This window comes from Pseudomonas sp. P7548, assembly GCF_013386585.1.
Taxonomy (GTDB): domain Bacteria; phylum Pseudomonadota; class Gammaproteobacteria; order Pseudomonadales; family Pseudomonadaceae; genus Aquipseudomonas.
Map to the genome: position 1 here is coordinate 1 of NZ_JACARO010000047.1, position 226475 is coordinate 226475.

Genomic DNA, 226475 nt, shown 5'->3' on the forward strand with positions numbered 1-226475 from the left:
GGCAAACGCGATCTTGCTCAATTGCTGGTAGGTGGTTTCATGGGACCGCCAGAAACTGTCCAGATACTTTTTATACGGGGCGGCGAGTTCCGTATTCCAAACGGGATCACGGAACGCTTGGGGGGCAAACGGGAGTTTTGAGGATAGATCCGGTGAGGGTGTTTTTTGGTTCGAAATACTCCCCACGACGTATTCAAACATGTTGTCAGGATTGGGCAGGGTGGGGGGCGAGGGGGCTCTAAATAAATTAAGGAGGCCGCCAACGACCGAGAATTTGCCAATGATATCCAGCACTTTTTTGTTGGTTTTTTGGGCAGATGAGAGCGTGTTGTCGTCGGTGTTGAGGGTGCGCATGTTGGTAAGCGCTGCATCAGTAAGACTGATGCTGTTGAGCATCTTGCCGTCACGTGGTTTGCCTTTGGAAAGGTCGTAGTTAGTGGTGACGATATAGGTTGTGTCAGGGTTGATCGTCATGCCGAATTTTTTGTGCAGGGCACGTGCGATCAATTTTGAAACTTCCTGCGCAGGCGTCAACAGGCTGCTCACATTGTTCTTTATATAGCGCTGCACGTCCTCGCTGCTGTGCGGCAATTGCGTGTGATAAGCGTCAGTAGGGCGCCCTGGTGAACTTGGCTTTTTCTCCCGTACGTCGGTTATCGGCTGCGGCGTTCTCGTGGTTGCGTAGTGCGAGGGGGTTGGGAAAAAGGAAACGAAGGGGACGCTCTGGGATCTCGGCATGCTTTCATATTCTCTAAAGTGCCGTCCTGGCTAGGTGCATATTGAATGCTAAGCCGGTAAGTTGGTGAAATTGGCGCTTAAGTTCCTGGCCTTGTATGTGCAGTCTTTTTCTGCGCGGTCCGACCGAGTAGGGAGGGCAAACATTAAATAAAATTCATGAACTGAACGTTGACTGAACGATATGTTTCAGACCGCGTGGCCTATCGGGCTGATCCACTATGATCGAACCGGTGTCATTCATTTTTCTTCGACCGAGCCTGAACAATGAACCATAACGCTGAGTATTCCGCGGTCAACGACGCGGTGCGTGGGCAATTCTTCCGCCGAACCTGGGCGATGATCACACCGTATTGGCGCAGCGAAGAGAAGGGCAAGGCCTGGTTGTTGCTGGCGGCGGTGATTGGCCTGTCGCTGTTCAGCGTGGCGATCTCCGTGTGGATCAACCACTGGTACAAGGATTTCTACAACGCTCTGGAGAAAAAGGACACCGATGCCTTCTGGCAACTGATTGGCTATTTCGGCGGGATCGCCGCCGTGGCGATTCTGGGCGCGGTGTATCGCTTGTACCTGACCCAGATGCTGACCATCCGCTGGCGTGCCTGGCTCACCGAGAAACACTTCGCGCGGTGGCTCGCCGACAAGAACTACTACCAGCTGGAGCAGGGCGGCTACACCGATAACCCGGACCAGCGGATTTCCGAAGACCTCAATAACTTCACTTCCAGCACCTTGAGCCTGGGCCTCGGGTTGCTGCGTAACGTGGTCAGCCTGGTGTCGTTCTCCATCATCCTGTGGGGCGTGTCGGGCAGCATCGAAGTGTTTGGCATCACCATCCCCGGCTACATGTTCTGGTGCGCGCTGTTGTATGCCACCGTCGGCAGTTGGCTGACGCACTTGATCGGCCGTCGCTTGATCGGCTTGAGCAACCAACAACAACGTTTCGAAGCGGACCTGCGTTTCTCCATGGTGCGCGTGCGTGAGAACGCCGAAAGTATTGCGCTGTACAACGGCGAGCCGAATGAAAACCAGCGCCTGAGCGCCCGTTTCGGCAAGGTCTGGCACAACTTCTGGGACATCATGAAAGTGTCCAAGCGCCTGACGTTCTTCACCGCCGGCTACAGCCAGATCGCAATCATCTTCCCGTTCATCGTCGCCGCGCCGCGCTACTTCACCGGCAAGATCGAGCTGGGCGAGCTGATGCAAATCAACTCGGCCTTCGGCAATGTACAAGAGAACTTCAGTTGGTTTATCAGCGCGTATTCGGAGTTGGCGTCGTGGCGCGCCACCAGTGATCGTTTGCTGAGTTTCCATCAGGCCATGAGCGAGAACGAGCAGCGCGCGCCGGCCATCGACGTGCGCCCGGAAGGCGAGCGCCTGGTGGTGCAAGACCTGGGCATGGACCTGGCCGACGGCCGCCATTTGCTCACCCATGCCGATATGACGGTGGAGCCGGGCCAGCGCATGATGCTCAGTGGTCGTTCCGGCAGCGGCAAAAGTACGTTGCTGCGGGCGATGGGGCATTTATGGCCCGCAGGCCACGGCAGCATTCGCCTGCCGGCGGCGCGCTACCTGTTCCTGCCGCAAAAGCCCTACCTGCCGATTGGCACGCTGAAGGCGGTGTTGAGTTATCCACAGGAGGACAGCCTCTACCCGGCCGAACGTTATGCACAGGTGCTGGAGACCTGCCGCCTGCCGCATCTGGTGGCGCGCCTGGACGAAGCCAATCACTGGCAGCGCATGCTCTCGCCGGGTGAGCAGCAGCGCCTGGCGTTTGCCCGCGCGTTGTTGTTCGCACCGCAATGGCTGTACATGGACGAAGCCACCTCGGCCATGGATGAAGAGGACGAGGCGACGTTGTACCAGGCGTTGATCGATGAGTTGCCGGGGCTGAGCATCGTCAGCGTCGGCCATCGCAGCAGCCTAAAGCGCTTCCATGGGCGGCATGTGCGGATCGAGAGCGGGTTGTTGCGGGAGCAACCCGTGGCTTAAGGCCGCATGCGGTCAAAACTGTGGGAGCGGGCTTGCTCGCGAATGCGTTGTGTCAGTTGTAGTTGCTGTGACTGACACTCCGTGTTCGCGAGCAAGCCCGCTCCCACATTGGGTTTCCAGTGTTCTTGAGAATGAGCAGGTAACAAAAAGCCCGGCTGATCATCGATCAGCCGGGCTTTTTGTGCGTGAAGAGAAGTTACTTCTTCAAGCCGTAATGCTCATCCAGCATGCCTGGGGCGTTCGGCGTTTTTGGCGCGTAGTCCCGTGGCGGCTCCTGGTTTTCCCGGGGTGGGGTCAGGCGCTCCCGTGGGGTTTGCGGTGCATCGGAATGCAACGCGGCCAGCAGGCGCTGACGGGTGATGTCGTCGAGGGCCAGGCGGTTGGCACCATCGGCGAGGTGATCCTGTACTTCCTGGTAGCTCTGGGTGAGTTTCTTGACCAGGGTCGCGGTGCTGTTGAAGTGGGTAACAACCTCGTTCTGATAACTGTCAAAACGTTCCTGGATGTCATCCAGCTGACGCTGCGTGCGGTTAGGCGCGGCATTGGGCAGCAAGCGAGCAACCAGGAAACCAATGGCGACACCGGCAACCAGGGCAAGAGTCGGCAACAACCAAACTAAGAGCGAGTGTTCCACGAGTCCTTCCTCTATAAACGGCTTTGCTTTACGTTAACGGCTCGGACCTGCGCTGTATACCGCGATTAAGCTCGCAATGATGCCATGCACAGACTTTTAGCTAGACGAGTCGACCCTTTGAGAGGTCACGGAGTTCATTCCTTGCTCATGCGTGAAACCCCCGTTTTGATCGATGGCCCGGTGGGCCAATTGGAAGCCCTGTACCTGGATCACCCCGAGCCACGTGGCCTGGCGCTGATCTGCCACCCCAATCCGGTGCAGGGTGGGACCATGCTCAATAAAGTCGTTTCGACCCTGCAACGCACCGCCCGCGATGCCGGTTTGATTACATTGCGTTTCAATTACCGTGGCGTCGGCGCCAGTGCCGGCACTCACGACATGAGCACCGGTGAAGTGGATGACGCCGAAGCGGCCGCCACCTGGCTGCGGGAAAAACACCCGGATTTGCCGATCACCTTGCTCGGTTTCTCCTTCGGCGGCTATGTGGCGGCCAGCCTCGGCGGACGCCTGGAAGCCAAGGGCGAACAACTCGCGCACCTGTTCATGGTGGCCGCGGCGGTGATGCGCCTGCGTGATACCGACGTGCTGCCACAGGGCTGCCCGCTGACCCTGATCCAGCCGGAAACCGACGAAGTGGTCGACCCGCAGACCGTCTACGACTGGTCCGCCGCCCTGAAACGCCCCCATGAGCTGCTGAAAGTGGCAGAATGCGGGCACTTTTTTCACGGCAAGCTCACCGATCTGAAGGATCTGGTGCTGCCGCGCCTCTCGAATTGATAGCAGTCTGATAAGCGATTACCCATGACGACTCGTACCCGTATCCTCACCGGCATCACCACCACCGGCACGCCGCACCTGGGCAACTACGCTGGCGCGATCCGCCCGGCGATCCTTGCCAGCCAGGATGCCAATGCCGACTCCTTCTACTTCCTGGCCGACTACCACGCCCTGATCAAGTGCGATGACCCGCAGCGCATCCAGCGCTCGCGTATGGAAATCGCTGCGACCTGGTTGGCCGGTGGCCTGGATGTGAACCGGGTGACGTTCTATCGCCAGTCGGACATCCCGGAAATCCCCGAGCTGACCTGGCTGCTCACCTGCGTGGCCGCCAAGGGCCTGCTCAACCGCGCCCATGCGTACAAAGCCTCGGTGGACAAGAACGTGGAAGCCGGCGAAGACCCGGATGCGGGCATCAGCATGGGCCTTTACAGCTACCCTGTGTTGATGGCGGCGGACATCCTGATGTTCAACGCGCACAAGGTGCCGGTCGGTCGCGACCAGATCCAGCACGTGGAAATGGCCCGCGACATCGGCCAGCGCTTCAACCACCTGTTCGGCAACGGTAAAGAATTCTTCACCATGCCCGAGGCGCTGATCGAAGAAAGCGTCGCCACCTTGCCGGGCCTGGATGGCCGCAAGATGTCCAAGAGCTACGACAACACCATCCCGTTGTTCACCAGCGCCAAGGACATGAAAGACGCCATCTCGCGCATCGTCACCGACTCCCGCGCGCCGGGCGAAGCCAAAGACCCGGACAACTCGCACCTGTTCACCTTGTACCAGGCGTTTGCCAGCAAGGCTCAGGAAGAAGAGTTCCGCGCTGAATTGCTGCAAGGTCTGGGCTGGGGCGAGGCGAAGAACCGCCTGTTCCAACTGCTCGACGGCCAGCTGGGTGAAGCCCGCGAGCGTTACCATCAATTGATGTCGCGCCCGTCCGACATGGAAGACCTGCTGCTGATCGGTGCCAAGAAAGCCCGTGCCGTGGCGGCGCCGTTCCTGGCTGAGTTGCGTGAAGCGGTGGGCTTGCGCTCGTTCGTCAATCAAGCGGCAGCGCCGGTGGCGGCCAAGAAGAAAGCTGCGAAAGCCGCGCGCTTCGTGAGCTTTCGTGAAGATGACGGCAGCTTCCGCTTCCGTCTGCTGGCCGCCGATGGCGAACAACTGCTGCTGTCGCGCAACTTTGCCGACGGTAAAGCCGCTGGCGCGGTGACCAAGCAGCTGCAAAGTGGCGACGCCCTGGACGTACGCAACGAAGCCCAGGGCTTCAGCGTATGGCTGGACGGCGCTGCGGTGGCCGACAGCGCCGAGTTCGCCGACGAAGCGTCGCGCGATGCGGCCATCGAAGCCCTGCGCGTTGCGTTGACCCCTATCGAGGATTAACCCGACCAAGGGTTGATTGCCATTATCCAGGGCCGTCGTTACAGTGACGGCCCGTTTTTGTTGCCTTGCTAACGAAATTATGACGCCCCTAGAACGATATCAAGCTGATCTGAAACGCCCTGAATTCTTCCATGATGCGGCTCAGGAAAATGCGGTGCGCCATTTGCAGCGCCTGTACGACGACCTGATCGCCGCTTCGCAAAACAAGCCAGGGATGTTCAGCAAGCTGTTTGGCAAGAAAGACCACACGCCGGTCAAAGGCTTGTACTTCTGGGGCGGTGTCGGCCGGGGCAAGACTTACCTGGTAGACACCTTCTTCGAAGCGCTGCCGTTCAAGGAAAAGGTCCGGACGCACTTCCACCGCTTCATGAAGCGCGTGCACGAAGAAATGAAGACCCTGCCGGGTGAGAAGAACCCGCTGACGATCATCGCCAAGCGTTTCTCCGAAGAAGCACGGGTGATCTGCTTCGATGAATTCTTCGTCTCCGACATCACCGATGCCATGATCCTCGGCACCCTGATGGAAGAGCTGTTCAAGAACGGCGTGACCCTGGTTGCCACCTCGAACATCGTGCCCGACGGTTTGTACAAGGACGGCCTGCAACGTGCGCGCTTCCTGCCCGCCATTGCGCTGATCAAGCAGAACACCGAGATCGTCAACGTCGACAGTGGCGTCGACTACCGCCTGCGCCATCTGGAGCAAGCCGAGCTGTTCCACTTCCCGCTGAACGAAGCGGCCCACGAGAGCCTGAAAAAGAGCTTCCGTGCGCTGACACCGGAATGCACCCAGGCGGTGGAAAACGACAAGCTGATGATCGAGAACCGCGAAATCATCGCCTTGCGCACCTGTGATGACGTGGCCTGGTTCGACTTCCGCGCCCTCTGCGACGGCCCGCGCAGCCAGAACGACTACATCGAGCTGGGCAAGATCTTCCACGCGGTGATCCTGAGTGGCGTGGAGCAGATGAGCGTCACCACCGACGACATTGCACGCCGTTTCATCAACATGGTCGACGAGTTCTACGACCGCAACGTGAAGCTGATCATCTCGGCGGAAGTTGAGCTCAAGGACCTGTACACCGGTGGTCGCTTGAACTTCGAGTTCCAACGTACGCTGAGCCGCTTGCTGGAAATGCAGTCCCACGAGTTCCTGTCGCGCGGTCACAAGCCCTAAGAACGCTGTAGATCAAATGTGGGAGCGGGCTTGCTCGCGAATACGGAGTGTCAGGCACTGGAAATGGTGACTGATCCAACGCATTCGCGAGCAAGCCCGCTCCCACATTGTTTACTGCGTCAACCTTTCTTATGCGGCCTGCTGGAACTGCTGCCGATACTGGTTCGGTGACAGTTCCGTGTGCTGCCTGAACAACCGCGCAAAGAAACTCGCATCGTCGTAACCCACCTCATAACTGATGGTCTTGATGCTCTTGCGGCTGCCCGAGAGCAGGCCCTTGGCCGTCTCGATGCGCAGGCGTTGCAGGTAGTGCAACGGCTTGTCGCCGGTGGCGGTCTGGAAGCGGCGCATGAAGTTGCGGATGCTCATGCCGTGTTCCCGGGCCACGTCTTCGAAGCGGAACTTGTCGGCAAAGTGCTCTTCGAGCCAGTGCTGGATCTGCAGGATGATCACGTCCTGGTGCAGCTTCTGCCCGCCAAACCCGATGCGTCCTGGTGAGTAGCTGCGTTGCACTTCGTAAAGGATGTCGCGGGCCACGGCCTGGGCGATGTTGGCGCCGCAGAAGCGTTCGATCAGGTAGATATAAAGGTCGCACGCCGACGTGGTGCCGCCGGCGCAATACAGGTTGTCGGCGTCGGTGAGGTGCTTGTCCTGATTGAGCTGGACTCGGGGGAAACGCTCGCTGAAGGCGTTGAAGAAACGCCAGTAGGTGGTCGCTTCCTTTCCATCGAGCAGGCCGGCCTCAGCCAGCCAGAACACCCCGGTGGCTTCGCCGCAGAGTACGGCGCCACGGGCGTGTTGTTCACGCAGCCACGGCAGCACTTGAGGGTAGCGCACACACAGCGCGTCGAAATCATCCCAGAAGGCCGGCAATACGATGATGTCGGCGTTTTCCAGGCCGCCGTCCACCGGCATGATCACATTGCTGAAGCTGCGTACCGATTGCCCGTCGGGGCTGACCAGGCGTGTTTCGAATGCGGGGGTGAGGCCCAGGCCTTGTTGTTTGCCGTAACGCAGGCTGGCGAGGTGGAAGAAATCCTTGGCTTGCATGAGGGTGGAAGCGAATACCCGATCAATGGCCAAAATGCTGACGCGCCGCAGGGGCGTGGAGATTTGGTTAGACATAATTTCATTTATTCTTATAGGGGAAAGTGGTCACCAGACGGCTGGATCGTCTTATTTTTTGTCGCATGTGTCCAGTGTCCCGTGATGCTTTCGCGGCATAGTCTCTGTGGGCTCGTCCTTGTCCGACAATCCACGCAGGTGACCCATGATTCCCAGAACCTTGTACAGCCCGGAGCACGAACTCTTCCGCGACAGCGTGCGCACTTTCCTCGAAAAAGATGCCGCGCCGTTCCATGGGCAATGGGAAAAACAGGGCTATATCGACCGTGGCCTGTGGAGCAAGGCGGGGGAGGCGGGGATGTTGTGTTCCCATCTGCCGGAAGAATACGGCGGCTTGGGCGCGGACTTTTTGTACAGCGCCGTGGTGATCGAAGAGATCAGCCGACTGGGCCTGACCGGCATCGGTTTCTCCCTGCATTCGGACATCGTGGCACCGTACATCCTGCATTACGGCAGTGAGGCGCTGAAGCACAAATACCTGCCCAAGTTGATCTCCGGCGAGATGGTCACCGCGATTGCCATGACCGAGCCGGGCGCCGGGTCCGACCTGCAAGGGGTCAAGACCACCGCGGTGCTGGACGGTGATGAGTATGTGATCAACGGCTCCAAGACCTTCATCACCAATGGCTACCTGGCCGAATTGGTGATCGTGGTGGCCAAGACCGACCCCAAGGCCGGGGCCAAGGGCACCAGCCTGTTCCTGGTGGAGGCCGACACGCCAGGCTTCGACAAGGGCAAGCGCCTGGAAAAGGTGGGCATGAAAGCCCAGGACACCTCCGAGCTGTTCTTCCAGGACGTGCGAGTGCCCAAGGAAAACCTGCTGGGCCAGGCCGGCATGGGCTTCGCGTACTTGATGCAGGAGTTGCCCCAGGAACGGCTGACCGTGGCGATTGGCGCCGTGTCTTCAGCCGAGGCGGCCCTGGCGTGGACGCTGGAGTACACCCGCGAGCGCAAGGCGTTTGGCAAGGCGATTGCCGATTTTCAGAACACCCGGTTCAAGCTGGCGGAGATGGCCACCGAGATTCAGATCGGGCGTGTGTTTGTGGACAAGTGCATCGCGTTGCACCTGGAGGGCAAGCTGGATGTGCCCACGGCGGCGATGGCCAAATACTGGGCCACGGATTTGCAATGCAAGGTGCTCGATGAGTGCGTGCAGTTGCACGGTGGTTACGGCTTCATGTGGGAATACCCGATTGCGCGGGCGTGGGCGGATGCGCGGGTGCAGCGGATTTATGCGGGGACCAATGAGATCATGAAAGAGATTATTGCGCGGGCGCTTTGATTTTTTTGGTGTTGCTGAGGGCCTCATCGCAGGCAAGCCAGCTCCCACATTTTGAGCTGTGAATACATTCAAATGTGGGAGCTGGCTTGCCTGCGATGGCGGCCTAAAGATCAATCAAGGCGCAGGGTTCGGATGATCCTTCTGAATCGCCTCAATCCCCTCCAACACCTCTTTCGACAATTTCAGGTCGGCACTGGCAATGTTGCTGTCCAGTTGCTCAAGCGACGTGGCGCCAATGATGTTGCTGGTCACAAAAGGTTGCTGCGTCACAAACGCCAACGCCATCTGCGCCGGGTCCAGCCCATGTTCCCGCGCCAGTGCCACATAACGGCTGCAGGCCGCTTCCGACTGCGGGTTGAAGTAGCGGCTGAAGCGGCTGTATTCGGTCAGGCGTGCCTTGGCCGGGCGTGCGCCGTTCTCGTACTTGCCGCTGAGCATGCCGAACGCCAGGGGCGAGTAGGCCAGCAGGCCGCACTGTTCACGAATGGCGACTTCCGCCAGGCCCACTTCAAAGCTGCGGTTGAGCAGGTTGTAGGGGTTCTGGATCGACACGGCGCGGGTCCAGCCACGAGCTTCGGCCAGGGCCAGGAATTTCATGGTGCCCCACGGGGTTTCGTTGGACAGGCCGATGTGGCGTATCTTGCCGGCCTTGACCTGCTCGTCCAGCACCTCAAGGGTTTCTTCCAGTGGGGTGAGGTTGTCTTCGTCCTTGTGCTTGTAGCTCAGTTGGCCGAAGAAGTTGGTGCTGCGCTCCGGCCAGTGCAGCTGATAGAGGTCGATCCAGTCGGTCTGCAGGCGCTTGAGGCTGGCATCCAGGGCTTCGACGATGTGCTTGCGGTTATGGCGCAGGTGGCCGTCGCGGATGTAGTCGATGGTGTTGCCGGGGCCGGCAATCTTGCTGGCCAGGACCCAGTCGGCACGATCGCCGCGGCTTTTGAAGTAGTTACCGATGTAGCGTTCGGTGGTGGCATAGGTGTCGGCCTTGGGCGGCACCGGGTACATTTCGGCGGTGTCGAGGAAGTTGATCCCCGCGGCCTTGGCCCGCTCGATCTGTGCGAAGGCCTCTGCCTCGCTGTTCTGCTCGCCCCAGGTCATGGTGCCCAAGGCTATCGCGCTCACGTTCAGATCCGTACGGCCCAGCTGTCGATAATCCATCGGGTACTCCTTCGGGGAAAACAATCATAAAAGCAGGTTGAATTTTTTTTGGCAATCTGCATAATTGCCCACCTCTTTCTGCAGTGGAAGTGATGCGCCGCCTGCCGAAGAATCTTGCCGTTGAACGGACGCGCCGACCCGAGCCCCCGATAGCGTCTGTATCCGGCTGCCTTTGACCTTGTCAAAGTACGCACTATTCAGTAAGATCCGCCGTCTAAATTTACAGGCGGCCCCTGAGGCTATTAAAGAATGACAACTTTTACTGCAAAACCGGAAACAGTTCAGCGCGACTGGTTTGTCGTCGACGCCGCTGGTCAGACCCTGGGTCGTCTGGCCACTGAAGTCGCCAGCCGTCTGCGTGGCAAGCACAAGCCTGAGTACACCCCGCACGTTGATACCGGCGACTACATCGTCATCATCAACGCTGAGCAGGTTCGTGTAACCGGCAACAAAGCAAGCGACAAAATGTACTACCGTCACTCCGGTTTCCCAGGCGGTATCAAGTCTTCCAACTTCGAAGGCCTGATTGCCAAGAAGCCTGAAGCCCCGATCGAAATCGCGGTCAAAGGCATGCTGCCTAAGGGCCCACTGGGTCGCGATATGTTTCGCAAGCTGAAAGTCTATGCGGGCGCTGTACACCCTCATGCTGCTCAGCAGCCCCAAGAACTGAAGTTTTAACGGAATAGTTCATTATGTCGGCGACTCAAAATTACGGCACTGGCCGTCGCAAAACCGCAACCGCACGCGTTTTCCTGCGTCCGGGCACTGGTAACATCTCGATCAACAACCGCTCCCTGGACAACTTCTTCGGCCGCGAAACTGCCCGCATGGTAGTTCGTCAGCCGCTGGAATTGACCGAGACCGTTGAAAAGTTCGACATCTACGTCACCGTTATCGGTGGCGGTGTAAGTGGTCAAGCTGGCGCAATCCGCCACGGTATCACTCGCGCACTGATGAGCTACGACGAAACCCTGCGTAGCGCTCTGCGCAAAGCTGGCTTCGTGACTCGCGATGCCCGTGAAGTTGAACGTAAGAAAGTCGGTCTGCGTAAAGCGCGTAAGCGTCCGCAGTACTCGAAGCGTTAATTCGCTTTACGTTCCACAAAAACGCCCAGCCTCCTCACGGAGCTGGGCGTTTTTTATTGCCTGCGATTTATGCACAAATTTGCGCGTGACAACTTGCCACATCCGTAGACCCCCTATACTACAAGGCCTGAGGGCGGAGTCCCGGGCAATTCCCTTGTCATACGTGGGGCTTTTCATTACCATCCGACAAAATTTTTATAAGCAAAGATTCAATACTTAGTAGACGCCTGATTTAACAGGCCAAAAAGCTGATGGGAGAGGACTGAATGAGCAATGACGGCGTGAATGCAGGCCGGCGTCGCTTCTTGGTAGCAGCCACATCCGTGGTGGGTGCTGCAGGAGCGGTGGGGGCTGCGGTCCCGTTCGTGGGGTCATGGTTTCCCAGTGCCAAGGCGAAAGCCGCGGGTGCACCGGTGAAGGTGAATATCAGCAAAATCGAGCCAGGCCAGCAGATGATTGCTGAATGGCGCGGCCAGCCGGTCTTCATTGTTCGTCGTACCGAGGAAATCCTGGGAAATCTCAAGAAAATCGAGGGTCAGCTCTCTGATCCCGACTCGAAGAATTCCGACCAACCCGCCTACGTCGATAAGGAAATCCGTTCGATCAAGCCAGAGATCCTGCTGCTGATCGGTATCTGCACCCACTTGGGCTGCTCGCCTACCTTCCGCCCGGAAGTTGCTCCTGCCGACCTTGGCAAGGACTGGGTCGGTGGCTACTTCTGCCCCTGCCACGGTTCCCACTACGACCTGGCCGGTCGCGTCTACAAGTCACAACCCGCACCTTTGAACCTGCCCGTTCCGCCGCACCAATACGAGACGGACAGCATCGTTATCATTGGCGTCGACCAGGGGGAGAAGGCCTGATGAGCAAGTTCATGGATTGGGTGGATGCGCGCTTCCCTGCGACCAAAATGTGGGAAGACCATCTCAGCAAGTACTACGCGCCTAAAAACTTCAACTTCTTCTACTTCTTCGGCTCCCTGGCCCTGCTGGTGCTGGTCAACCAGATCGTCACCGGCGTCTGGCTGACCATGAGCTACACGCCATCGGCGGAAGAAGCGTTTGCGTCCGTCGAATACATCATGCGTGACGTCGAGTACGGCTCGATCCTGCGCCTGTTGCACTCCACCGGCGCCTCGGCGTTCTTCATCGTTGTCTACCTGCACATGTTCCGTGGCCTGCTCTACGGTTCGTACCAGAAGCCCCGCGAGCTGGTGTGGGTCTTCGGCATGCTGATCTACCTGGCGCTGATGGCCGAAGCCTTCATGGGTTACCTGCTGCCGTGGGGCCAGATGTCGTACTGGGGTGCCCAGGTGATCATCTCGCTGTTCGGTGCGATCCCCGTGATTGGCAACGACCTGACTCAGTGGATCCGCGGTGACTACCTGATCTCCGGCATTACCCTGAACCGCTTCTTCGCGTTGCACGTTGTGGCCCTGCCGATCGTGATCCTGGGCCTGGTGGTGCTGCACATCCTTGCGCTGCACGAAGTGGGCTCCAACAACCCCGATGGCGTGGACATCAAGAAGCACAAAGACGAAAACGGCGTACCGCTGGACGGCATTCCGTTCCACCCGTACTACACCGTGAAAGACATTGTCGGCGTGGTGGTGTTCCTGTTCATCTTCTGCTCGATCGTGTTCTTTTTCCCGGAGATGGGCGGTTATTTCCTGGAGAAACCTAACTTCGAACAGGCCAACGCCTTCAAGACACCTGAGCACATTGCTCCGGTCTGGTACTTCACGCCGTTCTACGCCATCTTGCGGGCGATCCCCGACAAGCTCATGGGCGTGATGGCGATGGGCGCCTCGATCGCGCTGCTGTTCGTGTTGCCATGGCTCGACCGCAGTCCGGTCAAATCCATGCGCTACAAAGGCTGGCTGAGCAAGATCTGGCTGTGGGTGTTCTGCATCGCGTTCGTGATCCTGGGTATCTTGGGCGTATTGGCGCCCACCCCTGAGCGTACGTTGCTGTCGCAGGTCTGCACCTTCCTGTACTTCGCCTACTTCATTCTGATGCCGTTCTACACCCGGCTAGAGAAGACCAAACCGGTTCCGGAAAGGGTGACTGGCTGATGAAAAAATTATTCGTTGCATTGATGCTTGCGGCGCTGCCGCTACTGTCCTTCGCTGCCGAGCACGGTGGCCCGGAGCTGGAAAAAGTCGACATCGACGTGTCTGACAAAGCGGCCATGCAAGACGGCGCACGGACGTTCGCCAACTATTGCATGGGCTGCCACAGCGCCAAGTTCCAGCGTTATGAGCGTGTGGCCGACGACCTGGGGATCCCCCACGACGTGATGCTGCAAAAACTGGTGTTCACCGGTGCCAAGATCGGCGACCACATGAGCATCGGCATGCAGCCGGCTGACGCCAAGGTCTGGTTCGGCGCTGCGCCGCCCGACCTGACCCTGGTCGCCCGTGTACGTGGCACCGACTGGCTCTACGGCTACCTGAAGTCCTTCTACGACGACCCGGCACGCCCGCTGGGTGCCAACAACCGCGTGTTCCCGAACGTCGGCATGCCGAACGTTCTGGTCGGCCTGCAAGGCAAGCAAGTGGTAGGATGCAAGCAGATCCAGGTCGTTGAAGACGGCAAGAAGCAATACGATCCACTGACCGGCACGCCGTTGACCCATGAAGCGTGCGATCAGCTGAAGATTGAGACCCCCGGTGCCCAGACCGAGGCGCAGTTCGACGAGACGGTCAAGAACCTCGTGACCTTCCTGGCGTACTCTGCCAACCCAGTCAAACTGCAGCATCAGCGCATCGGCACTTATGTGCTGCTGTACCTGGCCTTCTTCTTCGTATTCGCCTATCTGCTCAAACGCGAATACTGGAAGGATGTGCATTGATCCAACCGTAAGCAATTGCTGTTAATCTTGCGCGCCCAGCGGCATCTCTGAACACGTAGCGCTCTGGTTGTACCAGGCGATACAGAGATGCTCTCTGGGCGCGCTCGTTTTTGAGCTTTCGATAATTTCAACAAGCGAGGAGGACCGCCATGGGCGTGACCAATCGGTTGGCCTGTTACTCCGACCCCGCCGACCACTATTCCCACCGAGTGCGTATCGTGCTCGCGGAGAAGGGTGTCAGCGCCGAGATCATCAGTGTGGAGGCGGGCCGTCAGCCGCCAAAACTGATCGAAGTGAACCCTTACGGCAGCCTGCCCACCCTGGTCGATCGTGACCTGGCGTTGTGGGAGTCGACCGTGGTGATGGAATACCTGGATGAGCGTTACCCGCATCCGCCTTTGCTGCCGGTGTACCCGGTGGCGCGTGCCAACAGCCGCCTGCTGATCCATCGGATCCAGCGTGACTGGTGCGGGCTGGTGGATGTGATTCTGGATTCGCGTACAAAAGAAGCGGTCCGCGTGCAGGCGCGTAAGGAATTGCGCGAAAGTCTGACCGGCGTTTCGCCGTTGTTCGCCGATAAACCTTTTTTCCTCAGCGAGGAACAAAGTTTGGTGGATTGCTGCCTATTACCGATACTCTGGCGTTTGCCGATTCTCGGTATTGAACTGCCGCGGCCTGCCAAGCCGCTGCTTGATTACATGGAGCGCCAGTTTGCGCGTGAGGCTTTCCAGGCGAGTCTGTCTGGCGTCGAACGCGATATGCGCTAAGGCTTAAGGAGCCGCTGATGAACTCCAGTCGACCCTACTTGGTCCGCGCGCTCTATGAGTGGATTGTGGACAACGATTGCACCCCGCACATGCTGGTCAATTCCGAATTCCCTGCGGTTCAGGTACCGCAGGGGTTTGCCAGTGACGGACAGATCGTCCTGAACGTGTCACCCAGTGCTGTGCGACACCTGCACATGGACAACGAAGCCGTGAGCTTCGAAGGGCGTTTCGGCGGCGTGCCGCATACGCTGTTCGTGCCCATTGGTGCCATCCTCGGGATCTACGCCCGGGAAAATGGCCAGGGCATGGTGTTTGATCTGGAGTCGCCTTTCGAGGACGACGAATCGATCGAAAGCGAAGACGGTGATGACCTGCCGCCACCGGATGCCGAGCCACCGCGCCCAAGCGGCCGGCCGAGCCTGAAAGTGGTGAAGTAACGGGCTTTCCCTCGGGGGAGCGCTGAAAGAATGCCTCGACCTGTGTCGGGGCATTTTTTTGCGCGAAGGATATAGATGAAAGTCGCGCCCGGACGGTGATCGTACAACCACCATGGGCTATGATGCGTGCTCATGCTCACCGAGAAAGATGATTCATCATGGAAAACGCCAACACCGCCCCTCGTCTTCCCCGCAAGCGCCGTAGCCTTGCCCAGGAATTGGTCACGGTGTTGTCCGAGCAGATCCGCGACGGCCAGCTCAAGCGTGGCGATAAACTGCCCACCGAGTCGGCGATCATGGATGCCCATGGCGTCAGTCGTACGGTGGTGCGCGAAGCGATCTCGCGATTGCAGGCGGCGGGGCAGGTGGAAACCCGTCACGGTATCGGCACGTTTGTGTTGGATACGCCGAGCCCGAGCGGCTTTCGGATCGACCCGGCCACGGTGGTGACGCTGCGTGATGTGTTGGCGATCCTGGAACTGCGGATCAGCCTGGAAGTGGAGTCTGCAGGTCTGGCTGCGTTACGTCGCAGTGATGAGCAACTGGCGGCCATGCGTGCAGCGCTCGATGCGTTGAATGAAAGCGCGGCCCACGCCGGCGATGCGGTGGCCTCTGACTTTGCATTTCACCTGGAAATTGCCCTGTCCACGGGTAACCGTTACTTCACCGACATCATGACCCACCTGGGCACCAGCATTATTCCGCGCACGCGTTTGAACTCGGCACGCCTGGCCCATGATGACCAGCAGCACTACATGGGCCGCCTGAGCCGCGAGCACGAAGAGATCTACGAGGCGATTGCCCGCCAGGATTCGGACGCGGCACGAGCGGCCATGCGTTTGCATTTGACCAACAGCCGTGAGCGGCTGCGCCATGCCCATGAAGAGGCAGAAGCGCAACGCGGTTAAAAGAAGGCAACCGAGTTGTGCCGGGTGTAAATCGATCTAATTGTGGGAGCGGGCTTGCTCGCGAATGCGGTGTGTCAGTCTGCACATGCATCAACTGAAAGGCGCCTTCGCGAGCAAGCCCGCTCCCACATTTTGATCTCCAGTGTCTGGAATGACGTATTTATTTAGTTGGCAGGTTGGTTGGGCTTGTAGTCCTTGAGCAACAGGTAAGTGCTCCACCCCCACCAATCATTGGTCCAGTGCTTGTCGTTCAGGTCATTCACGTCCTTGCGGCGCAGCACCTTGTCACCCTCCATCTTGAACAGCGGCGAGAAGTTGTTCGCCGGGTTCTGCGCGGCATTCAAGTCCGGCACATACAGCGGCGCCTTGAAGTTGGCCGGGGAGGGCGCAACACCGCTGATGAACGTGTCGAAGATCTCATCGGCCGACGCCTGCACCGCACGTTTGACCTGCACGCGGTTGTCCGCATCAATCGCGTCGAAGTAGCGCTTGTCGCCGTAGGCACGCCACTGATCGCCCATGGCGTTACGCACTTTGAGCCCGAACTTGCTGTCTTCGTCGTGCATGAAGCGGCTGATCAGCGAACCCAGCTCACCCGGTGTCACCACCGCCGCCAGTTGTTTGCGCGGCACCCGCAGATGGCCGGCAGAAAACAGGTCGGTCAGGAAGTGATCCGCAAAACTGTTCATGGCATACGCCAGTTCCAGTGCCTGGTCGGTGCCGGTCTGATGGGCGACCACTGCCTGTTGCAATGCGGCGGTATGGCCGGCCAGGTACGCGGACAGCGCCCACTCACCAAAGTGGTCGGCGTTATCCGCCGCCAGCTTCAAGTAGCGCCCCAGCGGGATAAGCGCAGACACCGCGCTGCCACCTCCGGTGATGCGGTTCCATTCCTCAGACAACGTATCTCCCAGGGCGTCATAGGCTTCATGGGCCTGCTTGCCGTCCTTGATCGCCTGGTTGACCGCGTTGATCTCCTTTTGCATGACCGCGAGAATCTTGCGCGCTTCTTCTCGCGAAGCGGGAAGCACGGCCAACGTGTTGAACGCGGCGGTAAAGCGTTGCACGCGATCAGCCGGGGAGGCGCCGTCGCTGATGGGTTGGCCAGGAATGCCGTAGAAGTCACCACCCAGGGCAATCACTTGGCCGTAGGTGAGTGCCAGCCCGTTGGGCAGGTGCAATTCGACTTGGCGCGCCGGGATGGCCGGTGCGTCCTTGACGAAGCGCAGCAGCGTGTCGTCGCCGATGGCGGTGTGCTCGCCGCCTTCGAAGCGCAGGGTTGGCGGTTTTTTTTCGGGTGCTGCGAGTTCAAGATCTGACATGTTAGCTCCTTGCTATGTCGTAGGAATCTTCCGCAAAAACTGTATGTATATACAGTTAATTCGAGCATAGAGTAAAAAATTCCTACGTCAAGAAGCCCTGCCTCAACACCTCGAAGAATGAAGGTCGATGAATTGCAGTTGACGAATCTTTTTATAGTTGTACGATGACGTACGACATCAACAAACCAACAACAACCTTTCGACAGAAAGTCTTCGCCCAGGGTGTTCGAATAATGAATCCACAAGAACTGAAGTCCATCCTCTCCCACGGTCTGCTGTCTTTCCCGGTGACCGATTTCAACGCCCAGGGTGACTTCCACCAGGCGGGCTACATCAAGCGCCTGGAATGGCTGGCCCCTTACGGCGCCACCGCCTTGTTCGCGGCTGGTGGCACCGGTGAGTTTTTCTCCCTCGCCGCCAGCGAATATTCCCAAGTGGTGAAAACCGCGGTTGATACCTGTGCCACCAGCGTGCCGATCCTGGCCGGTGTCGGCGGTTCGACCCGCCAGGCCATTGAGTACGCTCAGGAAGCCGAGCGCCTGGGTGCCAAAGGCCTGTTGCTGCTGCCGCACTACCTCACCGAAGCCAGCCAGGACGGCGTTGCCGCCCACGTTGAAGCCGTGTGCAAGTCGGTAAAAATCGGCGTGGTGGTGTACAACCGCAACGTCTGCCGCCTGACCGCGCCGCTGCTGGAACGCCTGGCCGAGCGCTGCCCGAACCTGATCGGCTACAAGGATGGCCTGGGTGACATCGAGTTGATGGTGTCGATCCGCCGTCGTCTGGGCGATCGTTTCAGCTACCTCGGCGGCCTGCCGACTGCAGAGGTTTACGCCGCTGCCTACAAGGCCCTGGGCGTGCCGGTGTACTCCTCGGCGGTGTTCAACTTCATCCCGAAAACCGCGATGGACTTCTACCACGCGATCGCCCAGGACGATCACGCCACCGTTGCCAAGATCATCGACAACTTCTTCCTGCCTTACCTGGACATCCGTAACCGCAAGGCCGGCTACGCCGTGAGCATCGTCAAGGCTGGCGCGAAGATCGCCGGCTACGACGCAGGCCCGGTGCGCACTCCGCTGACCGACCTGTTGCCGGAAGAATACGAAGCCCTGGCCGCGCTGATCGACAAGCAAGGTCCGCAGTAACTCATCAACAAGGCCGCTGAGAGATCAGCGGCCTTTTGCGTCAGGAGAAGATTTGTGTCCCAAGCCAAACGTTTTGATAACTACATCAACGGCGAGTGGGTGGCCGGTGCCGACTACTGCGTCAACATCAACCCGTCGGAGCTTTCCGATGCGATTGGTGAATATGCCAAGGCGGATGTAGCCCAGGTTAATGCTGCCATTGATGCGGCACGCGCTGCCTTCCCAGCCTGGTCGACTTCCGGCATCCAGGCGCGCCATGACGCCCTGGACAAAGTCGGCAGCGAAATCCTTGCCCGCCGCGAAGAGCTTGGCACCTTGCTGGCCCGGGAAGAGGGCAAGACCCTGCCCGAAGCCATTGGTGAAGTGACCCGTGCTGGCAACATCTTCAAATTCTTCGCCGGTGAATGCCTGCGTTTGTCCGGCGATTACGTGCCGTCGGTGCGCCCGGGCGTCAATGTTGAAGTCACCCGCGAAGCCTTGGGCGTGGTCGGTCTGATCACCCCGTGGAACTTCCCGATCGCCATTCCCGCGTGGAAAATCGCCCCGGCCCTGGCCTACGGCAACTGCGTGGTGATCAAACCGGCCGAACTGGTGCCGGGTTGTGCCTGGGCCCTGGCGGAGATCATCTCCCGCGCCGGCTTCCCGGCCGGTGTGTTCAACCTGGTGATGGGCAGCGGCCGCGTGGTTGGCGATGTGCTGGTCAACAGCCCGAAAGTCGACGGCATCAGCTTTACCGGTTCCGTGGGTGTGGGCCGCCAGATCGCCGTCAGCTGCGTGTCGCGCCAGGCCAAAGTGCAGTTGGAAATGGGTGGCAAGAACCCGCAGATCATCCTCGACGACGCCGACCTCAAGCAGGCCGTCGAGTTGTCGGTACAGAGCGCGTTCTACTCCACCGGCCAGCGTTGCACCGCCTCCAGCCGCCTGATCGTGACGGCGGGCATCCATGACCAGTTCGTCGCGGCCATGGCCGAGCGCATGAAGTCGATCAAAGTCGGCCACGCGCTCAAAAGCGGCACCGACATCGGCCCGGTGGTCTCCCAGGCGCAGTTGGACCAGGACCTGAAGTACATCGACATCGGCCAAAGCGAAGGCGCGCGGCTGGTCAGCGGTGGTGGACTGGTGACCTGCGATACCGAAGGCTACTTCCTGGCGCCAACACTGTTTGCCGACAGCGAAGCGGCCATGCGCATCAGCCGTGAAGAGATCTTCGGCCCGGTGGCCAACGTGGTGCGCGTGGCGGACTACGAGGCGGCGCTGGCCATGGCCAATGACACCGAATTCGGTTTGTCGGCGGGCATCGCCACTACTTCGCTGAAGTACGCCAACCACTTCAAACACCACTCCCAGGCCGGGATGGTGATGGTCAACCTGCCGACCGCCGGCGTGGACTACCACGTTCCGTTCGGTGGCCGTAAGGGCTCATCCTATGGTTCGCGTGAGCAAGGTCGCTATGCGCAAGAGTTCTACACCGTGGTGAAGACCAGCTACATCGGTTCGTAATACGCAGTACCTGTCGGCACCGGTTCCTGTGGGAGCTGGTCTGTGTGGGAGCTGGCTTGCCTGCGATAGCATCACCGCGGTGTAACGGATGCACCGCGGTGCCTCCATCGCAGGCAAGCCAGCTCCCACATAAAGCAGTCTTCACCGGCAAAAAACACAACGATTACCCGCAAAAAAAATAATTAGTGGGAGTACTTCTTCATGCAAGCGACCAAGCCGACCCACGTCCGCTATTTGATCCTGCTCATGCTGTTCCTGGTGACCACGATCAACTACGCCGACCGGGCCACCATCGCCATCGCCGGCTCCAGCCTGCAAAAAGACCTCGGCATCGACGCGGTCACCCTCGGTTATATCTTCTCTGCATTCGGTTGGGCCTACGTGGCCGGGCAAATCCCCGGTGGCTGGCTGCTGGACCGTTTCGGCTCGAAAAAAATCTATGCCCTGAGCATCTTCACCTGGTCGCTGTTCACCGTGCTGCAAGGCTATGTGGGCGAGTTCGGGGTCTCCACTGCGATCGTCGCGCTGTTCATGCTGCGCTTTCTGGTGGGTCTGGCCGAGGCGCCTTCCTTCCCGGGAAATGCCCGTATCGTCGCGGCGTGGTTTCCCACGGCTGAGCGCGGCACCGCGTCGGCGATCTTCAACTCGGCGCAGTACTTCGCCACCGTGTTGTTCGCCCCGTTGATGGGCTGGATCGTCTACACCTTCGGCTGGCAGCACGTGTTTATCGTGATGGGCGGCATCGGCATCCTGTTCTCGCTGATCTGGCTGAAGCTGATCCACGGCCCGCGCCAGCACCCGATGATCAACGAAGCGGAGTTCAACCACATCGCCGCCAATGGCGCGATGGTTGATATGGACCAAGACAAGGGCAAGGGTAAGAAAACCGACGGCCCGAAGTGGGATTACATCCGCCAGTTGCTGACCAACCGCATGATGCTCGGTGTCTATTTGGGCCAGTACTGCATCAACGGCATCACCTATTTCTTCCTGACCTGGTTCCCGGTGTACCTGGTGCAAGAGCGCGGCATGACCATTCTCAAGGCCGGTTTCATTGCCTCGTTGCCGGCGATCTGCGGCTTTATCGGCGGCGTGCTCGGCGGGGTGATTTCCGACTACCTGCTGCGCAAGGGGCATTCCCTGACCTTCGCCCGCAAAGCGCCGATCATCGGTGGCCTGTTGATTTCCAGCAGCATCGTGGCGTGCAACTACGTGGATATCGAGTGGATGGTGGTGGGCTTCATGGCTCTGGCCTTCTTCGGCAAAGGCGTTGGCGCACTGGGTTGGGCGGTGGTGTCTGACACGTCGCCAAAACAAATCGCCGGGCTCAGTGGTGGCCTGTTCAACATGTTTGGCAACCTGGCGTCCATCAGTACACCTATCGTGATCGGCTACATCATCAGCACCACCGGCTCCTTCAAGTGGGCCTTGGTGTTTGTGGGCGCCAACGCGTTGTTGGCGGTGTTCAGCTACCTGGTGATTGTCGGCCCGATCAAGCGCGTGGTGCTCAAGGAGCCGCCAGCCAAGGGCCCTCAGTTGACTAACCTTACCGAAGCGCATTCCTGAGGGGCGATGTCATGCAGTTGATTGAACACGCCGATTCGCCGCGCTCGATTCGCTTACACCCGCGCGACAACGTGGTGATTGTGGTGAACGACCAGGGCGTACCGGCCGGCACCGAGTTCCCGGACGGTCTGGTCACCGTGGACTTCATCCCCCAGAGCCACAAGGTGACCCTGGAAGATATCCCCGAAGGCGGGCAGATCATTCGCTATGGCCAGACCATCGGCTACGCCCTGGCGCCGATCCCGCGTGGCAGTTGGGTGCAGGAAGACCAGTTGCGCATGCCCACCGCGCCACCGCTGGACAGCCTGCCGCTGTCCACCGAAGTGCCAGAAACCCAGGCGCCGCTGGAAGGGTTTACCTTCGAGGGTTACCGCAACGCCGACGGCACCGTGGGCACGCGCAACATCCTTGGCATTACCACCACGGTGCAGTGCGTCACGGGCGTGCTGGACCATGCGGTCAAGCGCATCAAGGACGAGTTGCTGCCCAAGTACCCGCATGTCGATGACGTGGTGGCGCTGACCCACAGCTACGGCTGCGGCGTGGCGATCACGGCGACGGACGCCTACATCCCGATTCGCACCGTGCGTAACCTGGCGCGCAACCCGAACCTGGGCGGCGAAGCGCTGGTGATCAGCCTGGGCTGCGAGAAGCTGCAGGCCGGGCAGGTGATGCACGACAACGACAGTTCGGTGGACCTGAGCGAGCCGTGGTTGTATCGGTTGCAGGATTCCAGCCACGGTTTTACCGAAATGATCGAGCAGATCATGGCGCTGGCCGAAACCCGCCTGAAAAAGCTCGACCAGCGCCGCCGTGAAACCGTGCCGGCGTCGGAACTGATCCTCGGCATGCAGTGCGGTGGCAGCGATGCATTTTCCGGCATCACCGCCAACCCGGCGTTGGGCTATGCCTCGGACTTGCTGTTGCGGGCCGGGGCGACGGTGATGTTTTCCGAAGTCACGGAAGTACGTGATGCCATCTACTTGCTGACTTCACGTGCCGAGACCCAAGCAATCGCCGAGGAACTGGTCCGGGAAATGGACTGGTACGACCGCTACCTGGCCAAGGGCGAGGCGGACCGCAGTGCCAACACCACGCCGGGCAACAAGAAGGGCGGGTTGTCGAACATTGTCGAGAAGTCCCTGGGCTCCATCGTCAAGTCCGGCAGCAGTGCGATCAACGGCGTGCTTGGCCCCGGCGAGCGCTTCAAGGGCAAGGGGCTGATCTTTTGCGCAACGCCGGCCAGCGACTTTGTGTGTGGCACCTTGCAACTGGCGGCCGGGATGAACCTGCACGTGTTCACCACCGGGCGCGGCACGCCTTATGGGCTGGCGATGGCGCCGGTGGTGAAGGTGTCGACACGCACGGAATTGGCGCAGCGCTGGCCGGACCTGATCGACATCGACGCGGGGCGAATCGCCACTGGACGGGCGAGCATTGAGGAGTTGGGCTGGGAGTTGTTCCACTTCTATTTGGATGTGGCCAGCGGCAAGAAGCAGACATGGGCGGAGCGCCACAAGCTGCACAACGACATCACCCTGTTCAATCCCGCCCCCATCACCTGACGGCTGGCACGGCCCCTGTGGGAGCTGGCTTGCCTGCGTTAGTGGAGTGTCAGTCACAGATCTATCGGCTGACACACCGCCATCGCAGGCAAGCCAGCTCCCACATTTAAAGGTATTCACACATCAATAATGTGGGAGCGGGCTTGCCCGCGAAGGCGTCTTACCAGGCGCTACAGGTCAGCATGGCTTATCATTAGCCACCTAACGACGCTCACCAAGGTTCTCCCCGGCATGCTGGCAATTTTCCTCACCACCCTGACCATCACCGCGCCGGTATTTGCCATGCTGTTCCTGGGCGTGCTCCTCAAGCGCGTCAACTGGATCAACGACAACTTCATCCACGTCGCGTCGTCCCTGGTGTTCAACGTCACCATGCCGGCGTTGCTGTTCCTGGGCATCCTGCATGCCGACCTGCACTCGGCGCTCAAGCCGGGCCTGCTGATCTATTTTGCCGTCGCCACGCTGTTGAGCTTTGCCTTGGCTTGGGGCTGGGCGATCTTTCGCTGCCCCCGTGAAGACCGCGGCATTTATGCCCAGGGCGCATTTCGTGGCAACAACGGGGTGATCGGCCTGGCACTGGCGGCCAGCATGTACGGCGACTACGGCATCTCCCTCGGCGCGATCCTCGCCGCGCTGGTGATTCTGTTCTACAACACCTTGTCGACCATCGTGCTGGCGGTGTACAGCCCGGTGATCAAGTCCGACCCGTGGAGCATCTGCAAAAGCGTGGTGGCCAACCCGTTGATCATCAGCGTGATTGCAGCCACGCCCTTTGCGGTGTTCCAGATCGGTTTGCCCGGTTGGCTGGAGTCGTCCGGTCAGTACCTGGCGGACATGACCTTGCCGCTGGCGCTGATCTGCATCGGTGGCACCTTGTCTCTGGCGGCGTTGCGCAAAAGCGGCAGCATGGCGCTGAGTGCCAGCCTGGTGAAGATGATCGGCTTGCCCGTGTTCGCAACGCTGGGCGCGTGGCTGTTGGGCTTTCGCGGGCCGGAGCTGGGGATTTTGTTCCTGTATTTCGGCGCACCCACTGCGGCGGCGAGTTTCGTGATGGCCCGGGCGGCGGAGGGCAATCATGAGCTGGCGGCGGCGATTATCGTGATCACCACCTTGATGGCAGCGGTGACCACCAATATCGGGATTTTTGTGTTGCAGGCGGGGGGGTGGATCTGAATTTTCTGCCGTCCGTGAGGGCCAATCGCCGGCAAGCCAGCTCCCACATTTTGATTTGTGAACACATTCAAAGGTGGGAGCCGGCTTGCCGGCGATAGCAATCCAACGGTTACTGCTTATCTGCCTGATACGCCTCGATCACTTCCTGCGCCGCCCGAAACGCATCAATCGCCGCCGGCACGCCGGCATACACCGCGCAATGCAGCAGCGCTTCACGAATCTCTTCTACGGTGCAGCCATTGTTCAGCGCCCCGCGCACATGGCCCTTGAGTTCCTGCGGACACTTGAGGGCGGTGAGGGCCGCCAGGGTGATCAGGCTGCGGGTCTTCAGCGGCAACCCTTCGCGGTTCCACACACTGCCCCAGGCATGTTCATTGACGAAGTCTTGCAGCGGCTGGGTGAATTCGGTGGCGTTGCCCAGGGCGCGGTCGACGAACACATCGCCCATGACCTGGCGACGCATCTCAACTCCGGGCTTTTTCTGATCGGTCATTGCGATTCCCTCTTGTGTTGGCGGCGCCAGGCTCGCAGCGTGCTGAACAACAGAAAAGCCACCAGCACTGGCAGGACGTAATACAGCATCAGGTGTTCAAGCTTGGTGGCCAGGGGCATGCCGGTGGTGAACGCCATCACGTGCAGCCCGTAAGCGAGGTACAGGCCCAGCAGTACCAGGCCTTCGGCGCGAGTCACGCGGTAACCGGTGTAGAACACCGGCAGGCACAGCACCACCACGCCGAGCATCACCGGCAAATCGAAATCCAGGGCATTGGGCGATACCGACAGCGGCGAGGGCGCAAGCAGGGCGGTCAGCCCCAATACGCCCAGCAAGTTGAACAGGTTGCTGCCGATCACGTTGCCCACGGCGATTTCGCGCTCACCACGCAGGGCGGCAATCAGTGACGTCGCCAGGCACGGCAGCGAGGTGCCGACGCCGATCAGGGTCAGGCCGATCACGCGCTCCGACAGGCCCAGGTCGCCGGCCACATCCACCGCTGCGCCGAGCAGCAGATGCCCGGCGAGCACCAGGATCAACAACCCGCCGAGCATCAGCAGCACGCTGCTGAACCAGGGGGCGCGGGCCACGGTGTCCAGTGTGCGCGGGCGGCGTGAATGGCGCGTCTGGTAATGCAGCACGCCGAGGTAGGCGACCAGTGCGACCAGCAGCACCAGGCCATCGACCGGCGTCAGTTCTTCATTGGCGGCGAGGGTGAACACCAGCAGGCCGGCGAAGATCATCACCGGGATGTCCAGGCGCACCAACTGGCGCGAGACCCGCAACGGAATAATCAGTGCCGACAGGCCCAGGGTCACCAGGATGTTGAAGATGCTGCTGCCGATCACGCTGCCCACCGCGATATCGGTGTTGCCAGCCAGGGTGGCTTGCAGGCTGACGGTCATCTGCGGCGCGCTGCTGCCGAAGGCGACGATGGTCAGGCCGATGATCAGCGGTCGCACCTTGAGGCTGCCGGCCAGGCGCACGGCGGCGCGCACCAGGATCTCGGCGCCGACGATCAGCAGCACCAGGCCGCTGACCAGTTCCAGCAGGCTCCAGGGCGAGAGGGCGGTTAATCCGAAAATGACCGGTCCTCCATCGTCAATTGCCCAGGGCTTGCACGCGCACGCGCGCGGTGCCGCTGCTGATCATGCCCAATTGCTCGGCCGCCTTGCGTGAAAGATCGATCAAGCGCCCACGGGTATGCGGGCCGCGATCGTTGATGCGGACAACCACGGATTTGTCATTGTCGAGATTCGTGACCTTGACCTGGGTGCCGAAGGGCAGTTGCCGATGGGCGGCGGTCAGGGCGTTCTGGTTGAAGGGTTCGCCACTGGCGGTCTTGTTGCCATGGTGCTTGGCACCGTAATAGGAGGCGGTGCCGGTTTCGTCGTAGCCGTTGGGGTTGATGACGCCGCTGGCGCAGCCGGCCAGCAGGGAGAACAGGGCCAGGAGGCCAAGTAGACGCTTCATTGCAAGATGCCCCCATGACAAATGTGGGAGCTGGCTTGCCTGCGATGCAGACGACTCGGTGTTTCAAACACACCGAGGTGATGCAATCGCAGGCAAGCCAGCTCCCACAGGGTATTCGGGCAGGGGGTAAATCCCGCCCGGACCATTTACCGCTGTCAGCCTTCGAGCTTGCTTTTGAGCAATTCGTTCACCTGTTGCGGGTTGGCCTTGCCCTTGGAGGCTTTCATTGCCTGGCCCACAAAGAAACCGAACATCTTGCCGCGCTTGGCTTCGTCTGCCGCACGGTATTGCTCGACCTGCTCGGCGTTGGCCGCGAGCATTTCATCCAGCACGGCCGAAATCGCACCGCTGTCGGTGACTTGCTTGAGGCCGCGCTTCTCGATGATTTCGTCGGCGCTGCCTTCGCCTGCAGCCATCGCTTCGAACACGGTCTTGGCGATCTTGCCGGAGATGGTGTTGTCCTTGATGCGCAGCAACATGCCACCCAATTGCTCGGCGGTGACCGGGGCTTCGTCGATTTCCAGGCCCTGTTTGTTCAACAGGCTGCCCAGTTCAACCATCACCCAGTTGGCCGCCAGCTTGGCGTCACCGGCAATGCTCACGACTTTTTCGAAGTAGTTGGCTTGTTCACGGCTGGAGGCCAAGACGCTGGCATCGTAGACCGACAAGCCGAACTGCTCCTGGAAGCGCTCGCGTTTCTGCTGCGGCAGTTCCGGCAGGGTGGCGCGGATGTCGTTGAGGTATGCGTCCTCAAGCACCACCGGCAACAGGTCCGGGTCGGGGAAGTAACGGTAGTCGTTGGCTTCCTCCTTGCTGCGCATGGCGCGGGTTTCGTCTTTGTTCGGGTCGTACAGGCGGGTCTGCTGGATGACCTTGCCGCCGTCTTCGATCAGCTCGATCTGGCGACGCACTTCGGTGTTGATCGCCTTCTCGATGAAGCGGAACGAGTTGACGTTCTTGATCTCGCAGCGGGTGCCGAACTCGACCTGGCCCTTTGGCCGTACCGACACGTTGCAGTCACAGCGCAGCGAGCCTTCGGCCATGTTGCCGTCGCAGATGCCCAGGTAGCGCACCAGCGCGTGGATGGTCTTGACGTAGGCCACGGCTTCCTTGGCGCTGCGCATGTCCGGCTCGGAAACGATCTCCAGCAGCGGCGTGCCCGCACGGTTCAGGTCGATACCGGTGGCGCCCGGGAATTCTTCGTGCAGGCTCTTGCCGGCATCTTCTTCCAGGTGGGCGCGGGTTACGCCGACGCGCTTGATGGTGCCGTCTTCCAGCGGGATATCCAGGTGGCCCTTGCCAACAATCGGCAGTTCCATCTGGCTGATCTGGTAGCCCTTGGGCAGGTCCGGGTAGAAGTAGTTCTTGCGTGCGAACACGTTGTGCTGGCCGATCTCGGCGTCAATCGCCAGGCCGAACATCACGGCCATGCGTACCGCTTCCTGGTTCAGCACCGGCAGAACGCCAGGCATGCCCAGATCTACCAGGCTGGCCTGGGTGTTCGGTTCGGAGCCGAACGTGGTGGCGCTACCGGAGAAAATCTTCGATTGGGTGGCGAGCTGGGTATGAATCTCCAGCCCGATCACAACTTCCCATTGCATAGTGTTCTCCTCAGAAGCCGGTAGGGGTGCGGGTGTGCCAGTCGGTGTGCAACTGGTACTGGTGCGCCACATTGAGCAGGCGGCCTTCCTGGAAATACGGGGCGAGCAATTGCACGCCGACCGGCAGGCCATCGACGAAACCGGCAGGCATGGACAAACCCGGCAGGCCCGCGAGGTTGGCGGTGATGGTGTAAAGGTCTTCGAGGTAGGCAGCGACCGGGTCGCCGTTCTTGGCGCCGAGCTTCCAGGCCGGGTTCGGCGTGGTTGGGCCGAGGATCACGTCGACTTCTTCGAAGGCGGCCATGAAGTCGTTCTTCACCAGGCGACGGATCTTTTGCGCCTTGAGGTAGTACGCGTCGTAGTAACCGGCCGACAGGGCGTAGGCCCCGACCATGATGCGGCGCTGTACTTCGGCACCGAAGCCTTCGCCACGGGAGCGCTTATAAAGGTCGGTGAGGTCTTTCGGATTTTCGCAGCGGTAGCCGAAACGCACGCCGTCGAAACGCGACAGGTTGGAGGACGCTTCAGCCGGGGCGATCACGTAGTACGCAGGAATCGCGTGCCCGTTGTTCGGCAGGCTGATTTCCTTGATCACGGCGCCGAGCTTTTCCAGCTCCTTGACGCTGTTGTGCACAAGCTCCGCGATGCGTGGGTCGAGACCAGCGCTGAAGTACTCCTTCGGCACGCCGATGCGCAGGCCCTTGATCGAGGTGTTCAGGCTGGCGCTGTAGTCCGGCACGGGCTCGTCGATGCTGGTGGAGTCCTGTTTATCGAAGCCGGCCATGCCTTGTAACAAAATTGCGCAGTCTTCGGCGGTACGTGCCAGGGGGCCGCCCTGATCCAGGCTGGACGCGTAGGCGATCATGCCCCAGCGGGACACGCGACCGTAGGTTGGCTTCAGACCGGTGAGGTTGGTGAAGGCGGCAGGTTGGCGGATCGAGCCGCCGGTGTCGGTGGCGGTAGCCGCCGGCAGGAAGCGCGCAGCCACGGCGGCAGCCGAACCACCCGACGAACCACCGGGCACGTGCTCCAGGTTCCACGGGTTCTTCACCGCGCCGTAGTAGCTCGACTCGTTGGCCGAACCCATGGCGAATTCGTCCATGTTGGTCTTGCCCAGGGTCACGGCCCCGGCGGCAGCCAGCTTGGACACCACGGTGGCGTCGTAGGGCGCCTTGAAGTTGTCGAGCATCTTCGAGCCGCAGCTGGTGCGAATGCCCTGGGTGCAGAACAGGTCCTTGTGGGCGATAGGCGCACCCAGCAGTGGGCTGTTTTCACCGTTGGCGCGACGTGCGTCGGCGGCCTTGGCCTGGCTCAAGGCCAGCTCTTCGGTGAGGCTGATGAAGCTGTTGACCTTCGGATCGTGCTCGGCGATGCGCGCCAGCAGGGTCTTGGTCAGCTCTTCGGAAGAAAACTTTTTGTCGGCGAGACCGCGGGCGATCTCGGCCAGAGTCATGTGATGCATGAAAGGCTCTTTCCCTTTAGTCGATGACTTTCGGAACCAGGTACAGGCCGTTTTCGACCGCTGGCGCGATGGACTGGTAGGCCTCGCGATTATTACTCTCGGTCACGACGTCTGCGCGCAGGCGCTGGCTGGCTTCCAGCGGGTGAGCCAAAGGCTCGATACCGTCGGTATTTACGGCCTGCATCAGGTCGACCAGCCCGAGAATGCTGTTCAGGGCTGCAGTGGTCTGTGGAAGATCGGCATCATTGAGGCCAAGCGAGGCCAGATGCGCGATTTTTTCCACGTCGGAGCGTTCAAGCGTCATGGGAATCTCCAGTGGAAAACAGAACGGAGGCTGTCCGTGTGTTAGATTGTCGGAACACTACCGCATTTCTACGGTCTTACGGCCGCGATTGTGGGGTTAGGTGCACAGAAAGTCGGCCAATTTAGCACATTGGCGCCTTGCCCAAAATCCCTGTCGTTGTTAGAGTTTGCCGCACTTTTTTACCCACGCGTTGCCTAGGGTCCCTTTCCCATGTTCAAGAAACTGCGTGGCATGTTTTCCAGCGATCTTTCCATTGACCTGGGCACTGCCAACACCCTTATTTACGTGCGCGAGCGCGGTATCGTCCTGAATGAGCCATCGGTTGTGGCTATTCGGACGCACGGTAACCAGAAAAGTGTCGTTGCCGTTGGCACCGAGGCCAAGCGCATGCTCGGCCGTACACCAGGCAATATTGCCGCCATTCGTCCGATGAAAGACGGCGTGATCGCCGACTTCAGCGTCTGCGAGAAGATGCTGCAGTACTTCATCAACAAGGTTCACGAAAACAGTTTCCTGCAGCCCAGCCCTCGTGTGCTGATCTGCGTTCCGTGCAAATCCACCCAGGTTGAGCGTCGTGCCATCCGTGAATCGGCCCTCGGTGCCGGTGCCCGTGAAGTGTTCCTGATCGAAGAGCCGATGGCGGCTGCGATCGGTGCCGGCCTGCCGGTTGAAGAAGCGCGTGGCTCGATGGTGGTGGATATCGGTGGTGGTACCACTGAAATCGCCCTGATCTCCCTCAACGGTGTGGTGTATGCCGAATCCGTACGTGTGGGCGGCGACCGTTTCGACGAAGCGATCATCACTTATGTGCGTCGTAACTACGGCAGCCTGATCGGCGAATCCACCGCCGAGCGCATCAAGCAGGAAATCGGCACCGCTTACCCGGGCGGCGAAGTGCGCGAAGTCGATGTTCGCGGTCGCAACCTGGCCGAAGGCGTTCCACGTGCTTTCACCCTGAACTCCAACGAAGTGCTGGAAGCTCTGCAAGAGTCCCTGGCCACTATTGTTCAGGCAGTGAAGAGCGCCCTGGAGCAATCGCCACCGGAGCTGGCTTCCGATATCGCCGAGCGTGGCCTGGTACTGACCGGCGGTGGCGCCTTGCTGCGTGACCTCGACAAGCTGCTGGCCCAGGAAACTGGCCTGCCGGTGATCGTCGCCGAAGACCCGCTGACCTGCGTTGCCCGTGGCGGTGGTCGTGCACTGGAAATGATGGATAAACACACCATGGACCTGCTTTCCAGCGAATAAGCATTTGCTGATTAGCCCATGTTTCGCCCGCAGGCAGCACTTTGCAGTGCTGCCTGTTGGCGTTTATCTTCTTCAATCTGCATCCAGGCCGGTTAGATGCCGTATGAATAAAGAGAACATTTGCCTGGGAGGAGCGGCTTATTAAACCGCTTTTCGCCAAAGGCCCCTCATTGGGCGTGCGCCTGTTGGTGCTGGTCGTGCTTTCGGTCGCGCTGATGGTGGTCGATGCCCGCTTTGCACTGCTCAAGCCCGTGCGCAGCCAGATGTCGCTGGTGTTGATGCAGACCTACTGGATCACCGACCTGCCGCAACGTCTCTACCAGGGCGTGGCCAGCCAATTCGGCAGCCGCACCGAGCTGGTTGCCGAGAACGAAAAACTCAAGACCGAAAACCTGCTGCTGCAGGGGCGCATGCAAAAGCTGGCGGCCCTCACCGAGCAGAACGTTCGGTTGCGCGAGTTGCTCAATTCTTCCGCGCTGGTCAACGAGAAGGTCGAAGTGGCCGAGTTGATCGGCATGGACCCCAACCCCTTTACCCATCGCATCATCATCAACAAGGGTGAACGTGACGGTGTGGTCCTCGGCCAGCCGGTGCTTGATGCCCGTGGCCTGATGGGCCAGGTGGTGGAGCTGATGCCTTATACCTCGCGGGTTCTGCTGCTGACGGACACCACCCACAGTATCCCGGTGCAGGTGAACCGCAACGGCTTGCGTGCGATTGCCAGCGGCACCGGCAACCCGGAACGCCTGGAATTGCGCCACGTCGCCGACACGGCGGATATCAAGGAAGGCGACCTGCTGGTCAGCTCCGGCCTTGGCCAACGTTTCCCGGCCGGTTACCCGGTGGCGACGGTCAAGGAAGTGATCCACGATTCCGGCCAGCCCTTCGCCATCGTGCGTGCCGTACCGACGGCGGCCTTGAACCGCAGCCGTTACCTGCTGCTGGTGTTCAGCGACAACCGCACTCCTGAAGAGCGCGCCAATGACGCCGCCCAGGCCCAGGAAGCGGAAGACAAGCAAAACGGTGTTGCGCCGATCGTGCCTGCAACTGTGCCAAAACCGGCATTCGTCGGGCCGCCTGCGCCTGCACCTGCTGCGGCGGCGCCCGTAGCCACTCCCGCCAAGCCTGTGGCGCACAATGCGCGTGCGGCTAAACCGGCAGCGACCAAGCCACCGGCCGCGACGCCTGCGGCCAGGCCTGCGGCGACCGCCCCGGCAACCACACGGCAGAGGGAGGAATAATGGCCGGTACTCATTCGCGCAACGGCTGGATCGTCTGGCTGACCTTTGCCATCGGCTTGCTGCTCAGCGTTTCGCCGTTGCCGCAATTCATGGAAATCCTGCGACCGCTCTGGCTGGCGCTGCTGCTGGCCTTCTGGTCGCTGAACCTGCCGCACAAGGTCGGCATGGTCACGGCGATGTTCCTGGGCTTGGCGGAAGATGTGCTCTATGGCACCTTGCTGGGGCAGAACGCGTTGATCCTTACCCTGATCACCTTCCTGGTGCTGTCGTTGCAGCAACGGCTGCGCATGTTTCCGATGTGGCAGCAGTGCCTGGTGATTCTGGTGATCTTCGGCCTGGCTCAACTGGTGCAGCTGTGGCTGAGCGCCTTGACCGGCAACCGCCAGCCCACCCTGGCGCTGGTATTGCCAGCGCTGGTCAGTGCGCTGCTGTGGCCTTGGATCAGTTTTGGCCTGCGTGGGTTACGTCGTCGCTATAAGATCAATTGAACGGATTGCGAGGCTCTGCCTGGTTATCGAACCCTACAGGGAGAGTCTGGAATGAATTCGCTTTACCTGGCCTCGGGCTCTCCGAGGCGGCGTGAACTGCTGACCCAGATCGGTGTGCCCTTCACCGTGGTCAGCGCCACTATTGATGAAACACCTCTTACCAATGAACCTGCCGTTGCCTACGTCGAGCGCCTTGCGCGCGGCAAGGCGGCGGCGGGTTTTGCTGCGCTCGAAAACACCCCGGGCGCCTGCGTGCTGGGCGCTGATACGGCTGTGATCGTCGATGGGAAGATCCTTGGCAAGCCCGTGGATCAAGCCGATGCCCTGGCCATGCTGATGGCGTTGGCGGGGCGTGAGCATGAAGTCCTCACCGCCATAGCCCTGACGGATGGCCGGCGTAGCGAAACTGTTTGTGTAAGCAGTCGTGTACGGTTTCGCGGTATTTCTGTCGAAGAGGCTACAACCTACTGGCACAGTGGCGAACCCCAGGACAAGGCGGGCGGCTATGCTATCCAGGGCCTGGGGTCGGTGTTCGTGGCCGGGCTCAACGGCAGTTATTCCGCCGTGGTCGGCCTGCCGGTGTGTGAAACCGCGCAACTGCTCGGCCAATTCGGCATACCCTGTTGGCAAAACCTTACCGTGCGTTGAACGCCGTATTCCAGCGCCAAGCCTTTAGCGATCGGTCACTATTGTGAAAACGCCTGAACGAGACCCAGCCATGAGTGAAGAGATTCTGATCAATATCACGCCGATGGAATCACGCGTGGCGGTGGTAGAAAACGGTGTTCTGCAAGAAGTGCACGTTGAGCGCACCCAGAAGCGCGGGATCGTTGGCAACATCTACAAAGGCAAGGTCGTGCGCGTATTGCCGGGCATGCAGGCGGCATTCGTCGACATCGGCCTGGACCGCGCCGCGTTTATCCATGCTTCGGAAATCTCCTTGCGCGAAGGCCCTGCGGTGGAAAGCATCAGCGCGCTGGTGCACGAAGGGCAGAGCCTGGTGGTGCAAGTCACTAAGGACCCCATTGGTTCCAAAGGTGCGCGGCTGACGACGCAGCTGTCGATTCCTTCGCGCTACCTGGTGTACATGCCGCGCACGGCCCACGTCGGTATTTCGCTGAAGATCGAAGACGAAGCTGAACGCGAACGCCTTAAAAAAGTGGTCAGCGACTGCGTGGCCGCCGAAGGCATCAAGGAAGCCGGTGGGTTTATCTTGCGCACCGCTGCCGAAGGCGCCGGCGCCGATGAAATCCTCATGGACATCCGCTACCTGCGGCGCTTGTGGGACCAGATTGGTGCGCAGATCAAGACCATCGGCGCGCCCAGCGTGATCTATGAAGACCTGGGCCTGGCCTTGCGCACCCTGCGTGATTTGGTCAGCCCGAAGATTGAGAAAATTCGCATCGACTCGCGGGAAACCTTCCAGCGCACCACGCAATTTGTAGCCGAGCTGATGCCGGAAATTGCCGACCGCCTGGAACATTACCCGGGCGAGCGGCCGATCTTCGACCTGTATGGTGTCGAAGACGAAATCCAGAAAGCCCTGGAGCGCAAGGTCCCACTCAAGTCCGGTGGCTACCTGGTAGTGGACCCGGCCGAGGCCATGACTACCATCGACGTCAACACGGGCGCTTTCGTGGGGCACCGCAACCTTGAAGAGACCATCTTCAAGACCAACCTCGAAGCGGCGACTGCGATTGCCCGCCAGCTGCGCCTGCGTAACCTGGGCGGCATCATCATCATCGACTTCATCGACATGGAAGATGAAGAGCACCAGCGCCAGGTGCTGCGTACGCTCGAGAAGCAACTGGAACGTGATCACGCCAAGACCAACATCATCGGTATCACCGAGCTGGGCCTGGTGCAGATGACCCGCAAGCGCACCCGCGAAAGCTTGGAGCAGGTCCTGTGCGAACCGTGCAGCAGCTGCCAGGGGCGCGGTAAATTGAAGACCCCGGAAACCGTTTGCTACGAGATTTTCCGGGAAATCCTGCGTGAGGCGCGAGCCTATCAGGCCGAAGGTTATCGGGTGCTCGCCAACCAGAAAGTGGTGGATCGGTTGCTGGACGAAGAGTCCGGTAACGTCGCCGAGCTGGAAGGGTTTATCGGGCGCACGATACGCTTCCAGGTCGAAACCATGTATTCCCAGGAACAATACGACGTGGTGCTGCTCTGATCCCCATTCGCTTACTTCCACGAGACCGGCAGACCTTGATCTGCCGTCCGACTATTTGCCTTGAGGGTCGCCTGACATGGAGCGTCTGATACGCTTTTTTGCCGCTTTGACCCGTTGGGGCCTGGGCCTCTGTGCGTTGCTGCTGGTGTTGGCGGCGGTGTACGTGAGCCTGGGTCGTGAGTTGACCCCGCTGGTGGCCGAATACCGCGCCGAAATCGAAGCCAAGGCCCAGGCCGCAGTGGATATGCCCCTGCACATCGGCAGCCTCGAAGGCCGCTGGAGCGGCTTCGCCCCAGTGTTGCTGGCCCACGACGTGATGCTGGGCGAGGGCAGCAGTGCCTTGCGCCTGGATCAGGTCGAAGTGGTGCCGGACATGTGGGCCAGCCTGATGGCGCGCGAAGTGCGTATCGCCCATCTGGAAGTCAGCGGCCTGCAATTGAGCGTGAAGGAAGACAAGGACGGCCACTGGGCGCTGCAAGGCTTGCCAGTGCAGGACGACCAGCCGCTGGACCCGCAGCAGTTGCTCACGCGCATGCAGATGGTCAAGCGCGTGTCATTGCTCGATAGCCAAGTGACATTGCAGCCGTTCGACCAGGCGCCCATGACCCTGACCTATGTGGGCATGAGCCTGCATACCGGCATGAGTCGGCAACGTCTCGATGCACGCCTGACCCTGCCGGACGGCCAGCCGCTGGCCGTGAGCTTGCGCACGCGCATACGCGCCAGCCAATGGAAAGATGCAGAGGTGCAGGCCTACCTGAGCCTGCCGCAGAGTGATTGGGCCAAGTGGATTCCAGCCAAGCTGACCCCGCAATGGAAACTCACCCAGTTCAAGGCGGGCGGCGAGTTTTGGCTGACCTGGGCCAAGGGCACCGTGCAAAGTGCCGTGGTACGCCTGAATTCACCTCAGGTGAAGGGCAGCTACGCCGACCGCAAGCCGGTCCATATAGAAAACCTGGCACTCACCGCCTACCTGCAACGCAGTGACACAGGCTTGAAAGTGCTGCTGGATTCGCTGGCGATGAACCTGGGAGACACCCGCTGGGAGTCGCGCGTACAACTGCAGCAGACCCTGGCTACCGACAAGGACTTGGAGGTCTGGAAGCTGCAGGCCGATCGCCTGGACCTGACCCCGATCACGCCACTGCTCAATGCCCTGGCGCCACTGCCAGAGGGCTTTGCCAAGACAATCGAACACCTCAAGGCCACCGGTTTGCTGCGTAACGTGCTGGTGGATTTCCGCCCGCAGGACAGCACCGACCAGAAGGTCAGCTTTGCCGCCAACCTTGAGCGGGTGGGTTTTGATGCCTACTTCGGCGCACCTGCGGCGCGTAACGTGTCCGGCAGTATCAGCGGTGACCTGGGCCATGGCGAGTTGCGCATGGACAGCAAGGACTTTTCCTTGCACCTGTTTCCGATTTTCGCCAAGCCTTGGCAGTACATCCAGGCCAATGCGCGCCTGACCTGGAAGCTGGACAAAGAAGGTTTCACCCTGATCGCGCCGTATATCAAGGTGCTGGGTGAAGAAGGCAAGGTGGCCGCCGACTTTCTGATCCGCCTGCATTTTGACCATGACCAGGAAGACTACATGGACCTGCGGGTCGGCATGGTCGATGGCGATGGCCGTTTCACGCCCAAGTACCTGCCTGCTGTCTTGAGCCCGTCGTTGGATGAATGGCTGCGTACGGCGATTCTCAAAGGCGCCGTGGACCAGGGGTTCTTCCAGTACCAGGGCTCGCTGAACCACGACGCGCTGCCGGCGGCACGCAATATCAGCCTGTTCTTCAAGGTGCATGACGCTGAACTGGCGTTCCAGCCGGGCTGGCCACACGTGAGCAAGGTCAACGGCGAAGTGTTTGTCGAGGAGAGCGGCGTGCGCATCCTGGCCAGCAAGGGCCAGTTGCTCGACACCAAGGTCAAGGATGTCTACGTCAATATTCCCCACGCGCCGGCCGGTAAAGACAGCCATTTGCTGCTGACGGGTGGGTTTTTCGGTGGCTTGGGCGATGGCTTGAAGATTCTTCAGGAAGCGCCGATCGGTACGGCGTCGACCTTTGCCGGCTGGAAGGGCGAGGGCGACCTGCAAGGCAAGCTGGACCTGGACGTACCCTTGGCCAAAGGCACCGAGCCGAAGATTGTGGTGGATTTCCAGACCGACAAGTCGCGCCTGCAACTGGCCGAGCCGACCCTGGACCTGACCCAGCTCAAGGGCGATTTCCGTTTCGACAGTGCCAAGGGCCTGAGTGGGCAGAACATCACGGCCCAGGCGTTCGACCGGCCGATTACCGCGCAGATCTTTGCCGATGGCAAACCGGGCAATCTCAGCACCCGCGTGACTGCCAAAGGCCAGGTCACGGTCAAGCGGCTCACCGACTGGCTGAAAATCAGCCAGCCGCTGCCGGTGTCCGGCGATATTCCCTACCAATTGCAGCTCACCCTGGACGGGGCCGACAGCCAGTTGATGGTCAGCTCCAACATGAAAGGCGTCGCTGTCGACCTGCCGGCGCCCTTTGGCATGCCTGCCAGCCAGGGCCGTGACAGCGTGTTCCGCATGACGTTGCAGGGCGCCGAGCGCCGCTACTGGTTCGATTACGGCGAGCTGGCGAACTTCACCTTTGCTTCGCCTCCGGACAAGTTCAATGACGGCCGCGGCGAGTTGTTCCTCGGCGATGGCGATGCAGTATTGCCGGCGGCCAAGGGCCTGCGTATTCGCGGCGTGTTGTCGGAGCTGGACATCGACCCGTGGAAAAAACTGATTGATCGCTATGCCGGCAATGACCCGGGCGGCAGCGCCAAGCAACTGCTCAGCGGTGCAGACTTCAAGGTGGGCAAGGTCACCGGCTTTGGCACCCAGTTTGATCAGGTCAACCTGCTGCTGGATCGCAAGCCGGCCGCGTGGGGCTTGCAGCTGGACAGCCAGCAGGCCAAGGGTACGGTGAACCTGCCGGATGCCAAAGGCGCGCCGATCGCTATCAACCTGCAGTACGTGAAGTTGCCAGCCGTGGACCCGACGGTGCAGGCTGACGAAAACGCGCCGGACCCCTTGGCCGACATCGATCCGAAGGATATTCCGGCGCTGGATATTGGCATCGACCAGCTGTTCCAGGGGCCGGATCTGGTAGGCGCCTGGTCGTTGAAGATCCGGCCAACCGCCAAGGGCCTGGCCTTCAATAACCTGGACCTGGGGCTCAAGGGCATGCAGCTCAAGGGCGCCGGTGGTTGGGAAGGTGCGCCAGGCAGCAGCGGCAGTTGGTACAAAGGCCGCCTGGATGGCAAGAACATCGCTGATGTGCTCAAGGGCTGGGGATTTGCCCCTACGGTGACCAGCGAAGACTTCCATCTGGACGTGGATGGCCGTTGGCCGGGTTCGCCGGCCTGGGTCGGGCCGAAACGCTTCTCCGGCAGCCTCGACGCCGCCTTCCGCAAGGGCCAGTTCGTTGAAGTGGAGGGCGGCGCCCAGGCCCTGCGGGTGTTTGGCCTGCTCAACTTCAATTCCATCGGTCGTCGCCTGCGCCTGGATTTCTCGGACCTTCTCGGCAAGGGCTTGAGCTATGACCGGGTCAAAGGGCTGCTGGCGGCCAGCAATGGCGTGTTCGTGACGCGCGAGCCCATCACCATGACGGGCCCGTCGACCAATCTTGAACTCAATGGCACCCTGGACCTGGTGGCTGACCGCGTCGACGCCAAGTTGCTGGTGACCTTGCCGGTCACCAACAACCTGCCGATTGCCGCGTTGATCGTCGGCGCGCCCGCCATCGGTGGCGCGTTGTTCCTGATCGACAAGTTGATCGGTGACCGTGTTTCGCGCTTCGCCAGCGTGCAGTACAAAGTGGAAGGTCCTTGGAAGGATCCAAAAATCACCTTCGACAAGCCATTTGAAAAGCCAAACTGAGAGCCTGTGGAGTAGCATGGCCCCATGCTTTTTACGGAGTGTCGGCCCATGTCCTTTGCGGTAATTCAAATGGTCAGCCAGAGTGATGTGCTGGCCAACCTGGCTCAGGCCCGGCGCTTGCTGGAGCAAGCGGCGGCCGGTGGGGCGAAGCTGGCAGTGCTGCCGGAGAACTTCGCCGCCATGGGCCGTCGTGACGTGGCCGATATCGGCCGCGCCGAAGCCCTGGGCGAAGGCCCGATCCTGCCCTGGTTGAAACAGACCGCCCGTGACCTCACCTTATGGATAGTGGCTGGCACGTTGCCGCTGCCGCCAAAGGACCAGCCGAACGCCAAGTCCAATGCCTGCTCGCTGCTGGTCGATGATCATGGCGAAATCGTCGCCCGCTACGACAAGCTGCACTTGTTTGATGTCGATGTCGCCGATGCGCGAGGTCGTTATCGGGAATCCGACGACTATGCTTTTGGTGGCAACGTTGTGGTAGCCGATACCCCGGTGGGGCGCCTGGGCCTGACGGTATGCTACGACTTGCGTTTCCCGGAGCTGTACAGCGAATTGCGTGCAGCCGGTGCTGAATTGATCACCGCGCCCTCGGCCTTTACCGCAGTGACGGGCGCTGCGCATTGGGATGTGCTGATCCGTGCGCGCGCCATCGAGACCCAGTGCTACCTGCTGGCGGCGGCGCAGGGCGGTGTGCACCCGGGGCCACGGGAAACCCATGGGCATGCGGCGATTGTCGACCCGTGGGGGCGTGTGCTGGCACAACAGGATAGAGGCGAAGCGGTGTTGTTGGCCGAACGCGATAGCAGTGAACAGGCGTCGATACGGGCGCGCATGCCGGTGGTCAACCATCGGCGCTTTTTCTCGCAGGGCGCACAGCGGCCTGCTTCAGAACGATGAATTTAAGGCCAAACCTATGAGCGAGTTGTTGTCCTCAGTCAGTGAACACCTCCTGGCACCCGGTGGCGTGACCATCGAAAGTTTGCAAACCGTGCTCGGCGATCTGGCCGGGCCGGGTATCGACGCGGCCGACCTGTATTTCCAGGGGCAGATCTCCGAGTCCTGGGCCCTGGAAGACGGCATCGTCAAGGAAGGCAGCTTCAACCTTGACCAGGGTGTGGGCGTGCGTGCGCAATCCGGTGAGAAAACCGGCTTTGCCTACAGCAATGCGATCACCCTGGAAGCCTTGGGCCTGGCGGCACGCGCTGCGCGGTCGATCTCCCGTGCTGGGCAAAATGGCACGGTGCAGGCGTTCAGCACCCAGGATGTGGCCCAGTTGTATGCGCCGGATAACCCCCTGGAAGTGATCAGTCGTGCCGAGAAGGTCGAGCTGCTCAAGCGTGTCGACGCCGCCACGCGTGCCCTCGACCCGCGTATCCAGCAGGTCACCGTGAGCATGGCCGGCGTGTGGGAGCGCATCCTGGTGGCGTCCACCGATGGTGGGCTGGCGGCCGATGTGCGGCCGCTGGTGCGCTTCAACGTCAGCGTAATCGTCGAGCAGAACGGTCGCCGCGAGCGCGGTGGTCATGGCGGTGGCGGGCGTACCGACTACCGTTATTTCCTCGCCGAGGACCGTGCCATGGGCTATGCCCGTGAGGCGCTGCGCCAGGCGCTGGTGAACCTGGAAGCCATCCCGGCGCCAGCGGGCACGTTGCCGGTGGTGTTGGGGTCGGGCTGGTCCGGTGTGCTGCTGCACGAGGCGGTGGGCCATGGCCTGGAAGGTGACTTCAACCGCAAGGGCAGTTCGGCTTATAGCGGGCGCATGGGTGAAAGGGTTGCGTCCAAGCTGTGCACCATTGTCGATGATGGCACCCTGGCCGGTCGCCGTGGCTCGCTGAGCGTCGACGACGAAGGCACACCCACCGAATGCACCACGCTGATCGAAAACGGCGTGCTCAAGGGCTACATGCAAGACAAGCTCAATGCCCGGCTGATGGGCGTGGCGCGTACCGGTAACGGTCGCCGCGAGTCTTACGCGCACCTGCCCATGCCACGCATGACCAACACTTACATGCTCGGTGGCGAAAGCGACCCGGCGGAAATCATTGCCTCGGTAAAGCGCGGTATCTACTGCGCCAACCTCGGCGGTGGCCAGGTGGATATCACCAGCGGCAAGTTCGTGTTCTCTACCAGCGAGGCGTACTTGATCGAAGACGGCAAGATTACCGCGCCGGTCAAAGGGGCGACGTTGATTGGCAACGGGCCGGAAGCCATGAGCAAGGTGTCGATGGTCGGTAACGACCTGTCGCTGGACAGTGGCGTGGGTACGTGCGGGAAGGATGGGCAGTCGGTGCCGGTGGGTGTCGGCCAGCCAACGCTGAAAATTGATGCGATCACCGTGGGTGGCACGGGTTCGTAAGAAAGGTGGAGCTTCGGGTGGCGAAGATCGCCACCCGGGGAAGAGGATCAACGCAGGCCGCGTTGGGTCTCGTCCAGCTCTCGGATGTACTTGAAGATTTTACGGCTGGTGGCCGGCGCCTTGTTATGCGCCAGTTCGTGTTGAGCCTGTCGGATCAGGGAGCGCAGTTGCTGGCGGTCCGCGTCCGGGTACTCGGCCACGAATTTCTCCAGCACGGCGTCATCGCCCGCGATCAGGCGGTCACGCCAGCGTTCCAGGTTGTGGAAGCGTTCGTTGTACTGGCGGGTGGAGGCATCGGTTTGATCGAGCAAGGCGAGAATGGCGTCAGTGTCCTGATCACGCATCAGCCGGCCGATAAACGCGATGTGACGTTTACGCGCGATATTCGCGGTGTGCTTGGGTGCATCGGCCAGGGCCCGGCGCATTTCGTCGGTCAGTGGCAGTTTTGCAATCAAATCCTTCTTGAGCGTTGTAAGGCGCTCGCCGAGGTCAACCAGAGCATGCAGCTCACGTTTGACCTGGGATTTGCTTTTCTCCCCATCGAGGGAGTCGTCGTAAGAATCAACCATGGTGGCAGTCCGCAAAGAAACGCCGCCATGATAACCAGTCGGGGGCCGCTTGTCCGGCCCGGTCGCTCGATGGCCTTAACCGAAAGCAGAATTTGAGTGGAGAAAACCATGAGTGCAGCCCAAAGCGTCGGTCCGCAAGCGTTACCGGCACTGCAGGAACAAGTCGAGCAGATCCTTGCCGAGGCCAAGCGCCAGGGGGCGAGTGCCTGTGAAGTGGCGGTGTCGCTGGAGCAGGGGCTGTCGACTTCAGTGCGTCAGCGGGAAGTAGAGACCGTCGAGTTCAACCGCGACCAGGGCTTTGGCATCACCTTGTATGTTGGGCAGCGCAAAGGCTCTGCCAGTACCTCGGCCAGCGGCCCGGAGGCGATCCGCGAGACTGTCGCTGCCGCATTGGCGATTGCCAAGCACACCTCCGAAGATGAAAGCTCGGGCCTGGCTGACAAAGCGTTGATGGCCAAGGACTTGAAGGATTTCGATCTGTTCCACGCGTGGGACATCACGCCGGAGCAGGCCATCGAACAGGCGCTGACCTGTGAAGCGGCAGCGTTCGACGCTGATACCCGCATCAAGAACGCCGATGGCACCACGTTGAGCACACACCAGGGTTGCCGTGTGTATGGTAATAGCCATGGGTTTATCGGTGGGTACGCGTCTACCCGTCACAGCTTGAGCTGCGTGATGATCGCCGAGGCCAATGGCCAGATGCAGCGCGATTACTGGTATGACGTGAACCGTCAAGGTGAGCTGCTGGCCGATCCGGTCAGCATCGGCCAGCGCGCTGCACAGCGTGCCGCGAGCCGCCTGGGTGCGCGCCCGGTGCCCACCTGCGAAGTGCCGGTGCTGTTTTCGGCGGAGCTGGCGGGTGGTTTGTTCGGGAGTTTCCTGGGGGCGATTTCCGGTGGGAACCTGTACCGCAAGTCTTCGTTCCTGGAAGGGGCCATCGGCCAGAAGTTGTTTCCGGAGTGGCTGACCATCGATGAGCGCCCGCATTTGATGCGTGCCATGGGCAGCTCGGCGTTTGACGGTGATGGTCTGGCGACCTATGCCAAGCCGTTCGTCGAGAAAGGTGAATTGGTGTCCTACGTACTGGGCACTTATGCAGGCCGCAAACTCGGCCTGCCAAGTACTGCCAACTCGGGGGGCGTGCACAACCTGTTCGTCACCCATGGCGATGAAGACCAGGCGGCGTTGCTCCGGAAGATGGGGCGAGGGCTGTTGGTGACTGAGCTGATGGGCCACGGCTTGAACATGGTCACCGGGGATTATTCCCGTGGTGCGGCGGGCTTCTGGGTAGAGAACGGTGAGATTCAGTTCGCGGTCCAGGAAGTGACCATCGCCGGCAACATGCGCGATATGTTCAAGCAGATCGTTGCCGTGGGTAATGACCTGGAACTGCGCAGCAACATTCGCACGGGTTCTGTGCTGATCGAGCGGATGACTGTCGCCGGCAGTTGATCCTCACACGCTAAACAAAAAGGCGCGCCATCTTGCAGAGGGCGCGCCTTTTTTCATGGCCGCGTTTCAGTCCGATTAAAGTGCCACTCTTGTTTTGATTCTCAATATCATTTAATAATAAATATCATTACCGAATGAGTGTGGATCATGAGTTCTGTCCTGCATGAGGATCCGTACCTGGAAAGCTGGCGCTGGATGAGTCGTCAGATTCGCTGCGGCCTCGACCCCAATGAACCTCGCCTGATCGAACATTACCTCAATGAGGGGCGATACCTGGCGTGCTGCACGGCGACCCATCCGTGGACGATTGCCGAAACCTCGTTCCGTCTCCTGATCGACACCGCCACCGATATCGCGCTGCCCTGGCACTGGCGATCCCTGTGTTTGGACCAGGCCTGGCGCCCACTGCGCGACCTGGAAAAACTCTCCCTCTGTGCCTGCCGCCTCAAGCGCTGGCAGACCTTTGCCTGGCAATTGGCAACCTGCGAATTGCTGCCGTCTATTTCTCACTCCGACCTGGTGCAAGGATCTAACGATGAGTAACACCCGTATCGAACGCGACAGCATGGGCGAACTGCAAGTGCCGGCCGAGGCCTTGTATGGCGCACAAACCCAGCGCGCGGTGAACAACTTCCCGATCAGTCATCAGCGCATGCCGGCGCAATTCATTCGCGCGCTCATCCTGGCCAAGGCAGCGGCCGCCAAGGTCAACGTCGACCTCAAGCAGATCAGCGAAGGGCAGGGTAAGGCCATCGTCGATGCTGCCCAGGGCCTGCTCGAAGGCGACTTCATGCCGCATTTCCCAGTAGATATCTTCCAGACCGGCTCCGGCACCAGCTCCAACATGAACGCTAACGAGGTGATTGCTACCCTCGCCAGCCGTTTGCTCGGTGAGGCGGTCAACCCCAATGACCACGTCAATTGTGGCCAGAGCAGCAACGACATCATCCCGACCACGATTCACGTCAGCGCCGCTTTGGTCTTGCACGAGCAAACCCTGCCGGCCCTGCTGCACCTGGTGCAGGTGATCGAGCAGAAGGCCGAAGAGGTTCATCCGTTCATCAAGACCGGCCGCACCCACCTGATGGATGCGATGCCGGTGCGCATGAGCCAGGTGCTCAACGGCTGGGCGCAGCAATTGAAGGCCAATATCGGCCATTTGCAGGATTTGCTGCCAAGCCTGCAGGCATTGGCTCAAGGTGGCACGGCAGTGGGCACCGGGATCAACGCGCACCCTGAGTTCGCCGTGCGCTTCAGTCAGCAACTGAGCCATCTCACCGGCGTGACATTCACCCCGGGCAAAAACCTGTTTGCACTGATTGGCTCCCAGGACACTGCCGTTGCCGTATCCGGTCAACTGAAAGCCACGGCAGTCTCGTTGATGAAAATCGCCAATGACCTGCGCTGGATGAACTCCGGTCCTCTGGCGGGCCTGGGCGAAATCGAGCTGGAGGGCCTGCAGCCTGGCTCTTCGATCATGCCCGGCAAGGTCAACCCGGTGATTCCGGAAGCGACCGCCATGGTGGCCGCGCAAGTCATCGGCAACGACACCGTGATTACCGTGGCCGGCCAGTCAGGCAACTTCGAGCTCAACGTGATGTTGCCGATCATCGCCCAAAACCTGCTCGGCAGCCTCGAGTTACTCGCCAATTCCAGCCGTTTGCTGGCAGACAAGGCCATTGCGAGCTTCAAGGTCAACGAAGGCAAGCTGAAAGAAGCCTTGTCGCGCAACCCGATCCTGGTCACTGCACTCAACCCGATCATCGGTTACCAAAAGGCTGCTGAAATCGCCAAGAAGGCCTATCAGCAAGGCCGCCCGGTGATTGATGTCGCCCTCGAGCACACCGACTTGCCCCGTAGCCAACTGGAGGTCCTGCTGGATCCGGAAAAGCTCACGGCTGGCGGCGTGTAACCACCGACCCTGCTTTGGAGGCTCACCATGGAGCACTGGAAACGCACGATCGAACGGGCCAATCGCTGCTTTATGGCGGGCGAGTTGGTCGACGCTCGGGAAGCTTATTTGCAAGCCTTGGCCCTGGCTCAAGTGTTATTCGAGCGCTGGGCGGATGCCGACGAAGCAGTGGCGGCTTGCGTCATTTCCCATCACAACCTGGCGGACCTGCATTTGCGCCTGAACCAGCCGGAGGAGAGCGCGGAATACCTGTGCGCTATTCACCAACGCCTGCTCCAGACCATGCAGGACCCACGGCTGAGCCCGCAACTGCGCGAAGCGGCCTTGCGCCAGAGCAGCAAGACCTATGTCGAGCTGTTGAATTTCATCAGCGATCACGGTGAGTACCCACGTACCCACCGCTTGCTGGGCGGCACTGCGGCGCAAACGGATGCGTCGACCCGCCACAGTCCTTATTACGGAGCCCATTGAGATGACTTACACGTTGCCAGCCTTGCCCTACGCCTATGACGCCCTTGAGCCGCATATCGATGCGCAAACCATGGAGATTCACTACACCAAGCATCACCAGACCTACATCAACAACCTCAACGCGGCGGTCGAGGGCACCGAGTTTGCGGGTTGGCCGGTAGAGAGGCTGGTGTCCAGCGTGCAGCAATTACCGGAAAAACTGCGGGCTGCGGTCATCAACCAAGGCGGTGGCCATGCCAATCATTCACTGTTTTGGGCCGTGATGTCGCCAAAAGGCGGCGGCAAGCCAGAGGGCGCGTTGGGCAAGGCCATCGATGAGCAATTGGGTGGTTTTGACAGCTTCAAAGAAGCATTCACCAAGGCTGCGCTGACTCGTTTCGGCAGCGGTTGGGCGTGGCTGAGCGTCACCCCGCAAAAGACATTGGTGGTGGAAAGCAGCGGCAACCAGGACAGCCCGTTGATGAGCGGCAACACGCCGATCTTGGGGTTGGATGTCTGGGAGCACGCCTATTACCTGCTCTACCAGAACCGCCGCCCCGAATACATCAACGCCTTCTACAGCGTCATCAACTGGCCGGAAGTCGCCGCACGCTACCAGGCCGCATTGGCCTGATATTCATCCAATAACAAGATCTAAGGCCGACTATGGGCACTGAAACACTGGCGATCAGCAGCGGGCGAATGTTTCGTTATGCGTTTGGCTCGCTGCTGCTGTTGGCAGGTACTGCATTGCTGGTGGCTCACGGGCTGGCCTGGCTGGACCTCGAACCGCGCATCCTGCGGGCGTTGCAGGGCGGGGCGATTTGCGCGCTCGGCACCGCATTGGGCGCGGTGCCGGTGTTGGTGATTCGCCGGATGCCCGTCGCACTCAGCGATACCTTATTGGGGTTTGGGGCGGGTGTGATGCTGGCTGCGACCGCGTTTTCGTTGATCGTGCCGGGCATTGCCGCCGCTGAAACCCTGGGGCTCTCGCCTTGGGGCGCCAGTGGGTTGATCAGCTTCGGCATCATGCTGGGCGCCTTCGGGCTGTACCTGGTCGACCGCAAGGTCTCCGGTGCGAGCCCGGAAATGTTGGTGGGCACACCGGATAAGCCTGTGATTCCTCCACGTATCTGGTTGTTCGTGTTTGCCATCATTGCCCACAATATTCCCGAAGGCATGGCCGTGGGCGTCTCCGCAGGCGGTGGCATGCCAGATGCCGACAGCCTGGCCATGGGCATCGCTTTGCAGGATGTACCCGAAGGCCTGGTGATTGCATTGGTATTGGCCGGCGCGGGGATGTCGCGGGTCAAGGCGTTCTTGATCGGCGCAGCGTCAGGCTTGGTGGAGCCGGTATTCGCAGTGCTTTGCGCCTGGCTGGTCAGCCTGGCCGAAGTGCTGTTGCCGCTTGGGTTGGCGTTGGCGGCGGGTGCGATGCTGTTGGTCGTGACCCACGAGGTCATCCCGGAGTCGCGGCGCAATGGTCACGAAAAGCTCGCCAGCCTGGGGCTGTGCATCGGCTTCTGCTTGATGATGGTGATGGACACGGCCTTGGGATAAATCGCTTCTGTAGGAACCCGGCTTGCCGGCGATGGCGTCCTCAGGTCCAACACCTGACTCAAAGGCCTCATCGCCGGCAAGCCGGGCTCCTACAAGGGATGGGGCTATTCGCCTTCGTCGAAGTAGTTGTTGATCAACGCCACCAGTGCAGCCATGGCTTCGTCTTCCTGTTCGCCTTCCGTCTTCAGGTGAATCTTGGTGCCCTTGCCGGCTGCCAGCATCATCATGGCCATGATGCTCTTGCCGTCGACCATCGATTCCGGTGTGCGACCGGCGCGGATCTGGCAAGGAAACTGCCCGGCCACGCCGACGAATTTGGCTGAGGCACGGGCGTGCAGGCCTAGCTTGTTGATGATTTCAATTTCCAGAGCGGGCATCGCGCAGGTGTTCCTTTCAGCTAAGGTCGCGGTGGCGGACCTGGACGTTCTTGAGGGTTTGTTGCAGCACCTGGCCCAGGCGTTCGGTCAGGTAGACGGAGCGGTGGTGACCACCGGTGCAGCCGATGGCAATGGTGACGTACGCGCGATTGCTCGCGGCAAAGCGGGGTAGCCATTTGAGCAGGTAGCTGGAGATATCCTGGAACATCTCTTCAACATCCGGCTGCGCGGCCAGGTATTCGGCTACAGGCAAGTCCAGCCCGGATTGTTCGCGCAGTTCCGGCTTCCAGTAAGGGTTGGGCAGGCAGCGCACATCGAACACCAGGTCGGCGTCCACCGGCATGCCGCGCTTGAAGCCGAACGACTCCACGAGAAACGCCGTGCCAGGTTCCGGTTGGTTGAGCAGGCGCAGCTTGATGGCATCGCGCAACTGATACAGATTGAGGCTGGTGGTGTTGATCTTGAGGTCGGCGAGGTCAATGATCGGGCCCAGCAACTTGGTTTCATCCTCGATGGCTTCTGCCAGGGAGCGATGGGGGCTGCTGAGGGGGTGACGTCGGCGGGTCTCGGAAAAGCGCTTGAGCAGGGTTTCTTCGTCGGCGTCCAGGTACAGCACATCACAATGAATATGCTTGGCCCTGACCTCCTCGAGCAGTTGCGGAAAACGCTCAAGGTGGCTGGGCAGGTTGCGGGCATCAATCGAAACGGCAACCAGGGGCTGGGCCAGCTCGGTGTGGATCAGTGCGCGTTCCGCCAGCTCCGGCAGCAGGCCGGCCGGCAGGTTGTCGATGCAATAAAAGCCGTTGTCCTCAAGGACATTGAGGGCGGTGCTTTTACCCGAGCCGGAGCGGCCGCTGACGATGATCAAACGCATGATTACTGCCCGTTCTGTTCATCCAGGACAACCTGATAAAGCGCCTCATTGCTGCTGGCGCCACGCAGTTTGTCGCGTACGTCCTTGCGGTCAAGCATGCTGGCGATCTGCCGAAGCAGTTCCAGGTGCACATCGGTGGCGGCTTGCGGGACCAGCAGGACAAACAGCAGGTCGACCGGGGCGCCGTCGATGGCGTCGAAATCGATGGGAGCTTCAAGGTGCAGCAGGGCACTGACAGGTGTTTCGCAACCCTTGAGACGGCAGTGGGGGATGGCGATGCCGTTGCCAAAACCGGTGGAGCCGAGTTTTTCACGGGCAATCAGCGCGTCGAAGACATCTTGCATCTCCAGATCCGGCACTTCGCGCGCGATCAGGTTGGCAATTTGTTCGAGGGCTTTTTTCTTGCTGCCGCCCGGCACGTTCACGAGGGAACGGCCGGGGGTCAGGATGGTTTCAAGTCGGATCATGGGGGGAGAGTTAACGACCTGTACCTTGCATCAGGTGCAGATTCTTTTCCTTATGCTTTATGAGTTGGCGGTCCAGCTTGTCGTAGAGCGAGTCGATCGCCGCGTACATGTCTTCATGCTCCGCATTGGCGACGAGCTTTGCATTCGGTACGTGCAGAGTGGCCTCGATTTTCTGCTTGAGCTTATCGACCTCCATGATGACCTGCACGTTGGTGATCTTGTCAAAATGCCCTGCCAGCTTGTTCAGCTTGCTTTCGGTGTATTCACGCAGGGGTTTGGTGACTTCCAGCTGGTGTCCACTGATGTTGACTTGCATACAGCTTCTCCTTCGTTGCCAGTGCATAAAGCGGCAGGCCGGGGTGCCTGCCACTGGAACGCTGTGGCCCGCCCGTCACATCAAACGCTTACGCTCGCTGGAAGGCGCGATCCCGAGGGACTCGCGGTACTTGGCGACGGTTCGACGGGCGACCTGAATGCCTTGTGCCTCCAGTAAACCAGCGATCTTACTGTCACTCAATGGCTTTTTCTGATTTTCAGCGGCAACCAGTTTTTTGATGATCGCGCGGATCGCCGTGGACGAGCATTCGCCGCCTTCGGAGGTGCTGACGTGGCTGGAGAAAAAGTATTTCAGTTCATAAATACCCCGTGGGGTATGCATGAATTTCTGCGTGGTCACCCGGGAGATCGTCGATTCATGCATGCCCACTGCTTCGGCGATGTCATGCAGCACCAGCGGCTTCATCGCCTCGTCGCCGTATTCCAGGAAGCCGCGCTGGTGCTCGACGATCTGGGTGGCGACTTTCATCAGGGTTTCGTTGCGGCTTTGCAGGCTCTTGATGAACCAGCGCGCTTCCTGCAACTGGTTGCGCATGAAGGTGTTGTCGGCGCTGGTGTCGGCACGACGTACAAAACCGGCGTACTGCGGGTTGACGCGCAAGCGTGGTACCGACTCCTGGTTAAGCTCCACCAGCCAGCGCTCGTTGTCCTTGCGTACGATCACGTCAGGGACGACGTATTCAGCTTCGCTGGACTCGATCTGCGAACCGGGGCGTGGGTTGAGGCTCTGGACCAGCTCGATGACCTGGCGCAGGTCGTCTTCCTTGAGCTTCATGCGGCGCATGAGCTGGCTGTAGTCGCGGCTGCCCAGCAGGTCGATGTAGTCATTGACCAGGCGCTGGGCCTCGGCAAGCCAAGGCGTCTTGGCCGGAAGTTGGCGCAATTGCAGCAGCAGGCACTCGCTGAGGGTCCGGGCGCCAATGCCGGCCGGTTCGAATTGCTGGATTCGGTGCAGGACGGCTTCGATCTCGTCCAGCTCAATGTCCAGTTCCGGGTCGAATGCCTCAAGGATTTCCTCAAGGGTTTCGTCCAGGTAGCCCTGGTTATTGATGCAGTCGATCAGGGTGACGGCGATCAGGCGATCGGTGTCGGACATCGGTGCCAGGTTCAGTTGCCACAGCAGATGGCTCTGCAGGCTCTCGCCGGCGGACGTGCGGGTGGTGAAGTCCCACTCGTCATCGTCATTGCTTGGCAGGCTGCTGGCACTGGTCTGGTAGACGTCTTCCCAGGCCGTGTCCACGGGAAGCTCGTTGGGAATGCGTTCGTTCCATTCGCCGTCCTCCAGGTTGTCCACCGTCGGGGCGGTTTCCTGATAGGAGGGTTCCTGCACGTCGGAATTGGGTTTTTGCTCGATGTTGTCAGCCAGCGGGTCTGCATTGTCGAAGTCGTCGCCTTCTTCCTGGCGTTCGAGCATCGGATTGGACTCCAGGGCCTCCTGGATTTCCTGTTGCAGGTCCAGGGTCGACAATTGGAGCAGGCGGATGGCCTGTTGCAGCTGCGGTGTCATCGTCAGCTGCTGGCCCATTCTCAGGACTAGCGATGGTTTCATGGCAGGGGCTTAACACCTTATTCGCCGGCGCAATGCGCCATCCACGACAGGGCGCGTGAGCGCCAAACATAAGCAAATTATATGCCTGATATCGGGGGCTTTGCCTAGAGCGCGGTAACAATAAAAAAACTGAGGTTTTTATTGACTCCCGCGCGCGCTGGCGTTCGGCCTGACACCGCGACGCTTACAGGCGGAACTCGTGGCCCAGGTACACTTCCTTGACCAGTTCGTTGGCCAGGATGGTGGCGGAGTCGCCTTCGGCGATCAATTGGCCATCGTTGACGATATAAGCGGTTTCACAGATATCGAGGGTCTCGCGAACGTTGTGGTCAGTGATCAGTACGCCGATCCCCTTGGCCTTGAGGTGGTGGATGATCTGTTTGATATCGCCCACCGAAATCGGGTCGACGCCGGCGAACGGTTCGTCCAGCAGGATGAACTTCGGCGCGGTGGCCAATGCGCGGGCGATTTCCACACGGCGACGCTCGCCACCGGACAGGCTCATGCCCAGGTTGTCGCGGATGTGGTTGATATGGAATTCCTGCAGCAGGCTTTCCAGCTCCTTGCGGCGGCCGTCACGGTCGAGTTCCTTGCGGGTCTCCAGGATCGCCATGATGTTGTCCGAAACCGACAGTTTGCGGAAGATCGACGCTTCCTGGGGAAGATAGCCGATACCGGCGCGAGCACGACCGTGCATCGGCTGGTGGCTGACATCCAGGTCGTCGATCAGTACGCGACCCTGATCTGCCTGGACCAGGCCGACGATCATGTAGAAACAGGTGGTCTTGCCGGCACCGTTGGGGCCGAGCAGGCCGACGATCTGGCCGCTGTCGATCGACAGGCTGACGTCGCGCACGACCTGACGGCTTTTGTAGGCCTTGGCCAGATGCTGGGCTTTCAGGGTTGCCATTACTCGGCCTTCTTCTTCGGCTGGATAACCATGTCGATACGCGGACGAGGTGCGGTGACCTTGTTGCCATTGGCGCGACCGGCGTTGGCGACCTGTTTCACGGTGTCATAGGTGATTTTTTCACCTTCCGTGGTGTTGCCGTCGGTGCTGACGACCTTGGCCTGGTCAATCAGGACAATGCGGTTCTGCTGGGCGTGATACTGAATGGTCTTGCCATAGCCCTTCATCGGGGCGGTGTCGGCAGGTGCCTGCTTCTGTTCGAAATAGGCCAGGTTGCCCACCGAGGTCACGACGTCGATGTCGCCGCTCTTGGTGCGGGTCAGTGTCACCGTGTTGCCAGTGATCTTCATCGAGCCCTGGGTAATGATCACGCCACCGGTGTAGGTCGCGACGCCTTGCTTGTCATCCAGCTGCGCATCGTCAGCCTGGATGTGGATCGGTTGCTGGCTATCGTTCGGCAGAGCCCAGGCGCTCACGCTTCCCAGTGCTGCGCCCAGACCGAGCAAAATAGGGAGAGTTTTAACGAGCCTCATACTGTCCTCTTACGTTCGATAGCAGGTGTATCCTGCTTTCTTTCAAATACGCTTTCATTCCCTTGCCAGTCGATACACCGCCAGCGCCGTCGATTCTAACGTCTTGCTCGGTCTGCGCATATTGCTTCTGCGGGAATACGGTCATGCGACTGGTGGTGATCACGGTGTCGCGGTTCTTGTCGTCAGTGCGCGCAACGCGTACCGAGTCGATCAGTTCTACTTGGGTGCCGTCCGGGTTGACCTCGCCACGCTTGCTGGTGACGTGCCACGGAAACTCGGTGCCGCGATAGATGTTCATGTCGGGATTGGTCAGCAAGGTCACTTCAGTAGCCTTCAAGTGCTCGACCTTGTCCGACGTCATTTCGTACTGCACCTTGCCGTCGGGCAGGAACTGCACGCTTTTGGCGTTGATGGCGTAATAGTCGATGGCCCCGTCGTCAACCTGCGCTACAGGCTTGTCGAGGAAGCGCTCCGGGCTGATATTCCAGTAGCCCACCGCGAGGAACAGCGCGGCGATGACCCCGAATAGCAGGAAGTTGCGAATCTTTTTGCTCAGCATAAAACGCTCTATAAGTAGGCGGCGTGGGCCGCTTCAAGGCTGCCCTGGGCGCGCAGGATCAATTCGCAGAACTCACGCGCGGCACCTTCACCGCCACGGGCCGTGGTGATGCCATGGGCGTGTTCACGAACAAATGCCGCCGCGTTGGCGACAGCCATGCCCAGGCCTACCCGGCGAATGACCGGCAGGTCGGGCAGGTCGTCACCGAGGTAGGCGACCTGCTCATAGCTTAGGTTGAGTTGGCCAAGAAGCTCGTCCAGAACCACCAGTTTATCCTCACGGCCCTGATACAGGTGAGGAATCCCCAGGTTTTGTGCACGACGTTCCACAACCGGGGTCTTGCGACCGCTGATAATGGCCGTTTGCACACCTGCCGCCATCAGCATCTTGATGCCCTGGCCGTCGAGGGTATTGAACGTCTTGAATTCGCTGCCGTCTTCGAGAAAGTACAGGCGGCCATCGGTCAGCACGCCGTCGACGTCGAAAATCGCCAGCTTGATGTTCTTGCCGCGTTGCAACAGGTCGCCTGTCATTACATTACTCCCGCACGCAGCAAGTCGTGCATGTTCAGGGCGCCGATAGGGCGGTCATCTTCATTGACCACCACCAGCGCGCCGATCTTGTGGTCTTCCATGATCTTCAGCGCTTCTGCAGCCAGCATTTCCGGGCGTGCGGTCTTGCCATGAGGGGTCATGACCGCATCGATGGTCGCGGTGTGGATGTCGATGGTGCGGTCCAGGGTGCGGCGCAAGTCGCCGTCTGTGAATACCCCGGCCAGGCGGCCATCGGCTTCCAGGATAACGGTCATGCCGAGGCCCTTGCGGGTCATTTCCATCAGCGCGTCCTTCAGTAGCGTGCCGCGCTGGACGTGAGGCAATTCATCGCCTGCATGCATGACGTTTTCCACTTTCAACAGCAGGCGGCGGCCCAGGGCGCCACCGGGATGGGAGAAAGCGAAGTCTTCTGCGGTAAAACCGCGGGCTTCCAGCAGGGCAACGGCCAGCGCATCACCCATGACCAGGGCGGCGGTGGTCGAGGACGTCGGCGCCAGGTTCAGCGGGCAGGCCTCGTGGGCCACGTGAACGTTGAGGTTCACTTCGGCGGCCTTGGCCAGCGTCGATTCCGGGTTGCCGGTGATGCTGATCATCTTGATGCCCAGGCGCTTGATCAGCGGCAACAGGGTGACGATTTCGTTGGTGGTGCCGGAGTTGGACAGCGCCAGGATGATGTCATCCTTGGTGATCATGCCCATGTCGCCGTGGCTGGCTTCTGCCGGATGCACGAAAAACGAGGTGGTCCCGGTGCTTGCCAGCGTGGCGGCGATCTTGTTGCCGATGTGCCCGGATTTACCCATGCCGACCACGACAACGCGGCCTTTGCTGGCCAGAATCATCTCGCAGGCGCGTACGAAATCCGCGTCGATATGGGCCAGCAAGCCCTCTACGGCTTCGAGCTCGAGGCGGATGGTGCGCTGTGCGGATTGAATAAGGTCGCTGGATTGGCTCATGTCTGAAATCGTATAGCCTGACGAAAAGTCGGCGATTATAGCGGTAATGATCAATTCCCTCACGCAAGTTCGTCAGGCTTTATTCACAAGGCGTCAGAGATTCCGCTCCCGCCCAACACAGTCGGCAATGTTTTTCCCTGTCGTCAATCTGAACAAGCGCAGTTCCGGCCTTGGGGGCGCCGCACCAGCAGTGATATAGTTCGCCGCCAGTTCGGTTCACCCAACCCATGTGGCTACCTGCTTGCACATCCGTTGCAAACGAATGTCGTACACATGGTGTCTGAGTGAGAGGCTGCATCCCAAGGAGTTTAGATGAGTGCCGATAACGCCTACGCGGTCGAGCTGAAGGGCCTTACCTTCAAGCGCGGGACGCGCAGCATCTTCAATAACGTCGATATTCGCATTCCCCGCGGCAAGGTCACGGGCATCATGGGCCCTTCAGGCTGTGGCAAGACCACCCTGTTGCGCCTGATGGGCATGCAATTGCGGCCCAGTGCCGGCGAAGTGTGGGTCAATGGACAGAACCTGCCGACGCTGTCGCGCAGCGACCTGTTCGATGCGCGCAAGCACATGGGTGTGCTGTTCCAGAGCGGTGCGTTGTTCACCGATCTCGATGTATTCGAAAACGTGGCGTTTCCGCTGCGGGTGCATACCCAGCTGTCCGATGAAATGATTCGTGACATTGTGTTGCTGAAACTGCAGGCCGTGGGCCTTCGCGGTGCCGTCGACCTGATGCCTGACGAACTGTCCGGTGGCATGAAGCGCCGTGTCGCACTGGCGCGGGCCATCGCCCTCGACCCGCAGATCCTCATGTACGACGAACCGTTCGTGGGCCAGGATCCGATCGCCATGGGCGTATTGGTACGCCTCATTAGACTGCTCAACGATGCGCTGGGTATCACCAGTATCGTGGTTTCCCATGACCTGGCCGAAACCGCGAGCATCGCCGACTACCTCTATGTCGTCGGTGATGGCCAGGTGTTGGGGCAGGGCACTCCAGAAGAGTTGATGAACGCCGATAACCCGCGCATTCGCCAATTCATGACCGGCGATCCTGATGGCCCGGTGCCTTTCCATTTTCCGGCAGCGGACTACCGCTCAGATCTTCTGGGGAAGCGCTGATGCGCAAGACATCTCTTATCGAAAAGGTTCGCCTTTTCGGCCGCTCGGGCATCGACATTGTCGAAGTGCTGGGCCGTTCCACCCTCTTCCTGTTTCATGCCTTGCTCGGTCGTGGCGGCATCGGCGGCGGTTTTGGCCTGCTGATCAAGCAGTTGCACTCGGTGGGCGTGATGTCCCTGGTGATCATCGTCGTTTCCGGCGTGTTCATTGGCATGGTGCTGGCGCTGCAGGGTTTCAACATTCTGTCCAGTTACGGTTCGGAGCAGGCGGTGGGGCAGATGGTCGCCCTGACGCTGTTGCGTGAACTGGGGCCGGTGGTCACCGCCTTACTGTTTGCCGGGCGCGCCGGTTCTGCCCTGACGGCAGAAATCGGCAACATGAAGTCCACCGAACAGCTGTCCAGCCTGGAAATGATCGGCGTGGACCCGCTCAAGTACATCGTCGCCCCGCGCCTGTGGGCCGGCTTCATTTCCCTGCCGCTGCTGGCAATGATCTTCAGCGTGGTCGGTATCTGGGGCGGTTCGTGGGTGGCGGTTGACTGGCTGGGCGTCTATGACGGCTCCTACTGGGCCAACATGCAGAACAGCGTGACCTTCAGTGGTGACGTGCTCAACGGCATCATCAAAAGCATCGTTTTCGCCTTTGTAGTGACCTGGATCGCCGTATTCCAAGGCTACGACTGTGAGCCCACCTCAGAAGGGATCAGTCGCGCCACCACCAAGACCGTTGTGTACGCCTCGCTGGCGGTACTGGGCCTTGACTTCATTTTGACCGCCTTGATGTTTGGAGATTTCTGATGCAAAACCGCACTGTGGAAATCGGTGTCGGCCTTTTCTTGCTGGCTGGCATCCTGGCTTTACTGTTGCTGGCCCTGCGGGTCAGTGGCCTGTCGGCCAGCCCCACCGCCGATACTTATAAACTTTATGCGTACTTCGACAATATCGCCGGTTTGACGGTCAGAGCTAAAGTGACCATGGCCGGCGTTACCATCGGCAAGGTCACGGCAATCGATCTGGATCGCGACAGCTTCACCGGCCGGGTGACCATGCAGGTGGACAAGAAGGTAGATAATCTGCCGACTGACTCCACTGCATCTATCCTCACAGCGGGTCTGCTGGGCGAGAAGTACATCGGTGTCAGCGTGGGCGGGGAAACAGCCCTGCTCAAGGATGGTTCGACCATCCACGACACGCAGTCGTCGCTGGTGCTTGAAGACCTGATCGGTAAATTCCTGCTCAATACGGTCAATAAAGACGCCAAATGAGGAATCTGTTCATGATCTCTACCTTGCGACGTGGCCTGCTGGTATTGCTTGCAGCGCTGCCGCTGCTGGCCAACGCGGCAGGTTCTGCGCACGATCTGGTGCAGGATACGACCAGCAAGATGCTGGCTGACCTGACTGCCAACAAAGAGCAGTACAAGCAGGACCCGAGTAAGTTCTACGACGCGCTGAACTCGATTGTGGGCCCGGTGGTGGATGCCGAAGGCATTTCCCGCAGCATCATGACCGTCAAGTATTCGCGCAAGGCGACCCCGGCGCAGATGCAGACCTTCCAGGAAAATTTCAAGAAGGGCCTGTTCCAGTTCTACGGCAACGCGCTGCTTGAGTACAACAACCAGGGCATCACCGTGGACCCTGCCAAGGACGAGTCGGGCGACCGTACCAGCGTCGGCATGACTGTCAAAGGCAACAACGGCGCGGTCTACCCTGTGCAGTACACGCTGGAGAAGGTCAACGGCGAGTGGAAACTGCGCAACGTGATCATCAACGGCATCAACATCGGCAAGCTGTTCCGTGATCAGTTCGCTGACGCCATGCAGCGCAACGGCAACGACCTGGACAAGACCATCAACGGTTGGGCCGGTGAAGTGGCCAAGGCCAAGGAAGAAACTGACAAGCAAGCTGCCGGGAAGTCCGCACAATGACCGAGTCGGCTGTTCGTCTCGGCGACGCCGGCGAGTTGTTCCTCAGCGGCGTGCTGGACTACCGCACCGGGCCTGACCTGCGCAAGCAGGGCCAGGCGCTGATCAAGACCAGCACCGCGCCTGCACTGGTGCTCGATTGCTCGGCGGTGACCAAGTCCAGCAGCGTTGGCTTGTCGTTATTGCTGTGCTTTATCCGTGATGCCGAGGCGATTAAAAAGCCGGTCAGCATCCGTGCAATGCCCGAGGACATGCGGGAAATTGCCGAGGTTTCCGGCCTGACCGAGCTGTTGGCGCATCCTTAATAGCCATTTTCAGGAAAGCCCCCCGTCAGAGTCCTGCTATGCGGGGTTCGCAGGCGCGGGGCTTTTTTGTATGATGTGCGACCCGTGCGCACTGGGCGCCGATAGAGGTTGAGCATGCAGGCCCTAGAAGTTAAGCGCTTCCTTGAAGGAAAGCTGCCGGATACGAACGTAGAAGTTGAAGGCGAAGGCTGCAACTTCCAGCTGAACGTGATTAGCGATGAACTGGCGGCATTGAGCCCGGTCAAGCGTCAGCAGCAGATCTATGCCCATTTGAACCCATGGATCACCGATGGCAGCATCCATGCGGTCACTATGAAATTTTTCAGCCGCGCGGCCTGGGCCGAGCGCACCTGAGCCCCCAAGGCGTCGAGATTCTTATGGATAAATTGATTATTACCGGCGGTGCCCGCCTTGATGGCGAGATTCGCATTTCCGGTGCGAAAAACTCCGCTCTGCCGATCCTGGCGGCGACCCTGCTGTGCGATGGCCCGGTTACCGTGGCCAACCTGCCGCACCTGCACGACATCACCACCATGATCGAGCTGTTCGGTCGCATGGGCATTGAGCCGGTGATCGACGAGAAGCTGGCCGTCGAAATCGACCCGCGCACCATCAAGACCCTGGTCGCTCCGTACGAGCTGGTGAAAACCATGCGTGCCTCGATCCTGGTACTGGGCCCGATGGTTGCCCGTTTCGGCGAAGCCGAAGTGGCACTGCCTGGCGGTTGCGCCATCGGTTCGCGTCCGGTTGACCTGCACATCCGTGGCCTCGAAGCCATGGGCGCGACCATTGACGTCGAAGGCGGCTACATCAAGGCCAAGGCGCCGGAAGGCGGCCTGCGTGGTGCCAACTTCTTCTTCGATACCGTCAGCGTGACCGGTACCGAGAACATCATGATGGCCGCTGCCCTGGCCAACGGCCGCAGCGTCCTGCAAAACGCCGCGCGCGAGCCGGAAGTGGTCGACCTGGCCAACTTCCTGATCGCCATGGGTGCCAATATCACCGGCGCTGGCACCGACACCATCACCATCGACGGTGTGAAACGCCTGCACTCGGCCACCTACAAAGTAATGCCGGACCGTATCGAGACCGGCACCTACCTGGTTGCCGCTGCCGTCACCGGTGGCCGCGTCAAGGTCAAGGACACCGATCCGACCATCCTGGAAGCGGTGCTTGAGAAGCTGCGCGAAGCCGGTGCCGAAATCACCACCGGCGAAGACTGGATCGAGCTGAACATGCACGGCAAGCGTCCCAAGGCCGTCAACGTGCGTACCGCTCCCTACCCGGCGTTCCCGACCGACATGCAGGCGCAGTTCATCTCCCTGAACGCCATTGCCGAAGGCACCGGTGCGGTCATCGAGACCATCTTCGAAAACCGCTTCATGCACGTGTACGAATTGCACCGCATGGGCGCCAAGATCCAGGTCGAAGGCAACACCGCCATCGTGACCGGCACCGAGAAGCTCAAGGGCGCGCCAGTGATGGCCACCGACCTGCGCGCCTCGGCCAGCCTGGTAATATCGGCGCTGATCGCCGAGGGCGACACCCTGATCGACCGCATCTACCACATCGACCGTGGTTACGAGTGCATCGAAGAGAAACTGCAGATGCTCGGCGCGAAAATCCGCCGCGTACCGGGCTAGTTGCTGTTTGTAGTGAGCGGGCTTGCCCCGCGCCGAGGTGTATCAGGTAGGGTTAAGGCGCCTGACACACCACGTCGCGGGGCAAGCCCGCTCACTACAAGTTGAAGAAGCAATATGCTGAATTTGTTTAAAATCGAGGCTGTAATGGCCTCGATCTGTGTCTGGCGCCGTTCGCGACCGGACAGCAATAGCCTGATGAAGGACTGACGTTTCCCATGTTGACCATCGCACTGTCCAAGGGCCGCATCCTTGACGACACTTTGCCGCTTCTGGCTGAAGCGGGCATCGTGCCGACCGAGAATCCGGACAAGAGCCGCAAGCTGATCATCCCCACGACCCAGGACGACGTTCGTCTGTTGATCGTGCGGGCTACCGACGTGCCGACCTACGTTGAGCATGGCGCGGCCGACCTGGGTGTCGCCGGCAAGGACGTGCTGATGGAATACGGCGGCCAGGGTTTGTACGAGCCGCTGGACCTGCGTATCGCGCTGTGCAAGCTGATGACTGCCGGCCGTGTCGGTGATGTCGAGCCAAAGGGACGCCTGCGCGTGGCCACCAAGTTCGTCAACGTTGCCAAGCGTTACTACGCCGAGCAAGGTCGCCAGGTCGACATCATCAAGCTCTACGGCTCGATGGAGCTGGCCCCGTTGATCGGCCTGGCCGACAAGATCATCGACGTGGTCGACACCGGCAACACCCTGCGTGCCAATGGCCTGGAGCCTCAGGATTTCATTGCTGACATCAGCTCCCGCCTGATCGTCAACAAAGCGTCGATGAAGATGCAGCACGCCCGTATCCAGGCGTTGATCGACACCCTGCGCAAGGCAGTGGAGTCGCGACACCGCGGTTGACTTACCCGCGTAGCTGAACAGCTGCGCCCGTCTATCCGCCTCATAGCCAGAATTCTCAGGTGCCCAAGCGGATCGACTGCTAACTTTCGGCGCCTGAGCATTTTTGCCAATCCTATGAGGCCCTCGCTATGACCACGTCCACTGCAATTGCCCGACTCAACGCTGCCGATCCGGATTTCGCCCATCATCTGGATCATCTGCTGAGCTGGGAAAGCGTGTCCGACGATTCGGTCAACGGGCGGGTGCTCGACATCATCAAGGCCGTGCGCGAGCGCGGTGATGCGGCGCTGGTGGACTTCACCCGCCAGTTCGATGGCCTGGACGTCAAGTCCATGGCCGACCTGATCCTGCCCCGCGAACGCCTGGAGCTGGCCCTGACGCGCATCACTGCGCCCCAGCGCGAAGCCCTGGAAGTGGCGGCGGCGCGGGTGCGCAGCTACCACGAGAAGCAAAAGCAGGACTCCTGGAGCTACACCGAGGCCGACGGCACCTTGCTGGGCCAGAAGGTCACGCCGTTGGACCGTGCCGGCCTGTATGTGCCAGGCGGTAAAGCGTCCTACCCATCGTCGGTGTTGATGAACGCCATTCCCGCCAAGGTGGCCGGCGTGACCGAAGTGGTCATGGTGGTGCCAACCCCGCGTGGTGAAATCAACGAACTGGTGCTGGCGGCAGCGTGCATCGCCGGTGTCGACCGTGTGTTCACCATCGGTGGCGCACAGGCCGTTGCGGCCCTGGCTTATGGCACCGAAAGCGTACCGAAGGTCGACAAGGTGGTCGGCCCTGGCAACATCTACGTTGCCACTGCCAAGCGCCACGTGTTCGGCCAGGTTGGTATCGACATGATCGCCGGCCCTTCGGAAATCCTCGTGGTATGCGATGGCCAGACCGATCCGGACTGGATTGCCATGGACCTGTTCTCCCAGGCCGAGCACGACGAAGACGCCCAGGCGATCCTGGTCAGCCCGGATGCCGAGTTCCTCGACAAGGTCGCCGCCAGCATCAATAAGCTGATGCCGACCATGGAGCGCGCCGAGATCATCGAGAAGTCGATCAATGGCCGCGGCGCGCTGATCCTGGTGCGTGACATGGAGCAGGCCATCGAAGTGGCCAACCGTATCGCGCCGGAGCACCTGGAACTGTCCGTGGCCGACCCTCAGGCCTGGCTGCCGTCGATTCGCCACGCCGGTGCGATCTTCATGGGCCGCCACACCAGCGAAGCCCTGGGTGACTACTGCGCGGGCCCGAACCACGTGCTGCCGACCTCCGGCACTGCACGCTTCTCGTCGCCGCTGGGGGTGTACGACTTCCAGAAGCGTTCGTCGATCATCTTCTGCTCGCCGCAGGGCGCTTCCGAGCTGGGCAAGACCGCTTCGGTACTGGCCCGTGGTGAGTCCCTGAGTGCCCACGCCCGCAGCGCCGAATACCGTATCCTTGAACAGAAGGGGAACTGAGACATGAGCAAATTCTGGAGCCCTTTCGTCAAGGACCTCGTGCCTTACGTACCCGGCGAGCAGCCGAAGTTGACCAAGCTGGTCAAGCTCAACACCAATGAAAACCCCTACGGCCCATCGCCCAAGGCGTTGGCCGCGATGCAGGCCGAGCTGAACGACAACCTGCGCCTGTACCCGGACCCCAACAGCGACCTGCTCAAGCAGGCCGTGGCCAAGTATTACGGCGTGGATGCCGGCAAGGTGTTCCTCGGCAACGGTTCCGACGAAGTCCTGGCGCACATCTTCCACGGTTTGTTCCAGCACGATCTGCCGCTGCTGTTCCCGGACATCAGCTACAGCTTCTATCCGGTCTACTGCGGCCTGTACGGCATCCAGTCGGCCCCTGTGCCCTTGGACGAGCAGTTCCAGATCCGGGTAGCGGATTACGCCAAGCCCAACGGCGGGATCATCTTCCCCAACCCGAACGCGCCGACGGGCTGCGTGCTGGCGCTGGATGCGGTGGAGCAGATCCTCAAGGCCAGTCCGGATTCGGTGGTGGTGGTCGATGAAGCCTATATCGACTTCGGCGGTGAGACCGCGATCAGCCTGGTGGACCGCTACCCGAACCTGCTGGTGACCCAGACCCTGTCCAAATCGCGCTCACTGGCCGGTTTACGCGTGGGCCTGGCCGTGGGCCACCCGGACCTGATCGAAGCGCTGGAGCGGGTCAAGAACAGCTTCAACTCCTACCCGCTGGATCGCCTGGCGATTGTCGGCGCGGCGGCAGCGTTTGAGGACCGTGAGTATTTCGAGAAGACATGCCAACTGGTGATCGACAGCCGCAATAAGGTGGTCGCTCAGTTGGAAGGCAAGGGGTTTGAGGTGTTGCCTTCGGCGGCCAACTTCATCTTTGCCCGTCATCCCAAGCACGACGCTGCCGGCCTGGCGGCCAAACTGCGTGAGCAGGGTGTGATCGTGCGGCACTTCAAGCAGGAGCGGATTGCCCAGTTCCTGCGGATCAGCATCGGTACGCCGGAGCAGAATCAGGCGCTGATCGACGGCCTGGGCGAGCTCTAAGCTCCCTGAAGATCAAAAAATGTGGGAGCGGGCTTGCTCGCGAATGCGGTGGTTCAGTCACTGATGTGCTGAATGACACACTGCATTCGCGAGCAAGCCCGCTCCCACATTTGGTTTTGCGTTGAGGCAGTTAGATCAACGGCTCATCCGACTTCTTGTTCTTCCAACCATCATTGCCCGGCAGCAGCAGGTTCAAACCAATCGCCACCACCGCACACAGGGCAATGCCCTTGAGGCCGAAATCATCCGGGCCGGTGCCGGTGCCAACCAGCACACCGCCAATCCCGAACACCAGCGTCACCGACACAATCACCAGGTTGCGCGCTTCGCCCAGGTCGATCTTGTGGCGGATCAGTGTGTTCATCCCCACCGCCGCAATCGAGCCGAACAGCAGGCACAGAATCCCGCCCATCACCGGCACCGGAATGCTCTGCAGCAACGCGCCGAACTTACCGATAAACGCCAGGCTGATGGCAAAGATGGCCGCCCAGGTCATGATCTTCGGGTTGTAGTTCTTGGTCAGCATCACCGCACCGGTCACTTCGGCGTAGGTGGTGTTCGGCGGGCCGCCAAACAAACCGGCTGCCGTCGTGGCGATGCCGTCACCCAGCAGGGTGCGATGCAGGCCGGGCTTCTTCAAGTAGTCGCGACCGGTCACGCTGCCCACCGCAATCACGCCGCCAATGTGTTCGATCGCCGGGGCCAGGGCCACTGGGACGATAAACAGGATGGCCTGCCAGTTGAACTCCGGCGCAGTGAAGTGGGGCAGGGCGAACCACGGTGCAGCGGCAATTTTTGCGGTGTCGACCACGCCAAAGTAGAACGACATGGCAAAACCGACCAGCACGCCGGAGATGATCGGCACCAGGCGGAAAATGCCTTTGCCGAACACCGCCACGATCAACGTGGTCAGCAGCGCCGGCATCGAGATCATCATTGCCGTCTGGTAATGGATCAGTTCGCTGCCATCACCGGCCTTGCCCATCGCCATATTGGCCGCAATCGGCGCCATCGCCAGGCCAATGGAGATAATCACCGGGCCGATGACCACAGGGGGCAGCAACCGGTCGATAAACCCGGTGCCCTTGATCTTCACCGCCAGGCCCAGGAAGGTATAAACGAAACCGGCCGCCATCACCCCGCCCATGGTCGCGGCGAGGCCGAACTGGCCCTTGGCGAGAATGATCGGCGTGATGAAGGCAAAGCTCGACGCCAGGAAAACCGGCACCTGCCGACCTGTCACCAGCTGGAACAACAACGTGCCCAGGCCGGCGGTGAACAGTGCAACGTTTGGATCAAGACCTGTGATCAGCGGCATCAACACCAGCGCGCCAAATGCCACGAAGAGCATTTGTGCGCCAGACAGGATCTGGCGCCAAAGCGGGTCGTTGAATTCATCCTGCATGCTCACGCGTCCTTCTGCTTGGTGCCGAAGATCTTGTCACCGGCATCGCCCAGGCCCGGGATGATGTAGCCGTGCTCGTTCAGGCGCTCATCAATGGACGCGGTGTAGATCTGCACGTCCGGGTGGGCTTTCTCGACAGCGGCGATACCTTCCGGCGCAGCCACCAGCACCATGGCGCGGATGTCCTTGCAGCCGGCTTTTTTCAGCAGGTCGATGGTGGCGACCATGGAACTGCCGGTGGCGAGCATCGGGTCGATGATCATGGCCAGGCGCTCGTCGATTTCCGGGACGAGTTTTTCCAGGTAGGTATGGGCTTCCAGCGTTTCTTCATTGCGGGCCACGCCTACGGCGCTGACCTTGGCGCCCGGAATCAGGCTGAGGACGCCTTCGAGCATGCCGATACCGGCGCGCAAAATAGGCACCACAGTGATTTTCTTACCAGCGATCTTCTCGACCTGGACGGGACCGGCCCAACCGGGGATCTCGTAGGTTTCCAGGGGCAGATCCTTGGTGGCTTCGTAAGTGAGCAACGCTCCGACTTCCTGAGCAAGCTCACGGAAATTCTTCGTGCTAATGTCGGCGCGGCGCATAAGGCCGAGTTTGTGTCGGATCAGCGGGTGGCGGATCTCGCGAGTGGGCATGGGAAAGGCTCCGGCGGCGGGCAAAAAAACCGGCCTAGATTAATCTATCCGAGGGTGTTGTCCTATAGACATCTAGTACGTTAGTCCATTAAGGCTTGCTCGGAGCGCACGAGAAGCGTACCTTCGCCCGCTTTTCTTGCCACAGCACCCCCTTGGAGAGCGCCATGTCCGCTGATCTTGAGCATATCCGTCAAATCATGCGTGAGGCTGACTGCCTGTACACCGAAGCGCAAGTCGAAGCAGCGATCGCCGAGGTCGGCGCACACATTACTCGCGAAATGGCCGACACCAACCCGGTGGTCTTCTGCGTGATGAACGGTGGCCTGATCTTCGCCGGCAAATTGCTGACCCACCTGCAATTCCCGCTGGAAGCGTCCTACCTGCACGCCACCCGTTATCGCAACGAGACCAGCGGCGGCGACCTGTTCTGGAAAGCCAAGCCAGAAGTCTCGTTCATCGACCGTGACGTGCTGATCATCGACGACATCCTCGACGAAGGTCACACCCTGGGCGCGATCATCGACTTCTGCAAACACGCCGGCGCGCGCAAAGTGCACACCGCCGTGCTGATCGACAAGGACCACGACCGCAAGGCTCGCCCAGACCTGAAAGCCGATTACGTGGGCCTGCCATGCATCGACCGTTACATCTTCGGTTACGGCATGGACTACAAAGGTTACTGGCGCAACGCCAACGGTATCTACGCCGTCAAAGGGATGTAAGCCATGACTCGCTTTCTTGATCAGACACTGTTTGCTGAATTGGCCGAGAAAGCGGGCGCCAGCCCCCGTGGCCGGACCCACCACAACTTCCACCAGATGGAAGAGCCGTGCCATCGCATGGCGGTGGGGCTGCAGCCCAGTACCTATATTCCGCCTCACCGTCACTTGGGGGCTGACAAGGCAGAAACCTTGCTGGTCCTTCAAGGGCGCCTGGGCCTGCTGGTGTTCAGCGAAGCCGGCGAAGTGATTGCCAAGCGCGTGATGCAGGCGGGCGGCGAGTGCTCCGGTGTCGATCTTGCGCCCGGCATATTCCACGGCCTGGTGGTGCTTGAGCCCGGCACGGTGATGTTCGAATGCAAGGCCGGCCCCTATCGGCCGGTGGGGGAGGGCGAGCAGCCTGAATGGGCGCCTCGCGAAGGCGATGCCGGCGTGGCCGAGTATCAACGCTGGATGCTTGCCCAGTTCGATTGAGCTACAGTGCTCGGCCACCTTTTCTGGAGCGGCCCATGAGCCTGTTGATACGCACCTGCGCTGCCCTGGCGCTGACCCTCAGCTTGCCACTGGCGGCTGCGCCTGCGGTGATGCACAGCCAGTTTTTGCCGCCCGACGACCTGACCCTGCGCGCAGAGGCTGCCGACCAGCAACAACTGTTGCAAGTCACGGAGTACGCGGTTGTCGTCGGCAACCAGCGTCAGTCCACCCAGCAGCCGATTCCGGTGACCTCGCCGCTGATGATCCGCCTCAAGGGCAAGTCCTTGAACAAGGGCGCTACCATCGCCCAGGTGGTGCTCAACTTCGATGCCGAAAGCAAAAGCCTGAAAAAGCCGGCCTACGACGACAAGAGCAAGACCCTGACCTTGTCCTACCCCGTGGCCCAGTACCGTGTGATCGTCGACTTGCTGCGCAATGAAACGGTGTATGTGCAATTCCTGAGCTACGCCAATGGGCATATCTGGGCGGATCTGCATACCGGCGCTGTGCGTACCCAATAGCCAGAACACAGTAGATCCAATTGTGGGAGCGGGCTTGCTCGCGAATGCGATAGGTCAGTCAACTTATCTTTAACTGACATTCCGCATTCGCGAGCAAGCCCGCTCCCACATTGGATCTTCATTGTTTCCGAAGCACGCGCGCCGCAGGTAAACTGCTTTTCCCGTGTAAATGTCTGCAGGCTGGAGTCGGTAATGCGTAAAGATAAGAAACAGGTGATTGGTGACGAGATCGGCGACGACCAGATCAAGTTGTTCCTGGACTTCGAACCGGTTGATGCGACGTCGCCGTCCCTGCACAAACTGATCAAGGCCTACCGTGGCCTGCGTATCGACGATTTCGAGCGATTCCTGGGCTTCTTCAAGGAGGCCGGCCTGGACCTCGACGGCAAGGACGAGCATGGCCAGACCTTCGTCGACCTGATCAAGGACCAGCGCAACGCGGACGAGTACATCGAATTGATCGAAAACGCTCGCGGCTGATTATCCGAGGCATAAAAAAACGCCCCGTTCTCATGCAGAGGACGGGGCGTTTTTTATGGCTTCAAGGCCTCAAGCGTAGCTCTCGGTCTCGGCGGCAGGCGCAACCAGCTCCAGACTGATGTTGTTCTGCGCGTTGATCTTGCGATACAGCTCGGCGTCCGTTTCCAGGACTTTTTCCCGCGCCGGGAAGATCTCGTGCAGTTTGGCAGCCCATTCGCCGGCGGCTTTCTGCGGGAAGCACTTCTCGATCAACTCCAGCATGATCGAAACCGTCACCGAAGCACCCGGAGAGGCGCCCAGCAGAGCGGCCAGCGAGCCGTCCTTGGCCGCGACCAGCTCGGTGCCGAATTGCAGCACGCCGCCTTTCTTCGGGTCTTTCTTGATGATCTGCACCCGTTGGCCGGCCACTTCCAGGCGCCAGTCTTCGGCTTTCGCTTCCGGGTAGAAACGACGCAGGGATTCCAGGCGCTGTTCCATGGACTGGCGCACTTCGCTGACCAGGTACTTGGTCAGGTCCATGTTGTCACGGGCTACCGCCAGCATCGGGCCGATGTTGCCGGCGCGAATCGACATGGGCAGGTCAAGGAACGAGCCGTGCTTGAGGAACTTGGTGGTGAAGCCAGCGTATGGCCCGAACAGCAGAGACTTCTTGCCATCGACCACGCGGGTGTCCAGGTGCGGCACGGACATCGGCGGCGAACCTACGGCAGCCTGGCTGTAGACCTTGGCCTGGTGGTGCTTGACCACGTCCGGGTTGTCGCAACGCAGCCACTGGCCACTGACCGGGAAGCCGCCAAAGCCTTTGCTTTCCTCGATGCCCGAGGCCTGCAGCAGCGGCAGGGCAGCGCCACCGGCGCCGAGGAACACGAATTTGGCATCCACTTCACGGCTGTTGCCGCTGTTCACGTCCTTGATGCTCACGGTCCAGCCGGCACCGTTGCGCTTCAAGCCAGTCACGCGCTTGCAGTACTTGACCTGCGCGTCGGGCGAACTGGTCAGGTGGCTCAGCAGTTGGTTGGTCAGCGCACCGAAATTGACGTCGGTGCCGTTCATGACACGGGTGGCCGCGATTTTTTCATCGAGCGGGCGGCCCGGCATCATCAGCGGCATCCACTCAGCCATCTCGCTGCGGTCTTCGGTGTAGTGCATGTCCGAAAACGCGTGGTGCTGGCTGAGGGATTCAAAACGCTTCTTGAGGAAGGACACGCCTTTTTCGCCCTGCACGAAGCTCAGGTGCGGTACCGGGCTGATAAAGGATTTGGACGAGCCAAAGGTGCCCTTTTTGGTCAGGTATGCCCAGAACTGCTTCGACACCTCGAACTGAGTGTTGATGTGCACGGCTTTCTTGATATCGATGGAGCCATCGGCGGCCTGCGGCGTGTAGTTCAGCTCACACAGCCCGGCGTGGCCGGTACCGGCGTTGTTCCACGGGTTGGAACTTTCCGCGGCACCCGAATCCATCAGCTCAACGACTTCCAGCTTGAGGCCGGGGTCGAGCTCTTTGAGCAGTACGGCCAGGGTGGCACTCATGATGCCGGCCCCTACCAGTACTACGTCGACTGCTTCGTTATGCGCCATTTAACGCGTCTCCAAAATCTGCAGCACCAAATTGACGGCATGGCTGCCAGGAGTGATGGGGCGGTTCACGTGTTGCCCCAGATTACCCATGGCCAGGATCGCCATGTCCGATTCGCAATTCCTTGCACCTTCAGCACACGCTTCCTGCCGGGCTAATCTGCCTATGAACGCATTCATGGGCGCCTGTGGCAATTCGACTTATGGTCAAAGCGTGTGATTCGTGCAACCAATCCGTAGCGGACAGGCTCAAGCTCCGGTTGTTGAGGCGTGCTCGGTCCTGTGTGGTTGGGCTGTTCCAGACGCTGATGGTGCTTGTACAAACGCCAAACTATTCATTTGCTCGCCACACTCTTGTGAAGTTGTGAAAACCCGTTTTTTCACGCTCTTTTGAAGACGTGAACCTCAAAAAAGGGCTGCCCCAGCCTGGCACCTGGCCCGGATACCTTGCCGACACGCGGCAAAAACGGGCAAACAACACAAGTGGCCGAGCGCAATGGCAGCTCTGGCAGATGCGATACAGAGGGGTGGTGTGCAACGACAGCAGCAAGCACGCCAGCTCTATTCGATCTGTGTGGGCGGCTCTCTGTGGGCGATTGGGGGTTAATGCCGAGGCATTAACGATGCTGCGAGGCCCGATCAGGAGACGTCCTTATAATCGGGGGGAGATTGTAGCGAAGAACGCCAAGGAAATGGGCGTGTTTTATGACTTTTATTAAGGCTTTGGTCAGGAAGCCAGCGCGTGACGTGGATGCTCGTGTGCCACCCTCGTGTTCACCCGGGCGCTGGCCGGCAGCGGACGGTGCATCCAGCCCAGATGGGTCTCGGCCACTTCCACCCAGCCTTCGCCGACCGGTGGCAAGCTGCATTGCTTGAACGCCAGGCAATGGCCGTGTGCGTCAAGCAGGGCATAGTGGCGATGACGGGCGTTTGGCATGAACAGCGATTTGAGAAGGCGCATGGCTTTGTACCTATTACGTTACATGCTCGAAGGTTGCCAGTGTGCCATGACATTGAAATGACGGATTTATGCGAAATTGTAATTTCAACCCGGCTTCAGCCGCCGTTCAGGATGGCTGGTGAGTGGCGGGCGTGCACCGTTATACTGCTGGCCTGTTTGCGCCTAGTCCTGGAGAAATGAGTATGTTGCAACGCCTGTTGTTCGGTTTGATCACTGTGACCAGTTTGACCCTGGTTGGCTGCGCCAACAGCCCGCAACAACTCAGCCCAGAGCCGAAAGTCACCTCGCAGCTGGCGCCGGTCGGGCATGGCCAGCCGGTGTCGGTGCGTGTGGTCGATGGCCGTCCGTCGCCTACCCTCGGTTCGCGCGGTGGCCTGTACCCTGAAACCGCTTTGGTTTCTGTGAATGCCCAGGACGTACTGCCCAAGCTGCAGGCCCAGGCGGAAGCCGCCGTGCGCCTGCTGGGCTTCACGCCAAGCCCCAATGCGCCGGGTGCGCCGCAGCTGACCATCACCCTGGCCGAGCTGAAGTACCAGTCGCCTAAAGAAGGCCTGTACGTGACCGAGGCGTCCATTGGCGCCACCTTCAAGTCCGACGTCTCCGCCGGCACCCGCCGCTACAGCGGCCGTTACGGTGCGTCCCTGAACCAGCGCTTCGGCATGGCGCCGAACCAGGAAACCAACACCAAGCTGGTCAGCGATGTGCTGAGCGATGCCTTGACCCGCCTGTTCAAGGACCCAAGCATCGGCCAACTGCTCAGCTCGCAGTAACCGCTTATAAAAAAACCGGGCTCAGTGATGAGCCCGGTTTTTTTGTGCCTGTAGCGTTCATGCAGCCGTTTCGACATAAAAGTCCAGCACACTCACGCCAGTGAGCAGGTCCTGCTCCGGCAGGTCGGCGTGCTGGTGTCCGCCGAGCGCGCAATACACCAGCCAATGACGGTCCTGAACGTTGAAGGCGAGGCCGCCGACGAGGGCCTCCTGCTCATCGCTTTGAGCAATCAGATACAGCCGATCCTGGTTTTGCGCATGCAGCATGACAAGCTCCCGAACGTTCGAAGGGCAACAGAGTGGCTTGTTAAGGTGACGTTCAGGTGACGATGTAAATTACTGGATACATTAGCCGTTAATGGGGGACGGAGTGGTTAGGCGCAGGAGGCGACTATCGTTCAGGTTTGTATCTGAATTGATACCTGGATACTGATTCACCGAGGTTTGCGATGGCGCTGCCCGCACTGCTGATCAATGCTGTTGCTTTATTGGTGGCCTGCCCGGCTGCCGCGCTGCTGTTTATTACCCGTCTGCGAGAGCAGCGAGCGATGGCCGACCTGACCGCCCAGAGCGAAGATCGCGCGATCGACCAGCCGATGCTGTTTCTGGATGTGCGCACCGAGCGGGCGCACCGGTTGGCTTACCGCATCGGGTTTGCCTGCCTGGGCCTGGCGCTGGCCGTTTCCTGGATCAGCACCCGCCTGTAGAAAACACCACAAAACAACTGAGCTGGCTTGCTGTGGCGAGCAAGCTTGCTTGCGCTGCGGTGCGAAGCGCCCCCAAAGAGCCGGCTCCAGCTACGCTGTCGAGCGGGAGCAAGCTCCCTCGCCACAGCAAGCCAGCTCCCACCGTTTGAATCGGTGTTTACAGGGGGATTCCTGCCTTCACCCGATACTGATTGCGCACTGGCGTTGCATATTGCACCACCAGGAACGGCCGGTGCTCGGCCGGGCATTCGTTCAAGCGTCGCTCCCACTCCGCCTTGGCCTTGGCCAGCTCATCGGCCGGGAATACCTCGGCTGCCGTCGGCACCTGCAATTGCGGGTCGGCGTCGCTCCATTGGGCGTACGCCAGGTAATGCACCGGGAACAACCGATAACCGCCGAGAATCTGGCGGTCCATTTCCACCGCCAGCAACTTGGTGTCCTCGAAGCGTTCGGTGATCGGCGGCGCGAAGTTCACGTGCACGCGGCCCTTGTAGCCGGTGATGCCCAGCGCAATGCTCACGTCGTCTTCACCCGGCGCCTTGCTGTAGGTGCCGGTGGTGGCGCGGATGTACAGCTCGCGGGCCTTGGCTGAATCGCAGGGGTCGTATTCGTAGCTGATGGACACCGGCGTCAGGTTCAGCGACTGGATCACCTCGGCAAACGGCTCGTCCTTGCGGCTGACGTGGAACATCTTGAGGATCGCCGACTCAGTGCGATCATCCCCATCCTTGGCACGGCCTTCGGCCTGGGCGATCCAGATCGACGCGCCGTCATTGCGGATAGAGTGGTTGATATAGGCTGACAGCAACTGGTAGGCCGCCATTTTCTCTTTTCGCCCGGTGATCGAGCGGTGCACGATGAAGCTCTTGTTCAGGCGCATCAGGTCGCTGACAAACGGCTTTTGCAGCAGGTTGTCGCCGATGGCGATACGCGGCGTTGGCAGGCCGGCGTGGTACACGGCGTAGTTGACAAAGGCCGGGTCCATCACGATGTCGCGGTGGTTGGCGAGGAACAGGTAGGCGGTGCCCGACTTGAGCTGCTCGACCCCGGTGTAGGTCACGCCGTCGGTCGCACGGTCGATGGTGTGGTCGACGTAATACTCGACTTTGTCCTGCAGCGTGGCCACGGTGGTGACGCCGGCGAACTCACGGCGTAGTTTGCGGGCGATCATCGGCTTGAGCAGCCAGCCCAGGGCGCCGGCAAAGCGCGGGAAGCGGAAGTGGGTCAGGATGTCCAGAAAGGCCTTGTCACTGAACAGACGTGCCAGCACTGCCGGGACTTCGCTGTCGTTGTAAGGTCGGATGGTATCGAATTCGCCCATCATGCTCTCTTGTTAGAAACGGCTAGGGTAAGTAAAGGAAATACCAGGGTGCGGCCCGAGTAATGGGCTCGGCCGAAAATAGCCCTGTAAATAGACCGGCGATTATACGCACAAGTCACCTTGGAGGCTGCGATGCTGGAAAACGCGACGTACGATTGTCCTTATTGTGGTGAAGCGGTCGACACAACGGTGGACCTGTCTGGAGGGGATCAGACCTATATCGAGGACTGCCAGGTCTGTTGTCGGCCGATCGTTTTTGACCTGCAGGTCCACGGGGAAGAGTGGATGCTTGAAACCCGTAGCGAAAACGACTGACAGGTACGCCCATGCAGCGAATCTACGAGCCGGAAAACCTGATGGAGGGCGAGCTGTTGCAACAGATGCTCGCCAGCGAGGGCATTGAGGCGCACCTGGTGGGCCGGCATTTGCTCGGCGGCACCGGCGAGCTGCCGATTTTCGGGCTGCTGGGCCTGGAAGTGGATAACGACCGTGCGGTCTACGCGCGCGAGCTGATCACGGCTTATATCGGTGCCCAACCCATGCCCGGCGATGAACCCGACAGCTTCCCCGACGTGCTGGTCTGTTAGGCTGTTGTTCGGTTTACCCAAGAGTCGTGTTGCCCCATGTGTGGACGTTATGCCCTGTTTCGCTGGAACCCTGCCTTTGCCGCCTTGCCGGGCTTTCCGGCCGACCAGCAGGCCCAGTGGAACATTTCCCCGAATGATTCGGTGCTGATTCAGCGCGCCATCGACGGCCAGCGCACCCTGGCCCGTGCACGCTGGGGCCTCACGCCGCCGTGGCTGACGGACCTTTCCCGCACGCCCGCCCACGCTCGTGCCGAAACCCTGGCCGAACAACCGATGTTTCGCGAAGCCTTTCGCCAGCGCCGTTGCCTGCTGCCCGCCAATGGCTTCTACGAATGGCGCGGTACCCAGCGCAAGCGCCCGTATTGGCTGACCCCGGGGGAGGGCTCCACGCTGTTTTTTGCGGCGATCTGGGAAGCCTACCCGGTGCAGGAGCAAGTGTGGCTGAGCACGGCGGTGGTGACGCAGCCGGCGCAGAGCCAGCGGCGGCCGCTGATCCTGGATGCGGCGGGGCAGGAGGCCTGGTTGAACCCGGAGACACCGCTGCATGCGCTGCAAGCGTTGCTGGCCAGTGAGCCCTTCGCATTGCGCGAACGGGTGTTGGCCAATATGGTCAATGATCCCAAGCTCAATGGGCCGGAGTGCCTGACCCCGGCTTGAATTTCTCTGTTGTCTGTTCTGGCCTCTTCGCGAGCAAGCCCGCTCCCACATTTTGAAGGCGTTCACAGATCAAAATGTGGGAGCGGGCTTGCTCGCGAAAGCGGCCTGATGAACGCCGCAGCTCTTTAAACTTTGAACTGGTTGATCAGCCGCCGCTGCTGCTCCGCCAACTTGGTCAAATCCGCACTGGCCGCACTGGACTCATCCGCGCCACCCGCCACTTCATTGGCCACTTGGCCGATATTGATCACGTTGCGGTTGATGTCCTCGGCCACTGCGCTTTGCTCCTCGGCCGCGCTGGCGATCTGGGTGTTCATGTCGTTGATCACCGACACCGCCTGAGTGATCGTCTCCAGCGCCTCGGCCGCCTTGGCCGCGTGTTGCACGCTTTCATCGGTGCGGTTCTGGCTGTCTTCCATCACCCGCACCACGTCCCGCGTGCCTTGTTGCAGCTGCTGGATCATGGTCTGGATTTCTTCGGTGGCCTTCTGGGTTTTCTGCGCCAGGTTGCGCACTTCATCAGCCACCACGGCAAAACCACGGCCCTGCTCGCCGGCCCGCGCCGCCTCGATGGCGGCGTTGAGCGCCAGCAGGTTGGTCTGCTCGGCAATCCCACGGATGGCGGTGAGGATGGCGTTGATGTTCTCGCTGTCTTTGGCCAGGGTTTGCACCACGCCCACTGCCTTACCGATTTCCTCGGCGAGGGCGCCGATGGAGGTGGAGGTGTCGCGCACGATGCGCATGCCCTGGCTCGCCGCCTGGTCGGCATGGCTGGCGGCCTGAGCGGCCTGGGTGGCATTGCGTGCTACGTCTTGCGCAGTGGCGGTCATCTCATGCACGGCGGTCGCGACCTGGTCGATCTCCACCATCTGTTTATGCACGCCCTGGTTGGTGCGAATCGCGATGTCGGCGGTATGTTCCGACGAGTCGCTGACCTTCTGCACCGAACTCACCACTTGGGTGATCATGCCCTGAAGCTTGATCAGGAAGGTATTGAAGCCGCTGGCAATTGCGCCCAGCTCATCGGCGCGATCACTGGTCAGGCGGCGGGTCAAGTCACCTTCGCCCTGGGCGATATCGTTGAGCATGGCCACCATTTGTTTGAGCGGGCGGGCAATACCGTGGCCCACCAGCCAGATCACCAGCAAACCGATGCCGGCGATCAGCAGGCCGACCATGGCCATGCCGAAGGTGTCGGTCTTGCGTTGGGCTTGCAGGTCGCTTTGCAGCTTCTGCGAGTCGGCCATCACCGCGCTGAGCGGCAGTTGCAGCATCAGGGTCCAGCGGGCTTCGGCCTGGCCGATGTTAAACGGCAGGAACAGTTCGATGTGCCCGTGTGCCTTGTCGATGTCGTAGCGCACTTCGCCGACTTTCAGTTGGCTGAGGTTGGCCAGTTCGTTGCTGTCGAGCAGGTCGGAGGCTTTTTCACCGAGCTTGCTGGCGTCCTTGGTATAGGCCACCAGGCGTCCGTTGCTGGAGATCAGGGCCAGTTCGCCAGCGCCGTTGTAGAGGTTCTGGTCGGCGCGGGTGAGCATTTCCTGGATGAAGTTCACCGACAGGTCGGCGCCGACGATGCCCTGGAAGGTGCCATCGATCATGATCGGTTCGATAAACGAGGCCAGCATCACCATGGCGTTGCCCACCTTATAAGGGGCGGGGTCGATGGCGCAGGGTTTCTTGGTTTCCTTGGAACACAGGTAGTACTCACTGGCGCGCACGCCGGTGGAGAGGATGTTCTGGTCGTTGACGTCGGCCAGCTTGTCCAGGCCCAGGCTGCCATCGGCGTTGCGGTACCACCACGGCAGGAAGCGGCCGTCGGCGGCCATGCCGACGATGGGGCTGTTGATGTAGGCGGCGTCGTTGTGGTCGATCGCGTTGGGTTCCCAGCCGATGTAGGCGCCGAGGATCTTCGGGTTGCGCACCACGGTTTCATGCAGCAGGCCGATCAACTGTTCGCGGCCGATCTGCAGGGCCGGCTCGCCCTTGGCGTCTTTCATGCCGAGCAGGGCATTGGTGGTGGCCAAGCCCTTGGCCGTCACCAGGGGCGCTTCCAATTCACGCTGGATCAACGTGGCCTGGGTTTGCGCCAGGGTGGTGAGGCGTTGTTCGATGATTTGCTCGAACTGCGTCTGGGTGCGTTCCTGCACCATTTCCTGGGTGCGTGCGCCGGCAAACAAGGCGTAGAGCACCAGTACTGCGACCACGCTCAGCACGATGGCCCCGGTCAGTGCCGCGACAGAAAACTGAATCGACTTGAATTTCATGAACGCTCCGGACGCAGGGGGAGATTGGCTGCTTTTTTGTATCGGCCACGGGGTCGGGAGGCTTAAGGCTTGTCCTACAAAATAGTGCGGGGTGTCGCAAATGAGACTTTCGCTGCCGCAGTGAAGGTGTGGGATGTATCCGAAATCCAGCGGTTACACGTCTGGTGTATCTGGCGCCAATACAATTGACCGCCTACGATACGCGGCATGTTTTCAGGGAGCGTGTTCATGAAGAAGTCTTGGGCGGTAAGTGGTTTGGTTGCGGCGTTGCTCATGGCGGGTTGCCAGGCGGTCAACACCACCAGTGGCGGCGCAGTAGGCGTTGAGCGCAAGCAATATATGTACAGCATGTTGTCGAGCCAGGAAGTCGACCAGATGTACGCGCAGTCCTACCAAAAGACGTTGACCGAGGCCAGTGGCAAGGGCGTTGTCGACAAGACCAGTGCCAATGCCAAACGCGTGCAGGCCATTGCCAAGCGTTTGATCGTCCAGGTGCCGGCTTTCCGCCCGGATGCGGCGCAATGGCAATGGGAAGTGAACTTGATCAAGAGTGACGAGATCAACGCCAACTGCGGGCCGGGCGGCAAGATTTTTGTCTATAGCGGGCTGATCGAAACGCTCAAGCTGACCGACGATGAGTTGGCGGCGGTAATGGGCCATGAAATCGCCCACGCCTTGCGCGAGCACAGCCGTGAAGCCATGTCCAAGGCATACGGTATCGAGATGGCCAAGCAGGGTGCTGCCGCGATCTTTGGCCTGGGTCAGAACAGCATGGCACTCGGTGATGCAGCCGTTCAGTACGGCATGACCTTGCCCAACAGTCGCGCCAATGAAAACGAAGCTGACTTGATTGGTTTGGAGTTGTCCGCTCGTGCCGGCTACAACCCGAACGCAGCGATTACCTTGTGGAACAAGATGGCCAAGGCTTCGGAAGGCGCGCCTCCTGAGTTCATGAGCACACACCCGGCTTCCGACAGCCGAATCGCTTCGTTGCAAGCCGCGATTCCAAAAGTGATGCCGCTGTACCAGCAGGCCAAAAAATCCTGATGCTCCAGGTTCGCTGATGATCCAAATGTGGGAGCTGGCTTGTCGGATCGCCGCACCGCTGCGATAGCATCGGCTCGGTTCATCTGCTAAACCGAGTTGCCTGCATCGCAGCGATGCGGCGACCCGACAAGCCAGCTCCCACATTGGATTGGGTTTACAGATCTAGATCCAGCCGCTGCTCTGCATGGCCTTGTACACCGCCACCACGGCCAGGATAAAGAACGCGGTGGCCGCCAGTCGGCGAATCAAGGTCAGCGGCAGTTTCTCCGCCGCGAAATTCCCCGCCAATACCACCGGCACGTTGGCAATCAGCATGCCCAGGGTGGTGCCGATGATCACCAGCCACAACTCCGGGTACTGCGCCGCCAGCATCACCGTGGCGATCTGCGTCTTGTCACCGATTTCCGCCAGGAAGAACGCAATCAACGTGGTCAGGAACGGCCCGAATTTGCGCGTGGTGCTGGCTTCGTCATCGTCGAGCTTGTCGGGTACCAGGGTCCACAAGGCCGTGGCGCAGAAACTCGCCGCGAGGATCCAATGCAGCACCGCATCCGAGAAGAAGCTTCCGAACCAGGCCCCCACGGCACCGGCCGCCGCATGGTTGGCCAGGGTCGCGGCGACGATGCCGGCGATGATCGGCCAGGGCTTGCGAAAGCGTGCGGCAAGGATGAGCGCGAGCAGTTGCGTCTTGTCGCCGATTTCGGCCAAGGCAACGATTGCGGTAGGTACGAGTAATGAATCCAGCATCAGGTAGGTTTCCAGGGGCGGGTCGACACGGCTATGACACGTACAGCCTTCCCGCCCCGGGTAAGGTGTGCGTGTCATAGGTCTTGTCAAACCCCGGTCCGTCTGTGCGGACTCCTGGGTCGCATACGCCATGGTCTGCTGACCAAGTATGTTGACGTATGCCGGACGAGCGTGGCGCTCGTGGGAGACTACTCCCCTAGGACGGAGCGGATTCTGCCTAGGCAAAACCCATTCGGCAAGCCTTCTTTTTCAAACGCCCGTCAGCCGCGCTTGGCACGGTAAATGCGGAAACCATTGCCTTCGGCCTTGATTGCGCACACGCCCAGATGCTCTTCGATCAGCGGTTGGTACTTGAGGAAGCTGTTGGCAACCAGGCGAAGTTCGCCGCCTTTTGCCAGGTGTTTCGCGGCTTTTCGCAGCAGGTTTTCCGTGGCGAAATAATCTGTGTGCACCCCGACATGGAACGGCGGGTTGCTCAAAATCGCGTTCAAACCCATTGGCGCGGCGTCGATTCCGTCACCGGTCAGCACCTCGGCTTCCAGACCATTGGCAGCCAGCGTCAGGCGGCTGCTGGCGGCGGCGAAGGCATCCACATCGAGCAGGGTCACGCTGTTGTGCGGGTAGCGACGTTTGACCGCAGCCCCCAGCACGCCGGCGCCGCAACCGAAGTCCAACAGGTGGCCGCTGGGCAGCTTGTCCAAGTGTTCCAACAGCAATTCGGTGCCGCGATCCAGTCGCCCGTGGCTGAACACGCCGGGCAGGCTGACCACCTTGAGGGGGCCTTCGGCCAGTGGCACATCGAACACCTGGGCCAGGCTTTCCAGTTCGACCGCGTGCGGGGCATTGGCCACGGTGACTTGCCACAACTGGCAGTGCCGCGCGTTATCCAGCTTGCGTGGCTTGCCAAACGGGATCATCTGTTTGGCGGCGCTTTCGATGCCGGCCTTTTTCTCCCCTACCAGAAACAGCTCGGCGCCGGGCAGGCGTGCGGCCACGGCGTTGAGCAGGTAGTCGGTGAGGTCCTTGGATTTGGGCAGGAAAATCACGGCGGCATCGAACGCACGCTCGGGCACGTTCACGCCGAATTGGCTGCGCTCGGGGAAGCGTGCGTCCAGGGCTGCCTGGTCGCCCGCGTGCCAGCTCCAGCCGTGGGCATTGGGCAGGCGGCCCAGCAAGTCGTCGGCAGGCAACCCGACCAGCAGCAGGTTGCCTTGAAAAAGTTCGGCCTGACGAAGCAGTACTTCACTGCGCGGATCCATGGTCTGCTCCTTGAAAAGGGGCGCAGTTTATCAACTCACGACGCGCAACGGTGCGCCGCTGAAAAAGCCCCGGGCGTTTTCCGCCAGTTGGCCGACGATGCGCTGACGTGCTTCGCGACTGCCCCAGGCGTTGTGCGGGGTGACGATCAACCGAGGAATATCGCCCGCCAGCAGTGGGTTGCCATTGACCGGCGGCTCCACGCTCAGCACATCGGTGGCCGCGCCGCCCAGGTGACCGCTGCGCAACGCATCGGCCAGCGCCTGTTCGTTGATCAAGCCGCCGCGTGCGGTATTGACCACAAACGCGCCAGGCTTGAGCAACGCCAGTTCACGGGCGCCGATAAAGTCGCGGGTGTGTTCGTTGAGCGGGCAGTGCAGGGTCAGTGCGTCCACTTGGGCCAGCAGCTCATCCAACGGCACGCGATCGGCGCGGGCAGGGCGCCCTGGAATCGCACCGAGCAGCACGCGCATGCCGAAGGCCTCAGCCAGGCGCGCTACCGCGCCGCCCAACTCGCCGTGGCCGAGCAGGCCGAGGGTTTTGCCTTCCAACTCGACAATCGGGTGGTCCAGCAGGCAGAACTGCTTGGCTTGTTGCCATTTGCCGGCGCTGACATCCCGCTGGTAGTCCTTCAAGCGCGTGGCCAGGTTGAGCAACAGCATGAGCGTGTGCTGCGCCACCGCCGGCGTGCCGTAGCCCTGGCAATTGCTCACGGTGATGCCGTGCGCGCGGGCGGCGTCGAGGTCGACGTTGTTGGTGCCGGTGGCCGACACCAGGATCAGCTTGAGTTCCGGGCAGGCCGCTAGGGTGTCGGTGCTGAGGGCGATCTTGTTGCTGATGACGACGTGGGCGCCTTGCACCCGTTCAACCACGTTCTGTGGCGTGGTGTCCGTGTACAACTGCAACTCGCTGAAGCTGTCTTGCAGCTCGCTGAGGTCAAGGTCCCCCAGGTCCAGGGAAGGGTGATCAAGGAAGACCGCACGGCGATTGTTCGTCATCAACTGTACCTTTTGCGACAGGGTTTGAAGGCGTAATCTCCGGAGCCTATCAGATGAAATAATCAGTTACTTAATGGAGTGAGCATGTACGTCGCCGAGTTTTTGACCGTAGCCTTGATTCACTTGTTGGCGGTGGCCAGCCCCGGCCCGGATTTCGCCGTGGTGGTCCGCGAAAGTGTGACCCATGGCCGTCGCGCCGGAACCTGGACAGCCCTGGGCGTGGGGTCGGCGATTTTTCTGCATGTGGGTTACTCGTTGCTTGGCATTGGCTTGATCGTGTCCCAGTCCATCGTGCTGTTCAACGCACTCAAATGGGCGGCCGCGGCGTACCTGCTGTACATCGGCTTCAAGGCCCTGCGTGCGCAGCCCGCCAAACCACCGGTCGAAGGCGAGTTGCACCGCGAAGCGGGCGAGTGCACCCCGCGCGGCGCGTTTACCGCAGGCTTCGTGACCAACGGCTTGAATCCCAAGGCCACGCTGTTCTTCCTGTCGCTGTTCACGGTGGTGATCAACCCGCACACCCCGCTGGCGATCCAGGCCGGTTACGGCGTGTACCTGGCGGTGGCGACAGCGCTGTGGTTCTGCCTGGTGGCCATGCTGTTCAGCCAGCAGCGCGTGCGCGCCGGCTTTGCCCGCATGGGCCACTGGTTTGACCGCACCATGGGCGCGGTGCTGATTGCGATTGGGGTGAAGCTGGCGTTTACCAGCATGAAGTAAACGATATCTCTGGATGAGCACAGTCCAAATGTGGGAGCGGGCTTGCTCGCGAATACGGTGGATCAGCAATGAAGGTATTGCCTGACACACCGCATTCGCGAGCAAGCCCGCTCCCACATTGGATCTGTGTAAGGTATCGGTAGTGGCTCAAAGCTAGCATTCATTGGGCGCTGCAAATCATTCCTTTGGCTGATTTGGCTGAAACATAAGGTCTCTAAAGTGCAAGTCTTCAAGCCAAGACCGTGTAGTCAGATAAGGGATTCGTATGTTGCAGACCCGTGTTATCCCACCCGCCGAAGGCGCGTACCAATACCCGCTGTTGATCAAACGCCTGTTGATGTCCGGGACCCGCTACGAGAAAACCCGGGAAATCATCTACCGCGACAAACTGCGCTACACCTACCCCACCCTGATCGAGCGGGTGGCCCGGCTGGCCAATGTGCTGACCGAGGCCGGGGTGAAGGCCGGCGATACCGTGGCAGTGATGGATTGGGACAGCCATCGCTACCTCGAATGCATGTTCGCCATCCCGATGATCGGCGCGGTGATCCACACCATCAACGTGCGCCTGTCGCCGGAACAGATCCTCTACACCATGAACCACGCCGAAGACCGCTTCGTGCTGGTCAACAGCGAGTTCGTGGGACTTTACCAGGCGATTGCCGGGCACCTGACGACCGTCGACAAGACCCTGCTGCTCACCGACGGTGACGCCAAGACCGCCGAGCTGCCAGGCCTGGTGGGCGAGTACGAAACCCTGCTGGCCGCCGCCAGCCCCACGTACGACTTCCAGGATTTTGACGAAAACTCGGTCGCCACCACCTTCTACACCACTGGCACCACCGGCAACCCCAAGGGCGTGTACTTCACCCACCGCCAACTGGTCCTGCACACCATGGGCGTGGCGACGATCATGGGCAGCGTCGACAGCGTGCGTCTGCTGGGCACCAACGACGTGTACATGCCGATCACGCCGATGTTCCACGTACACGCCTGGGGCCTGCCGTATGTGGCGACCATGCTTGGCTTGAAGCAGGTCTACCCCGGCCGCTACGACCCCGAGTACCTGGTGGAGCTGTGGCGCAAGGAAAAGGTCACGTTTTCCCACTGCGTGCCGACCATCCTGCAGATGGTGCTCAATGCCAAGGCGGCCCAAGGCGTGGATTTTGGCGGTTGGAAAATCGTGATTGGCGGCAGTGCGCTCAATCGGACCTTGTACGAAGCCTCCAAGGCCCGTGGGATTCAGCTGACGGCCGCGTACGGTATGTCCGAGACCGGGCCGCTGGTGTCCTGTGCCCACCTCAATGAAGAGCTGATGGCCGGCACCGAGGATGAACGCACCACCTACCGCATCAAGGCCGGTGTGCCCGGGCCACTGGTGGAGGCGGCAATCATCGACGCTGACGGCAACTTCCTGCCTGCCGATGGCGAGTCTCAGGGCGAGTTGGTGCTGCGGGCGCCGTGGCTCAGCGAAGGTTATTTCAACGAGCCTCAGAAGGGCGCCGAGCTGTGGGAAGGCGGCTGGATGCACACCGGTGACGTGGCCACGTTGGATGCATTTGGCGTGATCGATATCCGTGACCGCATCAAGGATGTGATCAAGACGGGCGGGGAGTGGATCTCGTCCCTGGCCCTGGAAGACCTGGTCAGCCGCCATCCGGCGGTACGCGAAGTAGCGGTGGTGGGCATTGCCGACCCGCAGTGGGGTGAGCGTCCGTTTGCCTTGCTGGTGGTGCGTGATGGCCATGTGATAGGTGCGCGGGAGCTCAAGGAACACCTCAAGCCCTTCGTTGAATTGGGCCACCTGAGCAAGTGGGCGATTCCGAGCCAGATCGCGGTTGTTACTGAAATTCCCAAGACCAGCGTAGGAAAGCTCGACAAAAAACGTATCCGCATCGACATCATCGAATGGCAGGCCAACAACAGTACGTTCCTGTCCACCCTGTGATGCTTTCCGCCGCGCCCGTTCGGGCGCGGCAATGCTCTATCTGGCGCCTTCACTTGTGATTTGCCGATTTTCAGCCATCCTTGCCCCGCCGACCTTTGTCGGCATGGCGAAAGGGTTGCGGCAGACGGGTCGGTGATGCAAATCACACTTTAGAGGGATCAAGCGATACCCCCTGCTGGCTATAGTCCTTCCCAGAGTTTTTCAAGGATGTTGCGCTTCGGGCCATGGGGGCTCGGTTGCCGTCCGGCATTGGAATCGTTGTATTCCGGCCGTTACATGCATCTGTAAGAAAAAGCTCACTGCCATAACAATAATGCACATGGAGTAGCGTCGATGACCTCAGTAAACCAGTTCTGGCGCCGGGCAAGACTGCCCTTGGCCGTCAGTCTCGCTTCTACGCTCGCCGGGCCCGCATTCGGCGTCAGTTTCAACATCGGTGAAATCGAAGGCAGCTTTGACTCCTCCCTGTCGGTGGGGGCGAGCTGGTCGACGGCCAAACCCAACCAGGATCTGATCGGGGTCAACAACGGCGGCAAGGGCCTGTCCCAGACCTCCGATGACGGCCACTTGAACTTCAAGCGCGGGGAGACGTTCTCGAAGATCTTCAAGGGCATTCATGACCTGGAACTGAAATACGGCGACACCGGCGTGTTTGTGCGCGGCAAGTACTGGTACGACTTCGAACTCAAGGATGAAAGCCGTCCGTTCAAGGACATCAGCGACAACAACCGCAAGGAAGGCGCCAAGTCTTCTGGCGGGCAGATCCTCGACGCCTTCATCTACCACAACTACAACATTGCCGATTTGCCGGGCAACGTGCGTTTCGGCAAGCAGGTGGTGAGCTGGGGTGAAAGTACCTTCATCGGCGGCGGCATCAACTCCATCAACCCGATCGACGTGTCCGCATTCCGTCGCCCGGGGGCCGAGATCAAGGAAGGCTTGATTCCGGTCAACATGTTCTATGTGTCGCAAACCCTCACCGACAACCTGTCGGCCGAGGCGTTTTACCAGCTGGAATGGGACCAGACGGTGACCGACAACTGCGGCACGTTCTTCTCGCAGCCCGATATCGTGTCCGACGGTTGCAACAACAACCTGCGTGTCTTGAACAAGCGCTCGACCATCCCGACGGCATTCCTGCCGGCACTGGCTGCCCGTGGCGTAGACATCAACAACGAAGGCGTCTTGGTGCGTCGCGGTGGCGACGACGATGCGCGTGACAGCGGCCAGTGGGGCGCGGCGCTGCATTACAACTTCGAACCACTGGACACCGAGTTCGGCGCGTACTTCATGAACTACCACAGCCGTGCGCCGATCTTCAGCGCTCAAGCGGCTTCCCAGGCGGCGTTCAACAGTGCGGCACCGTTGGGCCAATTGGCACCGTTGGTCGTGGCGGGTAACTCCCGGTACTTCATGGAATACCCGGAAGATATTCGCCTCTATGGCCTGAGTTTCTCCACCACGCTGCCTACCGGCACCGCCTGGAGTGGTGAGTTGAGCTATCGCCCGAATGCGCCGGTTCAAATCAGCTCCACTGACATCCTGTATGCCGGTGTTACGCCTTTGCCAGGCCTGGGTGATGCGTCGATCATCAAAGGCTCGCCGGGCCAACTGCTCCACGGCTACAACCGCAAGGAAATCACCCAGTTCCAGACGACCTTTACGCACTTCTTCGATCAGGTCATGGGCGCCAGCCGCCTTACGCTGGTGGGCGAAGTCGGGGTTACTCACGTGGGTGGCCTGGAAAGCAAAAATGATGTGCGTTATGGCCGCGATCCAGTGTTCGGCCCTGGCACCTTGCCCAATGGTTTCTGCCCGACGCTCAACGGGCGGACTGTCGCCGGTGCAGGCCCGGGGGCCGATGCCAGCAACGTCTCCGCCAACTGCAACAACGACGGTTTCACCACGTCCACCTCGTGGGGCTACCGTGGTCGTGCCATCTGGGAATACCCGGATGTGTTCGCCGGCGTGAACCTCAAGCCGAGCGTTGCCTGGTCCCATGACGTCAAAGGTTATTCGCCAGGTCCTGGTGCCAACTTCGAAGAAGGTCGTAAAGCGGTCAGCCTGGGTCTGGATGCGGAATACCAGAACACCTACACCGCCAGCCTGAACTACACCAACTTCTTCGGCGGCGACTACAGCACCGTGAATGACCGCGACTTTGTCGCCCTGAGCTTCGGCGTGAACTTCTAAGCACACACTCTTTTTGCAGTCTGTATTTCAGGAAGACCAGAACATGAAAATAACCAAAAGTCTGTTGCACGTGGGTGTGCTTGGGCTGTCGATCCTGGCGAGCAACGTCATGGCGGCAGTGTCGGCGGATGAAGCCGCCAAGCTGGGCACGACCCTGACGCCGATGGGCGCTGAAATGGCCGGTAACGCGGCGGGCACCATTCCGAAGTGGTCGCCGCTGCCGACCAACGCCGGCGCTGTCGACGCCCGTGGTTTCCTGGCCAACCCTTACGCCAGTGAACAACCGCAATTCACCATCACCGCGGCAAACGTCGAACAGTACAAAGACAAGCTGGCGCCGGGGCAGTACGCAATGTTCAAGCGCTACCCGGACACCTTCAAGATGCCGGTCTACCCGACCCATCGCGGCGCCACCGTGCCGGCGGATGTGTTCGCGGCCATCAAGAAGAACGCCACCACCACTAACCTGGTGTCGGGCGGCAACGGCCTGGAGAATTTCGAAACCGCCGTACCGTTCCCGATTCCAAAAAGCGGCGTGGAGGTCATCTGGAACCACATCACCCGTTATCGCGGTGGCAGCGTAACCCGCCTGGTAACCCAGGCCACGCCGCAAACCAACGGCTCCTTCAGCCTGGTGTATTTCAAAGACCAGTTCGTGTTCCGCGACAAGATGAAAGACTTTGACCCGAAAAACCCGGGCAACGTGCTGTTCTACTTCAAGCAGCAAGTGACCGCGCCGGCCCGCCTGGCCGGTGGCGTGCTGCTGGTGCACGAAACCCTGGACCAGGTGAAGGAGCCGCGTTCGGCGTGGGTCTACAACGCCGGCCAGCGCCGTGTGCGCCGGGCGCCGCAAGTGTCGTATGACGGCCCGGGTACTGCCGCCGACGGCCTGCGTACTTCCGACAACCTCGACATGTACAACGGCGCACCGGACCGCTACGACTGGAAGCTGGAAGGCAAGAAAGAAATCTACATCGCCTCCAACAGCTACAAGATCGACGATCCGAAGCTCAAGTACGCCGACATCATCAAGGCCGGTCACATCAACCAGGACCTGGCGCGTTACGAGTTGCGCCGCGTCTGGCACGTGGTCGCCACCTTGAAGGAAGGTCAGCGTCACATCTACGCCAAGCGTGACTTCTTCATCGACGAAGACACCTGGCAAGCCGCGGTGATCGACCATTACGATGGCCGTGGCCAACTGTGGCGCGTCGCCGAAGCCCATGCCGAGAACTACTACGACAAGCAAGTGCCGTGGTACGCCCTGGAAACCCTCTACGACCTGCAGTCCGGCCGCTACCTGGCCCTGGGCATGAAGAACGAAGAGAAACAGGCCTATGACTTCGGCTTCACCGCCACCACCAGCGACTTCACCCCGGCGGCCCTGCGCCAGGATGGCGTCCGCTAACCCGCGATAATTCGCCAATGTAGAAGCTGGGCTTGTGTGGGAGCTGGCTTGCCTGCGATAGCATCACCTCGGTAGGTCTGACAGACCGAGGTGGCTGCATCGCGGGCAAGCCCAGCTCCCACATTTGTTTGTGTTGAGATTTTTTGTCGCAGTTCTTTTTCAGGCAAATGTTGCAAAGATCTACAAACCCGCCGCTTTTACCGCTAGTCTGCGGACATCTGCAATGCCGACAACAGCCTTCTACAAGAGCCCGGCGATGACTGATCTGTCCCGAATCCCAGGGCCTGCAAGCGTCGTGATTCCGACCCTGGAAGCACGCTTTTTCAGGCCACCGCTGCCTGACGGCTACGTGCTGCGGCCTCGCCTGTGCGAACGGCTGGGTGCGGGGTTGGAAGGGCGCTTGCTGCTGGTCAGCGCGCCAGCGGGGTTCGGCAAAAGTTCGTTGGCGGTGGAATTCTGCCAGGGCCTGCCGGCCCATTGGCAAAGCCTGTGGCTGGGGCTGAGCCCCCGGGATAACGACCCCGGCCGCTTCCTCGAGCGCCTGCTCGACGGCCTGCAGCAATATTTCCCCCAGATCGGCGCCCAATCCCTGGGGTTGCTGAAAATGCGCCAGCGTCACCAGCCGTTTGCCTTTGAAGAATGGCTCGATGGCTTGCTCGACGAGCTGACGCTGCACCTTTCCACGCGCGCGCCGTTGTTGCTGGTGCTGGATGACTACCACTTGGCCCAGGGTCCGGTGCTGGATCGCTGCCTGCAGTTTTTCCTCAACCATTTGCCCGACGGCCTGGTGGTACTGGTCACCAGTCGCCAGCGTCCGGATTGGCATCTGGCGCGGTTGCGCCTGTCACGGCATCTGCTGGAATTGCACGAGCAAGACCTGCGCCTGACCCACGATGAGTCGTTGGCCGTATTGCACCAGCACAGCAACTCACTGCGCGGCGAGGCGCTGGATAACCTGATCCGGCGCAGTGAAGGCTGGGTGGCGGGCCTGCGTTTCTGGTTGCTGGCCGCCTCTGAGGCCGGCAATGAAGGTGCCTTGCCGCAGAGCCAGCACGGCGGGGAAGGGCTGATTCGTGATTACCTGCTTGAAGAGGTGATCGATTGCCTGCCTGCCGAAGTCCAGGCGTTCCTCTACGACACCGCCCCCCAGGAACGTTTTTGCGCCGAACTGTGCGACGCAGTGCGTGATGCCCACGACAGTGCCGAAACCCTGCGTTACCTTCAGGCACATCAAGTATTCCTGGTACCACTGGACGAGCAGGGCCACTGGTTCCGGTATCACCATCTGTTTTCCGATTTGCTGCGCACCCGTCGTGCAAAAAACGCCACATTGCCGGTGGCCAGTCTGCATCTGCGAGCGTGTCGCTGGTTCAACGCCCAGGGCCTGATCGATGAAGCGGTGGAGCAGGCCTTGCGCGCCGGTCATCTCGACGTAGCCGCGAACCTGGTGCAGAACCTGTCTGAAGAGCAATTGCTGGCCGAGCAGAACGTGGGCATGCTGTTGCGCTGGAAGATGGACTTGCCCGACAGCCTGCTGATCAGCACGCCGCGCTTGATCGTGCTGTACAGCTGGGCCTTGGGGCTGGCGTGCCAGCTGGATGCGGCAGAAGAATTATCTGGCTACCTCAGTCGCTTCCTGCCGGCACCGTCGGCCACCGCGCAAAAGTCGATGCTGGCCCAGTGGCTGGCACTGAGCGGGATCATCGCCCGGGGGCGCGGCGACCGCGAACTGACCCAGCGCTATTGCGGCGAGGCCCTGGAAAGCCTGCCGCAAAAGCGCTACGGCCAGCGCCTGATGTGCCTGTCGACGCTGTCCAACCTGGCCATTGTCGACGCCGACCTGTGGCGCGCCCGTGGCCTGAACCGCGAGTCCCTGGAGCTGGCGCAGCGCGTCGGCAACCCGTTGTTCGAAGCCCTGGCCCATTACGACCGCGCCCGCGTGTTGCAGGCCCGGGGCGAAATCCTGCGCTCGCTCGATGAGGTGCGTCAGGGCCTGCAGCGTTTGCATGGCCTGGCGCCCCAGCGGCTGTACGCCGTGCGTGCGCGCTTATCGCTCTACGAAGGTTATTTGCTGCTGGCGCGCTATCAGCCTGAAACCGGCTTGGCGCGCTTGCGTGCCGGCCTGGCCGAAGCCCGTGCCTGCCGGGATATCAGTGTGCTGATCGGGCATTGCGTCATCGCCAACTTCGAAGGGCGGCGCAATGATTTTCCCACGGCGTTCGCCGAACTCGCCGAAGCCGAGCGCCTGATGCATATCTGGGATGTGCCGCCGATCTACTACCTGGCGATGATCACCCTGATCAAATGCGAACTGTGGCTAGCCCAGGGCCGCACCGACCTGGCCGATGCCTGGCTGGCGCGGTTGGGGCAGACCTACAACGGCGAGCATGCCGCTGCGGCCCCGGAGTTTCATCCGCACCTGCCGCAACACATCGGCCTGCAGCAAGCCGCGCTGGACGCCACGCGCCATCAACCTGCCGCCGCCCTGCAACGGCTTGATGAACTGGCGCAACAGGCACACAACGACGGCCGCCAGATGATTGCCCTGATGGCGCTGACCCAACAGGCGCATCTGCTGCTCGAAACCGGCCAGGAAACCAAGGCGCGGCCGGTGCTGGCCCGTGCTCTTGAAGCGGGAGCCGGTGGTGCGCTGCAACCCTTCCAGCGTTTGCTGGAGAGCCACCCCGACTGGATGCGCGAGCAGCTTGGCAGAGACCCCCATGGCTTGCTGAATCAAAGCCTGCTGGGGCTGCTTCCGGTGGTTGCGGTTGCCGAAACCTCACCCAGCCACGAAACCTTGAGCGCCCGCGAACTGGCGGTGCTGCAGCTGATCGCCCAAGGCTGTTCCAACCAGGAAATCAGCAATCGGTTGTTCATTTCGCTGCACACGGTGAAGACCCATGCGAGCCATATCAACAGCAAGCTGGGCGTAGAGCGGCGCACGCAGGCGGTGGCAAGGGCGCAGGAGTTGCGCTTGATTGGCTAGGAAGGAGGCTGCCCAGTCTGGTTTACTGGTGCAATTATTCTGGCGAGAACGTCCGAAAAATGCCTATTCACTCGCACTTGAGGCCTTCTGATGCAACCTGAACTGCCGACGCTTATTCGCGAAACCTTCCCCGTCGGTCCGTTGCAGTGCAACTGCACCATCATTGGCGATCCGATCACCAAAAACGCCATCGTGGTCGACCCGGGCGGCAACCATGAACTGATCCTGGCCCGTCTCGACGCGCTGGGCCTCAAGGTGGTGAGCATCATCCATACCCATGCCCACCTTGATCATTTCCTCGCGTCCGGCCAGTTGAAAGAGAAGACCGGTGCCACCTTGCATCTGCACAAGGAGGATCAATTCCTCTGGGATAATCTGGAAATGCAATGCCAGATGTTTCGTGTGCCCTACACGCCAGTGCCTTCCCCGGATCGCTGGCTTGAGCACGAAGAGGAACTGGCCTGCGGCTGCGGCGTGGCGCTGCATACCCCAGGGCATACACCGGGCTCTATGAGCTTCTGGTTTGCCGATGCCAAATTGTTGATTGCCGGCGACACCCTGTTTCGCCGTGGCGTGGGGCGAACGGACCTGTGGGGTGGGGATCAGGCGACTATCGTGCGGTCGATCAAGCAGCGCCTGTACACGTTGGATGAGGGTGCCACGGTCGTGGCGGGTCATGGTCCGGACACGCGGTTGGGCGATGAGATGCGTGAGAACCCTTTTGTGCGGGCATAGGCCGCGACTCGGTGTTTTTCCGGATACCAAGAGGCGACTGTCCTACGACTCTTATAGAGAAAATGACAATCACCGTTCAGGAAGCGTCTGCTAGGGTTTTAGTGTGCCCACCTGTTGTGGAGCGGGGGTCTGCCGGGCAGGGAATTTTTGCCGTTTGTCGTGTTCCAAGCTCGGCACAGGTCCATTGCCAATGTCCTCTGCATCACAGAATGCAAAAGTAGGAGCTTCCTTCATGTTCACTTCGCGTCGTCTGCTTGTCGTTGCCACGGCTGTTGCCCTGTTGTCCGGCTGTGCGTCTCCTAATCCATACGATGGCAGCCAAGGACAGGCGAACGGCTCATCGGGTATCAGCAACACAGCCAAGTACGGCGGCCTGGCTGCACTGGCCGGTGGTTTGGCCGGCGCCGCCATCGACCATAACAACCGTGGCAAAGGTGCCCTCATTGGCGCCGCCGTGGCCGGCCTGGGTGGCGCGGGTTATGGCTACTACGCCGACCAGCAGGAAAAGAAACTGCGGGCCAGCATGGCCAACACCGGGGTTGAAGTTCAGCGCCAGGGTGACCAGATCAAGTTGATCATGCCGGGTAACATCACCTTCGCTACCAACTCGGACGCGATCTCCAGCAGCTTCTATCAGCCGCTGAACAACCTGGCCAACTCGCTCAAGCAGTTCAACCAGAACACCATCCAGATCGTCGGCTACACCGACAGCACCGGCAGCCGACAACTGAACATGGACCTGTCCCAGCGTCGTGCGCAGAGCGTGGCCAACTACCTGACGTCCCAAGGCGTGAGCCCGACCAACCTGAGCGCACGCGGTGCCGGCCCGGATAACCCGATCGCCAGCAACGCCGACGTCAATGGCCGTGCCCAGAACCGTCGTGTAGAGGTGAACCTGGGTCCGATCCCTGGTCAGCAATATGGCCAGCCTGCCCAACAGCAGCAACAGGCGCCACAGCAGAACAACCAGTTCCAGGGCAACCCGTACCAGCAGTACCAGTAAACGCTGGCCACTAAAAAGGGCGCCGTGCAGTCAATGCACGGCGCCCTTTTTTATTGCGTGGTTACATCAGTGTCAGTCGATGTATTCGAACAGCTTCACGATCTTTTGCACGCCCGACACGCCCTGTACCAGGTTGGCGGCGCGGGTGGCTTCTGCCTGGGTCAGCAGGCCCATCATGTAGACGATGCCGTTATCGGTGATCACTTTGATCCGCGAGCCGGGAATGGCGTTGTCGGTCAGCATCTGCGCCTTGATCTTGGTGGTCAGCAAGGCATCATTGCTGATGGCCAGCAGCGTGATCGGGTCCATGACCTGCAGTTCGTTGTGCACCTTCTTCACGCGCTGCACGGTCGAGGCGGCTTGTTCGGCCTGCGCCTTGAGGTCGGCACGCGGCGTCTGGCCGGCCAGCAGCACCACGCCGTTGAAGCTGGTGACCACGATGCGCGAAGCGCCATTGCCGAGGTCGGTAGCAGCCTTGGCAACGTTGACTTCAACCTTGGTTTCGATCAGCGAGTCATCGATCTTGCTGCCGAAAGTACGAGTGCCCTTGTCGTCCTGGATAGGGGTGTCACGTGTTGCAGTGATGGCCGTGCTGCAGCCGCTGATAGCGAGGCACAGGGTGATGGCCAAAAGGCTGAGGCGGTTAACGGTCATTCTTCACTCCCAAACAGTTGGCTGTCGATCAGATCGCACAGGCAGTGGATCGCCAGCAGGTGGACTTCCTGGATACGTGCGGTGACAGTGGCCGGGACGCGAATTTCCACGTCCTCTGGCAGCAGCAGTGACGCCATGCCGCCGCCATCGCGGCCGGTCAATGCTACGACAATCATTTCTCGATCATGTGCGGCCTGGATCGCCTGAATAATATTGGCCGAGTTGCCGCTGGTGGAGATCGCCAGCAACACATCGCCGGGTTGGCCCAAGGCGCGGATCTGCTTGGAGAAGATTTCGTTGTAGCTGTAGTCGTTGGCGATCGAGGTGATCGTCGAGGAATCGGTGGTCAAGGCGATGGCAGGCAGACTCGGGCGCTCACGCTCGAAGCGGTTGAGCAGCTCCGAGGAGAAGTGCTGGGCATCGCCGGCCGAACCGCCGTTGCCGCACGAAAGCATTTTGCCCTCGTTGAGCAAGGCATTGACCATGACCTGACTGGCTTGCTCGATGTGCGGTGCAAGTACGTCCATCGCCTGTTGCTTGGTGTCGATGCTGGCCTGGAAAAGCTGGCGAATTCGGGATTGCATGTCCATCTGTGTGACCTTAAGTAGCGCGGCTGTTTGGCACAGGAATGTGCAGCCCGCAAAGCAAAGAGCAAAAGTGTGTGGTGAAGGTGCCCGGTGAATCAGCTGTCGAAGGCATCTTGGAGCCAACTCAGATCAGCCTGACCAGACGGTGTGCTTTCTATGGCAACCACATCGAAACGGCAGGGGGAATCAGCCCAGCGATGCTCTTTTTGCAGGAAAAACTGCGCGGCGAGTATCAGCTTCTGACGCTTGCGCCCGTCGATACTGGCGAGCGCGCCACCCCATTGTGCGTGTTTTCTGTAGCGGACTTCGACGAATACTACTGTATCGCCGTCAAGCATGACCAGATCAAGCTCACCGCGTTTACACAACCAGTTCTGCGCCAGGAGGCGCAGACCCTGTTGTTGCAAGTGCTTCAGCGCTTGTTGTTCGGCATCCTTGCCGCTTTGTGCGCTGGACCGCTCGGGCATCAGCGCGGGGTGTCTGGCAGGCGCTGGATGTCGCCGCCCACGAACTTCGCCCATGGCATCTGGCGATCAACGCGCTGGTTGGCGTTGATGCCCAGGCTGCCCGACAGGCCATCAACACGAGTATCCGGCAGTGCCTTGAGCTGGCCCAGGCGCGGCGCCAGGCGGTAGGCATCGACGCCCATCGCATACAGGCGGCCCAGGCTGCCATTGGCTTGCGGCCATTGTGCGGCGACCTGGTTGCGCAGTGGGTCGGTGGTGCTGAGCAGCCAAGGGGTTTCGCAGAACATGACGTTGGTCATGTCCAGGTACTGGTTCTTGTCGCCGCTGGCGCTGAACACGTGGGAGGTCGCGTAGACAGGCACATCACCGGCGTACTGGAAGTTCAGGGTCGGCTTGATCTGCTGGGCCAGTTGCGGGGTCACGGCCAGGAAGATGAACTCGATGTCCTGACGACGCGACGGCTGTGCTGCTACGTCTGTACCTACCGTGCTTTGCAGGCTCTTGGCGCGACCTTCGCTTTTACGTAGTTGGAACAGGTCGGCGATCTGCTGGGCGAGGGCCACTGGCTGGTCGACGTACTCGACGCCGACGACAGTGCCGCCATTGGCTTCCCAATCCTGGCGGAAGGCCTTGTAGACACGCTCGCCCCACTCGCCACGCGGCACCATGGCGGCAGCGCGGTGCAGGCCGTCGGCGCGGGCACGACGCGAGACTTCGCGGGCTTCGTCTTCAGCGGCCAGGCCAAACTGGAACAGCTGCGCCGGGTTCTGATCGGTCTCGCTGTAGTTCAGGGCCAGGGTGGTGATCGGCAACTGAGGGCGGGCAGCGAGTTGTTTGACCAGTGGTTTCTCCAGCGGGCCGACAACCAGTTGCACGCCGGCAGCCTTGGCCTTGGTGTAGAAGTCGTCAAGGGAGGTCAGGCGCGAGCTGTCAAAGAACTCGATGACTGGTGGCTTCTGCCCGGCTTGTTCGGCCTGGTAGTGAGCGGCCATGAAGCCTTCACGCAATGCTTTGCCGACGGAGGCCAGCGGGCCGTCCTGTGGCAGCAGCAGGGCGATCTTGTTCAGGGGCTGGCTGGCCAGCTCCTTGAGTTTGGTCAACGGCAATGGCAGTTCCACTGCGGCCGGGTGGCCCGGGTTCTGCGCGCGCCAGGTGTCGATGGCGGCCTGTTGCTGTTCCAGGGTACCGGCACCCTTAACCGCCTGGGCCAGGGTGATCCAACCGTCCAGGGTCGGGTTGCCACTGGCTTGCAACTGCTCGGCCGGCAGGGCGGCAATCAGCGCCCAGATGGCTTCATGGTTGTTTTTAGCCGCATCACCGCTGAGCAGCGGGGCCATGGCTACGCGTTCGCGCGCGGCGGCCAGGGTCTGGCCATCGGCTTCATAAGCGCGGGCATGCACGGTGCCGGTACGTACCTGCTGGTCTGCCGGCAAGTCACGTAGGCTTTGCAGGCTCGGGTGGCTCAGGGCAGTCAACGCAGCCTTGGGCTGGTTGCGCGCCATGGCCAGCTCGGCAGCCAGGGTGCTGGCAAAGACTTGCGCGGCGGGCTTGAGAGCATCCAGCGGCACCTGTGCAAGGATCTGCGAGGAGCGGGCAGGGTTGTTCTGCTTGTAGGCCATGTCTGCCGCACTCAGGCGCAACAGGGCGGCCTTTTCTGGCGTCTTGGCGGTAGTGGCCTGTTCGAGCAGTTGCTCGATACTGGCATCCGGGGTCCGTGGAAGGTCGCCAAGGCTGGACGAGGGCGAGCTGGCGCAAGCGGCCAGCAAGGCAGCGAGGCAGAGGGCGGAGAGCAGCCGCAGGCAAGCGATCATGTAAGTGTTCCTGATACCGATCAAATTAGCGTGGAATTGTACCCAAGCACTGGCCCAGGCGCGATGTTACTGGCGTGAAACCGTCGATTTAGGTCGTGCAAATGTTGCTATTGGCGATCGGCGGCTGAAAAGGCATCGGCCGTGATGGCATATTTTCGAGGCATCTACGCGCTACAATGGCGCTTTTGCCAACCATCGAGGTGTGCGTTTTGACTGCTCCAGGTCCTTTGAATTCCACTGCAGGCTCGCTTTTTGTCGTGGCGACGCCCATTGGCAACCTGGACGACATCAGTGCCCGGGCGCTGAAAGTGTTGCGCGACGTAAAATTGATCGCGGCCGAAGACACCCGTCACTCTCAACGCCTGATGCAGCATTTTGGTATCAGCACGCCATTAGCGGCCTGTCACGAGCACAACGAGCGTGAAGAAGGCAGTCGCTTTATCGTGCGCCTGTTGGCCGGTGACGACGTGGCGCTGATCTCCGATGCGGGCACGCCGCTGATCTCCGATCCAGGCTATCACCTGGTTCGCCAGGCGCGGGCCGCTGGTATCAATGTAGTGCCTGTTCCGGGAGCGTGCGCACTGATTGCCGCGTTATCGGCAGCGGGGCTGCCTTCGGACCGCTTTATCTTTGAAGGTTTCCTGCCGGCCAAGGCGGTGGGGCGGCGTGCTCGCCTGCAGGCGCTGAAGGAAGAACCGCGCACCCTGATCTTCTACGAAGCCCCCCATCGTATCCTTGAATGCCTGCAGGACATGGAGTTGGTGTTCGGGGGCGAGCGCTTGGCGTTGCTGGCGCGCGAACTGACCAAAACCTTTGAAACCCTCAAAGGCCTGCCGCTCGAAGAGCTGCGGGCCTTTGTCGAGGGGGACAGCAACCAGCAGCGTGGCGAGTGCGTGGTGCTGGTGGCGGGCTGGGCCGCTCCCGAGAATGAAGACGCGGTCGGCAGCGAGGCCATGCGTATTCTGGATCTATTGCTCGCGGAGATGCCGCTTAAAAGAGCAGCGGCGTTGGCAGCGGAAATTACCGGTGTGCGCAAGAATCTCTTATATCAAGCCGCGCTGGATAAACAAAAAGGCGAATAGTTCCGGGGTTAATCCTGTATTCCGTCTGAACGTGATGGCCATTCTGAACTTTTATTACTTGTCCTAAGTCCGTCGTGCCGTTAACCTGCGCGGCGGAGAGTCGATTGGACAGTCGCTGCCCTCTATGAGAATTAGGGGGGGGAGGAAAGTCCGGGCTCCATAGGGCGAAGTGCCAGGTAATGCCTGGGAGGCGTGAGCCTACGGAAAGTGCCACAGAAAATAACCGCCTAAGCACTTCGGTGCCGGTAAGGGTGAAAAGGTGCGGTAAGAGCGCACCGCACGACTGGCAACAGTTCGTGGCTAGGTAAACCCCACTTGGAGCAAGACCAAATAGGGTCCCAAGGCGTGGCCCGCGCTGGGACCGGGTAGGTTGCTAAAGATGTCCAGTGATGGCCATCGTAGACGAATGACTGTTCAAGACAGAACCCGGCTTATAGATCGACTCTCCACCTTTTTTCCTTCTGTCCGAATCTCGAGCAGAAACCCGGTAGTAACGCAAGAATCCCTCCCTGCCGAATCATTGGCAGATGCATCTTCGTAATACCAAAAAAATCTTACTCTTAATAAATCACTTTAACTTTAAGCCATAGCTCTTTGAGCTATTTGTGCTTGTTGGGCCGAAAACATCGCCGAACTCTGGTTTCTCCTCCTTTTACGCTCCTAAATCTCCGTTCTGTAAGGCTTTTCCTTGAATCCGCGCCTTGACGGTGTGGTGGGCGCATTCCTATAGTGTGCGCAAGTGGCGGAAAGTGGCACAAAGTGGGTTTTTTGAACGTAAAACGCTAAAATTTGGAGAAACGCATCTGTGTTTCGCGGAGCTAACGCTATCAGTCTCGATGCAAAAGGCCGTCTCGCCATGCCGAGCCGGTATCGTGACGAGCTCATTTCGCGAAGTTCCGGACAGTTGATCATCACCATTGATGCCGTTGACCCTTGTTTGTGTGTTTACCCGCTCGATGAGTGGGAGTTGATTGAAACCAAGTTGCGCGCGCTGCCTTCATTGCGTGAAGAAAACCGTCGCCTGCAGCGTTTGCTGATTGGTAATGCCGTCGACCTCGAGCTTGATGGCAGTGGTCGTTTCCTGGTGCCGCCGCGTTTGCGCGAGTACGCCAAGCTGGACAAGCGCGCAATGCTGGTGGGCCAACTGAACAAGTTCCAATTGTGGGACGAAGATGCCTGGGATGCTGTGTCTGCAGCGGACCTGGCTGCTATTCAACAACCGGGCGCCATGCCTGATGAACTGCGTGATTTGATCCTGTGACTATTGATAGCGGCTTTAACCACATCACCGTACTGCTTGACGAAGCCGTTGAGGCTCTCGCCGTACGCGCGGATGGCTGCTATCTGGATGGCACCTTCGGCAGGGGCGGGCATAGTCGGCTGATACTCAGCCAGCTCGGGTCCGACGGCAAACTCCTCGGGTTCGACAAAGACCCTCAAGCGATTGCCACCGGGCAAGCGCTAGCGGCCGAAGACGGCCGCTTTGTCGTTGTGCAGCGTAGCTTTGCCGAGTTGGGGGCCGAAGTGGCCGAGCGCGGCATGGCAGGCAAGGTGGCGGGGGTTTTGCTCGACCTGGGCGTGTCTTCGCCCCAGCTCGATGACCCGGAGCGCGGCTTCAGTTTCATGAACGACGGCCCTCTCGACATGCGCATGGACCCCACGCGGGGTATCAGTGCTGCGCAGTTCATCGCCACCGCACCGGTGGAAGAAATCGCCCGCGTCTTCAAGGAATACGGTGAAGAGCGTTTCGCCGGCCGCATGGCCCGTGCCGTGGTCGAGCGCCGCGAGATCCAGCCATTTGAACGCACCGCCGACCTGGCCGAAGTGCTGAAGGTCGCCAACCCTGCGTGGGAAAAAGGCAAGAACCCGGCGACCCGTGCGTTCCAGGGCCTGCGCATTCACGTCAACAACGAATTGGGCGACCTGGAGGCTGGCCTTGAGGCTGCCCTTGAGTCGCTGGAAGTGGGCGGTCGCCTGGTGGTGATCAGCTTCCACTCCCTGGAAGACCGTATCGTCAAACTGTTCATGCGTCGTCTGGTCAAGGGCGAGTCCGACAACCTGCCGCGCAACCTGCCGGTACGTTTCGAAGCCTTTGTGCCGAAAATCAAAATCCATGGCAAAGCGCAGTTCGCTTCCGAAGCCGAACTCAAGGCCAACCCACGTGCCCGTAGCGCTGTCATGCGTGTTGCGGAGAAGTTGCGGTGAGCAAGCTTTTCGCCAAGCCCCTTCCGGGCGGCAGCTTCTTCATGTTGCTGCTGTTTATCGGCGTGCTGGTATCCGCGATTGCGGTGTCCTACAGCGCCCACTGGAACCGTCAGTTGCTCAACACCCTGTATGGGGAATTGAGCGTGCGTGACAAGGCGCAGGCGGAGTGGGGGCGGTTGATCCTCGAACAAAGCACCTGGACGGCCCACAGCCGTATCGAAGTGCTGGCCACCGAACAGCTGAAAATGCACATTCCAGGCGCGGCGGAAGTCCGCATGGTGGCGCCATGATGAAACTCGAAGGCGCACTCTACCCATGGCGCTTCCGCGTGGTGCTGGGCTTGCTCGCGTTGATGGTGGGCGCGATTGCGTGGCGCATCATCGACCTGCAAGTGGTCGATCGCGACTTCCTGATCGGCCAGGGCGATGCCCGCAGCCTGCGTCATATTCCTATTCCTGCACACCGCGGCCTCATCACCGACCGTAACGGCGAGCCCCTGGCCGTCAGTACCCCGGTCACCACCCTGTGGGCCAACGCCAAGGAGCTGCAGGTGGCCAAGGACAAGTGGCCGGAACTCGCCGCCGCCCTTGGCCAAGACCCGAAGGCACTCGCCGAGCGTCTGGAAGCCCAGGCCAATAAAGAATTCATCTACCTCGTTCGTGGGCTGACCCCCGAGCAAGGCCAGCAAGTGCTCGACCTTAAAGTCCCCGGTGTCTACGGCATCGAGGAGTTCCGTCGTTTCTACCCGGCCGGTGAAACCACCGCCCACATGGTCGGCTTTACCGACATTGACGATCACGGTCGCGAAGGGGTGGAGCTGGCCTACGACGAATGGCTGGCCGGGGTTCCCGGCAAACGGCAAGTCATCAAGGATCGGCGCGGCAGACTGATCAAGGATGTCCAAGTCACCAAAAACGCCAAGGCCGGTAAGCCCTTGGCGTTGTCGATTGACCTGCGCCTGCAATACCTGGCCAACCGCGAGCTGCGTAACGCGATCATCGAGAACGGCGCCAAGGCCGGCAGCCTGGTGATCATGGACGTGAAGACCGGCGAGATCCTCGCCATGGTCAACCAGCCGACCTACAACCCGAACAACCGTCGCAACCTGCAGCCGGCGATGATGCGTAACCGCGCCATGATCGACGTGTTCGAGCCGGGTTCGACCATGAAAGCCATCTCCATGAGTGCCGCCCTCGAAACCGGACGCTGGAAACCCAGCGACAAGGTCGAGGTGTACCCTGGCACCCTGCAGTTGGGCAAATACACCATTCGTGACGTATCGCGTACCGAAGGCCCGGTGTTGGATCTGACAGGTATCCTGATCAACTCCAGTAACGTGGGCATGAGTAAGGTCGCCTTCGATATCGGCGGCGAGACCATCTACCACCTGGCGCAAAAAATCGGCCTGGGCCAGCCCACCGGCCTCGATTTTCCAGGTGAACGCGTCGGTAACCTGCCGAACTACCGTGACTGGAAAAAAGCCGAGACTGCCACGCTGTCCTACGGTTACGGCCTGTCGGTGACTGCCATCCAACTGGCTCACGCCTTCTCCGTGCTGGCGAACAATGGCCGCATGGTGCCCCTGAGCCTGATCCATGTCGACGAAGCGCCGAAATCGACCCAGGTGATTCCGGAAAACGTCGCCAAGACCATGCAGGGCATGCTGCAACAAGTGATCGAAGCACCCCGCGGTGTGTTCCGTGCCCAGGTGCCGGCGTATCACGTGGCGGGCAAGTCGGGTACTGCGCGTAAGACGTCGGTGGGCACCAAGGGCTACGCCGAGAACTCCTACCGTTCGCTGTTCGCCGGCTTCGGCCCGATGAGCGACCCACGCTACGCCATCGTCGTCGTGATCGATGAACCGAGTAAGGCAGGCTACTTCGGTGGCCTGGTATCGGCGCCGGTGTTCAGCAAAGTGATGTCCGGCACCCTGCGCCTGATGAACATCACGCCGGACAACCTGCCGCCGACCCAACAAGCGAACGCCGGACCACCGGCCGCTGCTGCAAAAGCCAATGGAGGGCGCGGCTGATGTCTCTTAGCCTAAATAAGATTTTTGCCCACGCCGGTCGTGATCTGTTGATTCGCGAGTTGAGCCTGGACAGCCGTAACGTACGCGCCGGTGACCTGTTCCTGGCGGTACCCGGCGGCAAGTTCGATGGTCGCGCGCACATCGCCGACGCGTTGCAGCGCGGTGCGGCCGCCGTGGCGTATGAAGTAGAAGGCGCCACCGTATTGCCGATCACTGACGTGCCGTTGATTCCGGTCAAGGGCCTGGCGGCACAACTGTCGGATATCGCCGGGCGTTTTTATGGCGACCCGAGCCGCCAGCTGAACCTGGTCGGCGTCACCGGCACCAACGGCAAGACCAGCGTGACCCAATTGATCGCCCAAGCCCTGGATCTGCTGGGGCAACACTGCGGCATCGTCGGTACGTTGGGCACTGGCTTCTATGGCGCGCTGCAAAGCGGCCTGCACACCACGCCAAACCCGATTGCCGTGCAAGCGACCCTGGCCGACCTGAAAAAGGCCGGGGCCAAGGCGGTCGCCATGGAAGTGTCGTCCCACGGCTTGCACCAAGGGCGCGTTGCGGCGCTGGCCTTTGATGTGGCGGTGATGACCAACCTGTCCCGCGATCACCTGGATTACCACGGCACCATGGAGGCCTACGCTGCCGAGAAGGCCAAGCTGTTTGCCTGGAACGACCTCAAGTGCCGCGTGGTGAACCTGGATGACGCATTCGGCCGCCAACTGGCAGCCGAAGACCGTGAATCGCGCCTGATCAGCTACAGCCTGGAAGATTCCAGTGCGTACCTGTATTGCCGTGATGCCCACTTCAATGACGAAGGTGTGCTCGCGACCTTGGTAACGCCGCAGGGCGAACATCATTTGCGCAGCAGCTTGCTCGGCCGCTTCAACCTGAGCAACACCCTGGCGGCTATCGGCGCCTTGCTCGGCTTGGATTACGCACTGGATGAAATCTTGCGTGTACTGCCGAAGCTGGAAGGCCCGGTAGGTCGCATGCAGCGCTTGGGTGGCGGCAAGCAGCCGCTGGTGGTGGTCGATTACGCCCACACCCCGGACGCCCTGGAAAAAGTATTGGTCGCCCTGCGCCCACACGCCAAGGGCAAGCTCCTGTGCCTGTTCGGCTGCGGCGGTGATCGTGATCGCGGCAAGCGTCCGCTGATGGCCGAGATCGTCGAGCGCCTGGCCGACGGTGTGCTCGTCACCGACGACAACCCGCGCAGCGAAGACCCGAGCCAGATTTTCGATGACATCCGTGTCGGTTTTAAAGACGCTTCCCACGCGACCTTCGTTGCTGGTCGTGGTGCAGCCATCGCCCAATTGATCGCCAGCGCCAGCGCTGACGACGTGGTGGTGCTGGCCGGTAAAGGTCACGAGGACTATCAGGAAATCAACGGCGAGCGTCATGCCTTCTCCGACCTGGTCGAGGCCGATCACGCCCTGACCGCCTGGGAGGTCGCCCATGCTTAAAGCGATGACATTCAGCGAACTGCCCCAGGCCCTGTCGGCCCGTGTGTTGTCGAGCGATTGCAGCTTCGACGGCGTCAGTATCGACAGTCGCAACATCAAGCCGGGGCAGTTGTTCGTAGCACTGGCCGGCCCGCGCTTCGATGGCCATGACTACCTGAATGATGTCGCCGCCAAAGGCGCCGTAGGTGCCTTGGTGCAGCGCGAAGTGGCAGAGTCCACCTTGCCGCAGCTGCTGGTCGCTGACACCCGCCTGGCCCTGGGCCAGCTGGGTGCGCTCAACCGCGCCGCGTTTGACAAGCCAGTGGCCGCCGTCACCGGTTCCAGCGGCAAGACCACCGTCAAGGAACTGCTCGCCGGTATCCTGCGCACGCGCGGGCCGGTACATGCCACACGTGGCAACCTGAACAATGACTTCGGCGCACCGTTGACCCTGCTCGAACTGGCCCCGGAACACACGGCGGCCGTCATCGAGCTGGGCGCTTCGCGTATCGGCGAAATCGCCTACACCGTGGCGTTGACCAAGCCCCACGTGGTAATCATCAACAATGCCGGCACCGCCCACGTGGGCGAGTTCGGCGGCCCGGAAAAAATCGTCGAGGCCAAGGGTGAAATCCTTGAAGGTCTTGATGCCTCGGGCACCGCTGTACTGAACCTGGACGACAAGGCTTTTGAAACCTGGCGCGTACGCGCTGCCGGGCGCAAGGTCCTGACGTTTGCCGTGCTCAACGCCGCCGCCGACTTCCATGCCTCCAGCATCACCGTGGATGCCCGTGGTTGCCCGTCTTTCACCTTGCATACCCCGCAAGGCAGTGAGCACGTGCAGTTGAACCTGTTGGGCAACCATAACGTCGCCAATGCCCTGGCGGCTGCGGCTGCGGCTTACGCCTTGGGCGTGTCGCTGTTCGGCATCGCCACAGGCTTGGGCGCCGTGCAGCCGGTCAAAGGGCGCACCGTCGCGCAACTGGCCACCAATGGCATGCGCGTCATTGATGACACTTACAACGCCAACCCGTCCTCGATCAATGCCGCCGTTGACCTGCTCAAGACCTTTGCCGGGCGCAAAGTGCTGGTGCTGGGTGACATCGGCGAGTTGGGTGATTGGGCCGAGCAAGGTCACCGCGAAGTGGGTGCCTACGCCGCTGGCAAAGTCGACGCGCTCTACGCGGTCGGCACGAACATGGCCCATGCCGTCGACGCCTTCGGCCTCGGCGCGCGGCATTTCGCGAGCCAGGCCGAGCTGATCCAGGCGCTGGTCACGGCTGAACAAGACAAACAGACAACCATTTTGATCAAGGGATCGCGCAGCGCGGTGATGGAAAACGTCGTCGCGGCCTTGTGTGGCTCAAGTACGGAGAAACATTAATGCTGCTGCTGCTGGCTGAGTATCTGCAACAGTTCTACAAAGGCTTCGCGGTCTTTCAGTACCTGACCCTGCGCGGGATCCTGGGTGTGCTGACCGCGCTGTCTCTGTCGCTGTTCCTGGGGCCGTGGATGATCCGCACCCTGCAGAACCTGCAAATTGGTCAATCGGTTCGCAATGACGGCCCGCAGTCTCACCTGTCCAAATCCGGCACCCCGACCATGGGCGGTGCGTTGATCCTGTCGTCCATTGGTATCAGCACCCTGCTGTGGGCCGACCTGCACAACCGCTACGTGTGGGTGGTGCTGCTGGTAACCCTGTTGTTCGGCGCCATCGGCTGGGTCGATGACTACCGCAAAGTGATCGAGAAAAACTCCAAGGGCCTGCCGAGCCGCTGGAAATATTTCTGGCAGTCGGTGTTCGGCCTGGCCGCAGCGATCTTCCTCTACACCACGGCGCCAAGCGCGGTGGAAACCACCTTGATCATCCCGATGCTCAAGGATGCCAGCATTCCACTGGGCATCGGCTTCGTGGTGCTGACCTATTTCGTGATCGTGGGCTCCAGCAACGCGGTCAACCTGACTGACGGCCTCGACGGCCTGGCGATCATGCCGACGGTGATGGTGGGCGGCGCGCTCGGCATCTTCTGCTACCTGTCGGGTAACGTGAAATTCGCGGAATACCTGCTGATCCCCTACGTACCGGGCGCAGGTGAGTTGATCGTGTTCTGCGGCGCGCTGATCGGTGCCGGCCTGGGCTTCCTGTGGTTCAACACCTACCCGGCGCAAGTCTTCATGGGTGACGTCGGCGCACTGGCGCTGGGCGCGGCCCTGGGCACCATCGCGGTGATCGTTCGCCAGGAAATCGTGTTGTTCATCATGGGCGGTGTGTTCGTGATGGAAACCCTGTCGGTGGTCATCCAGGTGGCCTCCTTCAAATTGACCGGGCGCCGTGTATTCCGCATGGCGCCGATTCACCACCACTTTGAACTCAAGGGCTGGCCCGAGCCACGCGTGATCGTCCGCTTCTGGATCATCACCGTGATTCTGGTGCTGATCGGCCTTGCCACCCTGAAACTGAGGTAGAAACGAGTGTCCCTGATCGCTTCAGACCACTTCCGCATCGTTGTCGGCCTCGGCAAGAGCGGCATGTCCCTGGTTCGCTTCCTGGCGAACCGGGGCACGTCGTTTGCCGTGGCCGACACGCGGGAAAATCCACCGGAGCTGGTCACGCTGCGCCGTGACTACCCGCACGTGGAAGTGCGTTGTGGCGAGCTGGATGTCGAGTTTCTGTGCCGCGCCGACGAACTCTACGTGAGCCCCGGCCTGGCCCTCGCGACACCGGCCCTGCAAGCCGCTGCGGCCCGTGGCGTGAAGCTGTCCGGCGACATCGACCTGTTCGCGCGTAATGCGAAGGCGCCCATCGTGGCCATCAGCGGCTCCAACGCGAAAAGCACCGTGACCACCCTGGTCGGCGAGATGGCGGCTGCGGCCGGCAAGCGCGTGGCCGTGGGCGGCAACCTTGGCACCCCGGCGCTGGACCTGCTCAGCGACGATGTCGAGCTGTACGTGATGGAGCTGTCGAGCTTCCAGCTGGAAACCACCCACGACCTCGGCGCCGAAGTGGCGACCGTGCTGAACGTGAGTGAAGACCACATGGACCGCTACAGCGGCCTGCCGGCTTATCACCTGGCCAAGCACCGGATCTTTCGGGGTGCCAGGCAAGTGGTGGTCAACCGCCAGGATGCCCTGAGCCGTCCGCTGATGGGCGAAGGCCTGCCGTGCTGGACCTTTGGCCTGGGCAAACCCGATTTCAAAGCCTTTGGCATTCGTGAGGAGAATGGCGAGAAATACCTGGCCTTCGAATTCCAGAACCTGATGCCGGTGCGTGAGTTGAAGATCCGTGGCGCGCATAACCAGTCCAATGCCCTGGCGGCGTTGGCGCTGGGGCATGCCGTGGGCCTGCCGTTCGATGCCATGTTGTCGAGCCTGCGCACCTTCGCCGGGCTTGAGCACCGTTGCCAGTGGGTGCGCGACTTGAATGGCGTGAGCTACTACAACGACTCCAAGGCCACTAACGTTGGTGCTGCATTGGCCGCTATCGAAGGCCTGGGGGCCGATATCGAAGGCAAGCTGGTGCTGATCCTTGGTGGTGACGGCAAAGGCGCCGACTTCAAAGACCTTAAAGGCCCGGTGGCTGCTCAGTGCCGCGCCGTGGTGCTGATGGGCCGCGACGCCGACGTGATCGCCGCCTCCCTCGGTGACGGCGTGCCGCAGGTACGTGCCACCTCCCTGGACGATGCCATCGCCCAATGCCACGCCCTGGCCCAACCCGGCGATGCCGTGTTGCTGTCGCCGGCGTGTGCCAGTTTCGACATGTTCAAGAACTACGAAGAGCGCGGCCAGCTGTTCGCCCGCGGCGTGGAGGCCTTGGCATGAGTATCAACTTCCGTAACATCATCAAGCCCTACCCGTCGCCGATCATTACCGGCCGTGGCATCGACCTGGATTTCCCGATGCTCGCCGGTTGCCTCGCGCTGCTGGGCCTGGGCCTGGTGATGATCACCTCGGCATCGTCTGAGGTGGCCGCCGTGCAGTCGGGCAACACCCTGTACATGATGATCCGTCACTTGGTGTACCTGGTGATCGGCCTCGGCACCTGCATCGTCACCATGATGATCCCTATCGCCACCTGGCAACGCCTGGGCTGGTTGATGCTGATCGGTGCGTTTGGCTTGCTGATCATGGTGATCCTGCCCGGCATCGGCCGCGAGGTGAACGGTTCGATGCGCTGGATCGGCTTCGGCGCGTTCAACGTACAGCCGTCGGAAATCGCCAAGGTGTTTGTGGTGATCTACCTCGCCGGTTACCTGGTGCGTCGCCAGAAGGAAGTGCGCGAAAGCTGGATGGGCTTCTTCAAGCCGTTCATCGTGCTGCTGCCCATGGCCGGCCTGTTGCTGATGGAGCCCGACTTCGGTGCCACCGTCGTGATGATGGGCGCAGCGGCGGCGATGCTGTTCCTCGGGGGCGTGGGCCTGTTCCGCTTCACCTTGATGGTGGTGCTGGCGGTGGCGGCCGTGACCATTCTGGTCCAGGCGCAACCCTACCGGATGGCGCGTCTGATCACCTTTACCGACCCATGGTCCGACCAGTTCGGCTCCGGCTACCAGTTGACCCAGGCACTGATCGCCTTCGGCCGCGGCGAGTGGCTGGGCGTGGGCCTGGGCAACAGCGTGCAGAAGCAGTTCTACCTGCCGGAAGCGCACACCGACTTCGTGTTCTCGGTACTCGCCGAAGAGCTGGGCGTGGTCGGTTCGCTGTGCACCGTCGCGCTGTTCGTATTCGTGTGTGTGCGTGGCATGTACATCGGCTTGTGGGCCGAGAAGGCCAAACAGTATTTCGCCGCGTATGTGGCCTACGGCTTGTCGTTCCTGTGGATCGGCCAGTTCCTGATCAACATCGGTGTGAACGTCGGCTTGCTGCCGACCAAGGGCCTGACCTTGCCGTTCCTCAGTTACGGCGGCAGTTCGTTGGTGATCTGCTGTGCGTGCCTGGGCTTGTTGCTGCGCATCGAGTGGGAGAGTCGAACTCACTTGGGCAGCGAAGAGATGGAGTTCAGCGAAAGCGACTTCGCCGAGGAGCCGACCCATGGGCGCTAATGTGCTGATCATGGCAGGCGGTACCGGGGGCCACGTGTTCCCGGCCCTGGCGTGCGCGCGGGAATTCCAGAGCCGTGGCTACACCGTGCACTGGCTGGGCACGCCTCGTGGGATCGAAAACGAGCTGGTGCCCAACGCCGGTTTGCCGCTGCACCTGATCAATGTGTCCGGCCTGCGCGGCAAGAGCAAATTGTCCCTGCTCAAGGCGCCGTTCGTGTTGCTCAAGGCGGTGTGGCAGGCGCGCAAGGTCATCCGTGAATTGAAGCCTGTGTGTGTGCTTGGTTTTGGTGGGTACGTGACCGGGCCGGGTGGTGTTGCCGCCAAGCTCGCCGGCGTGCCGGTGATCGTGCACGAGCAGAACGCCGTGGCCGGTACCGCCAACCGCCTGTTGGTGCCCTTGGCCGCCCGGGTGTGCGAGGCCTTCCCGAAGACCTTTGGTGCATCCGACAAATTGCGTACTACCGGCAACCCGGTGCGCACGGAACTGTTCATGGACATCGCTCGCCAGGCACTGGCCGGGCGCAAGGCACACCTGCTGATCATGGGCGGTAGCCTGGGCTCCGAGCCCTTGAACAAATTGCTGCCCGAAGCGCTGGCGCAACTCCCTGTGGAATTGCGCCCGGAAGTCTTCCATCAGGCCGGCAAAGATCACGGTGAAGTCACCGCCACGCGTTATCGCGAAGCCGGTGTGGAGGCGAACGTACAGCCTTTCATCAAAGACATGGCCCACGCCTATGGCTGGGCCGACCTGGTGGTCTGCCGCTCCGGTGCGCTGACCGTCAGTGAACTGGCTGCCGCCGGTCTGCCGTCCTTGCTGGTGCCTTTGCCCCACGCGATCGACGATCACCAGACCCGCAACGCCGAATATTTGGCCGGGGAGGGCGCTGCCTTCCTGCTGCCGCAAAGAACGACTGGCGCCGCCGATTTGGCCGCACGCCTGACCGAGGTTTTGATGCAACCGGAACGACTCAACAGCATGGCGAGCACCGCAAGCCGCCTGGCCAAACCTGACGCAACCCGCACCGTGGTCGATATCTGCCTGGAGGTGGCCCATGGTTGAGAATCAGAAAGCCATGCCGCAACCCGAGATGCGCCGCATCCGCCGTATCCACTTCGTCGGCATCGGCGGCGTGGGCATGTGCGGTATCGCCGAAGTCTTGCTGAACCTGGGCTACCAGGTGTCCGGCTCCGACTTGAAAGAGTCGCCGGTTACCGACCGCCTGAAAACCTTTGGCGCGCAGATCTTCATCGGCCACCGCGCCGAGAACGCTGCCGAGGCCGACGTGTTGGTGGTGTCCAGCGCCGTGAACACCTCCAACCCGGAAGTGGCCACTGCCCTTGAGCGTCGCATTCCTGTAGTGCCACGCGCCGAGATGCTGGCCGAGCTGATGCGCTATCGCCACGGTATTGCCGTGGCCGGTACCCACGGCAAAACCACCACCACCAGCCTGATCGCCTCGGTGTTCGCCGCCGGTGGCCTGGACCCGACGTTCGTGATCGGTGGCCGCCTGAATGCAGCCGGTACCAATGCCCAGCTCGGTACCAGCCGTTACCTGATCGCCGAAGCCGATGAAAGTGACGCCAGCTTCCTGCACCTGCAACCGCTGGTCGCCGTGGTCACCAACATCGACGAAGACCACATGGCCACTTACGACGGTGACTTCAACAAGTTGAAGAAAACCTTCGTCGAGTTCCTCCACAACCTGCCGTTCTACGGCCTGGCCGTGGTGTGCCTGGACGACCCGGTGGTGCGCGAGATCCTGCCGCTGGTCAAGCGTCCGACCGTGACCTATGGCTTCAGCGAAGACGCCGACGTGCGCGCCATCAATGTGCGCCAGGAAGGCATGCAGACCTTCTTCACCGTGCTGCGCCCGGACCGCGAGCCGCTGGATGTCTCGGTGAACATGCCGGGCAACCACAACGTGCTCAATTCCCTGGCGACCATCTGCATCGCCACCGACGAAGGCGTCAGCGATGAAGCCATCGTCGAAGGCCTGTCGCGCTTTGCCGGCGTGGGCCGTCGCTTCCAGGTCTACGGCCAGTTGCCGGTAGAAGGCGGCGACGTGATGCTGGTGGACGATTACGGTCACCACCCGACCGAAGTCGCGGCCGTGATCAAGGCCGTGCGCGGTGGCTGGCCTGAGCGCCGCCTGGTGATGGTCTACCAGCCGCACCGCTACAGCCGCACGCGCGATCTGTACGACGATTTCGTCAATGTACTGGCCGATGCCAACGTGTTGCTGTTGATGGAGGTGTACCCGGCCGGTGAAGAACCGATCCCGGGCGCCGACAGCCGCAAGCTGTGCAACAGCATCCGCCAGCGTGGCCAGCTGGACCCGATCTACATCGAGCGTGGCGTGGACCTGGCGCCGCTGGTCAAGCCGCTGCTGCGTGCCGGCGACATCCTGCTGTGCCAGGGTGCCGGTGACATTGGCGGCCTTGCCCCTAAATTGCTGGCGAGCCCGCTGTTTGCCGCCGAGAAGGGGAAGTCGAAATGACCACTGATTACGGCTCCCTGTTTTCGACTATTTCGCCTGCCGACTTCGGCCGCGTGGCCGTGCTGTTCGGCGGCAAGAGCGCTGAGCGCGAAGTGTCGCTCAAGTCCGGCAATGCCGTGCTCGAAGCCCTGCAAAGCGCCGGCGTGAACGCATTTGGCATCGACGTGGGCGATGACTTCCTCGCTCGTCTGCAGGCCGAGAAGATCGACCGCGCCTTCATCATTCTCCACGGCCGTGGCGGTGAAGACGGCAGCATGCAAGGCCTGCTCGAATGCGCTGGCATCCCGTACACCGGCAGCGGCATCCTTGCTTCTGCCCTGGCGATGGACAAGCTGCGCACCAAGCAGGTGTGGCACAGCCTGGGCATTCCAACCCCGCGTCACAGCGTTCTGTGCAGCGAAGACGATTGTATTTCTGCAGCCAAGGAACTGGGCCTGCCTTTGATCGTCAAACCTGCCCATGAAGGCTCCAGTATCGGCATGGCCAAAGTGAACTCGGCCGCCGAATTGATCGACGCATGGAAAGCGGCAAGTACCTACGATTCGCAAGTGTTGGTGGAACAGTGGATTTCCGGTCCCGAGTACACCATCGCCACCCTGCGTGGCCAGGTATTGCCGCCTATCGCATTGGGCACGCCCCACACCTTTTACGACTACGACGCCAAGTACCTGGCTTCCGATACCCAGTACCGGATCCCGTGCGGCCTTGACGCAACCAAAGAACAGGAATTGATGGACCTCACGGCGAAAGCCTGTGAGGCGCTGGGTATCGCCGGTTGGGCGCGGGCAGACGTGATGCAGGATGACCAAGGGAATTTCTGGTTCCTGGAAGTCAACACCGCGCCAGGGATGACCGACCACAGCCTGGTTCCTATGGCAGCTCGTGCCGCCGGCCTGGACTTCCAGCAGTTGGTGCTGGCGATCCTTGCAGCCAGCATTGAGCCTCGAGGCTAAGCACATGAACGGCGCATCGCTTCGTCATCAGCCCCCACAAGCACCGAGCCGCAAGCCGGTGCCACGGGGTGCCAGCCGAATGGTGGCTAAAGAGCCGATGTCGGCGCGCCTGCCGAAAGCCAATTTTGGTTTCCTCAAGGCGCTGTTCTGGCCGGTGCTGCTGGTGGTGTTGGGCTTCGGAACCTACGAGGGCGCGCAGCGTCTGTTGCCGTATGCCGACCGGCCGATCACCAAGATCAGCGTGCAGGGCGACTTGAGCTATATCAGCCAGCAAGCGGTGCAGCAGCGCATCGGCCCGTACCTGGCGGCGAGCTTCTTCACCATCGACCTGGCCGGCATGCGCTCGGAACTGGAACAGATGCCGTGGATCGCCCACGCCGAAGTCCGTCGCGTATGGCCGGACCAGGTGACGATCCGCCTGGAAGAACAACTGCCCGTGGCCCGTTGGGGTGACGAAGCGCTGTTGAACAACCAGGGCCAGGCGTTCACCCCGCGTGAGCTGGCCAACTACGAGCACCTGCCGCAGCTGTTCGGGCCGCAGCGGGCGCAGCAGCAAGTGATGCAGCAGTACCAGGCCCTGAGCCAGATGCTGCGGCCACTGGGCTTCTCCATTGCACGCCTGGAACTGCGTGAACGGGGTAGCTGGTTTTTGACGACCGGGGCAGGCAGTTCCGGCCCGGGCATCCAGTTGTTGCTGGGACGCGACCGCTTGGTGGAAAAGATGCGCCGCTTCATTGCCATCTATGACAAGACCTTGAAAGAACAGATTACGAACATTGCGAGCGTCGACCTGCGTTACGCCAACGGCCTTGCCGTCGGCTGGCGTGAACCGGCTGCGCCCACGGCAGCGCAACCCGCTGTCGCGAAGAATTAAGAAGAGGCAGGACCCATGGCAAACGTGCAAAGCGGCAAAATGATCGTCGGTCTCGATATCGGCACCTCCAAGGTGGTGGCGCTGGTCGGCGAGGTCGGGGAAGACGGCACGATCGAAATCGTCGGTATTGGCACGCATCCGTCCCGGGGCCTGAAGAAGGGCGTGGTGGTGAACATCGAGTCCACCGTGCAATCGATCCAGCGCGCCATCGAAGAGGCGCAGCTGATGGCCGGTTGCCGGATCCACTCGGCGTTCGTCGGCGTGGCGGGCAACCATATCCGCAGCCTGAACTCCCACGGCATCGTGGCGATCCGCGACCGCGAAGTCAGCTCCGCCGACCTTGAGCGTGTCCTCGACGCTGCCCAGGCCGTGGCGATCCCGGCTGACCAGCGCGTGCTGCACACCCTGCCGCAGGACTACGTGATCGACAACCAGGAAGGCGTTCGCGAGCCCCTGGGCATGTCGGGCGTACGTCTGGAAGCCAAGGTCCACGTGGTGACCTGCGCCGTCAACGCCGCCCAGAACATTGAAAAATGCGTGCGCCGCTGCGGCCTGGAAATCGACGACATCATTCTGGAGCAGTTGGCCTCGGCCTACTCGGTACTGACTGACGACGAAAAAGAACTGGGCGTGTGCCTGGTGGACATCGGCGGCGGCACCACCGACATCGCGATCTTCACCGAGGGTGCGATCCGTCACACCGCCGTGATCCCGATTGCCGGCGACCAGGTGACCAACGACATCGCCATGGCGTTGCGCACACCGACCCAGTACGCCGAAGAAATCAAGATCCGCTACGCCTGCGCCCTGGCCAAGCTGGCCGGTGCCGGCGAGACCATCAAGGTGCCGAGCGTGGGCGACCGTCCACCGCGTGAGCTGTCGCGCCAGGCCCTGGCCGAAGTGGTCGAGCCACGCTACGACGAGCTGTTCACCCTGATCCAGGCTGAACTGCGCCGCAGCGGCTACGAAGATTTGATCCCGGCCGGCATCGTGCTGACCGGTGGCACCTCGAAGATGGAAGGCGCGGTCGAACTGGCCGAGGAAATCTTCCACATGCCGGTCCGCCTGGGCGTGCCCCATGGCGTCAAGGGCCTGGGCGACGTGGTGCGCAACCCGATTTATTCCACTGGCGTGGGCTTGCTGCTGTACGGGCTGCAAAAGCAGACCGACGGCATTTCCCTGTCGGGCCCGAGCATCCGTGACAGCTACCGCGGCGACGACGAAGCCAAGGCGCCGTTGTTCGAGCGTTTGCAGGCCTGGGTCAAGGGCAACTTCTAAGCGATTTACCGCAACACCGACACACCGCAGCACCGTTGTAAGCAGTAGGCGAAAAAACTAGAGAAATGAAAGGAGAGGGAACATGTTCGAACTCGTAGACAACATCCCCGCAAGCCCGGTCATCAAAGTGATCGGTGTCGGCGGTGGCGGCGGCAACGCTGTCAACCACATGGTCAAGAGCAACATTGAAGGCGTTGAATTCATCTGCGCCAACACTGATGCCCAGGCGCTGAAAAGCATCGGCGCGCGGACCATCCTGCAATTGGGCACCGCCGTGACCAAGGGCCTCGGCGCTGGCGCGAACCCGGAAGTCGGCCGTCAAGCCGCCCTGGAAGACCGCGAGCGTATTGCTGAAGTGCTGCAAGGCACCAACATGGTGTTCATCACCACGGGCATGGGCGGTGGTACCGGTACCGGTGCTGCGCCGATCATTGCCGAAGTGGCCAAGGAAATGGGCATTCTGACGGTTGCAGTCGTGACCCGTCCGTTCCCGTTCGAAGGCCGCAAGCGCATGCAGATCGCCGACGAAGGTATCCGTCTGCTGTCTGAAAGCGTCGACTCGTTGATCACCATCCCCAACGAGAAGCTGCTGACCATCCTGGGCAAGGACGCAAGCCTGCTGTCCGCGTTCGCCAAGGCTGACGATGTACTGGCCGGTGCCGTTCGCGGTATCTCCGACATCATCAAGCGCCCAGGCATGATCAACGTCGACTTTGCCGACGTCCGTACTGTCATGAGCGAAATGGGCATGGCCATGATGGGCACTGGTTGCGCCAGCGGTCCGAACCGTGCACGTGAAGCCACTGAAGCGGCCATCCGCAACCCGTTGCTCGAAGACGTGAACCTGCAAGGTGCACGCGGCATCCTGGTGAACATCACCGCCGGTCCTGACCTGTCCCTGGGTGAGTACTCCGACGTGGGTAGCATCATCGAAGCCTTCGCTTCCGAGCACGCCATGGTCAAAGTCGGCACCGTGATCGACCCGGACATGCGCGACGAGCTGCATGTGACCGTGGTTGCCACCGGCCTGGGTGCAAAAATCGAGAAGCCTGTGAAGGTCATCGACAACACCCTGCACAACAGCCAAGCCAGCCACGCGAGCCAATCGGCTGCCGCTCCAGCGCCTGCGCGCCAGGAACTGCCGTCGGTGAACTACCGTGACCTGGACCGTCCGACCGTGATGCGCAACCAGGCTCAGGCCGGTGCTGCGGCGTCCCGTAGCCCGAATCCGCAAGATGATCTGGACTATCTGGACATCCCGGCATTCTTGCGTCGTCAGGCCGATTAATGGAATGTATCAGGGCTATGAAGGTGATTGGTGTTCAGCAAAGGTCTGGTCTGCTATTATCGCCAGCCTTTGTTGATACCAGTTCGCAATTTGCGCTCAAGCGGTCCAAGCCATGATTAAACAACGCACCCTGAAGAATATTATCCGTGCCACAGGTGTAGGTCTGCACTCCGGGGAGAAGGTATACCTGACCCTCAAGCCTGCACCTGTCGACACCGGCATCGTGTTTGTTCGTGCCGACCTGGACCCTGTGGTGCAGATTCCTGCTCGCGCGGAAAACGTTGGCGAAACCACGATGTCGACCACATTGGTCAACGGTGACGTCAAAGTGGACACGGTGGAGCACTTGCTCTCGGCCATGGCTGGCCTGGGCATCGATAACGCCTACGTCGAGCTCTCCGCGTCCGAAGTCCCGATCATGGATGGCAGCGCTGGACCCTTCGTATTCTTGATTCAATCTGCCGGCCTGGAAGAACAGGACGCAGCCAAGAAGTTCATTCGCATTCTGCGGGAAGTGACAGTAGAAGACGGCGACAAGCGCGCCACCTTCGTCCCGTTCGAAGGCTTCAAAGTGAGCTTTGAGATCGATTTCGATCACCCGGTATTCCGTGACCGCACCCAAAGTGCAAGCGTGGATTTTTCCAGCACTTCGTTCGTAAAAGAAGTCAGCCGCGCCCGTACCTTTGGTTTCATGAGTGACATCGAGTACCTGCGCAAGCACAACCTCGCACTCGGCGGCAGCGTTGAAAACGCCATCGTGGTCGACGCGGATGGTGTACTGAACGAAGACGGCCTTCGCTATGAAGACGAATTCGTGAAGCACAAGATCCTCGATGCAATCGGTGACCTCTACCTGCTGGGCAATAGCCTGATAGGCGAGTTCAAAGGCTTCAAGTCGGGCCACGCCCTTAACAACCAGCTTCTGCGCAAGTTGATTGAGCAGACAGACGCTTGGGAAGTCGTGACCTTCGAAGATGCCAGCACCGCACCGATCTCTTACATGCGTCCCGTTGCGGCGGTGTAAGTAACAACTCTCTTTCTTTAGTTTTGAAAGGCCACCTTCGGGTGGCCTTTTTTTATGCCTGCGAGTTCGATTGCGCCGCAGTTCAAATGTGGGAGCTGGCTTGCCTGCGATGGCGGTGTTGAATCCACCGTCGCCATCGCAGGCAAGCGAGCTCCCACAGTGTTCGGGTTCACAGATTTTGTTGCGTAGCGGCATCCACGATCCGGTTGCGCCCCGTGTGCTTGGCCTCATACAACGCCTGGTCGGCACTCAACAACAGCGCCTCCAATGACACACGGCTGCGCTTGTTCCACGTGCTCATGCCAATGCTCACCGTGATCGGCGGCTCATCAACCGACAGCCGAGGCAGGCGCTCGACGCTGCAGCGAATATGCTCGGCAATCACCCAGGCGCCCTTGGCGTCGGTATGCGGCAGCACCACCGCGAATTCTTCCCCGCCGTAGCGCGCCGCCAAATCGGCAGGGCGGCGGATGTTATCGCCGATCACCTGGGCCACCCTGCGCAACGCTTCATCCCCGCCATGATGGCCATGACGATCGTTGAAGGCCTTGAAGTGATCCACATCGATCATCAGCAGGGTCAGCGGCTCGGTTGAGCGCTGTGCCCGGTCCCATTCCAGGCGCACGCGTTGATCAAGGGTGCGACGGTTCGCCAGGCCGGTCAGGGCGTCGGTGGCTGCCAGTTCTGACAGCACCTGTTCGGCGCGATGACGGCGGCGCAGTTCCTTGCTCAACATCCAGGTCAGCCACAACAGGCCTGCGCACAGCACCCCGGTGGCCAGGCTGATGAGCACGGCGGCACGCTTCCATTGGGCGAACACCTCATCGGTGGACAACGCCACGGCCACGATCAACGGCAAGGTGCCCACGGTGGAAAAGGTGTATAGCCGCTCCTGGCGGTCAACGCTGGACGTGCCCTGGAAGCTGCCGTCGCGCTCCTTGAGCATGCGTGCCACGTTCGGGCGCTGGCTGAGGTCCTTGTCGACCATGTCCAGCTCCAGCATCGGTTGCTGCGCCAGCAGGATGCCCTGGTGGTTGATCAGGTTGATGGTGCCGTTGCTGCCGATGTTCAGGCTGCTGAACAGCTGGTGGAAGTACGACAAGCGCATGGACGCCACCGCAACGCCCTGGAAGCGCCCGTCCGGCGACGAAATGCGCCGGCTGAATGCGATGCGCCATTGGTCATCGCAGATGCACCGCGCCATGAACGGGCGACTGATATACAACCCGATATCAGGTGCCTTGCGATGCATCTGGAAATAGTCACGGTCGGCAAAGTTGCCGGTCTTGGGCGTCAGCAACGAAGAGTCGGCAATCACCTCGCCATTGGCGTCCAGCAGCAGGATATCGCCCTTGTAAGGCGCAGCGGCGGAGCGATCAAACAGCACCAGGTGGCGGATGCTCGCCGAGACGCCTTGCAGGTCATTGCGCTCGGTGGCGGCAATCAGACCCTTGAGGGCCATGTCGTAGAGTTCGACGTTACGTAGCACATCGGCGTCGATCAATTGGGTGATGTTGTTGGCGGTGCGTTTGGCGCTCTGCAGGGTGTTGGCGTGTTCGCGGATCAGCAGGGCCGTCACGATCGCCATGATCAGCAGGACGGTGAGGACGCTGCCCACGATCAGCAGGCGTTCCGGGCGGCGTGTTGGACGGGACAGGCTCGGGCTCATCGGGTGTACTTCTGCTGCAAGGATGCCCTTAGCGTAGCCCTTGAATCGCACTGTCGGGTATCGCCGATGAGCCCGTTCAGCAGGCGCCAGCCTCTGCCACCCGATTGCGCCCGCTGTGCTTGGCTTGGTACAGCGCCTGGTCGGCACTGAGCAACAGCGCCTCCAGCGGTTGGCGGTTGCGTTTGTGCCAGGTGCTCATGCCGATACTCACCGTGATCGGCCGTTCGGCGCCGGCCACCCAGGGCAAATGCTCGATGCTGCTGCGGATGTGTTCGGCAATGACCCGGGCGCCCTTGGCGTCGGTATCGGGCAGCACCACCGCAAACTCCTCGCCGCCATAGCGGGCAGCCAGGTCGGCGGGGCGACGGATATTGCTGCCGATCACCTGGGCCACCGTGCGCAGTGCCGCGTCGCCACCGTGATGACCATGGCGGTCATTGAACGCCTTGAAATGGTCCACGTCGATCATCAGCAGCGTCAGTGACTCGGTGGAGCGCTGTGCCCGTTCCCACTCCAGGCGCAGGCGCTGGTCCAGGGTGCGGCGGTTGGCCAGGCCGGTGAGGGCGTCGGTGGCCGCCAGTTCCGACAGCACCTCCTCGGCACGATGGCGACGGCGCAACTCCCGGCGCAACATCCAGGTCAGCCACAACAGGCCAATGCACAGCACGCCGGTGGCGCCGCTGGTCAGCAGCGCGGCGCGTTGCCAGGGCGCAAAGACGTCCTCGCTGGCCAGTGCCACCACCACGATCAAGGGCAACTCGCCGACGTTGCTGAACGTATACAGCCGCTCTGTACCCGAGAGCGACGAGATCGCCCGGAAACTGCCTTCACCTTCGCGCAACATGCGTTTGAAGTTGGGCCGGTCACTCAGGTCCTTGTCGATCATGTCGCGTTCCAGCAGCGGTTGCTGGGCCAGGAGAATGCCGCGGGTGTTCAGCAGGTTCACCGAGCTGCCGTTGCCGATGGTGAGGCGGTTGAACAGTTGATCGAAGTACGCCAGACGCATCGTCGCCACCGCGACCCCGGCAAATTCGCCATTGGGCCCCGACACTCGGCGGCTGAATGCAATGCGCCACACCTGATCGCAGTCGCAGCGGATCTTGAACGGGCGGCTGATAAATAGCCCCGCCGTGCTGTTGTTCTGGTGAGCCAGAAAGTAATCCCGGTTGGCGAAATTGCGCGGTGTCGGGTGCAGTGTCGAGGAATCGGCGATGACCGCACCATTGGCATCCAGCAACAGCACTTCGCCCTTGAAGGGCGCGGCGGTGGATTGATCAAACTGCACAAGGTGCTGAATATCGGCTGACACATGCGCCAGGTCCTTGCGCGTGGCGGCGGCGATCAGCCCTTGCAGCGCCAAGTCGTAGAGCTCGACGTTGCGCAGCACATCGGCATTGATCAGCTGAGTAATGTTGGTGGTCGATCGCTTGGCGGCCAGCAGGGTGCTGGCATGTTCGCGGCTGAGCAGGGCGGCCACGATGATCACGATCAGGAGGACGGTGAAACCACTGCCCAGCATCAGCAACAGCTCTGAGCGGGAGGGCAGGTTACCAGTACGGGGTTGACTCATCGCGCAGACTTCAACGGAGTAGATGCTGGCAGTTTAGTGCTGCGCGATGAAAATTAAATGATTGGTTAACAGGAAATCAGAACACGTTGATCGGATAGTCGACGATCACCCGGTATTCATCCACGTCCCGATCCACCGCCGAGTAGCCCTTGCCACCCCGGTTGGTCGCCCATTGCAGGCGTACCGCCAGGTCCTTGGCCTTGCCACCCTGCACCACATATTTCAGGTCAATGTCCCGTTCCCAATGCTTGGCATCTTTGCCATCGGCGCTGTACCAGGCGCTGTAGCCACGGCTATCGGGGTCGACTTTGGTCAGGTCGGTCTTGCCGCTGATGTAGGACACGGCAGACGTCAGGCCCGGCAGGCCAAGGCCGGCGAAGTCATAGGCGTACTTGAGTTTCCAGGAGCGCTCGTTGGGCCCGTTGAAGTCCGAGTACTGCTGGGAGTTGTCCAGGTAGATGCTGTCGCCCTGGGTGATGTAGTCGAACGGGGTGTTGCCGTTCACCCGTTGGTAGGCGGCGGTAACGCTGTGGTTGCCCACGCCCACGGTGAAATGCAGGCTGTAGGTGTTGTTGTCGATCGCCCCCAGCAGCGATTGCCCGGTGTCCTGTGTGCGGTAGTAGTGCAGGCCCGGGTTGAGGCTGACCTGGTCGTTAAGGGCGTAGGTGTAGTCCAGGTCGTAGTAGTACTGGTGCCACACGTCCTTGAGTTCGGAGGCGTACAGGTTGCTGGTCAGCCCTGGCACACCGCTGAAGGACACGCCGGCCCAGTCCAGGTGCTGGCTGTCGGCGTGGTCGGGCAAGGCGCCGTAGCTGGTGCCGATGCGGCGATGACCGCTCTGGTTGTAGAGCTTGGTGAAACTGGCCTGGCCGCCTTCGAACATCCAGCCATCGAAACTGTGGTTGGCCAGGCTCACACCTCGGAACGTCTGCGGCAGCATGCGGGTCATGCCGCCGGCGATCACCGGGTTGTTGAGGAACAGGTCGCCGGCTTTCAATTCGCTATCAAACGCGCGCATTTTCAGCGTGCCGCCAGCGGTCGAGAACGACCCCGGGGCTTTGCCGTTGCCCGAGCCCACGGGCAGGATGCTGGAACCGTCGGTGCCGCCGCCGCCGTCCAGCTTGAGGCCAAGCATGGCGTGGGCGTCCAGGCCAAAGCCGACGGTGCCCTGGGTGTAGCCGGATTCGAAGGTGCCGAGAAAGCCCTGGCCCCATTCCTTGCTGTCATCGGTGTGGATGTCGCGACGGTCGCGGTTCATGTAGTAGTTGCGGGTGTTGATCGTGAGGTGGGCGCCTTCGACGAAACCGTCGGCGGGGGTGGTGTCTGCCGCGTGGGCAAGGGGGGTAATCGTTGCTGTAATTGCGAGGAATAACGGGGTGAACGTCAGCGAGTTCTTCACCGGTGGAGCTCCTTTGGGTCAATCGAAAACGGCCAATGTCGTGGGGGTGTGCCTGGCCTTTTTTACGGCAAAAAAAAGCCGCTGAAGTCAGCGGCTTTGAACAGATTCCCAGTGTAGAGCCCTGGAAATAAGTCGAGGGAAATTCGGGTAAGCGGGAAGCTGCCTTGCCGTCTCGCTCATCGGTGCGTCAAATTAACGCAGGTGAGCGGTGCGATACAGAGTGTAACAAGATTATGACTGTTGCCCAAATCGCAACAGTTAGAGACGTGGAGGGCTTACCTGATACACCGCAGCTCCCACATTTGGGCCAAGGTGTTTTGGGGCTATACGGGCAGGGTGATGCCAAAGGTATTGCCGCCGCCATCACTGCGCACAAACACATCCCCGCCATGCATCAATGCAATCGCCTTGACGATGGCCAGCCCCAAGCCGTGGTTGGCGCCACTGTTGCTGCGCGAGGCATCCACCCGGTAGAAGCGCTCGAACAGGCGTGGCAAATGCTCGCTGGCAATCTCGTCTCCCGGGTTGGTGACCCCGATCGCCACCTGATGGTCCTGCACTTCAATGTTCACTTCGATGACCCGCCCGGGCGCGGTGTGCTGCACTGCGTTGCTCAGCAGGTTGATCAAGGCGCGGCGCAAGTGGGCCTTTTCGATATGGACCAAGGCATCCCCGCGCACCCTCACCTTGACCTGGGCGTCTTCGAGGATGAAGTCCAGGTAATCGAGGGTGGTTGCCACTTCATCGGCCAGGGAGCTTTCGATCAGCTTGGTGGCCTTGCTGCCCTGGTCGGCGCTGGCGAGGAACAGCATGTCGTTGATGATCGAGCGCAGCCGTTCCAGTTCTTCGAGGTTCGATTGCAGCACCTCGAAGTAGTGCTCGGCCGAGCGCCCACGGGTCAGCGCCACCTGGGTCTGGCCGATCAGGTTGGTCAGCGGCGAGCGCAGTTCGTGGGCCACGTCGGCATTGAATGACTCAAGGCGCGAGTAGGCTTGTTCCACGCGGTCGAGGGTGGAGTTGAACGAGTTGACGAACTGGCTCAGTTCCGGCGGCAGCGGCGACAAGTGCAGGCGCCCGGACAGTTTGGGCGGGGCGAGTTTCTGCGCTTCATCCGAGAGCTTGCCCAGCGGCTTGAGGCCGATGCGCGACACCCAGAAGCCCAGCAACGCCGCCAGCGCCACGCCGACACAGGCCAGGCCGATCAGTGCCATCAGCAGTTGGTGCTGGGTGGCGCGAAAGTTCTCGGTGTCGATGGCGATCATGAAGCGCAGGGGCGGGCGTTGTTCCTTGGCCGGGAACTGGCTCAACAGCACCTTGAACGGGTACTCGTGCCCGGGCAGACGCAGGTCGCGCTTGCCGGTTGGCCCTTCGGCGAAAGCGCGGATCTGGGCGTCGGGGTTGCCGTACTCGTACGTCGGGTCGCTGCTCACCACCCAGAAGCGGATGCGCTTGTCTTCTTCGCCGAGCAGCTTGAGCTTGGCGGTGATTTTCGCCCAATGGTCCGGCGTGCCGAAGCGGTTCACCGACGACTCCAGCACGCTGTAGCGTGCGTCCAGTTCGGCGCCCGGCAACAACCCCAGGCCACGGTCCACCTGCTGGTACAGCGCGCCGCAGATCAGCATGAAGATCAGCAGTGCCACCAGCGTGAACATACCGCTCAGGCGCAGGGCGATGGAGTTAGCCGACACTGCGGTTCTCCAGCACGTAGCCCATGCCACGGATGGTGTGCAGCAGTTTCTGTTCGAACGGCCCGTCGAGTTTGGCGCGCAGGCGCTTGATCGCCACTTCCACCACGTTGGCGTCACTGTCGAAATTGATGTCCCAGACCATTTCCGCGATGGCGGTCTTGGACAGGATCTCACCCTGGCGCCGTGCCAATACGCTGAGCAGCGAGAACTCCTTGGCCGTCAGATCCAGGCGCAGGCCGTTGCGGCTGGCCTTGCGGCTGATCAGGTCGATCCACAGGTCGGCGACCGTCACCTGCACCGGCTCATGGCCACCGCTGCGACGGGTCAACGCCTGCAGGCGCGCCACCAGTTCCAGGAACGAAAACGGTTTGCCCAGGTAGTCATCGGCGCCTTCGCGCAAGCCACGAATGCGATCTTCCACGCGCTCGCGGGCGGTGAGCATGATCACCGGCGTCTGCTTGCGCGCGCGCAAGGCTCGCAGCACACCGAAGCCATCGAGGCCCGGCAGCATCACATCGAGCACGATCACGGCGTAATCGTTCTCCAGCGCCAGGTGCAAGCCCTCGACACCTTCGCGGGCTACATCGACGGTGTAGCCTTGTTCTGTCAGGCCGCGGTGCAGGTAGTCCGCGGTTTTTTCTTCATCTTCAATAATCAGGACGCGCATGACACCGCCTCAGTGTGTGGTCGCCAACGCAGGCGCAGGTGTGGGCCGGTGGAAAAACTTCTCAAGGTACAAGTATATGACCGGTGTAGTGAACAGCGTCAGCGCCTGGCTCACCAGCAAGCCGCCGACCACCGCGATACCCAGTGGCTGGCGCAACTCGGCGCCGGCGCCATAGCCGAGCATCAGTGGCAGGGCGCCGAGCAGGGCCGCCAAGGACGTCATGATGATAGGACGGAACCGTGTGATGCAGGCCTCGAAGATCGCATCCTGCGGGGTGAGCCCGCGTGTACGCTGGGCCTCCAGGGCGAAGTCGATCAGCAAGATGCCGTTCTTCTTCACAATACCGATCAGCAGCACCAGCCCGATCAGCGCCATGATCGAAAAGTCCTGGCCCAGCAGCCACAACATGACCAGTGCACCCAGGCCCGCCGAGGGCAGGGTCGAGATGATGGTCAGCGGGTGCACAAAGCTCTCATACAGCACCCCCAGAATGATGTAGACCGCCACCAGCGCGGCGAGGATCAGCCATGGCTGGCTCGCCAGCGAACTCTGGAACGCCTGGGCGGCACCCTGGAAGTTGCCGATGATTGAGGTCGGCATGCCGATCTCGTTTTTCGCCTGGTTAAGCAGGATCACCGCATCGCCCAGGGCCACGCCGGGCGCCAGGTTGAACGACAGGTTGGCGGCCGGGAACATGCCATCGTGGCTGATGGACAACGGCCCGACCGTGGGTGCATCGACGCTGGCCAGTGCCGACAGTGGCACCATCTCATTGGTCAGGGGCGAGCGCAGGTAGAAGTAGTTCAGGCTTTCGGCCTTGCCGCGCTGGCGGGTGTCGAGTTCCAGCACCACTTGGTACTGGTTGATTTCGGTCTGGAACTCGTTGACCTGGCGTTGCCCGAAGGCATCGTACAGCGCCTGGTCGACGTCGGTGGCGGTCAAGCCGAAGCGTGCAGCCGCGCGGCGGTCGATGGTGATGTGGGTGATGCTGCCGCCCAGCTGCAGGTCGTTGGAAATATCGCGGAACGCCGGAATGGAGCGCAGTTTTTCGGTCAGGCGTTGGGTCCAGGTATTGAGCGTCGCGCCGTCGTTGCTCTTGAGCACGTATTGGTACTGGCTGCGGCTGGGGCCCGAGCTGAGGTTGATGTCCTGGCCGGCGCGCAGGTACAGGACAATCCCCGGTACTGCGGCCAATTTGGGCCGGATGCGGTCGATGAATTGGCTGGCGGACACGTCCCTGTCACCCCGGTCCACGAGGGAGATCCAGAAGCGGCCGTTGGCGATGGTCTGGTTGCTGCCGGTGACGCCGACGGAGTGGGAGAAGGCTCGCACGGCAGGGTCGGCCTTCATGATTTCGGCCAGTGCCTTGTGCTTGGCAACCATGTCCGGATACGACACGTCCGCTGCGGCTTCGCTGGTACCGAGCACGAAACCGGTGTCCTGTACCGGGAAAAAACCCTTGGGGATAAACACGTAGCCGACCACGGCCAGGCCCAGGCTCAGCAGGAAAATACCTGCCATCGTGCGTTGATGGGCCAGGGCACGTCGCAGGTTTCTTTCGTACCCCGCCAGCAGGCGTTCACCAAAGCCGGGTTTGTCATGGGGGCGATGGTGGGGCGCCTTCATGAACAGCGCCGCCAGGGTCGGCGCAAGTGTCAGGGACACCACGACGGAAATCAGGATGGTCGAGGTGGCGGTCAAGGCGAATTCCTTGAACAGCCTGCCGACCACGCCGCCCATGAACAGCAGCGGGATAAACGCGGCCACCAACGACACGCTGATCGACACCACGGTAAAGCCAATCTCGCTGGCACCCTTGATCGCCGCCTCGCGCTTGTCCAGGCCGGTTTCGAGATGGCGATGGATGTTCTCCACCACCACGATCGCATCGTCCACCACAAACCCCACGGCCACCACGATGGCGACCAGGGTCAGGTTGTTCAGGCTGAAGCCCATCACGTACATCAGCGCAAAGCTGGCAATCAGCGACACGCCCAGCACGCTGGACACAATGATGGTGGCCGACCACTGGCGCAGGAAAATCGCCATCACCCCCACCACCAGCAGGATGGCGATCAGCAGGGTCATTTCCACTTCGTGCAGCGAGGCACGGATGGTGGTGGTGCGGTCCATCAGCACGCTGACCTGGACCGAGGCCGGCAGCATGGCTTCCAGGCGCGGCATTTCGGCTTGGATGCGTTCTACGGTCTCGACAATGTTGGCGCCGGGCTGGCGAGTAATCACCAGGTTGACGCCGGGAGTGTCAACCGCCCAGGCCTGGACGTAGGCGTTTTCCGAACCATTGACCACCTTGGCCACATCCCGCAGTTGCACGGGGGCGCCGTTCTTGTAGGAGATGATCAGGTCGCCGTATTCATCCGGGTGAAACAGCTGGTCGTTGGTCGCCAGGGTCGACACGCTGTTCTTGCCGTACAGCGCGCCCTTGGCCAGGTTCAGGCTGGATTGCTGGATGGCCAGGCGAACGTCCGCCAGGGTCAGGCCGATGGCTGCGAGCTTGTCGGGCGAGGCCTGCACGCGGATCGCCGGGCGTTGCTGGCCGGTGATATTGATCTGGCCGACGCCGTCGACCTGGCTGAGCTGCCGGGCCAGCAGGGTTTCTACCAGGTCGCTCAACTCGGTACCGGGCATGTCATGGGAACTGACGCTGATGATCAGCACCGGGCTGTCTGCCGGGTTGACTTTGCGCCAGGTCGGCAGGCTCGGCATATCACTGGGCAGTTTGCCGGCCGCGGTGTTGATGGCGGCCTGCACCTCCTGCGCCGCCGTGTCGATGCTCTTGTCGAGGGTGAATTGCAGGGTCAGCAGGCTTGAGCCCAGGGCGCTGCTGGAGGTCATCTGGGTCATGCCGGGGATGGCACTGAATTGCACTTCCAGCGGCGTCGCCACGGAGGACGCCATGGTGTCGGGGCTGGCGCCGGGTAGCTGGGCGGTCACCTGGATCGTTGGGAATTCGGCTTCCGGCAGGGGGGCGATCGGCAGTCTAGGGAACGCGATCACCCCCAGCAGCACCAGGGCGAATGTCAGCAGCAGGGTGGCGACCGGGCGGTCGATGCACCAGGCGGAAACCGACCCCCGCGCCGTCATGGCTGCACCTTGGCGTCAGCGGTCTGGATCACCTGGGGTGGCTCCTTGAGAATCTCGATCTTGGCACCGGACTTGAGGCGCGACTGGCCATCACTGACCAGCACGTCACCGGCCTGGATGCCCTTGAGGATATTGAGTTCGCTGTCCTGGTACAGCACCTGCACCGGCACGATGTCCACCTTGTCGCCGTTGACGCGATACACGAAGTGCGAATCCAGGCCTCGCTGCACCACGGTCGGCGGCACGGCCAGGGCGTTGCGGTCGAGGGCGGTCTGGATCTTGATCGTCACCAGCTGGCCCGGCCAGAGCTTCTGCGTGTTGTTACGGAACTCGGCTTTGGCGCGGATAGTGCCAGTGGTGCTGTTGATCTGGTTGTCGATCAGGCTCAGGCGGCCTTCGCCCAGCAGCTCACTGTGTTCACCTTCGGTATCGGCACCGAGAAAGGCGTCGACGCTGGCCGGGTGCTCGGCGGCGATCAGCCCCTGCAAGGTCGGCAGCATTTGCTGTGGTAGGGAAAACTCCACGGCGATGGGATCGATCTGGGTGACGGAGAACAACCCTTGGGTGTCGCTCATGCGAAGGAAGTTGCCCTCGTCCACCGTACGAATGCCGACGCGGCCTGTAACCGGGGAACGAATCTGTGTGTACGAAAGCTGAACCTTGGCCGAGTCGATCGCGGCCTGATTGCCTTGCGCCGTGGCTTTCAACTGGTTGACCAGGGCTTGTTGCTGGTCGTAGGTCTGTTTCGACACGCCGTCGTCGATGCTCAATTCCTTGTAGCGCTTGAGGTTGACCAATGCCACTTGCAACTGCGCCTGGCTCTCGCCCAACTGCGCCTTGGCCTGGTCGAGGCTGGCGCGGATCGAACGGTCGTCGATGGTTGCCAGCAGGTCGCCGGCCTTGACCAGTTGGCCTTCCTTGACCAGCAGTTTGGTGAGGATGCCGTCGATCTGCGGGCGGATCACCACGCTGTGCAGCGACAGCACCGAACCGATGCCGCTGACATAACGCGGCAGGTCCTGTTCGACCACGTTGATCACGCGCACCGGCACGGCCGTCGACGCCACCAGTTTGGTCTTGGCGGGCCGGGTGAACACCCAGGCTGCGATGACCACTATCACGAGGATGCCTGCGATCAAGGCGGTGTTGCGTCGAATAAGCATGCTGAGGGCGCCGGGACAGAAAGTGGGAGGATGAAGGCGTACTTATAGCCTGTGGACCCGGTCAACAAAGTGACCGCTATCTGACAGCGCTGTCAGTTAAGGTAGGACCATTCGTACAGGCGATGGTTAAAGATTAGGGAGGCACAGGTATACTGCGCGCCAGTGGGGCCCGCAAGCCGGCCTCGCCTCCTTTTCTGCACGCCCCGGAGCTTCCATGACTTCCCCGACACACCCCCCTGTTGAAGCGGCCGACCTCGTCGATCCGGCCGACGCTCAAAGCGTTGAAAAAGCCGAGATCCCGGCGTTCAAGTTTCCGTTCAAGCCGGGGGAATTGGCCGGGGCCAAGCCTGCCGCGCAGCCTTGGTACAAGGGCGGTGCCAAGAACGGCCATACCAAGACCCCAGGCATGGCACCACCGGGTACACGTCGCTCGATGGGTAAACGCTGAGAGTAATGGGTCACACATTGCGTCGATTGTTGCCTACAGCGTTAGTCGACATTTCTGCTTGTAGGTCCGTCTCCATTTCTTGAAAGCTTGCGCAGCATTGGTCTCGCCCCGGTTGATGTCGACTGGGGCGGTTGCTGCCGTTTTTCAGGAAAAGGATGTTTCCGTGGTCTTGATACACATTTGTGTAGCGCTTGCCTTGTTACTCTCCGTTGATGCGGTCGCGGTCGTCGAGCAACCGCGCGAAGAAATCCGTTTCGGCGTTGCCGCACTCTTTCCCCCTTTCCAGAACCGTAACCCGCAAGGGCAGTTGGTCGGCTTGAACATCGAGTTGGGTAACGCCCTGTGCACGCAACTCAACGTGCGATGTACCTGGGTCGACCAGCGGGTCGTCGAGGACTTTTCCTCCTTGGAAGCCCGGCAATTCGACGCGATCATGGGCATTGCGCCGACGCCGAAACGGCGCCAATGGGTGAGTTTCACCGACAACCTCTATCCCTTCACCACCCGCCTGGTTGCCCGCAGAACGTCAGGCCTGAGGCCGACTGCGCGTTCCCTGCGCGGCAAGCGCGTAGGGGTGTTGCTGGGCAGTAATCGTGAAGCCTTTGCGCGTTCGCAGTGGGAGCCGCAAGGTGTGCTGATCAAAAGTTTCTGGCTTAACCAGGAGTTGGTCCGCAGCCTGGTTGCCGGTGATATCGACGCCACGTTGCAAGGCTCGGTGGAGATCCGCGAGGCGCTGCTCGACACGGCCGACGGCGAGGGGTTCGACTTTCTTGGTCCCGCCGTTTCGGCTGACCTGCTCGGTGACGGCGTATCGATCGCCCTGCGCAAGACCGACACCGCGTTGCGCAACCAACTCAACCGCGCGCTGGAGCAACTGAGGCAGAGCGGCGAATACCAGCGCATCCTGCAGCCCTATCGGCTTGATGCTCCGTTTGCCATGCAGTGATGGCTAATTAATTGCGCGGAACATGAGCTGGATCAATCTTTGCCCTTTCGGTGCGCTTAGAGTCGACGCCCTGCCGACTCCTCCAATAATTACGAGCGCGCTTATCCATGAAGATCAATCTGCCGGTCACCGGTCGAAATGTGGACTTTGCCCCTGACGCCAACATCCTTTCGACCACCGACCTGACAGGCGCGATTACCTACGCCAACGGGGACTTCATCGACGTTTGTGGCTATAGCCGCGAGGAACTGCTCGGTTCACCCCACCATCTGTTGCGTCATCCGGATATGCCGGCCGCTGCGTTTGCGCACATGTGGCGCACCCTGAAGAGCGGACGGTCGTGGATGGGCATGGTGAAGAACCGTTGCAAGAACGGCGACCATTATTGGGTCAGTGCCTACGCCACACCGGTGACACGCGAGGGTAAGGCGGTGGAGTACCAGTCGGTGCGTACCAAGCCCGACACGCGCCGGGTGGTGGCAGCGGAGCGCGCGTATGCGCAGTTACGGGCGGGCAAGCGCCGCAGACTGCCGGCGTTCGGCATGGGGGCGAAGTTATCGGCTTGGGTGATTGGCACCAGTGGTATGACCTGGGCATTGGGTTTGGTCACCTATTCCCTCGCTTGGCAACTGCTGGCCTTGGTGGCGGGGTGTGCGGTGGGGGCTGCGGGGGTCAAAGTGATCATGCGCCCTCTCGCACAGTTGAATCAGCGGGCGCGGCTGATTGCAGACAACCCCCTGAGCCAGGCGATCTACACCGGGCGCAGCGACGAGTGCGGGCAGATCGAGTTCGCCTTGCAGATGCTCGAAGCCCAGGTGGGCGCGGTAGTGGGGCGCATCGGTGATGCGTCGTTGCGTTTGTCCGGGCATGCGGCGCAACTGGTGGCGCATCTGGACAGCAGCCAGGCCAGCAGCCAGGGCCAGCAGGCCCAGACCGACCAAGTGGCGGCGGCGATCCACCAGATGGCCGCCAGCGTTGCCGAAGTCGCCAACCATGCGCTGGAGGCCTCCAAGGCCGCCGACCAGGCCGGCAGTGAAACCCGTGAAGGTCACCAGCGCGTCGATGAGAGCCGCGATGCGGTGCTGCGCCTGTCCGATGAGCTGGCGCGCGCGACACAGGTGATCCATCAACTGGAAAGCCACAGCGGTGAAATCAGCGGCGTACTGGAGGTGATCCGCGCGATTGCCGAGCAGACCAACCTGCTGGCTCTCAACGCCGCCATTGAGGCTGCGCGCGCGGGTGAACAGGGGCGGGGTTTTGCCGTGGTCGCCGATGAAGTACGCGGCCTGGCCCAGCGCACCCAGCAATCCACCAACGAAATCCAGCGCATGATCAGCACCCTGCAAAGCGGCGCGCGCGATGCCGTGCAAGCCATGGCCCACAGCAGCGAACATGTCGAGGCCAGTGTCCAGCAGGCGCAGCGGGCCGCGGCGGCGCTGGACGGTATCAGCCAGCGTGTCACTCAAATTACCGCCATGAGCCAGCAGATCGCCGCAGCGGTGGAAGAACAGAGCGCGGTCAGCGAAGACATCAATCGCAATATTGTCGGCATCCGCAATGCCGGTGAGGCCACCGTCAGCGCTGGCCGGCAAAGCCAGCTCAGTTCTGGCGATGTGGCGACGCTGGCCGACGACTTGCGCCAGCTGGCGCAGGAGTTCTGGGGCAAGCGGCACTGATCTGGGTTGGCGTTGAATGTGCTGGCCTCATCGCGGGCAAGCCCGCTCCCACATTTTGGAATGCGATTCCCCGTGGGAGCGGGCTTGCCCGCGATGAGGCCAGTCGGCCTTACGCAGCCCTCAACGAAATAAACGCATAGTTGGCCGGCACCTCGGTGGCAATCTGCGCGCCGGCATCCAGCAACTGTTCGGCGATGTCCATCCCCGACACATGGAACACCCACTCGTTTGACACGGCGGGCTGGTCAACGGCCAAGGCGATCGCCTGGGCAAAGGCATGCATGTCCGGCAGGTAGGCAGTAAACCCGTCGCCCTTGAGCGCCGTGGTGCGAATGCCCAGCAAGGCGCAGACGGCTTCCTTGGTTTGCACGTCATCACGGTCGGCCTGGCGTGAACGGCGAATCAGTTCGGCTAATTCCTGATCCATCAGTTCGCCGCCAACGATCAGCGCCGGCCCTTGCTCCCAGGATTCGGGCGGGCAGTCCTTGGCTGCCGGGTTCAATGGAATGTGCGGGTTTATCTCCATCGGGTAGATACGGCACACCAATGGCCGGCGCTCGTAGATGCGGCAACGGTCGTCTTCGTCAAGATTCCGGCAGCGCCCGGCGTTGTAAGCGGCAAAGGTGATTGCCACAAACGCCTCGGTATTGCCGCTGGGCACCACCACCGAACGACGCTCGGCGTGTTCGCGTTGGGCCTGCGGCAGGCCCAGGCCATTGCCCAGGAAACCCTCCACCAGAACAATGACGTTTCCGCCGTCAGCCGCCCACTGCCGGGCTTCGTCGAGGGTCAGGGGCACGTGATGGTCGGTGCAGCATTTGCCGCAACCCACGCAGGAAAAGTGAGTATTCATGGAGGATCTGTCACCAGGCAAGGTCAGAGGGCACTCTCGAACGGCGGCGGGTTTTTACCTCTATCCGCCGTTCAGGCTCTCTGGAAGCAAGTTGTGCGCCAGTGCCTGTCAGTGCTCTTGCACGACATCGCGCAGGACAAACCGCATGCCCGCACTTTCGTACAACTGCCGGGCACGCCCGTTGCTCTCCAGCACCTTGAGGTCCACGTAGGGTTCGCCCCGTTGCTTGAACACGTGGAAGGTGTGCAGCAACAAGGCCCGACCCAGCCCCTGGCCCTGGGCGCAGGGGTGTACGGACAGGTTCTTGATAAAGGCGCTGGTCCAGCACTGGGCCACGCCAAGGATGCCATCGCGGTTACTGGCCACCAGGCACAGGCTGGGGTCGAACTCGGCATCGGTGGTGAACTGCTGGCGCCATTCCTCCAGACTGGCCACGCGGCCGCCGCCTTGCGCCTGGGTCATGCTCAACACGGCATGAATTGCCGGGGCCAGTTCATCGCGGTAATGGTCCAGCTGTGTACCCGCCGGCCATTGCGGCGCAGGCAGGCTGCCGAGGAGGTCGCGGCGTAGCAGCTGGAAGTATTCGGCCAAGGCTTACAGGCCCTTTTGTGCCACGGTCTGGGCCGCGACCACCAGGCACTTGGTCAACTCGGGCGAGGAGAACTTGGTCAGCACCGCGTCGGCACCGGCCAGGCGGGCTTTCTCGCTGTTCATCGCGCTGTCCAGGGAGGTGTGCAACAGCACATAGAGGTCCTTGAAATCCGGGGTTTCGCGCAGGGTGCGGGTGAGCGCATAGCCGTCCATTTCAGACATCTCGATGTCCGACACCACCACGTTGATCTGCTCCACCGTGCCTTGCAGCTCCAGCAGCACATCAATGGCTTCCTTGGCGCTGCGGGCGGTGTGGCAGGTCAGGCCGAGGTTGCGCAGGGTGTGCACCGATTGCTGCAGGGCGACCTGGCTGTCGTCCACCACCAAAATCCGCGCATTGCCCAGCACTTCGGCCTCTTCCATGGTCAGGTCGGTGGGCGCCGCTTCGATCGGTGCCGGCGCTATGCCGTGGATGACTTTCTCGATATCCAGCACCTGCACCAGCCCGCCTTCCACCTGGGTGACCCCGGTGATGAACGCACGGTTGCCGCCGGAACCATAGGGCGGCGGGCGAATGTCGGTGGTCAGGCAGTGCACGATCTTGCTCACCGCCTGCACATGCAGGCCCTGCTTGGAGCGACTCACGTCGGTGACGATCAGGCAGCCGCCGTCGGGGTCTTGCAGGGGCATTTCCCCCAGGGCACGGCTCAGGTCAATCACCGACAGCGAGGCGCCGCGCAGGGTGGCGATGCCTTTGACGTGCGGGTGGGATTCCGGCAGCCGGGTCAGGGGCGGGCAGGGGATGATTTCGCTGACTTTCAGCAGGTTGATCGCCATCAGCTTGCCGCTGCGCAAGGTAAAGAGCAGAAGCGAGAGTGAATCTGCGCGGGCTTTGGTGGTGGACATAAAAACCTTCTGTGGATCAGGGATGACGATCTATACAGAGTTATCGACCCGCACGCCAAAAACTGTAGACGTTACCTGTGGCGAGGGAGCTTGCTCCCGCTGGGCTGCGAGGCGGCCTTAAAAGCTAAGGAGCGCTCCGCACTCCAGCGCGAGCAAGCTCGCTCGCCACAACAAGCCGGGCTCCTACAGGTTAAGGGGAACAATCGGGGCTGCTGAATCAGCCCTTCCAGACTTGCGGGTTCACCAGATCCTGCGGGCGCTCGCCCAGCAAGGCACTGCGCAGGTTGGCGAGGGCGCGGTTGGCCATGGCTTCGCGGGTTTCGTTCGTCGCTGAGCCGATATGCGGCAGGGTCACCGCGTTGCTCAGTTGGAACAGCGGCGACTCCGCCAACGGCTCCTGCTCGTACACATCCAGCCCGGCGCCACGGATGCGCTGGGTCTGCAAGGCTTCGATCAACGCCGGTTCATCAACCACCGGGCCACGGGAAATGTTGATCAGGATCGCACTGGACTTCATCAAACCCAGCTCGCGGGTGCTGATCAGGTGACGGGTCTTGTCGCTCAACGGCACCACCAGGCACACGAAGTCCGACTCGGCCAGCAGTTGGTCCAGGCTACGGTACTGGGCGCCCAACTCCTGTTCCAACGCGGTCTTGCGGCTGTTGCCGCTGTACAGGATCGGCATGTTGAAACCCAGCCGCCCACGTCGGGCCACGGCTGCGCCGATATTGCCCATGCCGACGATGCCCAGGGTCTTGCCGTGTACATCGCAGCCAAACAGCGGCGCGCCGACGCTGGCTTTCCATTGGCCGGCCTTGGTCCAGGCGTCCAGCTCGGCTACCCGACGCGCGCTGCTCATCAGCAGGGCGAAGGCCAGGTCAGCAGTGCTTTCAGTGAGCACGTCGGGGGTGTTGGTGAGCATGATCCCGCGCTCGTTGAAGTAGGGCACGTCGTAGTTGTCGTAGCCCACCGACACGCTGGACACCACCTCCAGCTTGCTTGCACCTTCCAACTGCGCGCGACCCAGCTTGCGGCCTACACCGATCAAACCATGGGCGTGGGGCAGGGCTTCATTGAATTGAGCGTTGATGTCCCCGCGCTTGGGGTCGGGCACGATCACCTCGAATTCCTGTTGCAGGCGTTCGATCATTGGCGGGGTGATACGGCTGAAGGCGAGGACAGTCTTTTTCATTGCAGGCGGGCTCATCGACTACGGGAGAATGCCAAGCACGCTAACATTCTTATCCAAAGTTGTCAGGACACCACCGAACCAATGTGAACACTGCTCAAAATGTGGGAGCGGGCTTGCTCGCGAAGACGGAGTGTCAGTCAATACATCTTTGTCTGATACACCGCTTTCGCGAGCAAGCCCGCTCCCACATTTGATCTTTATTGTCGGTTAGAGATCAGGTGGCCATGCGCACGCCGCCCAGGCCGCCGCTCAGTTCATAGGCGGCCAACTCCGCCTGGTGCGCTGCGAGGATTTCCGGCAGCGAACCGCGCAGGTATTCCACCCAGGTCTTGATCTTCGCATCCAGGTATTGGCGCGACGGGTAGATGGCGTACAGGTTCAGTTCCTGCGAGCGGTAGGTCGGCATCACCCGTACCAGCGTGCCGTTACGCAAACCTTCGATGGCCGCGTACACCGGCAACAGGCCGACGCCCATGCCGCTGGTGATCGCGGTTTTCATCGCATCGGCCGAGTTCACCAGGAACGGCGAGGTGTTGATCGCCACGCTTTCCTGGCCTTCGGGGCCGTTGAAGGTCCATTTGTCCAACTGGATCACCGGGCTCACCAGGCGCAGGCAGGCGTGGTTGAGCAGGTCCTGCGGACGTTGCGCACAGCCTTTGGCCTTGACGTAGTCCGGCGAGGCGCAGGCGATGCTGTAGGTAATACCCAGGCGCTGGGACACAAACCCCGAATCCGGCAGTTCGCTGGCCAGCACGATGGACACGTCGTAGCCCTCGTCGAGCAGGTCCGGCACGCGGTTGGCCAGGGTCAGGTCGAAGGTCACGTCCGGGTGGGTGCGGCGGTAGCGGGCAATGGCGTCGATGACGAAATGTTGGCCGATACCGGTCATGGTGTGGACTTTCAACTGCCCGGCCGGGCGCGCGTGGGCGTCGCTGGCTTCGGCCTCGGCTTCTTCGACGTAGGCCAGGATCTGCTCGCAGCGCAGCAGGTAGCGCTTGCCGGCTTCGGTCAGCGCAATACGGCGGGTGGTGCGGTTGAGCAAGCGGGTTTGCAGGTGGGCCTCAAGGTTGGAGACCGCGCGCGAGACGTTGGCCGTGGTGGTGTCCAGTTGCACGGCGGCGGCGGTGAAGCTGCCGGCTTCGGCCACGCAACTGAAGGCGCGCATGTTTTGCAAAGTGTCCATGGAGTGTTCTCAGGGGAGATAACAAATTGTGACAGAAAGTTACGCCGTCCAGTGATCCCTACCAACGGATTATCGCCTGAACGGTAACAAAGATTCACAGGAATGCCAGCTTATCGTCCTCCATGCCTCCGCCTAGAATTGCGCCACCTTTCCCGCTCCACCTCTCAGGAATACGCGTGCCGTGCCGCTTCGCATCAGCAGAGAGCTAAAGACTCTCAGTGTTTTGGCCTTATCGTTAGCAATCAGCGGCTGCATCGGAACCGGAGGAATCGCCCCCCAAGGCCGGGCCCTCAGCGTCAACTCCCTGGCCACCGACGAAGCGATCCAGAGCGCTGCCCGCGACGCCCGTTGGCCCACCGCGCAATGGTGGCAAACATACGGCGACCCGCAACTGAACCGCTGGGTCGACCTCGCCACGCAAAACAGCCCGAGCCTGGCCATGGCCGCCGCCCGCGTGCGCCAGGCCCGTGCCATGGCCGGGGTTGCCGAATCGGCCGAGTCGTTGCAGGTCAACAGCGACACCAGCCTCAAGCGCCACAACTGGCCGAAAGATCAGTTCTACGGCCCGGGTGAACTCAGCGGTGCCAACACCTGGGATAACAATGCGTCCCTGGGCCTGAGCTACGCCCTGGACCTGTGGGGGCGTGAAAGTAACACCACCGAGCGTGCTGTCGACCTGGCACACATGAGCGTTGCCGAAGCGCGCCTGGCCCAGCTCGAACTGCAGAGCAACGTGGTGCGCGCCTATATCCAACTGTCGTTGCACTACGCCAACCGCGACATCGTTGCCGCCACCCTGGCCCAGCAACAGCAGATCCTGGACCTGGCCAACAAACGCCTGAACGCTGGCATCGGCACCCACTTCGACGTCAGCCAGGCCGAGACCCCGTTGCCGGAAACCCATCGCCAGCTGGATGCGCTCGATGAAGAAATCGCCTTGACCCGCAACCAATTGGCGGCGCTGGCCGGCAAGGGCCCGGGGGAGGGCGCGCACTTGCAGCGCCCGACACTGGCCTTGGCCGCCCCGCTGGCATTGCCGTCGAGCCTGCCCGCGCAACTGCTCGGCCAACGCCCGGACGTGGTCGCCAGCCGCTGGCAAGTGGCGGCGCAGGCCCGTGGTATCGACGTGGCCCATGCCGGCTTCTACCCCAACGTCGACCTGGTCGGCAGCCTGGGCTACATGGCCACCGGCGGCGGCATGCTGGAATTCCTGGCCGGCAAGAAACTCAACTACAACGTCGGCCCGGCGATCACCTTGCCGATCTTCGACGGCGGCCGCCTGCGCGCCGAACTGGGCGAAGCCAGCGCGGGTTATGACATTGCCGTCGCCAAGTACAACCAGACCCTGGTCAATGCGCTCAAGGGCATCAGCGACCAGTTGATCCGTCGCGAATCCATGGACAAACAAGCGACCTTCGCCGCGCAATCGGTGGCCTCGGCGCAGAAAACCTACGACATCGCGATGATCGCCTATCAGCGCGGCCTCACCGATTACCTCAACGTGCTGAACGCCCAGACCTTGCTGTTCCATCAGCAACAGATCGAGCAGCAAGTGCAGGCCGCGCGGCTGAGTGCCCATGCCGAACTGATCACCGCCCTGGGCGGTGGCCTGGGAGCGGGCAACGATGTGCCGCAGGACGCCAAGACGCTCCCGAGCAAGACCCCGGCGGCGCTGGCCGTGTTTGATCACTGAGTAGGTGTCGATGACTCCCTTGCCTGCACCGCTGCGCTGGCTGCACGCCCTTGAGTGGCGCCGCGGTTTTTTCGACTGGGCACGCAGCGACGGCGTGACCTGGGTGTATATCTTCAAGGTGCTGATCGCCGCGTTCCTCACGCTGTGGCTGGCCATGCGCCTGGAGTTGCCGCAACCGCGTACCGCGATGATCACCGTGTTCATCGTGATGCAGCCCCAGAGCGGCCAGGTGTTCGCCAAGAGTTTCTATCGCTTCCTCGGCACCCTGGCGGGGTCGGCGGTGATGGTGTTTTTGATCGCCTTGTTTGCGCAAAACACCGAGCTGTTCCTCGGCGCACTGGCGATCTGGGTAGGTATCTGCACGGCTGGCGCCACGCGCAACCGTAACTTTCGCGCCTATGGTTTTGTGCTGGCCGGCTACACGGCGGCGATGGTCGGCTTGCCGGCCCTGGCCCATCCGGACGGTGCCTTTATGGCGGCGGTATGGCGCGTGCTGGAAATCTCCCTGGGGATTCTGTGCTCCACGCTGGTCAGCGCCGCGATCTTGCCGCAAACCTCCAGCGCCGCGATGCGCAATGCCTTGTACCAGCGTTTTGGCGTGTTCGCGTTGTTTGTCACCGACGGCTTGCGTGGGCGCAGCCAGCGCGAGGGCTTCGAGGCCAGCAACGTGCGCTTTATCGCGCAAGCCGTGGGCCTGGAAGGGCTGCGCAGTGTCACGGTGTTTGAAGACCCGCACATGCGTCGGCGCAATGGCCGGCTCAGTCGCTTGAACAGCGAATTCATGAGCATCACCACACGCTTCAACGCCTTGCACCAGTTGCTCGAACGCTTGCGTGCCGATGCGGCGGACCACGTGGTCGCTGCGATCAAGCCCGGCCTGCAGGACCTGGCCGAACTGCTCGATGGTTTTTCCGGCCGTGCCCTCACCAGCCCCGACGCCGCAGGGCTGGTGGCCCAACTCAGCGCCTACAAGGACGGCTTGCCCGCCAAGGTGCGTGCCCTACGCACGGCCTTCCAGGAAGGTGAACCCAGCGAAGCCGAGCAGCTGGATTTCCACACCGCCTACGAGCTGCTTTACCGCTTCGTCGACGACCTGCACAACTACGCGCAAACCCATGCGTCACTGGCCGATCACAGCCACGAACGCGAACAGTGGGACGAAACCTTTACCCCCAAGACCAACTGGCTGGCCTGTGCGGCATCGGGCATTCGCGCGTCATTCATTCTGGTTGTGCTCGGCAGTTACTGGGTGGCCACGGCCTGGCCCAGCGGCGCGACCATGACCCTGATCGCCGCCGCCACCGTGGGCTTGTCTGCCGCTACGCCCAACCCGAAACGCATGGCCTTTCAAATGGCCTGCGGCACCTTCATTGGTGCGCTGGTGGGTTTTGTCGAAATGTTCTTCGTGTTCCCTTGGATCGACGGCTTCCCGCTGCTGTGCGTGATGCTTGCGCCGGTGATCATCTTCGGTTCGTTCCTGGCATCACGCCCCCAGTACGCCGGTGTTGGCGTGGGCCTGCTGATCTTCTTCAGTACCGGCTCGGTGCCCGACAACCTCACGGTCTACAACCCCTACACTTTCATCAACGACTACATCGCCATGGTCATCGGCATGCTGGTGTGCGCGGCGGCCGGGGCGATCATCCTGCCGCCCAACAGCCGCTGGTTGTGGCGCCGGCTGGAGCAGGACCTGCGTGAGCAGGTGGTGTATGCCATCAGCGGCAAGCTCAAGGGCCTGGCGTCGAGCTTTGAAAGCCGCACCCGCGACCTGCTGCACCAGGCTTACGGCCTCGCCGTCGGCCAGCCGCAGGTGCAGCGCGACCTGCTGCGCTGGATGTTCGTGGTGCTGGAAGTCGGCCACGCGATCATCGAATTGCGCAAGGAACAGGCGATTCTGCCGGTGCATCCGGCGTATGCCGAGTCCCAGCCGTGGCGCCAGGCGATCCGTGTGATGGGCCGTTCGCTGGTGCGGTTGTTCCTGCAACCCAGCGCCAGCAACCTGGAGCGCGGCTTGATCGCCGTAGACCACGCCATCAGCCGCGTGCAGGCCACCGACGAACCCTTCGCGCCGCACTTCGACACCTCGGCCCTGCGCCGGGTGAAAAGCTACCTGCACTTTATCCGCACCTCGTTGCTTGACCCGCAATCGCCCCTCGCTGCCCTCAAAGGAGCTGCGCATGCCCCGTGAAATCGCGTTCCACGGCATTTATATGCCGACCATGACCCTGATGTTCCTGATCGCGGCGGGGCTGGCCTGGGGCGTGGACCGCTTCCTGGCCGGGTACGACCTGTACCGTTTTTTCTGGCACCCGGCGTTGCTGCGCCTGAGCCTGTTCGTTTGTCTGTTCGGCGCGCTGGCGCTGACCGTCTACCGTTGAGAATGCCCTGATGAAAAAGTTTTTCAGCCTGCTCGCCACCTTGCTGGTATTGGCGTTGGCGATCTGGATTGGCCGCACGTTGTGGGTGCATTACATGGAGACCCCCTGGACCCGCGACGGCCGTGTGCGCGCCGACATCATCAACGTGGCCGCCGACGTTACCGGTGAAGTGGTCGACGTGCCGGTGCGCGACAACCAGTTGGTGAAGAAGGGCGACCTGCTGATGCAGATCGACCCCGAGCACTACCGCATTGCCGTCAAGCAAGCGCAGTCGCTGGTGGCGTCACGCAAAGCCACCTGGGAAATGCGCAAGGTCAACGCCCACCGCCGCGCCGACCTCGACGCCCTGGTGATCTCCAAGGAAAACCGCGACGACGCCAGCAACATCGCCGACTCCGCACTCGCTGATTACCAACACGCGCTGGCGCAACTGGAAGCGGCCGAGCTGAACCTGAAACGCACCCAAGTGGTGGCGGCGGTGGACGGTTATGTCACCAACCTGAACGTGCATCGCGGTGACTACGCGCGCATCGGCGAGGCCAAGATGGCCGTAGTCGATATGAACTCGTTCTGGGTGTATGGCTTCTTTGAAGAAACCAAGCTGCCCCACGTTAAAGTCGGTGACAAAGCCGATATGCAGCTCATGAGCGGCGAGACCTTGAAGGGCCACGTGGAAAGCATCTCGCGCGGCATCTACGACCGCGACAACCCCGAGAGCCGTGAGCTGATCGCCGATGTGAACCCGACGTTCAACTGGGTGCGGTTGGCCCAGCGGGTTCCGGTGCGGATTCACATTGATGAAGTGCCGGAAGGTGTGTTGTTGGCGGCGGGCATCACTTGCACCGTTATCGTCAACGAATAACCCTGTAGGTGCCGGCAAGCCGGTTCCTACAGTAGGGGGTGTCAGGCCTTGATGAAGGTTTCATGCAGGTGGCGCCACAACAGCGCGCCGCTGGCCTGTTTCTCGAACACTACGGTGGCGCGGCGGTCTGTCTGAGTGCCGCTGTCATCCACCTGATGCTCGCGGTAAGTCACCGTCGCGCCACGCGCATGCCGGTCGATCCCGGCCATTTCGCTCAAGGTGATTTTCAGCCCCGGGCGCATGCCGCCCAGGCGTGTGAATAGCGCTTTAACGCCGGCCGCATTGACCCGCGTCCCCGTCGCGGGCGCCACCATGCTGAACTCGGGGGAGAAGCGCGCCAGCAGGTTTTCCAACGTGCCCTCAGGCGCAACCCCGGCAAACCATTGCTCGATCTCGACGTGGGTCTGGATCACTTCTTCAAAAAAGTCGCTGTAGTCGATCATTACAAACTCCGTTCCAAGCCAAAGCGCTTCTTCAAGACGCGTTCCAATAAACCCTTGGGCAACAACGCCGCCATCAACGGCAACGCCCGGCTGCCATTGCCCGCGCGCAGCAGGCGCGGTGGCCGGGGGTGCTGAACGGCCTTGAGCACCTCGGCGGCGAATTGTGCGGCCGGGGTTGGTTTGTCCTGGGAGGCCTGGCTGCGTGCGCGGATGCCGTCGCGGATGGGCCACCACGGCGATTGTTCGTTGATCAGCAATTCCGCCTGGGCCCCGGCATTTTTCGCGAAGCTTGTGTTGATGGCGCCGGGCTGGACTTCCATGACTCGCACGCCAAACGGCGCCAGTTCCATGCGCAGCGCATCACTCAAGGCATGCACGGCGGCTTTCGAGGCGCAGTAGGCGCCGGCAAACGGGGTGACCAGCACGCCGGAAACGCTGCCGATATTCACCACCAGGCCTTTGCTGCGGCGCAGGGCCGGGAACAGCGCCTGGGTCACGCCGACGATGGAAAACACATTGGTTTCGAACTGGCGTTGCAGGGCGTCGGTGCCGCCGTCGAGCAGCGGGCCCATGGCGCCGTAGCCGGCGTTATTGATCAGCACGTCCAGTTCGCCCACCTGGGTGGCCAGGGTTTGCAGGGCGGTGCTGTCATTCACGTCCAGCAGCACGGCCTGGAAACCGGCGTCGTTGAGGGCGATCACGTCGGCTTCGCGGCGGGCGCTGGTCAGCACGTGATAGCCGGCCGCCTTGAAGGCATCCGCCAGGGCGCGGCCGATACCGCTGGAGCAGCCGGTGATGAGAACGTTGGGCATGGGTCAGTCCTTTGTCAGTCCGAGAAGCCACCTTGCAGGTGTTCGGCACGAAATTCCAGGGTTTGCGGGCGGTAACCGGGGCGCAGTGGCGGGGTGGGCAAGCAGTCTTCCCAGGTGGCGCCGGCTTGCAGCTCGCCGGGGCCGCGGTAGCGCGGGGCGGCGTAGACGTTGTCGGCCAGGTTGACGGTGTCACCCGGCGCATAGGCGGCGACGCGCCAGCGCAGTTCGGTGAGGGGCACGTCGTTACCGTTGTTGAGGGTCAGCTTGAGCGGCCGATCGGCAGGGCATTCGTCGGCCGCGTAGGTGATGCGCAGTTCCAGGCGCGCCAGTTGCGAGGCTTCACGGTTGTCCAGCCACACCACCCAGATCGCCACGAAACCCAGGCCCACGGCGGCCGCGAGGGACACCGGCAAGGCCTTGGCGGGGTAGCGCAGCAGCAGGATCAGCCAGGTGATGATCAGGAGAACGCCGAAGAACATGGAGACCACCTCGAATAGGGAACGAGCATCCTAACGTAAGCGTAGGTGGGATTGGTCAGCTTGAGATAAGTGTTGATTCGGCGGGCGCTATCGCAGGCAAGCCAGCTCCCACAGTTGACCGTGTTCCAAAGGATGTACTCGGTCAACTGTGGGAGCTGGCTTGCCTGCGATGGCGCCTTCAGCATCACTGCAAAACCCAAAGAAAAAGCCCCCGCCCAACCGGCTGCGGATAGGGGACGCAGTCGGCTGGACGGGGGCTTCTTGTACGACAGTATTACTGCGCGATGGTTTTCACCGACACGCCACGCTCAACCGGCGTCGAGCGACCGTAGATATCTTCAAAGCGCTCGATATCGTCTTCGCCCAGGTAGCTGCCCGATTGCACTTCGATGATCTCCAACGGGATCTTGCCCGGGTTGCGCAGGCGGTGCACGGAGGCAATCGGGATGTAGGTGGACTGGTTCTCGGTGAGCAGGAACACATTCTCGTCACAAGTGACTTCGGCGGTGCCGCTGACCACAATCCAGTGTTCGGCGCGGTGGTGGTGCATCTGCAACGACAGGCACGCGCCCGGCTTGACCGAGATATGCTTGACCTGGAAGCGACCGCCCATGTCCACCGAGTCGTAGGAGCCCCACGGACGGTAGACTTCGCAGTGGTTCTGGGTCTCGCTGCGGCCCTGTTCGTTGAGGGTGTTGACCATCTGCTTGACACCCTGGACCTTGTCCTTGTGGGCAATCATCATCGCGTCCTTGGTTTCCACCACCACGATGTTTTCCAGGCCGATCACCGACACCAACTTGCCGTTGCCGTGGATCATGCAGTTCTTGCTGTCCTGGATCACCACATCGCCCTTGCTCACGTTGCCGTTGGCGTCTTTATCGTTGACGGCCCACAGCGACGCCCAGCAACCCACGTCGCTCCAGCCGGCGCTCAGTGGCACCACGCAGGCGCGCTGGGTTTTTTCCATCACGGCGTAGTCGATGGAGTTGTCCGGGCAGCAGGCGAAGGTGGCTTCGTCGAAGGACACGGTGTCGGCGGTCTGCTCGCTGCGCTCCAGGGTCAGCAGGCAGGTGTCGTAGATGTCCGGATCGTGCTTTTTCAGCTCTTCGAGGAAGCGGCTGGCACGGAACAGGAACATGCCGCTGTTCCAGAAATAACCGCCGCTTTTGACGAACTCGACGGCGCGTTTTTCATTGGGTTTTTCCACGAACTGCTCGACGCGGCTCACGCCCTCGGGCAGCAGCGAATCGTTGGTGGACTTGATATAGCCGTAGCCGGTTTCCGGGCGGGTGGCCGGCACACCGAACAACACCATCTCGCCACGCTCGGCGGCCACGGTGGCCAGGGCCAGGGCGCGTTGCAGGGCTTTCTGGTCGTCGATCACGTGGTCGGCGGGCAGCACCAGCATCAGTTCGTCGCGGCCTTCATTGACCAGCATCATCGCGGTGAGGGCCACGGCCGGCGCGGTGTTGCGGCCGAACGGCTCCATCAGGATGCGCTGGCTTTCCAGCTTGCGGGCGCTCAGTTGCTCATTGACGATGAAACGGTGGTCCTTGTTGCAGACCACGATTGGCGTGTCCATGCCTTCGAACACCAGGCGCTCCAGGGTTTGCTGGAACAAGGTGTGCTCGCCGGTCAGCGCCAGGAATTGTTTAGGGAACTGTTTACGGGAAAGCGGCCAAAGACGTGAGCCGCTACCACCGGAAAGGATTACTGGGATCATGCTGTTTCTCCTTGAATCGATATGGGTCAGAGCCTGTGGGAGGGGGCTTGCTCCCGAAAGCGGCGTGTCAGTCGGCACATCTGTGGATGAACCACCGCATTCGCGAGCAAGCCCGCTCCCACAGAGGGAGCGTCAATTTCAAAAGCTAATCAGCGGGTCGACACCGGGCGTTTCACCCAGACTGGCGAGAGGCTCGAACCGGAGCCCGTCACATACAGCACCGCCGCTTCACCACGTTCCAACGCAACCGGCTTCACATCGCCGACTTTCTTGTCACCGTCATACAACGCCAGGCTCACTTTCACCGGGTTGATTTCACGTTCGCCACGGCCCTTGGCGGCCACCGACTGGACCACGTCGGTCTTGCCATCTGCCGTCTTCAAGGTCAGGGCCTTGTCGCTCAGGTTCTGCACACGCACCAGGGACTTCTGCTTGTTCTTGAACGGCGGCTCTTCGATCAGCTGGGGCTGGCCGCTGCCGCTGTTGACCAGGGTGTAGTAGTGGTCGGGGGCGAGCTTGACCGGCACGGTCTGGCTGCCCACCTTGGCGCTGTAGTCACCGCCCGGCATGAAGCTGAAGTCGCTGCTGGCCAGGGGCGCAACGTCGCTCAGGTTGGTCGCGCCGACGGTGGCGCTGACTTCCTGGTTGCTGGCGTTGTAGATCCGCACGAAGCTCGAGCCTTTTGGCGCGGTCGGGCCGTAGAGCGCGGCGTCACCGCCGGCGAAGGCGGACATCGATACGAAGCTCAAACCGGCTGCAATGGCCAGGGTTTTAGCGAGACGACGAGGAGTTGTAGTGAAAGTCATGTGAGTTACCTCTCTTTCAGTTTTGCGCCCGGTCGGGCGTCTCGGATTTTTGTGTGTTGATAGCCATGTTTTGTTGGCGCGAACCGGCTTGTTTAAGCTGCGCAACCCAGGACGGGTCGGCATCACCGATTTCGTTGTTCACGGGCAGATAACGTTCAGGAAACTCCCAGATCAGCACCTGGGGCGGGCTGTTCTTGAAGTCGTCGCTCTTGAGGTAGCTGAGCATCGGCAGGATCGGGCCGTGGCCGTCTTCGGCGTAGCTGACCACGTCGCTGTGCAGGGCTTGCTTGAGCGCACCGACAAAGTTCCAGTTGGGGTTGGCGCTGTAGCTGGTGCCGACCAGAGCCACCGGGGTTTCGCTGTCGCTGAACAGGGCATCGTCACCTTTGGTTTCGGCCAGGTGCGTGACGCGTTTTTCCAGCGGCTCCTTGGGCGGCATCAGGTTTTCGAACAGCGGGTCCAGGGGCAGGAACAGGCGCAGGTCGCCTTTGTGCGGTGCAGTGTTCTCGGCCTCGGTGACGAAGCGCTGTGGCTCGCCGCTCAGCGGGGTTTTCTCGCGAATGGTCGCTGCCAGTTGCTTGGCGGCGATCTCGGCACCGTCTGGAGTCCAGTGGGTGTCGGTGCGCAGGAACACTTGCCTGCCGCCCAGCTTGGCTTGTTGCAGCGGGCCAAGCAGGTCCGGGGCGATGATCTTGTCGGCGGCGACACGGGCGTGGAAGTCCTGGTAGAGGTTGGCGTGGATGCTCGCCGGTTTCACCTCACCCAGGTGCTCCGGGTACAGGCGCACCTTGGCCGGCACGATCGCCATCACCAGTTGGATGCCCTGGGCCTTGAGCTTCTGGCGCACGCCTTCGACCAGCGCGTAGTTGCCTTCAAGGTTCTGGTCTTCGTTGACGGCGGGGTTGAACTCCTCGTCGCTGTACAACCAGTGATCGCGGCCCAGCACCACGCCAGGGCGACCTTCATTGAACAGCTTGTAGTCCAGCGCGGCCCACAGGTTGGTGCCCAGGCGTTTGATCGGGAACTCGTCGTCGTAATGGGTCTCGACGGCTTTGGTCCAGCGACCGTTGAGCACGGTAGCGTCGGCATTGGTGCTGAAACCGAAGAAACTGCGCAGCGACCAGGCGCCCAGGGCCAGCAGCACCACCAGGAACAGGCCGATATAGAGGACGCGTAATGAACGGGTCATGGTCGGCTCCCTCAGAATTGGAAGTAAAGGAACGGCGAGAAACTCTGCGCCGACAGTTTGAGAATCGACGCCACGAACAGCAGCAGCACCGCAGCGCGCATGGCGTAGCGTGGCCAGTCAGCGGTCCAGTAGGCCGGTTGCACGGCGGCGTCCTGGCCCACGGTGAAACCGGGCTGGTGGATGCTGCCGGGGGTGTCGCCCGGGACGGCCTTGATCAGGCTCGGGTCAGCGGGCTTGGTTTTATCGGCTGGGCGGTTGGTGTAGAAGTCGCGCAGGCCGAAGAACGCCAGGGTTGCATACGCCACCACCAGGGTCGCCACTTGCAGGCCGGTGAGGCTGGCGCGGTTGAGTTCCGACAGCGACCACTCGCCAAAGCTGAACATCGCACCGTACATACGGCCGGCAACGTGCAGGTTCTCAGCGCGGAAGATCACCCAGCCCATCACCACCAGCAGGAAGGTGAAGGCCCAGCGCACGACGTTGAAGCTGCGTGGCGCGGTGTTGAGGCCGATGGCTTTTTCAATCGCCAGCCACATGCCGTGCCAGGCACCCCACACGATGTAGGTGATGTTTGCACCGTGCCACAGGCCACCGAGGAGCATGGTCAGGAACAGGTTGCGGTAGGTGATCAGCGTGCCTTTGCGGTTGCCGCCCAGGGTGATGTACAGGTAGTCACGCAGCCAGGTGGACAGGCTGATGTGCCAGCGCCGCCAGAACTCGGTGATCGACTGGCTGATGTACGGCTGCTTGAAGTTTTCCATGAAGCGGAAACCCATCATCAAGCCCAGGCCGATGGCCATGTCGCTGTAGCCGGAGAAGTCGAAGTACAGCTGCGCGGTATAGGCCAGCGCGCCGAGCCAGGCATCGCCCGTGGTGGGGTTTTGCAGGGCGAAGCAATGGTCGGCCACCACCGCGAGGGTGTCGGCGATAAAGACTTTCTTGATGAAACCCTGCATGAACCGCGTGCAGCCCTCGGAGAACTTGTCGAGGGTGTGGGTGCGGTTGTTGAACTGGTCGGCCAGGTCGCGAAAGCGCAGCACCGGGCCGGCAATCAGGTGCGGAAAGATCGCCACGAACGCCGCGAAGTCGATCAGGTTGCGGGTGGCCGGGGTATCGCCACGGTACACGTCGATGATGTAGCTGATGGACTCGAAGATGTAGAACGAGATACCAATCGGCAACAGCACGTGGGTAAGGATGAACGGCTCAAGGCCCATGGACTTCATCATCACGTTGATGCTGTCGACGCCGAAGTTGGCGTACTTGAAGTAGCCGAGGATGCACAGGTCGACGGCCACGCCGAGCAGCAGCCAGCGCTGGGCCGGCTTGGTGCGCACGCCGGCTGCACCGACTTTTAGGCCGATCCAGTAGTTCCACAGCGTCACGGCGGCGAACAGCGCCAGGAAGTCCACTCGCCACCAGGCGTAGAACACGTAGCTGGCAATCAGCAGCAGCAGGTTGCGATAGCGTTGCCCGCTCAAGTAGTACAAGCCGAGAAAGATCGGCAAGAACAGAAACAGGAACACATTGGACGAGAAAACCATCCCGATCTCTCCATGTTTAATCACAGTCAAGGGCCAGAGCCCCCCCAAACCCCCCCACGAAAATTCGGGGGAGGGCGGTACAGCATTCCAACTGTCGAAACCGGCTCCCACATTGGACCGAGTCCAACCGGGAGCCATGTAATCAGCTGCCTTTGTTGCCTTTCTCATGCGCCGGGTCGTAGACCTTGGTCAGGTCACCCCCCAGGCGGAACGTCTTGAACGGCTGCATTCCGTGCTTGCGCTCCACCACATCCGGGGCGCAGGTGTAGAGGGTGCAGAAAGGTTCGAGCCAGGCGAATTTCATGTCCTGCTTCAAGTCCTTCATGTCCTGCTCTTTGCCGTTTTTCTGCTCGAAGATGTCCGGGTCTTTGACCCCGGCCAGCACCTTGTCGCCCAGGCGCTTGAGTGCGCTGTTGTTTTCCTGACGCAAATCAACACCGTTGACCAGGGCAAAACTGGCGATCATCGACAGCGGCGGCAGGGCGTAGTTGTGGTACGACAGGGCGCGTTGCTGACGCTTCAATTCGTTGGGCAGGAAGCCTTGGTCATCGACCTGGTTCACGCCGACCTTGTATTCCTTCACCGCCCAATCAAACAGGTCGCGACGGTTGGTGGCGACGGACGTTGCCATCACCGACCATGCAGCCCAATAGGAGTGGTTGTTGGTTTTTTCCAGCGGCAGGTTGTCCCAATCGCTGACGACCTGATCGGCGAGTTTGTTGAACCACGCCTCGATTAACTGCGATTCCTGCTGGTGGTTGGCCAGCGGGTGGGAGTCGGAAAACTTCAGGCGCACATAGGCCGACGCCATGCTGCCCAGCGCCCATTTGCGCATGGACTTGCCGGTGTGGTTGAAGTCCTTGGACATCAACGCATCCGCCCGAGCCCAAGTCGCCAGCCAATTCAAGGTGCATTCCAACTGCTCCGGGCGACCGTCGCGCATGAACTGCATCACGCGCTTGCTGGTGTCTTTTTCCAGCTTGGTGATGTCGGCCGTGCTGTCGCGAAAGGCTTTTTCGGATTGCACATTCAGGGTGGCGCGGGCTTTGTCCGAGCCTTCGTACTTGCTGCGAAATTGCAGCGAACCGGTGTACGGCGCCGGCATGGCGTCGCAGTCATTCTTGAAGTCGCCGGTCTTGAACGCCTCGATCGGGGCGAAGTAGCCCTGAGGCGGGCGCAGTGGCGCGGCGGCGTTAACCGAGCCTGCGAAGATCGCAAGGCCGAGTAACGTGGGGATCAATAACTTCTGCATAGGTAACCTCATTGCCCAGTTGAAGCGGTCTGTTGACCACCGGCTGGGAATACGTTGCGTGTGCAAATTTTCGCTTCAACCTTCTGCGCGGCCTGGCCTGCTTCGGGGCCCTGGACTTCCACGGCCAGCAAGTTCTGCGAAGCCCAGTCTTCATCGGTGCGCAGTTCGAAGGCGAAACGCCCGTCTGTATCGGATGTTTCGGGTTTTTCGATCTTGAGGTCCTCGTGGCGCCCGTTCATGTACCAGAGGGTGGCTTGCAAGGTTTTCACCGACGGGTCGGCGAAGCGGATGTCTACCTGGTGGTTGGCGTTACGCAGGTCTTTGTTCGAACTGTTCACCAGCAATTCGTTCTTGCCGGGTTTCAAGGTGGTGCTGGAGGTCATCTGCGCGGTCTTGCCTTCGCAGCCGTTGTCGAGCAACGCCATCATCTGGCGGTAGATGGTTTCCTGGTCCAGGCGGTACAGCGGCGAGAATTCCCAGATGAGGATTTTCGGCGGGCTCTTCTGGAATTCATCGCTGCCCAGGTACTGGATCATCGAGCCTTCCAGGCCACCGCCCGGGAAGGCGACGTTAAGGATGTCAGCGCCGATTTCCTGTTCCAGGAAGCCCGCGAAATTGTAGTTCTTGCCGCTGTGGCTGGTGCCCACCAGGGTGATCTGCGGGTTGCCCGAATCGCCGAACAGGTCGCCGTCACCCGCTTCGCCCTTGGGCTCGGTGGTGAACTGGTCCATGTACTGGATCGCGTAGCTGGTGCCGCACAGTTGCCCGGCCATGTTGTGCAGGGTGCCGGTCTTGCCCATGCGCCCGGAGCGCTTGGTCTCGAATTCGCGCTTGGGAATGTCGGCGAACTCCGGCATGGCGCGCACTTTTTCAGCGACGATTTTCGCCGTGCGTTGGGCGCCGTACGGCGTCCAGTGTTGGTCGCCACGGAAGTAGAAATCGTGGGCCGGCAGTTCATCCGGGAGTTGCTCGTTGGTGAGCGGCGACAGGTCCGGCACCACGTAGCCCATCTTGGCGAAACGGCCGAGCATGGTCTTGTAGTTGGCCAGGGCCTTGTCGAAATCGAACTTGGCTTTTTCTTCAGGATTGAGCTTGTTGCGGTTCACCAAACCACGGGTTGGCTGGTAGACCACCACCAGTTCCACGCCCTTGGCCTTGAACGCATCGTGCAACTGTTGCATGCGCTTGTAGCCGGCCGGGCTGGTGTCGAACTCGGTGCGCAGGTCTTCCTGGGTACGGAACAACCAGTCGCCCTGGGCTTGCACCAGGGTGGTGAAGTTCTGCTGGTAGCGTGTGGTGTAGTTGCGCGCATCGTGGGCGGCCGGGCACAGGCTGCAGCAGGGTTCGGCGGTAAAGGTCGGGGCCTTTGCTTCGTCGGCGCGTACGCCCTGGCTGGCCGCCAGCAGGCCGAGGGTCAGACCCGAGAGGCTCAGCAGTTTGATCATGTGTGGGTGCATAAGGGTCATCCTCAGTCCTGCATTTCGGTCTGGCGTTCGACAGGGTCGATCAGCACGGCTTTCTGCTGGCGCACCAGCAGGTCGAGAATCTCTTCCTGGCGATCACCAAGAACGCCGGAGAAGCTGATGCCACTGGATTTGGTCGGCGCCAACATCGACACGCGGTACAGCTCGATGCTCAAGGGCGAGTCGATCGACAGTGGCCCGCTGCCGTTACCGGCCAGCTCGCCGCCCACCAGGATCAGCGAGACCTTGGCGTCGAACGGGTCGAGGGCGATGTCGCGGTCGGTGTCGGTCAAATCCTTGATGTGGCCGTAGACGCCGGTCAGGCCGTTGGCCATGGCGGTGTTCTCGTACAGCTTGATGTTCACGCTGTTACGCACGCGGATGCCGTGGCGACGGTTGCTGATCACCTTGTTGCCCCACAGCAGGTTGTCGCCGCTCTCATAGAGGGTGATGCCGTCGGTGTGGTTGCGGTAGATCTCGTTGTCGGCGATCAGGTTGTTCACGCTGTTACGGTCGATCACCAGGCCCGACAACTTGTTGTCGTAGCTGCGGTTGTTGAAGATGAAGCTGTCGTTCACTTCCCGGGAAATGATGATGCCGTGCTTCTTCTTGGTGCCGTACACGGTGTTGTCCGCGATGATCAGGCCGTGGGAGCGGTCGTGGGGGTCAATGCCGTAGACGATGTTGTCCTTGTAGGTATTGCCCTTGAGTACAAAACCGGTGGTCTCGTAGCAGTAGAAGCCGTACCACATGTCCGAGAATTCGGAATCAATAATCCAGCCGGTCGGTTCCGGGCGCTTGAGCACCTTGGCCATGTTCGGCGTGTACTGGGAAATACTCACCCCGTACGACTTACTGTTGGCGTAGCCGAAGCTGGCCATCTTGCTGTTGGCGACGTAGGTCTCGGTGCCGCCCCAGGCCAGCAGGAACGGGCGGAATTCCTTGGGCGACTTGAACAGCGCCGGGCCGTTGGCTTTTTCGCTCCAGCCGGTGATCCGGGTGTCACGCACAAACAGTTGGCCGTCGTTGATCAGGAACGAACCGGCTTCCTGGGACAGGCGCAATTCCTGGGTCTTCTTGTCGATTTCCAGGATGCCTTTGCGCCCGACCACAATCGGCAGCTTGGCCAGGAACACACCCGGCGAGGTTTCGCTGAAGTACTGCTTGGGCACCTTGCCCAGCAGGTCCTTGAGGTTCATGTAGCCGTCATCGACGAAGATCGCCTGGGGAATGCCGTGCTGGCGCACCACCCACTCGGCCATCTTGTTGTCACCACCGATAAAGTCCTTGAGGGCGTCTTCCTGCATCATGCGACGCAGGCTGATTTTGCCCGGCTTGGTCCGCACGATTTTCTTGTCCATCGCGGCGGCGGTATAGCCCGACAGGTCTGGCAGGGCCGGCTTGGTCATTTCCAGCGGCGCCGTCGGCGGGCTGGAAATGGTGTAGGTCTTGGCCTGTTGCAGCTCTTTGGCGATGGTCGGCGCCTTCACCGCCGCACCGTCGGCAAAGGCCGAAGTGCTGGCCAGCAGCATGGCTGCGACCAGCAGGCTGACCGAGCCTTTGAGGGCTTGAGGGTTCATCGCGCAGGCTCCCATCAGAATTTCCAGATCACGTCGACAAAGGCGCGATGCATGTACGAGTCCACCTGGCTGCCATAGGCGTCACCCGGTTTGAACACGCCGGCACGAAAGCGCACCAGGGCCGACGGTTCGTCGATAGACTGGCTGAGCGCGGCCGGCAGCAGGCCTTTCTTGAAGTACTTGGTGACGACCAGGTCCATCTCTTGGCCCAGGTCTTTCTTGCCGTCTTCAAGGGGCAGGGAGGTGCTGGAGAGGATCGCGCCGGTCACGTCATCGGTGTTGTTCTGCACCGCATCGATGCCGTTGCTGCCCACCGGCTTGTTGCCGTCGACGCGCCAGAACTTGTGGTACACCAGGCTGGCGTCGTAGTCCTCGCGCAGTTGCCAGGAACCGAACAGGCTCATGGACTGCATGTTGTTCATCTCGCCACGGAACGCTTCGCCGAAACGGTGCAGGCGCGATTGGGTGCCGGTCCAGTTCGAACGGTTGCTTTGCAGGCCGTTCTGTTCGTACTCGGCGCTGGCACGGGCGTAGGCCGCGCCCACTTGCCACTGCGGGTCGAGGCGCAGGCGGATACCCAGGTCGGTGGCCCAGCCGTTCACGTCATCGCTGCGCTTGGCATTCGTTGGGCGGGTGCCGTCGGCATTCAGCGCGTTGACCGTGTCACGGTTGCCCTGCATGCCGGTGACGCTGGCCCAGTAGTTGACGGTGTTGGTGTTGCGCCAGTTGTAGGCGTCGCTGTTGGCTTCGATACCGAGCCAGGTCAGGTCGCCGTTTTCGCGCTTGTCCAACGGGTCGGACGCCACGCCCGGTTCGGCGTAGTCGAGCTTGCCGTCGTCATGGGTGTGGTGACCGCGCAGGCCGATCCACTGGCCCGGCGTCCACTGGTAGGCGGCGTCGGCGTAGAAGTGTTGGCGGTCCTTGTCCTTGGGCGACAGTTCCTTGAGGTCAGTGCGGTATTCGCTGAAGCGTTCAGCGGCGCCGATATTGGCCTTGAGCAGGGTGGTGTCGAAGGTCCAGTTCAGCGCCTCGATGTTGGTGTCGCGCCATTGGCCGTCGTCATTGCGCAGGCGCTGGCGACCGAACTTGAGGATCTCGCCGGGGTAGGGCGTGAAGCCGCTGTAGCCGACCCAGAACTCGCGCAGGGCCAGGTAGTTTTTCTTGGCCTTGCGGTCATCGTTGCTCGACTGTTCCGTGGTGTCATCGGCCGACTGTTGCAGGGTGTCGGTCTCGATGATGTCGCTGGACGTCACGGCCTGGCCCATGGCGTAGGCACTCCACGCGCCGCTTTCGCCGTAGATCCACGGGCGCAGGTCGAGGCCGATGCCGTTGACGTCGCCGCCTTTCTGGGTGCCGAGGTCGCGGTCATCTTCGGACTGCGCGGTGGCTTTGACTTCCAGGCCGAAGTTCTTGGCTTCGGTGAGCGCAGCCAGGGTCGGGCACGACCACAACAGGGCGAAGGTCAGGCCGATACCGGCCTTGACGAATGGATTGAGCTTCATAGGGATTCCTCGCCGTCTTCTTCATCCAGGGCGTGCAATTGCAGCGTGCTCTGGGCCAGGGTGCCGCGGGCGGCCAGCTCTTGTTGCACCAGGCGTTGGCCCTGGGTGCGTTGCTCCGGGGTCAGCGGGGCTTCAAGCTGAGTGGCCAAGTCGTTGGCCTCTGGCGTGTCCTGGGCTTTAGCCAACTGGCTGAAGACATAGGCGTTCAACGGGTCGGGCTTGGTGCCCTTGCCTTGGGAAAACAATTGAGCGATGGCGAAGTCGGCGCTGTTCTGGCCGTTGCGCGCAGCGGTCAGCAAGTGGTCCAGGGCTTTTTGCGGGTAGACCTTGCCCAGGTAGCCACGGCGGTAGATCTGGCCGAGGTAGTAATCGGCCGCCACTTCCTTGCCCACAGCTTTTTCGAAGTGTGCTTCGGCGGCCTTGGCATCGGCCGGCACCCACTTGCCTTCGTAGTAGAGCTTGCCCAGCAACAGCTCGGCGCGCGGTTGGTCGGCGGCGCGGCCGTTGTCCAGGTACTTCATCATCTGGTCGACGTCGCCGAGTTCCGGGAAGTCGTAAAGCAGTTGTGCCAGGCTGGCCCAGGACGCTGGGTAGCCAGGGGCGATTTTTTCCAGCAGGGCTTGGGCGGTTTTCTCGTCCGGCTTGCCCAGGGTGGCATCGCCGAGGACGCGAGCGACGCTGTCGACCCGTTGCGCGGTGACGGTGCCACGGCTGTAGCCGGCTTCCATTTGCTTGAGCAGCTCGGCCTGTTTTTCGGGTTCGGCTTTTTTCTGGTAGACCGTGGCCAGCTCGACGTAGCAGATATCGGTGGTGTTCAACGCGGCCTTGCAGATGCGCTCCACATCATCCAGGTGCTGGTCGTAGGTGCCCTGGGTGCGATACAGCAGCACCTGGGCCAGACCGGCTTCCGGATAACCCGCCGCTTGCCACTTGCTGATCTGCTGCTGGGCGTTCACGTTCGGGAAACTATGAGGGTATTGCAGGTACAGCATCGCCAGCGGGATCAGGGTGTTGCCTTCGCCATTGGCAAAGGCTTTTTTCAGCAGGCCTTCGGCTTCGTGCTGCTCGGCTTCGGTCGCGCCGGGCTTGGCCACCAGCAGGCGACCGAGGCGAGCCTGGGCGCGCGGCGACGTGTCAGCGGCGGCGCGGTAGGTGGCTTCGGCCTGACGGATCTGCTCGGGGTCACGGGTGGTCACCTGGATATCGGCCAGGCCCACTTGGGCCTCGCTGTAACCCAGGTCGGCCAGTTGCTGGTAATTCTGCTGGGCGGTGACGGTGTCGCCGCGCTTGAGCGCTTCATTGGCCAGGCGCTGGTCGGGCAGGCCGGCGCAACCGGCCAGAGAGACCGCTAATGCCAATGTGCACAGAGATCCAATGTGGGAGCGGGCTTGCTCGCGAAGAGGGAGTGTCAGTTGATGCATGTGTTGGTTGACACACTGCTTTCGCGAGCAAGCCCGCTCCCACAGGGACCGCGGTGTTTTCATAGGAGTCATCACAGGCATGTCCTCTGCTTACAGACCGTGAGCCATGGCTTTGTCGATCAGCCAGTTCAGCGAGGGGCCACGGTCGCTGGTCACTTCCACCGGGCGGCCGGCGTAGGTGCTGTCCAGCGGTGCGTCAGGCTTGATCTGCACGCGGATGTCGGAGGACAGGTCGGCGCTGTTCAGGCTGGTGCTGCTGACGATGGTGCCGGTGCGGACCTGCTCTTCGTCGGCCACCTGGAAGCTCACCGGCGTACCTGGGCGCACGTCGGCGAACTGGCGATAGGTGAAGCGCGCTTCCACATTGGCCAGGCTGCCGCGTGGCACCAGTTGGAAGATCACGTCGCCTTTGCTGGCGTATTGGCCGTCGGCGACCAGTTGCTGGGCCACCACGCAATCGCAGGGTGACGTCAGGGTGCCGGTCATTTGTTTGCCGAACAGCTCTTCAACCTTGGCCGGTTGCAGTTGGTCTTCGTCCAGGTGGCCCTTGAGCACATCGAGCATGCTGGTGCTGAACGTGGCGAGCGGCGCGCCCTTGGCGGCCACCGCGTCACCTTTGAGCAGGCTCTGCACGGTGCCGTCGCGGGGCATGGTCACGTTCATGCCCGGCACGCTGACCAGGCCCGCCTGGGCATGGCTGACGAAGTACATGCCGTACACCGACTTGAACACGAAACCGAACGCGGCCAGGCCGACGATGAAGATGCCAGCGCTGAAGGTTACTGCACGCAGGCGACCGAAAGCAGTCATGCCGCTGCCACTGTCCTTGACCTTGCGCGCCTTGGTGAAGTTGTCGCGTTGCAGGGTCGCCAGCACGTCGCCCATGGTCACGATGTCGCCGGACAAGTGCGAGGTGATCAGGTGGCGCAGGGTGGAAATATCCTGTGGTTCCAGGTTCTGGAACTGGCAACCGGTGCGGCCGGTCTGGCGGTCGTAGGAGCGGATCTGCAGCTCCACGTCCATGGCCAGGCCCAGGTTATCGATCACGAATTGCAGGCGGCCCTTGTGCACTTCGCCGACGGTCAACGGCTGGGTGGAGGTGAAGGCCAGGCCGCCGGCAGACAGGTCGATTACCCGTGCTTCGGTCGGTGTGCGGTCAGTGTTGAAGAAGCGCAGCTTGGCCGGGATTTTTACGCGGGCATGCTGGCGCTGGGCTTCGGATTCGTGGACAACGTTGACGTTTGCTTGGCTATTCATCGGTGTAATTCCTAGGTTAATTCAGGCTTGGCAGGGTCAGACCATCATCAGCAACACGGCGACGAAAATGCTGCCGGCGGAGAAGGTCATGGTCCGAGACGACCAGGTGTTGAACCAACGTTGAAAGCTGGCCAAATCGCGGGTCAGTTTGGTGTCCTGGCGGGTCCAGGACTGTTGATCAAGGCGGAAGAACACGTAGATCTTCACCAGCGCGCCCATGATCTGGTTGTAATAGAGAATCACTGGGTAGGCCGGGCCGATCTTGTGGCCGGAGCACGACAGCAGCAGGGTGAGGATCAGGCGGGTGATGCCGATCCACAGCAGGTAGGCGAGGATGAACGCGCCGCCGTACTTGAAGGTGGCGATGATCGCCACCGTCAGGCCGAGCAGGGAGGTCCACATCGACACACGCTGGTCGAACAGCACGATGCTGGTGAACAGGCCGAGGCGGCGAACACCCAGGCCCAGGGCACGGGAGTTCTGGCGCAGGTTGTTGCCGTACCAGCGGAACATCAGCTTGCGGCTGGCCTTGATAAAGCTTTTTTCTGGCGGGTGTTCCACGGTGTTGATCGCGGCGTCCGGCACGTAGAAGGTGTCGTAGCCCAGGCGCATCAGGCTGAACCAGCTGGACTTGTCGTCACCGGTGAGGAACTTGAAGCGGCCCAGGCGCCAGTGTTGCAGCGAGTCGCTTTCCACGTCGGCGATAAAGCCGGGGTCGGTCACTACGCTGGCACGGAATACCGACATGCGACCGGTCATGGTCAGCACGCGCTTGGACAGGGCCATGGAACACATGTTGATGTGACGTTGGGCGAAGCGCAGCTTGTGCCATTCGCTCATGATGTAGCCGCCACGCACTTCGCAGAATTCGTTGGTGGTGAGGCCACCGACGTTGCCGAACAGCTGGAACCACGGCACGGTCTTGCGCACCACGCCTTCGGCGAGCACGGTGTCGCCATCGATCACGGCGACCACGGCGCGGTCATCCGGCAGGTGGCGGGAGATGGCGCGAAAACCGAACGCCAGGCCGTCACGCTTGCCGGTACCGGCGATGCGCACGAAGTCGAGCTTCACGTGTTCCGGCGGGTTCATGCGTTCCCACAGGCTTTTCACCAGCAGTTCATCGGACATTTCCACCAGCGAGCACACCACGGTGGTGGGGAAGCCACATTCGATGGCTTCGCGGATCACCGAGCTGTAGACCTGCGCGGTGGTCAGCGCGTCGATACGAAAACTGGTGACCATCAAAAACACATGAGACGGGTCGGCGGCCTTGCCCAGTTTGCGCACTTTGCGGCGCAGGTGCGGGTAGACCACGTACAGGAACAGCATGCCGCGAAAGAAATGCGTAGCACCCATCGAGTAGCGCCAGATACCCACGGCGCCAATCAGGAAAATAAAATTCTTCGACTCCGAGTCGAACGTACTCGCCGGCAGCAGCAGGGCGAGTCCCATCAGCAGGCTGAGGAAGAACAGCCAGCCGGCGGATTGCAGCAGTACATGTTTTAACTTGGACATAAGCGTCATCCGAAGGTGAAGGAGGTTCCAGGCGGCAGGCGCTGGGGATGGGAACGCCTGCCGCTTGAAACTTGCCGTTGCTGTTACCAGCAAATGCCTTCGGTACGACCGGTCGCACAGGTGGCCTTGGACATGAAGCCCACCAGGTCGATCACTTGCTTGCCGTGTGGAGCGTTCTGCGCCAGGGCGCGGAATTTCTCGTCGCGGTTGCCGAGGATGATCACGTCGGAGTTGTTGATCACATCATCGAAGTCCGAGTTGAGCAGGGACGACACGTGGGGGATCTTGCCCTCGATATAGTCCTTGTTCGCGCCGTGGACACGAGCGTATTCGACGTTGCTGTCGTAGATGCTCAGGTCGTAGCCCTTGCCGATCAGCATTTCGGCCAGGTCAACCAGTGGGCTTTCGCGCAGGTCGTCGGTACCGGCCTTGAAGCTCAGGCCCAGCAGGGCGACTTTGCGTTTGTCGTGGCTGGAAACGATGTCGAAGGCGTTCTGTACCTGGGACTCGTTACTGCGCATCAGCGAGTTGAGCAGCGGCGCTTCCACGTCCAGGGAGCCGGCACGGTAGGTGAGGGCGCGCACGTCTTTGGGCAGGCACGAACCGCCGAAAGCGAAGCCTGGGCGCATGTAGTACTGGGACAGGTTGAGGGTCTTGTCCTGGCACACCACTTCCATCACTTCACGGCCATCGACGCCGACGGCCTTGGCAATGTTGCCGATCTCGTTGGCGAAGGTCACCTTGGTGGCGTGCCACACGTTGCAGGTGTACTTGATCATTTCGGCAACGGCGATGTCCTTGCGGATGATCGGTGCGTCGAGTTCTTCGTACAGCGACTGCAGGACATCGCCGGAAGCTTTGTCGAGCTCGCCGATGACGGTCATCGGTGGCAGGTCGTAGTCGGCGATGGCGGTGGACTCACGCAGGAACTCCGGGTTGACCGCGACGCCGAAGTCGACACCGGCTTTTTTGCCCGAGCAGTCTTCCAGGATCGGGATCACCACGTTGGCCACGGTGCCTGGCAGCACGGTGCTGCGCACGACGACGGTGTGACGGGTGGCTTTGTCACGCAGGACAAAACCGATCTCGCGGCACACGGCTTCGATGTAGTCCAGTTCCAGGTCGCCGTTTTTCTTGCTCGGTGTACCGACGCAAATCATCGACAGGTCAGTGTCACGGATGGCGTCGGCGAAGTTGGTGGTGCCGCGCAGTCGACCGGTTTCGATCCCTTGGCTCAGCAGTTCACCCAGACCCGGTTCAACGATTGGCGATTTGCCCGCATTGATCAGGTCGATCTTTTCCTTGGAGATGTCTACGCCAACCACTTCGTGGCCACGGGCAGACAGGCAACCGGCACACACTGCGCCAACGTAACCCAAACCAAATATGCTGATGCGCATCGCATTTACCTCTTGTCATTGAAGACGATTTTAATCATGCCAATTAGATGGCCGGAGTTCATGTTTGCAAGCGTCACTGTTGCCGCGAAAGTTAGACGAATAGACGCCGACTTACCGCGTACAGGCATGTTAAATAGCGAGTGACTAACTATTGCACTCAAGTTGTGCGCAACTTGGCCTTGTTATTGGGGCTTGCCCTGAAATGCAGCCGGACTACCTTGGAGAAGGGCCCGGCGCCGGTGCCGCAGGGGTTGGATAGAGGCTGAAAGCCTTTAACTATCAATCACCTGGGTGTCACCACCGACACATTTAGGTAAGCGCTGCCTTGGCCTATAGGGGATAGCAACCAGTCCTTATCGCCGCCCTCAACTCAATTCAGTTGATGATATGACCCGTGAGTCAAAGTTGATGGGGCAACTTTGCTACTTCCTTGGGTCGCTATGTAAGTCATCTCCTACAGAAACAGAGAATTTCGTTACCGGTGGTATGAGCCGTGCGTTTTGACGAAGTTCCAGGCCGCTCATCCTGTTTCCGGAAATTTCTTGAAATATTAGGAAAGATGGCACTGGTACTATATTGATAGCACTTGCTATTTGGGCCAGTAGTTGTGGGGAGTTGGTGCGGGGGGATAGTTTTGTGCCACTACTGTTTAAAAAAAGTGGTGCCACTACGAAAAAAAATGAAAATTGTCGAGTGAAAGATTCGTTAGGAATGCGTCAAGATATTTTTTGACGCCAAAATAATGGCGATTCGGAGGGCGAAATACGATTAAAAAATGTGGGAGCTGGCTTGCCTGCGATGGCGGTGTTGAATTCACCGACGCTATCGCAGGCAAGCCAGCTCCCACATTTGAACATCTGTGCTTTCGAGGGCTTTATTCCGGTGCGTGATCGCGCAAGAACACCAGGTTGTCGGGCTTGGACTGCTCCGCATTGAAGCGATAACCCTGCACGTCGAATTCCTTCAGCTTGGCCGGGTCGTTGATGCGTTCTTCGATCACGAAGCGGCTCATCATGCCCCGGGCCTTCTTGGCGTAGAAGCTGATGATCTTGTACTGGCCGTTCTTCAGGTCCTTGAACTCGGTGTTGATGATCCGCGCGTTCAGGGCCGTGCGCTTGACCGCCGAGAAGTACTCATTGGATGCCAGGTTCAGCAGCACGTCGTCACCTTGCTCGGCCAGGGCTTCATTCAGCCACTCGCTGATACGCGTGCCCCAGAACGCATACAGGTCTTTGCCGCGCGCATTGGGCAGCTTGGTGCCCATCTCCAGGCGGTACGGCATCATCAGGTCCAGGGGGCGCAGCAGGCCGTACAGGCCCGAGAGCATGCGCAGGTGGTCCTGGGCGTAGGTGAAGTCGGCATCGCTGAAGGTTTCGGCATTCAGGCCGGTGTACACGTCGCCCTTGAACGCCAGCAATGCCTGCTTGGCGTTGGCGGGGGTGAAAGCCGGGGTCCAGCTGCCGAAACGGGCGGCATTGAGGCCGCCGATCTTGTCGGACACGTGCATCAATTCGCTGATCTGCGCCGGGCTGAGCGTGCGCAACTGCTCGATCAGTTCCTGGGAGTGGTCCAGGAATTGCGGCTGGGTAAAGCGCTCGGTCGCAGGCGCAGTCTCGAAATCGAGGGTCTTGGCGGGGGAAATCACCGTCAGCATGAAGTCGTCTCCTTAAATCGTGCGGAGATTCTAGGGGGTTGAGGCGTTCGACTCCACCTATCACGCCAATAGACGCGCAATCGCTGGGCGTGGTGGATCGGCTATAGTGGCCGACGACTCTGGAAAGGGAGACCCTTTGTGCGAATTGCGCTTTTATTGTCCGCCTGCCTGTTTTGCCTGGGCGCCCAGGCAGCACCCGTGGACGTGGCCAGCCTGGACCGCGGCACCTGGCCTGAAAAGCTCAGCAGCCCCGCGCTGTTCGATGTGGCCTCACGCGCCGAAATCCTGATGTTCGCCCACAGCCTGCTGGCCAGCGAAAGCCAGGACGAGACTGCCCTCAAGCAACGTCTGGGGTTGAAGATCATCAACCTGGCGGCCATCGACGACCTGCGCCGTCAGCTGTGGCAACGTTTGCTGGAGAACTACACCTTCGCCCAGCAGAGCTGCGAGGAGGACGCCTCGTTCTGTTACCTGGTGGAAAACATGGACGACCTGCGCGAGCAGGCGGGCAAGTTCGAAGTCAGCGAAAACTCCTTCTATATAGGCTGGGCCGGGCCCAGTCATCACTTTCACGAACGCTACCTCGACGAACTGCTGCGCAAGGCCGCGCTGTTTCCGCAGATCAGCAGCGAAGTCGCGCGTTTTGGTGACCATGAACGCAATGGCGACGAACTCAACGACCGCCTGTTCCTGCTGACCTTCGACGGCGGCCCGGCGCCGGTCAGCGGCAACACCGACTGGCTCACCGATTACCTGCGCAAACAGAAAATGAACGCGACCTTCTTTGCCCTCGGCAGCAGCCTGCAGACCCGCGTGGAACGCAGCTCTGCCGCTGATGTGCAGGCGTTGTACCAAGGGCAGTGCGTGGGCATCCAGGGCTGGCAGTACCGTTCCCACAGCCACTGGGTCGACTGGCAGAGTTCCATTACCCGCACGGCCTCGCTGGTACAGAACCTGATGCCGGAGAACTACGTGCCGCTGTTTCGCCCGCCCTATGGCCAGCGTCGAGCGGACAGCCAGGGGTTCTTCCAGTCCCAGGGTTTGCAGGTGGCGTTGTGGGACATCGACTCCCAGGATGACCCGGGCAAGCTCAAGCCCGACGAGTCGGCGCAACGGGTGCTGACGTTGATGCTGCTGTGGCGCAAGGGGGTGATTGTGTTCCACGACACCCAGGACAAGGCGCGGGTGGCATTGCCTTTATTGATGCAGGCAACGGCGCAAAGCGGGCTGGGTTGGCAGGACTGTCGGGAGGCGTTTCGCTGAAATCACGAAGTGCCCGGCCCTGTTGGGGATGAGGCATTTTTGGGGTGATTTTCGAGGGTGTTTCGATGCAGGCGGACTTCCGACTTTAACGGGGTCGCTGGCACTCGGCTAGTGCTATTCGTCATCCTGAAAAATAAACTTCAAAAAAGCGTCAAAGTGCTTTTTCCTGTCATGGCTTTTGCGGTATTACGAAGTCAGATCGCCGAAACCTGCAACACAGGTGGCGTCTTCCAAGACTCCTCATGTGGGCACTGCACTTGACGTCACTTAAGGTGCAGTCGGTGGTCGAATCGAGGCGCAGCACCGCCCAGGTATTGCGTCGAATGGCTCCCACAAAGGTGACCGAGTATGGATGATCATGGACGTAACCCTTCTTCCGACCAGCCAATCCTTTATGTGCTTGATACCAACGTACTGATCCACGATCCAAACGCGCTGCTTAACTTCGAAGAACACCACGTCGCCATCCCGATGATCGTGCTTGAGGAGCTCGACAAACTCAAAAGCGGGCACCACAGCGTGGCCGCCGAATGCCGCCAGGCCATTCGCCTGATCGATAAAACCTTGGGTGAAGCCTCACCCGAAGACGTTGAAGTCGGTGTGCCGATCCAGCGTGGCAAAGGCGGGCCCAAGGGCTTGCTGTCGATTCTGATGAGCAAGCGCAGCGAGCCCAACAGCCTGCTGCCGGAAAACCTGAACGACAACAAAATCATCAACCAATTGATCGACCTGCACGCTCGCGACAAGGACCTGCGCGTGGTGCTGGTGACCAAAGACATCAATATGCGCCTCAAGGCACGAGCGTGTGGGATCGCTGCCGAGGACTACAGCACCGACCAACTGGTCGACGACGTGTCGATGCTTTCCCGGGGTTATCACATGATGACCGGCTCGTTCTGGGACCGTGTCAGCAAGGTCGAAACCCGCCAGGGCCATGGCCGCACCTGGCACCAGGTGCAACTGATCGACAACCTGCCGGCCGTGCATATCAATGAATTCATCGTCGACGAACAGGGCTTCGTGGGCTGGATCAAAGAGATCCAGGTCGACAAGCTGCTCATTCTCGACCTGCATCAGGAACCCCTGTTGCACCAGGAAGCCTGGGGCCTGAAACCGCGTGATATCTACCAGAGCCTGGCGCTGTATGCGCTGCTCGATCCGGACATCCACCTGGTCAACCTGACCGGTGCGGCCGGTTCCGGTAAAACCATTCTCGCCCTGGCTGCCGCCATCGAGCAGACCATGGTGACCAAGCGCTATCGCCGCATCATCGCCACCCGCAGCGTTCAGGGCCTGGACCAGGAAATCGGCTTCCTGCCCGGCACCGAGGCGGAAAAAATGGAGCCGTGGCTGGGGGCGATCACCGACAACCTCGAAGCCTTGCACATGGATGACGAAAACACCCATGGCAGCGTCGACTACATCCTCAGCAAAGTGCCGTTGCAGTTCAAATCCCTCAACTACATCCGAGGTCGCAGCTTCCAGCAAAGCCTGATTTTGATCGATGAATGCCAGAACCTTACGCCGCACCAGATGAAAACCATCATTACCCGTGCCGGCGCCGGTTCCAAAGTGGTGTGCCTGGGCAACCTGGCACAGATCGACACCCCTTACCTGTCCGCGACCAGCTCCGGGCTGACCTACCTGACGGAACGCTTCAAAGACTTCCCGAACGGCGTACACATTGCGCTGCAAGGGGTTCCTCGTTCGATTCTGGCTGAATACGCCGAATCTCACCTGTAACCACTACCCACTGTAGGAGCCGGCTTGCCGGCGATGGGGCCCTTGAGGACGCCATCGCCGGCAAGCCGGCTCCTACACAATCAGCGCTGCGCAAAACTGACCCACGGGTTTACAATCGCTGCTCCTGATCAGGAGTATCCCTGTGCTGACTCATCTCGATTCCCAAGGTCGCGCCCACATGGTCGACGTCACCGACAAAGCCGTGACGTTCCGTGAAGCGGTGGCCGAAGCGCGGGTGCGCATGTTGCCCGAGACCCTGAAAATGATTGTCGACGGCGCCCACCCCAAGGGCGACGTGTTCGCCGTGGCCCGCATTGCCGGGATCCAGGCAGCGAAAAAAACCAGCGACCTGATCCCCCTGTGCCACCCGCTGATGCTGACGGGCGTCAAGGTGGAACTCAGTGCCGATGGCGTCGATGCAGTGCACATCCTGGCGCGCTGCAAGCTCTCCGGTCAGACCGGCGTGGAGATGGAGGCCCTCACGGCTGCCAGCGTCGCCGCCCTGACCCTCTATGACATGTGCAAGGCGGTGGACCGCGGCATGACCATCGAAAACATTCGCCTGCTGGAAAAGCTCGGCGGCAAGAGCGGACACTTCAAGGCGGACCAGGCATGAGCATCAACGTATTGTTTTTCGCACGTTACGCCGAAGCAGTGGGCTTTGACTCACTGGAAATGGAAGGCGATTTCGCCACCGTCGATGCGGTGCGGCAGGCCCTAGCGAGCGACCCTGAGTTTGCGGTGCTCAACGAAACCAGCCTGATGTGCGCGCGCAACGAAGAATTGTGCAGCCTCGATGAACCGGTGCAAGCCGGTGATGAAGTGGCGTTCTTCCCGCCCGTGACCGGGGGCTGACCATGGCCATTCGTGTGCAGCCCCAGGCGTTCGATCCGGGTGCCGAAGTCAACGCGATGCACGCAGCCAATGTCGGCGTGGGCGCGGTGGTGAGCTTTGTCGGCTATGTGCGCGATTTCAACGACGGCCTCGATGTGGCGGGGATGTTCCTGGAACATTACCCCGGCATGACCGAAAAAGCCCTGGCCAAGATCGCCGTGGAGGCCGAGCAGCGCTGGCCGTTGCTCAAGCTGGAAGTGCTGCACCGCATCGGTGCCCTGGAGCCGGGCGAGCCTATCGTCTTCGTCGCCGCCGCCAGTGCCCATCGCCAGGCGGCGTTTGATGCTTGTGCATTTGTGATGGATTACCTGAAGACCCGTGCGCCGTTCTGGAAAAAAGAAAACACCAGCGCAGGCCCGCGCTGGGTAGACGGGCGCAGCAGCGATCACGCCGCCGCAGATCGCTGGAAATAACCCCCTAGTCACGCCGGTGAGCTCCCACATTTGGATCTGCCGCGTTTTAGAGAGCGTGGCGAGTCAATCTGCCGGGGGAAAGCATCGCCTCAGTCAGTCCCATGCCGATAAGCGCTTCGGGCAACGGCTCCCCTAGCACCAGCGCCGCGCTGGCCTGCCCCATGGCTGGCGAGGTCTGGATGCCGTAACCGCCTTGGGCGGCCACCCAGAAGAACCCCTCCCGCTGCGGATCAAACCCGCACACCAGGTCGCCGTCACTGACAAAACTGCGCAGCCCCGCCCACGTGCGGGTCGGGCGGCGGATGGTCAAGGTGGTGGCTTCTTCGATGTGGTAGATGCCCATGGCAATGTCCAGTTCTTCGGGCTGCACGTCGTGGGGGTCTACCGGGTCGGCGTTGGCGGGTGAGCCCAGAAACATGCCGGCATCCGGCTTCATGTAGAACGAACCGTCCAACGCCGCCAGTTCGGGCCAGGCATGGATATCCACATCGCCAGGCGGGGCGAAGGTAAACGCGCTGCGGCGCTTGGGTTGCAGGCCGATCGGGCGTGCACCGGCAAAGGCGCCGATCTGGTCGGCCCACGCGCCGGCGGCGTTGATCACCACCGGCGCGGTGAACACTTGATGAGCGGTGTGTACCTGCCAGCAACCCTGGGTGTCGCGGTGCAGCTGCTGTACTTCGCTGTTGGTGTGGATCTCCCCGCCATTGCGCCGGATACCGCGCAGGTAGCCTTGGTACAGCGCGTCGGTGTCGATATCGCAGACGGTCGGGTCGTAGATCGCGCCCTGTACTTTTTCCGGGCGCAGGATCGGCATCATCTCCAACGCGTCATCGGCGTCCAGCAGGCGGGTGGCGGGCACCAGTGCCTTGGCGCTCTGGTACTGGCGCTGCAGTTCCTCGGCATCACCGATCAGGTCGACGATGATTTCGCCACGCGGTATCAGCAAGGGATGCTCGGTGAACCCGGCAGGTGGATGGTCGAAGAAGGCGCGGCTGCCCAGGGTCAGGGCGCGTACCTGCGGTGTGCCGTAGGCGGCAATGTAGAGCGCGGCGGAGCGGCCGGTGGAGTGGTAGCCCGGCATCGACTCGCGTTCCAGCACGATGACGCGGGCGTGTTGCGACAGCCAGTAGCCGGTTGAGGCACCGGCAATGCCGCCGCCGATGATGAGGTAGTCGGCGTGGTTCATGGCTCCTCCTGGAATCCTCACTTGAAAGCACCGCCAAACAACTCTGGAAGCTGGCTGCATTCCAAAGCAGGAACCCGATCCACTGTAGGAGCCGGCTTGCCGGCGATAGCTACCTCAAGGCCAGCGGCGATCTTAGGGCCCTCATCGCAGGCAAGCCAGCTCCTACAGGTTTACCGCTTTCCAGCTTATGGGCGTTTGCGCTCGACAGGGCGCAACAGATGCGTCGGCGGCGTTTCGCAGCTGATCTTGCGGCCCAACAGCGCCTCGATCGATGGCAACTGGTACGAGTCATCTTCCCCGGCAAAACTGATCGACACACCCGCAGCGCCCGCACGACCGGTACGGCCAATGCGGTGCACGTAATCATCCGGCACTTCCGGCAGGGTGAAGTTGATCACGTGGCTGATGCCGTCGATGTGAATCCCGCGGCCCGCCACATCGGTGGCCACCAGCACGCGGATCTTGCCTTCGCGGAAGCCTTCCAGCGTCTTGATGCGCTTGTGCTGCGGCACGTCGCCAGACAGTTGCGCTGCGTTGACGCCGTCGCGCACCAGGCGCTCTTCGATGCGGCGCACTTCGTCCTTGCGGTTGGCGAATACCATCACGCGCTCCCAACCATTGTCGTTGACCAGGTTGTAGAGCAGCTTGTATTTGTCGGCGCCGGCCACGGCGTAGATGTGTTGCTCGACGTTTTCGCTGGCCACGTTTTCCGCTTCGATCTCAACGATGGACGGGTCAGTGGTCCATTGCTTGGCCAGGTTCATCACGTCATCGGTGAAGGTGGCGGAGAACAGCAGGGTCTGGCGCTCGGATTTTGGCGGGGTTTGGCGAATGATCTGACGCACTTGTGGGATGAAGCCCATGTCGAGCATGCGGTCAGCTTCGTCCAGCACCATCACTTCGACCATGTCCAGGTGCACGTCGCCGCGCTGGTTGAAGTCGAGCAGGCGGCCCGGGGTGGCGACCAGGATGTCGCAATGGCGCGCTTCGAGGTGCTTGAGCTGCTTGTCGAAGTCCATGCCGCCCACGAACGTCATGACGTTGAGGCCGGTGTACTTGGTCAGATCGGCGGCGTCCTTGGCGATCTGCACCACCAGCTCCCGGGTCGGGGCGATGATCAGCGCGCGGGGCTCACCCATGTAGCGCTCTTTCGGCGGCGGCGTCTGCAGCAGCTGGGTGATGATCGAGATCAGGAACGCGGCGGTCTTGCCGGTGCCGGTCTGGGCGCGGCCGATGGCGTCTTTGCCGGCGAGGGTGAAGCCCAGCACCTGCGCCTGGATCGGCGTGCAGTACGGGAAGCCCAGGTCCTGGATGGCGTGCATCAGTTCCGGGGCGAGTTTGAAATCATGGAAGCGGGTCTTGCCTTCCTGGGGTTCGACGACAAAGTCTTCGAGTTTCCACGGCTTGACCGGTGGTTTGGGCGCACGTTCACGGCGTGGCTTAGGCGCTGGCGGCGCGGCTTCAGCCGGTTTTGCCTGCTCAGGCGGTGTCACCGTAGGCGTTTCAGGCTGAGCGACAGGTGCAGTCCGATCGGGCTGTTTACCGTCATTGCGGCTGCCAGCAGTCGGGGCAGGGGCAGTGGGAACAGGCGCGAGCGGCTCGGCCTCGCTTTTGCCGAACATCTTCTTGAGTGCTTCGAGCACGGTGATCTCATTAATTGGTTAAGGAATGTACGCCGGCCAGTGTAATGCAAGAATCGGGCGCGGCGTAGTGTGTCTGTCATGTGGCTACATAATGTGTGGTTTTCAGCCCAGGCGAGCGGTCAACCAGGCACCTATGTCGCGTATCTCTTCGGGTAACACTTCGTGGCCCATTGGGTATTCCTGCCATGTCACGGTGACACCACGGCTCTTCAAATGCTCGTAGGCGCTGCGCCCCATGGCGTTCTGGACCACCTCGTCATATTGGCCGTGCAGGCACAGGGTGGGAATGCGTTGCTGGCTGGCGGACAACTCCAGCTCGTCACCGAAGGTGGGGGCGTAGGTGGAGAGGGCGATCACGCCACCCAACGGGCCTTCCCAATTCAGGAAAGCGGTGTGGTAGACCACGGCGCCACCTTGGGAAAAACCGGCGAGGAAAATTCGCGAAGCGTCTATTCCGGTCCTCTTCTGCGCTTCGATCAGATCCGTGACCGTCTTCGCCGACACCTCCAGCTCTTCCAGGCTGATGGAGCGGGCCGGGCTCATGGCCTTGATGTCGTACCAGCTGGGCATCTCGTAACCGCCGTTGATGGTGACAGGACGGGTCGGCGCCTGGGGCAAAACGAAGCGCGTGCTCAGCAATGTTTCCTGCAGGGCTTCGGCCACCGGCAGGAAGTCGTAGCGATCGGCACCCAGGCCATGCAACCAGATAACGCAGGCGTCTGCGGGCTTGGCGGGCTGAAGAATCAAGGGTTCGGTCATGTCTGCTCCATATATGTGCGTGCGCGCCGATTGAGTGCGTCGGAACGGTGCGCGACGGGTTGATCTGTTAAGAGAATGTCGCAAGGTTGAATCTTTTTCTATTGACCATGGGCTGAAACGACTCAGCCGGCACTCTGGTACGGGCCTTGCTATGTGTAGGTCGATGTCAGAACTAACCCAGGACGGTAACACTATCAGTGACTGCCGCTTGTGGGATAGCAACTGGAATTATTGCGAAAACCTCACGCCGCTCGACCTAAAAAAAGCCAACACGGGTCGATATCGCCTCATAAGGGTGCGCTGGGGTTCTAGCTCCGACACAACAAGAGCAAAACTGGAGGTTTGAATGAAGGTATTGAAATCCACCCTGGCCATCGTGTGTGCGGCGGCCGTGCTGGGTGTTAGTGGTTTCGCCCAAGCCGGCGCCACCCTGGACGCCGTGCAGAAGAAAGGCTTTGTGCAATGTGGCGTGAGTGACGGCCTGCCGGGTTTCTCGGTACCGGATGCCAGCGGCAAGATCCTGGGGATCGACGCTGACGTATGCCGCGCTGTAGCCGCTGCCGTTTTCGGCGACGCTACCAAGGTCAAATTCAGCCAGTTGAATGCCAAGGAGCGTTTCACCGCGCTTCAGTCAGGCGAAGTCGACATCCTGTCGCGTAACACCACCATGACCAGCTCCCGCGATGCGGGCATGGGCCTGAAATTCCCAGGCTTCATCACCTACTACGACGGTGTTGGCTTCCTGGTGAACAACAAGCTGGGCGTGAAAAGTGCCAAGGAACTGGACGGTGCAACCATCTGCATCCAGGCCGGTACCACCACGGAGCTGAACGTTTCCGACTACTTCCGCGCCAACAACCTCAAATACACCCCGATCACCTTCGACACCTCCGATGAAAGCGCCAAGTCGCTGGAATCCGGTCGTTGCGACGTGCTGACCTCCGACAAGTCGCAGCTGTTCGCACAGCGCAGCAAGCTGGCTTCGCCGAAGGACTACTCGGTTCTGCCGGAAACCATTTCCAAAGAACCACTGGGCCCAGTCGTGCGTAACGGCGACGACGAGTGGCTGGCCATCGTGCGCTGGGTTGGCTACGCCATGCTCAACGCTGAAGAAGCCGGCATCACCTCTAAAAACGTTGAAGCTGAAGCCAAGTCCACCAAGAACCCGGACGTTGCGCGTCTGCTCGGTGCTGACGGCGAATACGGCAAAGACCTGAAACTGAAAAAGGATTGGGTTGTACAGATCGTCAAGCAAGTCGGTAACTACGGCGAAGTCTTCGAGAAAAACCTCGGCAAGAGCACCCCGCTGGAAATCGACCGTGGCCTGAACGCGCTGTGGAACAACGGCGGCATTCAATACGCACCACCTGTGCGCTGATCGCTGATGGTTCTGTCACCCGGTGGGCCAACCGCCGGGTGATGTTCTGTTCCATTCTTTCCGGGGCACTTCATGCAAAATCAAATCGGCGCACCAAAGCAGAAGCTCAGCTTCAGCGATCCCAAAGTGCGTGCGTGGCTCTTCCAGATCATCACGATTGTGGCGGTGGTCTCGCTGGGCTGGTACCTCTTCAACAACACCCAGACCAACCTGCAACACCGGGGCATTACCTCGGGTTTCGACTTTCTTGAGCGCAGTGCCGGTTTCGGCATCGCGCAGCACCTGATCGACTACACCGAGTCGGACAGCTACGCCCGTGTGTTCGTGATCGGTTTGCTCAACACCTTGCTGGTGACCGTGATCGGTGTGGTGCTGGCTACGATCCTCGGGTTCATCGTCGGCGTGGCACGCCTGTCGCCCAACTGGATGATCAACAAGCTGGCGACGGTGTATGTGGAAGTGTTCCGCAACATCCCGCCGTTGCTGCAAATCCTGTTCTGGTATTTCGCGGTGTTCCTGACCATGCCAGGGCCGCGTAACAGCCACAACTTTGGCGATACCTTCTTTGTCAGCAGCCGTGGCCTGAATATGCCGGCAGCACTGGCCGCTGATGGTTTCTGGCCATTCGTGGCGAGCATCGTGGTCGCCATCGTGGCCATCGTGTTCATGGCCCGCTGGGCCAACAAGCGCTTTGAAGCCACCGGCGTGCCGTTCCATAAGTTCTGGGCGGGCCTGGCGCTGTTCATCGTGATCCCGGCGTTGTGCGCCTTGATCTTCGGTGCCCCCCTGCACTGGGAAATGCCGAAGCTGCAAGGCTTCAACTTTGTCGGCGGCTGGGTACTGATCCCCGAGCTGTTGGCACTGACCCTGGCGCTGACCGTCTACACGGCCGCGTTCATCGCCGAGATCGTGCGTTCGGGCATCAAGTCCGTCAGCCACGGCCAGACCGAAGCCGCGCGCTCCCTGGGCCTGCGCCCTGGGCCGACGCTGCGCAAGGTCATCATCCCGCAGGCCCTGCGGGTGATCATTCCGCCGCTGACCAGCCAATACCTGAACCTGGCGAAGAACTCGTCGCTGGCCGCCGGTATCGGTTACCCGGAAATGGTTTCGCTGTTTGCCGGCACGGTACTCAACCAGACCGGCCAGGCCATTGAAGTCATTGCCATCACCATGAGCGTGTACCTGGCGATCAGCATCAGCATTTCCCTGCTGATGAACTGGTACAACAAGCGCATTGCGCTGATCGAGCGGTGAGGAAACACCCATGAGTACGCATACTTTCAAACCTGATATGCCGCCGCCGAGCAAAGTCTTCGGCCCGGTGGCATGGATGCGCGCCAACCTGTTTTCCAGCTGGCTCAACACCCTGCTGACCTTACTGGCGATTTACCTGGTGTACCTGGTGGTGCCGCCGATCCTGCATTGGGCCATCATCGACGCCAACTGGGTGGGCACCACCCGCGCCGACTGCACCAAGGAAGGCGCCTGCTGGGTGTTTATCCAACAGCGTTTCGGGCAGTTCATGTACGGCTACTACCCGGGCGACTTGCGTTGGCGCGTAGACCTGACCGTGTGGCTGGCCATCGTCGGCGTGGCGCCGTTGTTCATCTCGCGCTTCCAGCGCAAGGCGATCTACGGCCTGAGCTTCCTGGTGCTGTACCCGATCATTGCCTACTTCCTGCTGCACGGCGGTGTGTTCGGCCTGACCAACGTGGCGACCAGCCAATGGGGCGGCCTGATGCTGACCCTGGTGATCGCCACCGTCGGTATCGCCGGTGCCTTGCCGTTGGGCATCGTGCTGGCGCTGGGGCGGCGTTCGAACATGCCGGCGATTCGAGTGGTCTGCGTGACCTTCATCGAATTCTGGCGCGGCGTGCCGTTGATCACGGTGCTGTTCATGTCTTCGGTGATGCTGCCCTTGTTCCTGCCCGAAGGCATGAACTTCGACAAGCTGCTGCGGGCCCTGATCGGCGTGATCCTGTTCCAGTCGGCCTACGTGGCCGAAGTGGTGCGCGGCGGTCTGCAGGCCATTCCCAAGGGGCAGTACGAAGCCGCCGCCGCGATGGGCCTGGGTTACTGGCGCAGCATGGGCCTGGTGATTCTGCCGCAAGCCCTGAAGCTGGTGATCCCGGGCATCGTCAACACGTTTATTGCGCTGTTCAAGGACACGAGTCTGGTGATCATCATCGGTTTGTTCGACCTGCTCAACAGCGTCAAGCAAGCCGCTGCCGACCCGAAATGGCTGGGCATGGCCACCGAAGGCTATGTGTTCGCCGCCCTGGTGTTCTGGATTTTCTGTTTTGGTATGTCGCGCTATTCCATGCATCTGGAACGCAAGCTCGACACAGGCCACAAGCGTTAGGAGTTCTTTTATGAGCGAAGCAATCAAAAAGCCTGTGGGCCCTGAAGGCATTATCCAGATGCAGGGCGTCAACAAGTGGTACGGCCAGTTCCACGTGTTGAAAGACATCAACCTCAACGTCAAGCAGGGCGAGCGTATCGTGCTGTGCGGCCCGTCGGGTTCGGGCAAGTCCACCACCATCCGCTGCCTCAACCGTCTGGAAGAGCACCAGCAAGGCCGCATCGTGGTCGATGGCGTGGAGCTGACCAACGACCTCAAGCAGATTGAAGCGATCCGCCGTGAAGTCGGCATGGTGTTCCAGCACTTCAACCTGTTCCCGCACCTGACCATCCTGCAGAACTGCACGCTGGCGCCGATGTGGGTACGCAAGATGCCCAAGCGCAAGGCCGAGGAAATCGCCATGCACTACCTGGAGCGCGTGCGTATCCCGGAGCAGGCCCACAAGTTTCCAGGGCAGCTGTCCGGCGGCCAGCAACAGCGTGTGGCGATTGCCCGCGCACTGTGCATGAAACCGAAAATCATGCTGTTCGATGAGCCGACCTCGGCACTCGACCCGGAGATGGTGAAGGAAGTACTCGACACCATGATCGGCTTGGCCGAAGACGGCATGACCATGCTGTGTGTAACCCACGAAATGGGCTTTGCCCGTACCGTGGCCAACCGTGTGATCTTCATGGACAAGGGCGAGATCGTGGAGCAGGCGGCGCCGAATGACTTCTTCGACAACCCGCAGAATGACCGGACCAAGTTGTTCTTGAGCCAGATTCTGCATTGATCGATGGGTGAATAAATAAACCCGGCCTCGTGCCGGGTTTATTTTTGCCTGCGGTTTTTGTCAGGAGGCTTGAGCCGCCAGCAGCTGTGCATCCTTGGCGATGAGCAGTTGGTTCAAGTCTTTCCCCGTGTTGAGGACCTCGATTTCAGCCAGCAGGTGTGGGTGTTTATCCAGAAGGCGCATTAACGTGAGCAACGGTTCCGACGGAAAAATTTCAGCCCGTTCGTGGCGTGAAAATGCATGGTGCCCGCGGACGGTGAAGAGCCTCACCGCATCTTTTTGTGTGAGGTGCAGTTTGCGGCGGATTCGCTTCATTTCGGCGGCGATGATTTTGCGCGCGTCGATCAACAGCAGATCAGAGGCCTTGCAATAACGCTCTGCACTGTCGTCGTCGTGATCGAATTCAACTTCATGGCAGACCTCGCATTCCCAGCCTGCAATGTCGGGGATATCTCGAACCATTCCCCGCGTGTTGATCGTGAAGGTGCGACCTTCGAAAGGCTGCATTGCGTCATGGGTTCCGCAGCTCATGCATTGCTGGGGTCTCATAGGGTTTTCTCCTTGAAGGAGATTACGGGAGGACCACCGCCTGGGCGGTCAATGACCTTGATGTAAATCTCCGTGCCGTAAATCTTGATCAGGTAGACGTCCTGCCATACCCGATGGTCTGCATAGGTCGTCATCGATTTGTGCAACATTCGGCGCTCAAGGGCGCAGACCACCTGTTGCATATGGTCGGGGCTCAGCTCCTTTTCCTGCTTAAGAACCGCAGTGCGTTGCCTTTGTAGGCAACTCCGAATAGGCTGTAGGAAAATTCATCCTATGATTGGACGAAAGCTTAAAACCCATGACAGACATCGCCCCCTTGATCAAACGCTCCCTGGTCGACCAGGCCCTGGAGCAGCTGCGCCTGCGCATCAGCCAAGGCGTGTGGGCCATTGGTGAGCGCCTGCCCACCGAGCCCGAGCTGTCTGCCGAGTTGGGCATCAGCCGCAATACCGTGCGTGAGGCCATGCGTGTGCTGGCGTTTTCCGGGTTGATTGAGATCCGCCAGGGTGACGGCAGTTACCTGCGCTCGATGACCGACCCGCTGGGCACGATGCGCGCATTGTCTCACTGCACCCTGGAGCAGGCGCAAGAGACCCGGCAGATTCTGGAAGTGGAGGCGATCAGCTTGGCCGCGTTGCGCCGCACCGACGAAGACCTCAAAAGGTTGCGCGAGGCCCTCGACGCCAGCGCCGCGCTGTACCACGGCGATCTGGAGGCCTATATCAGCGCCGATCTGATCTTCCACAAACACTTGGTGGACGCCGCGCACAACCCGGCGCTGAGCGAGTTGTACCAGTACTTTTCCGCCATCGTCGGCGCCCAGTTGCGCCAGACCTTGAACATCACTCCGCGCCGCCAGGCAGTGTTCGACCTGCATATCGCCTTGCTCGAAGCCGTCGAAAAACAAGACCCGGAACGCGCCAAATCCCTCTGCCGGCAGTTGATCAATGAACCCTGAAACCAAACTCGAAGAACTGTTGATCGACGCCGAAGCCGACGACGAAGTGGTGCAACACACCCCACCCGCCATGAGCCGCCCATGGTTGCTGATCCTGGGGCTGGTCCTGGTGGCGATGAACCTGCGCCCGGCGTTGTCGAGCCTGTCACCGTTGCTCAATGACGTATCGGCCAGCCTGGGCTTGTCGGCGGCCAAGGCCGGCCTGCTGACCACCTTGCCGGTGATGTGCCTGGGTTTGTTCGCGCCACTGGCGCCGATCCTGGCCCGGCGTTTTGGCGCCGAGCGGGTGGTGCTGGGGATTTTGCTGACACTGGCCGGCGGTATCATCCTGCGCAGTTCGTTCGGCGAGGCCGGGCTGTTCACCGGCAGCCTGATCGCCGGCGCCAGCATCGGCATCATCGGCGTGCTGCTGCCGGGCATCGTCAAGCGTGATTTCGCCAAACAGGCGGGCACCATGACCGGCGTGTACACCATGGCGCTGTGCCTGGGCGCGGCGCTGGCGGCGGGGGCCACGGTGCCGTTGAGCCACGCGTTCGGTAACAGCTGGAATATCGGCCTGGGGTTCTGGATCGTGCCCGCGCTGATCGCGGCGTTGTTCTGGTTGCCACAGGTGGGGCAGAAACAGGGTGCCCATCAAGTGGCGTACAAGGTCAAAGGGCTGCTGCGCGATCCGCTGGCCTGGCAAGTGACCTTGTACATGGGCCTGCAATCGTCCCTGGCCTACATCGTGTTCGGCTGGGTGCCGTCGATCCTGATCAGCCGTGGCCTGAGCGCCACCGAAGCCGGCTTGCTGCTGTCCGGTTCGATCATCGTGCAACTGCTCAGCGCCCTGACCGCGCCGTGGCTGGCGACCCGGGGCAAGGACCAGCGGCTGGCCATCGTCGTGGTGATGCTGCTCACCCTTGGCGGGTTGTTTGGCTGCCTGTTTGCGCCATTGGACGGGTTGTGGGGCTGGGCCATTCTGCTGGGCTTGGGCCAGGGCGGTACGTTCAGCCTGGCGCTGACCCTGATCGTGCTGCGCTCGCGGGATTCCCACGTGGCCGCCAACCTGTCAGGCATGGCGCAGGGCATTGGCTACACGCTGGCGTCCATGGGCCCGTTGGCGGTGGGTGTGCTGCATGACTGGACCGGTGGCTGGGGTGCCACCGGCTGGGTGTTCGGCGTGATCGGGCTGGGCGCGATCATCGCCGGGTTGGGGGCCGGTCGTGCCCTGTATGTGGGGGTGACCAGCGAGAGGGTTTAGAGATAGCGCACGGTCAGGGTGACCGAGCCATCCAGCGGCACTTCGTTGGTCAGGGTCAGGCCTTGGGAGGGAGCGATGGCACCGGCCACTTGCAGGTCGGTGACCAGGCGTTGTACCGGCACCGGGGCCAGTGTGTTCATGTCGGCGAAGCTGGTCAGGCCGTCATCCACCAGAGCACTTTCGCGCTCCCAGGTGACACCGCCGTCGAAAGAGGCAATGCCGCGGACGTTGACGTCATCCGCAACAGGCCCCGACATCGCGACCGTGAAGTAGCCCAGTTTCTCAGTGTCATTGATCAAGCCAAGACCGAAGTTGTAGTAGTCCTGGTTCGATTCCGAGCCGGCTCGGTTGTCCTTGAGCGCGACGGCAAACAGCGTGGAGGCATCGCAGGTCACGGTCATTTGCAGGTTCTGCCTGGGCAGGTAGGTCGGCTGGTCGGGGCGCAGGTCCTTGGCCGACAGCTTGCCGAAATCGACCAGGCCGCCATTGCTGAGGGCTGTTTTGCAAGCTCTTGGGGTGATCGTGCCTTTGACGCTCAGGTCGACGCTGGACGCGGCGACCGCATGGCCTGCGCTCGCCAGCAGCGCGGCGACCAACAGGTTACGAGTGATGCTCATGGTGTTGCTCCTACAGGGTTGGGGAAAAAACGCGAATTACAGGTACACAACTTCCAACGTGGCCGACCCGTCCATCGGCGTTTCCACGCTGAGGTCCAGGTTCTGCCGGGCGTTGATCGTGGCTTCCAGCTTCAGGGTGCTGGTCAGCGTCTGGATGGCCGACGGGCCGGCGGTGCTGCCGACCACGTCGGTGAAACCGAGCAGGCTGCGCGAGCCGACATCGATGGGATTGAGGTTGGCCATGCGCCAGGCCAGTCCGCCGGTGGTGGATTCGGTGCCGTACACCACGGCCAGGTCATCGACCACGGTTTGCCTGGGGTCGAAGCTCACTGAATAAACGCCGATTTTGTTGCCGCTGGTGTCCAGGCCCAGGCCGTAGAAAATCTCGCTGTTGACGTGGGCCGTGCCGTCGCGGTTGTCGCGCATGCGCAGGGCGAAGCGGCCGGGCGCGTTGCAGTTGACGGTGAGGGTCAGGTACTTGTGGGGCAGGCGCGTGCCATTGGTGAGGTTGAGGTCATTGCGCGAGATCTTGCCGAAGTCGACCAGCCCGCCGCCGGACAGCAGTGGCGTGCAGGCCATGGGCGTGATCAGGCCGGTGACAGCCAGGTCGACAGTGGACACGGCGTGAGCGGTGCCCGACGACAATGCCAAGGCAATCAGAAGGTGCTTCATGGGAGGGCTCCTAGAGGTAGTTGAGTTCGAGGGTGGCGGCGCCGTCGAGGCGCACTTCGCTGCCCAGGTCCAGCGTGCCCAGTGGTGCAATCACCGCTTCCAGGCTCGTGGTGGTGCTGAGTTGTTGAATCGGCACGGGGCCGCTGGTGTTGCCGGCGCTGGTGCTGAAACCCAGGAAACGGCTGGCGCCAATCGCCAACGGGTTGGCGCTCGCGCTGCTCCAGGGGGCGGTGCCGGTGGGGGAGTCGGTTCGATAAAGCCCTGGGAAACTGTCGGCGGTGGTGCGCGCAGGGTCGAAGACCAATCGGTAGCGGCCGATTTTTTGTTGCTGCGCGTCGAGTCCCAGGCCGTAGGTCGTGTCGTCTCCCGGACCGGTGGCCGAGCCTTGGCGGTTATCCTGCAGGCGCAGGCTGAACGCGGTCGGTGCGTCGCAGGCCACGCTGACCACCAGTGGTCGCGGGGGCAGGGCCGTCTCTTTGTCGGCGTTCAGGTCCATTACCGACAACTTGCCGAACGCCACTGTGCCGCCGTTGGACAGGCTAGGGGTGCAGGCCGCAGGGGCGAAGCGGGCTTGCAGGCGTAACTCCCGCGAGCGTCCCGTGTGGACGGCATCGACCACGCCGCTGGTGTCCCAGGTAACGGTATCGCTGACGCGCAGGGCGTCTTGCCGGGCCCAGGCGCTGACCTCCAGTTGCAACGACAAGCTGCGCCCGATGACCGGTACGCCGGCACGCATCGGCACGATGCCGTGTTCAGGACGCCAGCGCAGGGTTGTTGCGCTGCTCACTGGCGGCTGGCCGCTGCCGGGAACCAGGCCCAACTCCACCGGTTGGCCGTCGAGCAGTGCGTCGCTGGCCCGCAGGCTGTAGCTGCCACGGCCGGTGAATTGGAAGCGCTCGGTGCCGGCTGCCAACCCGCGATAGAACAGACTCAAGTCAGTGGGCGTGGGGCAGTTCAGTGTCAGGCTCAGGCGCCGTTCGCCCAACAGGTGCTCGGCTGCGGCTATCGGCGACACCGCCCGGTTCACCAGGCCGAAATCCACGGCGGTTTCGCTCAGGTTCAACTGGCACTCATCCATGCCCCAGGCATTTGCGCCCAGCAACAGGCTGGCGGACAACAAGGCAGGTTTCAGGCCCATGGTTAAGTTCCTCATGGTTGGCACCGCGCCGGTGCGGTTTCGTAATACACCTCGGGATCGCCTCGTTCGGGCAAGTCGAAGTCCAGGCGGCAACGGGGCCGGCCGGGGGCGCTGACCCACAGTTCGCGACGGTCCAGCACGTCCGGCAGGAACACTTGGCTGCCTTCCTGAACCAGGGTCACGAACTCGCCGTCGGCGGTGCTGATGGCGGCGCCACGAGGCAGGGGTTGGCCATTGGCGTCGGTCACGTTCAGCAGCGCGCGGCGTGTGAGGGCCACGCCGAACTTGACGTTGTCTACGGCGCCACGTCCGGCCGACAGCACGGCCAGGCCGTTGCTGATGTCGGCGTTGCGCGGCAGCGAGCGGGTGTGCACTTCCACCGGGCTGCGGCCGTAAGGGCTGAGCTGCGACACCACGGCCTGGCCTTGCCAGTCGGTCCACACCGGGCCACTGGGGGTGCTGACCTTGATGCCGGCCATGTCGCCTACCGACATCAGCGCAAAGGTCTCGCGCACCGGGTAGGGCGAAAACGTCAGCCCATCGCTGTGCAACACCACCCCACCGCGTGCGCCACCTTGATAGCTGGAGCGTTCCTGATTGTTGCGGGTGTAGTTGAAGTCCAACTGGCTGTAATACGGCAACGTCGAGACACCGATGGATGACTCCACCTCACGGTCGCGGCTGTCACGTTCAACGCCTACCTGGTAGCTCAACTGGTCGTTGATTTGTTCGCTGACCCCGGCCCCGATGCGGTGATCGCCTCCGGCATTGCGCGCCCAGGCACGACCGCGGCGGCTCTCGCCCAGGGGCACGCTGATGTTCAGGTACACACTGTCATCGCTCTGCTGGCGGCCGCCCACTTGCCACTCGGCGCTGGCGGACACCGATACACGCCCAAAGCTGGTGCCCCACGACGCCAGCGCGCGGCTGCTGCTCTCACCGGTAAACGAGGACGAGCGTGAAATCCCGGCGCTGAACGCGCCGAGCATCGGGTGTGACCAGGACGCTGTGGCGCTTTGCTGATCGCGATAGCGGGAGCGGCGTTGCTCACGGGTTTCGGTGGTGTAGGTGGAGTCCTCGAGGTCGCGGTAGCCAAGGCTGCGCCAGGAGCCGGCTGTGGTGATGGCCCAACGTTCGCTCAGGCGTTGGGACCACGACAGATCGGTTTGCACGCCCTGCTCGTTACCGTTGCGGGTGGCCTGGGCCACTTGGGATGAGGCCTGGAACTGACTGTCCTGCCACGGCAGCCAGGCCAGGCTGGCACCCGCCGCGCGGTAATCCTCGGCGCCCAGCACACCGGCGCCCACGCTGACCTGTGGGTGCAATGCACCGCTCCATCCGCCGCTGACCACCCAGGGCTCGGCCCCTTCACCGGTACCGAGCTTGCGCACGCGCCCCGCCGCCACCGAGTAACCCGGCGCTGGCAGGCCCAGGCCAAGCATGGCGGCGGGCACGGTGAAGCGACGTTCTTCGCCGCTGCTTTCCTTGACCGTGACTTCCACATCGGAGCGGCTGTTCAAGCGCCGCACATCGGTGAGGGAGAACGGCCCCGCTGGCACCACGGTGGAGTGAATCAACGTGCCGTTCTGACGGATCTCCACTTGGGCCGGGCTGTTGGCGATGCCGGTGATGGTGGCGCCCTGGTTCTGGTCCTGCAGGGCCGTCTCGGTGAGTACCTGGGCCCCGGTGATCTGTGCGCCGGCCAGTACCGGGTTGTAGAGGTTGATCTGCCCGGCCTGGAACACCGCTTGCTGTTCGGCAAAGGTGCGCTGGGCGTAGGCGTCCAGGTGGGTGGTGCGCGACACCTTGTCTTGCCAGGTGCGTACCTGGCGACTGCGCACGATCCAGTCGCCGGCGTTGAAACCGACCTCGGTGTTGGCCGAGCCGAAACGGCTGGTGTCGTCGCCGAACTCGTTGTACAGGCCGCTCAGGTCATAGTTGAGCAGCCCGGCGAACCCGCCGGTCTGGTAGCCGGACACATCGCGCACGGTCGGGCGCAGCGCATCGGTGGGCACGACCAGCGACAGGCTGAGGGTGGCCGGGTCCTGCTCGATCACGGTCTGTGGGTAGGCCTCGAGAAAAGCATGGCATTCGCCATCGTCGGCCGGCACGCGCAAGTGGCCTGCATCCAGCAGGGCCTGGTTGAAACACAGCACGCCCTGCCTGTTGAACACCACGTCGACCCGCCCACGTCGCTGGCCGTTCACGTTGAGGTTCAGGGCATGGCGCCCGGCCGTGAAGCGCGGGGCTTCCAGCAACAGGTTGGCCAATTGCGGGTCAATCCCGCGTTGGGCCAAGGTTTGCGGGTCGAACGAGCCGGCGCCTTCATCGGCAAGGGCGGCAGCCGTTGGCAGCACGGTGCCCAGGCTCAGCGCAACGCCCGCCAGCCATTTGCGCGCCCGGGGTGATGAAACACCAGGCACGGCTTCGCCGTCGCGATCAGTCATAACTGTGCTCACAAGTCGTACTCGAATAAGTGGAGGCAGGCCCGCGTCAATCCTTCGCGACGGGAGAGCTCCTGGTGGCCTTCAATGGGAGGCCACTTCGTTATCAGGGCGCCGGCATTGGGCCCGCCGGCGCTGCGATCAAAGGGTGATCGGTGCTTCGTAAGGCGCCACCGCAAACCCGTAGACGGTGGCCGGTTGCATCTGCACGGTGCTGGCCTGGGCTTGGCTGGCGGCCACGCTCAAGGTCTCGCCGGGCAGCACATAGGTGCGCGGCAGCAAGGCCGAGCCTTTGCCGGGCAGCAAGGTCAATTCCTGAGCCAGGCGGACCACGTAGGGCGTCGGGTTATTCACACTCAGTTGCTGGTTCTTCAGGCTCCAGACCAAGCCGGTCCAGGGCGTGCGATTCGGTGCGAGCCCCTTGGGGTGCAGAATCACCGGCAGGTTTTGGCGCACCGTCACGCCCACTCGCGCATGCCCGGCCTGGCCTTCGGCGCGGCCCTGAGGCATGCCTTCGAAGATCACCCGTTTCAAGCGCTGGGTGGTCAGGGGGGTGGCCGATTGCAGGATGAAACGGATCAACTGGCTCTTGGACGGCTCGACCCGTGTCAGCGGCGGCGTGACAAACAGCAGCGGCGCCGTGTCTTCAGGAATGTCTTCGAGGGTGACGTGCAGCAAGGCGAGCTTGGTGTCGGTGTTGGTCACCGACACCGAGGCTTCGCCATCGGCCTCGTTGACGATCACCACCGACGTGTCCGGCACCATGCCATCGGCGAGCACAAGGGTGGGGCCCCACAACGTCAGCGCCAGCGCGGCAAGGTAGAGGCAGGCATAGCGAACCAGGTTGAACACCCGTGTAATTATTTTGGCAACGCAAGGGAAGGGGAGCATGACTACAGATACCTCAGGTCTAGCACGATGGAGCCGTCCAACGGCACCTCTTGGTCGAGGGTCAGGTAGGCGGCGGCGTTGATCGACGTTTTGATTTCCAGCTTGGCGGTGAGCACACTGTGCGGGTCCGGCACCAGCGTGCCGGGGTGCGCAAAGCCCATGTAGTTGTCCGGGTAGGCGTTGGTTTCGGGAAACCAGGTCAGGCCTCGATTGCTGGAGGCCAGCACAATGGCGCGTTGGCCATCGCCCACCGCTTCGCGAATGGCCAGGGCCACCGAGCCCAGGCGTTCAGCCGGGGCATGGACGTTGTTGCCCAAGCCGTAATAGAAGCCAGGGCCCACGGAGGAGTCGGCACGGTTATCCACACCGACCAGCACGAACAGCACGGGCTGGTTGCAGGTGACGTTCATGTCCAGTGTGCGCAGGGGCAGTTCGGTGAACTCGTACTGATTGAGCGAGCGGGCCGGCACCCGCCCATGGTCGACGATGCCGCTGGGCGACAGGACCAGCGTGCAGGCACTCGGGGTGACGCTGCCGGTCAACGTCACGTCGACCTTCGAGGCACACAGGGCGGAGGTGGCGGTCAGGCAGAGACCGAGCGTCATCAAGCGGCGTGAGAGCGTGTTCATGGTCGATGTTGGAACCGTGTTGAGGGACATCCGTGAGTGCGGCGCTGGGCGCAACCCGGGAAGGCTGCGCCCGTTTTCCATTACAGGTATTTGACGGTCAGGGTCGTCGAACCGTTGATCGGCACTTCCTCGGTCAGGGTCAGGCTGTTGGCCGGGGCGATGTAGGGGATGATGACCACATCGGTGACCAGCGACTGCACCGGCACCGGGGCGATGGCGGTGGTATTGGCCACGGAGGTTATGCCGTTGTTGGTCAGGTACATGTAGCGGGTCCAGGTCAGGCCGCCGTCACTGGAGGAAATGGGCCCCAGATCCGTGCCATCTCCGACCGGCGATTGCAGGTACATCTGGAAGGCACCGAGTTTTTCGCTGCCATTGACCAGTCCCAGGCCAAAGTTCCTATCATCGGGTAACGAAGCCGACCCGGCACGATTGTCCTTGGGTTCGATTGCTACCAGTGTTGCCGCGTCGCAGGTGACGGTCAGTCGCACGGTCTGGTCGGGCAAGCGGGTGGGGCTGTCGGCATTGAGGTCCTTGGCCGAAATCTTGCCGATCTCCACATTGCCGCCGCCGGACAGCTCCAGCTCGCAGGCTCTTGGGGTGATTGTTCCACGCACGGTCAGGTCCACGCTGGAGGCGGCCAGGGCAGTGCCGGTCCCGGTGAGCAGCAGGGTGGCGATCAGGGCATTCAGGGCTTTCATGGTGTTGCTCCTTTCAAGGCAAGCAGAGGGAAAAGGGTCACAAGTACTTGAGTTGCAGCGTGGCCTGGCCGTCCAGTGGCACCTCATCAAGAAGGGTCAGGTCGGTAGCGGGCACGATGATGGTGAATGCGCGCAGCCGGGCATTCAGGGTTTTCAGGGCGATGGGCGTGTTGGGGCCGTCGAGGGCGGCAAACGAGGTCAGTGCTTCATGCCCCAGGTAGATCGAAGCGGACCAGTTGGCGCCGCCGTTGCTTGAGGTGATGACCTTGACCGGTTTGTCATCGGCCACCGGGTCGAACAGCGAGAACGCCACGCTGCCCAGTTTTTCTTTTTCGGCGGTCATGCCCAGGCCGTGGTGCCTCGGGTTGATGGCAGAGGTGCCCGCGCGGTTATCCACGGTGGTCAAGGTGAAAAAGGTCTCTCCCTCGCACTGCACTTCAAAGCGCATCTCGGCCGCATCGAGCCGCGTGGGGGAGCTGGGTTGCAGGTCCTTGGAGGTCATCTTGCCGTGGTCGATCACGCCACCGTTTGACAGTACGGACGTGCAGGCTCTGGGGGTGATGGTCCCGGAGACGCTCAGGTCCGTACTGCTGGCAGCGAACGCGCCAGGCGCAAGGGCGGCTAGCAGGAAGGCGAGGGTGGGTCTATCCATGGGCACAAGTCCTTGTAAGGTAGGGTTGAGGGTGAGGCACTACAGGTAAATCAGGTCCAGCGTGGCTGAGCCGTCCAGTGGCACCTCGCGATCCAGGGTCAGGCCCTGGGCCGGTGCGATCAGCGTGCTGACACGTATTTGCACACGCAGCGCTTGGATCGGCAGCGGGCTCCAGACGCCGGAAGAAGCGTCCCCGAACGCGGCCAGTCGTAGCGGCGGCAAGGCGACGTTCTCTTCAACCACGCTCCAGCTTTGGCCGTTGTCTGATGACTGCAATTGAGTGATGGGCGCGTTCTCTGCCAAGGGGGTATGCAAGGTGGTGTGGAACACACCGAGCCGCTCGCTGGCGTTGATCAGGCCGAGCCCGAAACCGTAGGACTCGGCCGCGCTGGAGCCGGCACGGTTATCGGTGAGCCTCAGGGCAAACAGGGTCGGGGCCTGGCAGTTGACGGCCGCAGGCAGCTGGGTGAGCGGCAACGGGGTGAAGGACTCGCGGTTCAGATCGCGGGCGGCGATCTTGCCGTAGTCGATCAGCCCCTCTTGGGCCAGGCTCGGTTTGCACGCGCTGGGGGTGATGTTGCCGCGTACTGCCAGGTCGACGTTGCTGGCGGCGAACGCTGCGGGGGCCAGGTTGAGCACGAGGCCGAACGTGCTGCAACGGCACAGCGTTGAGGCCTTCATAGGTAGCGCAACTCGAACGTGGCGGACCCGTCCAGGGGAATGGTTTCGCCTGCCGGGATCTGGCTTTTTGGAAAAATGTAGGGTTGGACAATCAGGTCCAGCGCTACATCTGTCAGGGAGACGGGGGCGCGTGTGCCGGAAGTCTGATTGCCGAAAGCACTGAGTGTATTAGCCGGTACCTGCCGTTCGGAGTTGTAGATCCAGGTCGAGCCGTTATCCAGGGAGTAGATCGGGTAGGCGCTGGGGTCGTCGGTGACCACGTTTTCCATGGTCAGGAAATACGTGGCGATCCAGTTTGTCGGGCTGATCCGCCCCAGTACGAAGGAGGCGGCGGGGCCCGCCATGGAGGATCGATTGTCCTGGGCGTTCAACGCGAACAAGCTCGAACCTTCGCAATTGACCGCCAACTTGAAGAGGGTCCTGGGCAGTTCGGTGACCTCGGTCGGGTCCAGGTCCTGGGTCGAGATCTTGCCGTAGTCCACCAGCCCGCCGTTGCTCAGGCTAGGCCTACAAGCGCTCGGGGTAATGGCACCTTTGACCGAAAGGTCCACGGAGCTAGCGGCCAGCGCCGTACTGGCGTGGGCGATCAGCAGGGCTCCGGCCAGGGCGGCGAGAGAGTCTTTCATCACAGTCGGTATTCCTATGCACGGATCAGGGGCAGAGCGGCGCGGTGAAGTTGCCCATGGGTTTTATGGTTGTGGTGGGCACGCGTCGCTTTAAGGGAAAGCGGGGAGGAATTTATCGCCGGGCGGGAGAGGCGGAAATGCAACTATTACGAATGACAGGGTGGCAATGACAAAAGGGGGTTGTTTAAGCAGAAAGCCTGATTTTCGAAGGCGATCGGCTGATTTGTCGTAGTTTTTGTATCGTCGCCCTGCATGCATTCGGATATTTTGCGCCCGTCTTGATTGCTTGTACCCAACCCGCACGGGTTCAGGTGATCGTCCTTAATTACGCAAAGTCAGGGTGAGTTGATCGCTCTCATTGAGGGCAGCATGCCTGGCCACTTTTCAAACCGACGTTCGCCGACAATAGCGCCTGAAGCCCGGGTGCTGGTGGTGGATGACCACTGCACTTACCGCCTGTTGCTTGGCTCACTGCTTGAAAAACTCGCGGTGGCCTACCAGTGCTGTTGTGATGGGCAGCAAGCCCTGCACGCCTTGGCGACCGAGCATTTCGACCTGGTGATCAGCGACTGCCGCATGCCGGTGATGGATGGCTATACCCTCACCCGTGAACTGCGCCGCCGCGAACAGGCGGCGGGCCGCCCCCCTGCCATCGTGCTGGGCTTGAGCGGCAGCCTGGGGCCGGAAGAAATTCGCCAGTGCGTGGCTTGCGGCATGGACGGCTGGTTGATCAAACCCATCGGCTTTGCGCAATTGCGTGAGGTGCTGCGCTGCTGGCTGCCGCCAGAGCCTGCGGGCATCGTCGAGAGGGAGGTGGGCACTGTCCGAACCGGTCGTCGCAGCTTTCCCAATCGTGCCAGCCTGATCGATGCCTTCGGTTCCTGGGATGTGGTGGAGCCGATGCTGTTCAGTCTTATCCAGGAAGCGCATGCAGACCTGGCGGTGCTGGTTCATGCCCAGGCCGACCTGGATGCCAGGCTGGCCGCACAGTGCTTGCATCGCTTGGTAGGCAGCGTGGCATTCCTGGGGGAAACCGGCCTGGAGGCCGGCGCTGCGGATCTGATCGAGCGTGTGCAATTGACGGGCATGGCACTGAACCGGCCGGTGTTGGATGAGTTTCGCCATGAAGTGGGATGGTATTTGAACTACTTGGCTCAACTTTGAAGGAATATATCCTCTAACTATGTAGTACTTTTCCTTATGTAATTTCTCTTATTTATGTAGGAAGTAGTGAGGGCCTTATTAAGTGTGGGGTTTGACGCACTAAGAGCGTTTTATTTCTGGTTGTTGCAGAAACATGATCGCGGTATTTTGGCGGTCTCAAATTGCCATCATGGAAAAACCGATGATTCGCATCATTATTGCTGACGATCACCCTATTGTTCGTGTGGGCCAGAAAGTGGTGATCGAGGCGAGTGGCAAGTGTAAGGTCGTGGGGGAGGCCGACGGGCCTGACCAACTCCTGGAGTTGGTCGGCCGAATACCCTGTGACGTGATCGTGACTGATTTTGCCATGCCCGGTAATCAGCAAGCGGATGGGTATGGCTTGCTGGGACTGTTGAACCGCCAATACCCCGATGTACCGGTGATCCTGGTGACCATGTTTGCCAATATCGCGACCCTGCGTGCAGCCTTCAGCCACGGCGCCCGGGGGATTATCGCCAAGAGTGCGTCTGCCCGGGAATTGCCCCAGGCCTTGACCGCTGTGGTGCAAGGGCGTGAGTTTGTCAGTGAGTGCCTGCGTGTGCAGTTGGACCAGGCATGCCTGGCCCAGCCGACCCAGGCACCCAAGTTGTCGGGCAAGGAGCAAGAGGTCGTGCGCATGCTCGCCAGCGGGATGACAGTCAGCCAGATTGCCGCGCGGGTCAATCGCAGTATTTCAACTATCAGCAAACAGAAGAGCACGGCAATGCACCGGTTATGTATATCAACCGATGTAGATTTGTTTACCTATGCGCGAGATGCCGGGATGGTGCCTTAGTTGGGGCTTGGTAAATAAGTTTGGCGTGATGACAGCACTTTTACCCTGTTGAGCCTGAATAACTTCAGGGCGACGGTATGGCCCAGCTATTTATCGAGCCTGTAGTTGCTCAAAGTTGGCGTGGCGGGGTCGATAAGGCAGGGGGACTTTCAAAGGTACCTGAGCGGTTAGCTGATTGATGCCTGTCGAAGGGGTGTAACTCGGACCTCACCCCTTTCATTGACGTAGCAAATGTACATGGCATTGCGCCCATGGGCAGACTATCGTGCAACCCGGATAACAATAGCGCCCGGAGCCTACCCATGAGTGATGCCCACACCGCCCTGATCAACCGTTTCTACCAGGCCTTCCAGCGCCTTGACGCCGAGGCCATGGCCGCCTGCTACACCGACGATGTGGTGTTCAGCGACCCCGCCTTCGGCCCATTGCATGGGCGTGATGCTGGCGACATGTGGCGCATGCTCACCACGCGCGCCAAGGACTTCTCCCTCACCTTCGACAACGTGCGCAGCGATGAGCGCAGCGGCGGTGCACATTGGGTCGCCACGTACCTGTTCAGCGCCACCGGTAACACGGTGGTCAACGATATCCAGGCGCGCTTTGTGTTTCGCGACGGCAAGATCTGTGAACACCACGACAGCTTTGACCTGTGGCGCTGGTCGCGTCAGGCGCTGGGCACCAAAGGTTTGTTGCTGGGCTGGACGCCGCTGGTGAAAAACGCCGTGCGTAGCCAGGCCCTGCGTGGTTTGAAGGCGTTCCAGGCCAGTCGTTGATAAGCTGGGCGCTCTTCTGGTTTTGCCGGCTCGACCTGTGACTGAAACTTCTGAACCCAAACCCTGGTTTGTCTACCTGGTACGCGCCGCCAACGGCTCGTTGTACTGCGGCATCAGCAATGACCCGGTGCGCCGTTTTGCCATGCACCAGCGTGGCAAGGGCGCGCGGTTCTTCCTGTCCAGCCCCGCCGTGGCGCTGGTGTACACCGAGCAGTGCGCGAGCAAGGGCGAGGCGTTGCGCCAGGAACGGTTGATCAAGAAGTTGAAGAAGAGCGCCAAGGAGTGCCTGGCGGCGAGCAGCCCATTGATTTGACTGATGGGTTCCCATCGTCCCCAATCGATGTGTTGCAGGCTAAGCTAGCGGCTCACTTATCGAGCGGAGCCTGGTATGTCTGAGTTGATTCTTCACCACTACCCCCAGTCCCCTTTTGCTGAAAAAGCCCGCCTGTTGCTGGGCTTCAAAGGCTTGTCCTGGCGCTCGGTGCATATCGCGCCGGTGATGCCCAAGCCGGACCTGATGCCCCTGACCGGTGGCTACCGCAAGACCCCGGTGCTGCAAGTGGGCGCCGATATCTACTGCGACACGGCCTTGATCGCCCGGCGTCTGGAACAGGAAAAAGCCGCCCCGACCCTGTTTCCCCAAGGCCAGGAATTGACCACCCAAGGCTTTGCCGCCTGGGCGGATTCGCTGGTGTTTTCCCATGCCGTTGCGCTGGTGTTTCAGCCCGAGTCCCTGGCGGTCAAATTTGCCAAGGTGCCGCCGGAAATGATCCAGGTGCTGGTCGCCGACCGCAAAAAGCTGTTCAGCGGTGGCACGGCGGCGCGGGTGCAACTGGAGCAGGCCCTGCATCAGTGGCCGGCGATCATCAGCCGCATCAATCAGCAATTGCAGCATCAGGCGGGGGATTTTCTGTTCGGCGAGCCTTCGATTGCCGACTTCTCCCTGGCCCACCCGTTGTGGTTCCTCAAAGGCTCTTCGGTGACCGCGCCGTTGGTCGATGCCTATCCTGCCGTAGCAGCCTGGCTGGATCGCGTGTTGGGCTTTGGCCATGGCACGTCCACCCCGATGAGCGCCGAGCAAGCCCTGGACGTCGCGCGCAATGCGAGCCCGGCCGTGCTGCCGGATGAGGTTTTCGACGACTTGAACGGCTTCAAGGTCGGGCAGCAGGTGACCATTTCGGCGACCGACTACGGTACCGACCCGGTGGCGGGCGAGCTGCTGTTTGCCGGGCGTGAAGAGCTGATCCTGCGCCGTATCGATGAGCGTGCCGGCACCGTGCATGTGCATTTCCCCCGCATGGGTTTTTGCATTCAGGCGCAGTAAACAAATTTTTTTGCAAAGAGCAGTGAGGTAAATCGCCAGCCCATCCGTGTAGTGCTTGAAACTGCGATCTATTCGCATTAACAGCGTTTTCTACACGGGTTCTCACAGCATGAAGTCGATGGCGGGCGGTTTGGTTAAACAGTGGCTGGGAGCCTCGGTATTGGCGGTTTCGGGGTTGGCGTTGCTGCCCTTGGGCATTGCACAGGCGCAGGAGCAGCAAAGCACCCAGTTCAACTTTGCCCTGGCAGCCAAACCGCTGCCCCAGGCCTTGAGCGACTTCAGCCGGGTCACTGGCATCAGCGTGATCTACACCGATGAGGCGCCCTACGGCCTCAGCGCCCCCGCCGTCAGCGGCCAGATGAGTGCGACCCAGGCCCTGCAACGCCTGCTGGGCAAGTCCGGCTTTACCTTCCGTCAGATCGATGCCCGTACCCTGGCCCTGGAGCCGGTGCCCACCGACGGCGCCCTCAACCTCGGCGCCACCACCATCAGCGGGGCCGGCCAGGTCCAAGACAGCACCAGCTATCAGCCGCCGCCCACCAGTTCGGTGATGCGCTCCCACGGCCTGCTGCTGGAAACTCCGCAAACCGTCAACGTGGTGCCGGCCCAGGTCCTGCGTGACCAGACCCCGCGCAACCTGGACGATGCCCTGGGCAATATCAGCGGCATTACCCAGGCCAATACCCTGGCCAGTACCCAGGACGCGGTGATGCTGCGCGGCTTTGGCGACAACCGTAACGGTTCGATCATGCAGGACGGCATGCCCATCGTGCAGGGACGTGCTCTGAACTCCACGGCCGAACGCGTCGAAGTGCTCAAGGGCCCGGCGTCATTGTTGTACGGCATCCAGGACCCGGGCGGCGTGGTCAATATCGTCAGCAAGAAGCCTGAACTGGTGCAGTCCACCTCGTTGACCGCACGCGGCTCGACCTTTGGTGATGGCAAGAACGGCAGCGGCGGCAACCTCGACACCACCGGCCCGATTGGGGACAGCGGCTTGGCCTATCGCCTGATCGTCGACCATGAAGACGAAGATTACTGGCGCAACTTCGGCACCCACCGCGAGACGCTGGTGGCGCCGTCCCTGGCCTGGTACGGCGACACCACCAAAGTGGTGTTTGCCTACGAGCACCGCGAATTCCTCTCGCCGTTCGACCGTGGCACCGCCATCGACCCCAAGACCAACCACCCGCTGGATATCCCTGCGACCCGTCGCCTGGATGAGCCGTTCAACAACATGGAGGGCCGCTCCGACCTGTACCGCCTGGAAGTCGATCATGACCTGAACGACGACTGGAAAGCCCACTTCGGCTACAGCTGGAACCGCGAGACCTACGACGCCAGCCAAGTGCGCATCGTGACCGTGAACCCCAACGGCACCTTGACGCGCAGCATGGACGGCACCGGGGGCGCGTTGACCACTGACCGTTTCTCCACGTTCAGCCTGGAAGGCAAGGTCAACGTGGCCGGCATGCAGCATGACCTGGTGTTTGGCCTGGATGACGAGTACCGCAAGATCTATCGCGCGGACCTGATTCGCCAGGCACAACGCAGTGCGTTCAGCTACCTCAACCCGGTGTATGGCCGCGATGTGGAAGGCACCACCGTCAGCGCCAAGGACAGTGCCCAGACCGACTTGCTGCGCAGCGATTCGCTGTTCTTCCAGGACGCGATCCACCTGACCGACAAATGGATTCTGGTGGGCGGCGCGCGCTACCAGATGTACGATCAATACGCGGGCAAAGGCGTGCCGTTCACCGCCAACACCAACGGTAACGGCCAGGCCTGGGTGCCGCGTGCCGGCCTGGTGTATCGCTACACCGACGAGCTGTCGTTCTACGGCAGCTACACCGAATCGTTCAAACCCAACTCCACCATTGCGGCCCTGGCCGATGGCAGCAAGTTGACGGGCGACCTGACGCCGGAGAAATCCAAGTCCTGGGAACTGGGCGCCAAGCTCGATATGCCGGGGCGCATCACCGCGAGCGCGGCGCTGTTCAACATTGAAAAACGCAACGTGCTGGTCTCAGTCGGCTCTGGCGCAAACACCCTCTACAGCATCGCCGGCCAGGTGCGTTCCCGTGGCCTGGAACTGGACGCCACCGGCCAGTTGACCGACCAATGGAGCCTGATCGGCAGCTACGCCTACACCGATGCCCTGGACACCAAGGACAAGGACCCGACCCTGGAAGGCAACCGCCTGCAGAACGTTGCGAAGAACACCGCTTCGCTCTCGGCGGTGTATGACTTCGGCAATGTTTTTGGTGGCGACCAACTGCGCGTGGGCGCCGGCGCTCGCTATGTGGGCGAGCGCGCCGGCGATGCGGCCAACGACTTCACCCTGCCGGGCTACACCGTGGCGGACGCGTTTGCGACCTACGACACCAAGATCGAAGGGCAGAAGGTCAAGTTCCAGCTCAACGTGAAGAACATGTTCGACCGCGTCTACTACGCCTCGGCGGCGAGCCGGGTGTTTGTGTCCTTGGGCGATGCGCGCCAGGTGTCGGTCTCCAGCACGTTGACCTTCTGACGGCCCTGTGGCGAGGGCGCTTGCTCCCGCTGGGCTGCGCAGCAGCCTGAACCGGAGACAAGCCCACTCGCCACAAAGGAACGGAGCTGTTAGCGTTGCCGCCATTGAAGCCTTGCGGGAAAACGCTACTGATGCGGTTGCAGAAATGGATACACACCAGCGCAATGCTGGTTGCCTTGAGTGTTGTGCTGGGCGGTTGCGCCAGTGTTTCGCAGACGTCGGGTTCAGCCCAGCTGGACCAACTGCTGGCCGACCCGGCGCTGCACGGCGCCACGGTTTCCCTCATGGTGCGTGATGCCCGCAGCGGCGCCACGCTCTACCAGCACAACCCGCGCACGCGACTGGTGCCGGCCTCCAATCTCAAGTTGTTGACCACGGCGGCGGCCATGGATGTGCTGGGGCCGCAATACCGTTTTGCCACGCAATTGCTGAGCAACGGCATTCGCCAGGGTGATCGCCTGACTGGCAACCTCTACCTGCGCGGCCTGGGCGACCCGACCCTGCAGTTTGCCGACTATCAGGCACTGGCGGCGCAACTCGCCAGCCAGGGCATCCGTCAGGTGCAGGGCGACCTGGTGTTCGACGACACCTGGTTTGACGCCGAACGGCTGGGCGTCGATTGGTCCCATGACGATGAAAGCACCTACTACGGCGCGCAGATTTCGGCGCTGACCGTGTCACCCAACAGCGACTTTGATGCAGGCTCCGTGCTGGTGACCGCCAAGGCGCCGTCGCGGGTCGGCCAGCCGGTGGGGGTGGAGATCTTCCCGCCCACCGACTACCTGCAGTTGAGCAACCGCGCCGTCAGCGGCCCGGGCAATACCTATGGGATCAACCGCCGCCACGGCACCAACCTGTTGCAACTCAGTGGTGCGGTGGCGCCGGGCAAGCAGAGCCAGCAACTGGTGAGTGTGTGGGAGCCGACGCAACTGGTGGCCAACCTCTTCGAGCAGGCCCTGGCGCAGCAAGGCATCGTCGTGTCCGGACGGCGGATCATCGGCGGGGGCTCCCCGGTTGCGATCACCGTACTGGCCGAACACCAATCGGCGCCGTTGCAGGAGCTGATCACGCCGCTGCTCAAGCTGTCGAACAACAACATGTCCGAAGCCTTGCTCAAGGCCATGGGGCGCCAGACTGCCAATAGCGGTACGGCGGCGGCGGGTGTGGTGGCGGTGGCCGGGTTTCTCAAGCGCCAGGGCCTGGAGACGGCGGCGCTGAATCAGGTGGATGGCTCCGGTTTGTCGCGGCGCAACCTGGTGTCATCGCAAACCCTCACCGACCTGTTGCTGGCGGCCAGCAAACAACCCTGGTTCAACGCCTGGTACAACGCCCTGCCGATTGCCGGCAACGCCGACCGCATGACGGGCGGCAGCCTGCGTTATCGCCTGGTTGGCACGCCGGCGCAGAACAACCTGCACGCCAAGACCGGCTCCATGGGCGGTGTGTCGTCGCTCAGTGGCTACATCAATGATGCGCGCGGGCACCGGTTGGTGTTTTCCATGGTCACCAACAACTACGTGGTGGCGGGCGCGCAGGTCAAGGCCCTGGAAAACCGCGTGGCCGTGGCCCTCGCCGGTTGGGACAACTGATTCAGGGCTGGTAGCCCATGCGCCAGCTCACGGCCCGGGTTGCCGCCAGCAAATGCTGGGCCGCCGGGCCATCTTCATCGGCATGGAACAGGGAGGTGGGGCCGACCACGGTCATCACCGCCGCCACGTGCCCGACCGCGTTGAACACCGGCGCCGAGAGCGCATCCACCCCGGGCATCAGCAAGCCATGCACAAAGTGCAGGCCTCGGCTGCGGATCTGTTCGCAGGCGCTGGCGTAGGCCTGGTCGTCCGCCAGGGTATGGGCAGTGCCCGCCTGGATTTCGCGCTCGCGCAATTCCACGGTCTCCCGTGACGGCAAATAGGCGCTGAATACCAGCCCGGTGGAGGAACTGAGCAGAGGCAGTACCGAACCCAGCTGCGTCACCACCGTCACCGCACGCACGGCGGGTTCGATCTGCACCACGGTGGCGCCCTGATTGCCCCACACCGCCAAAAAGCAGGTTTCATTCAATTCATCGCGCAGTTCCGCCAGGGGCATCGCGCCGACTTTCAGCACGTCCATGCTGCCCAGCGCGGCCAGGCCCACGCGCAATGCTTCGCGGCCCAGGCCGTAATGGTTGGTGGCGGTGTTCTGTTCGGCAAAGCCCGAGGCGATCAGCGCTTGCAGGTAGCGATGCACCTTGCTGGCCGGCATCTGCACGTGTTCGGCCAGGCGCGACAGCGACGTGGCGGGGGACAGTTCGGCCAGGGCCTTGAGGATGTCGGTGCCCACTTCGGCCGAGCGGACTTTCTGTTTACCGGTGTCGCGGGGCTTTTCCATGGGGCAGCGGGAATCCGAGAGATGAATGGGCGTCTTTATAGCTTGACGGTCGACAGTGATCAAATTACGTTATGCGTAACTGGATTACGATAAAAACAACTTCCGCTCAGAGGATGATCCATGACCCTCGAATACCTGTCGGGCTTCGGCAATGAATTCGCCAGCGAAGCCCTGCCCGGCGCGCTGCCCGTCGGCCAGAACTCCCCGCAAAAAGCGCCCTACGGGCTGTACACCGAACTGTTCTCCGGCACCGCGTTCACCATGGCGCGCAGCGAAGCCCGTCGCACCTGGCTGTACCGCATCCAGCCGTCGGCCAATCACCCTGCCTTCGTCAAACTTGAGCGGCAATTGGCTGGTGGCCCGCTCGGCGCGGTGACGCCTAATCGCTTGCGTTGGAACCCGCTGGATATGCCTGGTGAGCCGACGGACTTCATCGATGGGCTCGTCGGCATGGTCGCCAATACCGGGTCGGAAAAACCCTCTGGCATCAGCATTTATCACTACCGCGCCAACCGCTCCATGGACCGCGTGTTCTTCAACGCCGATGGCGAACTGTTGATCGTGCCCGAGCAGGGCCGCCTGCGCATCGCCACTGAACTGGGCGTGTTGGAAGTGGAACCGCTGGAAATCGTCGTGCTGCCGCGTGGCCTTAAATTCCGCATCGAGCTGCTGGACGCCCAGGCGCGCGGCTATGTCGCCGAGAACCATGGCGCACCGCTGCGCCTGCCAGACCTTGGGCCTATCGGCAGCAACGGCCTGGCCAACCCGCGTGACTTCCTCACGCCGGTGGCCCACTACGAAGACCTCAAGCAACCGACCACCCTGGTGCAGAAATTCCTCGGTGAGCTGTGGGCCTGCGAGCTGGATCATTCGCCGCTGAACGTGGTGGCCTGGCACGGCAATAACGTGCCGTACAAATACGACCTGCGCCGCTTCAACACGATTGGCACCGTGAGTTTCGATCACCCGGACCCGTCGATCTTCACCGTGTTGACCTCGCCCACCAGCGTGCACGGCCTGGCCAACCTCGACTTCGTGATCTTCCCGCCACGCTGGATGGTGGCCGAGAACACCTTCCGTCCGCCGTGGTTCCACCGCAACCTGATGAACGAATACATGGGCCTGATCCAGGGCGCCTACGATGCCAAGGCCGAAGGTTTCCTGCCGGGCGGTGCGTCATTGCACAGCTGCATGAGCGCCCACGGGCCGGACGGCGAGACCTGCACCAAGGCCATCAACGTCGAGTTGGCACCGCACAAGATCGATAACACCATGGCCTTCATGTTCGAGACCAGCCAAGTGCTGCGCCCTACACAGTTCGCCCTGGAATGCCCGCAACTGCAAAACACCTATGACGCGTGCTGGGCTTCGCTGCCCGCCACCTTCAACCCGAACCGGAGATAACCCATGACTCAGCCCACCCTTACCCGCAGCTGGGTAGCCTCCGCCAATGGTCACACGGACTTCCCCCTGCAAAACCTGCCGCTGGGCGTGTTCAGCATCAACGGCTCGGCGCCGCGCGCGGGCGTGGCGATTGGCGATTCGATCCTGGACCTGCAGGCGGCCATCGGCGAATTCGAGGGTGATGCCCGTCGTGCCGTCGAGGCAATGACCAGTGGCCAATTGAATGCGTTTTTCGAACTGGGCCGTGGCCCGCGTGTGGCGTTGCGTGAACGCTTGCTGGAACTGCTGGCCGAAGGCAGCACGCTGCAAACCCGCGAGGCGCAGGTGCTGCACCGCGCCGCCGACTGCCAGATGCATCTGCCGGCGAAGATCAGCGATTACACCGATTTCTACGTTGGCATCGAACACGCGCAGAACGTCGGCAAACTGTTCCGTCCCGACAACCCGCTGCTGCCTAACTACAAGTACGTGCCCATCGGATACCACGGCCGTGCCTCGACCATTCGCCCCTCGGGCACCGACGTGCGCCGCCCCAAGGGCCAGACCTTGCCGGCCGGTCAGGCCGAGCCGACCTTTGGCCCGTGCGCACGCCTGGACTACGAGTTAGAACTGGGCATCTGGATCGGCCAGGGCAACGACATGGGCGACTCGATCGCCATTGGCGACGCTGCCGAGCACATCGCCGGTTTCTGCCTGCTCAACGACTGGTCGGCGCGGGACATCCAGGCCTGGGAATACCAGCCGCTGGGGCCGTTCCTGTCGAAGAGCTTCATCACCACGATTTCCCCATGGGTCGTCACCGCCGAAGCCCTGGAACCGTTCCGCAAAGCGCAACCGGCGCGCCCTGAAGGCGACCCCCAACCACTGTCGTACTTGCTGGATAAACGTGACCAGGCCGCGGGTGCACTGGACATCGAACTCGAAGTGCTGCTGACCACCGCCGCCATGCGTGAGCAGAACCTGCCGGCGCATCGCTTGGCGCTCAGCAACAGCCTGCATATGTACTGGACTGTCGCGCAGTTGGTGGCCCACCACAGCGTCAATGGTTGCCAGTTGCAGGCCGGCGACCTGTTCGGTTCGGGCACCTTGTCCGGGCCGGAAGCGGGCCAGTTCGGCAGCCTGTTGGAGATGACCGAAGGCGGCAAGAAAGCCGTCGAGCTGCCGTCCGGTGAGGTGCGCAAGTTCCTTGAGGACGGTGACGAAATCATCCTGCGCGCCCGTTGCCGCCGCGAAGGGTTTGCCTCCATCGGCTTCGGCGAATGCCGGGGCACCGTAACCGCAGCGCGCTAAGAGGGCAGGGTGATGGAACTCTACACCTACTACCGTTCCACCTCGTCGTACCGGGTGCGCATCGCGCTGGCCCTCAAGGGTCTGGATTTCAGCGCGATCCCGGTCAACTTGCTGGTGCCACCGGGCGGCGCCAACCGCCAGCCGGAATACCTGGCGATCAACCCCCAAGGCCGCGTGCCGGCGTTGCGCACCGATGAGGGCGAGTTGTTGATTCAATCGCCCGCGATCATCGAATACCTGGACGAGCGTTATCCACAGGCACCCCTGCTCTCTAAGGAACTGGCGACCCGCGCCCATGAGCGTGCGGTGGCGTCGATCATCGGCTGTGATATCCACCCGCTGCACAACTCCAGCACCCAGAACCTGCTGCGCCAGTGGGGGCATGATGAGGCGCAATTGCTGGAGTGGATCGGCCATTGGATCAGCCAGGGGCTGGGCGCGGTGGAGCAATTGATTGGCGACCGAGGCTTTTGCTTTGGTGAACAGCCGGGCATGGCTGACGCGTTTCTGATTCCCCAGCTGTACGCGGCCGAGCGCTTCAAGGTGCCGTTGACGGCGTACCCACGTATCGGTCGTGTGGCGGCGTTGGCGGCGCAGCATCCGGCCTTTATCCAGGCTCACCCCGCTAACCAGCCCGACACCCCCTGACCCTGTGGGGCCCGGTTGGCTGGCGATGGCGGTGTGTCAGGTAGACCGCTATCGCCGGCAAGCCGGCTCCTACAAGGTTGCGCGTGGCCATAAAAATAAAATAATAGGTACCTTGCGATGCACTCTCAGATTGCCAGCTTTCGCGCGGCACTCGACGCCCGTCCGGTGTCACGCTACCAGTGGTTGATTCTCTTGTTGCTGGCCATGCTGCTGGTGACCGATGGCTACGATGCCCAGGTGCTGGGTTACGTGGTGCCGGCCCTGGCCAAAGATTGGGGTCTGGAAAAGGCTGCGTTCGGCCCAGTGTTCAGCGCCAACCTGCTGGGGCTCACCTTGGGCTCGTTGCTGGTGACGCCACTGGCCGATCGGTTTGGCGTGCGGCGCATCCTGCTGGGCTGCGTGCTGATCTACGCCACCCTCACGGTGTTGATGGTGTTTGCCAACTCACTGACCACCTTGATGGTTGCGCGGTTTATCTGCGGCATCGGCATGGGCGGCGCGATGCCCAGCGCAATGGCCTTGATGTCGGAGTATTCCCCACCGCGCCTGCGCACCCTGATGGTGACGTTGGCGGCGTGCGGCTTTTCGTTTGGTGGCGCGGCGGGTGGGTTCGTGGCGGCCGGGTTTATCGAAGGCTACGGCTGGCAAGCGGTGTTCCTGGCGGGTGGCGTGACGCCGTTGTTGCTGTTCCCTTTCCTGATGTGGCTGTTGCCCGAATCCTTGCCACGTTTGTTGCGTGACGCGCCGCCTTATGCGCGCCTGCAAAAGGTCACGGCGCGCATGCTTCCGGGCTGGCAGCCGCCGTTGGCGAGAGCTGCAGATAACCTTCAAGAACAAGGCAGCAAGCTGACGGTGGTGGAGCTGTTTCGCCACGGTTATGCGCGCCCGACCGTGCTGATCTGGGCGACGTTTTTTGTCAGCCTGATCCTGCTGTATTTCATGATCAGTTGGCTGCCGTCGCTGTTGCTGGAAAGCGGTCTAGCGTTGAAGGAAGCCAACCTGGTGACGTCGATGTTCCTGTTTGCCGGCACCTTGGGCGCCATCGGCATGGCCTGGTTCGCCGATCGCCTGAAAAGCAAGGTACGCCTGCTGTCTGGCGTTTTGGCAGCGGCGGCGGTGTGCACCGTTCTGCTGGGGCTGAACCATGACAACCCACGCTACCTGGTGGCCTGCGTGTTCGCCGCCGGGTTCTGCATCATCGGTGGGCAACTGACCCTGAATGCTTTCGCCAGTAACTTCTACCCCGCACATGTTCGGGCGACGGGCACGGGGTGGGCGCTCGGCGTTGGGCGATTTGGCTCGATCCTGGGGCCGCTGTTTGGCAGCTTGTTGTTGGCGATGCACATTCCGGTGGAGCAGATTTTCTTCTTCTGCGCGATTCCGGCAGTGATTGCGGCGCTGTTGATCATCCAGGTGCGTTCGCCTGGCATGGATGTGCCGAAAAGCCCATTGCCCGGCGATATTCTCAAGGCCCCCGGCAATCACTGATTCACCCCGCCCAACGGAAGGCGCTTGCTTGCCGGTGACTTGTAGTGAGCGGGCTTGCCCCGCGCCGCGGTGTGTCAGGCACAGCGGCGTGTCAGGCACAGTGGTGTGTCAGGTATGCCGCGGCGCGGGGCAAGCCCGCTCACTACAGTCGGGTTCAGTGCACGATGGTGTTGGGTGGCAAATGGCCCAGGCGTTCGGTCAGGCGCAGGCGTTGGATCGGGTCTTCGCTGAGCAGCAGCGCATGCTCCAGGTCAAAGCGCTCGGCACTCGGGCAATCCAGGCGCTGGTATAGACTGGCGCGTGCCAGGTAGTCGGCGGCGCTGGCGTTGCCCAGTTCCAGCACGCGTTCGGCGTCGATCAGGGCATCCAGCGGCGCATCGTTGGAAAGGTGCAACTGGCGCAAGTTGCGTGACAGCCGTTGCAGGATCGAACGAGGTTCTGCGGTGAGCAGGTGCTCGGACTGCAACTTGAGGTTCGGCCCGTACTGGCGGTGCAGCAGTTCGCGGCAATCGTTGGGGTACAAGCGTCGACCGCCACACGGGTCCAGCAAGTGATCGGCGCCCGGCACCCGCAGCAGGAAGTGGCCGGGAAAATTCACCCCGACCATCGGAATGTTCAGGCGTCGCGCCAATTCCATCGCGATCAACCCCATGGCCAGCGGCTGCCCGCGTTTGCGCTGCAGTACCTTGTCCAGCAAGGCGGCGGCGGGGCGCAGGGGGGTAAAGTCGTCCTGGGCAAACCCCAGGTCATTCATGCGCCGCAGCAGGGGCTGGCCCAGTTCGTCGGCGGGCAGCATGGGCATGCCGACGCTGACCTGTTGTTGCAACAAGGTGAAGTCTTGCAGGATCACCTGCGGTTGCACGACCGGATCGTGCTCGGCCGCAATCCACAGCGCGGCTTCGAACAGCGCAGGGGGCGAACGTTCCAGGCAGGCAAAAAAGGCTGTGCGGGGATTCATTGCGTTCTCCGGCAGATGCCCCCGTTTTAGCCTTGCTGAGAATTTTCGTCCAGCACATTGGGGAAATATCCCAAGGTCTTATGTCGCAAGGCCTGCAAAACCGGGCGGCTTATTCCAGCGCACTTCGGCAGTTTTTTACCGTAAGCCTATACTTGGGCCTCTACCAGAAGTGATTCGGGAGCTCATTGATGTTTGCGCTCATGCACAGCACCCGCCTTGAATCGCTGCACCTGAGCGTCGACCCGGCCACCGGGCTGAAGGCGATCATAGCCATCCACAACAGCCGTCTGGGCCCTGCCTTGGGCGGGTGCCGCTACCTCGCTTACCCCGACGATCAAAGTGCCGTGGAAGATGCTGCGCGCCTGGCCCAGGGCATGAGCTACAAAGCCGCCCTGGCCGGTCTGCCGGTGGGCGGTGGTACGGCAGTGATCATCCGCCCCGTGCATGTGGAAAGCCGCGCGGCCTTGTTCGAAGCCTTTGGGCGTTGCATCGAAAAACTCGACGGCCGCTTCATCACGGCCATCGACAGCGGCACCTCAGTGGCTGACATGGACTGCATCGCCCAGCACACCCGTTTCGTCACCAGCACCACCGCCGCCGGCGACCCGTCGCCCCATGCCGCCATGGGCGTGTTCACGGGCATCCGCACCACCGCCATGGCCCGCCTGGGCAGCGACAACCTGGAAGGCTTGCGTGTGGCGGTCCAGGGCCTGGGCAATGTCGGGTTCGCCCTGGCCGAACAGCTGCATGCGGCCGGCGCTGAATTGCTGGTCAGCGACATCGACCATGGCAAGGTGCAACTGGCCATGGAGCAACTCGGCGCCCACCCCATCGCCAACGACGCCTTGCTCAGCACGCCCTGCGACATCCTCGCGCCCTGCGGCGTTGGTGCGGTGTTCAATCGCCACAGCGTCGGCCAGTTGCGTTGCGCCGCCGTGGCCGGTTCCGCCAGCGCGCAGTTGACCAACCTCGACATTGCCGACCAGCTGGAAGGGCGCGGCATCCTCTACGCCCCCGACTATGTGATCAACTCGGGTGGGCTGATCTACGTCGCGCTCAAGCACGGCGGTGCAGAGCTGGCGGACATCACCGCACACCTGTCGAACATCGGCGCACGTCTGACCGAGATCTTCGCCCACGCCCAAGCCGAAAAGCGCTCCCCCGCACGGGTGGCGGACGAATTGGCCGAGCGCCTGCTGTACAAATAAGCCAGGCATTAAAAAGGCCCTGAGTCAGTGACTCAGGGCCTGTTCAATTCGGGCTTTATTCTGCCGGTGCGTTCAGCAACTCGGACAACGCATCCGGCTGGCTCTTGAACGCCTTGGCAAACACATCGCGGTTCTTCGCCATGTAGATCCCGGCTTCTTCCACCTGCTGCTCGCTCAGGGACGGCACGGCTTTTTGCAACACTTCTGCCAGCAACTCGGCGAGTTCAAGCATCTTGTCATGACGGTCAGCTTCGGCTTTATCCATGAACAAACGCTCCAGATCTCGGCTGCTGCGGTATACCACTTCGACGGCCATTCACCACCTCACATGCCTTCACGATAGTTGTCTTTTGCGACTACTGTATTCATATACAGTGAAAAGGGTAAGCCAAACCGTGGGGTTTGGGTAGCAGTTTTTTAATGTAGCCCGTAAATACAGGTTTGCCGTGCCTCATGTCACCCCGCCACCATCTTATATCGGCCTCTGGCCTTTTTTCTGCATGCAGAACAACCGTCACGTCTAACCCGCATTATCCGGTCGAGTCGACCTAAGGAAGCATCATCGTGAAAATCAACTGGGCCGAAAAGCTGCGCCAGAACGTGCATGAACTGGCCGAGTCCCTGGGCAATCTGTTTGTGGAGTCGTTCCACTACCTGGCGCTGTTCGCCATTGGTGCGGTGACGGCCTGGGCGGCGGTGATGGAGTTTTTGGGGATGCTGGAGAACGGGCACATCAAGATCGATGACATCTTGCTGCTGTTCATCTACCTGGAGCTGGGCGCAATGGTCGGGATTTACTTCAAGACCAACCACATGCCGGTGCGCTTCCTGATCTACGTGGCGATCACCGCGCTGACACGCCTGCTGATCTCCAACGTGTCCCACCACAACCCGCCTGATGTAGGCATCATCTACCTGTGCGGTGGGATTTTGCTGTTGGCGTTCTCGATCCTGGTGGTGCGCTACGCCTCGTCGGCGTTCCCGTCGGTGAAGGTCGAAGGCCCGCGCCGCAAAGGCGAGGCGAGCCTGGAAACCGAGAAGGGCGAGCTTTAAAGCCCGACGCTGAAGGGCAGGGTGTTCGTAGGCGGTCGCTGCAAGCGCTGGTGATCGCCATCGGTCATCACCGCCAGGATCTCCATGGCGCTGTGGCCCTGCTCGATGGCGATGCCGAACTGGATGCTTTGCACCAGGCGTTTGAGCCGTTGCGGGTCGTTGCGTTGTTCGGCGCTGATCATGCGCTTGGCCACCACACCCGACTCGTTCGAGAGGGTGAGCATGATGCTGCCATCCAGCCGTTGGATACTCAGGTTGACACGGTAGTTGGGGGTGAAGGTGTCTGTGATGATCTGAAAAGGATTGTCCATGGTGTGTTACCGCCTGATAAGAACATGCAGTCATTGACGACCGGTGTCGGGATTAGTTCGCGTTTCCTGACCACTGGCCAAAGTCCGTTTCCCTCATAAGCGGTACAGCAAGGGCCGTGCCGTGTAGAGCACTCACAGCCAGTGAGGTGCCAATGTGGGAGCGGGCTTGCTCGCGAATGCGGTGTGTCAGCTTATGAATACTTGGCTGAAGGACCGCTATCGCTGGCAAGCCAGCTCCTACAGGGGGCGCGGTGTTGTGGGCTATTTCAGGGCAGTACCGAGAAAACGATCGCAGACAGCGCAATCAAGCCGATCACCACCACAAACACATTCGACACCTGGCCCGAGTACTGGCGCAGAGATGGCACGCGACGGATCGCGTACATCGGCATCAGGAACAGCAGGCACGCGATGATCGGCCCGCCCATGGTTTCGATCATGCCCAGGATGCTCGGGTTGAAGGTGGCCACGGCCCAGCAGGTCAACACCATGAACAGGGCGGTGCTGCGTTCCAGCCATTTGGCCGACAGCGAACGGTTACGGCTACGCAAGGATTTGACGATCAAGCCTTGGAAGCCTTCGCTGGCGCCGATGTAGTGGCCGAGGAAGGATTTGGTAATGGCCACCAGCGCGATCAACGGCGCGGCGTAGGCGATTACCGGGGTCTGGAAGTGGTTGGCCAGGTACGACAGGATCGAAATGTTCTGGGCCTTGGCCGCTGCCAGGTCGGCAGGCGACAGCGCCAGCACGCAGCTGAAGCAGAAGAACATCACCGTCAGCACCATCATGCCGTGGGCCGTGGCCAGGATGCCGCTGCTCTTGCGCTCGGCCTGGGCGCCGTACACGCGTTTCTGGTCGACGGCGAAGGCCGAGATGATTGGCGAGTGGTTGAAGGAAAACACCATCACCGGGATCGCCAGCCACAAGGTCTTGAGGAACAGCGGCATTGGCATGCCATCACCGGCAGAGGCGAAGAACGCGCCGTTCCAGTTAGGGATCAGGCTGAACGCCAACAACAGCAGGGCGGCGACGAACGGGTACACCAGCACGCTCATGGCCTTGACGATCACGCCTTGGCCGCAACGCACGATGGCCATCAGGCCGAGGATCAGCACCAGCGACAGGACCGCCCGCGGCGGCGGGGTCATGTGCAGTTGGTGTTCCATGAAGCTGCCGAGGGTGTTGGTCAGCGCGACGCTGTACACCAGCAGGATCGGGAAAATCGCGAAGAAGTACAGCAGGGTGATCAACTTGCCTGCGCCCACGCCGAAATGTTCCTCGACCACTTCGGTGATGTCGCCGGATTTGCCCGACAACACAAAGCGCGTCAGCCCACGGTGGGCGAAGAAGGTCATCGGGAAGGCCAGCAGTGCCAGCACGATCAGCGGCCAGAAGCCACCAACGCCGGCATTGATCGGCAGGAACAACGTGCCCGCGCCGATGGCGGTGCCATACAAGCCGAGCATCCAGGTGGTGTCGTGTTTGGTCCAGCCGGTGGTCACGGTGTTTTCTAAAGCGGGACTTGCTTTTGAAGGTGTATCGGCAGCAGGTGTACGTACATCGGTCATCGTTATTGCCTCGTTATTATTTTTGCGCGGGCTCACGTTGGGGCGGTCAGGAAATGCTCCTCAGCATTCCACCCAGTTCACGGCCAGGCCGCCCCGTGAAGTTTCTTTGTATTTGTCATGCATATCGGCGCCGGTATCGCGCATGGTGCGAATCACCCGGTCGAGGGAAATGAAGTGTTTGCCATCACCGCGCAGGGCCATTTGCGTGGCGTTGATCGCTTTGACGGCGGCGATGGCATTGCGCTCGATACACGGCACTTGCACCAGGCCACCGACTGGGTCGCAGGTCAGGCCGAGGTTGTGTTCCAGGCCGATTTCGGCGGCGTTTTCCAGTTGCTCGGGTGTCGCACCCAGCACATCGGCCAAGCCGGCAGCGGCCATGGCGCAAGCCGAACCGACTTCACCCTGGCAGCCGACTTCGGCGCCGGAGATCGAGGCGTTTTTCTTGCAGAGAATGCCGACCGCGGCGGCGGCCAGGAAGAAATTGACCACGTCGTCGTCGCAGGCTTCGGGGTTGAACTTCATGTAGTAGTGCAGGACGGCAGGGATGATGCCCGCCGCGCCGTTGGTTGGTGCCGTGACCATGCGCCCGCCCGCCGCGTTTTCTTCGTTGACGGCCAGGGCAAACAGGTTGACCCACTCCATCGCCGACAAGGTCGACGTGATGACATTCGGCTTGCCGATTTCCAACAGGTTGCGGTGCAATTTCGCGGCGCGACGGGGCACATCCAGGCCGCCCGGCAAAATGCCTTCATCGCGCAAACCCTGTTCCACGCATTCGCGCATCACCGACCAGATATGCAGCAGGCCACTGCGGATTTCCTCGTCGCTGCGCCAGGCACGTTCGTTGGCCATCATCAGCTCGGAAACCCGCAGGCCATGCGTGTTGCACAAGGCCAGCAGTTCGACTGCGCTGGAGAAGTCGTAGGGCAATTCCACTTCGCTGGTCGGCGCAATACCCGACTCAGCCTCGGCGGCTTCGATGATGAAACCACCGCCCACCGAGTAGTAGGTTTGTTCGCTCAACAGGCCGTTGTCGCCGTAGGCGTGCAGGGACATGGCGTTGGGGTGGTAGGGCAGGCTTTCGTCGAGCAGCAGGAGGTCGTGTTGCCAGTTGAAAGCAATGTCCTGGGTGCCGGCGAGCAGCAGGCGACCGGACTCGCGCAGTTGCTGGATGCGCGCATTGATGGAGGTTGGGTCAACCGTATCTGGCCATTCACCCATCAGCCCCATCACGCAGGCGCGGTCGGTGGCGTGGCCGACACCGGTGGCTGACAACGAGCCGTACAGGCGCACTTCGACACGCCGGGTGTCGTTCAGTAGATGTTGGTCTTTCAGGGCTTGGGCAAAGGTCGCGGCCGCCCGCATCGGGCCGACGGTATGGGAGCTGGACGGGCCGATGCCCACCTTGAATAGATCGAAAACACTGATAGCCATGCTAAAGCCTTACAAGCAATGGAGTAGAAATCGCTGCCATGTTTTGTAGGACGAGCGGAATTGGCGCGATACTGAGCCTCTGGATCGGCACTGACCAACGAATTATCCTAAGACACCCTTTAGCAGGACTAAACCCTATGACTCGCCCCCTTCATGGCCAGACCTACGTCTGGTTGCACGTGTTTTCCTGCGCGGCGCGGCATTTGTCGTTCACCCGTTGCGCCGAAGAACTGCACATCACGCCGGGGGCGGTGAGCCAACAAATTCGCCAGTTGGAGGAGCGCCTGGGGTTTCGCCTGTTTCATCGGCGGGCGCGTGGCGTGGAACTCAGCGCCGAGGGGCAGCGGCTGGCGACGACGGTGAGGGAGGCCTACGGCAGCATCGATGCGGAGCTGCAGCGGCTGGACGCGGGGATGATCAGTGGCACCTTGCGCTTGCGCTCGATCCCGTCGTTTCTCGGCAAGTGGCTGACGCCGCGCTTGCCACGGCTGCAGCAGCGTTTCCCAGACATCCAGCTGCGTATGGTCGCGGAAGACAGCAGCATCGCCCTGCACGAAGGCGACTTCGACCTGGCGATTGATTTGAACGACGGCAGCTACCCCGGCCTGTTATCCACAGCCCTGCTGGACGAGCAGATTTTCCCGGTGTGCGCCCCCAGCCTGCTGCGTGGTCGCCCACCGTTGCATGGCCCGGCTGACCTGGTGCATTTCCCGTTGTTGCACGACATCACTGCGTGGCGTGGGAGTTATGAGTACGCGGAGTGGGAGTTTTACCTGAATGCCATCGGCTATCACGAGGCCGATGTTCGGCGCGGGCACACCTTCAACCGCAACCACCTGACGATCGAGGCTGCCATCGCCGGTATGGGCGTGGCCATTGCGCGGCGCACCTTGCTCAATGATGAGCTGGAGCGTGGCACCTTGATCGTGCCGTTCGGCCTGGCGGTGCCCAATCACAAACGCTATGTATTGCTGTATGCGCCAGGCGCGCTGAGCCACCCGGGCGTACGGGCGGTGCATGATTGGCTGGTGGAAGAAGCGGGGATTTTTCGCGGATTGCACCCCTTGGGTGAGGGGCAATTGTGAGGTTATTCAGGCGTAAGAAGATGTAACTAACTCCCCACCCTAACAGCGTTTTTGCTCGTAGTCAGACTTAATTTGTAATGTGGGATTTATCTTTGCAAAGGGGTTGAATTACTTCTCTGACTGCTCAATTGTGTCATCAAGAGGTCATGGTTACACCACACCGGTGTTGCAGTTGTGACCTCCCGCGAGCTAGCTGAAATAAGGGAAGAACTATGCAAATCCAAGTCAATAGCGATAACCATATTGAAAGCAGCATCCGACTGGAGGAGTGGGTACGTACTACCATTGAGAGCACGCTCGAACGTTATGACGAACATCTGACCCGCGTTGAGGTTTACCTGCGCGATGAGAACGGCGACAAGCCCGGCCCCCATGATTTGAGTTGCCGACTGGAAGCGCGGCCAAAGGGCCATCAACCGGTCTCGGTCTGCGACAAGGCCGACACGCTGGAACAGGCCATCGACGGTGCTGCCATCAAGCTGGAGCATGCATTGGAACATCTGTTCGGCAAACTGCAAGGCAAGCCGCGCGCTGCCGGCAAAAGCCAGCCGACCACCAAAGTGAATGAAGACGAGCTTGAACAGGAGTTCCTGGAAAAAGAACGTGCCGTGTTCAACGGCTGATCACTGACAGTTACTTCATCGCCACTAAAGACGGGCCTGCATTTGCAGGCCCGTTTTCGTTGTGGGAGCTTTCGAGCCTAGCGAGGCTGCGAGAGCGGCGGCACAGGCGACATATCAATCGACAGTGCCGCCGCTATCGCTGCGGTGCGACGATTCGACAAGCCAGCGCCTACAGTGGATCTTCGTCTCTGCACACATCCCCTGTGGGAGTTGTCGAGCTTTAGCGAGGCTGCGAAGGCGGTGTATCAGGCGACATCTCAATAGGCTGTGTGCGGCTGCGGAAAAAATGCCAACTCAACAACGCCAGCACGCCTGCGCCAATGCCCGCAAAAAACATGGCCCAACCGGCGCCGTGGCGCAGGGCGGCCTGGGCATCTGTGGTCGTCAGCCCGGGTACATCCAGCTTGCCAGCGGCAATGTGCTGGCTGATGGCAGGCCAGTCCATGGCCGTGGTTGCGGGCAGCAAACTGGCCAGCTGATGGCTGATCCCTAGCAATAACACCAAGCCCATTAACGCAATATTGAGTGCCAGCGTGATCAGCCGCGCACTGAGGTCGATGCCCGACGCCATGCCCGCACGGTCAGCCGAAACCGAGCCGGTGGTGGTATTGGTGGTGGGTGAGTTGGTCAGCGCCAAGCCGATACCGGCGAGCACGCAACTGCAGAGCACCAGTGCGGTACTCGGCTGCTCTGCACGGTTGATCACGGCCATGGCGATAAACCCCGCGCCCATCAGGCCAAGGCCCAGCGGGATGATGCGTTCGGCGCCATAGCGCAAGGCCAGGCGTTCGGCCAGCGGCGGCACCAGCAAGGTCGGCAGGGTGTAGGCGAGCAGGGCGCCGCCGGTGGTCACGGTGTCGTAGCCCAGGCCCGCCTGGAAGTAGAGCGGCAAGTAGATCATGAACGGCCAGAAACTGAAGTTCATGCCGATCGAACCCATCAGTGCGCCGTTGAAACGCAGGATACGAAACACCGAAAAATCGAACATCGGGTGTGCACTGCGTCGTTCAATGAAGATGAACAGCAACAGCCCGGCCAGCGACAAGCCGGCCCAGCCGAGCATGGCCGGGGTGGCAAAGCCGTGTTCGGTGCCTTGGGTGATGAAGTACACCAGCGCGAACACCGACAGCGTCAAAGTGAGCATGCCGGCGATATCCAGGCGATGGCCGGCCGGGTCGCGGGATTCCTGCACGCTGATGCGCAGCAGCACCAGGGTGAACAAGGTCAGTGGCACATGCACCAGGAACACCCAGCGCCAGTCAGCCATGGCCAGGATCAACGCACCCACGATCGGCCCGAAACCCAGGCCGATACCTGCAATCACGCCCCATATCGCGAAGGCCCGGGCTCGCGCCGCGGGCTCGCGGAACAGGTGCGACAGAATCGCGAATTGGCAGATCATCATCGCGCCTGCCCCTATCCCCTGCACGAAACGCGCAGTGATCAACGTGGGTGCGCTGTCGGCCAGGCCGCAGGCCAGTGAGGCCAGGCCAAATACCCACAAGCACAGCACCAGCATGCGCCGGCGGCCAAAGCGGTCGGCCAGGGTGCCGGCGGCCATCAGTACGCTGGTGCAGGCCAGCGTGTAGGCGTTCATGATCCATTGGGCGTCCTGGAAGCCCGTGCCCAGTTGCTGTTCCAAGGTGGGCAGGATGACGGGCACGCTGGAAATTTCCAGGCCGAACATCAGGGCGACTAGGCAAACGGCGGTGAGGGCGAGCGCGTTCCTGGCCGCATGGGGTGTGCTGACGGCCGATAACGTGGCGGCGGTTGGCATGGGATTCTCCTGAAGGTTGAGGATTCGGTTATTTTCAGGGGAATCTGGTTCTTTATTCGTGATAAGTTTTCTGATGATAAGGGATCTAAAGGCGACAATTGCACCATGACCACTCCGCGTTTCGATGGCGTCGAACTCTTTTTGCAGATCGTGGAAAGCGGCAACCTGACGCAAGCCGCCGAACGGCTGAACCTCACGCGCTCTGCGGTAGGCAAGGGCCTGGCGCGGCTGGAGGCACGCTTGGGCACTTGCTTGCTGCAGCGCTCCACACGGCGTCAGTATCTGACCGAGGACGGGCAGGCGTACTACGAACATTGTCTGCGGGCACTGGCTGAGCTGGAGGCGGCCGAGTCGGTGTTGGAGAGTGGTCGGCAGCAGCCACGCGGGCGCTTGCGGGCGAGTGTGCCGCTGGCCTTCGGTCATCACTATGCGGCGCCGGCGCTGTGGGGGTTGATGGATCGATACCCGGAACTGGAAGTCGAGATCTGCTTCTCGGACCGTATGATCGACCTGGCGCAGGAGGGCTTCGACATTGCCGTGCGCATTGGCTCATTGCCTGATACGGATCGACTGAGCGCTCGCCGCCTGGGCGAACAGGTTGTGGGCCTGGCGGCTTCGCCGGCGTACTTGCAGCGCAAGGGACGTATTGCAGGGATTGATGACCTCGCAGGCCATCGAGGTATCGCCTACCGCAGCAATACGGCGTACCGCTCGCGTGTGGCGTCCCCCTTGGTGTTGGACGACCTCCAGGCCGTGGCCGATGCCGCGATTGCGGGCGTTGGCCTGGCCTGGTTGCCGAGTTGGCTGATTGCGCATTACGTCTTGCGCGGTCAGTTGGAGCCGGTTTTGCCGGGCTACCGGGAGCAGCCTTCACCGATCCATGTGATCTGGCCGACGGCCCCACACATGCCGGCCAAAACGCGCTGCGCAATTGATGCGCTGGTGGCGGGCACGCCCAGCTGCCTGGCGGGCAGTTAATTCCCTTTTCGACAAGCCAGCTCCTACAGGGGGGCGTGTTTAAAACGCGATGGAGGTTTGCACGTACACCGTACGTGGTTCGCCCACATATTTGCCCTTGTTGTTATCGTCGAACGAGCGGGTGTAGTACTGCTTGTTGAAGATGTTTTTCACGCCGACCGCCACGTTCAAATCCGACAGCTGCGGACCGAAGTCGTACGCCGCGCGGCTGCTGAACAGCATGTAGCCGGGGATGCGTCCGGTGCTGCCGTCGGCACTTTCGGCCACGGTGTTGGCGTTGTCGGCGAACTGGCTGCTCTGGTAGCTGCTGTCCAGGTTGAGCTTCCAGCGGCCTTCGGTGTAGCCCACGCCGAGGGTGCCTTTGTGCTTGGACGAGAAGGGCACGCGGTTGCCTTTGTTCGGGCCGTCTTCGCGGATGGTCGCATCGACATAGGCATAGGTGGCATACACATCAAACCCCGCCAGCGCCGGGCTCAACCCGTCGAGGGCGTAGTTGACGCTCGACTCGATGCCCTGGTGACGGGTTTCGCCACGGGCAATCACTGAGTCGTTGGTCTGGTTGCTGTCGTACTGGTTATCGAAGTTGATCAGGAACGCGCCGATTTCCGCACGCAGGGTGCCGTTGTCATAGCGCGTGCCGAGTTCCCAGGTACGGGCTTTTTCCGGCTTCACTTCGCCGCTGGTCACACGGTTGGGCATCTGGCTGTACTGCACGCTGCCGAACGAGCCTTCGGTGTTGGCGTAGAGGTTCCAGTCTTCGGTGAGGTGGTAGAGCACGTTCAGCGCCGGCAGCGCGGTGTTGTAGTCGCCCTTGTATTTGACGTTTGTCAGGTTGTTGGTCTGCTGGGACTCGATCATCTCGTAGCGCACGCCCGGGGTGATGGTCCACTTGCCGATGTCGATGCGGTCATCGACGAAAAACGCGTTGGCTTCGGTGGCGCCGCGGGTGTCACGGTCGTTGCGGCTGTTGGTGTTGGGCAGTTGCTGGTTGGCGCTGATCGGCGTGCGGTAGCGCAATTCATGGCCGGCTTCGTTGATGTAGCGGTAGCCCACACCCACTTCATGGCTGGTGGGGCCAAGGTCGAAGCCCTGGGCAAAGCGGGTTTCAAGGCCGCGTACCCAGTACTCGCGCGGCGACAGCGACAGGAAGGTGCCCTGGTCCAGGTAGCCGTTGCGCAGCGTGGTGGTGAAGAAGGTGTTGGCGGTGAATTCGCGGCGGTCTTCCTGGTAGCGGTAGCCGGCGTTGAACATGGTGCGACGGCCCCAGAATTTGTCGTAGGGGCGGGTGGACTGATACGGGTCGGCCTTGTAGTCCTTGACGTTCAAACCGCCGGGCATATCGGCCTGGCCCTCGTAGTACTGCGCCATGGCGTTGAAGCTGTTGGCCTCGTCGAGCTGGTATTTGCCCTTGAGGATCAGGTCGTCGATGCGCGTGTTGCTGTTTTCCCGCCAGTCGCCGCCACGGGTGCCCGAGTAAAGGATCGCACCACCGAGGCCGTTGTCGGCAGTGCCGCCGGCGAGCAGGTTGCCAGTGGTCTTGAAGCCGTCGTGGCTGGACGACGGGCTGGTCTCGGTCTGCAAACCACCTTTGACGGTCGGTGCATCGGGGATCGCCCGGGTCACGAAGTTGACGATGCCCCCAACGTTCTGCGGGCCGTAGCGCACGGCACCGCCGCCACGTACGACATCGACGGCATCCATGTTGCCCAGGCTGATCGGCGCAAACGAAAGCTGCGGCTGACCGTACGGCGCGAAAGGCACCGGAATACCGTCCATCAATACCGTAGAGCGCGACGCCAGGCGCGGGTTGAGGCCGCGAATGCCGAAGTTCAGCGCCATGTCGTGGCTGCCGGTGCCGTTGTTTTCCGGGGCGTTGACGCCGGGGATACGGTTGAGCACATCGCGGGCCTGGGTGGCGCCCTGGCGTTCGAATGCTTCGCGGCGGATCACGTCACGGGCACCGGGGTGTTCGAATACGTTGGTCTGCTGCGCGTCGCCGAGCCAGTCGCCCACCACGTTGGAGGTTTGCAGTTCCAGCGTGGAAGGGGCGCTGGCCGGTTGCAGGCTGTAGGCATTGTTGCCCTCGGCGCGGGCTTGCAGGCCAGTGCCTTCCAGCAGTTTCTGCAGGCCTTCGGCGGCGCTGTAGTTGCCAGACAGCCCGCGACTTTGCAGGCCGGCCGTCACTTCGGAGCCGAACGAAATCAACACGCCAGCCTCACGCCCGAATTGATTGAGTGCCGCTTCCAACGACGCTGGAGCAATGTGATAGGGCTTGGCATCCGCCGCCATCACCTGAGGAATCACCGTAAGACTGAGGCTGGCGCCCAGTAGGAGTTGGCGCAAGGTACGGGTGAGAAGCGTCGGTTGCTGGGGCATGAAGAGCGGTCCTGAGAAGGAAGGATCAAGGTGGCTTTCCTTCTCTGTCACGCGAGGTGTGGAAAACGGCTCACGGTGTTGCACACTAATTTCAGACCCGCGCCTGCACCGTCACCCAGTAGCGGGTGAAACGCCGCACGTTGACGGGCAGGCTGACTTCCAGCAGGTCGAGGATGCGCTCGCTGTCGTCCAGCGGGTAGCTGCCGGAGAGCAGCAAGTTGGCCACCTGCGGGTCACAGTTGAGTTGGCCACGGCGATAGCGGCCCAGTTCGGCGAGGAAATCCTCCAGGCGCATGTGCGCGGCCACGAGCATGCCGTCGGCCCAGGCGCCGCTGTTGGCGTCGATAGGGCGCGGGGTGTCCCATCCCTTGCGTGTGAAATTGACCTGACGCGACGCCTCGACCGTCAGCGGCAGGCCGCTGTAGCGGTTGGGCATCACGTCGACGTGGCCGTCGAGCACGGCCAGTTGGGTGTGATCGTTGAACTGGCGCACGTTCCAGCGTGCGGCTTGGCTGCTGAGCAAACCCTGGCCGGACAGCACCTGCAGCGGCGTAGTGCCGGCCTTGGCGGTCAGCAGGATTTCGCCTTCCAGCAGGCGGATCAAGCGTTGCTGGCCATCGAAATGCACATCCACGGCGCTGCCGGTGTTGAGTTGCAATTGACTGCCATCGGCCAGCTGCACTTTGCGCCGCTGGCCCACGGGGCTGCGGTAGTCGGCGGTGAGCGGCGGCAGGATATGTTGCTGGCGCAGGCTCCAGGCCGCGGCCGACCCGGCGCCGAGGATCAGCAGCAACTTCAGGGCCTGGCGTCGGCTGCTGGACTTCGGTGCGTTCAAGGCGGCGTGCGCCAGGGGGGAGGGCATGCCGCGCAGGCGTTGGTTGACGCGTTGGATGTGGTCCCAGGCGCGCTGGTGTTCGCTGTGGGCGTCCAACCATTGTTGCCAGGCGGCCTGCTGGCGCGGGTTGAGCGCGCCTTGCTGCATTTCCATCAGCCAGTGCACGGCTTGCTCGGCGACTTGGGTGGAGAAATTCATAGGGCAAAGTAGCAGCGCATGGCCGCTTTATTCAGGTGGCGCTTGACCGTGGCAATGGAGATGCCCAGTTCCGCGCCGATTTGTGCGTAGGTCAGGCCGTCGAGCTGGGCCAGCAGGAACGCGCGTTTGACCTGCACGGGCAGGCCATCGAGCAGTTGGTCCAGTTCCAGCAATGTTTGCAGGATGATCGCGCGGTCTTCTTCCGAAGGGGCGACCTGCTCGGGCATCTGCGCCAGGGCGTCGAGGTAGGCGCGTTCCAGGTCCTGGCGGCGGTAGAAGTTGAACAGCACGCGTTTGGCGACGGTGGTGAGGAAGGCACGCGGTTCGATCAGCGCCGGGGTTTCCCGTGCGGTGAGCACGCGTATGAAGGTGTCCTGGGCCAGGTCGGCCGCGCTTTCCGGGCAGCCGAGCTTGCGCCGCAACCAGCCGGTGAGCCAGTGGTGATGGTCGTGGTACAGGACTTCGACGGTGTTGGACGGCTGCAACGCAATCACTCCACAAGCATCGGCATGCTTTAGAGAACAAGAATTGTTCGCATTGTAGGGCGCGCGATACGGTTCGGCAATCCGTGGCGGCGGGTGATTCATCCGTTCTATTTTGCTTATGAGAATATTTATCATTAATATTGCGCGCTGATGAATCTGGCGCTTCCCGCATGAAAAGCAAAACCTCATTGCCCGTTGTTTACCGTCTGGCCGTAACGTCCCGCGTGCTGGCCGCCGTGGTGGGCGGCTACCTGATGGCATCCCTGGCCAGCATCTGCCTGGCGCTCTGGATGCCAACGTCCCGCGCCGACGCGGTGATCACCGGGATGATGAGTTCATTTGTGTTCTACCTGCTGGCCGTGCTCTGGTGTTTCGCCTGCCGTACGGCGTGGCGTGCATGGGCGGGGGTGATGGTGCCGAGTGCGTTGTTCGCGACCCTGGCTGGCGTGGGTTTCTGGATGGCACGCACATGAAAGAGGGTTTTCGACAGGCAATGGCCTGGCTGCACACCTGGGCCGGCTTGATCTTCGGTTGGTTGCTGTTCGCGATTTTCCTGACGGGCACCCTGTCGTACTTCAACGATGAAATCAGCCACTGGATGCAGCCCGAAGTGCAGGCCCATCCGCTGGATGATGCGCGCAGCCTTGCCGCCGCCCAAGCCTACCTGCAACAACAGGCACCGAGTGCCGCACGCTGGTTCATCACCCTGCCAGACAGCCGTGACCCCGGCCTGTCGGTGATGTGGCAAGACAAGATCGACCCCGGCAAGCGCGGCAACTTCATCCAGAAAACCCTCGACCCCGTCACCGGCCAAGCGGTCCAGGCCCGGGAAAGCATGGGTGGCGAATTCTTCTACCGTTTCCACTTCCAACTGCAGATGCCCCACCCCTGGGGGCGCTGGCTGTCGACCACCGCGGCGATGGTGATGCTGGTCGCATTGATCACCGGCATCATCACCCACAAGAAAATTTTCAAGGACTTCTTCACCTTCCGCCCCCGCAAGGGCCAGCGCTCCTGGCTCGACGGGCATAACGCGGTGGGCGTGCTGGTGCTGCCCTTTCATTTGATGATCACCTACAGCAGCCTGGTGATTTTCATGAGCCTGGTGATGCCGGCGCCCATCGCCGCCTCCTATGGCAACGACACCCGTGCGTTCTTCAATGACGTATTTCCGGCCACCAACAACGCGCCGGCGCTGGGCCAACCGGGCCGCTTGCTGCCTTTGGGGCCGATGTACGAACAGGCGCGGACACAGTGGGCGGGCGGGCATGTGGGCCGCTTGACGATCAACAACCCGGGCGATGTGAACGCCTCGGTCAATGTGTTCCGCGCCGGTTCCGATCGCGTGGTGCATGATTTCGGCAGCACGGTGTCGTTCAACGGCACCACCGGCGAGCTGTTGCGGGTCAGTGGCGAACAATCGCTGCCGGCTGCGATCAGCGGCAGTTTCTACGGCCTGCACATGGGTCATTTCGCCGGCCCGGTGCTGCGCTGGTTGTACTTTATCTGTGGCCTGGCGGGCACGGCGATGATCGGCACGGGGCTGGTGATCTGGCTCGGCAAGCGCCAGCTCAAGCATGTCAAAAGCGGTGTGATGCCATTCGAGCTGCGGTTGGTGGAGGTCCTGAATATCGCCAGCATGTCGGGGCTGATGATCGCCATCGCGGCGTTTTTCTGGGCCAACCGCTTGTTGCCGATCGGCCTCTCCGCACGCTCCGATTGGGAAGTGCAGACCTTTTTCATCGCTTGGGGCCTTAGCCTGTTGCACGCTGTGTTGCGCCGAGGTCGCCAGGGTTGGGTTGAACAGTTGAGCCTCGGTGCGCTGTTGTTCGTGTCGATACCGCTGCTCAACGCGCTGACCACCTCGCAACACCTGGGCGTGTCACTGGCCAGGGGCGACTGGGCCATGGCCGGGTTCGACCTGACGTGTTTCGCCAGCGGCGTGTTCCTCACCTGGGCCGCCTGGAAGATGCAGCACCGCACGGCACCGCAGCCCAAGGCGGTGCGCGCGGGCTCGTTGACACTAGAGCAGGAGGTGAACTGAATGCTGCTCGCCTTCCTGCTGTGCTACGCCGGGTTTACCGCGTTATGCCTGGCCACTGACCGCCACCATGGCGAACTGTTGCACAGCAAACCCATGCCCGGCCGGCGCTTGGGGTTGCGTGCAGTGGGGTGGTCGCTGTTGGCCGTGGCCATCTGGCCGGCCGTCGCCGCCACTGGCTGGGGCCAGGGCCTGGTGGAGTGGTGCGCGGTGTTGATGCTCAGCGCACTGTTATTGGTGTTGCTGTTGCCGTACCGGCCAAGGCTGGCCTTGATCCTGGCGGGTGTTGGCTTGCTGGCCAGCCCGGTTGCTGCCTTCGCCATACTCTGAGCCTTCCATGATGATCAGCACGCCACCGGAATCCCCAGACAGCCAGCACCCGGATGCGGCCGGTGGACGTGCGCATTTTTTGCAGGTGTTCTTGTCCCAGCGCTCGCAGATGGAAGCGCTGGTCAGCCGACGCGTGGGGTGCCGCGCCACGGCGGCCGACCTGGTGCAGGACCTGTTCCTGCGCTTCTGGCGCCGGCCGCTGGTGCAGGTCGAGGAACTCAGCACCTACCTGTTGCGTTGCGCGGGCAACATCGCCATCGATCACCTACGCAGCGAAGGCGCCCGGGTGCGTAGCAGCGAAGGTTGGCTTCCGGAACAACAGGACAACCAGGGCTCCGAGCCCCAGGCCGCACTTGAAGCCGGCAATGACTTGCGCCATGTCGAGGCCGCCCTGCGCAGCTTGCCTGAGCGCACCCGGCAGATCTTCCTGCTCAACCGCATTCACGGGCGTAAATACGCCGAAATCGCCAAGGCCATGGGGGTGTCCCAAAGCGCTGTGGAAAAACATATGATGCGTGCCCTCGAAGCCTGCAAAGCCAGCCTTCGCGAACCATCGCCCCCACGCACGCCAGGGAAAGCACCGTGAACGTCACCCCCACGCCCGCCCAGGAACAAGCCGCACTGGCTTGGCTGAGCCTGTTGCATGACCAGCCCAGCAGTGGTGACCAGGCCACGTTCAGCCGTTGGCTGCGCGCCGACCCTGCGCATGTCGAGGCCTACTCCCAGGCGCAGGTGTTGTGGGAGTTGAGTGAAGTGCCGGCGCGCAGGCTGGCGGACGAAGAGGCATTGGCGTTGCAGGGTTACCTCAATGCGATGAACACCTCGAAGCGCTCGCGGGCGATGCGCTGGTCCGGCGCTTTGGCGATGGCCGCCTGCCTGCTGTTGATGGTGTCCATCGGCGCCGGCTGGCAGCCGTCGCGCTGGGTCGATGACTTCGGCGCGGACTACGTGACGGCGCCAGGTGAAGTCAAAACCGTCACGCTGGCCGACCAATCCCAAGTGACGCTTGATGCCGACAGTGCCATTGCCGTGGATTTCAGCCATGGCGAGCGGCATGTCCAGCTGCGTCGCGGCGCAGGCTTTTTCAGCGTGACACACACGGGGCAATCGTTTGTGGTGGGGGCAGGCAGTGGCGAAGCGCGGGTGCTGGGCACACAGTTCGAAGTGCGCCTGCAGCCGGCAGGCGCCGAGGTGACGGTATTGTCCGGACGGGTAGGTGTGACGCCATCCAAGGCGGGCCAGCAGCAAGTTCTCACGGCCGGCCAGCAAGTGGCCTACGCCGACGGTATCGCCGAGCCCCTGCACGCGGTCGACAGCGAATCACGCCTGGCCTGGCGCGACGGCTGGCTCAACTACTACAAGGCGCCGCTGGCGGACGTGGTCAGGGACTTGGGCCGTTATTACCCGGGCCGCATCCTGTTGCTGAACGACGACATGGCCGCCAAGCGCGTCAGTGGCAGCTTCCCCAGCAAAGACCCGCAGGCGGTGTTGAACGCGTTGCAGGCAGTGTTGGGGTTTGAACAGCACCATGTGCTGGGGCGGATGATCGTGCTGCGTTAGAGGCTGTAGGAGCTGGCTTGCCGGCGATAGTGTCACCGCGGTGTGCCTGACAGACCGAGGTGTCTGCATCGCAGGCAAGCCAGCTCCCACACAAGCCAGATTCCAGGCGAACCAGCATTCACACAAGCCAGCTCCCATAAGGTGTGGGTTATTTCAGTGCTGCCATGATCGCGTCAGGGTTGTAGTCGCGAATCAGCGTGCCGTTCACACTCACAAACGGAATCCCGCCGCCGCCCAGCGCCTCATACGCTTTGCGCGCCTGGGCGTCTTTCTCGATATCGACGGCCTGGTACGGAATGCCTTTCTGGTCCAGAAAGCGGCGGATCTGCTTGCAGTAGCCACACCACTCGGTGGCATAGAGCGTCACGCGTGCCGAAGCGCGCACGTGCTCTGAAACCACCTGTGAGGGGTTGAACACCCGCTCGATCTTGCCCCAGTTTTCGAACACCACCACCACGAGCAATACCAGCAGGACTTTCTTGAAGACTCCGCCCAGCATCAGTTGCGGCGCTTGAGCTGGTCGGTCAGCTGAGTCGGCAGGCCCTTGATGATCAAGGTGCCAGCGGCTTCGTCGTACTCGATCTTGTCGCCCAGCAAATGTGCTTCAAAACTGATGGACAGGCCTTCGGCGCGGCCGGTGAAGCGGCGGAACTGGTTGAGGGTGCGCTTATCCGCCGGGATTTCCGGCGACAGGCCGTAGTCCTTGTTACGGATATGGTCGTAGAACGCCTTAGGCCGATCTTCATCGATCAAGCCCGACAATTCTTCCAGGCCCATGGGCTCGCCGAGCTTGGCCTGGCTGCTGGCGTAATCGACCAGGGTCTTGGTTTTTTCGCGGGCGGACTCGTCCGGCAGGTCTTCGCTTTCAACGAAGTCGCTGAAGGCCTTGAGCAGGGTACGGGTCTCGCCCGGGCCGTCGACGCCTTCCTGGCAGCCGATGAAGTCACGGAAGTACTCCGAGACCTTCTTGCCGTTCTTGCCCTTGATGAACGAGATGTACTGCTTGGACTGTTTGTTGTTCTGCCACTCGGACACGTTGATCCGTGCCGCCAGATGCAGCTGACCGAGGTCCAGGTGGCGCGAGGGGGTCACGTCCAGCTCGTCGGTCACCGCCACGCCTTCGCTGTGGTGCAGCAGGGCGATGGCCAGGTAGTCGGTCATGCCTTGCTGGTAGTGGGCGAACAGCACGTGGCCGCCGGTGGAGAGGTTGGACTCCTCCATCAGCTTTTGCAGGTGCTCGACCGCCGTGCGGCTGAAGGTGGTGAAGTCCTGCCCGCCGTCAAAGTATTCCTTCAACCAGCCGCTGAACGGGTGCGCGCCGGACTCGGCATGGAAGAAACCCCAGGCCTTGCCTTGTTTGGCGTTGTAGCTCTCGTTGAGGTCGGCAAGCATGTTCTCGATGGCGGCAGATTCAGACAGCTCTGAATCGCGGGCATGCAGAACTGCAGGTGTGCCGTCGGGTTTTTTGTCGATCAGGTGGACGATGCAATGACGGATCGGCATGGGCTTCTCGGCTGGTTGAAGGGGAGCGGTTGGCCTCCCCGAAAAGTCGCCCAGTGTACCGCACCCATTGGTCAAGACACGCTTCGAAGGACATTTTGGACGCTCTCCGACGGGGCATATTCCTTTTTTTCACGGTTTAGAGCGATAAAGCTGACCAAATGGGTAGGTAGAAGCGGATATTTCCCCGTCTCTGTGCTAGTTTTGCCCCGTCTTACGCCAAGTCTCGGCGTTAAGCGTGCATTCAGCATCTGTCAGGTCGAACCAATCCCCGTTTCAAGCATCTATAACCCCGATCTCCGTGGTTATAGCCGGGGGTGCCAGGCCATGACGGTCGGGCTCGACGGCTGACACTGCACTCTGCAATCCATATGAATTTGATAGGGAAGGAACACCACAATGGCTATTACTAAAGACCAACTGATCGCTGACCTGGCTGAAGCTGTAGACGCACCGAAAACCACCGTGCGTGCTCTGCTGGACCAACTGAGCCAAGTTGTTGCTGATCAGCTGGAAAACGGCGGCGAAATCACTCTGCCAGGCGTTGGCAAACTGAAAGTGACCGAGCGTCCTGCCCGTACTGGCCGTAACCCTTCGACTGGCGCTGCCATCGAAATCGCTGCCAAGAAAGTTATCAAGCTGGTTGTGGCCAAAGGCCTGACCGACGCTGTTAACAAGTAAGACGCAGCAAAAAAAACCGTGCTCCGGAGCGATCCGGGCACGGTTTTTTGTTGCCTGCGATTTGGTTTATCGCACCCAGCGCTGGCGCCAGATCAACTGTTCGTTCTTGGTCTGGAAGGTCCAGGCGACGAAACGGCTTTGTTTCTGGCCCTGGGACATTTCCACCACCTGGCTTTCCAGCGCACCGGCCTTTTTCAGCGCGGTTTCAATGGCGGGCAGGTTGGAGGCTTTCGAGACCAGTGTGCTGAACCACAGCACCCGATGGGCGACCTTGGCGCTTTCGGCGATCAACTGGGTCACAAACCGCGCTTCACCGCCTTCACACCACAGCTCGGCCGATTGGCCGCCAAAGTTCAGCACCGGCAATTTACGCTTCGGATCGGCCTTGCCCAGGGCACGCCATTTGCGTTCGCTGCCCTTGGTAGCCTCTTCCATGGACGCATGGAAGGGCGGGTTGCACATGGTCAGGTCAAATGACTCGCCAGTCTCCAGCAAGCCCAGCAGGATCTGCTTGGGGTTGGTCTGCTGGCGCAGCTGGATGACCTTGCTCAAGTCATTGGACTGCACGATGGCCTTGGCGGCGGCCACCGCGATAGGGTCGACCTCCGAGCCCAGGAAGTTCCAGCGGTACTCCATGTAGCCAATCAGCGGGTAGACGCAGTTGGCGCCCATGCCGATGTCCAGCACCTTGACGATAGAGCCGCGCGGGATCTTGCCGTCGTTGTTGCTGGCCAGCAGGTCGGCGAGGAAATGCACATAGTCTGCACGCCCCGGCACCGGTGGGCACAGGTAGTCGGCCGGGATGTCCCAGTGCTGGATCCCGTAGAAGGACTTGAGCAGCGCCCGGTTGAACACGCGCACTGCATCGGGGCTGGCGAAGTCGATGCTTTCCTTGCCGTACGGGTTGATGATCACGAATTTCGCCAGTTCAGGCGTGGTCTTGATCAGCGCCGGGAAGTCGTAACGGCCCGTGTGACGGTTGCGCGGGTGCAGGGTGGCCTCTTTGCGTGGCGCTACGGGCTTTGCCGTGGCAGCGGTTTTAGGCTTCTTGCGCGGAGGTTTTGGCGTGCTGGGGGCGGTCATGATGATTCTGGTGTTGGCTCAAAGTGGGGGGCATTGTCACACATCTTGGACCCAACCCGGTCAACTGTGGGAGCTGGCTTGCCTGCGATACAGGCGACTCGGTTAATCAACCTGACCGCGTCGATGCCTTCGCAGGCAAGCCAGCTCCCACATTGATCGAGGGTGTTCAGATGGAGAGGGGGGGGGGCAAGGCATAAAAAAAGAGACCCGAAGGTCTCTTTTTTTACACAGGTTTCAGCTTACAGGCTGGAAATCCGCGCATGTTGCTCCGCCAGCTTGCCCAGGGCCTGTTCAGCCTCGGCCAGTTTGGCGCGTTCTTTCTCGATCACTTCTGCCGGTGCCTTGTCGACAAATGCCGCGTTGGACAGCTTGCCGCCCACCCGTTGCACTTCGCCTTGCAGGCGTGCGATTTCCTTGTCGAGACGGGCCAGTTCCGCACCCTTGTCGATCAGGCCGGCCATCGGCACCAGCACTTCCATGTCGCCAACCAGTGCGGTAGCAGACAACGGCGCTTCGGCATCAGCGGCCAATACTGTGATGGATTCGAGCTTCGCCAACTTCTTGAGCAGCGCATCGTTCTCGGTGAGACGACGCTGATCTTCAGCACTGGCGTTCTTCACGAACACCGCCAGGGGCTTGCCCGGGCCGATGTTCATCTCGGCGCGGATGTTGCGCGTGCCGAGCATCAGGGTCTTGAGCCATTCGATATCGCTTTCGGCCGCCTCATCGATACGTGCTTCGTTGGCCATTGGCCAAGGCTGCAGCATGATGGTCTTGCCTTCGATACCGGCCAGCGGCGCGAGGCGCTGCCAGATTTCTTCGGTGATGAACGGCATGAACGGGTGTGCCAAACGCAGCGCCACTTCCAATACGCGCACCAGGGTGCGGCGAGTGCCGCGTTGGCGTTCGATCGGCGCGTTCTCGTCCCACAGCACCGGCTTGGACAGTTCCAGGTACCAGTCGCAATACTGGTTCCAGATGAACTCGTACAGGGCCTGTGCGGCCAGGTCGAAACGGAACTGGTCGAGCTGGCGGGTCACTTCGGCTTCGGTGCGTTGCAGCTGCGAGATGATCCAGCGATCCGCCAGGCTCAGTTCGACGGCTTCGCCGTTCTGGCCGCAGTCTTCGCCCTTGTCCAGCACATAGCGCGCCGCGTTCCAGATCTTGTTGCAGAAGTTGCGATAGCCTTCGACGCGGCCCATGTCGAACTTGATGTCACGACCGGTGGACGCCAGCGAGCAGAAGGTGAAGCGCAGGGCGTCGGTGCCGTAGCTGGCGATGCCGTCGGCGAACTCGTCGCGGGTCTGCTTCTCGATCTTCTTCGCCAGTTTCGGCTGCATCAGGCCCGAGGTGCGTTTTTGCACCAGGGTTTCCAGGTCGATGCCGTCGATGATGTCCAGCGGGTCCAGTACGTTGCCCTTGGACTTGGACATCTTCTGGCCCTGGCCATCCCGCACCAGGCCGTGCACGTACACGGTCTTGAACGGAACCTGCGGGGTCCCATCTTCGTTCTTCACCAAGTGCATGGTCAGCATGATCATCCGGGCAACCCAGAAGAAAATGATGTCGAAGCCGGTGACCAGTACGTCGGTGGAGTGGAATTTCTTGAGGAATTCGGTCTGCTGCGGCCAACCCAGGGTGGAGAACGTCCACAGGCCCGAGCTGAACCAGGTGTCCAGTACGTCGTTGTCCTGCTGCAGCGCAACGTCGGCACCGAGGTTGTGCTTGGCGCGCACTTCGGCTTCGTCGCGGCCTACATAGACCTTGCCCGACTCGTCGTACCAGGCCGGAATGCGGTGGCCCCACCACAGTTGACGGCTGATGCACCAGTCCTGGATGTCACGCATCCACGAGAAGTACATGTTTTCGTACTGCTTGGGCACGAACTGGATGCGACCGTCTTCCACGGCGGCGATGGCAGGTTCTGCCAACGGCTTGGTGGACACGTACCACTGGTCGGTCAGCCACGGCTCGATCACGGTACCGGAACGGTCGCCCTTCGGCACTTTCAGGCCGTGGTCGTCCACGCTTACCAGGAGGCCGGCAGCGTCAAAGGCCGCGACGATCTGCTTGCGTGCTTCGAAACGGTCGAGGCCGGCGTATTCGGCCGGGATCTTGCCGTCGATGCTCTCGTTCAGCGTGCCGTCCAGGTTGAACACCTGGCAGGCCGGCAATACGGCGGCGTTTTTATCGAAGATGTTCAGCAGCGGCAGGTTGTGGCGCTTGCCGACTTCGTAGTCGTTGAAATCGTGGGCCGGGGTGATTTTCACACAGCCGGTGCCGAATTCAGGGTCGCAGTAGTCGTCCGCGATGATCGGGATGCGGCGGCCAACCAAGGGCAGCTCGACGAACTTGCCGATCAGCGCCTGGTAGCGCTCGTCGTTCGGGTTAACCGCGACGGCGGCGTCGCCGAGCATGGTTTCCGGACGGGTGGTGGCGACGATCAGGTAATCATTGCCTTCAGCGGTCTTGGCGCCGTCGGCCAGCGGGTACTTGAGGTTCCACAGGAAACCCTTCTCGTCGTGGTTTTCCACTTCGAGATCGGAAATTGCCGTGTGCAACTTGGTGTCCCAGTTCACCAGACGCTTGCCGCGGTAGATCAGGCCGTCTTCATGCAGGCGCACGAAGGCTTCTTTAACAGCTTCCGACAGGCCGTCGTCCATGGTGAAGCGCTCGCGGCTCCAGTCTACGGACGAACCCAGGCGACGGATCTGACGGCTGATGTTGCCGCCGGACTGGTCTTTCCATTCCCAGATCTTTTCCAGGAATTTCTCGCGACCCAGGTCGTGGCGGCTCTGGCCGGTGGCTTCGAGTTGGCGCTCCACCAGCATCTGGGTGGCGATACCGGCGTGGTCGGTGCCCGGCTGCCACAGGGTGTTGCGGCCCTGCATGCGGCGGAAACGGATCAACGCATCCATGATCGCATTGTTGAAGCCATGGCCCATGTGCAGGCTGCCAGTGACGTTCGGTGGCGGAATCATGATGGTGTAGGAATCGCCCGCGCCTTGCGGGGCGAAATAATTCTCGGATTCCCAGGTGTTGTACCAGGAAGTTTCGATGGCGTGCGGCTGGTAGGTCTTATCCATGCGCGGCGGGACCCTAGTTGGCATTTATTCAGGAAAGCCGGCAAGTATAACGGGGCAGGGCGTGGAGGGCGAGTTGAAGACGGCCTGAAGGTCGATGCAAACCAATGTGGGAGCTGGCTTGCCTGCGATAGCTATCTGTCAGTCAACTCATCAGGGCCTGATACACCGCTATCGCAGGCAAGCCAGCTCCCACAGGAGGTCTGTCCATCTCAGGACTGGTATTGGCTGAGCAATCGCTCCATCCGCGCATCCATCCGGCGTTTGATCTCCGCCTCGATATGCGGGGCAAAGTCGTCGATCACGTCCTGCATGATCAGTTGCGCGGCGGCGCGCAGTTCGTTGTCCAGGTGCAGCAGCAGGGCGTCAGGCGCTTTTTCAGCGGCGGCAGGCGCAGGTTCGGCAGCGGGAGCCTCAGCAACTGGTTCGGGTGTCACGGGCTTGCCGCCGACCATGTCGAACAGCAGCGGAATCTGTACCTCGCCCTCGACTGATTCGGTCAACAGCGGCGGTTGCAAGTCATCATCACCGAGCAACTGACGGATCGACTCCAGGTCGTCCAGCAGGTGGTCGTCTTTTTTTATAGGGTTGGGAGTGTCCATCGTTTACTCAAAGTCGTTGTAGCCGGTGATCTTGGAGAGGATAGCCCTGTTCACGGTAGAAACGGAAACTCTCCCGCGCGGCCTGACGAATAGCCGGATCTTCCACCACTACTTCGGCCACCCGGGCAAACGCCTTGGCAAAGGGCGGCACTTTCAGGTCCAGGTTGACCAGCAGGTCATGGTGATCGCCGCAACTGTCCCCTAAACCGAGGACAACAAGACCGTCGGGTTCGGACTCGGCGGGGCCGTGGGGCACGAAGCTCTCGCCCTTGAAGCGCCACAGGCGGGCGTCCAGTTCGTCGCGTTGGGCGGCATCGCTGCAGTGCAGGTAGATACGGTGGCCCATTCGCCAGGCTTTTTCGGTGAGTTTGCAGGCAAAGTCCAGGCGCGCAAGCGGGTCGGCGCTGGGCAATATATAGAAGTCGACTTGGGTCATTACATTTCCTGGGCTTACGCATAACCCCTCGTAGGAGCCCGGCTTGCCGGCGATGGCGTCTTTGAAAACGTGCGCGAAGCGTCCCCAATAGCTGGGGACTGCTTCGCAGTCCAACGGGAGCAAGCTCCCTCGCCACAACAAGCCGGGCCCTACAAGGGTGTTGCGATTAGGCCTTGGCGCGATCCAGCAGGTACTGGGTCAGCAGGGGAACCGGACGGCCAGTGGCGCCCTTGTCCTTGCCGCCGCTGGTCCAGGCCGTGCCGGCGATGTCCAGGTGCGCCCAGTTGAAGTTTTTGGCGAAGCGCGACAGGAAGCAGGCTGCGGTGATGGTGCCGGCTTTCGGGCCGCCGATGTTGGCGATGTCGGCGAACGGGCTGTCCAGCTGTTCCTGGTACTCATCGAACAGCGGCAGTTGCCAGGCGCGGTCGTCGGCTGCTTTACCGGCGCTGAGCAGTTGCTCGATCAGCTCGTCGCTGTTGCCCAGCAGGCCCGAGGTGTGGGAACCCAGGGCCACGATGCAGGCACCGGTCAGGGTGGCGATGTCGATCACGGCCTGCGGCTTGAAGCGCTCGGCGTAGGTCAGGGCGTCGCAGAGCACCAAACGGCCTTCGGCGTCGGTGTTGAGGATTTCGACGGTCTGGCCGCTCAGGGTGGTGACGATGTCGCCCGGACGGGTCGCGCCGCCGCTCGGCATGTTCTCGGCGCAGGCCAGGATGCACACCAGGTTGATCGGCAGCTTGAGCTCCAGCACGGCACGCAGGGTGCCGAACACGCTGGCGGCGCCGCCCATGTCGTACTTCATTTCGTCCATGCCCAGGCCCGGCTTGAGGCTGATGCCGCCGGTGTCGAAGGTGATGCCTTTGCCGACCAGGGCGTAAGGCTTCTCGGACTTCTTGCCGCCGTTGTATTGCATCACGATCAGGCGTGGCGGCTGGTCGCTGCCCTGGCCCACGGCGTAGAACGAGCCCATGCCCAGTTCCTTGATCTTCTTCTCGTCCAGCACTTCGACCTTCAGGCCCTTGAACTCTTTGCCCAGTGCCTTGGCTTGTTCGCCGAGGAAGGTGGGGTGGCAGATGTTCGGCGGCAGGTTGCCCAGGTCGCGGGTGAACGACATGCCCTTGGCAATGGCGGTAGCGTGGGTCACGGCGCGCTCGACTTCAGCCTGGGCAGCCTTGATGGTCAGCAGGGTGATTTTTTTCAGGGCGCGAGGTTCGGCCTTGGTGCTCTTGAATTGGTCGAAGATATAGCCGCCATCCACCAGGCTTTCAGCCAGCAGGCGGGTCTTGCCATAGCTGTCACGGCCTTTGACCACCACTTCATCCAGCGCCAGGGCCGCATCGGTGCCGCCCAGGCCTTTGAGGGTGGTGAGGATGCCGCTGACGATCTTGCGGAAAGGGCGGTCGCCCAGTTCGGCATCTTTGCCCACGCCCACCAGCAGCACGCGGTCGGCCTTGAGGTTGGGCAGGCTTTGCAGCAGCAGGCTCTGGCCCACTTTGCCGGCCAGGTCGCCGCGCTTGAGGACCGCGCTGATGGCGCCGCCGCTCAGTTCATCCAGTTGCTTGGCGGCGACGCCGAGTTTGCGGCCTTCGCCGACAGCGACCACGAGGGTGGCGGTTTTCAACGTTTCGGGGCTAACGCTTTTTACAACCAATTCCATTTTCGGGTCCCTTATAAAGGTCTGAGAGCCTGGCGTTTGTACGCAGGCTTTAAAGCATGGCAGCTGTGTAAACCGCCAGCGACAAAGGCCGCAGTTTGAACCTCGCCAGCGGAGCCTGACAACCCTTGCCAGCAGCTTTGTGTACGCGCATGAGGTTGCGCAGTGACAGGCGCGGCCAATCACAGGATAATGCGCCATCTTTTTAGCCGGCCCGTGTAAATGGGCTGACTGGTATGCTTGCTTGTTTGGCCGCCTTAGCCTGACAACCCTGGAGTGTCTGGTTTGATCGTCTTCCGTTATCTGTCCCGCGAAGTCCTGTTGACCCTGAGTGCCGTGAGTGCGGTATTGCTGGTCATCACCATGAGTGGTCGTTTCGTCAAGTTCCTTGCCCAGGCTGCCTCGGGCGCCCTGGATCCGGGCTCGTTGTTCCTGATCATGGGCTTCCGCCTGCCGGGCTTCCTGCAACTTATCCTGCCCCTTGGCCTGTTTCTCGGCATCTTGCTGGCTTATGGCCGGTTGTACCTTGAAAGCGAGATGACCGTGCTTTCCGCCACCGGCATGAGCCAGCAGCGTTTGCTGGCCATGACCATGGTGCCGGCCGCCGGTGTTGCGCTGGTGGTGGCCTGGCTGAGCATGAGCCTGGCGCCACAAGGGGCCATGCAGTTCCAGTTGCTGCTGAACAAGCAGGACGCCATGACCGAGTTCGACACCCTGGAACCAGGGCGTTTCCAGGCGCTCAATGACGGCACGCGAGTGACCTACACGGAAACCATGACAGAAGACCGCGCCAATCTGGGCGGCGTGTTCATCTCCCAGAAAAACCTGGGGCAGAACCAGAAAGACCGTGGCATTTCCATTCTGGTGGCCGACACCGGCCGCCAGGAAGTACGCCCTGACGGCAGCCGTTACCTGATCCTGGAAAATGGCTACCGCTATGACGGCAGCCCTGGCCTGGCGGACTATCGTGCAATCAAGTACGACACCTATGGCGTGATGCTCGCCAAGCCCGATGTCAGTGACGAAGTGACCGACCGCGATGCGCTGCCGACCTCGTCGCTGTTCGGCAGCCAGGAGCTGCGCTCCATTGCCGAACTGCAGTGGCGTCTGTCCCTGCCGTTGCTGGTGTTCATTGTCACACTGATGGCCGTGCCGCTGTCGCGCGTCAACCCGCGCCAGGGCCGTTTCCTCAAGCTGCTGCCGGCGATCCTGCTGTACATGGCCTACCTCACCATCCTGATTTCCGCCCGTGGTTCCCTGGAGAAAGGCAAGCTGTCGCCGGTCCTGGGCCTGTGGTGGGTGCACGGGATTTTCCTGGCGATCGGCCTGGGGTTGCTCTACTGGGAGCCTATTCGTTTGAAAATGAAGAGCCGTCGTGGCCTGAAGGAGCTGGCTCGTGGCTAAGCTAGATCGCTACATTGGTAGCAGCGTACTGATCGCCATCCTGGCGGTATTGGGCATCATCCTCGGCCTGGCTTCGTTGTTCGCCTTTATTGATGAAGTTGGCAACGTCACCAATACCTACACGGTCATGGACGTGCTGGGCTTCGTGGCGCTCACCGCCCCGCGTCGCCTCTACGACATGATGCCGATGGCCGCGTTGATCGGTTGCCTGATCGGCCTGGGCAGCCTGGCCAGCAGCAGCGAACTGACCATCATGCGCGCAGCCGGTGTTTCCATCGGCCGCATCGTCTGGGCGGTGATGAAACCCATGCTGCTGCTGATGGCCTGCAGCGTGCTGATCGGCGAGTACGTGGCACCGCCCTCCGAAGCTGCAGCCCAGGCCAACCGCGCCCTGGCACAGGGTTCGGGCGATGCGCAAAGCTCCAAGCACGGCCTGTGGCACCGCCAGGGTGATGAGTTCATCCACATCAACGCCGTGCAACCGGGCGGCCTGTTGATTGGTGTGACGCGCTACACCTTCGACAAAGAGCGTCACATGTTGTCGTCCAGCTTCGCCAAGCGTGCGCAGTACAGTGATCAAAAGTGGCAGCTGACCGATGTCACCACCACTTACTTCCGCAATATCGGCCAGGGCACCAAGGCCAGCACCGAAGTCATCAGCGTGCCGAGCGAAGCGTGGGATATCGCGCTTAAGCCGGAACTTCTGAATACGGTAGTGATGATCCCGGAAAGCCTGCCGATCTCCGGGCTTTGGGGCTACATCCATTACCTGAAGGATCAGGGCCTGAACAATGGCCGCTACTGGCTGGCATTCTGGGTAAAAGTCTTGCAGCCGGTGGTAACTGCTGCCCTGGTGTTGATGGCCATCTCGTTCATCTTCGGCCCGCTGCGCTCCGTGACCCTGGGGCAGCGTGTGTTCACCGGCGTGCTGGTAGGTTTCACCTTCCGCATTGCCCAGGACCTGCTCGGCCCCTCGAGCCTGGTGTTTGGCTTCTCGCCGCTGTTTGCGGTGCTGGTGCCTACCACTATTTGCGCCCTGGCCGGGTTCTGGCTGTTGCGCCGGGCCGGTTGATACC

213 protein-coding genes, 1 other RNA gene, 2 pseudogenes and 1 riboswitch are annotated in these 226475 nt (G+C 61.3%); of the genes and pseudogenes, 119 read left to right on the plus strand and 97 right to left on the minus strand.

Annotated elements, in window-relative coordinates:
- The coding region (locus HX803_RS19300; protein WP_218647108.1) for a dermonecrotic toxin domain-containing protein at positions 1-570 on the minus strand (570 nt) is incomplete at its 3' end.
- 432 nt (positions 571-1002) lie between these two features.
- Between HX803_RS19300 and HX803_RS19305 the strand changes: the two genes are divergently transcribed.
- A complete protein-coding gene (locus tag HX803_RS19305; protein WP_178922665.1) occupies positions 1003-2727 on the plus strand; it encodes an ABC transporter ATP-binding protein/permease in 1725 nt (574 codons plus the stop codon).
- A 196-nt stretch (positions 2728-2923) separates the two neighbouring features.
- Here HX803_RS19305 and HX803_RS19310 read toward each other — a convergent pair whose 3' ends face one another.
- Complete coding sequence (locus HX803_RS19310) at positions 2924-3361, minus strand: YhcB family protein (protein ID WP_003171734.1); 438 nt, start codon at positions 3359-3361, stop codon at positions 2924-2926.
- A 147-nt stretch (positions 3362-3508) separates the two neighbouring features.
- Between HX803_RS19310 and HX803_RS19315 the strand changes: the two genes are divergently transcribed.
- The 3 genes from HX803_RS19315 to zapE all read left to right on the plus strand — a co-directional run bounded on the left by HX803_RS19315 (position 3509) and on the right by zapE (position 6692).
- Positions 3509-4138 (plus strand): alpha/beta hydrolase, encoded by a 630-nt coding sequence (locus HX803_RS19315; protein ID WP_176995109.1) that lies wholly within the window; start codon positions 3509-3511, stop codon positions 4136-4138.
- Positions 4139-4162: 24 nt separating this feature from the next.
- The gene (locus HX803_RS19320) at positions 4163-5518 is read left to right on the plus strand and encodes a tryptophan--tRNA ligase (RefSeq protein WP_178922667.1); all 1356 of its coding nucleotides are present in this window, start codon (positions 4163-4165) and stop codon (positions 5516-5518) included.
- Between the two features lie 79 nt (positions 5519-5597).
- The gene (zapE, locus tag HX803_RS19325; protein ID WP_176995107.1) at positions 5598-6692 is read left to right on the plus strand and encodes a cell division protein ZapE; all 1095 of its coding nucleotides are present in this window, start codon (positions 5598-5600) and stop codon (positions 6690-6692) included.
- A gap of 129 nt (positions 6693-6821) precedes the next feature.
- Here the strand turns inward: zapE and HX803_RS19330 are convergent, their stop codons facing one another.
- Positions 6822-7742: a GlxA family transcriptional regulator gene (locus tag HX803_RS19330; RefSeq protein WP_178922965.1), complete on the minus strand. Its 921-nt coding sequence runs from the start codon at positions 7740-7742 to the stop codon at positions 6822-6824.
- A gap of 220 nt (positions 7743-7962) precedes the next feature.
- Between HX803_RS19330 and HX803_RS19335 the strand changes: the two genes are divergently transcribed.
- Positions 7963-9099, plus strand: a complete 1137-nt coding sequence (locus HX803_RS19335) for an acyl-CoA dehydrogenase family protein (protein ID WP_176995106.1) — start codon at positions 7963-7965, stop codon at positions 9097-9099.
- Positions 9100-9213: 114 nt separating this feature from the next.
- Here the strand turns inward: HX803_RS19335 and HX803_RS19340 are convergent, their stop codons facing one another.
- Entirely contained in the window at positions 9214-10254 is a 1041-nt protein-coding gene (locus HX803_RS19340; RefSeq protein WP_176995105.1) for an NADP(H)-dependent aldo-keto reductase, read from the minus strand.
- 249 nt (positions 10255-10503) lie between these two features.
- On the opposite strand from HX803_RS19340, the gene rplM reads away from it, so the two are divergent.
- From rplM to HX803_RS19380, 8 genes are all read left to right on the plus strand, one after another.
- On the plus strand, positions 10504-10932 hold the full coding sequence (gene rplM / locus HX803_RS19345) for a 50S ribosomal protein L13 (RefSeq protein WP_003188508.1): 429 nt from the start codon (positions 10504-10506) through the stop codon (positions 10930-10932).
- Between the two features lie 14 nt (positions 10933-10946).
- Positions 10947-11339, plus strand: coding sequence for a 30S ribosomal protein S9 (gene rpsI / locus HX803_RS19350; RefSeq protein ID WP_016971570.1), 393 nt, complete (start codon positions 10947-10949; stop codon positions 11337-11339).
- Positions 11340-11605: 266 nt separating this feature from the next.
- Complete coding sequence (gene petA / locus HX803_RS19355) at positions 11606-12202, plus strand: ubiquinol-cytochrome c reductase iron-sulfur subunit (RefSeq protein ID WP_122720920.1); 597 nt, start codon at positions 11606-11608, stop codon at positions 12200-12202.
- Complete coding sequence (locus HX803_RS19360; RefSeq protein ID WP_178922669.1) at positions 12202-13413, plus strand: cytochrome bc complex cytochrome b subunit; 1212 nt, start codon at positions 12202-12204, stop codon at positions 13411-13413. Before petA ends, HX803_RS19360 begins: the two co-directional genes overlap by 1 nt.
- A complete protein-coding gene (locus HX803_RS19365; protein ID WP_176995103.1) occupies positions 13413-14192 on the plus strand; it encodes a cytochrome c1 in 780 nt (259 codons plus the stop codon). The genes HX803_RS19360 and HX803_RS19365 overlap by 1 nt, the downstream gene beginning before the upstream one ends.
- A gap of 149 nt (positions 14193-14341) precedes the next feature.
- The gene (locus tag HX803_RS19370) at positions 14342-14959 is read left to right on the plus strand and encodes a glutathione S-transferase N-terminal domain-containing protein (protein WP_016971566.1); all 618 of its coding nucleotides are present in this window, start codon (positions 14342-14344) and stop codon (positions 14957-14959) included.
- A gap of 17 nt (positions 14960-14976) precedes the next feature.
- Positions 14977-15396, plus strand: coding sequence for a ClpXP protease specificity-enhancing factor (locus tag HX803_RS19375; RefSeq protein WP_176995101.1), 420 nt, complete (start codon positions 14977-14979; stop codon positions 15394-15396).
- 158 nt (positions 15397-15554) lie between these two features.
- Entirely contained in the window at positions 15555-16304 is a 750-nt protein-coding gene (locus tag HX803_RS19380) for a FadR/GntR family transcriptional regulator (protein ID WP_016976230.1), read from the plus strand.
- 164 nt (positions 16305-16468) lie between these two features.
- On the opposite strand, the gene HX803_RS19385 is transcribed toward HX803_RS19380, so the two are convergent.
- A complete protein-coding gene (locus HX803_RS19385) occupies positions 16469-17626 on the minus strand; it encodes a phospholipase (RefSeq protein ID WP_178922671.1) in 1158 nt (385 codons plus the stop codon).
- 233 nt (positions 17627-17859) lie between these two features.
- Here HX803_RS19385 and kdgD point away from each other — a divergent pair, with 233 nt between their 5' ends.
- The 5 genes from kdgD (at position 17860) to HX803_RS19410 (ending at position 24575) form a co-directional block, all read left to right on the plus strand.
- Positions 17860-18771, plus strand: coding sequence for a 5-dehydro-4-deoxyglucarate dehydratase (gene kdgD, locus HX803_RS19390; protein ID WP_017138261.1), 912 nt, complete (start codon positions 17860-17862; stop codon positions 18769-18771).
- A gap of 54 nt (positions 18772-18825) precedes the next feature.
- The gene (locus HX803_RS19395; RefSeq protein WP_178922673.1) at positions 18826-20271 is read left to right on the plus strand and encodes an aldehyde dehydrogenase family protein; all 1446 of its coding nucleotides are present in this window, start codon (positions 18826-18828) and stop codon (positions 20269-20271) included.
- A 201-nt stretch (positions 20272-20472) separates the two neighbouring features.
- Complete coding sequence (locus tag HX803_RS19400) at positions 20473-21837, plus strand: MFS transporter (protein ID WP_176995098.1); 1365 nt, start codon at positions 20473-20475, stop codon at positions 21835-21837.
- Between the two features lie 11 nt (positions 21838-21848).
- On the plus strand, positions 21849-23402 hold the full coding sequence (gene garD / locus HX803_RS19405; RefSeq protein WP_178922675.1) for a galactarate dehydratase: 1554 nt from the start codon (positions 21849-21851) through the stop codon (positions 23400-23402).
- A gap of 231 nt (positions 23403-23633) precedes the next feature.
- Complete coding sequence (locus HX803_RS19410; protein WP_178922677.1) at positions 23634-24575, plus strand: AEC family transporter; 942 nt, start codon at positions 23634-23636, stop codon at positions 24573-24575.
- A 109-nt stretch (positions 24576-24684) separates the two neighbouring features.
- Here HX803_RS19410 and HX803_RS19415 read toward each other — a convergent pair whose 3' ends face one another.
- From HX803_RS19415 to gatC, 6 genes are all read right to left on the minus strand, one after another.
- Positions 24685-25068, minus strand: a complete 384-nt coding sequence (locus HX803_RS19415; RefSeq protein ID WP_065875108.1) for a carboxymuconolactone decarboxylase family protein — start codon at positions 25066-25068, stop codon at positions 24685-24687.
- Positions 25065-26111, minus strand: a complete 1047-nt coding sequence (locus tag HX803_RS19420; protein WP_178922967.1) for a calcium/sodium antiporter — start codon at positions 26109-26111, stop codon at positions 25065-25067. The genes HX803_RS19415 and HX803_RS19420 overlap by 4 nt, the downstream gene beginning before the upstream one ends.
- A 58-nt stretch (positions 26112-26169) precedes the next feature.
- The gene (locus HX803_RS19425; protein WP_176995095.1) at positions 26170-26541 is read right to left on the minus strand and encodes a septal ring lytic transglycosylase RlpA family protein; all 372 of its coding nucleotides are present in this window, start codon (positions 26539-26541) and stop codon (positions 26170-26172) included.
- A gap of 155 nt (positions 26542-26696) precedes the next feature.
- Entirely contained in the window at positions 26697-28142 is a 1446-nt protein-coding gene (gene gatB / locus HX803_RS19430; protein ID WP_178922678.1) for an Asp-tRNA(Asn)/Glu-tRNA(Gln) amidotransferase subunit GatB, read from the minus strand.
- A gap of 10 nt (positions 28143-28152) precedes the next feature.
- Positions 28153-29604: an Asp-tRNA(Asn)/Glu-tRNA(Gln) amidotransferase subunit GatA gene (gene gatA / locus HX803_RS19435; RefSeq protein WP_178922680.1), complete on the minus strand. Its 1452-nt coding sequence runs from the start codon at positions 29602-29604 to the stop codon at positions 28153-28155.
- A 16-nt stretch (positions 29605-29620) separates the two neighbouring features.
- Positions 29621-29908 (minus strand): Asp-tRNA(Asn)/Glu-tRNA(Gln) amidotransferase subunit GatC, encoded by a 288-nt coding sequence (gene gatC / locus HX803_RS19440; RefSeq protein ID WP_178922682.1) that lies wholly within the window; start codon positions 29906-29908, stop codon positions 29621-29623.
- Positions 29909-30118: 210 nt separating this feature from the next.
- Here gatC and mreB point away from each other — a divergent pair, with 210 nt between their 5' ends.
- From mreB to tldD, 8 genes are all read left to right on the plus strand, one after another.
- Positions 30119-31156, plus strand: coding sequence for a rod shape-determining protein MreB (gene mreB, locus HX803_RS19445; protein ID WP_002555108.1), 1038 nt, complete (start codon positions 30119-30121; stop codon positions 31154-31156).
- A gap of 140 nt (positions 31157-31296) precedes the next feature.
- On the plus strand, positions 31297-32397 hold the full coding sequence (gene mreC / locus HX803_RS19450; protein ID WP_178922969.1) for a rod shape-determining protein MreC: 1101 nt from the start codon (positions 31297-31299) through the stop codon (positions 32395-32397).
- Entirely contained in the window at positions 32397-32885 is a 489-nt protein-coding gene (mreD, locus tag HX803_RS19455) for a rod shape-determining protein MreD (protein WP_003171788.1), read from the plus strand. The genes mreC and mreD overlap by 1 nt, the downstream gene beginning before the upstream one ends.
- 51 nt (positions 32886-32936) lie before the next feature.
- A complete protein-coding gene (locus tag HX803_RS19460) occupies positions 32937-33533 on the plus strand; it encodes a nucleoside triphosphate pyrophosphatase (protein WP_178922683.1) in 597 nt (198 codons plus the stop codon).
- 70 nt (positions 33534-33603) lie between these two features.
- Complete coding sequence (gene rng / locus HX803_RS19465) at positions 33604-35061, plus strand: ribonuclease G (protein WP_010213134.1); 1458 nt, start codon at positions 33604-33606, stop codon at positions 35059-35061.
- A 76-nt stretch (positions 35062-35137) separates the two neighbouring features.
- A complete protein-coding gene (locus HX803_RS19470) occupies positions 35138-38953 on the plus strand; it encodes a YhdP family protein (protein ID WP_178922684.1) in 3816 nt (1271 codons plus the stop codon).
- Positions 38954-39001: 48 nt separating this feature from the next.
- On the plus strand, positions 39002-39850 hold the full coding sequence (locus HX803_RS19475; protein WP_178922685.1) for a carbon-nitrogen hydrolase family protein: 849 nt from the start codon (positions 39002-39004) through the stop codon (positions 39848-39850).
- A 16-nt stretch (positions 39851-39866) separates the two neighbouring features.
- The gene (gene tldD, locus HX803_RS19480) at positions 39867-41309 is read left to right on the plus strand and encodes a metalloprotease TldD (RefSeq protein ID WP_178922686.1); all 1443 of its coding nucleotides are present in this window, start codon (positions 39867-39869) and stop codon (positions 41307-41309) included.
- Positions 41310-41356: 47 nt separating this feature from the next.
- Here tldD and yjgA read toward each other — a convergent pair whose 3' ends face one another.
- Positions 41357-41878, minus strand: a complete 522-nt coding sequence (gene yjgA / locus HX803_RS19485; protein ID WP_176995088.1) for a ribosome biogenesis factor YjgA — start codon at positions 41876-41878, stop codon at positions 41357-41359.
- 108 nt (positions 41879-41986) lie between these two features.
- Here yjgA and pmbA point away from each other — a divergent pair, with 108 nt between their 5' ends.
- From pmbA to HX803_RS19515, 6 genes are all read left to right on the plus strand, one after another.
- On the plus strand, positions 41987-43333 hold the full coding sequence (pmbA, locus tag HX803_RS19490) for a metalloprotease PmbA (protein ID WP_178922687.1): 1347 nt from the start codon (positions 41987-41989) through the stop codon (positions 43331-43333).
- A gap of 147 nt (positions 43334-43480) precedes the next feature.
- Complete coding sequence (locus HX803_RS19495) at positions 43481-43876, plus strand: FagA protein (protein WP_178922688.1); 396 nt, start codon at positions 43481-43483, stop codon at positions 43874-43876.
- Positions 43869-45245 carry a lyase family protein gene (locus HX803_RS19500; RefSeq protein ID WP_178922689.1) on the plus strand — a complete coding sequence of 459 codons (1377 nt, stop codon included), beginning with the start codon at positions 43869-43871 and terminating at the stop codon, positions 45243-45245. The genes HX803_RS19495 and HX803_RS19500 overlap by 8 nt, the downstream gene beginning before the upstream one ends.
- A 27-nt stretch (positions 45246-45272) precedes the next feature.
- Positions 45273-45716 (plus strand): hypothetical protein, encoded by a 444-nt coding sequence (locus HX803_RS19505; RefSeq protein WP_178922691.1) that lies wholly within the window; start codon positions 45273-45275, stop codon positions 45714-45716.
- A gap of 1 nt (position 45717) precedes the next feature.
- Positions 45718-46329, plus strand: coding sequence for a superoxide dismutase (locus HX803_RS19510; protein ID WP_176995083.1), 612 nt, complete (start codon positions 45718-45720; stop codon positions 46327-46329).
- 32 nt (positions 46330-46361) lie between these two features.
- Positions 46362-47255, plus strand: coding sequence for a ZIP family metal transporter (locus tag HX803_RS19515; RefSeq protein WP_178922693.1), 894 nt, complete (start codon positions 46362-46364; stop codon positions 47253-47255).
- Positions 47256-47359: 104 nt separating this feature from the next.
- Here the strand turns inward: HX803_RS19515 and HX803_RS19520 are convergent, their stop codons facing one another.
- From HX803_RS19520 to HX803_RS19565, 10 genes are all read right to left on the minus strand, one after another.
- Positions 47360-47632: an HPr family phosphocarrier protein gene (locus tag HX803_RS19520; protein ID WP_010213120.1), complete on the minus strand. Its 273-nt coding sequence runs from the start codon at positions 47630-47632 to the stop codon at positions 47360-47362.
- Between the two features lie 16 nt (positions 47633-47648).
- Positions 47649-48506 carry an RNase adapter RapZ gene (gene rapZ, locus HX803_RS19525; RefSeq protein WP_178922695.1) on the minus strand — a complete coding sequence of 286 codons (858 nt, stop codon included), beginning with the start codon at positions 48504-48506 and terminating at the stop codon, positions 47649-47651.
- A 2-nt stretch (positions 48507-48508) separates the two neighbouring features.
- Complete coding sequence (gene ptsN, locus HX803_RS19530; protein WP_178922697.1) at positions 48509-48973, minus strand: PTS IIA-like nitrogen regulatory protein PtsN; 465 nt, start codon at positions 48971-48973, stop codon at positions 48509-48511.
- Between the two features lie 10 nt (positions 48974-48983).
- Positions 48984-49289 (minus strand): ribosome hibernation-promoting factor, HPF/YfiA family, encoded by a 306-nt coding sequence (hpf, locus tag HX803_RS19535; RefSeq protein ID WP_003171804.1) that lies wholly within the window; start codon positions 49287-49289, stop codon positions 48984-48986.
- A gap of 75 nt (positions 49290-49364) precedes the next feature.
- Positions 49365-50858: an RNA polymerase factor sigma-54 gene (locus HX803_RS19540; protein ID WP_176995080.1), complete on the minus strand. Its 1494-nt coding sequence runs from the start codon at positions 50856-50858 to the stop codon at positions 49365-49367.
- A 184-nt stretch (positions 50859-51042) separates the two neighbouring features.
- Positions 51043-51768 carry an LPS export ABC transporter ATP-binding protein gene (gene lptB, locus HX803_RS19545; RefSeq protein WP_016974288.1) on the minus strand — a complete coding sequence of 242 codons (726 nt, stop codon included), beginning with the start codon at positions 51766-51768 and terminating at the stop codon, positions 51043-51045.
- Positions 51768-52301: a lipopolysaccharide transport periplasmic protein LptA gene (lptA, locus tag HX803_RS19550; RefSeq protein WP_178922699.1), complete on the minus strand. Its 534-nt coding sequence runs from the start codon at positions 52299-52301 to the stop codon at positions 51768-51770. The genes lptB and lptA overlap by 1 nt, the downstream gene beginning before the upstream one ends.
- Positions 52288-52860: an LPS export ABC transporter periplasmic protein LptC gene (gene lptC / locus HX803_RS19555; protein ID WP_178922701.1), complete on the minus strand. Its 573-nt coding sequence runs from the start codon at positions 52858-52860 to the stop codon at positions 52288-52290. Before lptC ends, lptA begins: the two co-directional genes overlap by 14 nt.
- Before the next feature lie 8 nt (positions 52861-52868).
- Positions 52869-53393: an HAD family hydrolase gene (locus HX803_RS19560; RefSeq protein WP_178922703.1), complete on the minus strand. Its 525-nt coding sequence runs from the start codon at positions 53391-53393 to the stop codon at positions 52869-52871.
- Positions 53393-54367: a KpsF/GutQ family sugar-phosphate isomerase gene (locus HX803_RS19565; protein ID WP_178922705.1), complete on the minus strand. Its 975-nt coding sequence runs from the start codon at positions 54365-54367 to the stop codon at positions 53393-53395. The genes HX803_RS19560 and HX803_RS19565 overlap by 1 nt, the downstream gene beginning before the upstream one ends.
- 312 nt (positions 54368-54679) lie before the next feature.
- Between HX803_RS19565 and HX803_RS19570 the strand changes: the two genes are divergently transcribed.
- The 10 genes from HX803_RS19570 to hisC all read left to right on the plus strand — a co-directional run bounded on the left by HX803_RS19570 (position 54680) and on the right by hisC (position 62718).
- Positions 54680-55489, plus strand: coding sequence for an ATP-binding cassette domain-containing protein (locus HX803_RS19570; RefSeq protein ID WP_053254426.1), 810 nt, complete (start codon positions 54680-54682; stop codon positions 55487-55489).
- A complete protein-coding gene (mlaE, locus tag HX803_RS19575) occupies positions 55489-56286 on the plus strand; it encodes a lipid asymmetry maintenance ABC transporter permease subunit MlaE (protein WP_178922707.1) in 798 nt (265 codons plus the stop codon). Before HX803_RS19570 ends, mlaE begins: the two co-directional genes overlap by 1 nt.
- The gene (gene mlaD / locus HX803_RS19580; protein ID WP_005784855.1) at positions 56286-56753 is read left to right on the plus strand and encodes an outer membrane lipid asymmetry maintenance protein MlaD; all 468 of its coding nucleotides are present in this window, start codon (positions 56286-56288) and stop codon (positions 56751-56753) included. Before mlaE ends, mlaD begins: the two co-directional genes overlap by 1 nt.
- 11 nt (positions 56754-56764) lie before the next feature.
- Entirely contained in the window at positions 56765-57415 is a 651-nt protein-coding gene (locus HX803_RS19585) for a phospholipid-binding protein MlaC (protein WP_176995074.1), read from the plus strand.
- Entirely contained in the window at positions 57412-57717 is a 306-nt protein-coding gene (locus HX803_RS19590) for a lipid asymmetry maintenance protein MlaB (RefSeq protein WP_178922709.1), read from the plus strand. The genes HX803_RS19585 and HX803_RS19590 overlap by 4 nt, the downstream gene beginning before the upstream one ends.
- Positions 57718-57831: 114 nt before the next feature.
- Positions 57832-58071, plus strand: coding sequence for a BolA family protein (locus HX803_RS19595; RefSeq protein ID WP_178922711.1), 240 nt, complete (start codon positions 57832-57834; stop codon positions 58069-58071).
- 23 nt (positions 58072-58094) lie between these two features.
- Positions 58095-59360, plus strand: coding sequence for a UDP-N-acetylglucosamine 1-carboxyvinyltransferase (murA, locus tag HX803_RS19600; RefSeq protein ID WP_178922713.1), 1266 nt, complete (start codon positions 58095-58097; stop codon positions 59358-59360).
- Between the two features lie 215 nt (positions 59361-59575).
- Positions 59576-60211, plus strand: a complete 636-nt coding sequence (gene hisG, locus HX803_RS19605) for an ATP phosphoribosyltransferase (protein WP_003188599.1) — start codon at positions 59576-59578, stop codon at positions 60209-60211.
- A gap of 128 nt (positions 60212-60339) precedes the next feature.
- Complete coding sequence (gene hisD / locus HX803_RS19610) at positions 60340-61662, plus strand: histidinol dehydrogenase (RefSeq protein WP_178922715.1); 1323 nt, start codon at positions 60340-60342, stop codon at positions 61660-61662.
- A 3-nt stretch (positions 61663-61665) separates the two neighbouring features.
- The gene (gene hisC, locus HX803_RS19615) at positions 61666-62718 is read left to right on the plus strand and encodes a histidinol-phosphate transaminase (RefSeq protein WP_178922717.1); all 1053 of its coding nucleotides are present in this window, start codon (positions 61666-61668) and stop codon (positions 62716-62718) included.
- A gap of 130 nt (positions 62719-62848) precedes the next feature.
- Here hisC and HX803_RS19620 read toward each other — a convergent pair whose 3' ends face one another.
- Complete coding sequence (locus HX803_RS19620) at positions 62849-64123, minus strand: uracil-xanthine permease family protein (RefSeq protein WP_016974275.1); 1275 nt, start codon at positions 64121-64123, stop codon at positions 62849-62851.
- A gap of 2 nt (positions 64124-64125) precedes the next feature.
- Positions 64126-64764: a uracil phosphoribosyltransferase gene (gene upp, locus HX803_RS19625; protein WP_105520868.1), complete on the minus strand. Its 639-nt coding sequence runs from the start codon at positions 64762-64764 to the stop codon at positions 64126-64128.
- Positions 64765-64928: 164 nt separating this feature from the next.
- Here upp and HX803_RS19630 point away from each other — a divergent pair, with 164 nt between their 5' ends.
- From HX803_RS19630 to HX803_RS19645, 4 genes are all read left to right on the plus strand, one after another.
- Positions 64929-65486, plus strand: coding sequence for a hypoxanthine-guanine phosphoribosyltransferase (locus HX803_RS19630; RefSeq protein WP_176995068.1), 558 nt, complete (start codon positions 64929-64931; stop codon positions 65484-65486).
- Positions 65487-65489: 3 nt separating this feature from the next.
- Positions 65490-65957 carry a WbuC family cupin fold metalloprotein gene (locus HX803_RS19635; protein WP_178922719.1) on the plus strand — a complete coding sequence of 156 codons (468 nt, stop codon included), beginning with the start codon at positions 65490-65492 and terminating at the stop codon, positions 65955-65957.
- 35 nt (positions 65958-65992) lie between these two features.
- Positions 65993-66478, plus strand: a complete 486-nt coding sequence (locus HX803_RS19640) for a hypothetical protein (protein ID WP_178922721.1) — start codon at positions 65993-65995, stop codon at positions 66476-66478.
- Positions 66479-66670: 192 nt separating this feature from the next.
- On the plus strand, positions 66671-66958 hold the full coding sequence (locus HX803_RS19645; protein ID WP_016976601.1) for a PA4642 family protein: 288 nt from the start codon (positions 66671-66673) through the stop codon (positions 66956-66958).
- Between the two features lie 69 nt (positions 66959-67027).
- On the opposite strand, the gene mqo is transcribed toward HX803_RS19645, so the two are convergent.
- Together mqo and HX803_RS19655 are read right to left on the minus strand one after the other, a co-directional pair.
- On the minus strand, positions 67028-68536 hold the full coding sequence (gene mqo, locus HX803_RS19650) for a malate dehydrogenase (quinone) (protein WP_178922723.1): 1509 nt from the start codon (positions 68534-68536) through the stop codon (positions 67028-67030).
- 724 nt (positions 68537-69260) lie between these two features.
- Positions 69261-69494, minus strand: coding sequence for a hypothetical protein (locus tag HX803_RS19655; RefSeq protein WP_178922725.1), 234 nt, complete (start codon positions 69492-69494; stop codon positions 69261-69263).
- Positions 69495-69676: 182 nt separating this feature from the next.
- Between HX803_RS19655 and HX803_RS19660 the strand changes: the two genes are divergently transcribed.
- On the plus strand, positions 69677-70264 hold the full coding sequence (locus HX803_RS19660; protein WP_178922727.1) for a YajG family lipoprotein: 588 nt from the start codon (positions 69677-69679) through the stop codon (positions 70262-70264).
- Positions 70265-70321: 57 nt separating this feature from the next.
- Here the strand turns inward: HX803_RS19660 and HX803_RS19665 are convergent, their stop codons facing one another.
- Positions 70322-70531, minus strand: coding sequence for a hypothetical protein (locus tag HX803_RS19665; RefSeq protein WP_176995062.1), 210 nt, complete (start codon positions 70529-70531; stop codon positions 70322-70324).
- A gap of 182 nt (positions 70532-70713) precedes the next feature.
- Here HX803_RS19665 and HX803_RS19670 point away from each other — a divergent pair, with 182 nt between their 5' ends.
- Positions 70714-70971: a hypothetical protein gene (locus HX803_RS19670; RefSeq protein ID WP_176995061.1), complete on the plus strand. Its 258-nt coding sequence runs from the start codon at positions 70714-70716 to the stop codon at positions 70969-70971.
- Between the two features lie 157 nt (positions 70972-71128).
- On the opposite strand, the gene HX803_RS19675 is transcribed toward HX803_RS19670, so the two are convergent.
- Positions 71129-72292 carry a 1-acyl-sn-glycerol-3-phosphate acyltransferase gene (locus HX803_RS19675; protein WP_176995060.1) on the minus strand — a complete coding sequence of 388 codons (1164 nt, stop codon included), beginning with the start codon at positions 72290-72292 and terminating at the stop codon, positions 71129-71131.
- 132 nt (positions 72293-72424) lie between these two features.
- On the opposite strand from HX803_RS19675, the gene HX803_RS19680 reads away from it, so the two are divergent.
- From HX803_RS19680 to HX803_RS19690, 3 genes are read left to right on the plus strand one after another with little or no spacing between them, the layout of a single operon-like run.
- The gene (locus HX803_RS19680; RefSeq protein WP_178922729.1) at positions 72425-72607 is read left to right on the plus strand and encodes a CPXCG motif-containing cysteine-rich protein; all 183 of its coding nucleotides are present in this window, start codon (positions 72425-72427) and stop codon (positions 72605-72607) included.
- 11 nt (positions 72608-72618) lie between these two features.
- Positions 72619-72879 (plus strand): putative signal transducing protein, encoded by a 261-nt coding sequence (locus HX803_RS19685; RefSeq protein ID WP_178922731.1) that lies wholly within the window; start codon positions 72619-72621, stop codon positions 72877-72879.
- 36 nt (positions 72880-72915) lie between these two features.
- Positions 72916-73536, plus strand: coding sequence for an SOS response-associated peptidase (locus HX803_RS19690; protein ID WP_178922733.1), 621 nt, complete (start codon positions 72916-72918; stop codon positions 73534-73536).
- A 125-nt stretch (positions 73537-73661) separates the two neighbouring features.
- On the opposite strand, the gene HX803_RS33175 is transcribed toward HX803_RS19690, so the two are convergent.
- Positions 73662-74504 (minus strand): methyl-accepting chemotaxis protein, encoded by an 843-nt coding sequence (locus tag HX803_RS33175; RefSeq protein ID WP_371262124.1) that lies wholly within the window; start codon positions 74502-74504, stop codon positions 73662-73664.
- 15 nt (positions 74505-74519) lie between these two features.
- Positions 74520-75800: pseudogene (locus tag HX803_RS33180) on the minus strand (HAMP domain-containing protein); the annotation flags it as partial.
- A 228-nt stretch (positions 75801-76028) separates the two neighbouring features.
- Here HX803_RS33180 and HX803_RS19700 point away from each other — a divergent pair.
- Positions 76029-76847: a M48 family metallopeptidase gene (locus HX803_RS19700; protein WP_178922737.1), complete on the plus strand. Its 819-nt coding sequence runs from the start codon at positions 76029-76031 to the stop codon at positions 76845-76847.
- A 162-nt stretch (positions 76848-77009) separates the two neighbouring features.
- Here the strand turns inward: HX803_RS19700 and HX803_RS19705 are convergent, their stop codons facing one another.
- From HX803_RS19705 to HX803_RS19715, 3 genes are all read right to left on the minus strand, one after another.
- Positions 77010-77594 (minus strand): TMEM165/GDT1 family protein, encoded by a 585-nt coding sequence (locus tag HX803_RS19705; protein WP_101266603.1) that lies wholly within the window; start codon positions 77592-77594, stop codon positions 77010-77012.
- Between the two features lie 89 nt (positions 77595-77683).
- Positions 77684-77803: riboswitch (yybP-ykoY riboswitch) on the minus strand.
- Positions 77804-77854: 51 nt separating this feature from the next.
- Entirely contained in the window at positions 77855-78853 is a 999-nt protein-coding gene (locus HX803_RS19710) for a class I SAM-dependent methyltransferase (protein ID WP_178922739.1), read from the minus strand.
- Between the two features lie 30 nt (positions 78854-78883).
- Entirely contained in the window at positions 78884-79849 is a 966-nt protein-coding gene (locus HX803_RS19715) for a 2-hydroxyacid dehydrogenase (RefSeq protein WP_178922741.1), read from the minus strand.
- 84 nt (positions 79850-79933) lie between these two features.
- Here HX803_RS19715 and HX803_RS19720 point away from each other — a divergent pair, with 84 nt between their 5' ends.
- The 7 genes from HX803_RS19720 to HX803_RS19750 all read left to right on the plus strand — a co-directional run bounded on the left by HX803_RS19720 (position 79934) and on the right by HX803_RS19750 (position 90839).
- Complete coding sequence (locus HX803_RS19720) at positions 79934-80566, plus strand: LysE family translocator (protein WP_178922743.1); 633 nt, start codon at positions 79934-79936, stop codon at positions 80564-80566.
- Positions 80567-80831: 265 nt separating this feature from the next.
- Positions 80832-82514, plus strand: coding sequence for a fatty acid--CoA ligase (locus HX803_RS19725; RefSeq protein ID WP_178922745.1), 1683 nt, complete (start codon positions 80832-80834; stop codon positions 82512-82514).
- A 333-nt stretch (positions 82515-82847) separates the two neighbouring features.
- Entirely contained in the window at positions 82848-84707 is a 1860-nt protein-coding gene (locus HX803_RS19730; protein WP_178922748.1) for a DUF1302 domain-containing protein, read from the plus strand.
- Between the two features lie 43 nt (positions 84708-84750).
- Positions 84751-86115 (plus strand): DUF1329 domain-containing protein, encoded by a 1365-nt coding sequence (locus HX803_RS19735; RefSeq protein WP_178922750.1) that lies wholly within the window; start codon positions 84751-84753, stop codon positions 86113-86115.
- A gap of 256 nt (positions 86116-86371) precedes the next feature.
- A complete protein-coding gene (locus HX803_RS19740) occupies positions 86372-89101 on the plus strand; it encodes a LuxR C-terminal-related transcriptional regulator (protein WP_178922752.1) in 2730 nt (909 codons plus the stop codon).
- 90 nt (positions 89102-89191) lie between these two features.
- On the plus strand, positions 89192-89836 hold the full coding sequence (locus HX803_RS19745; RefSeq protein WP_178922754.1) for an MBL fold metallo-hydrolase: 645 nt from the start codon (positions 89192-89194) through the stop codon (positions 89834-89836).
- A gap of 232 nt (positions 89837-90068) precedes the next feature.
- Entirely contained in the window at positions 90069-90839 is a 771-nt protein-coding gene (locus HX803_RS19750) for an OmpA family protein (protein WP_178922755.1), read from the plus strand.
- Positions 90840-90911: 72 nt separating this feature from the next.
- Here the strand turns inward: HX803_RS19750 and HX803_RS19755 are convergent, their stop codons facing one another.
- The 4 genes from HX803_RS19755 to HX803_RS19770 form a co-directional block, all read right to left on the minus strand.
- Entirely contained in the window at positions 90912-91493 is a 582-nt protein-coding gene (locus HX803_RS19755; protein ID WP_178922757.1) for a BON domain-containing protein, read from the minus strand.
- Complete coding sequence (locus tag HX803_RS19760) at positions 91490-92083, minus strand: phosphoheptose isomerase (protein WP_024073509.1); 594 nt, start codon at positions 92081-92083, stop codon at positions 91490-91492. Before HX803_RS19760 ends, HX803_RS19755 begins: the two co-directional genes overlap by 4 nt.
- A 92-nt stretch (positions 92084-92175) precedes the next feature.
- A complete protein-coding gene (locus tag HX803_RS19765; RefSeq protein ID WP_178922759.1) occupies positions 92176-92547 on the minus strand; it encodes a YraN family protein in 372 nt (123 codons plus the stop codon).
- Entirely contained in the window at positions 92547-94358 is a 1812-nt protein-coding gene (locus tag HX803_RS19770) for a penicillin-binding protein activator (protein WP_178922760.1), read from the minus strand. Before HX803_RS19770 ends, HX803_RS19765 begins: the two co-directional genes overlap by 1 nt.
- Before the next feature lie 176 nt (positions 94359-94534).
- On the opposite strand from HX803_RS19770, the gene rsmI reads away from it, so the two are divergent.
- The 18 genes from rsmI (at position 94535) to lpxC (ending at position 114073) form a co-directional block, all read left to right on the plus strand.
- Complete coding sequence (rsmI, locus tag HX803_RS19775; RefSeq protein WP_178922761.1) at positions 94535-95440, plus strand: 16S rRNA (cytidine(1402)-2'-O)-methyltransferase; 906 nt, start codon at positions 94535-94537, stop codon at positions 95438-95440.
- 96 nt (positions 95441-95536) lie between these two features.
- An RNA gene (rnpB, locus tag HX803_RS19780) (RNase P RNA component class A) lies at positions 95537-95890 on the plus strand.
- A gap of 355 nt (positions 95891-96245) precedes the next feature.
- Positions 96246-96701 (plus strand): division/cell wall cluster transcriptional repressor MraZ, encoded by a 456-nt coding sequence (gene mraZ / locus HX803_RS19785; protein WP_003171868.1) that lies wholly within the window; start codon positions 96246-96248, stop codon positions 96699-96701.
- A complete protein-coding gene (gene rsmH / locus HX803_RS19790) occupies positions 96698-97645 on the plus strand; it encodes a 16S rRNA (cytosine(1402)-N(4))-methyltransferase RsmH (protein ID WP_372339928.1) in 948 nt (315 codons plus the stop codon). Before mraZ ends, rsmH begins: the two co-directional genes overlap by 4 nt.
- A complete protein-coding gene (ftsL, locus tag HX803_RS19795) occupies positions 97642-97935 on the plus strand; it encodes a cell division protein FtsL (RefSeq protein ID WP_003171871.1) in 294 nt (97 codons plus the stop codon). The genes rsmH and ftsL overlap by 4 nt, the downstream gene beginning before the upstream one ends.
- Entirely contained in the window at positions 97935-99677 is a 1743-nt protein-coding gene (locus HX803_RS19800) for a penicillin-binding protein 2 (protein WP_176995252.1), read from the plus strand. Before ftsL ends, HX803_RS19800 begins: the two co-directional genes overlap by 1 nt.
- Positions 99677-101140, plus strand: coding sequence for a UDP-N-acetylmuramoyl-L-alanyl-D-glutamate--2,6-diaminopimelate ligase (locus HX803_RS19805; protein WP_178922762.1), 1464 nt, complete (start codon positions 99677-99679; stop codon positions 101138-101140). The genes HX803_RS19800 and HX803_RS19805 overlap by 1 nt, the downstream gene beginning before the upstream one ends.
- On the plus strand, positions 101133-102503 hold the full coding sequence (gene murF / locus HX803_RS19810; RefSeq protein WP_178922763.1) for a UDP-N-acetylmuramoyl-tripeptide--D-alanyl-D-alanine ligase: 1371 nt from the start codon (positions 101133-101135) through the stop codon (positions 102501-102503). The genes HX803_RS19805 and murF overlap by 8 nt, the downstream gene beginning before the upstream one ends.
- A complete protein-coding gene (mraY, locus tag HX803_RS19815; protein WP_123714635.1) occupies positions 102503-103585 on the plus strand; it encodes a phospho-N-acetylmuramoyl-pentapeptide-transferase in 1083 nt (360 codons plus the stop codon). Before murF ends, mraY begins: the two co-directional genes overlap by 1 nt.
- A 6-nt stretch (positions 103586-103591) precedes the next feature.
- A complete protein-coding gene (gene murD / locus HX803_RS19820; RefSeq protein WP_178922764.1) occupies positions 103592-104938 on the plus strand; it encodes a UDP-N-acetylmuramoyl-L-alanine--D-glutamate ligase in 1347 nt (448 codons plus the stop codon).
- The gene (gene ftsW, locus HX803_RS19825) at positions 104935-106158 is read left to right on the plus strand and encodes a putative lipid II flippase FtsW (protein ID WP_176995035.1); all 1224 of its coding nucleotides are present in this window, start codon (positions 104935-104937) and stop codon (positions 106156-106158) included. The genes murD and ftsW overlap by 4 nt, the downstream gene beginning before the upstream one ends.
- Positions 106148-107218 carry an undecaprenyldiphospho-muramoylpentapeptide beta-N-acetylglucosaminyltransferase gene (gene murG, locus HX803_RS19830; protein WP_178922765.1) on the plus strand — a complete coding sequence of 357 codons (1071 nt, stop codon included), beginning with the start codon at positions 106148-106150 and terminating at the stop codon, positions 107216-107218. Before ftsW ends, murG begins: the two co-directional genes overlap by 11 nt.
- A complete protein-coding gene (gene murC, locus HX803_RS19835; RefSeq protein WP_178922766.1) occupies positions 107211-108656 on the plus strand; it encodes a UDP-N-acetylmuramate--L-alanine ligase in 1446 nt (481 codons plus the stop codon). The genes murG and murC overlap by 8 nt, the downstream gene beginning before the upstream one ends.
- The gene (locus HX803_RS19840) at positions 108653-109609 is read left to right on the plus strand and encodes a D-alanine--D-alanine ligase (protein WP_178922768.1); all 957 of its coding nucleotides are present in this window, start codon (positions 108653-108655) and stop codon (positions 109607-109609) included. Before murC ends, HX803_RS19840 begins: the two co-directional genes overlap by 4 nt.
- Before the next feature lie 4 nt (positions 109610-109613).
- A complete protein-coding gene (locus tag HX803_RS19845) occupies positions 109614-110483 on the plus strand; it encodes a cell division protein FtsQ/DivIB (protein ID WP_176995031.1) in 870 nt (289 codons plus the stop codon).
- 15 nt (positions 110484-110498) lie between these two features.
- Positions 110499-111761, plus strand: coding sequence for a cell division protein FtsA (ftsA, locus tag HX803_RS19850; protein ID WP_178922770.1), 1263 nt, complete (start codon positions 110499-110501; stop codon positions 111759-111761).
- A gap of 82 nt (positions 111762-111843) precedes the next feature.
- A complete protein-coding gene (gene ftsZ / locus HX803_RS19855) occupies positions 111844-113049 on the plus strand; it encodes a cell division protein FtsZ (RefSeq protein WP_178922772.1) in 1206 nt (401 codons plus the stop codon).
- A gap of 112 nt (positions 113050-113161) precedes the next feature.
- Positions 113162-114073: a UDP-3-O-acyl-N-acetylglucosamine deacetylase gene (gene lpxC / locus HX803_RS19860; RefSeq protein WP_003171886.1), complete on the plus strand. Its 912-nt coding sequence runs from the start codon at positions 113162-113164 to the stop codon at positions 114071-114073.
- 169 nt (positions 114074-114242) lie between these two features.
- On the opposite strand, the gene HX803_RS19865 is transcribed toward lpxC, so the two are convergent.
- From HX803_RS19865 to HX803_RS19895, 7 genes are all read right to left on the minus strand, one after another.
- Positions 114243-115742: a sensor domain-containing diguanylate cyclase gene (locus tag HX803_RS19865; protein WP_178922774.1), complete on the minus strand. Its 1500-nt coding sequence runs from the start codon at positions 115740-115742 to the stop codon at positions 114243-114245.
- 76 nt (positions 115743-115818) lie between these two features.
- A complete protein-coding gene (locus HX803_RS19870) occupies positions 115819-117312 on the minus strand; it encodes a sensor domain-containing diguanylate cyclase (RefSeq protein ID WP_178922776.1) in 1494 nt (497 codons plus the stop codon).
- A gap of 76 nt (positions 117313-117388) precedes the next feature.
- Positions 117389-118711 carry an OprD family porin gene (locus HX803_RS19875; protein WP_178922778.1) on the minus strand — a complete coding sequence of 441 codons (1323 nt, stop codon included), beginning with the start codon at positions 118709-118711 and terminating at the stop codon, positions 117389-117391.
- 323 nt (positions 118712-119034) lie between these two features.
- A complete protein-coding gene (locus HX803_RS19880) occupies positions 119035-120399 on the minus strand; it encodes a heavy metal sensor histidine kinase (protein WP_178922780.1) in 1365 nt (454 codons plus the stop codon).
- Positions 120389-121066 (minus strand): heavy metal response regulator transcription factor, encoded by a 678-nt coding sequence (locus HX803_RS19885; RefSeq protein ID WP_064450771.1) that lies wholly within the window; start codon positions 121064-121066, stop codon positions 120389-120391. Before HX803_RS19885 ends, HX803_RS19880 begins: the two co-directional genes overlap by 11 nt.
- A 9-nt stretch (positions 121067-121075) precedes the next feature.
- Complete coding sequence (locus HX803_RS19890) at positions 121076-124171, minus strand: multidrug efflux RND transporter permease subunit (RefSeq protein ID WP_178922782.1); 3096 nt, start codon at positions 124169-124171, stop codon at positions 121076-121078.
- Positions 124168-125334: an efflux RND transporter periplasmic adaptor subunit gene (locus HX803_RS19895; RefSeq protein WP_178922784.1), complete on the minus strand. Its 1167-nt coding sequence runs from the start codon at positions 125332-125334 to the stop codon at positions 124168-124170. The genes HX803_RS19890 and HX803_RS19895 overlap by 4 nt, the downstream gene beginning before the upstream one ends.
- A gap of 214 nt (positions 125335-125548) precedes the next feature.
- On the opposite strand from HX803_RS19895, the gene HX803_RS19900 reads away from it, so the two are divergent.
- The 3 genes from HX803_RS19900 (at position 125549) to HX803_RS19910 (ending at position 128404) form a co-directional block, all read left to right on the plus strand.
- Entirely contained in the window at positions 125549-125782 is a 234-nt protein-coding gene (locus HX803_RS19900) for a hypothetical protein (protein ID WP_178922786.1), read from the plus strand.
- A 163-nt stretch (positions 125783-125945) separates the two neighbouring features.
- Entirely contained in the window at positions 125946-126728 is a 783-nt protein-coding gene (locus HX803_RS19905; RefSeq protein ID WP_178922788.1) for a transporter substrate-binding domain-containing protein, read from the plus strand.
- Positions 126729-126835: 107 nt separating this feature from the next.
- Positions 126836-128404, plus strand: a complete 1569-nt coding sequence (locus HX803_RS19910; RefSeq protein WP_178922790.1) for a PAS domain-containing methyl-accepting chemotaxis protein — start codon at positions 126836-126838, stop codon at positions 128402-128404.
- A 109-nt stretch (positions 128405-128513) separates the two neighbouring features.
- Here the strand turns inward: HX803_RS19910 and HX803_RS19915 are convergent, their stop codons facing one another.
- From HX803_RS19915 to HX803_RS19935, 5 genes are all read right to left on the minus strand, one after another.
- Positions 128514-129257, minus strand: a complete 744-nt coding sequence (locus tag HX803_RS19915; protein WP_178922792.1) for a YkgJ family cysteine cluster protein — start codon at positions 129255-129257, stop codon at positions 128514-128516.
- A gap of 108 nt (positions 129258-129365) precedes the next feature.
- The gene (locus HX803_RS19920) at positions 129366-129848 is read right to left on the minus strand and encodes an N-acetyltransferase (RefSeq protein WP_178922794.1); all 483 of its coding nucleotides are present in this window, start codon (positions 129846-129848) and stop codon (positions 129366-129368) included.
- A gap of 3 nt (positions 129849-129851) precedes the next feature.
- Positions 129852-130754: a chemotaxis protein CheV gene (locus HX803_RS19925; protein WP_176995018.1), complete on the minus strand. Its 903-nt coding sequence runs from the start codon at positions 130752-130754 to the stop codon at positions 129852-129854.
- 217 nt (positions 130755-130971) lie between these two features.
- Positions 130972-131946 (minus strand): D-glycerate dehydrogenase, encoded by a 975-nt coding sequence (locus tag HX803_RS19930; protein WP_178922796.1) that lies wholly within the window; start codon positions 131944-131946, stop codon positions 130972-130974.
- Between the two features lie 214 nt (positions 131947-132160).
- A complete protein-coding gene (locus HX803_RS19935; RefSeq protein ID WP_176995016.1) occupies positions 132161-133129 on the minus strand; it encodes a LysR family transcriptional regulator in 969 nt (322 codons plus the stop codon).
- Between the two features lie 181 nt (positions 133130-133310).
- Here HX803_RS19935 and HX803_RS19940 point away from each other — a divergent pair, with 181 nt between their 5' ends.
- The 4 genes from HX803_RS19940 to HX803_RS19955 are packed head-to-tail and all read left to right on the plus strand — an operon-like array spanning position 133311 to position 138062.
- Positions 133311-134822: an efflux transporter outer membrane subunit gene (locus HX803_RS19940; RefSeq protein ID WP_178922798.1), complete on the plus strand. Its 1512-nt coding sequence runs from the start codon at positions 133311-133313 to the stop codon at positions 134820-134822.
- Between the two features lie 10 nt (positions 134823-134832).
- On the plus strand, positions 134833-137010 hold the full coding sequence (locus HX803_RS19945) for an FUSC family protein (protein WP_178922800.1): 2178 nt from the start codon (positions 134833-134835) through the stop codon (positions 137008-137010).
- Complete coding sequence (locus HX803_RS19950) at positions 137000-137200, plus strand: DUF1656 domain-containing protein (protein WP_176995013.1); 201 nt, start codon at positions 137000-137002, stop codon at positions 137198-137200. Before HX803_RS19945 ends, HX803_RS19950 begins: the two co-directional genes overlap by 11 nt.
- Before the next feature lie 10 nt (positions 137201-137210).
- Positions 137211-138062, plus strand: a complete 852-nt coding sequence (locus HX803_RS19955; RefSeq protein ID WP_178922802.1) for an HlyD family secretion protein — start codon at positions 137211-137213, stop codon at positions 138060-138062.
- A gap of 41 nt (positions 138063-138103) precedes the next feature.
- Here the strand turns inward: HX803_RS19955 and HX803_RS19960 are convergent, their stop codons facing one another.
- From HX803_RS19960 to yaaA, 16 genes are all read right to left on the minus strand, one after another.
- Positions 138104-138505: a DUF4440 domain-containing protein gene (locus HX803_RS19960; RefSeq protein WP_178922804.1), complete on the minus strand. Its 402-nt coding sequence runs from the start codon at positions 138503-138505 to the stop codon at positions 138104-138106.
- Entirely contained in the window at positions 138505-139317 is an 813-nt protein-coding gene (locus tag HX803_RS19965) for an SDR family oxidoreductase (protein WP_178922806.1), read from the minus strand. Before HX803_RS19965 ends, HX803_RS19960 begins: the two co-directional genes overlap by 1 nt.
- A 14-nt stretch (positions 139318-139331) precedes the next feature.
- Entirely contained in the window at positions 139332-139796 is a 465-nt protein-coding gene (locus tag HX803_RS19970) for a multidrug transporter (RefSeq protein ID WP_178922808.1), read from the minus strand.
- Positions 139797-140070: 274 nt separating this feature from the next.
- Complete coding sequence (locus tag HX803_RS19975) at positions 140071-141522, minus strand: mannose-1-phosphate guanylyltransferase/mannose-6-phosphate isomerase (protein ID WP_176995007.1); 1452 nt, start codon at positions 141520-141522, stop codon at positions 140071-140073.
- Between the two features lie 149 nt (positions 141523-141671).
- Positions 141672-142328 carry an alginate O-acetyltransferase AlgF gene (locus HX803_RS19980; RefSeq protein ID WP_178922810.1) on the minus strand — a complete coding sequence of 219 codons (657 nt, stop codon included), beginning with the start codon at positions 142326-142328 and terminating at the stop codon, positions 141672-141674.
- Between the two features lie 16 nt (positions 142329-142344).
- Positions 142345-143517: an alginate O-acetyltransferase gene (locus tag HX803_RS19985; RefSeq protein ID WP_178922811.1), complete on the minus strand. Its 1173-nt coding sequence runs from the start codon at positions 143515-143517 to the stop codon at positions 142345-142347.
- A gap of 11 nt (positions 143518-143528) precedes the next feature.
- Positions 143529-145061 (minus strand): MBOAT family protein, encoded by a 1533-nt coding sequence (locus HX803_RS19990; RefSeq protein WP_178922812.1) that lies wholly within the window; start codon positions 145059-145061, stop codon positions 143529-143531.
- A gap of 142 nt (positions 145062-145203) precedes the next feature.
- A complete protein-coding gene (locus tag HX803_RS19995) occupies positions 145204-146313 on the minus strand; it encodes a mannuronate-specific alginate lyase (RefSeq protein WP_176995003.1) in 1110 nt (369 codons plus the stop codon).
- Between the two features lie 8 nt (positions 146314-146321).
- The gene (locus HX803_RS20000) at positions 146322-147770 is read right to left on the minus strand and encodes an alginate O-acetyltransferase (RefSeq protein WP_178922972.1); all 1449 of its coding nucleotides are present in this window, start codon (positions 147768-147770) and stop codon (positions 146322-146324) included.
- A gap of 11 nt (positions 147771-147781) precedes the next feature.
- Entirely contained in the window at positions 147782-149371 is a 1590-nt protein-coding gene (gene algG, locus HX803_RS20005; protein WP_178922813.1) for a mannuronan 5-epimerase AlgG, read from the minus strand.
- Positions 149371-150858: an alginate export family protein gene (locus tag HX803_RS20010; RefSeq protein ID WP_176995001.1), complete on the minus strand. Its 1488-nt coding sequence runs from the start codon at positions 150856-150858 to the stop codon at positions 149371-149373. Before HX803_RS20010 ends, algG begins: the two co-directional genes overlap by 1 nt.
- A complete protein-coding gene (gene algK, locus HX803_RS20015) occupies positions 150855-152279 on the minus strand; it encodes an alginate biosynthesis TPR repeat lipoprotein AlgK (protein WP_372339929.1) in 1425 nt (474 codons plus the stop codon). The genes HX803_RS20010 and algK overlap by 4 nt, the downstream gene beginning before the upstream one ends.
- Before the next feature lie 90 nt (positions 152280-152369).
- Positions 152370-153536, minus strand: a complete 1167-nt coding sequence (locus HX803_RS20020; protein ID WP_178922815.1) for an alginate biosynthesis protein Alg44 — start codon at positions 153534-153536, stop codon at positions 152370-152372.
- A gap of 36 nt (positions 153537-153572) precedes the next feature.
- Positions 153573-155054 carry a mannuronan synthase gene (gene alg8, locus HX803_RS20025; protein WP_162276396.1) on the minus strand — a complete coding sequence of 494 codons (1482 nt, stop codon included), beginning with the start codon at positions 155052-155054 and terminating at the stop codon, positions 153573-153575.
- Positions 155055-155137: 83 nt separating this feature from the next.
- The gene (locus tag HX803_RS20030; protein WP_178922816.1) at positions 155138-156454 is read right to left on the minus strand and encodes a nucleotide sugar dehydrogenase; all 1317 of its coding nucleotides are present in this window, start codon (positions 156452-156454) and stop codon (positions 155138-155140) included.
- A gap of 874 nt (positions 156455-157328) precedes the next feature.
- The gene (gene yaaA, locus HX803_RS20035; RefSeq protein ID WP_178922817.1) at positions 157329-158108 is read right to left on the minus strand and encodes a peroxide stress protein YaaA; all 780 of its coding nucleotides are present in this window, start codon (positions 158106-158108) and stop codon (positions 157329-157331) included.
- A 138-nt stretch (positions 158109-158246) separates the two neighbouring features.
- Here yaaA and HX803_RS20040 point away from each other — a divergent pair, with 138 nt between their 5' ends.
- The 5 genes from HX803_RS20040 (at position 158247) to moaE (ending at position 162421) form a co-directional block, all read left to right on the plus strand.
- The gene (locus tag HX803_RS20040) at positions 158247-159371 is read left to right on the plus strand and encodes a polysaccharide deacetylase family protein (RefSeq protein WP_178922818.1); all 1125 of its coding nucleotides are present in this window, start codon (positions 158247-158249) and stop codon (positions 159369-159371) included.
- Positions 159372-159719: 348 nt separating this feature from the next.
- Complete coding sequence (locus HX803_RS20045) at positions 159720-161114, plus strand: PhoH family protein (protein WP_178922819.1); 1395 nt, start codon at positions 159720-159722, stop codon at positions 161112-161114.
- Positions 161115-161256: 142 nt separating this feature from the next.
- A complete protein-coding gene (moaC, locus tag HX803_RS20050; protein ID WP_178922821.1) occupies positions 161257-161730 on the plus strand; it encodes a cyclic pyranopterin monophosphate synthase MoaC in 474 nt (157 codons plus the stop codon).
- Positions 161727-161969: a molybdopterin converting factor subunit 1 gene (gene moaD / locus HX803_RS20055; RefSeq protein ID WP_178922823.1), complete on the plus strand. Its 243-nt coding sequence runs from the start codon at positions 161727-161729 to the stop codon at positions 161967-161969. Before moaC ends, moaD begins: the two co-directional genes overlap by 4 nt.
- 2 nt (positions 161970-161971) lie before the next feature.
- Positions 161972-162421: a molybdopterin synthase catalytic subunit MoaE gene (gene moaE, locus HX803_RS20060; RefSeq protein ID WP_178922825.1), complete on the plus strand. Its 450-nt coding sequence runs from the start codon at positions 161972-161974 to the stop codon at positions 162419-162421.
- 46 nt (positions 162422-162467) lie between these two features.
- On the opposite strand, the gene HX803_RS20065 is transcribed toward moaE, so the two are convergent.
- The 3 genes from HX803_RS20065 to HX803_RS20075 all read right to left on the minus strand — a co-directional run bounded on the left by HX803_RS20065 (position 162468) and on the right by HX803_RS20075 (position 166009).
- Positions 162468-163607 carry an FAD-binding oxidoreductase gene (locus tag HX803_RS20065; RefSeq protein ID WP_178922827.1) on the minus strand — a complete coding sequence of 380 codons (1140 nt, stop codon included), beginning with the start codon at positions 163605-163607 and terminating at the stop codon, positions 162468-162470.
- A gap of 185 nt (positions 163608-163792) precedes the next feature.
- Positions 163793-165256, minus strand: a complete 1464-nt coding sequence (rhlB, locus tag HX803_RS20070; protein ID WP_259172024.1) for an ATP-dependent RNA helicase RhlB — start codon at positions 165254-165256, stop codon at positions 163793-163795.
- Between the two features lie 96 nt (positions 165257-165352).
- Positions 165353-166009, minus strand: a complete 657-nt coding sequence (locus tag HX803_RS20075; RefSeq protein WP_178922832.1) for an alpha/beta hydrolase — start codon at positions 166007-166009, stop codon at positions 165353-165355.
- Between the two features lie 346 nt (positions 166010-166355).
- On the opposite strand from HX803_RS20075, the gene HX803_RS20080 reads away from it, so the two are divergent.
- From HX803_RS20080 to HX803_RS20095, 4 genes are all read left to right on the plus strand, one after another.
- Positions 166356-167387 (plus strand): amino acid ABC transporter substrate-binding protein, encoded by a 1032-nt coding sequence (locus HX803_RS20080; RefSeq protein ID WP_178922834.1) that lies wholly within the window; start codon positions 166356-166358, stop codon positions 167385-167387.
- Positions 167388-167459: 72 nt separating this feature from the next.
- Positions 167460-168641, plus strand: coding sequence for an amino acid ABC transporter permease (locus HX803_RS20085; RefSeq protein WP_178922835.1), 1182 nt, complete (start codon positions 167460-167462; stop codon positions 168639-168641).
- 10 nt (positions 168642-168651) lie between these two features.
- Positions 168652-169749, plus strand: coding sequence for an amino acid ABC transporter permease (locus HX803_RS20090; protein ID WP_178922838.1), 1098 nt, complete (start codon positions 168652-168654; stop codon positions 169747-169749).
- Positions 169750-169759: 10 nt separating this feature from the next.
- On the plus strand, positions 169760-170524 hold the full coding sequence (locus HX803_RS20095) for an amino acid ABC transporter ATP-binding protein (RefSeq protein ID WP_003221897.1): 765 nt from the start codon (positions 169760-169762) through the stop codon (positions 170522-170524).
- A gap of 60 nt (positions 170525-170584) precedes the next feature.
- Here the strand turns inward: HX803_RS20095 and HX803_RS20100 are convergent, their stop codons facing one another.
- A complete protein-coding gene (locus HX803_RS20100; RefSeq protein WP_178922840.1) occupies positions 170585-171073 on the minus strand; it encodes a type II TA system antitoxin MqsA family protein in 489 nt (162 codons plus the stop codon).
- A pseudogene (locus tag HX803_RS20105) lies at positions 171070-171270 on the minus strand (type II toxin-antitoxin system MqsR family toxin); the annotation flags it as partial. The gene HX803_RS20100 and the pseudogene HX803_RS20105, both read right to left, overlap by 4 nt.
- Before the next feature lie 101 nt (positions 171271-171371).
- Here HX803_RS20105 and HX803_RS20110 point away from each other — a divergent pair.
- The gene (locus tag HX803_RS20110; RefSeq protein WP_178922845.1) at positions 171372-172031 is read left to right on the plus strand and encodes a FadR/GntR family transcriptional regulator; all 660 of its coding nucleotides are present in this window, start codon (positions 171372-171374) and stop codon (positions 172029-172031) included.
- Complete coding sequence (locus HX803_RS20115) at positions 172021-173274, plus strand: CynX/NimT family MFS transporter (protein WP_178922847.1); 1254 nt, start codon at positions 172021-172023, stop codon at positions 173272-173274. Before HX803_RS20110 ends, HX803_RS20115 begins: the two co-directional genes overlap by 11 nt.
- On the opposite strand, the gene HX803_RS20120 is transcribed toward HX803_RS20115, so the two are convergent.
- The 10 genes from HX803_RS20120 to HX803_RS20165 form a co-directional block, all read right to left on the minus strand.
- On the minus strand, positions 173271-173891 hold the full coding sequence (locus HX803_RS20120) for a DUF1120 domain-containing protein (RefSeq protein WP_178922849.1): 621 nt from the start codon (positions 173889-173891) through the stop codon (positions 173271-173273). The two genes, HX803_RS20115 and HX803_RS20120, sit on opposite strands and share 4 nt — an antisense overlap.
- A gap of 36 nt (positions 173892-173927) precedes the next feature.
- On the minus strand, positions 173928-174563 hold the full coding sequence (locus HX803_RS20125; RefSeq protein WP_178922851.1) for a DUF1120 domain-containing protein: 636 nt from the start codon (positions 174561-174563) through the stop codon (positions 173928-173930).
- A gap of 10 nt (positions 174564-174573) precedes the next feature.
- Positions 174574-175701 carry a DUF1120 domain-containing protein gene (locus HX803_RS20130; RefSeq protein ID WP_178922853.1) on the minus strand — a complete coding sequence of 376 codons (1128 nt, stop codon included), beginning with the start codon at positions 175699-175701 and terminating at the stop codon, positions 174574-174576.
- A gap of 11 nt (positions 175702-175712) precedes the next feature.
- Entirely contained in the window at positions 175713-178148 is a 2436-nt protein-coding gene (locus HX803_RS20135; protein WP_218647113.1) for a fimbria/pilus outer membrane usher protein, read from the minus strand.
- Between the two features lie 138 nt (positions 178149-178286).
- Positions 178287-178997 carry a fimbria/pilus chaperone family protein gene (locus HX803_RS20140; RefSeq protein WP_372339930.1) on the minus strand — a complete coding sequence of 237 codons (711 nt, stop codon included), beginning with the start codon at positions 178995-178997 and terminating at the stop codon, positions 178287-178289.
- Between the two features lie 41 nt (positions 178998-179038).
- Positions 179039-179665 carry a DUF1120 domain-containing protein gene (locus tag HX803_RS20145; protein ID WP_178922859.1) on the minus strand — a complete coding sequence of 209 codons (627 nt, stop codon included), beginning with the start codon at positions 179663-179665 and terminating at the stop codon, positions 179039-179041.
- A gap of 80 nt (positions 179666-179745) precedes the next feature.
- Positions 179746-180366, minus strand: coding sequence for a DUF1120 domain-containing protein (locus HX803_RS20150; RefSeq protein ID WP_178922861.1), 621 nt, complete (start codon positions 180364-180366; stop codon positions 179746-179748).
- Between the two features lie 37 nt (positions 180367-180403).
- Entirely contained in the window at positions 180404-181018 is a 615-nt protein-coding gene (locus HX803_RS20155) for a DUF1120 domain-containing protein (protein WP_178922863.1), read from the minus strand.
- Between the two features lie 39 nt (positions 181019-181057).
- Positions 181058-181699 (minus strand): DUF1120 domain-containing protein, encoded by a 642-nt coding sequence (locus HX803_RS20160; RefSeq protein WP_178922865.1) that lies wholly within the window; start codon positions 181697-181699, stop codon positions 181058-181060.
- Positions 181696-182325, minus strand: a complete 630-nt coding sequence (locus tag HX803_RS20165) for a DUF1120 domain-containing protein (protein WP_178922868.1) — start codon at positions 182323-182325, stop codon at positions 181696-181698. The genes HX803_RS20160 and HX803_RS20165 overlap by 4 nt, the downstream gene beginning before the upstream one ends.
- Positions 182326-182694: 369 nt before the next feature.
- Between HX803_RS20165 and HX803_RS20170 the strand changes: the two genes are divergently transcribed.
- From HX803_RS20170 to dacB, 7 genes are all read left to right on the plus strand, one after another.
- Positions 182695-183489 (plus strand): response regulator, encoded by a 795-nt coding sequence (locus HX803_RS20170; protein WP_178922870.1) that lies wholly within the window; start codon positions 182695-182697, stop codon positions 183487-183489.
- 181 nt (positions 183490-183670) lie between these two features.
- Positions 183671-184306: a response regulator transcription factor gene (locus HX803_RS20175; protein ID WP_178922872.1), complete on the plus strand. Its 636-nt coding sequence runs from the start codon at positions 183671-183673 to the stop codon at positions 184304-184306.
- Positions 184307-184608: 302 nt separating this feature from the next.
- Positions 184609-185079 (plus strand): nuclear transport factor 2 family protein, encoded by a 471-nt coding sequence (locus HX803_RS20180; RefSeq protein ID WP_178922874.1) that lies wholly within the window; start codon positions 184609-184611, stop codon positions 185077-185079.
- A gap of 37 nt (positions 185080-185116) precedes the next feature.
- Positions 185117-185392: a GIY-YIG nuclease family protein gene (locus HX803_RS20185; RefSeq protein ID WP_178922876.1), complete on the plus strand. Its 276-nt coding sequence runs from the start codon at positions 185117-185119 to the stop codon at positions 185390-185392.
- 75 nt (positions 185393-185467) lie between these two features.
- Positions 185468-186403 (plus strand): glutathione S-transferase family protein, encoded by a 936-nt coding sequence (locus tag HX803_RS20190; protein WP_178922878.1) that lies wholly within the window; start codon positions 185468-185470, stop codon positions 186401-186403.
- A 109-nt stretch (positions 186404-186512) separates the two neighbouring features.
- Positions 186513-188933, plus strand: coding sequence for a TonB-dependent receptor (locus HX803_RS20195; protein ID WP_178922880.1), 2421 nt, complete (start codon positions 186513-186515; stop codon positions 188931-188933).
- A 131-nt stretch (positions 188934-189064) separates the two neighbouring features.
- Positions 189065-190522, plus strand: coding sequence for a D-alanyl-D-alanine carboxypeptidase/D-alanyl-D-alanine-endopeptidase (gene dacB / locus HX803_RS20200; protein WP_178922882.1), 1458 nt, complete (start codon positions 189065-189067; stop codon positions 190520-190522).
- Position 190523: 1 nt separating this feature from the next.
- Here the strand turns inward: dacB and HX803_RS20205 are convergent, their stop codons facing one another.
- Positions 190524-191303, minus strand: coding sequence for an IclR family transcriptional regulator (locus HX803_RS20205; RefSeq protein ID WP_178922884.1), 780 nt, complete (start codon positions 191301-191303; stop codon positions 190524-190526).
- A gap of 120 nt (positions 191304-191423) precedes the next feature.
- Here HX803_RS20205 and hmgA point away from each other — a divergent pair, with 120 nt between their 5' ends.
- The 4 genes from hmgA to HX803_RS20225 all read left to right on the plus strand — a co-directional run bounded on the left by hmgA (position 191424) and on the right by HX803_RS20225 (position 196133).
- Complete coding sequence (gene hmgA, locus HX803_RS20210; protein WP_178922886.1) at positions 191424-192707, plus strand: homogentisate 1,2-dioxygenase; 1284 nt, start codon at positions 191424-191426, stop codon at positions 192705-192707.
- A gap of 3 nt (positions 192708-192710) precedes the next feature.
- Positions 192711-193997, plus strand: a complete 1287-nt coding sequence (fahA, locus tag HX803_RS20215) for a fumarylacetoacetase (protein WP_178922888.1) — start codon at positions 192711-192713, stop codon at positions 193995-193997.
- Positions 193998-194009: 12 nt separating this feature from the next.
- Entirely contained in the window at positions 194010-194645 is a 636-nt protein-coding gene (gene maiA / locus HX803_RS20220) for a maleylacetoacetate isomerase (protein WP_178922890.1), read from the plus strand.
- A gap of 117 nt (positions 194646-194762) precedes the next feature.
- Positions 194763-196133, plus strand: a complete 1371-nt coding sequence (locus HX803_RS20225) for an aromatic acid/H+ symport family MFS transporter (protein WP_178922892.1) — start codon at positions 194763-194765, stop codon at positions 196131-196133.
- 154 nt (positions 196134-196287) lie between these two features.
- Here the strand turns inward: HX803_RS20225 and HX803_RS20230 are convergent, their stop codons facing one another.
- Positions 196288-197091, minus strand: a complete 804-nt coding sequence (locus HX803_RS20230) for a SirB1 family protein (protein ID WP_178922895.1) — start codon at positions 197089-197091, stop codon at positions 196288-196290.
- 188 nt (positions 197092-197279) lie between these two features.
- Between HX803_RS20230 and HX803_RS20235 the strand changes: the two genes are divergently transcribed.
- Positions 197280-198299 carry a Glu/Leu/Phe/Val dehydrogenase gene (locus HX803_RS20235; RefSeq protein WP_178922897.1) on the plus strand — a complete coding sequence of 340 codons (1020 nt, stop codon included), beginning with the start codon at positions 197280-197282 and terminating at the stop codon, positions 198297-198299.
- Positions 198300-198354: 55 nt separating this feature from the next.
- On the opposite strand, the gene HX803_RS20240 is transcribed toward HX803_RS20235, so the two are convergent.
- Positions 198355-198615: a YebG family protein gene (locus HX803_RS20240; protein ID WP_012722374.1), complete on the minus strand. Its 261-nt coding sequence runs from the start codon at positions 198613-198615 to the stop codon at positions 198355-198357.
- A gap of 248 nt (positions 198616-198863) precedes the next feature.
- Between HX803_RS20240 and HX803_RS20245 the strand changes: the two genes are divergently transcribed.
- Positions 198864-199352 carry a phosphate-starvation-inducible protein PsiE gene (locus tag HX803_RS20245; RefSeq protein WP_017254513.1) on the plus strand — a complete coding sequence of 163 codons (489 nt, stop codon included), beginning with the start codon at positions 198864-198866 and terminating at the stop codon, positions 199350-199352.
- Here the strand turns inward: HX803_RS20245 and HX803_RS20250 are convergent.
- The 3 genes from HX803_RS20250 to HX803_RS20260 all read right to left on the minus strand — a co-directional run bounded on the left by HX803_RS20250 (position 199349) and on the right by HX803_RS20260 (position 202668).
- Positions 199349-199663, minus strand: a complete 315-nt coding sequence (locus tag HX803_RS20250) for a DUF3509 domain-containing protein (protein WP_176994955.1) — start codon at positions 199661-199663, stop codon at positions 199349-199351. The two genes, HX803_RS20245 and HX803_RS20250, sit on opposite strands and share 4 nt — an antisense overlap.
- A gap of 266 nt (positions 199664-199929) precedes the next feature.
- On the minus strand, positions 199930-201231 hold the full coding sequence (locus tag HX803_RS20255) for a serine/threonine transporter (protein WP_178922899.1): 1302 nt from the start codon (positions 201229-201231) through the stop codon (positions 199930-199932).
- A 60-nt stretch (positions 201232-201291) separates the two neighbouring features.
- Positions 201292-202668, minus strand: a complete 1377-nt coding sequence (locus HX803_RS20260) for an L-serine ammonia-lyase (RefSeq protein ID WP_178922900.1) — start codon at positions 202666-202668, stop codon at positions 201292-201294.
- Between the two features lie 137 nt (positions 202669-202805).
- Here HX803_RS20260 and HX803_RS20265 point away from each other — a divergent pair, with 137 nt between their 5' ends.
- Both HX803_RS20265 and HX803_RS20270 read left to right on the plus strand, forming a co-directional pair.
- Positions 202806-203753: a LysR substrate-binding domain-containing protein gene (locus HX803_RS20265; protein WP_178922901.1), complete on the plus strand. Its 948-nt coding sequence runs from the start codon at positions 202806-202808 to the stop codon at positions 203751-203753.
- A gap of 212 nt (positions 203754-203965) precedes the next feature.
- Complete coding sequence (locus HX803_RS20270) at positions 203966-204376, plus strand: HPF/RaiA family ribosome-associated protein (protein ID WP_178922902.1); 411 nt, start codon at positions 203966-203968, stop codon at positions 204374-204376.
- Positions 204377-204596: 220 nt separating this feature from the next.
- Here HX803_RS20270 and HX803_RS20275 read toward each other — a convergent pair whose 3' ends face one another.
- The gene (locus tag HX803_RS20275) at positions 204597-206153 is read right to left on the minus strand and encodes an MFS transporter (protein WP_178922903.1); all 1557 of its coding nucleotides are present in this window, start codon (positions 206151-206153) and stop codon (positions 204597-204599) included.
- Positions 206154-206258: 105 nt separating this feature from the next.
- Here HX803_RS20275 and HX803_RS20280 point away from each other — a divergent pair, with 105 nt between their 5' ends.
- Entirely contained in the window at positions 206259-207131 is an 873-nt protein-coding gene (locus HX803_RS20280; protein ID WP_178922904.1) for a LysR family transcriptional regulator, read from the plus strand.
- Between the two features lie 39 nt (positions 207132-207170).
- On the opposite strand, the gene fecA is transcribed toward HX803_RS20280, so the two are convergent.
- The 3 genes from fecA to HX803_RS20295 all read right to left on the minus strand — a co-directional run bounded on the left by fecA (position 207171) and on the right by HX803_RS20295 (position 211025).
- Positions 207171-209507: a TonB-dependent Fe(3+) dicitrate receptor FecA gene (gene fecA / locus HX803_RS20285; protein ID WP_178922905.1), complete on the minus strand. Its 2337-nt coding sequence runs from the start codon at positions 209505-209507 to the stop codon at positions 207171-207173.
- A 91-nt stretch (positions 209508-209598) separates the two neighbouring features.
- Positions 209599-210540: a FecR domain-containing protein gene (locus tag HX803_RS20290; RefSeq protein WP_178922906.1), complete on the minus strand. Its 942-nt coding sequence runs from the start codon at positions 210538-210540 to the stop codon at positions 209599-209601.
- Entirely contained in the window at positions 210537-211025 is a 489-nt protein-coding gene (locus tag HX803_RS20295) for a sigma-70 family RNA polymerase sigma factor (RefSeq protein WP_178922908.1), read from the minus strand. The genes HX803_RS20290 and HX803_RS20295 overlap by 4 nt, the downstream gene beginning before the upstream one ends.
- A gap of 170 nt (positions 211026-211195) precedes the next feature.
- Between HX803_RS20295 and HX803_RS20300 the strand changes: the two genes are divergently transcribed.
- Genes HX803_RS20300 through HX803_RS20320 form a run of 5 tightly spaced genes read left to right on the plus strand, consistent with a single transcriptional unit; the run spans position 211196 to position 214956 of the window.
- Positions 211196-211498, plus strand: a complete 303-nt coding sequence (locus tag HX803_RS20300; RefSeq protein ID WP_178922910.1) for a DUF3649 domain-containing protein — start codon at positions 211196-211198, stop codon at positions 211496-211498.
- Positions 211495-213069, plus strand: coding sequence for a PepSY domain-containing protein (locus HX803_RS20305; protein WP_178922912.1), 1575 nt, complete (start codon positions 211495-211497; stop codon positions 213067-213069). The genes HX803_RS20300 and HX803_RS20305 overlap by 4 nt, the downstream gene beginning before the upstream one ends.
- Positions 213070-213396: a DUF3325 domain-containing protein gene (locus HX803_RS20310; RefSeq protein ID WP_178922914.1), complete on the plus strand. Its 327-nt coding sequence runs from the start codon at positions 213070-213072 to the stop codon at positions 213394-213396. It abuts the gene before it with no gap.
- Between the two features lie 7 nt (positions 213397-213403).
- On the plus strand, positions 213404-213982 hold the full coding sequence (locus HX803_RS20315; protein WP_372339931.1) for an RNA polymerase sigma factor: 579 nt from the start codon (positions 213404-213406) through the stop codon (positions 213980-213982).
- Positions 213979-214956, plus strand: a complete 978-nt coding sequence (locus HX803_RS20320) for a FecR family protein (RefSeq protein ID WP_178922916.1) — start codon at positions 213979-213981, stop codon at positions 214954-214956. The genes HX803_RS20315 and HX803_RS20320 overlap by 4 nt, the downstream gene beginning before the upstream one ends.
- A gap of 148 nt (positions 214957-215104) precedes the next feature.
- Here HX803_RS20320 and HX803_RS20325 read toward each other — a convergent pair whose 3' ends face one another.
- Both HX803_RS20325 and yejK read right to left on the minus strand, forming a co-directional pair.
- Entirely contained in the window at positions 215105-215455 is a 351-nt protein-coding gene (locus tag HX803_RS20325) for a glutaredoxin family protein (RefSeq protein ID WP_178922918.1), read from the minus strand.
- Positions 215455-216459 (minus strand): nucleoid-associated protein YejK, encoded by a 1005-nt coding sequence (yejK, locus tag HX803_RS20330; protein WP_003171997.1) that lies wholly within the window; start codon positions 216457-216459, stop codon positions 215455-215457. The genes HX803_RS20325 and yejK overlap by 1 nt, the downstream gene beginning before the upstream one ends.
- A gap of 396 nt (positions 216460-216855) precedes the next feature.
- On the opposite strand from yejK, the gene HX803_RS20335 reads away from it, so the two are divergent.
- On the plus strand, positions 216856-217137 hold the full coding sequence (locus HX803_RS20335) for an HU family DNA-binding protein (RefSeq protein WP_003188840.1): 282 nt from the start codon (positions 216856-216858) through the stop codon (positions 217135-217137).
- A gap of 66 nt (positions 217138-217203) precedes the next feature.
- On the opposite strand, the gene rlmF is transcribed toward HX803_RS20335, so the two are convergent.
- From rlmF to HX803_RS20360, 5 genes are all read right to left on the minus strand, one after another.
- Complete coding sequence (gene rlmF / locus HX803_RS20340; protein WP_178922920.1) at positions 217204-218220, minus strand: 23S rRNA (adenine(1618)-N(6))-methyltransferase RlmF; 1017 nt, start codon at positions 218218-218220, stop codon at positions 217204-217206.
- A gap of 239 nt (positions 218221-218459) precedes the next feature.
- Positions 218460-221306: a valine--tRNA ligase gene (locus tag HX803_RS20345; protein WP_178922923.1), complete on the minus strand. Its 2847-nt coding sequence runs from the start codon at positions 221304-221306 to the stop codon at positions 218460-218462.
- 209 nt (positions 221307-221515) lie between these two features.
- Entirely contained in the window at positions 221516-221905 is a 390-nt protein-coding gene (locus HX803_RS20350) for a DNA polymerase III subunit chi (protein WP_176994936.1), read from the minus strand.
- Positions 221906-221912: 7 nt separating this feature from the next.
- Positions 221913-222341 (minus strand): DNA polymerase III subunit chi, encoded by a 429-nt coding sequence (locus HX803_RS20355; protein WP_060754987.1) that lies wholly within the window; start codon positions 222339-222341, stop codon positions 221913-221915.
- Positions 222342-222507: 166 nt separating this feature from the next.
- Entirely contained in the window at positions 222508-223998 is a 1491-nt protein-coding gene (locus HX803_RS20360) for a leucyl aminopeptidase (RefSeq protein WP_178922924.1), read from the minus strand.
- Between the two features lie 282 nt (positions 223999-224280).
- On the opposite strand from HX803_RS20360, the gene lptF reads away from it, so the two are divergent.
- A complete protein-coding gene (gene lptF, locus HX803_RS20365) occupies positions 224281-225399 on the plus strand; it encodes an LPS export ABC transporter permease LptF (protein ID WP_178922926.1) in 1119 nt (372 codons plus the stop codon).
- Positions 225392-226471 carry an LPS export ABC transporter permease LptG gene (gene lptG / locus HX803_RS20370; protein WP_178922928.1) on the plus strand — a complete coding sequence of 360 codons (1080 nt, stop codon included), beginning with the start codon at positions 225392-225394 and terminating at the stop codon, positions 226469-226471. The genes lptF and lptG overlap by 8 nt, the downstream gene beginning before the upstream one ends.
- Positions 226472-226475: the final 4 nt, after the last annotated feature.

Bases quoted from the DNA above. Each gene is read 5' to 3' on its own strand.
- HX803_RS19735 (WP_178922750.1), top strand. From the start codon at position 84,751: ATGAAAATAACCAAAAGTCTGTTGCACGTGGGTGTGCTTGGGCTGTCG.
- HX803_RS19680 (WP_178922729.1), top strand. From the start codon at position 72,425: ATGCTGGAAAACGCGACGTACGATTGTCCTTATTGTGGTGAAGCGGTC.
- alg8 (WP_162276396.1), bottom strand. From the start codon at position 155,054: ATGTCCAAGTTAAAACATGTACTGCTGCAATCCGCCGGCTGGCTGTTC.
- hmgA (WP_178922886.1), top strand. From the start codon at position 191,424: ATGACCCTCGAATACCTGTCGGGCTTCGGCAATGAATTCGCCAGCGAA.
- gatC (WP_178922682.1), bottom strand. From the start codon at position 29,908: ATGACGCTTGAACGCTCCGACGTGGAAAAAATCGCGCATCTGGCCTCG.
- HX803_RS20080 (WP_178922834.1), top strand. From the start codon at position 166,356: ATGAAGGTATTGAAATCCACCCTGGCCATCGTGTGTGCGGCGGCCGTG.
- HX803_RS19770 (WP_178922760.1), bottom strand. From the start codon at position 94,358: ATGATCGCTTGCCTGCGGCTGCTCTCCGCCCTCTGCCTCGCTGCCTTG.
- HX803_RS19690 (WP_178922733.1), top strand. From the start codon at position 72,916: ATGTGTGGACGTTATGCCCTGTTTCGCTGGAACCCTGCCTTTGCCGCC.
- HX803_RS19330 (WP_178922965.1), bottom strand. From the start codon at position 7,742: ATGCAAGCCAAGGATTTCTTCCACCTCGCCAGCCTGCGTTACGGCAAA.
- HX803_RS20100 (WP_178922840.1), bottom strand. From the start codon at position 171,073: ATGAGACCCCAGCAATGCATGAGCTGCGGAACCCATGACGCAATGCAG.
- HX803_RS19510 (WP_176995083.1), top strand. From the start codon at position 45,718: ATGACTTACACGTTGCCAGCCTTGCCCTACGCCTATGACGCCCTTGAG.
- HX803_RS20345 (WP_178922923.1), bottom strand. From the start codon at position 221,306: ATGGATAAGACCTACCAGCCGCACGCCATCGAAACTTCCTGGTACAAC.
- HX803_RS20230 (WP_178922895.1), bottom strand. From the start codon at position 197,091: ATGAATCCCCGCACAGCCTTTTTTGCCTGCCTGGAACGTTCGCCCCCT.
- HX803_RS19730 (WP_178922748.1), top strand. From the start codon at position 82,848: ATGACCTCAGTAAACCAGTTCTGGCGCCGGGCAAGACTGCCCTTGGCC.
- HX803_RS19320 (WP_178922667.1), top strand. From the start codon at position 4,163: ATGACGACTCGTACCCGTATCCTCACCGGCATCACCACCACCGGCACG.
- HX803_RS20135 (WP_218647113.1), bottom strand. From the start codon at position 178,148: ATGACTGATCGCGACGGCGAAGCCGTGCCTGGTGTTTCATCACCCCGG.
- HX803_RS19705 (WP_101266603.1), bottom strand. From the start codon at position 77,594: ATGCTGGATTCATTACTCGTACCTACCGCAATCGTTGCCTTGGCCGAA.
- HX803_RS19335 (WP_176995106.1), top strand. From the start codon at position 7,963: ATGATTCCCAGAACCTTGTACAGCCCGGAGCACGAACTCTTCCGCGAC.
- HX803_RS20170 (WP_178922870.1), top strand. From the start codon at position 182,695: ATGCCTGGCCACTTTTCAAACCGACGTTCGCCGACAATAGCGCCTGAA.
- HX803_RS19630 (WP_176995068.1), top strand. From the start codon at position 64,929: ATGTCCGCTGATCTTGAGCATATCCGTCAAATCATGCGTGAGGCTGAC.
- algK (WP_372339929.1), bottom strand. From the start codon at position 152,279: ATGCATCAACTGACACTCCCTCTTCGCGAGCAAGCCCGCTCCCACATT.
- yjgA (WP_176995088.1), bottom strand. From the start codon at position 41,878: ATGGTTGATTCTTACGACGACTCCCTCGATGGGGAGAAAAGCAAATCC.
- HX803_RS20030 (WP_178922816.1), bottom strand. From the start codon at position 156,454: ATGCGCATCAGCATATTTGGTTTGGGTTACGTTGGCGCAGTGTGTGCC.
- HX803_RS19720 (WP_178922743.1), top strand. From the start codon at position 79,934: ATGTACGTCGCCGAGTTTTTGACCGTAGCCTTGATTCACTTGTTGGCG.
- HX803_RS19565 (WP_178922705.1), bottom strand. From the start codon at position 54,367: ATGAGCCAATCCAGCGACCTTATTCAATCCGCACAGCGCACCATCCGC.
- garD (WP_178922675.1), top strand. From the start codon at position 21,849: ATGCAGTTGATTGAACACGCCGATTCGCCGCGCTCGATTCGCTTACAC.
- HX803_RS19915 (WP_178922792.1), bottom strand. From the start codon at position 129,257: ATGAATACTCACTTTTCCTGCGTGGGTTGCGGCAAATGCTGCACCGAC.
- HX803_RS19635 (WP_178922719.1), top strand. From the start codon at position 65,490: ATGACTCGCTTTCTTGATCAGACACTGTTTGCTGAATTGGCCGAGAAA.
- HX803_RS19715 (WP_178922741.1), bottom strand. From the start codon at position 79,849: ATGACGAACAATCGCCGTGCGGTCTTCCTTGATCACCCTTCCCTGGAC.
- maiA (WP_178922890.1), top strand. From the start codon at position 194,010: ATGGAACTCTACACCTACTACCGTTCCACCTCGTCGTACCGGGTGCGC.
- HX803_RS19745 (WP_178922754.1), top strand. From the start codon at position 89,192: ATGCAACCTGAACTGCCGACGCTTATTCGCGAAACCTTCCCCGTCGGT.
- HX803_RS20010 (WP_176995001.1), bottom strand. From the start codon at position 150,858: ATGAAGCTCAATCCATTCGTCAAGGCCGGTATCGGCCTGACCTTCGCC.
- HX803_RS19955 (WP_178922802.1), top strand. From the start codon at position 137,211: ATGAAAAAGTTTTTCAGCCTGCTCGCCACCTTGCTGGTATTGGCGTTG.
- HX803_RS20300 (WP_178922910.1), top strand. From the start codon at position 211,196: ATGAAAAGCAAAACCTCATTGCCCGTTGTTTACCGTCTGGCCGTAACG.
- pmbA (WP_178922687.1), top strand. From the start codon at position 41,987: ATGAGTGCAGCCCAAAGCGTCGGTCCGCAAGCGTTACCGGCACTGCAG.
- HX803_RS19740 (WP_178922752.1), top strand. From the start codon at position 86,372: ATGACTGATCTGTCCCGAATCCCAGGGCCTGCAAGCGTCGTGATTCCG.
- lptC (WP_178922701.1), bottom strand. From the start codon at position 52,860: ATGCTGAGCAAAAAGATTCGCAACTTCCTGCTATTCGGGGTCATCGCC.
- mreB (WP_002555108.1), top strand. From the start codon at position 30,119: ATGTTCAAGAAACTGCGTGGCATGTTTTCCAGCGATCTTTCCATTGAC.
- ftsA (WP_178922770.1), top strand. From the start codon at position 110,499: ATGGCAAACGTGCAAAGCGGCAAAATGATCGTCGGTCTCGATATCGGC.
- HX803_RS19960 (WP_178922804.1), bottom strand. From the start codon at position 138,505: ATGATCGACTACAGCGACTTTTTTGAAGAAGTGATCCAGACCCACGTC.
- dacB (WP_178922882.1), top strand. From the start codon at position 189,065: ATGCGGTTGCAGAAATGGATACACACCAGCGCAATGCTGGTTGCCTTG.
- murC (WP_178922766.1), top strand. From the start codon at position 107,211: ATGGTTGAGAATCAGAAAGCCATGCCGCAACCCGAGATGCGCCGCATC.
- HX803_RS20180 (WP_178922874.1), top strand. From the start codon at position 184,609: ATGAGTGATGCCCACACCGCCCTGATCAACCGTTTCTACCAGGCCTTC.
- HX803_RS19590 (WP_178922709.1), top strand. From the start codon at position 57,412: ATGACCGAGTCGGCTGTTCGTCTCGGCGACGCCGGCGAGTTGTTCCTC.
- HX803_RS19315 (WP_176995109.1), top strand. From the start codon at position 3,509: ATGCGTGAAACCCCCGTTTTGATCGATGGCCCGGTGGGCCAATTGGAA.
- HX803_RS20115 (WP_178922847.1), top strand. From the start codon at position 172,021: ATGAACCCTGAAACCAAACTCGAAGAACTGTTGATCGACGCCGAAGCC.
- HX803_RS20225 (WP_178922892.1), top strand. From the start codon at position 194,763: ATGCACTCTCAGATTGCCAGCTTTCGCGCGGCACTCGACGCCCGTCCG.
- murA (WP_178922713.1), top strand. From the start codon at position 58,095: ATGGATAAATTGATTATTACCGGCGGTGCCCGCCTTGATGGCGAGATT.
- rsmI (WP_178922761.1), top strand. From the start codon at position 94,535: ATGGCGCTTTTGCCAACCATCGAGGTGTGCGTTTTGACTGCTCCAGGT.
- ftsW (WP_176995035.1), top strand. From the start codon at position 104,935: ATGAGTATCAACTTCCGTAACATCATCAAGCCCTACCCGTCGCCGATC.
- algG (WP_178922813.1), bottom strand. From the start codon at position 149,371: ATGGGAGCCTGCGCGATGAACCCTCAAGCCCTCAAAGGCTCGGTCAGC.
- fecA (WP_178922905.1), bottom strand. From the start codon at position 209,507: ATGCCCCAGCAACCGACGCTTCTCACCCGTACCTTGCGCCAACTCCTA.
- HX803_RS19685 (WP_178922731.1), top strand. From the start codon at position 72,619: ATGCAGCGAATCTACGAGCCGGAAAACCTGATGGAGGGCGAGCTGTTG.
- HX803_RS20130 (WP_178922853.1), bottom strand. From the start codon at position 175,701: ATGGGCCTGAAACCTGCCTTGTTGTCCGCCAGCCTGTTGCTGGGCGCA.
- HX803_RS20310 (WP_178922914.1), top strand. From the start codon at position 213,070: ATGCTGCTCGCCTTCCTGCTGTGCTACGCCGGGTTTACCGCGTTATGC.
- HX803_RS19585 (WP_176995074.1), top strand. From the start codon at position 56,765: ATGATCTCTACCTTGCGACGTGGCCTGCTGGTATTGCTTGCAGCGCTG.
- lptB (WP_016974288.1), bottom strand. From the start codon at position 51,768: ATGGCAACCCTGAAAGCCCAGCATCTGGCCAAGGCCTACAAAAGCCGT.
- HX803_RS19380 (WP_016976230.1), top strand. From the start codon at position 15,555: ATGGAAAACGCCAACACCGCCCCTCGTCTTCCCCGCAAGCGCCGTAGC.
- HX803_RS20090 (WP_178922838.1), top strand. From the start codon at position 168,652: ATGAGTACGCATACTTTCAAACCTGATATGCCGCCGCCGAGCAAAGTC.
- HX803_RS20335 (WP_003188840.1), top strand. From the start codon at position 216,856: ATGGCTATTACTAAAGACCAACTGATCGCTGACCTGGCTGAAGCTGTA.
- kdgD (WP_017138261.1), top strand. From the start codon at position 17,860: ATGAATCCACAAGAACTGAAGTCCATCCTCTCCCACGGTCTGCTGTCT.
- HX803_RS19890 (WP_178922782.1), bottom strand. From the start codon at position 124,171: ATGACGGCGCGGGGGTCGGTTTCCGCCTGGTGCATCGACCGCCCGGTC.
- zapE (WP_176995107.1), top strand. From the start codon at position 5,598: ATGACGCCCCTAGAACGATATCAAGCTGATCTGAAACGCCCTGAATTC.
- HX803_RS20110 (WP_178922845.1), top strand. From the start codon at position 171,372: ATGACAGACATCGCCCCCTTGATCAAACGCTCCCTGGTCGACCAGGCC.
- fahA (WP_178922888.1), top strand. From the start codon at position 192,711: ATGACTCAGCCCACCCTTACCCGCAGCTGGGTAGCCTCCGCCAATGGT.
- hisC (WP_178922717.1), top strand. From the start codon at position 61,666: ATGAGCAAATTCTGGAGCCCTTTCGTCAAGGACCTCGTGCCTTACGTA.
- HX803_RS19700 (WP_178922737.1), top strand. From the start codon at position 76,029: ATGAAGAAGTCTTGGGCGGTAAGTGGTTTGGTTGCGGCGTTGCTCATG.
- HX803_RS20150 (WP_178922861.1), bottom strand. From the start codon at position 180,366: ATGAAAGCCCTGAATGCCCTGATCGCCACCCTGCTGCTCACCGGGACC.
- HX803_RS19475 (WP_178922685.1), top strand. From the start codon at position 39,002: ATGTCCTTTGCGGTAATTCAAATGGTCAGCCAGAGTGATGTGCTGGCC.
- HX803_RS20350 (WP_176994936.1), bottom strand. From the start codon at position 221,905: ATGGACACTCCCAACCCTATAAAAAAAGACGACCACCTGCTGGACGAC.
- HX803_RS19410 (WP_178922677.1), top strand. From the start codon at position 23,634: ATGCTGGCAATTTTCCTCACCACCCTGACCATCACCGCGCCGGTATTT.
- lpxC (WP_003171886.1), top strand. From the start codon at position 113,162: ATGATTAAACAACGCACCCTGAAGAATATTATCCGTGCCACAGGTGTA.
- HX803_RS19805 (WP_178922762.1), top strand. From the start codon at position 99,677: ATGTCTCTTAGCCTAAATAAGATTTTTGCCCACGCCGGTCGTGATCTG.
- hpf (WP_003171804.1), bottom strand. From the start codon at position 49,289: ATGCAAGTCAACATCAGTGGACACCAGCTGGAAGTCACCAAACCCCTG.
- HX803_RS19340 (WP_176995105.1), bottom strand. From the start codon at position 10,254: ATGGATTATCGACAGCTGGGCCGTACGGATCTGAACGTGAGCGCGATA.
- HX803_RS19560 (WP_178922703.1), bottom strand. From the start codon at position 53,393: ATGACAGGCGACCTGTTGCAACGCGGCAAGAACATCAAGCTGGCGATT.
- HX803_RS20095 (WP_003221897.1), top strand. From the start codon at position 169,760: ATGAGCGAAGCAATCAAAAAGCCTGTGGGCCCTGAAGGCATTATCCAG.
- HX803_RS20020 (WP_178922815.1), bottom strand. From the start codon at position 153,536: ATGAATAGCCAAGCAAACGTCAACGTTGTCCACGAATCCGAAGCCCAG.
- HX803_RS20145 (WP_178922859.1), bottom strand. From the start codon at position 179,665: ATGAACACGCTCTCACGCCGCTTGATGACGCTCGGTCTCTGCCTGACC.
- HX803_RS19870 (WP_178922776.1), bottom strand. From the start codon at position 117,312: ATGAGTCAACCCCGTACTGGTAACCTGCCCTCCCGCTCAGAGCTGTTG.
- HX803_RS20000 (WP_178922972.1), bottom strand. From the start codon at position 147,770: ATGCACCCACACATGATCAAACTGCTGAGCCTCTCGGGTCTGACCCTC.
- HX803_RS19470 (WP_178922684.1), top strand. From the start codon at position 35,138: ATGGAGCGTCTGATACGCTTTTTTGCCGCTTTGACCCGTTGGGGCCTG.
- HX803_RS20045 (WP_178922819.1), top strand. From the start codon at position 159,720: ATGGATGATCATGGACGTAACCCTTCTTCCGACCAGCCAATCCTTTAT.
- HX803_RS19360 (WP_178922669.1), top strand. From the start codon at position 12,202: ATGAGCAAGTTCATGGATTGGGTGGATGCGCGCTTCCCTGCGACCAAA.
- HX803_RS19460 (WP_178922683.1), top strand. From the start codon at position 32,937: ATGAATTCGCTTTACCTGGCCTCGGGCTCTCCGAGGCGGCGTGAACTG.
- mlaE (WP_178922707.1), top strand. From the start codon at position 55,489: ATGCGCAAGACATCTCTTATCGAAAAGGTTCGCCTTTTCGGCCGCTCG.
- HX803_RS19640 (WP_178922721.1), top strand. From the start codon at position 65,993: ATGAGCCTGTTGATACGCACCTGCGCTGCCCTGGCGCTGACCCTCAGC.
- mraY (WP_123714635.1), top strand. From the start codon at position 102,503: ATGCTGCTGCTGCTGGCTGAGTATCTGCAACAGTTCTACAAAGGCTTC.
- HX803_RS19370 (WP_016971566.1), top strand. From the start codon at position 14,342: ATGGGCGTGACCAATCGGTTGGCCTGTTACTCCGACCCCGCCGACCAC.
- lptA (WP_178922699.1), bottom strand. From the start codon at position 52,301: ATGAGGCTCGTTAAAACTCTCCCTATTTTGCTCGGTCTGGGCGCAGCA.
- petA (WP_122720920.1), top strand. From the start codon at position 11,606: ATGAGCAATGACGGCGTGAATGCAGGCCGGCGTCGCTTCTTGGTAGCA.
- gatB (WP_178922678.1), bottom strand. From the start codon at position 28,142: ATGCAATGGGAAGTTGTGATCGGGCTGGAGATTCATACCCAGCTCGCC.
- HX803_RS19975 (WP_176995007.1), bottom strand. From the start codon at position 141,522: ATGATCCCAGTAATCCTTTCCGGTGGTAGCGGCTCACGTCTTTGGCCG.
- HX803_RS19305 (WP_178922665.1), top strand. From the start codon at position 1,003: ATGAACCATAACGCTGAGTATTCCGCGGTCAACGACGCGGTGCGTGGG.
- HX803_RS19570 (WP_053254426.1), top strand. From the start codon at position 54,680: ATGAGTGCCGATAACGCCTACGCGGTCGAGCTGAAGGGCCTTACCTTC.
- HX803_RS19765 (WP_178922759.1), bottom strand. From the start codon at position 92,547: ATGCCCGAGCGGTCCAGCGCACAAAGCGGCAAGGATGCCGAACAACAA.
- HX803_RS19760 (WP_024073509.1), bottom strand. From the start codon at position 92,083: ATGGACATGCAATCCCGAATTCGCCAGCTTTTCCAGGCCAGCATCGAC.
- tldD (WP_178922686.1), top strand. From the start codon at position 39,867: ATGAGCGAGTTGTTGTCCTCAGTCAGTGAACACCTCCTGGCACCCGGT.
- HX803_RS20165 (WP_178922868.1), bottom strand. From the start codon at position 182,325: ATGAAAGACTCTCTCGCCGCCCTGGCCGGAGCCCTGCTGATCGCCCAC.
- HX803_RS20085 (WP_178922835.1), top strand. From the start codon at position 167,460: ATGCAAAATCAAATCGGCGCACCAAAGCAGAAGCTCAGCTTCAGCGAT.
- HX803_RS20250 (WP_176994955.1), bottom strand. From the start codon at position 199,663: ATGGACAATCCTTTTCAGATCATCACAGACACCTTCACCCCCAACTAC.
- HX803_RS19365 (WP_176995103.1), top strand. From the start codon at position 13,413: ATGAAAAAATTATTCGTTGCATTGATGCTTGCGGCGCTGCCGCTACTG.
- mreD (WP_003171788.1), top strand. From the start codon at position 32,397: ATGGCCGGTACTCATTCGCGCAACGGCTGGATCGTCTGGCTGACCTTT.
- moaE (WP_178922825.1), top strand. From the start codon at position 161,972: ATGGCCATTCGTGTGCAGCCCCAGGCGTTCGATCCGGGTGCCGAAGTC.
- HX803_RS19505 (WP_178922691.1), top strand. From the start codon at position 45,273: ATGGAGCACTGGAAACGCACGATCGAACGGGCCAATCGCTGCTTTATG.
- HX803_RS20265 (WP_178922901.1), top strand. From the start codon at position 202,806: ATGACTCGCCCCCTTCATGGCCAGACCTACGTCTGGTTGCACGTGTTT.
- murF (WP_178922763.1), top strand. From the start codon at position 101,133: ATGCTTAAAGCGATGACATTCAGCGAACTGCCCCAGGCCCTGTCGGCC.
- HX803_RS33175 (WP_371262124.1), bottom strand. From the start codon at position 74,504: ATGATCACCCAAGTGGTGAGTTCGGTGCAGAAGGTCAGCGACTCGTCG.
- HX803_RS19655 (WP_178922725.1), bottom strand. From the start codon at position 69,494: ATGCGCCTTCTCAAATCGCTGTTCATGCCAAACGCCCGTCATCGCCAC.
- mlaD (WP_005784855.1), top strand. From the start codon at position 56,286: ATGCAAAACCGCACTGTGGAAATCGGTGTCGGCCTTTTCTTGCTGGCT.
- HX803_RS19660 (WP_178922727.1), top strand. From the start codon at position 69,677: ATGTTGCAACGCCTGTTGTTCGGTTTGATCACTGTGACCAGTTTGACC.
- HX803_RS19515 (WP_178922693.1), top strand. From the start codon at position 46,362: ATGGGCACTGAAACACTGGCGATCAGCAGCGGGCGAATGTTTCGTTAT.
- mqo (WP_178922723.1), bottom strand. From the start codon at position 68,536: ATGGCGCATAACGAAGCAGTCGACGTAGTACTGGTAGGGGCCGGCATC.
- moaD (WP_178922823.1), top strand. From the start codon at position 161,727: ATGAGCATCAACGTATTGTTTTTCGCACGTTACGCCGAAGCAGTGGGC.
- HX803_RS19520 (WP_010213120.1), bottom strand. From the start codon at position 47,632: ATGCCCGCTCTGGAAATTGAAATCATCAACAAGCTAGGCCTGCACGCC.
- HX803_RS20175 (WP_178922872.1), top strand. From the start codon at position 183,671: ATGATTCGCATCATTATTGCTGACGATCACCCTATTGTTCGTGTGGGC.
- HX803_RS20075 (WP_178922832.1), bottom strand. From the start codon at position 166,009: ATGACCGAACCCTTGATTCTTCAGCCCGCCAAGCCCGCAGACGCCTGC.
- HX803_RS20255 (WP_178922899.1), bottom strand. From the start codon at position 201,231: ATGACCGATGTACGTACACCTGCTGCCGATACACCTTCAAAAGCAAGT.
- HX803_RS20205 (WP_178922884.1), bottom strand. From the start codon at position 191,303: ATGGAAAAGCCCCGCGACACCGGTAAACAGAAAGTCCGCTCGGCCGAA.
- HX803_RS20270 (WP_178922902.1), top strand. From the start codon at position 203,966: ATGCAAATCCAAGTCAATAGCGATAACCATATTGAAAGCAGCATCCGA.
- HX803_RS19930 (WP_178922796.1), bottom strand. From the start codon at position 131,946: ATGAAAAAGACTGTCCTCGCCTTCAGCCGTATCACCCCGCCAATGATC.
- gatA (WP_178922680.1), bottom strand. From the start codon at position 29,604: ATGCATCACATGACTCTGGCCGAGATCGCCCGCGGTCTCGCCGACAAA.
- HX803_RS19710 (WP_178922739.1), bottom strand. From the start codon at position 78,853: ATGGATCCGCGCAGTGAAGTACTGCTTCGTCAGGCCGAACTTTTTCAA.
- HX803_RS19985 (WP_178922811.1), bottom strand. From the start codon at position 143,517: ATGACCCGTTCATTACGCGTCCTCTATATCGGCCTGTTCCTGGTGGTG.
- rpsI (WP_016971570.1), top strand. From the start codon at position 10,947: ATGTCGGCGACTCAAAATTACGGCACTGGCCGTCGCAAAACCGCAACC.
- rplM (WP_003188508.1), top strand. From the start codon at position 10,504: ATGACAACTTTTACTGCAAAACCGGAAACAGTTCAGCGCGACTGGTTT.
- HX803_RS19540 (WP_176995080.1), bottom strand. From the start codon at position 50,858: ATGAAACCATCGCTAGTCCTGAGAATGGGCCAGCAGCTGACGATGACA.
- HX803_RS20160 (WP_178922865.1), bottom strand. From the start codon at position 181,699: ATGAAGGCCTCAACGCTGTGCCGTTGCAGCACGTTCGGCCTCGTGCTC.
- HX803_RS19495 (WP_178922688.1), top strand. From the start codon at position 43,481: ATGAGTTCTGTCCTGCATGAGGATCCGTACCTGGAAAGCTGGCGCTGG.
- HX803_RS20355 (WP_060754987.1), bottom strand. From the start codon at position 222,341: ATGACCCAAGTCGACTTCTATATATTGCCCAGCGCCGACCCGCTTGCG.
- hisG (WP_003188599.1), top strand. From the start codon at position 59,576: ATGTTGACCATCGCACTGTCCAAGGGCCGCATCCTTGACGACACTTTG.
- HX803_RS20280 (WP_178922904.1), top strand. From the start codon at position 206,259: ATGACCACTCCGCGTTTCGATGGCGTCGAACTCTTTTTGCAGATCGTG.
- HX803_RS19750 (WP_178922755.1), top strand. From the start codon at position 90,069: ATGTTCACTTCGCGTCGTCTGCTTGTCGTTGCCACGGCTGTTGCCCTG.
- yaaA (WP_178922817.1), bottom strand. From the start codon at position 158,108: ATGCTGACGGTGATTTCCCCCGCCAAGACCCTCGATTTCGAGACTGCG.
- HX803_RS19945 (WP_178922800.1), top strand. From the start codon at position 134,833: ATGACTCCCTTGCCTGCACCGCTGCGCTGGCTGCACGCCCTTGAGTGG.
- HX803_RS20315 (WP_372339931.1), top strand. From the start codon at position 213,404: ATGATGATCAGCACGCCACCGGAATCCCCAGACAGCCAGCACCCGGAT.
- HX803_RS20240 (WP_012722374.1), bottom strand. From the start codon at position 198,615: ATGGCCGTCGAAGTGGTATACCGCAGCAGCCGAGATCTGGAGCGTTTG.
- HX803_RS20260 (WP_178922900.1), bottom strand. From the start codon at position 202,668: ATGGCTATCAGTGTTTTCGATCTATTCAAGGTGGGCATCGGCCCGTCC.
- yejK (WP_003171997.1), bottom strand. From the start codon at position 216,459: ATGCCGATCCGTCATTGCATCGTCCACCTGATCGACAAAAAACCCGAC.
- HX803_RS19935 (WP_176995016.1), bottom strand. From the start codon at position 133,129: ATGGACACTTTGCAAAACATGCGCGCCTTCAGTTGCGTGGCCGAAGCC.
- HX803_RS19970 (WP_178922808.1), bottom strand. From the start codon at position 139,796: ATGTTCTTCGGCGTTCTCCTGATCATCACCTGGCTGATCCTGCTGCTG.
- HX803_RS19375 (WP_176995101.1), top strand. From the start codon at position 14,977: ATGAACTCCAGTCGACCCTACTTGGTCCGCGCGCTCTATGAGTGGATT.
- HX803_RS19995 (WP_176995003.1), bottom strand. From the start codon at position 146,313: ATGCAGAAGTTATTGATCCCCACGTTACTCGGCCTTGCGATCTTCGCA.
- HX803_RS19980 (WP_178922810.1), bottom strand. From the start codon at position 142,328: ATGACTTTCACTACAACTCCTCGTCGTCTCGCTAAAACCCTGGCCATT.
- HX803_RS20290 (WP_178922906.1), bottom strand. From the start codon at position 210,540: ATGAATTTCTCCACCCAAGTCGCCGAGCAAGCCGTGCACTGGCTGATG.
- HX803_RS19500 (WP_178922689.1), top strand. From the start codon at position 43,869: ATGAGTAACACCCGTATCGAACGCGACAGCATGGGCGAACTGCAAGTG.
- HX803_RS19990 (WP_178922812.1), bottom strand. From the start codon at position 145,061: ATGGTTTTCTCGTCCAATGTGTTCCTGTTTCTGTTCTTGCCGATCTTT.
- HX803_RS20190 (WP_178922878.1), top strand. From the start codon at position 185,468: ATGTCTGAGTTGATTCTTCACCACTACCCCCAGTCCCCTTTTGCTGAA.
- HX803_RS20155 (WP_178922863.1), bottom strand. From the start codon at position 181,018: ATGGATAGACCCACCCTCGCCTTCCTGCTAGCCGCCCTTGCGCCTGGC.
- ptsN (WP_178922697.1), bottom strand. From the start codon at position 48,973: ATGATCCGACTTGAAACCATCCTGACCCCCGGCCGTTCCCTCGTGAAC.
- HX803_RS19965 (WP_178922806.1), bottom strand. From the start codon at position 139,317: ATGCCCAACGTTCTCATCACCGGCTGCTCCAGCGGTATCGGCCGCGCC.
- HX803_RS19910 (WP_178922790.1), top strand. From the start codon at position 126,836: ATGAAGATCAATCTGCCGGTCACCGGTCGAAATGTGGACTTTGCCCCT.
- HX803_RS20235 (WP_178922897.1), top strand. From the start codon at position 197,280: ATGTTTGCGCTCATGCACAGCACCCGCCTTGAATCGCTGCACCTGAGC.
- rapZ (WP_178922695.1), bottom strand. From the start codon at position 48,506: ATGCGTTTGATCATCGTCAGCGGCCGCTCCGGCTCGGGTAAAAGCACC.
- HX803_RS19670 (WP_176995061.1), top strand. From the start codon at position 70,714: ATGGCGCTGCCCGCACTGCTGATCAATGCTGTTGCTTTATTGGTGGCC.
- HX803_RS20305 (WP_178922912.1), top strand. From the start codon at position 211,495: ATGAAAGAGGGTTTTCGACAGGCAATGGCCTGGCTGCACACCTGGGCC.
- HX803_RS19885 (WP_064450771.1), bottom strand. From the start codon at position 121,066: ATGCGCGTCCTGATTATTGAAGATGAAGAAAAAACCGCGGACTACCTG.
- HX803_RS19865 (WP_178922774.1), bottom strand. From the start codon at position 115,742: ATGAGCCCGAGCCTGTCCCGTCCAACACGCCGCCCGGAACGCCTGCTG.
- HX803_RS19385 (WP_178922671.1), bottom strand. From the start codon at position 17,626: ATGTCAGATCTTGAACTCGCAGCACCCGAAAAAAAACCGCCAACCCTG.
- HX803_RS19415 (WP_065875108.1), bottom strand. From the start codon at position 25,068: ATGACCGATCAGAAAAAGCCCGGAGTTGAGATGCGTCGCCAGGTCATG.
- HX803_RS19595 (WP_178922711.1), top strand. From the start codon at position 57,832: ATGCAGGCCCTAGAAGTTAAGCGCTTCCTTGAAGGAAAGCTGCCGGAT.
- HX803_RS19400 (WP_176995098.1), top strand. From the start codon at position 20,473: ATGCAAGCGACCAAGCCGACCCACGTCCGCTATTTGATCCTGCTCATG.
- HX803_RS19840 (WP_178922768.1), top strand. From the start codon at position 108,653: ATGACCACTGATTACGGCTCCCTGTTTTCGACTATTTCGCCTGCCGAC.
- HX803_RS19895 (WP_178922784.1), bottom strand. From the start codon at position 125,334: ATGCTTATTCGACGCAACACCGCCTTGATCGCAGGCATCCTCGTGATA.
- HX803_RS19645 (WP_016976601.1), top strand. From the start codon at position 66,671: ATGCGTAAAGATAAGAAACAGGTGATTGGTGACGAGATCGGCGACGAC.
- rlmF (WP_178922920.1), bottom strand. From the start codon at position 218,220: ATGACCGCCCCCAGCACGCCAAAACCTCCGCGCAAGAAGCCTAAAACC.
- upp (WP_105520868.1), bottom strand. From the start codon at position 64,764: ATGCCCACTCGCGAGATCCGCCACCCGCTGATCCGACACAAACTCGGC.
- HX803_RS20195 (WP_178922880.1), top strand. From the start codon at position 186,513: ATGAAGTCGATGGCGGGCGGTTTGGTTAAACAGTGGCTGGGAGCCTCG.
- HX803_RS19900 (WP_178922786.1), top strand. From the start codon at position 125,549: ATGACTTCCCCGACACACCCCCCTGTTGAAGCGGCCGACCTCGTCGAT.
- HX803_RS19425 (WP_176995095.1), bottom strand. From the start codon at position 26,541: ATGAAGCGTCTACTTGGCCTCCTGGCCCTGTTCTCCCTGCTGGCCGGC.
- hisD (WP_178922715.1), top strand. From the start codon at position 60,340: ATGACCACGTCCACTGCAATTGCCCGACTCAACGCTGCCGATCCGGAT.
- HX803_RS20120 (WP_178922849.1), bottom strand. From the start codon at position 173,891: ATGAGCATCACTCGTAACCTGTTGGTCGCCGCGCTGCTGGCGAGCGCA.
- HX803_RS20275 (WP_178922903.1), bottom strand. From the start codon at position 206,153: ATGCCAACCGCCGCCACGTTATCGGCCGTCAGCACACCCCATGCGGCC.
- HX803_RS19675 (WP_176995060.1), bottom strand. From the start codon at position 72,292: ATGGGCGAATTCGATACCATCCGACCTTACAACGACAGCGAAGTCCCG.
- HX803_RS20065 (WP_178922827.1), bottom strand. From the start codon at position 163,607: ATGAACCACGCCGACTACCTCATCATCGGCGGCGGCATTGCCGGTGCC.
- HX803_RS20125 (WP_178922851.1), bottom strand. From the start codon at position 174,563: ATGAAGCACCTTCTGATTGCCTTGGCATTGTCGTCGGGCACCGCTCAC.
- HX803_RS19620 (WP_016974275.1), bottom strand. From the start codon at position 64,123: ATGCAGGATGAATTCAACGACCCGCTTTGGCGCCAGATCCTGTCTGGC.
- HX803_RS19950 (WP_176995013.1), top strand. From the start codon at position 137,000: ATGCCCCGTGAAATCGCGTTCCACGGCATTTATATGCCGACCATGACC.
- HX803_RS19665 (WP_176995062.1), bottom strand. From the start codon at position 70,531: ATGCTGCATGCGCAAAACCAGGATCGGCTGTATCTGATTGCTCAAAGC.
- rng (WP_010213134.1), top strand. From the start codon at position 33,604: ATGAGTGAAGAGATTCTGATCAATATCACGCCGATGGAATCACGCGTG.
- HX803_RS19925 (WP_176995018.1), bottom strand. From the start codon at position 130,754: ATGTCCACCACCAAAGCCCGCGCAGATTCACTCTCGCTTCTGCTCTTT.
- HX803_RS19725 (WP_178922745.1), top strand. From the start codon at position 80,832: ATGTTGCAGACCCGTGTTATCCCACCCGCCGAAGGCGCGTACCAATAC.
- HX803_RS19800 (WP_176995252.1), top strand. From the start codon at position 97,935: ATGAAACTCGAAGGCGCACTCTACCCATGGCGCTTCCGCGTGGTGCTG.
- HX803_RS20360 (WP_178922924.1), bottom strand. From the start codon at position 223,998: ATGGAATTGGTTGTAAAAAGCGTTAGCCCCGAAACGTTGAAAACCGCC.
- HX803_RS20325 (WP_178922918.1), bottom strand. From the start codon at position 215,455: ATGCTGGGCGGAGTCTTCAAGAAAGTCCTGCTGGTATTGCTCGTGGTG.
- murG (WP_178922765.1), top strand. From the start codon at position 106,148: ATGGGCGCTAATGTGCTGATCATGGCAGGCGGTACCGGGGGCCACGTG.
- HX803_RS19755 (WP_178922757.1), bottom strand. From the start codon at position 91,493: ATGACCGTTAACCGCCTCAGCCTTTTGGCCATCACCCTGTGCCTCGCT.
- ftsZ (WP_178922772.1), top strand. From the start codon at position 111,844: ATGTTCGAACTCGTAGACAACATCCCCGCAAGCCCGGTCATCAAAGTG.
- HX803_RS19845 (WP_176995031.1), top strand. From the start codon at position 109,614: ATGAACGGCGCATCGCTTCGTCATCAGCCCCCACAAGCACCGAGCCGC.